General features: G+C 45.0%; 196 protein-coding genes, 1 tRNA gene, 1 other RNA gene, 1 pseudogene and 1 riboswitch (1 of these 200 running past the window's edge). Of the genes and pseudogenes, 72 read left to right on the forward strand and 127 right to left on the reverse strand.

The features are described from left to right. The 15 genes from ftsZ to rsmI all read right to left on the reverse strand — a co-directional run. Window positions 1-151: the start of a cell division protein FtsZ gene (ftsZ, locus tag R7Z49_RS07140; protein WP_017633617.1), read on the reverse strand. It extends 1,088 nt beyond the left edge of the window; the window shows 151 of its 1,239 coding nt (coding positions 1-151); its start codon is at window positions 149-151; its stop codon lies beyond the left edge, outside the window. A gap of 30 nt (window positions 152-181) precedes the next feature. Next, the gene (gene ftsA / locus R7Z49_RS07145; RefSeq protein WP_005372946.1) at window positions 182-1,444 is read right to left on the reverse strand and encodes a cell division protein FtsA; all 1,263 of its coding nucleotides are present in this window, start codon (window positions 1,442-1,444) and stop codon (window positions 182-184) included. Continuing rightward, window positions 1,437-2,219 carry a cell division protein FtsQ/DivIB gene (locus tag R7Z49_RS07150; RefSeq protein WP_005387393.1) on the reverse strand — a complete coding sequence of 261 codons (783 nt, stop codon included), beginning with the start codon at window positions 2,217-2,219 and terminating at the stop codon, window positions 1,437-1,439. The genes ftsA and R7Z49_RS07150 overlap by 8 nt, the downstream gene beginning before the upstream one ends. A 192-nt stretch (window positions 2,220-2,411) precedes the next feature. Further along, a complete protein-coding gene (gene murC, locus R7Z49_RS07155) occupies window positions 2,412-3,869 on the reverse strand; it encodes a UDP-N-acetylmuramate--L-alanine ligase (RefSeq protein WP_005387395.1) in 1,458 nt (485 codons plus the stop codon). 23 nt (window positions 3,870-3,892) lie between these two features. Then, complete coding sequence (gene murG / locus R7Z49_RS07160; RefSeq protein ID WP_186584465.1) at window positions 3,893-4,960, reverse strand: undecaprenyldiphospho-muramoylpentapeptide beta-N-acetylglucosaminyltransferase; 1,068 nt, start codon at window positions 4,958-4,960, stop codon at window positions 3,893-3,895. Next, complete coding sequence (gene ftsW, locus R7Z49_RS07165; RefSeq protein WP_005372933.1) at window positions 4,947-6,143, reverse strand: cell division protein FtsW; 1,197 nt, start codon at window positions 6,141-6,143, stop codon at window positions 4,947-4,949. The genes murG and ftsW overlap by 14 nt, the downstream gene beginning before the upstream one ends. A gap of 18 nt (window positions 6,144-6,161) precedes the next feature. Continuing rightward, the gene (gene murD / locus R7Z49_RS07170) at window positions 6,162-7,475 is read right to left on the reverse strand and encodes a UDP-N-acetylmuramoyl-L-alanine--D-glutamate ligase (RefSeq protein ID WP_318111495.1); all 1,314 of its coding nucleotides are present in this window, start codon (window positions 7,473-7,475) and stop codon (window positions 6,162-6,164) included. A 39-nt stretch (window positions 7,476-7,514) separates the two neighbouring features. Next, window positions 7,515-8,597: a phospho-N-acetylmuramoyl-pentapeptide-transferase gene (gene mraY / locus R7Z49_RS07175; RefSeq protein ID WP_005372931.1), complete on the reverse strand. Its 1,083-nt coding sequence runs from the start codon at window positions 8,595-8,597 to the stop codon at window positions 7,515-7,517. Continuing rightward, window positions 8,597-9,961 (reverse strand): UDP-N-acetylmuramoyl-tripeptide--D-alanyl-D-alanine ligase, encoded by a 1,365-nt coding sequence (locus R7Z49_RS07180; protein WP_213908104.1) that lies wholly within the window; start codon window positions 9,959-9,961, stop codon window positions 8,597-8,599. The genes mraY and R7Z49_RS07180 overlap by 1 nt, the downstream gene beginning before the upstream one ends. Next, complete coding sequence (gene murE, locus R7Z49_RS07185; protein WP_054578500.1) at window positions 9,958-11,439, reverse strand: UDP-N-acetylmuramoyl-L-alanyl-D-glutamate--2,6-diaminopimelate ligase; 1,482 nt, start codon at window positions 11,437-11,439, stop codon at window positions 9,958-9,960. The genes R7Z49_RS07180 and murE overlap by 4 nt, the downstream gene beginning before the upstream one ends. A gap of 62 nt (window positions 11,440-11,501) precedes the next feature. Further along, window positions 11,502-13,295 carry a penicillin-binding transpeptidase domain-containing protein gene (locus R7Z49_RS07190; RefSeq protein WP_086046525.1) on the reverse strand — a complete coding sequence of 598 codons (1,794 nt, stop codon included), beginning with the start codon at window positions 13,293-13,295 and terminating at the stop codon, window positions 11,502-11,504. After that, window positions 13,292-13,609: a cell division protein FtsL gene (gene ftsL, locus R7Z49_RS07195; RefSeq protein WP_005372920.1), complete on the reverse strand. Its 318-nt coding sequence runs from the start codon at window positions 13,607-13,609 to the stop codon at window positions 13,292-13,294. Before ftsL ends, R7Z49_RS07190 begins: the two co-directional genes overlap by 4 nt. Before the next feature lie 5 nt (window positions 13,610-13,614). Next, window positions 13,615-14,565 carry a 16S rRNA (cytosine(1402)-N(4))-methyltransferase RsmH gene (rsmH, locus tag R7Z49_RS07200; RefSeq protein WP_005372918.1) on the reverse strand — a complete coding sequence of 317 codons (951 nt, stop codon included), beginning with the start codon at window positions 14,563-14,565 and terminating at the stop codon, window positions 13,615-13,617. Window positions 14,566-14,740: 175 nt separating this feature from the next. Next, an RNA gene (rnpB, locus tag R7Z49_RS07205) (RNase P RNA component class A) lies at window positions 14,741-15,171 on the reverse strand. A 167-nt stretch (window positions 15,172-15,338) separates the two neighbouring features. Continuing rightward, a complete protein-coding gene (gene rsmI, locus R7Z49_RS07210; protein WP_047101994.1) occupies window positions 15,339-16,202 on the reverse strand; it encodes a 16S rRNA (cytidine(1402)-2'-O)-methyltransferase in 864 nt (287 codons plus the stop codon). Window positions 16,203-16,270: 68 nt separating this feature from the next. Between rsmI and R7Z49_RS07215 the strand changes: the two genes are divergently transcribed. The 4 genes from R7Z49_RS07215 to R7Z49_RS07230 are packed head-to-tail and all read left to right on the forward strand — an operon-like array spanning window position 16,271 to window position 19,721. Continuing rightward, a complete protein-coding gene (locus R7Z49_RS07215; RefSeq protein ID WP_005372905.1) occupies window positions 16,271-18,082 on the forward strand; it encodes a penicillin-binding protein activator in 1,812 nt (603 codons plus the stop codon). Continuing rightward, window positions 18,069-18,437 carry a YraN family protein gene (locus R7Z49_RS07220; protein ID WP_005372903.1) on the forward strand — a complete coding sequence of 123 codons (369 nt, stop codon included), beginning with the start codon at window positions 18,069-18,071 and terminating at the stop codon, window positions 18,435-18,437. Before R7Z49_RS07215 ends, R7Z49_RS07220 begins: the two co-directional genes overlap by 14 nt. Before the next feature lie 3 nt (window positions 18,438-18,440). Beyond that, window positions 18,441-19,031, forward strand: coding sequence for a phosphoheptose isomerase (locus tag R7Z49_RS07225; RefSeq protein WP_005372901.1), 591 nt, complete (start codon window positions 18,441-18,443; stop codon window positions 19,029-19,031). Window positions 19,032-19,052: 21 nt separating this feature from the next. After that, complete coding sequence (locus tag R7Z49_RS07230) at window positions 19,053-19,721, forward strand: BON domain-containing protein (protein WP_005372899.1); 669 nt, start codon at window positions 19,053-19,055, stop codon at window positions 19,719-19,721. 71 nt (window positions 19,722-19,792) lie between these two features. Here R7Z49_RS07230 and sspB read toward each other — a convergent pair whose 3' ends face one another. The 8 genes from sspB to zapE all read right to left on the reverse strand — a co-directional run bounded on the left by sspB (window position 19,793) and on the right by zapE (window position 26,483). Then, window positions 19,793-20,278, reverse strand: coding sequence for a ClpXP protease specificity-enhancing factor (sspB, locus tag R7Z49_RS07235; protein ID WP_005372898.1), 486 nt, complete (start codon window positions 20,276-20,278; stop codon window positions 19,793-19,795). 17 nt (window positions 20,279-20,295) lie between these two features. Continuing rightward, window positions 20,296-20,931: a stringent starvation protein SspA gene (sspA, locus tag R7Z49_RS07240; RefSeq protein WP_005372897.1), complete on the reverse strand. Its 636-nt coding sequence runs from the start codon at window positions 20,929-20,931 to the stop codon at window positions 20,296-20,298. 96 nt (window positions 20,932-21,027) lie between these two features. Beyond that, a complete protein-coding gene (locus tag R7Z49_RS07245) occupies window positions 21,028-21,765 on the reverse strand; it encodes a cytochrome c1 (protein ID WP_005372881.1) in 738 nt (245 codons plus the stop codon). Next, entirely contained in the window at window positions 21,762-23,027 is a 1,266-nt protein-coding gene (locus tag R7Z49_RS07250; RefSeq protein WP_005372880.1) for a cytochrome b, read from the reverse strand. The genes R7Z49_RS07245 and R7Z49_RS07250 overlap by 4 nt, the downstream gene beginning before the upstream one ends. Next, the gene (petA, locus tag R7Z49_RS07255; RefSeq protein ID WP_005372877.1) at window positions 23,027-23,617 is read right to left on the reverse strand and encodes a ubiquinol-cytochrome c reductase iron-sulfur subunit; all 591 of its coding nucleotides are present in this window, start codon (window positions 23,615-23,617) and stop codon (window positions 23,027-23,029) included. The genes R7Z49_RS07250 and petA overlap by 1 nt, the downstream gene beginning before the upstream one ends. Window positions 23,618-24,291: 674 nt before the next feature. Continuing rightward, window positions 24,292-24,684 (reverse strand): 30S ribosomal protein S9, encoded by a 393-nt coding sequence (rpsI, locus tag R7Z49_RS07260; RefSeq protein WP_005372876.1) that lies wholly within the window; start codon window positions 24,682-24,684, stop codon window positions 24,292-24,294. 15 nt (window positions 24,685-24,699) lie between these two features. Next, entirely contained in the window at window positions 24,700-25,128 is a 429-nt protein-coding gene (rplM, locus tag R7Z49_RS07265; protein WP_005372872.1) for a 50S ribosomal protein L13, read from the reverse strand. A 251-nt stretch (window positions 25,129-25,379) separates the two neighbouring features. After that, window positions 25,380-26,483, reverse strand: a complete 1,104-nt coding sequence (zapE, locus tag R7Z49_RS07270) for a cell division protein ZapE (RefSeq protein ID WP_318111497.1) — start codon at window positions 26,481-26,483, stop codon at window positions 25,380-25,382. A 195-nt stretch (window positions 26,484-26,678) separates the two neighbouring features. Here zapE and zapG point away from each other — a divergent pair, with 195 nt between their 5' ends. From zapG to degS, 3 genes are all read left to right on the forward strand, one after another. After that, on the forward strand, window positions 26,679-27,122 hold the full coding sequence (gene zapG, locus R7Z49_RS07275; RefSeq protein WP_005379861.1) for a Z-ring associated protein ZapG: 444 nt from the start codon (window positions 26,679-26,681) through the stop codon (window positions 27,120-27,122). A gap of 200 nt (window positions 27,123-27,322) precedes the next feature. Then, window positions 27,323-28,690 (forward strand): Do family serine endopeptidase, encoded by a 1,368-nt coding sequence (locus R7Z49_RS07280; RefSeq protein WP_025768400.1) that lies wholly within the window; start codon window positions 27,323-27,325, stop codon window positions 28,688-28,690. Between the two features lie 190 nt (window positions 28,691-28,880). Next, window positions 28,881-29,945 (forward strand): outer membrane-stress sensor serine endopeptidase DegS, encoded by a 1,065-nt coding sequence (degS, locus tag R7Z49_RS07285; RefSeq protein WP_017633606.1) that lies wholly within the window; start codon window positions 28,881-28,883, stop codon window positions 29,943-29,945. A gap of 37 nt (window positions 29,946-29,982) precedes the next feature. On the opposite strand, the gene parC is transcribed toward degS, so the two are convergent. The 6 genes from parC to nudF all read right to left on the reverse strand — a co-directional run bounded on the left by parC (window position 29,983) and on the right by nudF (window position 36,995). Beyond that, on the reverse strand, window positions 29,983-32,268 hold the full coding sequence (gene parC / locus R7Z49_RS07290) for a DNA topoisomerase IV subunit A (protein ID WP_017633605.1): 2,286 nt from the start codon (window positions 32,266-32,268) through the stop codon (window positions 29,983-29,985). A gap of 3 nt (window positions 32,269-32,271) precedes the next feature. Next, window positions 32,272-34,152 (reverse strand): DNA topoisomerase IV subunit B, encoded by a 1,881-nt coding sequence (parE, locus tag R7Z49_RS07295; RefSeq protein WP_005387417.1) that lies wholly within the window; start codon window positions 34,150-34,152, stop codon window positions 32,272-32,274. A gap of 249 nt (window positions 34,153-34,401) precedes the next feature. Continuing rightward, the gene (gene yqiA / locus R7Z49_RS07300; RefSeq protein WP_017820245.1) at window positions 34,402-34,986 is read right to left on the reverse strand and encodes an esterase YqiA; all 585 of its coding nucleotides are present in this window, start codon (window positions 34,984-34,986) and stop codon (window positions 34,402-34,404) included. A gap of 47 nt (window positions 34,987-35,033) precedes the next feature. Then, window positions 35,034-35,840 carry a 3',5'-cyclic-AMP phosphodiesterase gene (gene cpdA / locus R7Z49_RS07305; protein WP_005387419.1) on the reverse strand — a complete coding sequence of 269 codons (807 nt, stop codon included), beginning with the start codon at window positions 35,838-35,840 and terminating at the stop codon, window positions 35,034-35,036. Window positions 35,841-35,901: 61 nt separating this feature from the next. Beyond that, entirely contained in the window at window positions 35,902-36,345 is a 444-nt protein-coding gene (locus R7Z49_RS07310) for a DUF1249 family protein (protein WP_017633603.1), read from the reverse strand. After that, on the reverse strand, window positions 36,345-36,995 hold the full coding sequence (gene nudF / locus R7Z49_RS07315; protein WP_025768397.1) for an ADP-ribose diphosphatase: 651 nt from the start codon (window positions 36,993-36,995) through the stop codon (window positions 36,345-36,347). Before nudF ends, R7Z49_RS07310 begins: the two co-directional genes overlap by 1 nt. Window positions 36,996-37,224: 229 nt before the next feature. Here nudF and tolC point away from each other — a divergent pair, with 229 nt between their 5' ends. Beyond that, window positions 37,225-38,553 (forward strand): outer membrane channel protein TolC, encoded by a 1,329-nt coding sequence (tolC, locus tag R7Z49_RS07320; protein ID WP_005379884.1) that lies wholly within the window; start codon window positions 37,225-37,227, stop codon window positions 38,551-38,553. 178 nt (window positions 38,554-38,731) lie between these two features. Here the strand turns inward: tolC and hldE are convergent, their stop codons facing one another. The 3 genes from hldE to R7Z49_RS07335 all read right to left on the reverse strand — a co-directional run bounded on the left by hldE (window position 38,732) and on the right by R7Z49_RS07335 (window position 44,443). Beyond that, window positions 38,732-40,162, reverse strand: a complete 1,431-nt coding sequence (gene hldE / locus R7Z49_RS07325; protein WP_005379886.1) for a bifunctional D-glycero-beta-D-manno-heptose-7-phosphate kinase/D-glycero-beta-D-manno-heptose 1-phosphate adenylyltransferase HldE — start codon at window positions 40,160-40,162, stop codon at window positions 38,732-38,734. A gap of 67 nt (window positions 40,163-40,229) precedes the next feature. Then, a complete protein-coding gene (glnE, locus tag R7Z49_RS07330; RefSeq protein ID WP_132936751.1) occupies window positions 40,230-43,073 on the reverse strand; it encodes a bifunctional [glutamate--ammonia ligase]-adenylyl-L-tyrosine phosphorylase/[glutamate--ammonia-ligase] adenylyltransferase in 2,844 nt (947 codons plus the stop codon). A gap of 113 nt (window positions 43,074-43,186) precedes the next feature. Continuing rightward, window positions 43,187-44,443 (reverse strand): methyl-accepting chemotaxis protein, encoded by a 1,257-nt coding sequence (locus R7Z49_RS07335; protein WP_005379890.1) that lies wholly within the window; start codon window positions 44,441-44,443, stop codon window positions 43,187-43,189. 105 nt (window positions 44,444-44,548) lie between these two features. On the opposite strand from R7Z49_RS07335, the gene R7Z49_RS07340 reads away from it, so the two are divergent. After that, window positions 44,549-45,322, forward strand: coding sequence for a potassium channel family protein (locus tag R7Z49_RS07340; RefSeq protein WP_025768395.1), 774 nt, complete (start codon window positions 44,549-44,551; stop codon window positions 45,320-45,322). Between the two features lie 41 nt (window positions 45,323-45,363). Here R7Z49_RS07340 and R7Z49_RS07345 read toward each other — a convergent pair whose 3' ends face one another. Further along, complete coding sequence (locus tag R7Z49_RS07345) at window positions 45,364-46,896, reverse strand: inorganic triphosphatase (RefSeq protein WP_053306869.1); 1,533 nt, start codon at window positions 46,894-46,896, stop codon at window positions 45,364-45,366. 212 nt (window positions 46,897-47,108) lie between these two features. Here R7Z49_RS07345 and R7Z49_RS07350 point away from each other — a divergent pair, with 212 nt between their 5' ends. The 3 genes from R7Z49_RS07350 to R7Z49_RS07360 all read left to right on the forward strand — a co-directional run bounded on the left by R7Z49_RS07350 (window position 47,109) and on the right by R7Z49_RS07360 (window position 49,970). Continuing rightward, on the forward strand, window positions 47,109-47,789 hold the full coding sequence (locus R7Z49_RS07350) for a TIGR00153 family protein (protein ID WP_005379896.1): 681 nt from the start codon (window positions 47,109-47,111) through the stop codon (window positions 47,787-47,789). A gap of 131 nt (window positions 47,790-47,920) precedes the next feature. Then, window positions 47,921-49,180, forward strand: coding sequence for an inorganic phosphate transporter (locus R7Z49_RS07355; protein ID WP_005379898.1), 1,260 nt, complete (start codon window positions 47,921-47,923; stop codon window positions 49,178-49,180). 178 nt (window positions 49,181-49,358) lie between these two features. Next, entirely contained in the window at window positions 49,359-49,970 is a 612-nt protein-coding gene (locus R7Z49_RS07360) for a TIGR04211 family SH3 domain-containing protein (RefSeq protein WP_005379900.1), read from the forward strand. A gap of 88 nt (window positions 49,971-50,058) precedes the next feature. Here the strand turns inward: R7Z49_RS07360 and ggt are convergent, their stop codons facing one another. From ggt to R7Z49_RS07375, 3 genes are all read right to left on the reverse strand, one after another. After that, window positions 50,059-51,789: a gamma-glutamyltransferase gene (gene ggt / locus R7Z49_RS07365; RefSeq protein ID WP_318111498.1), complete on the reverse strand. Its 1,731-nt coding sequence runs from the start codon at window positions 51,787-51,789 to the stop codon at window positions 50,059-50,061. A gap of 273 nt (window positions 51,790-52,062) precedes the next feature. Beyond that, the gene (locus R7Z49_RS07370) at window positions 52,063-52,749 is read right to left on the reverse strand and encodes a general secretion pathway protein GspB (protein WP_053306868.1); all 687 of its coding nucleotides are present in this window, start codon (window positions 52,747-52,749) and stop codon (window positions 52,063-52,065) included. Next, window positions 52,749-54,365, reverse strand: a complete 1,617-nt coding sequence (locus R7Z49_RS07375; protein WP_053306867.1) for an ExeA family protein — start codon at window positions 54,363-54,365, stop codon at window positions 52,749-52,751. Before R7Z49_RS07375 ends, R7Z49_RS07370 begins: the two co-directional genes overlap by 1 nt. A 137-nt stretch (window positions 54,366-54,502) precedes the next feature. Here R7Z49_RS07375 and R7Z49_RS07380 point away from each other — a divergent pair, with 137 nt between their 5' ends. Continuing rightward, a complete protein-coding gene (locus tag R7Z49_RS07380) occupies window positions 54,503-55,723 on the forward strand; it encodes a multifunctional CCA addition/repair protein (protein WP_186584471.1) in 1,221 nt (406 codons plus the stop codon). A 52-nt stretch (window positions 55,724-55,775) separates the two neighbouring features. Here the strand turns inward: R7Z49_RS07380 and R7Z49_RS07385 are convergent, their stop codons facing one another. The 3 genes from R7Z49_RS07385 to folB are packed head-to-tail and all read right to left on the reverse strand — an operon-like array spanning window position 55,776 to window position 57,432. Further along, window positions 55,776-56,579: an undecaprenyl-diphosphate phosphatase gene (locus tag R7Z49_RS07385; RefSeq protein ID WP_017636143.1), complete on the reverse strand. Its 804-nt coding sequence runs from the start codon at window positions 56,577-56,579 to the stop codon at window positions 55,776-55,778. 14 nt (window positions 56,580-56,593) lie between these two features. Then, window positions 56,594-57,076 carry a 2-amino-4-hydroxy-6-hydroxymethyldihydropteridine diphosphokinase gene (folK, locus tag R7Z49_RS07390; protein ID WP_005387457.1) on the reverse strand — a complete coding sequence of 161 codons (483 nt, stop codon included), beginning with the start codon at window positions 57,074-57,076 and terminating at the stop codon, window positions 56,594-56,596. Continuing rightward, on the reverse strand, window positions 57,073-57,432 hold the full coding sequence (gene folB / locus R7Z49_RS07395; RefSeq protein WP_005387458.1) for a bifunctional dihydroneopterin aldolase/7,8-dihydroneopterin epimerase: 360 nt from the start codon (window positions 57,430-57,432) through the stop codon (window positions 57,073-57,075). Before folB ends, folK begins: the two co-directional genes overlap by 4 nt. 250 nt (window positions 57,433-57,682) lie before the next feature. On the opposite strand from folB, the gene plsY reads away from it, so the two are divergent. After that, window positions 57,683-58,294, forward strand: a complete 612-nt coding sequence (gene plsY, locus R7Z49_RS07400) for a glycerol-3-phosphate 1-O-acyltransferase PlsY (protein WP_005379857.1) — start codon at window positions 57,683-57,685, stop codon at window positions 58,292-58,294. Between the two features lie 34 nt (window positions 58,295-58,328). Here the strand turns inward: plsY and R7Z49_RS07405 are convergent, their stop codons facing one another. Together R7Z49_RS07405 and tsaD are read right to left on the reverse strand one after the other, a co-directional pair. Beyond that, complete coding sequence (locus R7Z49_RS07405; RefSeq protein ID WP_318111499.1) at window positions 58,329-59,144, reverse strand: alpha/beta fold hydrolase; 816 nt, start codon at window positions 59,142-59,144, stop codon at window positions 58,329-58,331. 176 nt (window positions 59,145-59,320) lie between these two features. Then, the gene (gene tsaD, locus R7Z49_RS07410) at window positions 59,321-60,337 is read right to left on the reverse strand and encodes a tRNA (adenosine(37)-N6)-threonylcarbamoyltransferase complex transferase subunit TsaD (protein ID WP_005379854.1); all 1,017 of its coding nucleotides are present in this window, start codon (window positions 60,335-60,337) and stop codon (window positions 59,321-59,323) included. 230 nt (window positions 60,338-60,567) lie between these two features. On the opposite strand from tsaD, the gene rpsU reads away from it, so the two are divergent. The 6 genes from rpsU to R7Z49_RS07440 all read left to right on the forward strand — a co-directional run bounded on the left by rpsU (window position 60,568) and on the right by R7Z49_RS07440 (window position 66,428). Continuing rightward, complete coding sequence (gene rpsU, locus R7Z49_RS07415; RefSeq protein ID WP_001145625.1) at window positions 60,568-60,783, forward strand: 30S ribosomal protein S21; 216 nt, start codon at window positions 60,568-60,570, stop codon at window positions 60,781-60,783. Between the two features lie 27 nt (window positions 60,784-60,810). After that, on the forward strand, window positions 60,811-61,254 hold the full coding sequence (locus R7Z49_RS07420) for a GatB/YqeY domain-containing protein (protein WP_005379720.1): 444 nt from the start codon (window positions 60,811-60,813) through the stop codon (window positions 61,252-61,254). A 149-nt stretch (window positions 61,255-61,403) separates the two neighbouring features. Next, a complete protein-coding gene (gene dnaG, locus R7Z49_RS07425) occupies window positions 61,404-63,170 on the forward strand; it encodes a DNA primase (RefSeq protein WP_005379719.1) in 1,767 nt (588 codons plus the stop codon). A 99-nt stretch (window positions 63,171-63,269) separates the two neighbouring features. Continuing rightward, a complete protein-coding gene (rpoD, locus tag R7Z49_RS07430) occupies window positions 63,270-65,132 on the forward strand; it encodes an RNA polymerase sigma factor RpoD (RefSeq protein ID WP_005395986.1) in 1,863 nt (620 codons plus the stop codon). Between the two features lie 155 nt (window positions 65,133-65,287). Further along, a tRNA-Ile gene (locus R7Z49_RS07435) sits at window positions 65,288-65,363 on the forward strand. 261 nt (window positions 65,364-65,624) lie between these two features. Next, the gene (locus R7Z49_RS07440) at window positions 65,625-66,428 is read left to right on the forward strand and encodes a MetQ/NlpA family ABC transporter substrate-binding protein (protein ID WP_042521813.1); all 804 of its coding nucleotides are present in this window, start codon (window positions 65,625-65,627) and stop codon (window positions 66,426-66,428) included. Window positions 66,429-66,523: 95 nt separating this feature from the next. Here R7Z49_RS07440 and R7Z49_RS07445 read toward each other — a convergent pair whose 3' ends face one another. Further along, complete coding sequence (locus tag R7Z49_RS07445) at window positions 66,524-66,799, reverse strand: hypothetical protein (RefSeq protein ID WP_005383040.1); 276 nt, start codon at window positions 66,797-66,799, stop codon at window positions 66,524-66,526. Window positions 66,800-67,022: 223 nt separating this feature from the next. Continuing rightward, window positions 67,023-67,742 (reverse strand): SIMPL domain-containing protein, encoded by a 720-nt coding sequence (locus tag R7Z49_RS07450; protein ID WP_005379714.1) that lies wholly within the window; start codon window positions 67,740-67,742, stop codon window positions 67,023-67,025. 233 nt (window positions 67,743-67,975) lie between these two features. On the opposite strand from R7Z49_RS07450, the gene R7Z49_RS07455 reads away from it, so the two are divergent. The 5 genes from R7Z49_RS07455 (at window position 67,976) to dhaR (ending at window position 76,235) form a co-directional block, all read left to right on the forward strand. Continuing rightward, complete coding sequence (locus R7Z49_RS07455) at window positions 67,976-69,739, forward strand: lysophospholipid acyltransferase family protein (RefSeq protein ID WP_065274143.1); 1,764 nt, start codon at window positions 67,976-67,978, stop codon at window positions 69,737-69,739. Window positions 69,740-70,334: 595 nt separating this feature from the next. Continuing rightward, window positions 70,335-72,287: a PTS mannitol transporter subunit IICBA gene (locus R7Z49_RS07460; protein ID WP_005379710.1), complete on the forward strand. Its 1,953-nt coding sequence runs from the start codon at window positions 70,335-70,337 to the stop codon at window positions 72,285-72,287. Window positions 72,288-72,398: 111 nt separating this feature from the next. Further along, window positions 72,399-73,547, forward strand: a complete 1,149-nt coding sequence (locus tag R7Z49_RS07465; RefSeq protein WP_318111502.1) for a mannitol-1-phosphate 5-dehydrogenase — start codon at window positions 72,399-72,401, stop codon at window positions 73,545-73,547. Between the two features lie 86 nt (window positions 73,548-73,633). After that, window positions 73,634-74,164, forward strand: coding sequence for an MltR family transcriptional regulator (locus R7Z49_RS07470; protein WP_005379708.1), 531 nt, complete (start codon window positions 73,634-73,636; stop codon window positions 74,162-74,164). Window positions 74,165-74,309: 145 nt separating this feature from the next. Next, window positions 74,310-76,235 (forward strand): dihydroxyacetone kinase operon transcriptional regulator DhaR, encoded by a 1,926-nt coding sequence (gene dhaR, locus R7Z49_RS07475; protein WP_318111503.1) that lies wholly within the window; start codon window positions 74,310-74,312, stop codon window positions 76,233-76,235. 80 nt (window positions 76,236-76,315) lie between these two features. On the opposite strand, the gene ptsP is transcribed toward dhaR, so the two are convergent. The 3 genes from ptsP to dhaK are packed head-to-tail and all read right to left on the reverse strand — an operon-like array spanning window position 76,316 to window position 80,426. After that, window positions 76,316-78,715 carry a phosphoenolpyruvate--protein phosphotransferase gene (ptsP, locus tag R7Z49_RS07480; protein WP_318111504.1) on the reverse strand — a complete coding sequence of 800 codons (2,400 nt, stop codon included), beginning with the start codon at window positions 78,713-78,715 and terminating at the stop codon, window positions 76,316-76,318. A 1-nt stretch (window position 78,716) separates the two neighbouring features. Next, window positions 78,717-79,352: a dihydroxyacetone kinase subunit DhaL gene (gene dhaL / locus R7Z49_RS07485; protein WP_025623256.1), complete on the reverse strand. Its 636-nt coding sequence runs from the start codon at window positions 79,350-79,352 to the stop codon at window positions 78,717-78,719. A gap of 15 nt (window positions 79,353-79,367) precedes the next feature. Then, entirely contained in the window at window positions 79,368-80,426 is a 1,059-nt protein-coding gene (dhaK, locus tag R7Z49_RS07490; protein ID WP_256913687.1) for a dihydroxyacetone kinase subunit DhaK, read from the reverse strand. A gap of 354 nt (window positions 80,427-80,780) precedes the next feature. On the opposite strand from dhaK, the gene R7Z49_RS07495 reads away from it, so the two are divergent. Then, the gene (locus tag R7Z49_RS07495) at window positions 80,781-81,863 is read left to right on the forward strand and encodes a glycerol dehydrogenase (protein WP_258641475.1); all 1,083 of its coding nucleotides are present in this window, start codon (window positions 80,781-80,783) and stop codon (window positions 81,861-81,863) included. Between the two features lie 83 nt (window positions 81,864-81,946). On the opposite strand, the gene glmS is transcribed toward R7Z49_RS07495, so the two are convergent. Beyond that, window positions 81,947-83,779, reverse strand: a complete 1,833-nt coding sequence (gene glmS / locus R7Z49_RS07500) for a glutamine--fructose-6-phosphate transaminase (isomerizing) (protein WP_005379702.1) — start codon at window positions 83,777-83,779, stop codon at window positions 81,947-81,949. A gap of 110 nt (window positions 83,780-83,889) precedes the next feature. Next, the gene (locus tag R7Z49_RS07505) at window positions 83,890-84,651 is read right to left on the reverse strand and encodes a DeoR/GlpR family DNA-binding transcription regulator (protein ID WP_033906045.1); all 762 of its coding nucleotides are present in this window, start codon (window positions 84,649-84,651) and stop codon (window positions 83,890-83,892) included. A gap of 433 nt (window positions 84,652-85,084) precedes the next feature. On the opposite strand from R7Z49_RS07505, the gene pykF reads away from it, so the two are divergent. Beyond that, window positions 85,085-86,497, forward strand: coding sequence for a pyruvate kinase PykF (pykF, locus tag R7Z49_RS07510; protein WP_005392243.1), 1,413 nt, complete (start codon window positions 85,085-85,087; stop codon window positions 86,495-86,497). A 157-nt stretch (window positions 86,498-86,654) separates the two neighbouring features. Beyond that, window positions 86,655-87,341: a GntR family transcriptional regulator gene (locus R7Z49_RS07515; RefSeq protein ID WP_081248147.1), complete on the forward strand. Its 687-nt coding sequence runs from the start codon at window positions 86,655-86,657 to the stop codon at window positions 87,339-87,341. A 55-nt stretch (window positions 87,342-87,396) separates the two neighbouring features. Here the strand turns inward: R7Z49_RS07515 and R7Z49_RS07520 are convergent, their stop codons facing one another. The 8 genes from R7Z49_RS07520 to R7Z49_RS07555 form a co-directional block, all read right to left on the reverse strand. Next, the gene (locus R7Z49_RS07520) at window positions 87,397-89,277 is read right to left on the reverse strand and encodes a GGDEF domain-containing protein (protein ID WP_186584480.1); all 1,881 of its coding nucleotides are present in this window, start codon (window positions 89,275-89,277) and stop codon (window positions 87,397-87,399) included. A 110-nt stretch (window positions 89,278-89,387) separates the two neighbouring features. Further along, on the reverse strand, window positions 89,388-89,882 hold the full coding sequence (ilvN, locus tag R7Z49_RS07525; protein ID WP_005379697.1) for an acetolactate synthase small subunit: 495 nt from the start codon (window positions 89,880-89,882) through the stop codon (window positions 89,388-89,390). A gap of 1 nt (window position 89,883) precedes the next feature. Beyond that, window positions 89,884-91,608, reverse strand: coding sequence for an acetolactate synthase 3 large subunit (locus R7Z49_RS07530; protein WP_005379695.1), 1,725 nt, complete (start codon window positions 91,606-91,608; stop codon window positions 89,884-89,886). A 449-nt stretch (window positions 91,609-92,057) separates the two neighbouring features. Continuing rightward, on the reverse strand, window positions 92,058-93,866 hold the full coding sequence (locus R7Z49_RS07535; protein ID WP_318111508.1) for a long-chain fatty acid--CoA ligase: 1,809 nt from the start codon (window positions 93,864-93,866) through the stop codon (window positions 92,058-92,060). A 293-nt stretch (window positions 93,867-94,159) separates the two neighbouring features. Beyond that, window positions 94,160-95,119, reverse strand: a complete 960-nt coding sequence (gene calR, locus R7Z49_RS07540) for a LysR family transcriptional regulator CalR (RefSeq protein ID WP_005379693.1) — start codon at window positions 95,117-95,119, stop codon at window positions 94,160-94,162. Between the two features lie 555 nt (window positions 95,120-95,674). Then, complete coding sequence (locus R7Z49_RS07545; protein WP_042522415.1) at window positions 95,675-96,721, reverse strand: MJ1255/VC2487 family glycosyltransferase; 1,047 nt, start codon at window positions 96,719-96,721, stop codon at window positions 95,675-95,677. 3 nt (window positions 96,722-96,724) lie between these two features. Next, window positions 96,725-97,273: a phosphatase PAP2 family protein gene (locus tag R7Z49_RS07550; protein ID WP_042522417.1), complete on the reverse strand. Its 549-nt coding sequence runs from the start codon at window positions 97,271-97,273 to the stop codon at window positions 96,725-96,727. A gap of 152 nt (window positions 97,274-97,425) precedes the next feature. Beyond that, on the reverse strand, window positions 97,426-98,223 hold the full coding sequence (locus tag R7Z49_RS07555; protein WP_033906036.1) for an SH3 domain-containing protein: 798 nt from the start codon (window positions 98,221-98,223) through the stop codon (window positions 97,426-97,428). A gap of 518 nt (window positions 98,224-98,741) precedes the next feature. On the opposite strand from R7Z49_RS07555, the gene leuA reads away from it, so the two are divergent. From leuA to R7Z49_RS07580, 5 genes are all read left to right on the forward strand, one after another. Then, window positions 98,742-100,289 (forward strand): 2-isopropylmalate synthase, encoded by a 1,548-nt coding sequence (gene leuA / locus R7Z49_RS07560; RefSeq protein ID WP_005379685.1) that lies wholly within the window; start codon window positions 98,742-98,744, stop codon window positions 100,287-100,289. Window positions 100,290-100,371: 82 nt separating this feature from the next. After that, window positions 100,372-101,463, forward strand: a complete 1,092-nt coding sequence (leuB, locus tag R7Z49_RS07565) for a 3-isopropylmalate dehydrogenase (RefSeq protein ID WP_005383068.1) — start codon at window positions 100,372-100,374, stop codon at window positions 101,461-101,463. Window positions 101,464-101,536: 73 nt separating this feature from the next. Further along, a complete protein-coding gene (leuC, locus tag R7Z49_RS07570) occupies window positions 101,537-102,937 on the forward strand; it encodes a 3-isopropylmalate dehydratase large subunit (protein ID WP_039841408.1) in 1,401 nt (466 codons plus the stop codon). 16 nt (window positions 102,938-102,953) lie between these two features. Next, window positions 102,954-103,556 (forward strand): 3-isopropylmalate dehydratase small subunit, encoded by a 603-nt coding sequence (leuD, locus tag R7Z49_RS07575; protein ID WP_005430484.1) that lies wholly within the window; start codon window positions 102,954-102,956, stop codon window positions 103,554-103,556. A gap of 135 nt (window positions 103,557-103,691) precedes the next feature. After that, on the forward strand, window positions 103,692-104,474 hold the full coding sequence (locus R7Z49_RS07580) for a DUF547 domain-containing protein (RefSeq protein ID WP_186584481.1): 783 nt from the start codon (window positions 103,692-103,694) through the stop codon (window positions 104,472-104,474). Window positions 104,475-104,614: 140 nt separating this feature from the next. Here R7Z49_RS07580 and djlA read toward each other — a convergent pair whose 3' ends face one another. Then, complete coding sequence (djlA, locus tag R7Z49_RS07585; RefSeq protein ID WP_005383076.1) at window positions 104,615-105,469, reverse strand: co-chaperone DjlA; 855 nt, start codon at window positions 105,467-105,469, stop codon at window positions 104,615-104,617. 266 nt (window positions 105,470-105,735) lie between these two features. On the opposite strand from djlA, the gene lptD reads away from it, so the two are divergent. From lptD to apaH, 6 genes are all read left to right on the forward strand, one after another. After that, window positions 105,736-108,081, forward strand: coding sequence for an LPS assembly protein LptD (gene lptD / locus R7Z49_RS07590; RefSeq protein ID WP_005379673.1), 2,346 nt, complete (start codon window positions 105,736-105,738; stop codon window positions 108,079-108,081). A 59-nt stretch (window positions 108,082-108,140) separates the two neighbouring features. Beyond that, window positions 108,141-109,424: a peptidylprolyl isomerase SurA gene (gene surA, locus R7Z49_RS07595; RefSeq protein ID WP_005379672.1), complete on the forward strand. Its 1,284-nt coding sequence runs from the start codon at window positions 108,141-108,143 to the stop codon at window positions 109,422-109,424. Further along, window positions 109,414-110,412: a 4-hydroxythreonine-4-phosphate dehydrogenase PdxA gene (pdxA, locus tag R7Z49_RS07600; RefSeq protein WP_005379670.1), complete on the forward strand. Its 999-nt coding sequence runs from the start codon at window positions 109,414-109,416 to the stop codon at window positions 110,410-110,412. Before surA ends, pdxA begins: the two co-directional genes overlap by 11 nt. Further along, window positions 110,409-111,218 carry a 16S rRNA (adenine(1518)-N(6)/adenine(1519)-N(6))-dimethyltransferase RsmA gene (rsmA, locus tag R7Z49_RS07605; RefSeq protein WP_005379669.1) on the forward strand — a complete coding sequence of 270 codons (810 nt, stop codon included), beginning with the start codon at window positions 110,409-110,411 and terminating at the stop codon, window positions 111,216-111,218. Before pdxA ends, rsmA begins: the two co-directional genes overlap by 4 nt. Before the next feature lie 75 nt (window positions 111,219-111,293). Further along, a complete protein-coding gene (gene apaG / locus R7Z49_RS07610; protein ID WP_005379668.1) occupies window positions 111,294-111,674 on the forward strand; it encodes a Co2+/Mg2+ efflux protein ApaG in 381 nt (126 codons plus the stop codon). Between the two features lie 15 nt (window positions 111,675-111,689). After that, the gene (apaH, locus tag R7Z49_RS07615; protein WP_025768370.1) at window positions 111,690-112,496 is read left to right on the forward strand and encodes a bis(5'-nucleosyl)-tetraphosphatase (symmetrical) ApaH; all 807 of its coding nucleotides are present in this window, start codon (window positions 111,690-111,692) and stop codon (window positions 112,494-112,496) included. Between the two features lie 269 nt (window positions 112,497-112,765). Here the strand turns inward: apaH and folA are convergent, their stop codons facing one another. The 6 genes from folA to rplU form a co-directional block, all read right to left on the reverse strand. Continuing rightward, window positions 112,766-113,245, reverse strand: a complete 480-nt coding sequence (folA, locus tag R7Z49_RS07620) for a type 3 dihydrofolate reductase (RefSeq protein WP_186584482.1) — start codon at window positions 113,243-113,245, stop codon at window positions 112,766-112,768. 9 nt (window positions 113,246-113,254) lie between these two features. Beyond that, window positions 113,255-113,728, reverse strand: coding sequence for a threonine/serine exporter family protein (locus R7Z49_RS07625; protein WP_005379665.1), 474 nt, complete (start codon window positions 113,726-113,728; stop codon window positions 113,255-113,257). Further along, window positions 113,728-114,528, reverse strand: coding sequence for a threonine/serine exporter family protein (locus tag R7Z49_RS07630; RefSeq protein ID WP_005379664.1), 801 nt, complete (start codon window positions 114,526-114,528; stop codon window positions 113,728-113,730). Before R7Z49_RS07630 ends, R7Z49_RS07625 begins: the two co-directional genes overlap by 1 nt. 196 nt (window positions 114,529-114,724) lie before the next feature. Continuing rightward, window positions 114,725-115,897, reverse strand: a complete 1,173-nt coding sequence (cgtA, locus tag R7Z49_RS07635; RefSeq protein ID WP_042522432.1) for an Obg family GTPase CgtA — start codon at window positions 115,895-115,897, stop codon at window positions 114,725-114,727. Window positions 115,898-116,109: 212 nt separating this feature from the next. Beyond that, on the reverse strand, window positions 116,110-116,367 hold the full coding sequence (gene rpmA, locus R7Z49_RS07640) for a 50S ribosomal protein L27 (RefSeq protein ID WP_005383095.1): 258 nt from the start codon (window positions 116,365-116,367) through the stop codon (window positions 116,110-116,112). Window positions 116,368-116,387: 20 nt separating this feature from the next. Then, entirely contained in the window at window positions 116,388-116,699 is a 312-nt protein-coding gene (gene rplU / locus R7Z49_RS07645) for a 50S ribosomal protein L21 (protein ID WP_005383096.1), read from the reverse strand. Window positions 116,700-116,955: 256 nt separating this feature from the next. On the opposite strand from rplU, the gene ispB reads away from it, so the two are divergent. Further along, entirely contained in the window at window positions 116,956-117,927 is a 972-nt protein-coding gene (gene ispB / locus R7Z49_RS07650) for an octaprenyl diphosphate synthase (protein ID WP_064353590.1), read from the forward strand. A 93-nt stretch (window positions 117,928-118,020) separates the two neighbouring features. Here the strand turns inward: ispB and R7Z49_RS07655 are convergent, their stop codons facing one another. Continuing rightward, window positions 118,021-118,212 (reverse strand): hypothetical protein, encoded by a 192-nt coding sequence (locus R7Z49_RS07655; protein WP_005379661.1) that lies wholly within the window; start codon window positions 118,210-118,212, stop codon window positions 118,021-118,023. A 113-nt stretch (window positions 118,213-118,325) separates the two neighbouring features. Continuing rightward, window positions 118,326-119,261: a malate dehydrogenase gene (gene mdh, locus R7Z49_RS07660; RefSeq protein WP_005379660.1), complete on the reverse strand. Its 936-nt coding sequence runs from the start codon at window positions 119,259-119,261 to the stop codon at window positions 118,326-118,328. Between the two features lie 359 nt (window positions 119,262-119,620). Here mdh and argR point away from each other — a divergent pair, with 359 nt between their 5' ends. From argR to R7Z49_RS07680, 4 genes are all read left to right on the forward strand, one after another. Further along, entirely contained in the window at window positions 119,621-120,091 is a 471-nt protein-coding gene (argR, locus tag R7Z49_RS07665) for a transcriptional regulator ArgR (RefSeq protein WP_005379659.1), read from the forward strand. A gap of 405 nt (window positions 120,092-120,496) precedes the next feature. Further along, entirely contained in the window at window positions 120,497-121,465 is a 969-nt protein-coding gene (locus R7Z49_RS07670) for a TAXI family TRAP transporter solute-binding subunit (RefSeq protein WP_005379657.1), read from the forward strand. A gap of 291 nt (window positions 121,466-121,756) precedes the next feature. Further along, window positions 121,757-124,336 (forward strand): TRAP transporter permease, encoded by a 2,580-nt coding sequence (locus R7Z49_RS07675; protein ID WP_186584483.1) that lies wholly within the window; start codon window positions 121,757-121,759, stop codon window positions 124,334-124,336. A gap of 45 nt (window positions 124,337-124,381) precedes the next feature. Continuing rightward, complete coding sequence (locus tag R7Z49_RS07680; protein WP_005379654.1) at window positions 124,382-124,819, forward strand: universal stress protein; 438 nt, start codon at window positions 124,382-124,384, stop codon at window positions 124,817-124,819. A gap of 63 nt (window positions 124,820-124,882) precedes the next feature. Here R7Z49_RS07680 and R7Z49_RS07685 read toward each other — a convergent pair whose 3' ends face one another. Then, a complete protein-coding gene (locus R7Z49_RS07685) occupies window positions 124,883-125,959 on the reverse strand; it encodes an alkene reductase (protein WP_318111512.1) in 1,077 nt (358 codons plus the stop codon). 92 nt (window positions 125,960-126,051) lie between these two features. Between R7Z49_RS07685 and R7Z49_RS07690 the strand changes: the two genes are divergently transcribed. Further along, window positions 126,052-126,999, forward strand: coding sequence for a LysR family transcriptional regulator (locus tag R7Z49_RS07690; RefSeq protein WP_005379650.1), 948 nt, complete (start codon window positions 126,052-126,054; stop codon window positions 126,997-126,999). Window positions 127,000-127,017: 18 nt separating this feature from the next. Here the strand turns inward: R7Z49_RS07690 and thiQ are convergent, their stop codons facing one another. The 5 genes from thiQ to mpl form a co-directional block, all read right to left on the reverse strand. Continuing rightward, on the reverse strand, window positions 127,018-127,722 hold the full coding sequence (gene thiQ, locus R7Z49_RS07695) for a thiamine ABC transporter ATP-binding protein (RefSeq protein ID WP_005379648.1): 705 nt from the start codon (window positions 127,720-127,722) through the stop codon (window positions 127,018-127,020). After that, entirely contained in the window at window positions 127,722-129,308 is a 1,587-nt protein-coding gene (gene thiP / locus R7Z49_RS07700; protein ID WP_318111514.1) for a thiamine/thiamine pyrophosphate ABC transporter permease ThiP, read from the reverse strand. Before thiP ends, thiQ begins: the two co-directional genes overlap by 1 nt. 41 nt (window positions 129,309-129,349) lie before the next feature. After that, window positions 129,350-130,342: a thiamine ABC transporter substrate binding subunit gene (gene thiB / locus R7Z49_RS07705; RefSeq protein ID WP_130544794.1), complete on the reverse strand. Its 993-nt coding sequence runs from the start codon at window positions 130,340-130,342 to the stop codon at window positions 129,350-129,352. Window positions 130,343-130,414: 72 nt separating this feature from the next. Beyond that, window positions 130,415-130,551, reverse strand: a riboswitch (TPP riboswitch). 37 nt (window positions 130,552-130,588) lie between these two features. Next, complete coding sequence (locus tag R7Z49_RS07710; RefSeq protein WP_005379640.1) at window positions 130,589-131,227, reverse strand: flavin prenyltransferase UbiX; 639 nt, start codon at window positions 131,225-131,227, stop codon at window positions 130,589-130,591. 5 nt (window positions 131,228-131,232) lie between these two features. After that, window positions 131,233-132,591: a UDP-N-acetylmuramate:L-alanyl-gamma-D-glutamyl-meso-diaminopimelate ligase gene (gene mpl / locus R7Z49_RS07715; RefSeq protein WP_318111515.1), complete on the reverse strand. Its 1,359-nt coding sequence runs from the start codon at window positions 132,589-132,591 to the stop codon at window positions 131,233-131,235. Window positions 132,592-132,903: 312 nt separating this feature from the next. On the opposite strand from mpl, the gene fbp reads away from it, so the two are divergent. Both fbp and ppa read left to right on the forward strand, forming a co-directional pair. After that, a complete protein-coding gene (gene fbp / locus R7Z49_RS07720; protein ID WP_005383114.1) occupies window positions 132,904-133,920 on the forward strand; it encodes a class 1 fructose-bisphosphatase in 1,017 nt (338 codons plus the stop codon). A gap of 127 nt (window positions 133,921-134,047) precedes the next feature. Continuing rightward, the gene (ppa, locus tag R7Z49_RS07725) at window positions 134,048-134,578 is read left to right on the forward strand and encodes an inorganic diphosphatase (protein WP_005379635.1); all 531 of its coding nucleotides are present in this window, start codon (window positions 134,048-134,050) and stop codon (window positions 134,576-134,578) included. Window positions 134,579-134,651: 73 nt separating this feature from the next. Here the strand turns inward: ppa and R7Z49_RS07730 are convergent, their stop codons facing one another. Genes R7Z49_RS07730 through R7Z49_RS07745 form a run of 4 tightly spaced genes read right to left on the reverse strand, consistent with a single transcriptional unit; the run spans window position 134,652 to window position 140,929 of the window. Then, a complete protein-coding gene (locus R7Z49_RS07730; RefSeq protein WP_053306847.1) occupies window positions 134,652-135,014 on the reverse strand; it encodes a DUF2799 domain-containing protein in 363 nt (120 codons plus the stop codon). 49 nt (window positions 135,015-135,063) lie between these two features. Then, window positions 135,064-135,411: a gamma-glutamylcyclotransferase gene (locus R7Z49_RS07735; RefSeq protein WP_033906019.1), complete on the reverse strand. Its 348-nt coding sequence runs from the start codon at window positions 135,409-135,411 to the stop codon at window positions 135,064-135,066. A gap of 44 nt (window positions 135,412-135,455) precedes the next feature. Next, entirely contained in the window at window positions 135,456-139,220 is a 3,765-nt protein-coding gene (locus R7Z49_RS07740; RefSeq protein ID WP_213909584.1) for a translocation/assembly module TamB domain-containing protein, read from the reverse strand. Continuing rightward, entirely contained in the window at window positions 139,217-140,929 is a 1,713-nt protein-coding gene (locus R7Z49_RS07745; RefSeq protein WP_064353584.1) for an autotransporter assembly complex protein TamA, read from the reverse strand. Before R7Z49_RS07745 ends, R7Z49_RS07740 begins: the two co-directional genes overlap by 4 nt. Window positions 140,930-141,096: 167 nt before the next feature. On the opposite strand from R7Z49_RS07745, the gene msrA reads away from it, so the two are divergent. Beyond that, window positions 141,097-141,735: a peptide-methionine (S)-S-oxide reductase MsrA gene (gene msrA / locus R7Z49_RS07750; RefSeq protein ID WP_005379620.1), complete on the forward strand. Its 639-nt coding sequence runs from the start codon at window positions 141,097-141,099 to the stop codon at window positions 141,733-141,735. 70 nt (window positions 141,736-141,805) lie between these two features. On the opposite strand, the gene R7Z49_RS07755 is transcribed toward msrA, so the two are convergent. Continuing rightward, window positions 141,806-142,006: a DUF1107 domain-containing protein gene (locus tag R7Z49_RS07755; RefSeq protein ID WP_005379612.1), complete on the reverse strand. Its 201-nt coding sequence runs from the start codon at window positions 142,004-142,006 to the stop codon at window positions 141,806-141,808. 215 nt (window positions 142,007-142,221) lie between these two features. Between R7Z49_RS07755 and R7Z49_RS07760 the strand changes: the two genes are divergently transcribed. The 7 genes from R7Z49_RS07760 to R7Z49_RS07790 all read left to right on the forward strand — a co-directional run bounded on the left by R7Z49_RS07760 (window position 142,222) and on the right by R7Z49_RS07790 (window position 147,852). Further along, window positions 142,222-142,773, forward strand: coding sequence for a YtfJ family protein (locus R7Z49_RS07760; RefSeq protein ID WP_005379610.1), 552 nt, complete (start codon window positions 142,222-142,224; stop codon window positions 142,771-142,773). A gap of 227 nt (window positions 142,774-143,000) precedes the next feature. Then, window positions 143,001-143,300 (forward strand): DUF2607 family protein, encoded by a 300-nt coding sequence (locus R7Z49_RS07765; RefSeq protein WP_005379608.1) that lies wholly within the window; start codon window positions 143,001-143,003, stop codon window positions 143,298-143,300. A 134-nt stretch (window positions 143,301-143,434) separates the two neighbouring features. Continuing rightward, window positions 143,435-144,088: a zinc uptake protein ZrgA gene (gene zrgA / locus R7Z49_RS07770; RefSeq protein WP_085569684.1), complete on the forward strand. Its 654-nt coding sequence runs from the start codon at window positions 143,435-143,437 to the stop codon at window positions 144,086-144,088. 52 nt (window positions 144,089-144,140) lie between these two features. Continuing rightward, the gene (locus R7Z49_RS07775; protein ID WP_042522447.1) at window positions 144,141-144,869 is read left to right on the forward strand and encodes an ABC transporter ATP-binding protein; all 729 of its coding nucleotides are present in this window, start codon (window positions 144,141-144,143) and stop codon (window positions 144,867-144,869) included. Further along, complete coding sequence (locus tag R7Z49_RS07780; protein ID WP_213971570.1) at window positions 144,866-146,125, forward strand: ABC transporter permease; 1,260 nt, start codon at window positions 144,866-144,868, stop codon at window positions 146,123-146,125. Before R7Z49_RS07775 ends, R7Z49_RS07780 begins: the two co-directional genes overlap by 4 nt. A gap of 4 nt (window positions 146,126-146,129) precedes the next feature. Beyond that, complete coding sequence (locus tag R7Z49_RS07785) at window positions 146,130-146,624, forward strand: DUF3299 domain-containing protein (RefSeq protein ID WP_005379600.1); 495 nt, start codon at window positions 146,130-146,132, stop codon at window positions 146,622-146,624. Between the two features lie 322 nt (window positions 146,625-146,946). Then, window positions 146,947-147,852: a TIGR03899 family protein gene (locus R7Z49_RS07790; RefSeq protein WP_064368954.1), complete on the forward strand. Its 906-nt coding sequence runs from the start codon at window positions 146,947-146,949 to the stop codon at window positions 147,850-147,852. Between the two features lie 89 nt (window positions 147,853-147,941). Here R7Z49_RS07790 and cysC read toward each other — a convergent pair whose 3' ends face one another. From cysC to cobA, 5 genes are all read right to left on the reverse strand, one after another. Further along, on the reverse strand, window positions 147,942-148,559 hold the full coding sequence (cysC, locus tag R7Z49_RS07795; RefSeq protein ID WP_005379598.1) for an adenylyl-sulfate kinase: 618 nt from the start codon (window positions 148,557-148,559) through the stop codon (window positions 147,942-147,944). A 24-nt stretch (window positions 148,560-148,583) separates the two neighbouring features. Then, on the reverse strand, window positions 148,584-150,308 hold the full coding sequence (locus R7Z49_RS07800; protein ID WP_318111517.1) for an SLC13 family permease: 1,725 nt from the start codon (window positions 150,306-150,308) through the stop codon (window positions 148,584-148,586). A gap of 250 nt (window positions 150,309-150,558) precedes the next feature. After that, entirely contained in the window at window positions 150,559-151,989 is a 1,431-nt protein-coding gene (gene cysN / locus R7Z49_RS07805; RefSeq protein WP_318111518.1) for a sulfate adenylyltransferase subunit CysN, read from the reverse strand. Window positions 151,990-152,007: 18 nt separating this feature from the next. After that, the gene (gene cysD, locus R7Z49_RS07810) at window positions 152,008-152,916 is read right to left on the reverse strand and encodes a sulfate adenylyltransferase subunit CysD (RefSeq protein ID WP_005379592.1); all 909 of its coding nucleotides are present in this window, start codon (window positions 152,914-152,916) and stop codon (window positions 152,008-152,010) included. A gap of 59 nt (window positions 152,917-152,975) precedes the next feature. Further along, window positions 152,976-153,851, reverse strand: coding sequence for a uroporphyrinogen-III C-methyltransferase (gene cobA, locus R7Z49_RS07815; RefSeq protein ID WP_031780800.1), 876 nt, complete (start codon window positions 153,849-153,851; stop codon window positions 152,976-152,978). 275 nt (window positions 153,852-154,126) lie between these two features. On the opposite strand from cobA, the gene cpdB reads away from it, so the two are divergent. Together cpdB and R7Z49_RS07825 are read left to right on the forward strand one after the other, a co-directional pair. Continuing rightward, a complete protein-coding gene (cpdB, locus tag R7Z49_RS07820) occupies window positions 154,127-156,088 on the forward strand; it encodes a 2',3'-cyclic-nucleotide 2'-phosphodiesterase (RefSeq protein WP_213885603.1) in 1,962 nt (653 codons plus the stop codon). Between the two features lie 97 nt (window positions 156,089-156,185). Beyond that, window positions 156,186-156,764 (forward strand): Crp/Fnr family transcriptional regulator, encoded by a 579-nt coding sequence (locus R7Z49_RS07825; RefSeq protein ID WP_017820293.1) that lies wholly within the window; start codon window positions 156,186-156,188, stop codon window positions 156,762-156,764. Between the two features lie 54 nt (window positions 156,765-156,818). Here R7Z49_RS07825 and dbpA read toward each other — a convergent pair whose 3' ends face one another. Beyond that, complete coding sequence (dbpA, locus tag R7Z49_RS07830; protein ID WP_318111519.1) at window positions 156,819-158,198, reverse strand: ATP-dependent RNA helicase DbpA; 1,380 nt, start codon at window positions 158,196-158,198, stop codon at window positions 156,819-156,821. Window positions 158,199-158,340: 142 nt separating this feature from the next. Between dbpA and R7Z49_RS07835 the strand changes: the two genes are divergently transcribed. Beyond that, window positions 158,341-158,802 (forward strand): GNAT family N-acetyltransferase, encoded by a 462-nt coding sequence (locus R7Z49_RS07835; RefSeq protein WP_025768352.1) that lies wholly within the window; start codon window positions 158,341-158,343, stop codon window positions 158,800-158,802. A gap of 91 nt (window positions 158,803-158,893) precedes the next feature. On the opposite strand, the gene R7Z49_RS07840 is transcribed toward R7Z49_RS07835, so the two are convergent. Next, a complete protein-coding gene (locus R7Z49_RS07840) occupies window positions 158,894-159,490 on the reverse strand; it encodes a LysM-like peptidoglycan-binding domain-containing protein (RefSeq protein WP_017820296.1) in 597 nt (198 codons plus the stop codon). Window positions 159,491-159,722: 232 nt separating this feature from the next. Between R7Z49_RS07840 and R7Z49_RS07845 the strand changes: the two genes are divergently transcribed. Further along, window positions 159,723-160,343: an FKBP-type peptidyl-prolyl cis-trans isomerase gene (locus R7Z49_RS07845; RefSeq protein WP_005383137.1), complete on the forward strand. Its 621-nt coding sequence runs from the start codon at window positions 159,723-159,725 to the stop codon at window positions 160,341-160,343. A gap of 153 nt (window positions 160,344-160,496) precedes the next feature. Further along, window positions 160,497-160,976, forward strand: coding sequence for a DUF2780 domain-containing protein (locus R7Z49_RS07850; protein ID WP_017820297.1), 480 nt, complete (start codon window positions 160,497-160,499; stop codon window positions 160,974-160,976). Window positions 160,977-161,111: 135 nt separating this feature from the next. Here R7Z49_RS07850 and rplQ read toward each other — a convergent pair whose 3' ends face one another. The 29 genes from rplQ to rpmE form a co-directional block, all read right to left on the reverse strand. Then, a complete protein-coding gene (gene rplQ, locus R7Z49_RS07855; RefSeq protein ID WP_005383141.1) occupies window positions 161,112-161,492 on the reverse strand; it encodes a 50S ribosomal protein L17 in 381 nt (126 codons plus the stop codon). Window positions 161,493-161,518: 26 nt separating this feature from the next. Next, window positions 161,519-162,511, reverse strand: coding sequence for a DNA-directed RNA polymerase subunit alpha (locus tag R7Z49_RS07860; protein ID WP_005383143.1), 993 nt, complete (start codon window positions 162,509-162,511; stop codon window positions 161,519-161,521). A 24-nt stretch (window positions 162,512-162,535) separates the two neighbouring features. Next, window positions 162,536-163,156 (reverse strand): 30S ribosomal protein S4, encoded by a 621-nt coding sequence (rpsD, locus tag R7Z49_RS07865; RefSeq protein ID WP_005383146.1) that lies wholly within the window; start codon window positions 163,154-163,156, stop codon window positions 162,536-162,538. Between the two features lie 27 nt (window positions 163,157-163,183). Further along, entirely contained in the window at window positions 163,184-163,573 is a 390-nt protein-coding gene (rpsK, locus tag R7Z49_RS07870; protein WP_001118870.1) for a 30S ribosomal protein S11, read from the reverse strand. An 18-nt stretch (window positions 163,574-163,591) separates the two neighbouring features. Beyond that, entirely contained in the window at window positions 163,592-163,948 is a 357-nt protein-coding gene (rpsM, locus tag R7Z49_RS07875; RefSeq protein ID WP_005383154.1) for a 30S ribosomal protein S13, read from the reverse strand. A 149-nt stretch (window positions 163,949-164,097) separates the two neighbouring features. Continuing rightward, a complete protein-coding gene (gene rpmJ, locus R7Z49_RS07880) occupies window positions 164,098-164,211 on the reverse strand; it encodes a 50S ribosomal protein L36 (protein WP_000868186.1) in 114 nt (37 codons plus the stop codon). 38 nt (window positions 164,212-164,249) lie between these two features. After that, complete coding sequence (gene secY, locus R7Z49_RS07885) at window positions 164,250-165,584, reverse strand: preprotein translocase subunit SecY (RefSeq protein ID WP_005379562.1); 1,335 nt, start codon at window positions 165,582-165,584, stop codon at window positions 164,250-164,252. Window positions 165,585-165,604: 20 nt separating this feature from the next. Further along, complete coding sequence (gene rplO, locus R7Z49_RS07890; protein ID WP_005383155.1) at window positions 165,605-166,039, reverse strand: 50S ribosomal protein L15; 435 nt, start codon at window positions 166,037-166,039, stop codon at window positions 165,605-165,607. 5 nt (window positions 166,040-166,044) lie between these two features. Beyond that, window positions 166,045-166,221, reverse strand: a complete 177-nt coding sequence (rpmD, locus tag R7Z49_RS07895; RefSeq protein ID WP_005379565.1) for a 50S ribosomal protein L30 — start codon at window positions 166,219-166,221, stop codon at window positions 166,045-166,047. 7 nt (window positions 166,222-166,228) lie between these two features. After that, window positions 166,229-166,732 (reverse strand): 30S ribosomal protein S5, encoded by a 504-nt coding sequence (gene rpsE / locus R7Z49_RS07900; RefSeq protein ID WP_004745894.1) that lies wholly within the window; start codon window positions 166,730-166,732, stop codon window positions 166,229-166,231. Between the two features lie 14 nt (window positions 166,733-166,746). Further along, complete coding sequence (gene rplR, locus R7Z49_RS07905; RefSeq protein WP_005379568.1) at window positions 166,747-167,100, reverse strand: 50S ribosomal protein L18; 354 nt, start codon at window positions 167,098-167,100, stop codon at window positions 166,747-166,749. A gap of 9 nt (window positions 167,101-167,109) precedes the next feature. Continuing rightward, a complete protein-coding gene (rplF, locus tag R7Z49_RS07910) occupies window positions 167,110-167,643 on the reverse strand; it encodes a 50S ribosomal protein L6 (protein WP_005379570.1) in 534 nt (177 codons plus the stop codon). A 13-nt stretch (window positions 167,644-167,656) separates the two neighbouring features. Next, window positions 167,657-168,049 (reverse strand): 30S ribosomal protein S8, encoded by a 393-nt coding sequence (gene rpsH / locus R7Z49_RS07915; protein ID WP_005379572.1) that lies wholly within the window; start codon window positions 168,047-168,049, stop codon window positions 167,657-167,659. 29 nt (window positions 168,050-168,078) lie between these two features. Further along, window positions 168,079-168,384 carry a 30S ribosomal protein S14 gene (rpsN, locus tag R7Z49_RS07920; RefSeq protein ID WP_004410442.1) on the reverse strand — a complete coding sequence of 102 codons (306 nt, stop codon included), beginning with the start codon at window positions 168,382-168,384 and terminating at the stop codon, window positions 168,079-168,081. Between the two features lie 17 nt (window positions 168,385-168,401). Continuing rightward, window positions 168,402-168,941, reverse strand: coding sequence for a 50S ribosomal protein L5 (gene rplE, locus R7Z49_RS07925; protein WP_005379573.1), 540 nt, complete (start codon window positions 168,939-168,941; stop codon window positions 168,402-168,404). Window positions 168,942-168,964: 23 nt separating this feature from the next. After that, window positions 168,965-169,282: a 50S ribosomal protein L24 gene (rplX, locus tag R7Z49_RS07930; RefSeq protein ID WP_005379574.1), complete on the reverse strand. Its 318-nt coding sequence runs from the start codon at window positions 169,280-169,282 to the stop codon at window positions 168,965-168,967. 13 nt (window positions 169,283-169,295) lie between these two features. Continuing rightward, window positions 169,296-169,667, reverse strand: coding sequence for a 50S ribosomal protein L14 (gene rplN, locus R7Z49_RS07935; RefSeq protein ID WP_004410450.1), 372 nt, complete (start codon window positions 169,665-169,667; stop codon window positions 169,296-169,298). Window positions 169,668-169,829: 162 nt separating this feature from the next. Beyond that, window positions 169,830-170,084 carry a 30S ribosomal protein S17 gene (gene rpsQ / locus R7Z49_RS07940; RefSeq protein WP_005379575.1) on the reverse strand — a complete coding sequence of 85 codons (255 nt, stop codon included), beginning with the start codon at window positions 170,082-170,084 and terminating at the stop codon, window positions 169,830-169,832. Beyond that, a complete protein-coding gene (rpmC, locus tag R7Z49_RS07945; protein ID WP_005379576.1) occupies window positions 170,084-170,275 on the reverse strand; it encodes a 50S ribosomal protein L29 in 192 nt (63 codons plus the stop codon). Before rpmC ends, rpsQ begins: the two co-directional genes overlap by 1 nt. Continuing rightward, window positions 170,275-170,685: a 50S ribosomal protein L16 gene (gene rplP, locus R7Z49_RS07950; RefSeq protein WP_005379577.1), complete on the reverse strand. Its 411-nt coding sequence runs from the start codon at window positions 170,683-170,685 to the stop codon at window positions 170,275-170,277. The genes rpmC and rplP overlap by 1 nt, the downstream gene beginning before the upstream one ends. A gap of 11 nt (window positions 170,686-170,696) precedes the next feature. Continuing rightward, on the reverse strand, window positions 170,697-171,395 hold the full coding sequence (rpsC, locus tag R7Z49_RS07955) for a 30S ribosomal protein S3 (protein WP_005383161.1): 699 nt from the start codon (window positions 171,393-171,395) through the stop codon (window positions 170,697-170,699). Between the two features lie 18 nt (window positions 171,396-171,413). Continuing rightward, complete coding sequence (gene rplV / locus R7Z49_RS07960; protein ID WP_005383164.1) at window positions 171,414-171,746, reverse strand: 50S ribosomal protein L22; 333 nt, start codon at window positions 171,744-171,746, stop codon at window positions 171,414-171,416. Window positions 171,747-171,756: 10 nt separating this feature from the next. Continuing rightward, window positions 171,757-172,035 carry a 30S ribosomal protein S19 gene (gene rpsS / locus R7Z49_RS07965; RefSeq protein ID WP_004394525.1) on the reverse strand — a complete coding sequence of 93 codons (279 nt, stop codon included), beginning with the start codon at window positions 172,033-172,035 and terminating at the stop codon, window positions 171,757-171,759. Window positions 172,036-172,056: 21 nt separating this feature from the next. Then, a complete protein-coding gene (rplB, locus tag R7Z49_RS07970) occupies window positions 172,057-172,881 on the reverse strand; it encodes a 50S ribosomal protein L2 (RefSeq protein ID WP_005383168.1) in 825 nt (274 codons plus the stop codon). 15 nt (window positions 172,882-172,896) lie between these two features. Next, window positions 172,897-173,199, reverse strand: coding sequence for a 50S ribosomal protein L23 (gene rplW / locus R7Z49_RS07975; RefSeq protein WP_004398471.1), 303 nt, complete (start codon window positions 173,197-173,199; stop codon window positions 172,897-172,899). After that, window positions 173,196-173,798: a 50S ribosomal protein L4 gene (rplD, locus tag R7Z49_RS07980; protein ID WP_005379556.1), complete on the reverse strand. Its 603-nt coding sequence runs from the start codon at window positions 173,796-173,798 to the stop codon at window positions 173,196-173,198. The genes rplW and rplD overlap by 4 nt, the downstream gene beginning before the upstream one ends. Window positions 173,799-173,815: 17 nt before the next feature. Further along, entirely contained in the window at window positions 173,816-174,445 is a 630-nt protein-coding gene (gene rplC / locus R7Z49_RS07985; RefSeq protein WP_005379555.1) for a 50S ribosomal protein L3, read from the reverse strand. A gap of 14 nt (window positions 174,446-174,459) precedes the next feature. Next, window positions 174,460-174,771 (reverse strand): 30S ribosomal protein S10, encoded by a 312-nt coding sequence (gene rpsJ, locus R7Z49_RS07990; RefSeq protein ID WP_004410492.1) that lies wholly within the window; start codon window positions 174,769-174,771, stop codon window positions 174,460-174,462. 456 nt (window positions 174,772-175,227) lie between these two features. Continuing rightward, window positions 175,228-175,449, reverse strand: coding sequence for a 50S ribosomal protein L31 (gene rpmE / locus R7Z49_RS07995; RefSeq protein WP_005379546.1), 222 nt, complete (start codon window positions 175,447-175,449; stop codon window positions 175,228-175,230). 295 nt (window positions 175,450-175,744) lie between these two features. On the opposite strand from rpmE, the gene priA reads away from it, so the two are divergent. The 7 genes from priA to rraA all read left to right on the forward strand — a co-directional run bounded on the left by priA (window position 175,745) and on the right by rraA (window position 184,200). Continuing rightward, window positions 175,745-177,949, forward strand: a complete 2,205-nt coding sequence (priA, locus tag R7Z49_RS08000) for a primosomal protein N' (RefSeq protein WP_318111521.1) — start codon at window positions 175,745-175,747, stop codon at window positions 177,947-177,949. 303 nt (window positions 177,950-178,252) lie between these two features. Further along, on the forward strand, window positions 178,253-179,281 hold the full coding sequence (cytR, locus tag R7Z49_RS08005; RefSeq protein WP_258500549.1) for a DNA-binding transcriptional regulator CytR: 1,029 nt from the start codon (window positions 178,253-178,255) through the stop codon (window positions 179,279-179,281). Window positions 179,282-179,506: 225 nt separating this feature from the next. Continuing rightward, window positions 179,507-180,055, forward strand: a complete 549-nt coding sequence (gene ftsN, locus R7Z49_RS08010) for a cell division protein FtsN (RefSeq protein WP_172563399.1) — start codon at window positions 179,507-179,509, stop codon at window positions 180,053-180,055. A 115-nt stretch (window positions 180,056-180,170) separates the two neighbouring features. Continuing rightward, on the forward strand, window positions 180,171-180,722 hold the full coding sequence (gene hslV / locus R7Z49_RS08015; RefSeq protein WP_005383176.1) for an ATP-dependent protease subunit HslV: 552 nt from the start codon (window positions 180,171-180,173) through the stop codon (window positions 180,720-180,722). Window positions 180,723-180,745: 23 nt separating this feature from the next. Beyond that, entirely contained in the window at window positions 180,746-182,077 is a 1,332-nt protein-coding gene (gene hslU / locus R7Z49_RS08020; protein ID WP_005397950.1) for an HslU--HslV peptidase ATPase subunit, read from the forward strand. 622 nt (window positions 182,078-182,699) lie between these two features. After that, window positions 182,700-183,617 (forward strand): 1,4-dihydroxy-2-naphthoate polyprenyltransferase, encoded by a 918-nt coding sequence (locus tag R7Z49_RS08025; RefSeq protein ID WP_005383178.1) that lies wholly within the window; start codon window positions 182,700-182,702, stop codon window positions 183,615-183,617. Window positions 183,618-183,693: 76 nt separating this feature from the next. After that, a complete protein-coding gene (gene rraA, locus R7Z49_RS08030) occupies window positions 183,694-184,200 on the forward strand; it encodes a ribonuclease E activity regulator RraA (RefSeq protein WP_005379537.1) in 507 nt (168 codons plus the stop codon). A gap of 135 nt (window positions 184,201-184,335) precedes the next feature. Here the strand turns inward: rraA and zapB are convergent, their stop codons facing one another. Then, window positions 184,336-184,578, reverse strand: a complete 243-nt coding sequence (zapB, locus tag R7Z49_RS08035) for a cell division protein ZapB (RefSeq protein WP_005379536.1) — start codon at window positions 184,576-184,578, stop codon at window positions 184,336-184,338. Between the two features lie 348 nt (window positions 184,579-184,926). On the opposite strand from zapB, the gene glpX reads away from it, so the two are divergent. The 3 genes from glpX to R7Z49_RS08050 all read left to right on the forward strand — a co-directional run bounded on the left by glpX (window position 184,927) and on the right by R7Z49_RS08050 (window position 187,616). Beyond that, complete coding sequence (gene glpX, locus R7Z49_RS08040; RefSeq protein WP_047101877.1) at window positions 184,927-185,934, forward strand: class II fructose-bisphosphatase; 1,008 nt, start codon at window positions 184,927-184,929, stop codon at window positions 185,932-185,934. Window positions 185,935-186,484: 550 nt separating this feature from the next. Then, window positions 186,485-187,105, forward strand: a complete 621-nt coding sequence (locus tag R7Z49_RS08045; protein WP_005379532.1) for a helix-turn-helix transcriptional regulator — start codon at window positions 186,485-186,487, stop codon at window positions 187,103-187,105. Between the two features lie 160 nt (window positions 187,106-187,265). Further along, window positions 187,266-187,616, forward strand: a complete 351-nt coding sequence (locus R7Z49_RS08050) for a DUF3135 domain-containing protein (protein ID WP_262658884.1) — start codon at window positions 187,266-187,268, stop codon at window positions 187,614-187,616. Here R7Z49_RS08050 and R7Z49_RS08055 read toward each other — a convergent pair. The 3 genes from R7Z49_RS08055 to R7Z49_RS08065 form a co-directional block, all read right to left on the reverse strand. Then, window positions 187,610-187,903 carry a GIY-YIG nuclease family protein gene (locus R7Z49_RS08055; RefSeq protein WP_411913022.1) on the reverse strand — a complete coding sequence of 98 codons (294 nt, stop codon included), beginning with the start codon at window positions 187,901-187,903 and terminating at the stop codon, window positions 187,610-187,612. The two genes, R7Z49_RS08050 and R7Z49_RS08055, sit on opposite strands and share 7 nt — an antisense overlap. 1,225 nt (window positions 187,904-189,128) lie before the next feature. Further along, a complete protein-coding gene (locus R7Z49_RS08060) occupies window positions 189,129-189,551 on the reverse strand; it encodes a DUF805 domain-containing protein (protein WP_005384868.1) in 423 nt (140 codons plus the stop codon). A gap of 162 nt (window positions 189,552-189,713) precedes the next feature. Continuing rightward, window positions 189,714-190,061, reverse strand: coding sequence for a 5-carboxymethyl-2-hydroxymuconate Delta-isomerase (locus tag R7Z49_RS08065; protein WP_005379524.1), 348 nt, complete (start codon window positions 190,059-190,061; stop codon window positions 189,714-189,716). 269 nt (window positions 190,062-190,330) lie between these two features. On the opposite strand from R7Z49_RS08065, the gene tpiA reads away from it, so the two are divergent. Beyond that, window positions 190,331-191,101, forward strand: coding sequence for a triose-phosphate isomerase (gene tpiA / locus R7Z49_RS08070; protein WP_005384863.1), 771 nt, complete (start codon window positions 190,331-190,333; stop codon window positions 191,099-191,101). Window positions 191,102-191,198: 97 nt separating this feature from the next. Here tpiA and galU read toward each other — a convergent pair whose 3' ends face one another. The 11 genes from galU to wecA all read right to left on the reverse strand — a co-directional run bounded on the left by galU (window position 191,199) and on the right by wecA (window position 203,925). Next, window positions 191,199-192,077 (reverse strand): UTP--glucose-1-phosphate uridylyltransferase GalU, encoded by an 879-nt coding sequence (gene galU / locus R7Z49_RS08075; protein ID WP_005397961.1) that lies wholly within the window; start codon window positions 192,075-192,077, stop codon window positions 191,199-191,201. Window positions 192,078-192,146: 69 nt separating this feature from the next. Next, window positions 192,147-193,313 (reverse strand): nucleotide sugar dehydrogenase, encoded by a 1,167-nt coding sequence (locus R7Z49_RS08080; RefSeq protein WP_025604212.1) that lies wholly within the window; start codon window positions 193,311-193,313, stop codon window positions 192,147-192,149. Between the two features lie 97 nt (window positions 193,314-193,410). Then, entirely contained in the window at window positions 193,411-195,516 is a 2,106-nt protein-coding gene (locus R7Z49_RS08085) for a YjbH domain-containing protein (RefSeq protein ID WP_052484245.1), read from the reverse strand. A gap of 24 nt (window positions 195,517-195,540) precedes the next feature. Next, window positions 195,541-196,692: a glycosyltransferase family 4 protein gene (locus R7Z49_RS08090; RefSeq protein ID WP_161440728.1), complete on the reverse strand. Its 1,152-nt coding sequence runs from the start codon at window positions 196,690-196,692 to the stop codon at window positions 195,541-195,543. An 8-nt stretch (window positions 196,693-196,700) separates the two neighbouring features. Beyond that, complete coding sequence (locus tag R7Z49_RS08095; protein ID WP_005384851.1) at window positions 196,701-197,708, reverse strand: NAD-dependent epimerase; 1,008 nt, start codon at window positions 197,706-197,708, stop codon at window positions 196,701-196,703. Between the two features lie 68 nt (window positions 197,709-197,776). Beyond that, window positions 197,777-198,646, reverse strand: coding sequence for an ATP-grasp fold amidoligase family protein (locus R7Z49_RS08100; protein WP_318111527.1), 870 nt, complete (start codon window positions 198,644-198,646; stop codon window positions 197,777-197,779). 1 nt (window position 198,647) lies between these two features. Next, window positions 198,648-199,802, reverse strand: coding sequence for a glycosyltransferase family 4 protein (locus R7Z49_RS08105; protein ID WP_042522632.1), 1,155 nt, complete (start codon window positions 199,800-199,802; stop codon window positions 198,648-198,650). A 9-nt stretch (window positions 199,803-199,811) separates the two neighbouring features. After that, window positions 199,812-200,354, reverse strand: a complete 543-nt coding sequence (locus tag R7Z49_RS08110; protein WP_042522630.1) for an acyltransferase — start codon at window positions 200,352-200,354, stop codon at window positions 199,812-199,814. Then, on the reverse strand, window positions 200,351-201,637 hold the full coding sequence (locus R7Z49_RS08115) for an O-antigen polymerase (RefSeq protein WP_042522629.1): 1,287 nt from the start codon (window positions 201,635-201,637) through the stop codon (window positions 200,351-200,353). Before R7Z49_RS08115 ends, R7Z49_RS08110 begins: the two co-directional genes overlap by 4 nt. Further along, window positions 201,634-202,821 (reverse strand): lipopolysaccharide biosynthesis protein, encoded by a 1,188-nt coding sequence (locus R7Z49_RS08120; protein WP_042522628.1) that lies wholly within the window; start codon window positions 202,819-202,821, stop codon window positions 201,634-201,636. Before R7Z49_RS08120 ends, R7Z49_RS08115 begins: the two co-directional genes overlap by 4 nt. 18 nt (window positions 202,822-202,839) lie before the next feature. Continuing rightward, window positions 202,840-203,925, reverse strand: a complete 1,086-nt coding sequence (gene wecA / locus R7Z49_RS08125) for a UDP-N-acetylglucosamine--undecaprenyl-phosphate N-acetylglucosaminephosphotransferase (protein ID WP_318111530.1) — start codon at window positions 203,923-203,925, stop codon at window positions 202,840-202,842. Window positions 203,926-205,072: 1,147 nt separating this feature from the next. Here wecA and R7Z49_RS08130 point away from each other — a divergent pair. After that, window positions 205,073-205,471, forward strand: a pseudogene (locus tag R7Z49_RS08130) (MBL fold metallo-hydrolase); the annotation flags it as partial. Window positions 205,472-205,551 lie beyond the last annotated feature (80 nt).

Genomic DNA, 205,551 nt, shown 5'->3' on the forward strand with positions numbered 1-205,551 from the left:
GAAGTGCTTGCGCATCAGTGTTGACGCTGATGAATTCCACACCTTCGATGGATTCACGCACCATGTGTTCAACGGCGTTACCACCGCCGCCACCAACCCCAACGACCTTGATTACTGCATCGTCAGACATTTCCATCATCGGTTCAAACATGTGTTGTCTCCGTTTATCCTGCAACTCAGGTTAAAACTCTTTTTGTATCCAGTTACGCAATTTATCGAAAAAGCCAGTTACAGATGAGCGTTTAGGTTCATTATAATCGCTATCGTCGCTAGACTGCATGTCTCTTGCGTAATGAAGTAATCCAACTGCCGTAGAATGGTACGGCTCTTTTACATAGTCAGTTAATCCGCTGACTTCGAGCGGTTTGCCGACCCTTACTTGATTGCGGAATACGCGTTCCGCACATTCTACCACTCCGTCCATTTGCGCAGCACCGCCGGTGAGTACAACTCCCGCAGCCAGATGGTGCTTGATACCCTCTTCGCGCAATTTTGCTTGTACAGAGTCGATAGTTTGGTTAACCAGTCCCATAAGCTCAGAGTAGCGTGGCTCAATCACTTCTGACAACGTTTGACGTTGCAGGCTACGTGATGGTCGTCCACCTACGCTTGGTACATTAACCGTGTCATCCTTACTGACCAGTTCACTCAAAGCACAGCCATATTTGACTTTTATTTCTTCAGCATCGCTCACTGGCGTGCCAAAAGCAAAAGCAATATCACTGGTTACAGCATTTCCTGCGTACGAAAATACTTCTGTGTGACGTAACGCACCGCCAGTCCAGATGGCCACATCCATCGTGCCGGCGCCAATATCAACCACACAAACTCCAAGCTCTCTTTCATCCTCGGTGATTACTGCATTACTAGCAGCAAGCCCAGAAAATACGAGTTGTTCTACTTTAAGGCCGCAGCGTTCTACCGCCTTAATAATGTTGCGTGCCATGTCATTATGGCATGAGATAAGGTGGACACTCACTTCCATTCTTACCCCAGATAAACCAAGCGGATTTTTGATTCCTTCTTGGTAATCAATGGTGAACTCTTGCGGGATCACATGAAGAATTCGCTGTTCATCACCGATTTTAATCGATTTTGCGGTATGGATAGCGCGATCCATGTCTTCTTGAGACACCTCTTCATCAGAAATCGTGCCCATACCTTTTTCAATTCGGCTTGCGATATGCTTACCAGACAACGAAATGAAGACTCGGCTGATCTGGCACTCTGCCATTAATTCAGCTTGATCAATTGCACGTTGTACTGATTTTACAACCGACTCCAAATCATTCACGCCACCTTTATCCATGCCACGTGAGGGGCTACTACCTGCGCCAATAATATTAATTTGACCGTCTGGTAAAACCTCACCCACTAGAGCCGATACGGTTGCAGTGCCTATATCAAGACCAACAATAATGTTGTCATCAGCGGCCTTAGTCATCTGTACTCTCTTCTAACTCTTGTTCAGGAAACCAACCAACTGCGGCTCCTGTATCGTACCTAAGATCGATATAACTGATTCTTTGCGTGTCACTGCCAAGCTTGTTATAGAGCTTAAAAAAGCGCTCTATACGCTCAAGAAGAGACTCTTTACCGAGCTCTAATCGAATACCGTTATCAAGGATGATTTGCCAAGCTCGTCGCTCGTTTAATACCAGAGACGATATCGCTAAACCCAATTGCTGAAACTTAGGACTCAAATCACGGTAAGTCTGTAAGACTTCCGGTCCGCTATCTTTGGGTCCGTACAGCTTCACTTTTTCTTCTTGCAACAGAGCAACATCTCCATCAAAAACGAACCCGTTTTTATCTAACAGTTCGTTGCCATTCCAAATGGCTTCTGGTTGATGCTCCGTCAAAAAAACTTTTACTGTATCCGGCCACTGCTTTCGGATTGCGGCATGCGCTACCCATGGCAGAGCTTCGACACTTTGCTGTAATACATCAATATCCTGAGACATAAATGTACCGATGTGATCAATTCGACTAAATGCAGCCTGCACATCGTCAGCTTGGACATACTCCAGTTTCCCCTGAAGTACTATTTTGGAGAGAGGTAACCTTTGGTCATCCCACATCCAACTGATCGCCGCGTACAAAACAGAACTAATTAAAGTCACAACCACAACGAAAAATAACGCACCCAAGATTTTTTCTTGGCGACCACGGTTGTTGCCCGTGTTTGGTCGCTCGTCATTCAGTGCAATATTCAACAACGTCTTCGTTTCCTGACTTTTGTCGTGTACTTTTTACCCATATAATTGCGCAGAGGTAAAAGTCTTGACTTTAACCTTGGGATTATACTGAGCTCTTGTAAACTATCAAACACTGATAGCAATAAATCACAATGATATTGACGCAAAATCGAGATCTGAGTCTTTATCTGTCCTTCGCATCAACAATATGTGTCAGCCAAGCATCTTGTTTATATTCAATTTAAGACCTGCCAGCTGTTTCGCCACTTTACCAATATCACCCGCACCTTGCGTTAAGATTAGGTCGCCGTCTTGTATAACGTTAGCTAAAACTGAAGGTAATTGCTCGATTTCTGGAACAAAAATCGGGTCTACCTTGCCTCGGCTGCGAATTGTGCGACATAAAGCGCGCCCATCAGCACCTGCAATCGGCTTTTCACCCGCTGCGTAAACATCCAGCATGATCAATACATCCACCTGTTCAAGCACATTCGCGAAATCATCGTATAAATCACGAGTACGGCTATAACGGTGCGGTTGGAAAATCATCACCAAACGCTTGTCTTGCCAACCACTGCGTGCTGCATTAATGGTTACATCCACTTCTGTTGGATGATGGCCGTAATCATCAACAAGCATTGCATGGCCGTTGCCAGTATCAAACTCGCCAAGGTGATCAAAACGTCTTCCCGTACCTTGCGTACCAGCCATTGCCTTTAGGATCGCATCGTCTTCAATGTCATCTTCAGTAGCAACCGCAATCGCAGCAGACGCATTCAATGCATTGTGACGACCTGGAATATTCAGCGTGATATCTAAGTTAGCTCGCCCTTTACGTACTACCGTAAATTTGCCTTGCTGCCCCTCTTGACGATAATCTTCAATACGTACGTCGGCATCTTCAGAAAAACCGTAAGTTATCACTTGACGACTAATACGTGGGATTAACTCTCGAACCACAGGATCGTCAATGCAAACAATTGCTTGGCCGTAAAACGGTAGATTATGAAGGAAATCGATGAAGGTTTGCTTTAAGGTTTCAAAGTCACCACCATAGGTATCCATATGATCGGCTTCGATATTGGTAACAATGCTCACCATTGGTTGCAAGTGCAGGAATGACGCGTCACTTTCATCTGCCTCTGCAATTAGAATACGACTCGAGCCTAGACGCGCATTTGTACCTGCGCTTTTCACCAAACCGCCATTCACAAACGTTGGATCAAGACCGGCTTCAGAATAGATTTGAGTAACAAGAGCGGTCGTCGTGGTTTTACCGTGTGTACCCGCAACGGCAATACCGTGACGGAATCGCATCAATTCAGCCAACATCTCTGCGCGGCGTACAATAGGGATGCGTAATTCACGTGCCGCCATCACTTCTGGGTTTTCTTCGTTGATCGCCGTTGACACAACAACCACACTGGCTTTTTCTACATTACTGGCTTGATGACCAATAAATACCGTCGCACCTTTTGATACCAAACGCTCTGTCACAGCGTTCTCTGATAGATCAGAACCTGTGATTTGGTAGCCTTCGTTCAACAGCACTTCTGCAATGCCGCTCATGCCCGCACCACCAATACCGATGAAGTGGATGGATTTCACGCGGCGCATCTCTGGCACCATTGCGCGAATCTGAGCTAAGTCTTGTGTATGTTGGATTGTCATCAATTCTATTCTCAATAATTCGGTTAACGCTTTTCGGTCAAAGCGACAATGACTTGTGCGACAACTCGGTCAGCATTCAATTTTGCAGCGCCACGCGCTTGCTCAGCCATTGTAAGTAAAGCTTGGCGATCCAATTGTTGGATCTGCAGAGTCAGAGACTCAACGGTTAAATCTGGTTGTTCAATCATTTTCGCCGCGCCGCAATCCACCAAGTGGTCTGCATTAAGTGCTTGCTGGCGGTCTTTGTGCATGAATGGAACAAAAATAGCGCCTACACCTGCCGCCGAGACTTCAGATACGGTTAACGCTCCAGAGCGACAAACTAAAAGGTCAGCCCATGCGTAAGCTTCTGCAACGTCATCAATGAATTCCATTACTTCTGCATTTACCACACCATTAGCTTGGTATGCTGCATTCACTTCTTCGGCGGCACCTTTACCCGCTTGATGACGAATACAGTAATCTTCGCCCAATTTCGACATCACTTCTGGCAGAGTTTGGTTAAGAATACGTGCGCCTTGGCTGCCACCCATCACCAAAATGCGAATTGGACCTTGGCGCTCTTGCATGCGCTCAGTTGGCGCTGCTAATTGAGTCACGTCTTCACGAACTGGGTTCCCAACCACTTCGGCATTTGGAAAAGCGCCTGGGAAAGCCTGAAAAACCTTCTTAGCGATTTTCGATAACCATTGGTTCGTTAAACCTGCTACTGCATTTTGTTCATGCAGAACAACAGGAATACCACTCATCCAAGCAGCAATACCACCCGGGCCGCTAACATAACCGCCCATACCAAGCACTGCGTCTGGCTGCCAGCGTTTCATGTGAGCACGAGCCTGCATAATGGCATTGATAATTTGAAATGGTGCTGCAAGAAGACGTTTAACGCCTTGACCTCGTAACCCTTTCACTTTGATAAAGTCGATTTCAATGCCATGTTTTGGCACCAAATCCGCTTCCATTCGATCCGCCGTACCTAACCAACGGATCTCCCAACCTTGTTCTTGAAGCTGTTTTGCTACCGCCAAACCTGGGAATACGTGACCGCCAGTACCACCAGCCATCACCATCAAACGTTTATTTTGTTTCATTAGCTTGTTGTTCTGATTGTTGTTGCTCGCGTTTCAAGCGGCATTCGTAATCGATACGCAGTAGTATGGACACTGCGACGGACATAATTATTAGACTAGAACCACCATAACTGATGAGTGGAAGTGTTAAACCTTTAGTTGGAACAATACCGGCGGCAGCTCCAACATTAACCAAGGTTTGAAACGCAAACCAAATACCAATTCCGAAAGCCAGATAACCTCCGAACATTTCGCCTTCTTCAAATGCACGCTTGCCGATGTAAACCGCTTTTAGCACCAAGCTAAAAATCAGCATTAAGACCAGCACTACGCCTACGAAACCAAGCTCTTCAGCAAGTACGGCAAACACAAAGTCGGTATGCGCTTCCGGTAGATATTCCAGTTTTTGAATTGAATTACCGAGACCTTGTCCGAACCATTCACCACGACCAAACGCCATCAAAGACTGAGTCAACTGATAGCCACTGCCAAATGGATCTTCCCACGGGTCAAGGAAGGAGGTTACTCGTCGCATACGGTATGGCTCGACGAGAATCAAACCTACCACAGCGCCGATACCTGCCACCATCAAGGCGAGAAACTGGGTTAGTTTTGCACCTGCGATAAAAAGCATGCCAAACAGCGTGACCAGCATCACGACGACCGTCCCCAAGTCTGGCTGACCAAGTAGTAATACTGCGAAGAAGGCAAACACCATGATTGGCTTCATAAAGCCACCAAAGAACGTTTGTCGTACTTCGTCTTGCTTTCGAACTAAGTAACCAGACATGAAGATAAACAGCGATAGCTTCGCGACTTCCGCTGGCTGAAGGTTAAACAGCCCAAGGGGAATCCAACGAGACGCACCATTAACCGACTTACCCGCCAAGAGCACGATGATCAACAGTGCGAAAGAAGCCCAAAGTAAGTAATGGCTCTTCTTAAACCACTCTTGCAAAGGCACTTGCAAAATAACAGCGGAGGTCCCTAACGCCAGCACGAGAAACGTCGCATGACGAAACATAAAGTGGAACGGCTGTTCCGTTAATCGAGAGCTGATTGGAAATGATGCAGAGGTTACCATGACCAAACCAGTCAACATCAAACCCAGTGCAATCCACACTAACTGGCGATCAAACATCGCCTCTGGGGCTGGATGCTTGAGCCAATTGCCAATACTGCGTTTAACGTTACCTAAACCCACGAAGTGTGTAACCTTTAATTATGCATATTTCTGAGCAAGAGCAGCGAAAGCATCACCTCTTGCCATAAAGTTGTCGAATTGATCAAAGCTAGCACATGCAGGAGACAGCATCACCATATCACCTGGTTTTAACTGCGAAGATACTTGTTGAATCACATCTTCCATAGTGTCGAAACGTATTGCAGATTCATGCAGTGGCATAAATTCATCGCCATCAGCGCCAAAGCAACACAGTTGCAAGTTAAGCGTCGCGAAGATCGGTTTTAATGGCGAGAAGTCAGCACCTTTGCCAACACCACCAACGAGTAAGTAGAGCTTGCCTGTCGATTCCAAACCAGATAGCGCAGCCATAGTGCTGGCAATATTAGTTGCTTTAGAGTCATTCACCCATTTGACGCCTTGATTATCCGCAACCACCTGGCATCGGTGTGTCAGTCCCGTGTAATTTTTAAGTGCATTCAATGCTTTGTGATAGTTTACGTCCGCAGCTTTTAATAGCGCTAAAGCAACCAGAGCGTTAGATAAGTTGTGCTTACCAACCAACTTAATCTCATCACTTGCGACAACTCGTTGACCGTGATCGAGCAGCCAAGTACGGTTGCCATCCACCTCGAGACCAAGGTCCTGATTGTCGCTGCCAAATGTCACCAATGGCATCTCTGCGTCTGGGAAGGTGTCTTGATCATCACGGTTCACGACCGCAAGAGCAGCATGGTTAAAAATACGCAACTTGGCTTGTCGATAGTCAGACATGCCTTGATAACGATCCATATGATCTTCAGAAAGATTCAGAAACGCAGCGGCTTTGAGCTTTAAGCTTGACGTCGTTTCTAACTGGAAGCTCGAGAGTTCGAGTACATATAGGTCTGCGTCTTGTTCTAACAAGTCCAGAGCAGGCACACCGATGTTACCACCAACGCCAACATCCAAACCTGCAGCCTTAGCCATCACACCTGTGAGGTCGGTTACTGTGCTCTTACCGTTTGAGCCCGTAATCGCAATCACCGGTTTCTGCACCGCCCAAGCGAATAACTCGATATCACCTACTACTGCCGTACCTTTTGCTAATACGGCTTGGATCTCTGGTGTCGCTAGCGCAATACCAGGGTTGGTCACGATAAGATCCGCGTCAGAAAGCCAGTCCGTATTCCAACCACCACTATGCAGTTGAACACTTTCCGGCAAGCGCTCTGCACCTGGAGGGTTTACACGAGTATCAATGACTTTGACCACAAGTTGTGGCTGATTTTTTCTTAGGTGTTTAACGACAGAGAGCCCGGTAATACCGAGCCCTACGACGACAACACTATGTATGTTTTGCCAACGTTCCATATTTGATCACACTGTAAATCTTATTCTTGGAAAGTGCGATTAACGCACTTTCAATGTCGCAAGACCAATCAGAACAAGAACCATAGAAATAATCCAGAAGCGCACGATTACACGAGGTTCTGGCCAACCTTTCAATTCGTAGTGGTGGTGAATTGGTGCCATACGGAAAATGCGCTGACCACGTAATTTGTAAGAACCTACCTGTAGGATGACTGATAGCGTTTCCATCACAAATACGCCACCCATGATCACCAACACCAACTCTTGACGAACTAGAACAGCAATGGTGCCCAATGCCCCGCCAAGCGCTAGTGAACCTACATCGCCCATGAACACTTGTGCTGGGTAAGTGTTAAACCACAAGAAACCAAGGCCTGCACCTACGATTGCTGTACATACGACAACTAACTCAGAAGCATGTGGTAAGTATGGTATATGAAGGTATTCAGAGAAGTTAACGTTACCGGTCGCCCATGCAATAACCGCGAAGCCTGCTGCAACAAGAACCGTTGGCATGATTGCCAAACCGTCTAGACCATCAGTCAGGTTAACCGCGTTACTTGTACCTACAATGACAAAGTAAGTCAGAATGATATACATCAAACCAAGCTGCGGCATGATGTCTTTAAAGAATGGCACCACTAGCTGAGTTGCTGCTGTGTCTTTACCGTAAGCATACAATGCGAAAGCGACGACAAACGCGATCAACGACTGCCAGAAGTACTTCCAACGCGCGATCAAGCCATCGGTATTTTTGCGTACCACTTTACGATAATCATCAACAAATCCGACCGCACCGTAGCCAAGTAAGACTGTCAGCACCGCCCATACGTAAGGGTTGGATAAGTCTGTCCATAGCAAAATCGTGATTGAGATGGCCGCTAAGATCATGATACCGCCCATTGTTGGGGTACCACGCTTACTAAAGTGAGATTCAGGACCTTCGTTACGCACTACCTGACCAATTTGCAGCATTTGCAAACGCTTGATCATGATTGGTCCCATCCATAATGACAGACCTAGAGCGGTTAATACGCTTAGGATTGCTCGAAAAGACAAGTATTCAAACAATCGGAAAAAAGACAGGTATGGCTGTAGCAGCTCGGCAAGCCAAATAATCATTAATAATACTCCTTCAAAGCAGCAGCGACTTCAAACATACGTGCACCGTTCGCTCCTTTCACCAATATCGTATGGTTTTCAGGAACGGCTTGGTCTAGATGCTGCTTGATGTATTCAATCATCTCTTGGTGCGTCTCAAAATGAATGCCTTGGCAAAGATCACTGATCACCTTGGCGTCTGCACCATATGTGAGAACATGTTCAAATTTTTGTGGGGCAGCATGTTCCCCGACTTGACGATGAAGTGCAAGACTTTCCTCGCCCAATTCCGCCATATTACCTAAAATCAGCCAGCGTTGACCTGGGAAAGCGGCCAATAAATCAACTGCCGCTTTCATGGCTGGCACGCTCGCGTTGTAGCTGTCGTCAATCAATTTTATCTTTTCGCTCAGCGCTTCAACCTCGACGCGACCTTTCACTTTGTTCAAATGTTTAAGGCCAGCGCGAACCTCTTCTAATGTGGCGCCCATTTGTAACGCAATAATAGAAGCAGCGATCGCATTCGCAACGTTGTGTTGACCTATAATACCCAGAGACAGTTCAATTTCTTGTGAGCTTGCTGCGATATGTAAGTCAAAGCTTGCTTCACCTGCGGCGTTCAATACGATGTTAGAAGCGAAGAAGTCTGCATCAGTATTACTTTGTGAAAAAGTAATGACTTTCTTATCTGCTAACACTTCATCCCACTTGGCTTCACCATTGCTGTCTAGGTTAACAATCGCAATACCACCAGCTGAAAGGCCTTGGTAGATTTCACCTTTGGCTTGTTTCACGCCATCGATAGAACCAAAGCCTTCAAGGTGAGCGGCTGCTACATTGTTCACTAACGCGATATCTGGTTTTACTAACTGAGTCGTGTAAGCAATTTCACCTATATGGTTAGCACCAAGCTCAATCACGGCATAATCATCATCCTGCTGTGAGCGTAATAATGTCAACGGAACACCAATATCATTATTGAAGTTACCCGCCGTGAATAGCACTTTGCCTTTCAATTGCAGGATACTCGCAACCATTTCTTTTACGGTCGTTTTACCGCAACTTCCGGTGATGGCAACGGTAGGTGTTTGGCATGCTTGATGCACCCAAGAAGCAAATTCACCCAATGCAAGTTTGGTATCCGACACCACAATTTGCGGCACATTCACATCTAAGCGTTTTTCCACGAGTAAAGCACCGGCACCTGCATCTACCGCTTGTTGGCAAAAGTTGTGCGCATCAAAGCGCTCCCCTATTAACGCCACAAATAGAGCCCCACGCTCAATCGCTCGTGTATCAGTAGAAACCGCGTCGATAAGTAGATCGTCGCCGAATCGCTCGCCACGTGTGATGTCTGCAATTTGAGATAACGTTACTTTGATCATGAGGTCAATCCTAAAAGTTGCATTGCGGACTCGCGGTCGGAGTAATGAATCGTTTCGCCATTACGAATCTGATAATCTTCATGGCCCTTTCCAGCTAACAAGATAATGTCGTTTGGCGAAGCATTTTCAATGGCATAAGACAGTGCTTTGAAGCGGTCATGCTGAACAATCGCTTCAGCAGGTTTTGACAGCCCAGCTAACATGTCTTTCACAATCTGAACCGGGTCTTCGCTGCGTGGGTTATCGTCAGTCAACACCACTCTGTCGCCTAGACGCTCTGCAATTTCCGCCATCATTGGGCGCTTACCTGCATCGCGATCGCCACCGCAGCCAAAAATAGCCCACAGCTGGCCTTCACAATGAACTCGTAAAGCTTGCAGCGCTTTTTCTAAAGCATCAGGAGTATGGGCATAATCAACCACGACTTTGGCACGATCCTCAGTTTGGAATAACTCCATTCGGCCGAGTACAGGTTGCAGTTGACCTGCGGTTTCGAGTAACGCTTGTTTCTCTTTACCTAAGCTTAATAAGGTCGCAAAAGCGAGCATTAAGTTGGTTGCATTAAACTCACCAATCAATGGCGCGTGCAATTCACCTGAGCCAAATTTACCATCGAACTTAATAGTAATCCCTGACTCCGCGTAACTGACTTCCGTCGCCCAAATTGCGCTTTCAAATTCAGTATTCGGTTTGAGCGAAACAGCGACCGCATTACTTAACTGCGACGCCCATTGATGACCTACTTCATCATCAACATTGATAATGGCACGTTCACATTGGTGTTGCGTGAACAACCCAAGCTTTGCATTGGCATACTCTTCCATCGTGCCATGGTAATCAAGATGGTCACGACTTAAGTTAGTAAACACGCCCGCCGCAAATGATAATGCTTTGACACGACCTTGCGTCAGGCCATGGGAAGATACTTCTAGCGCGGTGTATGTGGCTTGTTGATTTGCGAGAGAGGAGAGCGTTTTCTGAATTTCAACGGCATTCCCCGTTGTATTCGCAGCTTGTTGCAAGTTATTGAGGAAGCCATTTCCTGTTGTTCCCATTACCGCCGCTTTATGGTCAAGCAGTTCTAGCCATTGCGCTATTAACTGGGTAATGGTGGTTTTGCCGTTGGTGCCGGTGACACCAATCAAATCCATATCAGGGTAAGCATAAAGCTTTCCAGCAATTGCGGATAAACGTTGGTCCAACCTATCAATGTAAATGACGGGAACATCATCAATGATTTCCACCGTACCATGTGTTTTGACATCGCAGGCTTGCGCCAGGGCTGCATTTGCACCTTGCTCAATTGCAGAGGCAATGAATTTACGCCCATCCACAACATGGCCAATCACTGCTACAAACGTGGTTCCAGGTTGAACTCTTCGGCTGTCGAGCTCCAATTCAGAAACAAGAACGGACGATAAGCTAGGGCAATCCACCCAAGGGGAAAGCAGCACGTCCATACTGATGGCTTTAGTCATATTTGTTCTCCGAGCTTTGGCTCAGGTTTTCTTAATTTTGTTTGCTCAGTAAACCACAGGGCTTACTGTTGGAATTTGTTTTCGTCAGGTGCAACATTGAGTATTTGTAGCGCGCCTTTCATGATTTCAGAGAAGACAGGAGACGCTACCGAACCACCATAGTAGTCATCGCCTTGAGGCTCGTTTACGATCACTACTAAAGCAATTCGCGGATCGCTAACCGGAGCAAGCCCAGCCGTGTAGGTGATGTACTCGTCGCTGTACCCACCGGCAGAAGCTTTACGTGATGTACCCGTTTTCGCTCCTACTCGATAACCAGGAACTGCCGCTCTGCGAGCCGAGCCCCCTTTTTGAGTTACGGTTTCCAACATGTCTAATACTTGACGCGCATACTTCGCACTCACCACTTGACGTGACATGTCATGATCATTGCTTTCAATAATATGAATAGGCTCGTATTTGCCAAGGTTTCCAAGCGTCGCATAAGCATGGGCTAGCTGGATTGGTGTAATTGATAGACCGTAACCAAACGCAATCGTGGCGCGCTCAATTGGCGACCAACGAGTTCGTGTAGGAAAAATACCCGTCACTTCCCCAACTAGGTTTAGGCCAGAAAGCTCACCAAAACCCACTGAACTGTACAGCCCAAGAAGCGCCTCTACCGGCATTTGCATTGCTAGCTTCGTCACACCGATATTACTCGACTTTTTAAGGATCGTGGTCAAGCTCGCTTTGCCTACGCGAGAGACATCTCTGACTCGACTACCACCTAAACGTAGAACACCATTACCGGTATCTACGATGGTATCTTTATCGGCTATCCCATTTTCTAAGGCGGCTAAAATAACGAAAGGCTTAATGGTCGAACCGGGCTCCATTGAGTCCGTGATCACTCGGTTACGCATTTGATAGCTTTGCCAATCGCTACGATTGTTAGGGTTGTAAGAAGGAGCATTAACCATGGCCAATACGGCGCCCGTTTTTACATCCAACATGACAACGGAACCTGAAGTGGCGCGGTGGTCCGCAACGGCTTGCTTAATCGCACGATACGCAATCGCCTGTAGGCGCTGATCGATGGTTAACTGAAGTGATTTACCTTCTTGCTTGTCTTGCCAAGCAATGTTTTCCACAACACGACCATAACGGTCTTTACGAATAGTTTTCTTACCCGCCGCGCCAGTGAGCCACTCATCGTAGCTACGCTCCACACCTTCTAGGCCATGCCCGTCAATGCCTGTTACACCGACTAAGTGAGCACTAACCTCACCTGCAGGATAATAACGACGAGATTCCGACTTAAGGCCAACACCTGGCAGCTTTAGCTCACGAATATAGTTCGCCATGGCCGGACTGACCTGGCGCTGCAAGTAGATAAAGCGGCGTTTTTCATTGCGCTTGATTTTGTCTATTAACCCTTGTCGGTCAATACCAAGAACATCCGCTAATGCATGCCAACTTTTGGTCTGGCTTAACGCGTTTTCTTTAAATATCGTGGCAGGATCTGCCCAAACCGCCTCAACCGGTACACTGACAGCAAGCGGCTCACCATTTCGATCCGAAATAATACCGCGAGCAGAAGGAATGGATTTAACACGAACCGAACGTAGGTCACCTTGTTTAATCAGGTTATCTGGCTCAATGATTTGGATGTAGGCTACGCGTGCCACCAAAAGGGCAAATGCACAAAAAACAAAAAACAGTAATAGATGGAAGCGCCAACGAATCAAGAAAGATTCTTCGACCGCCACTTTCACTGCTTTGTTATCGGTTTTCTTATCCCCCGTAGCCGCTTTCTCTTTTGCTACAGGTTTACGCTTATTGGCTTGTTTCGTGTTGGATTTTTTTCTAATCATTTGAGCGTGACAACCACTTCTTTATCGCCATCAGGTCGTTTCATTTCAAGTTCTTTTTTGGCAAGGTCTTGAACACGACTGTGTTCCGCGAGGGCAGTTTCTTCCAACATTAAGTTACGCCATTCGCTATCTAATCGTTCTCGTTCAACCAACGTATGGTCTTTCTCGGTGATCGCTTGACGCGCATGGTGGGTAGCAAATACCACTCCCATTGCCGATGCCACGATCAATAGCAACAACAGTAATGGCCAGCGACCAACAGTGAGGAGATCCGTTGCAATCAACTTAGCAAGATTAGGAGTGGATTTCGTCATAATAATTAAAGCTTTTCTGCAATTCTTAACACAGAGCTGCGCGAACGAGGGTTCATTTCAATTTCTTGTTTGCTTGGTTTAATCGCTTTGCTCACCGCTTTCATATTCGCACTACCAAGAGCACGAATTTGCTCTTCCGTCATTGGAATACCGTGTGGCACTTCAGGCCCTTTGCTCTCTTTACGGATAAAACGTTTGACCATACGGTCTTCCAGAGAGTGGAAGCTAATCACAGATAAACGGCCTTCAGGAGCAAGAATGCTCGCCGCGCCTTTAAGTGCCGTATCAATTTCTTCTAACTCACTGTTGATGTAAATACGAAAAGCCTGGAAAGCACGAGTCGCAGGGTGTTTTTTCTCTTTAAAACTTTTCGGTGCGGCATCTGAAATCAATTTTGCCAGCTGACCAGTGCGAACCATTGGCTCATTTTCTTCATCTTCACGGTAGGCAACAATCGCTTTTGCAATACGGCGCGCATGTTTATCTTCCCCAAACTCGCGAATGACCCAAGTGATATCATCGAGGTCTGCTTCCATCAACCATTGAGATACTGGAACACCTGATGTCGGGTCCATACGCATATCTAGCGGACCGTCTTTCATAAAGCTAAAGCCACGCTCTGCGTCGTCTAACTGAGGAGAAGAAACGCCTAAATCCAGCAGAACACCATCCACTTTTCCAACTAGCCCATACTCTTCAGCATACTCAGCAATACCAGAAAATGGACCATGAATAATGGTGAAGCGAGGGTCATTGATTTTGCCTGCCTCAGCGATCGCTTGAGGGTCACGGTCGATACTGTACAGTCGGCCATTTTCACCGAGTTTAGATAGAATTGTCCGGCTGTGACCGCCACGGCCAAATGTTCCATCAATATAGACGCCGTCTGGTTTGATAGCTAAGCCATCAATGGATTCATTTAATAACACGGAAATATGTTGGAAGGTTTCGGTCATAGCTTTCTCGTTGAATGATCTTGAGGCGATTCTTTAGTGTACTGATTTCCTACATCATCGCCACCACAAGTCTAAAGTTAGACGTGATTTACGCCAAGTTTATTGGTAATGACATAGTTTGCGTCAATTAAATGCAAAAAACCCATCACTACCGAAGTAGAGATGGGTCTCGAATAGGTGGAGCCGACACATAAGCCGGGTTCTGTTCCGCTTGCACGGCGGTAGCCATTCGTCTAGGCCAGCAATCACTCACTGGCTCGAGCAACCTACCCGCCTCCTTACGCGAGCAACGCAATGTGGAGGCCTATTTGGTCTTGCTTCAGGTGGAGTTTACCCTGCTACGAACTATTGCTAGTCGTCCGGTGCGCTCTTACCGCACCCTTTCACCCTTACCTGTACCCTTACGGGCCATCGGCGGTCTTCTCTCTGCTGCACTTGTCGTAGGCTTGCGCCCCCCAGGCGTTACCTGGCACCTTGCTCTATGAAGCCCGGACTTTCCTCCCCTTTGTCAGTCTCCCGAAGGACGTCAACGTCAGTCTCCCAAAGGGACTTCGACGTCAGTCTCCCGAAGGACATCAACAAAGCAGCGACTACCCAGTCAGCTCCGAGGGCGGATTGTATAGAGTTCTCACTTCAGAGTCTAGTTAGATCACAGATATGATGAAATGAATGCACTAAGTGATGACTTTTTAGTCAACGTGCCAAAAATAGATAATAAAAAGGCCGATGCCTAAACATCAGCCCTCATTGACCATTTATCTCGCTAGCGGCACTTAGTCTAAGTTTTCTAAGCCCCATTTATATAGCGCATTCTTCTTCAAGTTATGTATTTCTGCCACCAAAGCAGCTGCTTTTTTCAAAGGCAGCTCTTTGGTCAAAATCCCTAACGTGCGTAAAGCATCTTCAGGTAGTGAGTCGTCTGTTGTTTCACGATGGCCATGTACCAACAATACCATTTCACCACGCTGTTGGTTATCGTCACTTTTCACCCATTTAATCAGCTCACCTAACGGCATGCCTTGAATGGTTTCAAAGGTTTTTGTTAGCTCTCTTGCCAACACAACTTCTCTATCTGGGCCAAGAACGTCTAACATGTCTTGTAGAGAGTCTAAAATACGGTGCGGTGACTCGTAAAAAATACACGTACGCTCTACCGAAGCAATCTCTAGGAATTTATCCTTACGACCTTTGCTTTTCGGTGGTAAAAAACCTTCGAAGCTAAAGCGATCAGATGGCAAGCCAGAGGCACTTAACGCCGTAATGACCGCACAGGCACCTGGAAGAGGCACAACTCTAACGCCCGCTTGACGACATTTTGTCACCAAATGGTATCCTGGGTCGCTGATAAGTGGCGTACCTGCGTCAGAAACTAATGCGATAGACTGACCGGAAAGCAGCTTTTCTACCAAAACTTGTGCTTTTTGCTGCTCATTGTGGTCGTGTAGAGCAAAAGTTTTGGTTTGAATATTGAAGTGAGACAGTAATTTGCCCGTATGTCGAGTATCCTCAGCGGCAATGATGTCCACAGTCGACAGAATTTCGATAGCACGTTGGGTGATATCCGCTAAATTTCCGATTGGAGTCGGTACGATATAGAGAGTTGGCCCCTCATTCGGCAACTTATTTTTATCTGTCATTTGTTTACCATCACTTCAACGATTAATATAGAGACAATTTTGTACAAAATTATAGAGAACTCACGGCAATGATTAACCATAAGAGACTCAGTGTACCACGCATACTTACTCCTGTTGCACTAGCAATTACGCTCGCCGCCTGTTCTTCAGGTCCAAGACAGCCTGATGGCGTTGATGTAACACTTGAGCCTACTCAGTCTGTTCAGAACTATATGATCCAAGCTGATAGCACGGAAGGCAGTTTACAAAATGACTGGTTGATCATGGCAACCAAAGCCGCGATTCAAGCAAACCAGTTTGATCAAGCAGAAATGTTGATCAAGCGCCTGGCTCGTCAACAGTTAACCGAAGTTCAGCAAGCAGAGTGGCAACTAGCGCGTGCGACCATACAGCAAAAACAGGGTAATTACTCTCAGTTGCTGCAATTGTTGAATTTTAAACCTTGGTGGAAGTTGCCAAATGAGCAATGGAAAGACTATTACTTGATGCGTGCCGACGCTTATCAAGGTCTTAACCAAGCGTTTGAGGCAAACCGCCAACTGGTTGCATTTGGTCAATATGCATCGTCCGCGGAGCAGAGAGAGATTTCTAGCCGTATTTGGATGAACTTTGGCAGCTACTCCGAGTACGAACTGACCTCATTAGAAACAGAGCCAAATGAAGATGTTTTGGATGGTTGGCTACAACTCGCTATTTATGCGAAAACGCTGTCGGGCAACTTATCCCAACTAAAAAATACCCTAGAACGCTGGTTAAACGAGAACCCATCGCACCCAGCCGCTATCTACACACCAGAAGAGATTCAAAACATTCTCTCTCTAGACATTGTTAAACCAAACAACACCGCTTTGTTACTGCCGCTTACTGGTAAGTTCTCGCCACAAGCGCAATTAATTCGTGATGGTTTTGTGTTTGCGATGATGAATGATCGTAACCGTGATCCAAGCGCTACCCTCACGGTAATAGACACTAATGCGTATAACGCCGACCAAATTAAACAACGTTTGATCAATGAAAACATCGACTTTGTTGTTGGTCCCCTAGAAAAAGAAAACGTTGAGCTATTGCACACAACCATGGATGGCTCAGAAAATGGTCCTACGATTCCAGCCCTTGCGCTAAATATTCCCGAAGATGTGCAACCAGATAGCAATATTTGCTACTTGGCATTATCACCAGAACAAGAAGCCGCACAGGCAGCGAAACACTTGTTCAGCGAAGGCTATAACTTCCCTCTGATTCTGGCACCAAAGGGCAGCTTTGGTGAGCGCGTAACTGAAGCGTTCAACAAAGAATGGCGCAAGTACAGCTCTAATAAAGTCGCAGCAAGTTATTTTGGCGACAAGCGCCAACTTCAAAAAGACATCAATGAAGTATTTGGTCTGCAAGAAAGCAAACAACGTATTGCTCAGATGCAATCATTAATGCGTATCAAGCTTGAAACACAGCCACGTAGCCGTCGTGATGTCGATGCGGTTTATATTGTTGCTAGAAGCACGGAACTAACTTTGATCAAGCCGTTTATTGAGGTAGCGATTAACCCAGACGCCAAAGCGCCACAAATTTTCTCTAGCTCGCGTAGCAACAGTGGCGGCGCGACTTACGAAGATCTAACAGGTATCATCTACAGCGATATCCCATTACTGATTGACCCAGACCCTAGCGTGACCGCTGAAATGAACGAGCTGTGGTCAGAGCAATCTAACATGGAAAAACGTTTGAAAGCACTGGGTATGGATGCGTATAAATTGATTGGGGAGCTGCCACAAATGAAGGTCGTTCCGGGCTACTCAGTTGGCGGCCAAACCGGTATTTTAAGTATCGACAATAATTGTGTTGTACAGCGTGAGCTAAGCTGGGCTGAGCGTGGGGCTCTTTAGTAAGCGCCAAATCGGAAATCAATATGAAGCTCTGGCGAAGCAGTATTTACAACGCCAGGGCTTAAACTTTATTGAACAAAATTTTCTGACTAAGGTCGGTGAGATTGATTTAATCTTCCAACAAGGTGAAACTATTGTGTTTGTTGAAGTCAAATACCGTAAGAACAATCACTTTGGCTCGGCAGCAGAAATGGTGACGCACGCTAAAATGCGCAAGCTAGTCAAAACCGCACAAGTTTGGCTTAGCCAACAAAAGCGCTTAAAACACAATATCGATTATCGATTTGATGTCATCGCCATTCATGATAATGGGCGAGATATCAACTGGATAGAAAACGCAATCTCTGAAGGATAAGCGATGCTAGATAGCATTAAAGACAGCTTTACAGAAAGTATTCAAATTCAAATCGCAGCAGCAGAGGCGCTGCCTGATGCCATTACTCATGCAGCTCAAGCGATGGTGTCGAGCCTGCTTAATGGCAATAAAATTTTATGTTGTGGTAATGGCGGCAGTGCTTCAAACGCTCAACAATTTGTTTCTTGTCTTTTAAACCGTTTTGAAACTGAGCGTCCTAGCCTACCAGCAATGGCCTTAACCGCCGATAATACCACCCTAACCGCAGTGGCCAACGATTACCACTACCAGGAAATCTTCTCAAAACAGGTACGAGCGTTTGGTCAACCAGGCGACATTTTGCTTGCCATGTCGACTAGCGGTAACAGTAAAAATATTATCAAAGCGATGGAAGCAGCCGTAACTCGAGACATGACGATTATCGCGCTAACAGGAAAAGATGGCGGAGAGATGGCAGGACTGCTCGGTGAGAACGACGTCGAAATTCGTATTCCATCACACCGCACTGCACGTATTCACGAAGTACATATGGTAACACTCCATTGTCTTTGTGATCTTATTGACCAGGTGCTTTTCCCTGCTCACGAAGAGTAACCAAGACTGAGAATCAGAATTATGCTACGTAGCCTCGTTATCTTATTAACAGCATTGAGTTTAAGTGGTTGCGCAGGTTTGTTTATCGCAGGTGCAGCAACCACAGCGAATATTGTCACGGACACACGCACGACAAAACAAATCTGGCAGGACAATAACATCGAATTCGAAGTTGCGGCGATCGGCAATAAAGCACCGTTTAAAGGTGAAGTTCGTGTCGTTGCCAGTTCATATAATGGGACTGTAGTCCTTATGGGACAAGCTCCGACACAAGACCTTATCCTTGCTTTAGAGCGAAGGGCTCGAGAAGTTAGTGGTGTAAAAGTCATACACAATCAAATCAAACAAAAAGAGCCACTCACTGTTACCCAGATTAGCAATGACAGCTGGATCACAACCAAAGTAAAGTCAGCTTTGCTTACTGATTCTGAGCTTAATGGTGTTAAGGTTAAAGTGATCACCGAAGATGGCGATGTTTTTCTGTTTGGTTATGTCACGCCAGAGCAAGGCGATCGAGCGACAGAAATCGCGCGTAATATCTCAGGCGTAAAACAAGTCATTAAAGGGTTCCAATACGGCGAAATGGAGCCTGTTGAAGTAGACTTACCGAGTGACGGTGTACAAACAATAGAAAGTGAGGCAAGCACAGAAAGTGAAGAGAACGTCGAAGTCTTTACGATTAGTGAGTAATTTCCAAAGTCTGGCTTGAAATCATCTTCAACAAGTTAAAAAGAAAAAAGCAGCGTTACGCTGCTTTTTTATTATTTAATCACTCTTAAGCTTGGTTTGCCTTTTGGTCGAGGAGCATCGTCCTCTTCGGCATCTGAATCAGAAACTAACTCAGAAGGCTCATCACTAACCGTTGTGAACGATGGGGATGATTCTTCCTCGGTCATCGCTTCTTCTTCGATGTGAGTGTACGCTTCTTCTGGTTCAAACATAGTACCAGCACCATTCTCACGTGCATAAATAGCTTGAACAGCATACACAGGCACGATCACTGAGTGCGGACGACCGCTAAAGCGAGCATGGAAGGTAATCGCATCATTACCTAACTCAAGATTACCCACTGCACGTGGCGCAATATTCAAAATAATTTGACCATCTTGAATAAATTCAACCGGGACACGCACCCCTGGCATTGTTGCATCCACAACCAAGTGAGGAGTCAAGTCATTGTCTACTAACCACTCGTAAAATGCGCGAAGCATATACGGGCGGCGAGCAGTCATTTTTGCAATATCCATAACGTGTTTTAAATCGCTTAGCGAACTAGGCGCATTTCACGTTCAGCTTCAGTCAAAGAAGCAAGGAACGAATCACGTTCAAATACGCGATTCATGTATACCTTGATTTCTTTTGAACCTGGGCCAACAAGATCGATACCAAGTTGAGGCAAACGCCACAATAGTGGAGCTAGGTAACAATCGATCAAGCTGAATTCTTCGCTCATGAAGTACTCATATTCAGCAAAAATTGGCGCTAACGTCAGAAGATCATTACGCAGCTTTGTGCGTGCTTTTTCTGATTCTTCCGCATTACCTTTCATCACTTTTTCAGCGAGTGAATACCAGTTGCGTTCGATACGGTACATCATCAAGCGGCTGTTGCCACGAGCAACAGGGTAAACCGGCATTAGAGGTGGATGAGGGAAGCGCTCGTCCAAGTACTCCATGATGATTTTTGAATCGTAAAGAGCTAGCTCACGGTCAACAAGAGTTGGCACTGATTTATATGGGTTTAGCTCAACAAGCTCAGCAGGAAGGTTTGCTTCGTCAACAAGCTCAACTTCAACACTTACGCCTTTTTCAGCTAGTACAATGCGAACCTGATGGCTATACAAATCTGATGCACTTGAGAAAAGAGTCATCACAGAACGTTTATTGGCAGCTACAGCCATGGAGCCCTCCAGTACACTTACAAATAAAAACAATGGAGGCTAAGCCTCCATTGTACATCAATTAAAATTGGGAATTAGCACGGTATTTTAGCACAATTAATGCACATCGCGCCAATACTCTTTCTTGAGCATCACAACAACGATGGTTAGAAGCACTAAGAAGCCCATTACCCACCAGCCTAGAGCATGACGCTCAAGCTGCACTGGGTCACCTGAATAAACTAAGAAGTTAACGAGATCGCCAACCGCTTTGTCATATTCGCCTTCACTCAGCTCACCGGTGCCATCGGTTTCAGTACCAACAACAACTTGTACTTCTTCGCCATCTACGATTTTCGTATCGTAAATCGGCGTCGGGATGCCCTGTAGCTCTTCAAGCACATGCGGCATACCAACACTCGGGAAGACGATGTTGTTCACGCCGAATGGACGAGATGGATCAACATAGAAAGAGCGTAAGTAAGTGTATAACCAATCAGCACCACGAACTCGTGCAACCAACGTAAGATCTGGTGGCGGAGCACCAAACCAGTTTGCCGCTTGCTTCGGTGGCATAGCATTGACCATTAGATCACCGATTTTCGCTTCAGGATTGAAAATCAGGTTTTCTTTCATTAAGTCTGTTGGAATTTCCAAGTCTGTTGCTACACGCTCGTAACGCTGGTATTGCGTAGAGTGACAAGCAAAACAGTAGTTCATGAACAACTTCGCGCCGTTTTGTAGCGAAGCTTTATCCGTAAGGTCAACATTCGCTTTATCCAGCGGAACATTGGCCCCAGCTGCCATCGCTAGTGATGGCAACATAGCAAATAGAATTACAATCCACTTCTTCATTTGAATGTCACCCTCTCTGGTAATGGTTTGGTTGCTTCATTTTTGCTGTAGAAGAACAGCAACACAAAGAACATGAAGTAACACAAGCTAAAGATCTGAGATAGTAGTGTGTACGTTGGTGTCGCAGGTAACGCACCTAAAATACCCAGAGCGATAAAGGCGATAGTGAACTGTACAATATTCAATAGATGAAGTTTGCTACGGTAACGGTATGAACGAACTTTACAACGATCCAACCAAGGTAGAACGAACAGCACTGCAATTGACGCGCCCATTAGGATAACACCTAATAGTTTGTCTGGAACCGCACGTAGGATTGCGTAGAACGGCGTGAAGTACCATACCGGAGCAATATGCTCTGGTGTCTTCAATGGGTTTGCAGCTTCAAAGTTAGGCGGCTCAAGGAAGTACCCACCCATTTCTGGGTTAAAGAACAGCACGTAACAGAAGAAGAACAAGAAACCAGCAACACCGACCAAGTCCTTAACCGTGCCGTACGGATGGAAAGGAATCGAATCAATGATGTCATATTTCTTCGTGTAGTAATCGTGGAACTTGAATTGCGTTTTGTAATCGTCGCCCATTGAGCCTTTTGGCAGCTTAGTTTCGATACCATCCGGGTTGTTTGAGCCTACTTCGTGCAGCGCCAATACGTGCAGAACAACAAGAAGAAGCAAAACAATAGGCAAGGCAATAACGTGTAGTGCGAAGAAACGGTTTAGCGTTGCACCAGAGATGATGTAGTCACCACGAATCCAAAGCGTTAGGTCATCACCGATAACAGGAATAGCGCCAAACAGGGAAATGATTACCTGCGCACCCCAGTATGACATCTGACCCCATGGAAGTAGGTAACCCATGAACGCTTCAGCCATGAGAACAAGGAAGATCAACATACCGAAGATCCACAATAGTTCACGAGGTTTTTGGTATGAACCGTAGATCAAACCACGGAACATGTGAAGATACACAACAACGAAAAACGCTGACGCGCCAGTGGAATGCATGTAACGCAGAAGCCAACCGTACTCTACATCACGCATAATGTATTCGATAGACGCAAATGCACCGTCACCTGAAGGAACATAGTTCATCGTTAGCCAAATACCCGTTAGGATTTGGTTAACAAGAACCAGCATCGCCAGAGAACCGAAAAGGTACCAAAAGTTGAAGTTCTTAGGCATTGGGTATTCAGACAAATGCTTTTTATAAGCATTCATTGCAGGAATACGCTTTTCAACCCAATCTAACATTGCTTGCATTATGCATCTCCCTCATCAACACCCACAATGAGCTTGGTATCGCTCAAATACATGTGCTTAGGAACGACAAGGTTCAACGGAGCAGGTACTCCTTGGAACACTCGACCAGCCATGTCGAACTTAGAACCATGACAAGGACAGAAGAAGCCAGATCTTACGCCCTGCACCTGCTCTGAGAAAGAGTCAGGTAGATAGGTTGGTGAACAACCTAAGTGGGTACAGAAACCAACTGCGACGAAAAACTCTTCCTTAATCGAACGAAACTCATTCTGAGCGTACTCAGGCTGCTGCTCCATTTCAGATTGTGGATCGCGAAGCTTATCACCGATCGATTTTAAGTTATCCAGAACGCTTTGAGTGCGGCGAACAATCCATACAGGTTTTCCCTGCCACTCAACACGAACCAGCTGACCTGGTTCAATTTTACTTATATCCACTTCCACCGGTGCGCCCGCCGCTTTGGCTTTAGCACTCGGATTCCATGATTTGATAAAAGGCACGGCGACGGCGACTGCCCCTAACCCACCAACAACTGCCGTTGTAGCGGTTAGAAAACGCCTGCGACCGTTATTTAAAGGCGCGTTGCTCATCCAAACATTCTCCCATTTGCTCCCTTTGGATCGTTATTATTCCGCTTATAAGAGCATGGCTAACAAATAATGAATTTAGTTCTATTTATTGGAGGGAAATGATAAAGAAAACCCTACTTTTTGACAAGATAAAGCTACCTTTTTGTAACATTTGTGAGGCAAATCGCTCGCGTCGTCACAAAAGCGGCAGAATTATAAAAAATTGATGTGATTTGTAACAAGAAAGCACCACATAGAAGCCCCGCTGAAAGCAGATAAAACCTTTTATCTTGGTAGTTTTCAGTTAATTACACAGAGAAATATTTCGTATTACGCGTTCAGCTTACTGTGTTTATATTTTCAATTTTGTAGCACGCAGAATGCTCAAAAAGGAGCGTAAGTCATTTTAAAACATGTTACAGGAAGAATAAGATACAAAGACATTCTTGCTGATGAATACATCTATGCTGCATCGCAAGAGAAAGCGTGGTGAGTCGCGATTAAATAAGGCACACATATAAAACGGCACTGGCAACCTTTCGACGAAGAGGACGAATAAGAAGGCCTGCTCGGAGTGTGATGATAAGTGAAGGCTGTTCGTTGCTTTAAATACAAAAAAGCCCGGCATAGAGCCGAGCTTTTGGTACACAGTTTCCAGAGTAACTCTGAAAAGCATAATTCCCGATAAGAGGAAATTAACGCTTAGAGAACTGTGGACGACGACGTGCTTTACGTAGACCAACTTTCTTACGTTCAACGCAACGAGCGTCACGAGTAACGTAGCCAGCTGCGCGTAGAGCAGGACGTAGAGACTCATCGTATTCCATAAGCGCGCGAGTGATACCGTGACGGATAGCACCAGCTTGACCAGAAATACCGCCGCCTTTAACTGTTACGTAAAGGTCTAGCTTTTCAGTTAGTTCAACTAGCTCTAGAGGTTGTTGTACAACCATACGTGCTGTTGGACGACCGAAGTATTCGTCAAGATTACGCTTGTTTACTACAATGTTACCGCTGCCTGGTTTAATGAAAACACGTGCAGCTGAGCTTTTGCGACGGCCAGTGCCGTAGTATTGATTCTCTGCCATTTTCGAAATCCCCAATTAGATGTCTAGTACTTGTGGTTGTTGAGCAACATGGTTGTGCTCAGCGCCCGCGTAAACTTTTAGCTTACGGTACATAGCACGGCCTAGAGGACCACGTGGAAGCATGCCTTTAACTGCAAGCTCAAGAGCCATCTCAGGTTTACGATCGATCAACTTTTCAAAAGTGATAGATTTTAGACCACCTGGGAATTCAGAGTGACGGTAGTACACTTTGTTCTTAGCTTTGTTACCAGTTACAGCAACTTTCTCAGCGTTGATAACGATGATGTAATCACCAGTGTCAACGTGAGGAGTGTATTCAGCTTTATGTTTGCCACGTAGGCGAGATGCAATTTCACTTGCTAGACGGCCAAGAGTTTTACCTTCAGCGTCTACAACGTACCAGTCGCGTTTTACAGTTTCTGGTTTAGCAACGAAAGTTTTCATGCTAACAATAACCCGTTAATTAAATTTTAAACTTTAAAGGAACACCCAATAGTGCTCCCACACTGTCTAAGAGCCCAGTCATCACCCCTTCGAGTCGTTGGTACTCTCGACCTTCAATTTCGAAATAACTTCGATAATCAGGTCTGCAGTAACGGTGGGTCGCAGGATTATAGAGAAGAGCGAAGAAAAAATCACCTTTTTTTGCGCCAAATCACTAATTTTTTCTTCACTTTTTTAAGAACCCATTGGATCTAGACCAAATGTTCACGCGCGAGATACTCATGACTTTGCATCTCTGTAAGCCGAGACAAACAGCGCTTAAATTCGAACTCTAACTGCCCGTCAGTATATAAGTCGGCCATTGGCACTTCAGCAGAAATAATCAACTTAACATTGCGCTCGTAAAACTCATCGACCAGCGCGATAAAGCGTCTCGCCGCATCATCTATTTTTCGGTTCATTTGTTGAACATCTGCCAGTAATACCGTGTGGTAAATACGAGACAATTCAATGTAGTCATTTTGACTGCGAGCAGTTTGACACAACTGAGCAAACGACGCATGCAGCACCCCGTCGCTTGCTTCAATCACCACCAGTTGACGGTGGTTAACTTCGATTTGATGAGCAACAAACTTACGCTCTCCAGTCAGTTGCTGGTAATATTTGTTAAGGTTTATGCTAGCCTGCTCATCAAGCGGGTAATGGTATATTTCAGCCTGTTCTAACGTTCTTAAGCGATAATCAACGCCACTATCGACATTCAACACTTCACAACGCGCCAAAATCATATCGATCGCGGGCAAAAAGCGCGCTCTTTGCAAACCGTTACGATATAAGTTCTGCGGCTCAATGTTTGAAGTCGCGACTAGGATCATCTGCCGCTTGAACATTTCTTGAAGTAGCGTTGCAAGGATCATCGCATCAGTAATGTCGGAAACAAAAAATTCATCAAAGCAAACCACATCTGCTTCTTCTTTAAATTTATCCGCCACTTTTGATAGAGGATTTTCGACATCACCTAACAGCTTCAACTCATCATGTACTCGATACATAAATCGATGGAAGTGGACGCGCATTTTTCTTTGGGTCGGTAAAGCATCAAAAAATGCGTCCATAAGGTAGGTTTTACCGCGACCTACCCCACCCCAAAAGTAAAGGCCTTTTGGTGGTTCAGGCTTGTCGATTTTTTTCCCCATTAGCTTTTGCCATTTGGAAAGCTGAGGCACAGGCGCTGACTGAAATTCAACGATAGCATGGTAAAGCTTGTCTAATGCAACGACCGCTTGATACTGAGCTTCATCACGCTGAAACCCGTGTTCTGCTATGTCTTTTTGATGTTGTTGTAGTGGTGTCATCGTATTAAGTCGTATAGAGGTATAGAGAAAAGGGTTACCTCGGGGTCAACTTTGAGAATAGAGAGAAGTAGTTATCAGTCCCCGAAGACATACTGCTATTTTTCTTTATCGGCTGTTCAAGCCATAGTAACATGGACGAGCACCGCGTGTAACTAAGTAGTAAAAGACTTGTTAAAACAACTATAAGGAGCAGTTATGCCTTGGATTTATGCCATTGTGGGTTTGCTGGTCGGTACAATCGTAGGCGTAGTCATTAGTAGACTAACCACCCCTGAATACAAGAAACAAAAGTCTGTGCAGAAAGAACTTGAAGCGGCCAAGTTTGAATTAGAGCAACAACGTCAAGAGCTCGTCGATCATTTTGCACAAACCGCAGAAATGTTGGACACCCTAGGTAAAGATTACACCAAGCTATACCAACATATGGCCAAGACCTCTTCTGAGCTTTTGCCAAACTTACCAGAACAAGACAACCCGTTTGATAAGAAAACGGCAATGTCGTCTGAAACCATTGCAGAAGATCAACCAGAGTTTAACGAACAACCAAAAGACTACGCTAATGGCGCCACCGGTCTTTTGAAGGATCAAGAGAAAGAAATCATTAATGCTCCCGAAGCGGTAACCGCAAAAGCATCATAATTCTCTCTTACTTCTATCTAGGGCCGATACATTTGTATCGGCCCTTTTTTGAACTTTTTCACCTCACCTTCGCTCTAACTTGGATGTGCACTGCCTCCCCTTTTGATTGTCCGAACTAGACCCTATATTAGTTATTAACAAAGTGAACTAACCGTTCGGATATTTCTTTTTGGCAGACATGTTTCAAGAGGAGTTATTGGATGAAAAAACCACTGCTTGCGCTCACCGTTCTATCTCTGAGTTTGGGGTCGATTATTGCCCCAGTTCAAGCCACTGCCGCATTACCTTTGAATGTGGATGGCCAACAGTTACCTAGCTTGGCACCAATGCTTGAGAAGGTGACCCCAGCTGTTGTGAGTATTGCTGTAGAAGGTAAACAAGTACAAACCAGTCGCATTCCCGAGCAATTTCAATTTTTCTTTGGCCCAGACTTTCCTATGGAACAAAGGCGAGAGCGCCCGTTCAGAGGTTTAGGGTCTGGTGTCATTATTGATGCGAAGAAAGGCCATATTGTCACTAACTACCATGTGATCAAGGGCGCAGATGAGATTCGAGTTCGCCTCTTTGACGGGCGCGAGTATGACGCTACTCTCGTTGGCGGTGATGAAATGGCCGATGTTGCGTTACTTAAATTAGAGAAAGCGAAAAACTTAACGCAGATTAAAGTCGCGGATTCCGACAAACTGCGTGTCGGTGACTTTACGGTTGCGATTGGTAACCCATTTGGACTCGGTCAAACTGTGACTTCGGGTATTGTTTCAGCCCTTGGTCGTAGCGGCTTAAACGTTGAAAACTTCGAAAACTTCATCCAAACCGATGCCGCAATTAACAGCGGTAACTCTGGTGGTGCATTGGTCAACCTTAATGGTGAGCTGATCGGTATTAATACTGCAATTTTAGGCCCTAACGGCGGTAACGTAGGTATTGGTTTTGCGATTCCATCAAACATGATGAAAAACCTCACTGATCAAATTCTAGAGTTTGGTGAAGTCAAACGCGGCATGTTGGGTGTGCAAGGTGGCGAAGTAACCTCTGAGCTAGCTGATGCATTGGGTTACGAGTCAAGTAAAGGTGCCTTTATTGGTCAAGTCGTACCGGACAGCGCAGCCGATAAAGCAGGATTAAAAGCCGGTGACGTAATTGTATCGGTGAACGGCAAAGCGATTAATACTTTCTCAGAGCTCCGCGCAAAAGTGGCAACACTGGGCGCAGGTAAAGAAATCACATTAGGTGTGGTTCGAGATGGTAAGAATAAAACCTTTGATGTAACGCTTGGCGAATCTACGAATATGAAAGCTAAAGCGGAGACATTACATGAGGGACTCAAAGGGGCGGAATTAAGCAATACAACACCAAGTGATGTAATCCAAGGTGTTAAAGTATCGAGCGTTGCAGATAACTCTCCAGCGGCTCAATATCAATTACAACAAGGTGACATTATTATCGGTGTGAACCGTCAACGAGTGAAAAACCTTGCCGAGCTTCGTACAATCGTAGAGAAACACAAAGGTGTACTGGCTCTTAATATTCAACGTGGTGAACGTACTATTTATCTTGTCATTCGTTAACCACTTTCAAAGTGATAGAAAATAAGGTTTTCGATGCATAATGCTGAGTGATAAGGCTCGATCACTTTTCCTTATCGCTCAATAACTAATGAAAAGGGCAGCGCGATGACGTGCTGCCCTTTTGTTATTTTTCAATGTAATGCTATTCTTCATCTTCGATGCCATTTTGGCGCTCACGCATGGAGAGGATATGCTCAGCTTTTTATTACGTTCTGTCTTTTTAGGCTTGGCTACTGCCGCAGTGGTATTACTGGCGGTTCCATCTTTGCGCAACAACGTAATTCCTGCCGCGCTTGATCCTCAACCTGTTAATATCGCATCAGTCGAGTTGACGTTTAATCAAGCGGTCCGAAGAGCAGCGCCTGCAGTGGTAAACATCTACAGTCGTAAGTATGTTGAGAATGATCGCAGTAAACTCTCGACTCAAGGCCTGGGGTCAGGTGTCATTGTTAGTGAGAAAGGCTACATCATTACTAACTATCATGTGGTTGCTCAAGCTGATCAAATTGTTGTGGCATTACAAGACGGCAGAGCCGCAGCGGCTCAGCTCGTAGGGACAGATAAACGTACTGATATAGCCGTGCTGCGTGTCGAAGGTTCGAATTTGCCCGTAATCCCTCTGAACTCTAATTACAAACCACAAGTGGGCGATGTAGTACTAGCCATCGGTAACCCATACAACCTTGGACAAACCACAACGTTCGGCATTATTTCTGCCACAGGTCGTTCATCTATTAGCGATGGTCGTCAAGCATTCATTCAAACCGATGCCGCCATCAATGAAGGTAACTCTGGTGGAGCCCTAGTGAACACACAAGGCGAGCTCGTCGGCATTAACACCGCCTCTTTTCAGCAAGCGACAGACTTAGAAACTTACGGTATTTCTTTTGCGATCCCTGCGCCGCTAGCCAGTAAGATCATGCAGAAAATCATCGCTGATGGCCGCGTGATTCGTGGTTATATTGGAATCGACGGCCAAGACATTAATGCGGTCACTGCTCGCCTACTTGGAAATGAACACATAGGTGGTATTGTCGTACTTGGTATTGATCCAAATGGCCCAGCCAATGCGGCTGGCTTTCAAAAACAAGATATCATTATCAGTATTGATGGCAATAAGGTTCAGGGGCGTCAGAGCGTTATGGATATCGTCACCGATTTACGTCCTGGCACCACCGTGGACGTCGGTATCATTCGCAAAGGAAAAGAGATGACCTTGAAAGTCACCATTGCTGAAGACAAGCAAGAAGCATAAAAAATCCCAGCCATTGGCTGGGATTTTTATTTGTGCGTTACTCGCTATCGCTCGGTGTTTCCGTCGTATCGGAATCATCCAGCTCAACTTCAATGCGAGTGACTCGCTGCAAACCTCTCGGTAATAACCCACCTCGGCGACCACGTTCGCCACGGAAGTTATCAAGGTCAGACGGTTTAAGACCCAACTTTCGCTTACCCGCGTACAGCGTTAACGATGCACCTTTTGGTAAAGACATTAAGTGAGATAGTACTTCTTCTCGCTCTTTTGCTTTAGCAGCAGGAATGTTGATGATCTTATTCCCTTTACCTTTCGCCAGTTGTGGCAAGTCTTTGATTGGGAACAGCAGCATGCGACCTTGGTTAGTGATTGCTAAGATTTCATCAGAGTCTAAATCTTCAATCTCTTTTGGCGTCATGATCTCAGAGTTGGCAGGTAAAGTGACGAGCGCTTTACCACTGCGGTTTTTAGACAGCAAGTCCGCGCCTTTACATACAAAGCCGTAACCTGCATCTGAACCCACCAGCCACAGCTGATCTTCTTCACTCATGATGACTTGGCGAATACTGCTACCAGCCGTAATATTCAAGCGACCGGTAATCGGCTCACCTTGACTACGAGCAGAAGGCAGTGAGTGCGATTCCAGAGAGTAACTTCGACCGTCACTACCTAGGAATACCGCAGGCTGATTACTCTTACCTCGAGCATGCGCTAAATACTTATCACCCGACTTATAGTTTAAGCCTTCGGCATCCACGTCATGGCCTTTCGCGTGACGAATCCAACCTTTCTCAGAAAGCACAACCGTGATTGGCTCACTTGGTACGAGGTCACGTTCAGTCAGCGCTTTTGCTTCTGCACGCTCAACCATTGGAGAGCGACGGTCATCACCGTATTTCTCTGCGTCTGCTTTGATTTCTTTTTTCAGTAGTGTGTTCAGACGACGCTCAGAACCGAGTAGCTGTTCTAGCTTCTCACGCTCTTTCTCTAGCTCGTCTTGCTCACCACGGATCTTCATCTCTTCTAGTTTTGCTAGATGACGAAGTTTGGTATCTAAAATTGCATCCGCTTGGATATCGGTAATACCAAAGCGTTCCATCAGCACAGCTTTTGGATCGTCTTCAGTACGGATGATCTCAATCACTTCATCTAGGTTGAGGTAAGCAACCAACAAACCTTCCAAGATGTGTAGACGAGCCATTACTTTGTCTAGGCGGTGTTGTAGACGACGACGCACAGTCGTACGACGGAACTCGATCCACTCAGATAGAATTTGCACCAGACCTTTAACTTGAGGACGGTTATCCAAACCAATCATGTTCAAGTTAACGCGGTAACTGCGCTCAAGATCCGTTGATGCGAACAAGTGGTTCATCAACAAGTCACAATCGACACGGTTTGACTTAGGCACCACAACGATACGCGTTGGGTTCTCGTGATCCGATTCGTCACGAAGATCGTCAACCATTGGCAGCTTCTTCGCACGCATCTGGTTAGCGATTTGCTCAAGCAGTTTGGCACCCGATACTTGGTGAGGCAAAGAAGTGATAACAATATCAGAACCTTCTTTATGCCAAACCGCGCGCATTTTGATGCTGCCACGACCGTTGCGGTAAATCTTCTCGATATCCGCTTGCGGCGAGATAATTTCTGCTTCTGTTGGGTAATCTGGACCTTTGACATACTGCATCACGTCCGGCAGTTCTGCTTTCGGGTTGTCGATCAAATGAATAGTCGCATCTGCGATTTCACGAACGTTGTGCGGTGGGATGTCTGTTGCCATACCAACGGCAATGCCGGTTACACCGTTAAGCAGGATATGAGGCAGACGTGCTGGCAACATTTGTGGCTCTTTCATTGTGCCATCAAAGTTAGGTTGCCATTCAACCGTGCCCTGACCAAGTTCGCCAAGCAATACTTCAGCAAACTTAGACAGTTTTGCTTCGGTATAACGCATTGCCGCAAATGATTTCGGATCATCTGGCGCACCCCAGTTACCTTGACCATCCACTAATGGATAGCGGTAAGAGAATGGCTGAGCCATCAATACCATCGCTTCGTAACACGCTGAATCACCGTGCGGATGGTATTTACCTAGCACGTCACCAACGGTACGTGCAGATTTTTTGTATTTTGCTGATGCAGAGAGACCAAGCTCTGACATCGCATAAATGATGCGTCGTTGAACCGGCTTTAAGCCATCACCAATGTATGGCAAGGCGCGGTCCATGATTACGTACATCGAGTAGTTCAGATAAGCGTCTTCAGTGAACTTGCGCATTGGCAATTGTTCGACGCCATCGTAGGTAATTTCTGTAGACATCCGTTACACCTCTGCCAAGTCGCCGTTGTTTTGTAGCCAAGAACGACGGTCATCTGCACGCTTTTTACCTAGCAGCATGTCCATCATTTCCATGGTCGCCGTAGAGTCGTCAATGGTTAACTGCACTAAGCGACGCGTGTTCGGATCCATGGTGGTTTCACGCAACTGAAGTGGGTTCATCTCACCCAGACCTTTGAATCGTTGCACGTTGATTTTGGCTTTCTTCTTCGACAAGCGCTCTAAAATGCCATCTTTTTCATCATCATCGAGGGCGTAGAACACTTCTTTCCCGCAGTCGATTCGATACAGAGGCGGCATCGCCACATAGATATGACCCGCTTCCACTAGTGCGCGGAAGTGACGAGTAAATAGAGCACAAAGCAGCGTTGCGATGTGAAGACCATCCGAGTCCGCATCGGCAAGGATACAGATCTTACCGTAACGAAGACTCTCGAGGTTGTCGCTATCTGGGTCAATACCCAAAGCAACTGAGATATCGTGTACTTCTTGAGACGCAAGAACTTGATCGGCAGAGACTTCCCACGTGTTCAAGATCTTACCACGCAGTGGCATCACAGCTTGGAATTCACGGTCACGTGCCTGTTTTGCCGAGCCACCCGCAGAGTCACCCTCCACAAAGAAGATTTCCGTGCGACTTAAGTCCTGTGCAGAACAGTCGGTCAACTTACCTGGCAGTGCCGGGCCAGAAGCCACTTTCTTACGTACGACTTTTTTCGCCGCTCGCATACGACGATGCGCGTTAGCGATACAGACTTCTGCCAATTGCTCTGCGAGCTGAGGCTTTTCGTTCAACCAAAGACTGAACGCATCTTTTACAACGCCAGAGACAAATGCCGCGGTTTGACGAGAAGAGAGACGTTCCTTGGTCTGGCCTGCAAATTGTGGATCTTGAATTTTAACCGACAGCACGTAAGAACAGCGGTCGAAAACGTCATCACCCGTTAGCTTCACACCACGAGGTAATAGATTACGGAACTCACAGAATTCGCGCATCGCTTCCAACAAGCCTTGGCGTAAACCATTAACGTGCGTACCACCTTGAGCGGTTGGGATTAGGTTAACGTAGCTTTCGGTGATCATTTCACCGCCTTCTGGCTGCCAAATTACCGCCCAGTTTGCCGCTTCAGTATCCGCCAAGAACTCACCAGTAAATGGTTCTTCAGGAATAACTGGATAGCCTTTTACACCTTCCGCAAGATAGTCTTTAAGACCGTCTTCGTAGTACCACTTATAGTCTTTGCCATTAACTTTGTCGGTTAATGTGATTTCTAAGCCCGGACACAAAACCGCTTTTGCGCGCAGGTTGTTGACTAAGCGCGTCACAGAGAAGTTAGCCGAATCGAAGTACTTCGCATCAGGCCAGAAATGTACGCTGGTACCGCGATTGCGACGACCACATGTGCCAGTTACGGTCAGATCAGACACTTTCTCGCCGTGTTCAAATGCAATTTCATACACTTGACCATCACGACGAACTGTTACTTCAACGCGTTTTGACAACGCGTTTACTACAGATATACCTACCCCGTGCAAACCACCAGAGAATTGGTAGTTTTTGTTAGAGAACTTACCACCCGCATGTAGCTTACATAGAATTAGCTCTACGCCTGATACTTTCTCTTCTGGGTGGATATCAACAGGCATGCCTCGACCATCATCGATCACTTCGAGTGATTGGTCAGCATGTAGGATGACTTGTACTTTTGAGGCATGTCCGGCTAGCGCTTCATCGACACTGTTGTCGATAACTTCTTGGCCCAAATGGTTTGGGCGCGCTGTATCCGTATACATCCCTGGTCGGCGACGTACTGGCTCTAAGCCATTCAGTACTTCAATGGCACCAGCATTATATTGTTCAGTCATAATACGGAATTATTCTCAAAGTTTACTTGTTGCCTGAGTATCACCAATGGGCGTACCCATACTCAGGAAACGAAAAAGCCACCCTGTTCACATCACTAAGAGTTTGTAAACATGATGCATAACAAAGTAGCCAGGGTCCTCGACCCTTAAGATCTTTTGGCAAAACATAGTCGGAAAGCATACCGCCCATGTCAAGAAACGGTTGGATATATCAATAAAAACTATGAGCCTTTTCCAATCGCTTTCGAATTACAGTTCTAGAAATTCGATAATCTGTGCAGGATAACGCTCAAAGCCTACAAAACTGTGATCACCGCCTTGTTCTACTGTTTGCTTAGCGTCTGCAAACTTATCTACCGCTTGTCGATAGTCTAAAACCTCATCTTCTGTTTGTTGCAATAACCAAAAAGAATGTGGCGACGCGATGCTTTGTACATCAAGAGCTTTTAACTCGTCAATATGACAAGCTTCAAGTGTATAGGTTTCATGCGTATATGGGTTAGTTTGCTTACCCAAATAATCTACTAGCAACTCATAAGGCTTGACTGCGGGGTTGACCACTACCGCTTTAAACCCAAACTTGTCATTTAGCCACGTTGACATAAAACCGCCTAATGAGCTGCCCACTAGACCAATTTTATAGTCGTCTTTATATTGCTCGATAATATCCAACAACATTTTCGCCGCTTGCTGAGGATAACAAGGTAACTGGGGAACAATCACCTTAATATCAGGCCTATGTTGCTCGCAGTAGGCTCTCATCACATTCGCTTTCATGGAGAGTGGAGAGCTATTAAAGCCATGGATATAGAGAAGAAGTGAAGGTTTACTCATAGATATCTCGCACAAAAAAGCGAGCCCGAACAGAGAGCTCGGGCGCGTTAGTAGCCGTTAGAAGAGAAGTCTGGTTGGAACTGGCCATCAGGAAGCCGACCTACTTGGGTCGTAATATCGCCACAAGCGTGTAGTTGCAGCTCCCGCCAACCAGGCGAAGTGGTATCAAGGGCAAAATCATCCGAGTTAGGCTTAAACTGAACACAAGTTGAGGGTGTTGCCATCACTCGAATACCCTTGTGAAGCACATTCATATCTTGATGAACATGGCCACAGAGAATGCCTTTCACGTTATCAAAACGCTCGACAACCTGCCAAAACGCTTCGGCATCTTTTAAAGTATGTTGATCAAGCCACGCGCTTCCCACCAGTAACGGGTGATGATGCAACAAAACAAGTGTGTGTCTTTCTGGGTGTTCGGCTAGCTTTTCTTCGAGTAGCGTTAATTGCTGATCACTCAAGCGCCCATGAGGAACGCCAACCACTTGCGAGTCTAAAAGAATTAACTGCCAATGCTCGCCAAGCAATACATGCTCTGCGGCTTTGATTTGTGGCGAAGGCAAAACACTGCCCATATTAGGCTTGTAATCATGATTACCAGGTAGCCAAAAACAGTCTTTCTCTAGCGGTTCAATGCCGTTGGCAAAGCGCTGATAAGATTCTGCACTATGGTCTTGGGAAATATCCCCGGTCGCCAAGATGTAATCAAACGCCACGTTGCGGCGTAAAACATCAGCAACAACAGCATTGAAGCTATCGACTGTTTTTACGCTTAGCAAACTTCCCTCATCGGCAGCAAACAGATGAGTATCCGTAATTTGTAAAAGTTTGATGCTGTCACTAGATGATTGCAAAATGAAAACCTGATTCGTCCACTATATCGTTATTTGTTATTTTCCTTTAGTGACGTGACGATCAATTGAAGGCAAGTGGTGTTCTACTGATACCACTTCGTAAACAAAACGTCAGCCATTCACCGAGGAATGTGTTTAATTGATGCTTTTCATCTTTCTGCATCAGTTGGTCATTGGGATAATCATACTTAGCTTTTATGCGAGAGAACTCTCCGCTTGAGCATACTTCGGCTACTCTCGCATCATGATAAAGCCTGACAGACATCGTCGGTAAAGGAAACACTGGCGTTTCATCACTCTGACATATCTCAACAACTGTGGTGTATTTTGTGATTTCATTCACGGTCAATTGGTAAACCATGTTCGCCGCTTGGTAGCAACGTACATCCCCAACTTCGGCAGAAGCAGGCAATAAGGCGTTCAACTTAGCGTAGTTGGTCTCATACGTTCTCATAAGACCAGCTAAATCAACATGATATTGTTGTTTTTCAGCCAATTGTGCCATTACTCACTCTCCACCGTTTGGGATTGTCCCCATTCTGACTTTAACTCTTGATGGTGTAATTGCAGCCATTGCAACGCAATAATCGACGCACCATTTTCAAATTTCCCGTCCTTCACCCATTGATACGCCGTTTCACGACTCATGACATGAACTCGGATATCTTCATTCTCATAGTCTAAACCATGAATGCCGTGCGCTTTAGACGCATCCACTTCACCAACAAAGACGTCTAGCTTTTCCGAGCAACCACCAGCCGAAGGATAATAAGAAGTGACAGGTATAACGCGCCCCACCTGAATCCCCGCTTCTTCGACAGCCTCTCGACGAATTACGGCTTCAGCTGATTCATCGCGGTCAATCATACCGGCGACAATTTCTAGCTGCCAAGGGTGTTCATGTTCCAACGCGCCAATACGAATCTGTTCAATGATTACGACCTGGTCCGTCTTTGGATCATAAGGAAGCATCGCTGCTGCGTGACCACGCTCGAACATTTCTCGTTCGACAACTCCACTCCAACCACCAGCAAATAGCCTATGCTGAAAGCGGTATTTCACCATTTTGAAAAAACCTTCAAATAAGGTTTCTTTCGAGATGACTTTTACATCTCGCGAAGTAAAATCTTGTTGTTGTTTGTCACGCTGTTGCATTCAACACCTCTCTGAGTGAATCCTGTAGTTTACTCATTGTTATTCGCTTGCTCAAAGGACTTGGCTCAACTTTTTGTATAATAGTTACAAATTAATTTAAGTCTTCGCTAAAAATTTATTGCACAAGTGGATAATTACGTGTAAAAAAGTGCAAACTTTAGAGTAAATATCGTGCAAATTGAGTTAAACTACTGAGAATTAACCAATCTATGGACCGCGGGAATAGAAAATGAAAAAATTGCTTCCACTATTTATCAGTGCAGCGCTAGGTAGCATGAGTACGTCTGCGTTCGCAGACTCTTTGGCTGAAATCTACGACTTGGCAAAACAAAATGATCCACAATTGCTCAGTGTAGCAGCACAACGTGACCAAGCTTTCGAAGCAATCACCTCAAGCCGTAGTGCTCTATTACCACAGATCAACCTTACTGCGGGTTACAATTTAACTCGTGGTGATACTGAATACGATTCAAATCTAATTAGCGACGTATCAAACGATGGCAACGCGCTAACCGCTGGCGTTAGCTTTTCACAAGCACTTTACAACCGCGCATCTTGGATCTCTCTAGATACTGCTGAGAAAAGTGCTCGCCAAGCAGACGCAACTTACGCAGCGACGCAACAGGCACTGATTCTTCGCGTGTCACAAGCGTATTTTGAAGTTCTACGCGCACAAGATAATCTTGTTTTCGTACGTGCAGAAAAAGCCGCGGTTGGCCGTCAACTTGAGCAAACTAAACAGCGTTTTGAAGTAGGTTTGTCTGCAATCACTGACGTGCATGACGCACAAGCTCAGTACGACCAAGTGCTAGCGGACGAAGTGTTGGCAGAAAACGCGCTAACTAATAGCTACGAGTCACTGCGTGAAATTACAGGCCAAGAGCACAAAGATCTCAACATTTTGGACACTGGCCGCTTCACTGCTAGCCCATCGACCGTACCAGCTGAATCCCTCATTGATGAAGCAAAAACCAAAAACCTGACCTTGCTATCTTCACGTATTCTTCAAGACATTGCGCGTGACAATATTTCACTAGCAAGCTCTGGCCACCTACCAACGCTCTCTCTAGACGGTGGTTACAACTACGGTGATACTTCTCATAGCTCTCGTGACAACACGACAGACAACTTCAATATTGGTGTGAACCTTGCTGTACCGCTATACACAGGTGGTAACGTAACCTCTCAAACCAAACAAGCTGAATACGCGTACGTGGCAGCAAGCGAAGATCTTGAAGCACAGTACCGTAGCGTAGTCAAAGATGTTCGCGCACAAAACAACAACATTAACGCCTCTATCGGCGCATTACGTGCGTATGAGCAAGCGGTTATTTCTGCACGCTCTGCACTAGAAGCAACAGAAGCTGGCTTTGATGTAGGTACTCGTACTATCGTTGATGTACTGGACGCGACTCGTCGTCTATACGATGCGAACAAAAACCTATCGAACGCTCGTTACGACTACATTTTAAGTGTTCTTCAGCTACGCCAAGCAGTTGGTACGCTAAGCGAACAAGACATCTTGGACGTTGATGCAGGTTTGAAAGCGGCAAAATAACCGCGAACTGAATACTTCAGGTCTTAATAAATAAAAAACGCCAGTTGAGTTATCAGCTGGCGTTTTTTATTACTTGTAGTTCAGAGCTTAAAAGTGCCTCTGAACTACAAGTATCAAAAAGGCCGCACTTAGCGACCTTTATGAGCAAATAGCATTTCAATGCTAACAAACAGCAGCCTTAGCCCTTACCGCCTTTGATTGCATTAATGATTTCACTGGTCGAGCAGCCATCTTCAAAGTTCAATACACGAACTTCACCACCCGCCGCAATGACTTCTTTACCACCAGCAATCTCTTCTGGTTTGTAGTCACCACCTTTTACTAGCAAGCTTGGTAGAACTTCTGAGATCAAACGCTGCGGCGTATCTTCACTAAATGGTACAACCCAATCCACAGCGCCCAAACCTGCCAACACCGCCATGCGGCGATCGGTTGGGTTTACCGGACGACCAGGGCCTTTAAGGCGTTTTACTGACTCATCGGTATTTACCGCAACGATTAGGCGATCGCCCAGTTCAGCAGCATGGTTTAAGTAAGACACATGCCCAGCGTGCAGAATATCAAAGCAGCCATTTGTCATAACGACTTTCTCGCCACGAGCTCGTGCTTTTTTCACCGCTTCGATCAGTGCTTTTTCTGAAATCACACCGTAATCCGTGTCTTGGCTGCCATGTACCGCTTCTGCTAATTCAATCTCAGAAAGCGTTGACGTGCCTAGTTTACCAACTACAACACCTGCCGCTGCGTTTGCTAGTGCACACGCTTCTTCAAATGATTTGCCTGCGGCAACAGACGCTGCCAATACAGAGATAACCGTGTCGCCCGCACCTGTCACGTCGTACACTTCTTTCGCTTGAGTTGGAAGGTGGAACGGTTCCTGACCACGACGAATCAAGGTCATTCCGTTTTCGCTGCGTGTCACTAAAAGCGCTTCAAATTCAAACTCTTCAACCAAAGCCAGTGCTTTCTCTACTAGCTCTTGGTCAGATTTCACTTTACCTACAACGTCTTCGAACTCTTTCATGTTTGGCGTAAGAAGTGTTGCGCCACGGTAGCGTTCAAAATCCGCACCTTTCGGGTCAATGAAAACCGGAATATTTGCTGCGCGCGCTTTTTGAATGTATGCCTGAACATGCTCTAACGAGCCTTTTGCGTAGTCAGACATAATCACGGCTTTAACGTTTGGCAGTGCGACATCCATACGTGATAACACTGGCGCAGAATCTGTGTTTTCAAACTTGTCTTCGAAGTCGAGACGAATAAGCTGTTGTCCACGGCTCATTACGCGAAGCTTCGTAATCGTTGGGTAATCAGGCAGTGCAACGAAATCGCACTTCACATTGAGCGAGCTCAACGTCTCCGTCAGCACTTTTGCAGGCTCATCTTCCCCAGTAAGACCAACAATGTGAGCATGGCCACCTAGTGATGCGATGTTCATCGCAACGTTCGCAGCACCACCAGGACGCTCTTCATTGTTTTCTACTTTTACAACAGGAACCGGCGCTTCAGGAGAAATGCGCCCGGTTGGGCCATACCAGTAACGATCTAGCATGACATCACCGATGATGAGCACACCAGCGCTGTTGTAATCAGGTAGAATTGGTTTCATTGTTGGTCTCCAAAAATTAAATCGAAGTGAGTTTATCACAGCCCTTATCGAGGCTAAATATATGGTCTTAACTGAACCACTGATTCCAAGCCTGTTTTACCCACTCCCTTTCGGCAACAAACTTATCTTCCACCACATCAGCGTCTAAATTGAGTAGATTTCGGCGGTGTATTTCGTTGCGCATTGTCGTGTAGGCACGTATCAACTGCATTGCTTGGTCTTCGTCCATGACATTTTGCGCAATGAGCGTTTCAAAGATGCGCACATTATCACACCAACGCGTCAATTTCGGCTTATCGTGACTATAGTTGAGCACTAGGTACTGAGCGAGAAATTCGATATCGGTAATCCCACCCACATCTTGCTTGAGCATAAAGCGGCCTGGCTTTTTCCCCCCAAGATGACCGCGCATTTTTTCTCTCATTTCGACAACGTCTTTTTTCAGTTCAGCTTGATCGCGTGCTTTGCACAACACATCATCCCGCGTATTGTGAAATGCGTTCGCCAGTGGTTCATCACCATAAATCATGCGCGCGCGGACAAGTGCTTGATGCTCCCATGTCCACGCGTCTTGATGTTGATAGTCGTCGAACGCGTCCGTTGGGCTAACCAACAAACCCGATGCACCGGACGGACGCAATCGGGTATCGACCTCGTATAAAATACCGGAAGCGGTGCGAGTGGAGAAAATATGAATGATACGCTGTGCTAAACGAAGGTAGAACTGACGACCATCAATCTCTTTTTTGCCGTCAGTGTAGACATTGACTGGGCAGTCATGCATGAAGACAATATCCAAATCGGAGTTATAGCCGAGCTCCCACCCTCCGACTTTACCATAACCAATTACAGCAAAGCCTTTACCTTCACGATCTTTCACATGCGTTGGCTCGCCGTACTTTTCAGACACTTGCAACCAAGCCTGACTGATCACCGCATCCACGATAGCTTCCGCTAAATAAGTTAAATGGTCACTCACTTTCATCACTGGCAATGCGCCAGCAATATCTGCCGCTGCAATACGCAAAATACAAATTTGCTTAAACTGACGCAACGCTTCCATTTGCTGTTCCATATCATCTTCAGGAATACGCGCCAAATAATCACGCAGCTCTGTACGGTAACTGTCTAATGGAATGGGATTGTATAGCTGCGCAGGGTCGATCAACTCATCAAGCAAGATAGGATAACGAGACAGCTGCTCTGAAATCATTGGGCTTGCGGTACACAAACGTACGAGCTGCACCAGAGCCGCTGGATGCTCATCCAATAATTCCAAGTAAGTTGTGCGAGTGCAGATGTTGTGTAGCAAATGAAGTACACGAGATAAACCAAACTGTGCATCAGGATGGGCAAAGACCGCATGAAACACTTTCGGCATCAAACGGTTGAGCACTTCGCGTCCACGTGGGCCTAACGTTTTTTTGGCCAGATCGGTTTTAAAGTTGATGATGGTTTTCGCGCATGAAGCAAAGTCTTCAATCTGAATATCCTGCTGCAAGATATGCTCAAGAACATCTTGTTTGTCGGCCATATCCCATAGCTCATGAAAATGACGAGCAACAGTAGTCCCCTCGTCTTCTTCATCATCACCAATTAGTGATTCAAAAACTTGGTGAACATTTGCCATATGCTGCTGGGTTTGCTCAATTAATTGCTCCCAACAGCTCATTTTCATCGCAGTGGCGAGCTTTAAGCGTTCGGTTTCGCAATCAGGCAGCGTCTGGGTTTGCTTATCCGCCATTGCTTGCAACAAGTTTTCTAATTGACGCAAGTACTTGTATGCAGCTTCTAGATCGCTGACTTCTTTTGGAGTAAGCAATGCCAGTTCTTCAATGCCTTGCAGCGTTTCCAACAGCCCTCGATTACGCAAAGAAGGCTCTCGACCACCTCGAATCAATTGAAAAACTTGAGCGATAAATTCAATTTCTCGGATGCCACCCGCACCTAGCTTAATGTTGTTATTCAACCCTCGGCGGCGAACCTCGCTACTGATCATCGACTTCATTCGTCGCAAAGATTGAATCGCACTGAAATCAATATAACGACGAAAAACAAAAGGGCGCAGCATTTGGCGTAGCTCTTGATACTGCGGGTACATCTCACATCCCATCACCCGAGCTTTGATCATCGCGTAACGTTCCCAATCTCGCCCCTGCTCTTGGTAATAATCTTCAAGTGCGGCATAGCTCATTACCAAGGGGCCACTTTCTCCAAATGGGCGAAGTCGCATGTCGACGCGGTAGCAAAAACCATCGAAGGTTTGTTGGTCGAGCGCTTTGATGATGCGTTGACCAAGACGAGTAAAGAACTGGGCATTAGCAATGCTTCGGCGTGCGCCTTGGGTTTCGCCATTCTCTGGGTACGTGAAAATTAAATCAATATCGGAAGAAAAGTTTAGCTCGCCACCACCCAGTTTCCCCATACCGATAATTAACATCGGCTGCACTTCACCGTCCTCACTTGTTGGCGTGCCCCACTCCTGACAACACACTTGATATTGCCATTGATAGGTTTCAAAAATCATCGCTTCTGCCAACTCAGATAAGTGGCTTAAAGACGTCTCTAGCGACCATGCATGCGTGAAATCCTTCCACGCAATGTACACCATTTCTCGGTTGCGAAACTGACGCAACACGCGATGGCCAGACATCTCATCAGGACATTGTTCCAACAGTTCAGCAAGGCGTGAGCGGTAAGACTCCTGACGACTTGGCTGCGCTAACATACTTGGCAACTCACGGGCTAGGACTTCATCGCGATGAATGGCTTCAGTTATAAACTGGCTTAAGCCCGCCACATAACGAAATTGCTGCGCAACCTCATCGGGCCAAAGGGGAAAATAACCTGCGTCTTGGGCGTTTTGTACGGCAGATTCAGCGATAGAAATCAGTGGCGAAGGCAGCTGCATTTTTCTTCCTTGTTTGAAAAGCACGGTAACTCATTCTTTATACCAGACTGAAAGCAAATAAAAACGCCCACAAAAGGTTTGTGGGCGTTTTATCAAAAGTTCGGGATCGAATATTAAACTTGGAAAGATTTGATCTTCTTGTCTAGCTCACCTGCATTATTTTGCATCATTTCAGAGGTTTCTAGCAGCTCGGTAACAACAACAACTGAGGCTTCAACCAACTCACGTACATTGGTGAGGTTTTGGCTCATCTCTTCTGCAACACTGCTTTGCTGACCAGACGCCGTCGCGATCTGGAAGTTCATGTCATTGATTTGCGTCACTTGCCCAACAATACCATCGAGCTCAGATCCAGCATTAGAAACCAGCTCGTTTCCATCTGCCGCTTCTACAACGCTTTTTTCCATGAGTTCTACCGCAGATTCAGCACTGGTTTGCAGCTGTGCGATCATCTCTTGAATTTCTACCGTCGCTTGTTGTGTACGTTGGGCAAGGTTACGAACTTCATCTGCAACCACAGCAAAACCCCGCCCAGCCTCGCCAGCTCGCGCCGCTTCAATCGCCGCATTCAGTGCAAGCAGGTTGGTTTGTTCAGAAATGCCTTGAATCGTCCCTACAACGCTACCAATGGCTTCAACACGTTCTTCAACTTGGTTAACCGCTTGTGCCGATGAAGCGATATCCGACGAAAGTTCACTCATTTTCGCCATTGTACTTTGCAAGAACTGCTGACCAGAAATTGCTTGTGCGGAAGCTTGCTCTGTTAGAGAAGATGCCGTCTGGGCATGTTCCGCAACCGTTTGGACCGTCGACGACATTTCACTCATCGCCGTAGCAAGTTGATCAATTTCGTTAAACTCTTCTTGCGCCGATTCCTTCGTTTCCGACATGCTCAGCGTCATGACTTCGGTGAGCGTTGATAATTCATCAGACGCATTAATTTGCATTTGAATAACATCGTGCAATTGTCGACGTGTCTTTTCTAATTCACGTGCCACGTCTCCGTATTCATCTTTACAATCCATACCAAATGGAACAGAGAGGTTCTTGCTCGCCATCAGTTTGATCGCGTCGCTCAGATACTGTGTTTGACGCAACATCACTCTAGCCGCCGCTAATAAGAGCACGACAAAAACCACAATCAATAAGGCGGTTTGCCAAGCAACTTGCGTTAAATATGCTTCATAATGCTGTTGGGCAACTTGCGCGTTTTGTGTCGCCGCTAAAAGTGAGTCGTAAAAAGTGTTTGCGTCCCACAGTTGTTTTGCCACGATCAGGACAGTACTGAAGACCATCAACATGACCATTTTAGGCACCAGTCGAATGTCGGATATGACCCTTTCCCATGGCTTAAATGCCAGCTTTTCCATTGTCAGTTCTCCACCGAGTCTTATATAGTCTTTATCTATAATCTTTATATTACTTATAGTTATGTTCGCGCTTTGCGTGGTTACGCGATTTATTTTGAGCTTCGTATGAAAAACAATGATATCAAAGACAGCACACGACCGATGGGCCTGTTGTCACTAATATTGTCTTTTATGGCACTATTTGTGATCTCTGGCTTGTTGTTTTTCCCGATCGATCACGAAACCCGTCAAGTTCTTATCGGTCTGGATTTCATAATCTGTAGTATTTTTCTACTACAGCTCACCATTGATTTGATCCGGTCCACAGATCGCTGGTTATTCCTTAAACGTCATTGGATAGATTTCGTGGCGAGCATCCCATTGATAGAGCCCCTGCGCTTTGCTCGTATTTTTCATATTATGCGAGTGGTATTAGTACTGCGTTCGTCAAAGTTCATTTTGCATCAGCTCAAAGAAAACCGCCGCGAAACTACGGTCGCCTCTATACTGCTATTGATGGTTATCCTCATAACGCTCGGTTCTAGTGCAATGCTGTTTATCGAAGCGAAAAACCCAGAAGCGAATATTCGCACTGGCGCCGATGCTTTGTGGTGGGTATTTGTAACGATCTCAACGGTTGGTTACGGCGATCATTATCCTGTGACCTCCATAGGAAAGTTTTTGGCTGTCATCATCATTGTTTGCGGGGTGGGTATCTTTGGTATGATCTCGGGTCTTATCACCTCTATCCTTACTGCTCCAACGAAACAACAGACGCACAGTTCAATCAATAAAGAACGTATGCTCGAGCAGCTCCTAACCCAACAAGCGCAAATACTAGAACGACTCGATTTCATGGAAAAAGAGCTACAACAACGTAAAACAGAGACAAAAAAATAGGACCATGCGGTCCTATTTTTTTGTCGTTACCACCAGAACGATCATTCACGCCAATAAGGCTGTACTTCCACACTGATCGCTCGGGTTTGATCCATTGCATGCAAAATTGAGCGCTCTTGACGGTGCAACCAGCGTTCTAACTGCTCTTTTTCTGCGTCTTCCAGCATATCAACCAACGGGAGCAAGTGGTTCAGCATTAGCAGATCATCGATACCATGCACCAGATCCGCCCATGGTAAACGGAAGCTGTTACGCTCATCCGAGTTATACAAACTCGCGAAACCAATACCAGTATAGAGGTTACGCAATAAGCGATAACGCTGATCAACGTACTCTTGCGCCGTCAAATCGCGCTCTGCTGGGAAAGCTTCCATTAGCTCAGCCCAAGTGCGATCGAGCTGAGTAACTGAAAACGGCATGATATTACTTGCCATTTTTTCACGTGCTTTTTCATCAAGAAATGGCTGCCAACCGCGCGCTAAGATCCAGCGGCTTAGATCCAGCAGTAACCCTGTGTAACGCGCGGAATTGAGCAACCCTAGCACTTCTTCACGGCTTGGCAACTCTTGTAACTGCTGAGTCAACTCAGATACTAAGAACTTACGTGCATCCAACTTGCGCAGCACATTGCCTTTGTCATCTAAAAGCTCTTCAAGGTGTGCATGCTCATCCAACCAACTCAATTCTTCTTCCAACCATTTAAGCTCTTGGCGCAGAATCGCGCTCGCGCGACGAGGGACAATCCCGCCAAAAATGGTCAATGTTTGACGAATGAAACGAATGGCATTACTGATTTCACGCAGTGCTTCCACGCTGTCACGCTCAGCATAAATTTGCTCGTGATAATGCCAATGAGACAAAGCGTGCTCTAAAGAGTTGATCAAGCAAAATTCAACGGTATCCGTCGGACTACTGTCCACAAGTGCCAATGATTTTACTTCATCACCCGCATAACCGCTTGCAAGTCGATAACCTTTCGCCGCTTTGCTCAAGTTACCCAAGCGCATACCACCTTGCTCGCAAAAGCTGCGTGCCAGTGTGAATAAAGCTTCGGTTTGGCCAGACTTAAGTTCCAGTTCAACTTCGCAAATTGGCTCTTGCTTCTCTTCTTCGTCTTCACCTTTGGCTACAACTAAGCCTTGGTCAAAAGCAACTTCAATCTGACTGCCATCGGGCATGCCAATCAGCCATTGTTCACGTGTGAAGTTGGTCGAGAATAATGGCATAAGCTCGGATTGCAGCGTTTCTGCATCTTTACCTGGAGGCCAAATATCTAGAGGATGAAGCGACAGATTAGGCTCGTCGCTAGTGTGCTCAGCATTGTATTCTGGTCTTTGATGTAAGCCTGCGACGACGCGTCCTGCTGTCTTTACGGTTTGGACGAATACATCATCAAAACGGCGAATTCTTAAACCAATGTCGTGCTTTCGAAGCCATTTATCGGCAGTATCAAAATAGGTGTTACTCAAGTCACGACAACTATGCTGAAGTACTTTTGTCTCAGAAATTTTTTCTTTTAAAGTTTCTGAAAATTCAGGAGAAACAAAAAACTTCAGTTCTATTTCGGTTTCCATAGCTATACCTTTCAAAGCAGATAGAAACAGGATATTGCGTAATTTCTCACACGGCAAGAGAGAAATATCGTCGGAATGATGATCTAAAACAGTTTTAATGAGCGATTTAATGCGTTACCATGCGCGCCTTTATAGCCATCGTTCAACATTTCGCCAAGCACTCAGAAATGGTGTATGTTTTTTTAAGGTTATAGTTATTAGGTTGAATGACCATGCCAGTAAATACAATTATGGGGTTATTTGCAAAGTCCCCAATTAAGCCTTTGCAACGCCACGTTGTGTGTGTCAACGAATGTTGTTCACACTTGGTGAAATTCTTTGAAGTATCTTCAAAGGGTGATTGGGAAAAAGCAGCAGAAATCCGTGCACAAATTTCTCACCTAGAGAAAGAAGCGGATGTGCTGAAACGTGAAATCCGTCTAAAACTGCCTCGCGGTTTGTTCATGCCAGTCGACCGTACTGACATGCTTGAGCTTTTGACTCAACAGGACAAACTTGCAAACCTGGCAAAAGACATTGCTGGCCGTGTATATGGTCGTCAACTTGTCATCCCTGAGGCTCTCCAACCAAACTTCCTCGCTTACGTTCAACGTTGTCTTGATGCTGCCGATCAGGCGCAAAAGGTAATCAATGAACTTGATGAATTGCTAGAAACCGGCTTCAAAGGCCGTGAAGTGACGCTCGTCGCTGAAATGATTCATCAATTAGACGTTATCGAAGATGATACCGATGCCATGCAGATTGAACTTCGCCAACAGTTGATGGTGATTGAAGCTGACATGAACCCTATCGATGTCATGTTCCTATACAAGATTCTTGAATGGGTAGGTGGTATTGCCGACCAAGCGCAGCGCGTAGGTGCTCGTTTGGAAGTCATGCTATCTCGATCTTAAAACATAAAGTTAACGACATAACGAAGAGCATAATTAACACGTGTCATAGGGACGATGACTATTTTCATCGTCTTATGGTTTGGCGCGCGTAAAATTTTGTTCCGCTTGTTATAAAACAACTAGGTATTACGATGGATATCCTTGCGAACTACGGCACTGTCCTGATTATTGTTGCAGCGATTTTTGGTTTCATGATGGCGATTGGTATTGGCGCGAACGACGTTGCTAATGCGATGGGTACATCTGTAGGTTCAAAAGCGCTAACTGTAAAACAAGCTATCATCATTGCGATGATCTTCGAATTTGCAGGTGCTTACCTTGCAGGCGGTGAAGTAACCGACACTATCCGTAAAGGTGTAATCGAAACTTCTTTATTTGCTAGTCAACCAGATGTTCTTGTCTACGGCATGATGTCTGCGCTTTTAGCAGCAGGTACATGGCTGCTTCTTGCTTCTTACATGGGCTGGCCAGTATCAACGACTCACTCAATCATCGGTGCAATCATTGGTTTTGCATGCGTATCAGTAGGTACTGAAGCGGTTGACTGGGGCAGCGTTCAAGGCATTGTTGGTAGCTGGATTATTACGCCAGTGATTTCAGGTTTCTTTGCTTACGTTATCTTTGTCAGCGCACAGCGCCTGATTTTTGATACTGAGAACCCTCTGTTTAACGCGAAACGTTTTGTACCTGTTTACATGTTCATCACAACAATGGTGATTGCACTTGTAACCATCAAAAAAGGTCTAAAACACGTTGGTCTTCACCTGACCAATGGTGAAGCCTGGATGTGGGCAGCAGCAGTTTCAGCACTTGTGATGATTGGCGGCTACGTATACATCCAGAAAAAATTCGCTAATCGCGAAGAAGACCGCAGCTTTTCTGGCGTGGAAGGTATCTTCAGCGTTCTGATGGTTATCACCGCTTGTGCGATGGCATTTGCACACGGTTCAAACGACGTTGCAAACGCCATTGGTCCACTGTCTGCTGTCGTATCGACTGTTGAACACATGGGCGAAATCAGCACGAAAAGCACCATCGCTTGGTGGATTCTACCTCTTGGCGGTATTGGTATCGTGGTCGGTCTTGCAACACTGGGTCACAAAGTAATGGCAACCGTTGGTACTGGCATCACTGAGCTAACGCCTAGCCGCGGTTTTGCAGCACAGCTAGCAACAGCATGTACGGTAGTTCTAGCGTCTGGTACAGGCCTGCCAATTTCAACCACTCAAACATTGGTTGGTGCGGTTCTCGGTGTTGGCTTTGCTCGTGGTATCGCAGCACTGAACCTAGGCGTAGTTCGTAACATCGTGGCATCATGGATCGTTACACTACCAGCGGGTGCGTTATTGGCCGTAGTATTCTTCTACGGACTTCAAGCGATGTTCGCTTAAGACACTCGTCAATAGAATGTAAGCGCTTTGTCATTATTGACTCAAACGCACAGAAAGGGAGGCTTTGCCTCCCTTCTTTGTTGCACCGAGGTTTGAAACTGCATACTATTCGTCTATTTCCGGCTCCAATCATTCGGTGCCAACGCTGTCTCCAAGAAAAATCGTTAAGGGATTTACTGTGAAAAAACTAATCATCACGGTTTTGTTTACTTTGCTAGCAGCGCCAGCGGCCCTAGCAGCAGACCGTTATATTTCTGATGACCTCTTCACTTTTATGCACTCAGGTCCAAATAACACCTACCGTATTATTGGTAGTGTTAACGCCGGTTCTAAAGTACAACTGATTAAAACCAACCGAGATACTGGCTATACGCAAGTTCGTGATGACCGTGGTCGCACTGGTTGGGTACAAAGCAAGTTTGTGACAAACCAAGAGAGCATGGCAATTCGCCTTCCTCGCATTGAGAAAGAGCTAGCCGAAGTAAAAGAGCAGCTTGCTAATGCTCGTCAAACTTCTGATGCAGAGAAAGCCGGTCTTGTTACCTCTCTCGAAACACGTAACCAACAAATTTCAGATCTAGAAAATAAATACTCTGAGATCAGCGATCAGCTTACTTCTGTTGAAACAGAAAACCGCGAGCTACGCGCAAAACTGGATACACAAAAAGATGACATGCTGCTTAAGTACTTCACTTATGGCGGCGGTGTTGCAGGTTTAGGTTTACTATTTGGTTTGATTCTTCCGCATGTCATGCCTCGTAGAAAGCGCTCTCCTGCGGGTTGGGCATAAACCCTTACGCTTTTATCTTTAAAAAGAACGCAAAAGCCAGTCGATATTGACTGGCTTTTTAATTTGCTTCGTTTGATAGAAGTGAGTACTACTCCCCCATTGAACTAGAGGCTCGACGACGATCCGTTGCGCCATAAAGCTTGCCATCTTTTAGCTCAATTGCATTCAAACCGCTTACCACTGGAATAACGTGCACTGGGTAGCCAAGCTCCATAAACTCAGGCACCAACATTTCTGCGAACGTTTTCTTTTCCACCAGCAAACCAGTCGGGTCATAAGACTTGGTGCGGTCTATCTTAGTGCCATACTGGATGTTTGGTAAGTCAATAGCCTCTTGCGCTGATAAATTCCAATCCAGCACCCCAACCACGGTTTTGAGTACATACCCCGGGATTTGTGAACTACCTGGTGACCCAACCACCAAACGCAAGTTATCATCACTGTCCATCACCATTAATGGCGTAATAGCCGAACGTGGACGCTTGCCCGCTTCAATTGAGTTTTGCGTAGGCTTGCCGTTAACCGTTGGCTGAGGTGAGAAGTTAGCCATCTGCGCGTTCAAGATAACGCCATCGACCATCACACCCGAGCCCATACCCGTTCCTACCGTACTAGTCATCGCTATTGCATTTCCATCTCTATCTACGATAGAAATATGCCCTGTATCTTTGCTCTCGAAGCCTTGATATTGCGCATACTGAGTTTGCGTTATCTGTCCTGCTTTTGGATCCTCTTCTGAAGTGCCATTATCGGGGATTAAATCACGTCTCTGATCTAGATAGGCTTTAGACAACAACTGTTCAACTGGCGCTTCCACATAATCCGGATCTCCGGCATACGCAATACGATCGGCTTTTGCAATTCGCATCGCTTCAGTCATGAGACGCCAAGGTTCCACATCCGTTTTCGCCATATGGGCAATGTAATAGGGTGCAAGCAGTTCAAGACTCTGAGCGACCATCACACCACCCGAAGCTGGGTAACCAAAAGAGACGATTTTATTCCCACGGTAGTCGCTCTCAATGATGTCACGCTGCTTCACTTGGTAATGTTTAAAATCTTCTAAAGACAACTTCTCGTGTTGGTCATCAATACGACTATTAACCGTCTCTACGATGTGCTGACCAAGCTCACCACCATAAAGGTAACTATCGCCTTGTTGCGCGATCTTCCTCAGCGTCTCAGCCATCTTAGGGTTCTTCATCAAGGTTCCCGTCGGCTTAATATCATCCCCTTGCCAATACAAGGCTTTCACTTCCGGATCTTGCTCAAGTCGGCTTTGCTCTCTTACTACGATGTCGTAGGTGTAGCTGTTCATCGCGTACCCATTGCTCGCCAATGTAATCGCCGGCTTAATCAGCTCTGCCCATGGCAACTTGCCGTATTGTTCATGAGTGGTGTAAAGCAACCGCAACGTGCCCGGAACCGCAACAGAACGAGGGCCTAATATTTCGTTGCGACTGAGTACTTCCCCATTCTCAACAAACATTTCAGGGTTCGCGCTAGAGGGCGCTTCATCTCGACCATCAAGGGCCAGAAATTTTTTCTCGTCATGTTGATAAAACAGCGCGAAAGTCCCGCCGCCAATTCCGGTCATATCTGGCTCAACGACAGACATCACCATCTGCATCGCGACCATAGCATCAACAGCGTTACCGCCTTCTTTCAATATTGAGTAACCGGTACTGCTCACGTAAGGATTCGTCGCACTGACCATGAAATCTTGCCCGCGACTATCTGGTGTAACTGGGAATGGGTCTGGCTTTGCTGCATAGCTTGTCGATGCAACAATACTTAAAGAAAAAATCAGAATACGCATGTGTCTCTGTTTAGACTCCTATTATGTGATGGGGTCTAACGTGGACCAAGTCATTACTCCGAAGTTCGTGAAGATGGTGTCTTTTTACACAACGCTGACTGGAATCGCGCTATCAATAGATGAATGATATTGGTGCTATTTAAACGACTGAGAAAAGCTATATTTTGCTTGTTTGAGTATCTAAAAATCATCACCAGAATAGATGCAAAAGATGCTCTGCAAAATAAAAAGCCAGCGATATGATTTCGCTGGCTTGATGTGTTTCTACAAGAGTTACCCTTTCCACTCATACAACGCTGGTATACGAATTTGCTCACCTTGGAACTCAACAATCACCGCTTGCGGTTGTATTTCTCTTAGAGTGACCTGATCATCAACGACATCCCCTTGATGATACTCAACATTGTTAATTTTCACCCAACGGCGATTTTCATCACTAGCGTACATATGGGTTTGCAAATTAAGCGCAGGTAGACGCCCTTGCCACTGGTGAGCGTTGCGCTCTAAATCGTTCACGCGTGCCGTTTGTGATGACGAATTGTCATCATCTCGGGATAAGGCATTTTCGACCTTCCTAGCTAAATCAGGAGATAATGAGGATAAATCCAGATCATCCAAAGACAACCCGAGGTCCTCTTCAGCAGCAGAAGTCGTTTGGGTTGATGCTGAGTTGCGTGTTTCATCTCTGCTTGGTGTATGGCTCGTGTATTCATCGGGGGTGGTAAATGTACCAAAATCACGCGATAGCTCTGCACTTGGCCACTCTCTTGGCAATTGGGCCAACTGGGTGTTCTCTGGATAGTCTAATACTTTGAAAGGTGATACCACTTCGACCTTTTCTATCAGGGACGTTGTATCTACTTCAACACTCGGTGCAAAGAGATCTAAGTACCAAGCGACTCCAATAGCAGAAGCAGTGATTGGCAGCAAGAACAGACCTATATGTTTCACAGCTGACATTATGCGTCCTCCTTCTCGATTCTCGCCAGTTGAGGCGCATCTGGCTGAACATTTTGCTGAAGTCGGTCTAGCGTTCGCTTACCTGCAATACCATCGACACCAATTCCTTGCCAACGTTGAAATAACTCGACTCGCTCTTTCATCGCACCATCAAAAATAGACGTTTCAAGCAGTGGCTCACTCACCGCTTCTGCTAATAATCGGTCTAATACTTCAATCGCAGGGCCTTCCATGTCTAACCGTAATGTTTCATTCAGCGGAGCATGCCGCAGTTCGATAATATTGCCCTGCCACAACGGCTTTAGCCACGAAACTGGCAGACGCAGACGCTGCTTGCCATTGAGCACTTCAGCTTGGTCATTACCGACGGCATATAGAATGACATACCCAACATCACCTTGATAATTCAACTCCAAGATCACAGGGCGATTTTGTTGCATCAACAGCGGCCAAGTCGCCATTTTACGCTCACAACGCATAGTCGACTGCGGTTCTGACAAACAAAGATTATCGCGAACCGATGCTTGATACCCCCACAAACGATACAAATCATTTACAGCAAGGTTCGACTGTTTTTGTGTTAACAATAAATCACGCTGCTCATCCGTTAACTGTTGGCTTACGACGGTTGGTGTTGGCTCTACTCTTGGCTCCTTCACTTGTGTCAACACTGACGTCGCTTGAGCTGGCATATAATTCACGACCGCCCACCCCGTACTTAATGCAGCAATAAGGCCTACCGTGACAGAGCCCCAAGCAGGCCAACGGAAAGTCCGGCGCTCTTTTTTATCTTGCTGATAAATATCTGCCTGAAACTGCATCACCTCTTCACAGGCCTGCTGAACGGTTTGCTTATCCACAACCACATTACCCTGGTGATAACTAATGTTGAGGGATTTGTCACAGATAAGGTTGATGAGCCGCGGTATACCGTGACTGTATTTGGCTATAAGTTTACAAGAAGCACGATTAAACAGTTGCTGGTCGCCACCTGCTGTATGTAGTCGAAATGCGATGTAATCTTCTGTCTCTTTTTCATCCAACGGCAACAGGTGATAACGCCCGGTAATACGCTGGGCAAGTTGGCGTAGTTGTGTTGTTTGTAATAACCGCTGCAATTCAGGCTGCCCGACCAACAACACTTTGAGCAATTTTCTGGTATCGGTTTCCAAGTTGGTCAACAATCGCAACTGCTCTAGAACGTCGGCAGCAAGGTGTTGAGCCTCATCAATGACCAGCAATGTCTGCCAGCCTGAACGATAATTACGCAGCAAATATTGATGGATAACCTGGTTTAGCTGTTTGAGGTTTGCATCTGGCGGATAGGTGATTTTGAACTCATCACAAATGGCTTCGAGCAAGTCTCTACTCGAAAACGTGGGATTGAGAATAAGACCCGCTTTGGTGTTATCACCCAAATTCGCCAGCATCGCTTTTGCGACGGTCGTTTTGCCTGTACCTACTTCGCCAGTAAGCATAGCAAAGCCACCGCCATCGCCTAGCCCAGCTTGGAGATGTGTGATTGCCTCTTTGTGACGTTGGCTTAAATACAAATAACGTGAGTTTGGAACAATCGAAAATGGTTGTTCGACAAACCCAAAAAAGTCCTTATACATTAGGCTCTCCAGCTAAAAAACCACCTGGGAATAGTCAGACATGGTATAAACGCTCTTCTTCTATTCTTAGGAGTAAAGAAAAGTACCATTGCTTGCTACAATGTCCAACGGCATATCCATAAATTAAGAGGTAATTCGTGCAAGTTTATTTAGTAGGTGGCGCAGTTCGAGATAAATTGCTCGGAATTGATAGTTATGACAACGACTGGGTGGTCGTAGGCGCGACGCCCGAGATGATGCTGTCCCAAGGATACACCGCCGTTGGTAAAGACTTTCCTGTATTTCTGCATCCCAAAAGTAAAGAAGAATATGCCCTTGCACGAACAGAGAGAAAGTCAGGTTCTGGTTACACTGGTTTTGAATGTTTCTTCGATCAAAACGTCACCTTAGAAGAAGATTTGATACGTCGTGATTTAACCATTAACGCGATGGCAATGGAGAGTGATGGCACGATCCATGACCCATATGGTGGCCAGCAAGATCTCAACGATAAACTGCTACGCCATGTATCAGACGCCTTTATTGAAGACCCTCTACGCGTTTTACGTGTCGCTCGCTTCGCAGCGAAGCTTGCTGATCTAAACTTTACGGTTGCCGACGAAACCATGCGGTTAATGCGTCACATGGCAGAGTCCGGAGAGCTGAGCACACTGACTCCCGAGCGTGTTTGGCAAGAATGGCATAAATCTCTCTCTACTCCTCGCCCTGATATTTTCTTATCGGTTCTACGAGACTGTGGTGCATTAACCGTGGTGTTACCTGAAATTGATGCACTATTTGGCGTACCTCAACCTGAGAAGTGGCATCCAGAAATCGATACTGGCATCCATACTTTGATGGTGGCAGAGCAAGCCGCAAAATTGAGTAACTCACTCCCCGTCAGGTTTGCCGCCCAAGTGCATGACTTGGGTAAGGGCGTGACGCCAGAGAGCGAATGGCCAAGCCACAAAATGCATTGCCATACAGGATTAAAACTGATCAAAAAGCTGTGCGAACGTGTCCGGGTACCAAATGAGTTTCGTGATTTAGCCTTGATGGTGTGCGAACAGCACTCCAATATTCATCGCGCGGCTGAACTTAAACCACAAACCATAATTAAAATACTCAATAAGCTTGATGGGTGGCGTAAGTCCAAACGTCTGCAAGATATCTTGCTTTGCTGCCAAGCGGATCACGCTGGTCGTAAAGGACTGGAAACGCAACCATATCCACAGGCGGATATTTTTAGGCAAGCCTACCAAGCAGCAGCGGCAGTTGACGTTCAAACCATAATCAAAGAGGGCTTTAAAGGCCCTGCGATTCGTGACGAGCAAGAAAAACGACGTATTGAAGCAGTGAAAGCAGTACTTAAGAAGTAACGAACAAACAAAAACGCCCGCGGATTTCGCGGGCGTTTTTCGTTAGCATCAATTATGCACTTAATAGAAAAGCGAACAAACCGACGCCCAAAATGAGACGGTAAATCACAAACGGTGTCATGCCCATGCGTGAAATCATCTTCAAGAAGAAGTGGATACAGATGTACGCACTGATAAACGATGTGATAATGCCAGTAAGTAAGAAACCAACATGGACAGGTTCACCACTGGTCACTAACTTCATGCCTAAGTAGCTACCAGCTAATGTAATGATTGGGATCGACATTAAAAACGAAAATCGGGCAGCCGCTTCTCGAGTAAAGCCAAGGTAAAGCGCTGCTGTGATGGTCGCCCCTGAACGTGAAGTTCCAGGAATCATCGCTAAGGCTTGAGCAATACCGATAAATACAGCTTTCTTCCAACCCGTTTGGTATTCATCGGCAACGAGTTTAGCGTTTTTGTCTACCCACCATAGCAACAAGCCAAATACGATCGTGGTAGTCGCGATGACGTAAGCGCTACGTAGATACACTTCAATGATGTCTTTCATCAATAGACCGAACACACAAGCTGGAATCGTCGCAATCACGATCATCCAAGCCAATTTAGCTTCTTTACTGCGATCTCCTTTAAAGATCGAAGCAAATAACGCTTGAAACAAAGTGATTACTTCATGACGAAAATAGATCACGACAGCCATTAATGTACCGACGTGAACAGCAACATCAAAGGCCAGACCTTGGTCTTCCCATCCTAAAATAGCGGAAGGCAGGATCAAATGGGCAGAGCTTGAGATAGGCAAAAACTCTGTCAGCCCCTGAATCAGAGCCAAAATAAAGGCTTCAAAATAACTCATGTAAACAACTCAAATTAAAAATGAAAGGAAACGGGTTTGAGCGAATCGACTGGCTGCATAGCATGCCAAATGTCTGCGACTGTGCGTCCATCGCCTGGGATCACTAATTGCGGTTCGAGATCATACAACGGCTTTGTGACAAAAGGATATTTGTAGATATCACTGCGAGGTAGCTCAGGTTTTTTCTTGGAGACGCGCTCACCGAACAACACTATATCGAGATCCAGTGTTCGATCCTGATACTTTTGCGCGTTTTCTTCGCGTCCCCATTTAAATTCAATCTCGCGTAGTTGATGGCTCAACTCTTCTAATGACAACTCGGTACGCATTGCAACGACAAAGTTGTAGAAATTCTTACTGCTAAAACCAATAGGTTCGCATTCATATATCGGTGATACGAGGAGATTTTCTCCAAGCCGTTGCAGCTCCTGATACGCAGCAAGCACATGTTGCTCTCTTTCTACGTTCGTCCCAACACCGATATAGGTGGTGATCATGCTCGGCCTCGCTCAATCACCACACCAACAGCACGTGCTTGCGGCACGGCGCCAGGCTTCGCTAGGCGGATTTTCACCCAAGGCACAGAGAAACGCTGCATGATAAGCTCTGCTACTTCTTCAGCCACGCGCTCGACCAGTAAGAAACGACCATTTTCAATGTGGTTAAGTACCGCCTCACTCACCTGCGAATAATCCAGTGCATCTTGCACATCATCACTTTTGCCCGCAGGTTTATTATCGTGTGCCATTTCAATATCTAGAACCAACTTTTGTTTGATTTGTTGTTCCCAGTCGTACACGCCAATGGTGGTGATTACTTCTAACTGTTCAATAAAAACTTTATCCAGAGCCATCTTATGTCCTTCTATTACAGAGGTCGGATACCCGTGAGGGGTAATTTGATCGTAGTATTCTATACCTAAGTAACATTTACTTTGGTCATCACAATGTTACTTAGGTATAAACTGCGAAAGCATCTTTATATACAAGAAATTACATAATGCAAGCTCTATCACAGTGAGGATTTCTGCATTATGTAAATTCGGGGTATGATAGCAACTACGCGGGAACCGAGCATTAAATTCCAATCCATCAAGGACTTCTATGGACGCACTGGCACTGATAATGACAATGGCCGCCTATTTATTAGGTTCGGTTTCCAGTGCGGTTTTGATCTGTCGACTCTTAAAACTGCCAGACCCACGCAGTGTGGGATCTAACAATCCTGGAGCAACGAACGTATTGCGTATTGGCGGACGAGGAGCCGCTGTTTCAGTCTTGTTGTGCGATATGCTCAAAGGCACTATCCCCGTGTGGGGCGGATACTTTCTTGGTATCGACCCTATCATTCTTGGCGTCATCGCCATTGCTGCCTGTCTTGGCCACATGTACCCCATCTTTTTCCACTTTAAAGGCGGAAAAGGTGTCGCAACCGCGCTTGGCGCTATCGCTCCGATTGGTTTGGACTTAACTGGATTGGTAATGTTAACTTGGCTGTCAGTAGCCGCGCTATTCCGCTATTCATCCTTAGCGGCTCTCGTCACGGTTTTGGTCACTCCGTTTTATACTTGGATGTTTAAACCGCAATACACGTTACCTGTTGCTATGCTGTGCTGCTTAATCGTATTTAAGCATCATCAAAATATTCGTCGGCTTTTGTCTGGCGACGAGCCAAAAATCGGCGAGAAAAAACTGACACAAAAAAACTCGGCTTAATGCCGAGTTTTTCGTTTAAAGAAGGATGTATTGGTTACGCATGAACTCGATTCAGGAAGTTCAACAACATCTGGTTGACGAACTCAGGTTGCTCTAAACAACTGATGTGTCCCGCTTGGGGAATCTCCACCAACTCACTGCCTGTGATACAGTCTTTCATTAAATAAGATTCAAAAACTGGACGTGGTTTATCTTCACAGCCCACTGCAATTAACGTCGGCAGAGCAAATTTTTCCGAATCCTCAATCACATCCCGGCGACCAAACACCATACGCCCTATGCGAGCTACTTCCACCGCACGCTCACCGTTCAGCTCTTCTAAACTGCGTTTGAATGAAGCGACAAGTTCAGGGTTATCCTGATTGACGTTGTTGGCAAAGAACAGCGGCACAACGGCTTCAATAATTGGCGCAGGCACTGCTTGGACTTGGCTGGTGGTATCAAGCATTGCAAAATACTTCTTATACGTAACTTCTGGCTCCCAGCCAATGAAGGTATCCATCAATACCAGTGACTTAACACGTTGCGGCGCTTGAGCCGTTAGCTCTGCTCCCCACATGCCGCCAACAGATAAGCCCACTATCGAGAACTCTTCGATATCTAAATGATCCATCAATGCCAGCATATGTTGTGCATAGTCGGCCAATGACTGTGTCGATGCAGGTGCAGCGTCCGATTCACCATGTGCCCAAAGATCTGGCACAATACAACGGAATGACTGGCTTAAAACCTCAACTTGTGGCGCCCACATTTGGCGATCCCAAAGGTAACTATGACCAAATAGAAGCACAGGGCCCTCACCTTTATCTAGATAAGCAAGTTGCTGACCTTCAATTTCAAACTTATTCATTGTTATATCCATTTCTTATTCTTCCACGTCATCCTAGCACTGAAACAATAGCGAACTGATCGCATCAGTCAGAATGTAAAACGAGGCGGTTCATTGAATAATTAAAAATAAAGGCCTCTGAGGAGCAGAGACCTTTATTACACAGAACCGGTTTCAAACTTACCGCATAAATTTGATTAAGCGACAGGTGTTAGTTGATCAATTGGCCAACGTGGACGAGCCTCTACTGACATATCAGCCACTTCGCCATTCTTCAAGCGCTGCATGCCTGCGTAAGCGATCATCGCACCGTTATCTGTACAGAACTCAGTACGTGGGTAGTAAACTTCGCCGCCAACTTTCTTCGCTAACTTCTCTAACTCAGCTCGCAAACGACGGTTAGCACTCACACCACCAGCAATAACAATGCGTTTCATGCCTGTTTGCTCAAGCGCGCGCTTACATTTAATAGCCAACGTAGCACACACAGCCTCTTCAAATGCCAATGCGATGTCCGCGCGAGTTTGCTCGTCATCACCGTTTGCAGCAATCGTGTTAGCCGTAAAGGTTTTTAGACCAGAGAAACTCATGTCCAAACCTGGCACATTCGTCATTGGGCGCGGGAACTTAAAGCGGCCCGGTGTACCTTTTTCCGCCAGTTTAGATAATAGTGGACCGCCTGGGTAATCCAAACCCATTAGCTTCGCTGTTTTATCAAACGCTTCGCCCGCCGCATCATCAATCGACTCACCTAGAATTTTGTACTCACCGATGCCTCTCACCTCCACCATCATAGAGTGACCGCCCGATACTAATACCGCCACAAACGGGAACGGTGGAGGGTTATCTTCCAACATTGGGGCCAATAGGTGACCTTCCATATGATGAACAGGTACCGCTGGCACTCCCCAAGCATAAGCAATACTGCGACCGATAGTCGCACCCACTAATAGCGCCCCAACAAGACCAGGCCCCGCGGTATACGCGACACCATCGATGTCTTTTGAAGTTAAGTTCGCTTCTTTTAGTGCCTCTTTAATAAGAGGAATGGTTTTCTTTACGTGGTCACGTGAAGCCAACTCAGGCACCACACCGCCGTAATCTGCGTGCAGTTTTACTTGGCTATATAGCTTGTGTGACAAGAGACCGTTTTCATCGTCATAAATTGCGATGCCAGTCTCGTCACAAGAGGTTTCAATACCAATAATGCGCATGGTTTTCTCAGTATGCTTTCTGTATAGAGGAAATTTGGGCGTCATATTACCTCGCCTTGGTGCTGCAAACAAATTTTGTACAGACAATAATCGACAAAAGGCTTTACAAAGTAGTTGTGATCGGATTAAAATTCCGCACCATTTTTGATCAAGCTGGTAAGAGACCTAACAATTGTGATTTGGTCTGTTGAATACCAGCGTTAACGAATAACCCCTGAGGTGAAAGGCATATGCCAGTAGTTAAAGTACGTGAAAACGAACCGTTCGACGTTGCTCTACGTCGTTTTAAGCGCTCTTGCGAAAAAGCAGGTATCCTTTCTGAAGTGCGTCGTCGTGAGCACTACGAAAAACCAACTACAGTTCGCAAACGCGCTAAAGCAGCAGCTCAAAAGCGTCACGCTAAGAAGCTAGCTCGCGAAAACGCTCGTCGCGTTCGCCTGTACTAATAACTGAGCTCCAAAAGGAATTTAGTTATGGCTCTGATTGATCAACTCAAAGAAGAGCAAAAATTAGCGATGAAAGCCAAGGACAAATTGCGCCTTGGTACTATTCGTTTAGCCCTATCAGCAATCAAGCAACGTGAAGTTGACGAACAGATTACTCTGAACGATGACGACATTCTTGCAGTATTGACCAAGATGGTTAAACAACGTCGCGACTCTGTAGCGCAGTTTGAAGCAGCGGGTCGTCAAGATCTTGCTGATGCGGAACAAGCAGAAATTACCGTTCTTGAGGACTTTATGCCTCAACCACTGACAGACGAAGAAGTAGCGGCTCTCATCGAGAACGCGATTGCTGAATCTGGCGCAGCTGGCATGCAAGACATGGGCAAAGTAATGGGCGTTCTGAAACCGCAAATTCAAGGGCGTGCAGATATGGGTAAAGTAAGCGGTTTAGTTCGCGCTAAATTGGCTTAAGGTACCCCACCCAATTGCAGCAAGCCGTGCTATCCTTTGGAGCGCACGGCTTGTTTGTATCTGGATGGATGGGATGAAATCAATGGGCAATACGCTCATTCTTTTAAGGCATTCACTCCACTCATCATCTTCTTTTTTTGTTAGGTTTTATGGCTGGACACATCCCTCGCAGTTTTATCGATGACCTTCTAGCTCGACTTGATATTGTCGATATCATCGACGCACGTGTGAAACTTAAGAAAAAAGGCAAAAACTACGGCGCATGCTGCCCGTTCCACAACGAAAAGACACCCTCATTCAGTGTCAGTCAAGAAAAGCAGTTCTACCATTGTTTTGGTTGTGGCGCGCATGGAAATGCCATCGATTTTTTGATGGAATTCGACCGACTAGAATTCGTCGAAGCCATTGAAGAACTCGCTTCATACTTGGGTTTAGATGTTCCTCGCGAACAACGTAGCGGCGGTAATGGTTCGTTTCAGTCAGGCCCACAAGCAAGCAGCAGTGAAAAACGTAACCTATACGACTTAATGGGCAGCATTGCTCAATTTTATCGTAACCAACTCAAACAGCCAGCAAGTAAGGTGGCGATTGAGTATCTAAAAGATCGCGGCCTGTCTGGTGAAATCGTCCAGAAGTTTGGCATCGGCTATGTGGCTGATGAATGGGATTTAGTTCGTAAGAACTTTGGCCAGAATAAAGAAAACCAAGACATGCTCGTCACTGGCGGCATGTTGATTGAAAACGATAAAGGCAACCGCTACGACCGATTCCGTGGTCGAGTGATGTTTCCTATTCGAGACAGACGCGGTCGAGTAATAGGCTTTGGTGGTCGAGTATTAGGTGATGGGACACCAAAATATCTCAACTCACCCGAAACCCCGATATTTCATAAAGGTAAAGAGTTGTATGGCCTTTATGAAGTACTACAAGCGTACCGTGAGCCACCACAAATTTTAGTGGTTGAAGGCTATATGGATGTTGTCGCGCTTGCTCAATATGGCGTAGATTATTCCGTTGCCTCATTGGGAACCTCGACAACGGGCGATCACTTGCAAGTGTTATTCAGGCAAACAAGCACCGTCGTGTGTTGTTATGACGGTGACCGCGCAGGCCGTGAAGCCGCGTGGCGTGCCATGGAAAATGCATTGCCTTACCTAACGGATGGTCGCCAGTTAAAATTCATGTTTTTGCCGGATGGAGAAGATCCCGACTCTTATATCCGACAAAACGGAAAACAAGCATTTGAGCAGCAAGTGTCTAATGCGATGCCCTTGTCTGAATTCATGTTCAGCTCATTGACTCAGCAGGTCGATATGAGCACGAAAGAAGGCATGGCAAAACTGAGTACTCTTGCGGTTCCTCTCATTGATAAAGTCCCTGGCGGCACTTTAAGACTATACTTGAGAGAATTGCTTGGCCGCCGTTTGGGTTTGGTTGATGAACGCCAACTACAGCAGCTAATTTCAAAACAAGGTAAAGAGGATAAAAGGCCTCAACCTCATAAAGAAATCAAGCGAACGCCGATGCGAGAAGTGATCGCGTTACTGATTCAAAACCCACAATACGTAAGTATGGTGCCAGATCTAACTAGCGTTAGAGATTTGCCCATTCCTGGTCTAAGTTTATTTGTTGATGTACTTGATAAATGCCAAGCACATCCCCATATCAACACAGGCCAATTATTAGAGCATTGGCGAAACAGCCAAAATGAGACCCTTCTGTCTCGTCTCGCGAGTTGGGACATTCCACTCGATGAGGACAACCAAGAAGAAATCTTTTTAGACTCACTGGATAAAATTATTGCCCAGTGCGTAGAAAAACAAATTGAAAACCTGCAGGCCAAAGCAAGAAGTGTCGGTTTATCAGCCGAAGAGAAAAGGGAGCTGCTAGCACTTATGCTAGATTTAAAAGCGTAACCCTGTTTAATTAGTCAGCAACGATTTAATTTGTTATAGTAAGTGGTTTGCATTTCGCATACTGATTCCTTCACCAGATTACGAAGTTGGATACCGTCTATGGATCACAATCCGCAGTCACAGCTAAAGTCACTTGTTATTAAAGGCAAGGAACAAGGCTATCTGACCTACGCCGAAGTAAATGACCACCTACCTGCTGAAATCGTAGATTCAGAACAGGTAGAAGACATCATTCAGATGATCAACGACATGGGCATTAAGGTAGTAGAAACTGCTCCTGATGCTGATGATTTAGCACTGAACGATGACACAAATATTACCGATGAAGATGCAGCCGAAGCTGCAGCCGCTGCACTTTCTAGCGTAGAGAGTGAGATTGGTCGTACAACAGACCCAGTACGTATGTACATGCGTGAGATGGGTACTGTCGAACTTCTAACTCGCGAAGGCGAAATCGACATCGCAAAACGTATTGAAGAAGGTATTAACCAAGTTCAATCGTCTGTTGCTGAATACCCAGGCACAATTCCGTACATTCTTGAGCAATTTGACAAAGTTCAAGCTGAAGAACTACGTCTTACAGACCTAATTTCAGGTTTTGTAGATCCAGATGCTGACGACACCGCTGCACCAACGGCAACACACATCGGTTCTGAACTGACTGAATCTCAGTTAGAAGAAGAAGACGATGAAGACGTTGATGACGACGAAGATAGCGATGACGATTCAGATGATTCTGAAGAAGATGTAGGTATCGATCCAGAATTAGCGCTAGAGAAATTCAACCAACTACGCAGCACCTATCAAAATCTTCAATTAGCAATCAACGAGTACGGCTATAACAGCCCGAAAGCAACCGTTGCTAATGAAATGATGCTAGACGTATTCCGCGAGTTTCGTCTAACGCCTAAACAGTTTGATCACCTAGTGAATGAACTGCGTACTGCTATGGATCGCGTTCGTACTCAAGAGCGCCTGATCATGAAGTCTGTCGTTGAATACGGCAAAATGCCGAAGAAATCATTCATCGCGCTGTTCACTGGTAATGAATCAAGTGAAGCTTGGTTGGATGAAGTTCTTGCTTCAGACAAGCCATACGCTGAAAAGATCAAACGTAACGAAGAAGAAATCCGTCGTTCAATCGCTAAGCTAAAAATGATTGAAGAAGAGACTTCTCTAAACGTACAGAACATTAAAGACATCAGCCGTCGTATGTCTATCGGTGAAGCAAAAGCTCGCCGTGCGAAGAAAGAGATGGTTGAAGCGAACTTGCGTCTTGTAATTTCTATCGCGAAGAAATACACCAACCGTGGTCTACAGTTCTTGGATCTCATCCAGGAAGGTAACATCGGTCTGATGAAAGCGGTAGATAAATTCGAATATCGTCGTGGTTACAAGTTCTCGACTTACGCAACGTGGTGGATCCGTCAGGCAATCACTCGTTCAATCGCGGACCAAGCACGTACGATTCGTATCCCGGTACACATGATCGAAACGATCAACAAGCTAAACCGTATTTCTCGTCAAATGTTGCAAGAGATGGGTCGTGAGCCACTACCGGAAGAACTGGCAGAGCGCATGCAAATGCCAGAAGACAAGATTCGTAAAGTTCTAAAAATCGCTAAAGAGCCTATCTCAATGGAGACACCAATCGGTGACGACGAAGATTCGCATCTAGGTGATTTTATCGAAGATACAACGCTAGAACTTCCGCTAGATTCTGCAACAGCAACTAGCCTTAAAGTGGCAACAAAAGACGTGCTTGCAGGTCTAACGCCACGTGAAGCGAAAGTACTTCGTATGCGCTTTGGTATCGACATGAACACTGACCATACTCTAGAAGAAGTTGGTAAGCAGTTCGACGTTACTCGTGAGCGTATCCGTCAGATCGAAGCAAAAGCACTACGTAAACTTCGTCACCCAAGCCGCTCAGAGACTCTGCGCAGCTTCCTAGACGAATAATCGCAGCGCATACAAGCTTTTAGAAATCAAAAAAGGTGACTTTAGGTCACCTTTTTTATTATCTACGGTTCTAAGTGGATAAAAACTAAGCGCAATTGCCCTAGTTGGTATCTAGACACCTTGCAACGCTTCCCCTATAATCGTTGTCCTATTAAGGCCCCTTAGCTCAGTGGTTAGAGCAGTCGACTCATAATCGATTGGTCCGCAGTTCAAGTCTGCGAGGGGCCACCATATTTCGAAAGGCGTAGCAGGTTAATACCTACTACGCCTTTTTTGTATCTTATATCTTTGGGTACAGTTTCGGTTGCGGTAACTCGTCACTAACCTCGTAATAGCTTTTCTTCTTCCCCTCTTCTTTAACTATTATCTGGCTTTCTATACGAGCAATAGAAACAAAATGTCTGCTCGTGATTTAAACCATTGACCCTCAGACAACTTCTGATAGTATGGACATATAAACGTATGGACGTCTAAAGCAAAAATGGAGCTACAATGAAAAGTATTGGTCACTTAAAGAAACTAGCTTTGATTCTCACGGCAGTAGTCGGCTTAAGCGCTTGTGGAGAAAAAGATGACTCTGTCATTAAAGTGGGCGCGACAGTTGGACCACATGCACAAGTAGTCGAGGCGGTAGCGAAGGAGGCAGCGAAGCAAGGTTTGAATGTCGAAGTCATTGAGTTTTCTGACTACGTGACACCTAATGCCGCTCTTAGCGATGGTAGCATCGATATTAATAGCTATCAGCACCAGCCATTTTTAGACAACTTCAACAGTAGCCATAACGCCCAATTAGTATCAATTGGTCAGTCCATTCTTATGCGTATGGGGCTTTATTCCAATAAGTATCGCTCACTGCAAGAGCTTCCAAACAATGCACGTATAGCGCTTCCAAATGACCCTACCAACGGTGGTCGTGGTCTGTTGCTACTCGCCGATGCAGGTTTAATTGAGCTGAAACAGGGTGTTGGCCATAAAGCCGCCCTAACTGATATCAAAAAAAACGCAAAATCATTTGAATTTGTCGAGGTAGATGCCGCTCAGCTACCAAGAACATTAGATGATGTGGACGCGGCTGCGATTACAATGAACTACGTAATGTCTTCTGGTTTAGATCCGAAGAAACAAAGTATCTATCTTGAAGCAAAAGACGCCCCATTAGCAGTCATGGTCATCGCCACTCGTGACGCAGACAAAAATAATGAAGCGTATAAAAAGTTCGTTTCTATTTATCAATCTCAAGCGATTCGTGATTATCTCGATCGCACTTTCAAAGGCACAATCGAAGCAGCTTTTTAATCAATAAAGCAGCGAATACTTTGCCCCACGAATCAGATAGAAAAGAGGCTAATGTTTTCTCATAGCCTCTTCTTTTCATTACTCACTAAATCGACTCATTGTCGACTTTCAGCCTCTAACTTCATTGCCAAATAAGCTTGGTCAGCAGAAACCAATTCAGGTCGGTTAATCAACTTCCAGAGGAAGTATGGTGGGATTAAAAATACGATGAAGTAGAGAGATTCATGGAAGAAAACATCGGCTATCGTTTGCTGATGCTCCCAAAGTGCCGTCAGTGCGAAGAGCTCTAACATCACGCCTAATACGCCAAAGACGACAGAGACAACAATCGCTAAACCCAGTAGTTCTCTAATAAAGTGCTTGTATGCCATGATACTAACTCCTTCTAGCAATAAGTCATACTAACTTACGCTCATAAGAAACAAGTGAGCTTGATTATTATCAAACTCACCTCATCACTGTTAAGAACTTAGTTTTATAAAAAAGTACTTGTATATAGCGTCATCGAAGACTGATTTCCCTACCACAGAGCATAGATAACTCTACAAACAGAGGGTGATGGAGCGCCCAACTATTGGCTATACGAGCGCAACTTCAATCAGATAAGTAATATTGAACCGTCGATACCACTCGTACTTTCTTAATGTAAGGCGTGTTGCTGTCTCGGTCATAAATCGAGAACTGCCCTTGAGTTGCACGTTTGATCTTACCCAGTGAACTCTGTGAGTCTTTCGCAAATTTCTCAGCCACTTCACGCGCATTCTTAGTCGCTTCTTCGATCATGTCTGGCTTCACATCATTCAGCTTAGTAAAGCTGTACTCAACACGATTTGCATAAGGATCTTGGTTAAGCAAAACGCCTTGTTTTCCTAACTCACCTATTTCATTGATTGCCGCTCGAACAACATCAACACTCTGGCTGTAAACCGTAACGGTTCGCGAGGCCAAATAACGATACTCAATGTCTTGCTCGCTCCCATATTGCTGTGCTTTTCTGTCAATGACCGCTGGGGAAGAAAGGGAAACGCTGGTTTCAGGAAGCCCTTTGGCACTTAGAAAGTCCAAAATCAAACGGGTTTGCTGGTCAATTTCATCAAACATGGCCCCCATATCATTACTCGCTAGAGTAAATTGAATCGGCCAAATCACCGTATCAGCAGGATACTCACGCTCCGACAAACCTTTTACTGTCACGACTCTTTCATAGGCTCGGTATTTCACCGCCGTCTGCTGCATAAAATAGCCAAGGATGCCAAGACCAAGTATCAAACTTAGCCCAATCCAAAGTGCTGCTTTATTGGAAACTCGTTCCATTATTTCCCCCTGATAAATATCAACTTAGCTTAATCTTTGTTCTAGATAAGATAGCCTATCTATTGTTTTAAGAGGGAGACATAACGCGAGTTTTGATTCATAGCACAGTGATATACCGTTTTCTTTAGTCAATAAAGCTTCATTGGTTTGTCACCAAAGGCTCATGCTTTTGCCTCTTAACTGTCATCTGTAATTTCTACTATCCAATCAGCAACTTGTACGCTGAGGTAAATATGGATAGTTCAACCCCTTTTCGTCTCCCTCGTAAAACGCCGTTTGGCATTGGTGAAAACGTTGCTGAATGGGCAACCGGTTTAAACCAACTTGATAAGTTCTACGCCCAACGCCCCGTTAATGCCGATACCAAAACTTTTCTCCGCTTCACGCTAGATATCTTAGGTATCGATTATCGCATTGCTCATGGTTCACTCGACTCAGTGCCTAAACAAGGTGCTACCGTCATTGTGGCGAACCACCCGCTTGGTTGTGTGGAAGGCGTCATCTTGGCCGAACTCTTGTTGATGGTACGAGACGATATCCAAATTCTAGCCAATCAATACCTGAAAACCGTACCAGAGTTAGATCAGCTCTTCATTGGTGTCGATGTGTTTGAAGGCAAAGACGCCGTCAAATCAAATATGAAGGCCCTCAGAGCGGCTAATAAACACCTCGCAAGTGGCGGCTTATTGCTTGTCTTTCCTGCCGGTGAGGTTTCCCAGTTAGTCGATGCCAAACAGCAACGCTTGGAAGACAAAGCGTGGAGTCGAAGCGTAAGTAGCCTGATCCGCAAAAACAAAGCAACGACAGTTCCAGTATTCATCAGTGGTCAGAACTCGAAACGCTTCTATATGGCAGGGAAAATCCATCCACTTTTGCGTACCCTAATGCTCGGGCGGGAGCTACTGAACAAACATGCACAAACCATCAACTTGTCTTTTGGCCAAGCGATTAAATTCAAAGAGCTCAACACACTTAACGATGATCAAGTGGTGAACTATTTGCGGCTCAACACTTACTTGCTCAATCGTGAAACCCAATCAGTTAAGCCTTCTTCTTCATCAGAACTGCTCTCTCCAATAGCGGCAGGGTTACCCGTAGGCGAATTGCTTGAAGAGCTGAACAACTTACCAAAAGAGTCCAAGCTGCTAACAAGTGGTGAGTTCGATGTTTACTGCACGGAGTCGCAGAGTATCCCTTCCCTACTGCATGAAATTGGTCGCCTACGTGAGCTCAATTTCCGACAAGTTGGCGAAGGGACTGGACTAGCAATAGACATTGACCATTTCGATCATGATTACCTGCATCTGTTTGTGTGGGACAGAGAGAACCAATGCTTGGTGGGCGCGTATCGTTTAGGTCTGGTTGATCAACTGATTGAAAAGCGCGGCGTAGCAGGTCTGTATTCACGAACGTTGTTTAACTATGACCAACGCTTTATCGACCAAATGGGTAAATCCATTGAGATGGGGCGCTCTGTGATTGCACATCAATATCAAAAGAGCATGAGCGCGCTACTGCTACTGTGGAAAGGCATCGCAACGTTCGTTCATCAAAACCCAGATTACACTCACCTATTTGGTCCGGTAAGCATTAGCAACGATTATAGCGATACTGCACGTCAATTACTGGCTCAATCAATGACACTGCACCACTACGACAACAATTGCGCAGAGTACGTCACACCTTCTAACCCACTTCCTGAGCACCACCGTGACTGGAACACCAGCATGCTCACTGCTCTGGGTGATTTACAGCTATTGTCACGTGTCATTGCCAGAATCGATGAAGGGAAAGGAGTGCCCGTTTTGCTGCGTCAGTACTTAAGCCTCAATGGCAAGCTGGTATGCTTCAACGTCGACCCTGCATTCAATAACGCTCTAGATGGATTGATTATGGTGGATTTGCGCGATGTTCAAGAAAAGACGTTGGCAAGGTATATGGGACGCGAGCAAGCTCATGACTACCTCGTCTATCATACTAATAGCAACGATGATTAAGAACAGTGATTAAGTAGAGAGTTGGGAATCACAAGAAGAACCGTGTGGCGACTCTCTTTATTTACCCTTTCATCAACTAATTAGGCGTGCTCCGTGAAGTGCGCCGAAAAGACTCTTATAGATACAATCTATCGAAAGATCTAGATAGCATTTATCTCACCAATTCCGTCACAAACTTTCACAAAAAACAAAAACAGATCCAGGTCACACTTTAAATCCACCACAACTCAACACAAAACGTGACATTGATCATTACAAGTATTTAATTCGAATTTCAAAAAAAATCAAAAGTGATCAAAGTCACAAAGTATTTTGATTTTAAATTTGTCAGAAGATCGGATTGATCACTAAGATTTTTATTGACAGATTTAAAAGTGGCTTTTTGTTATTAAGTTACAAGTTAATAAGTTGAACTTGGTCACTTAAAAACCGTTTCTCAGCCTAAGAAATGCGGGCGTAGATCACGAAAAACCCGTTGTCAGTTCCAATTGGAAAATGTGTGGTAAATTGATTGGGTACTAAGCAATCAAACAAACGGTTTTGGCGAACCGTTTACTACAACAAGATTCATCAGAACATCGAACGGGGAATTGTTATGATATCACCAGATGCCAAGATCAAGATACAAAATTTTGGTCGTTTTCTGTCAAACATGGTAATGCCAAACATCGGCGCGTTTATCGCGTGGGGCTTTATCACTGCTCTATTTATCCCAACGGGATGGCTACCAAACGAAACATTAGCCTCTATGGTTGGCCCAATGATTACCTACTTGCTGCCACTACTTATCGGTTACACCGGTGGTAAATTAGTTGGTGGCGATCGTGGTGCGGTAGTCGGTGCAATCACAACAATGGGTGTGATTGTAGGCACAGACATCCCAATGTTTATGGGCGCAATGATGGTCGGCCCAATGGGCGGCTGGGCTATCAAGAAATTCGATAACTACATCGATGGTAAAGTAAAAAGTGGCTTCGAGATGTTGGTTAACAACTTCTCTGCGGGCATCATCGGCATGCTATGTGCGATCCTTGCTTTCATCTTTATCGGTCCATTCGTAAAAATTCTTTCTGGTGGCTTGGCGGCAGGCGTTAACTTCCTAGTTTCTGCTCACCTACTACCACTGACTTCAATCTTCGTTGAACCTGCGAAGATCCTTTTCCTAAACAATGCGATCAACCACGGTATTTTCTCTCCACTGGGTATCCAGCAAGCGTCTGAAACAGGTCAATCGATCTTCTTCCTAATCGAAGCAAACCCAGGTCCTGGTCTTGGTATCCTGCTAGCTTACATGGTGTTTGGTAAAGGTACGGCTCGTCAAACGGCAGGTGGTGCATCAATCATCCACTTCTTCGGCGGTATCCACGAGATTTACTTCCCATACATCCTAATGAACCCTCGCCTAATCCTTGCGGCTATCGCAGGTGGTATGACTGGCGTATTCGTACTAACTATCTTTAACGCAGGTATCGTTTCTCCAGCATCACCAGGTTCAATCTTTGCAATCTTGTTGATGACTCAGAAAGGCTCAATCGTTGGTGTTCTGGCGTCTATAGCAGCGGCAACAGGCGTGTCATTCGCCGTAGCAGCACTGCTAATGAAGACACAAACGTCAACAGAAGAAGACGGTGATGAAGCAGCACTAGAGAAAGCAACATCACAAATGAAAGACATGAAATCTGCATCTAAAAACGATGCGGTGGTAAACAGCCAAAGCAAAGGTGACGTAGACCTAGCGACAGTACAAAGCATCATTGTCGCTTGTGATGCGGGCATGGGCTCGAGTGCAATGGGCGCGAGCATGCTACGCAAAAAGGTTCAAGACGCAGGTCTGAACATCCACGTAACCAACCTTGCCATTAACAGCTTACCAGAGAGTGCAGATATCGTGATTACTCATAAAGACTTAACGGATCGTGCACGTAAGCATGCTCCAAACGCACACCACATTTCATTGACTAACTTCCTAGACAGCGAGATGTACAACCAGCTAGTCACCAAACTACTAGCAGCGCAAAACCAATCCGCAGCCAATGACGACCAAATGGTAAAAGTTTCGCTCGTGGCAGCAAACGACGACAACTTCGAGCCACAGCAAACGTCGGTGTTCCAAATCCAGCGTGAAAACATTCACCTAGGTTTGAAAGCTGCCAACAAAGAAGAAGCGATTCGCTTCGCGGGTAACAAGTTGGTCGAACTTGGCTACGCAGAACCAGAATACGTAGACGCGATGTTTGAGCGTGAAGCATTGGTTCCAACTTACCTAGGCGAATCTATCGCAGTGCCTCACGGCACGGTAGAAGCGAAAGACCGCGTGAAGAAAACCGGCATTGTAATCTGCCAATACCCATCGGGTATCCAATTTACTGAAGACGACGATGATGTAGCGAAACTGGTTATCGGCATTGCCGCTAAGAACGATGAGCACATCCAGGTGATTACCACCATTACGAACGCGCTCGATGAGCCGGAGGCAATTGAGAAGCTAACCAGCACCAACGATGTGGAAGAGATTCTGAACATCCTTGGCGGTCAACAAGCGGCTTAATTACCCCTTTAATTTGCTCCTGAGGCAAATGAGGTCAGCTGTCACCCCCTATGCGGTTGGCCTCCCCCTAGTTTCGTAAGTCAACATTTTAGACATTGGTAGGTAAGAATTATGAAAAACGCAGTTCATTTTGGCGCAGGTAACATTGGTCGTGGCTTCATCGGAAAACTCTTAGCAGATGCAGAAGTCGAGGTCACATTTGCAGACGTTGACGCTCCACTCGTCGACCAACTGAGTCACAAGCAAGAATACAAAGTAAAAGTGGTCGGTACTGAGTGCCAAATCGACACAGTAACTCACGTCACCGCGGTAAACTCAGCCAGTGAAGATGTCATCGACCGCATTGTAAAAACCGACTTGGTAACAACAGCGGTTGGCCCTAACGTACTGGACATCATTGCAAAAACCATCGCTACCGGCATTGCTAAACGCTTTGCAGCAGGTAACGATAAACCATTGAACATCATCGCGTGTGAAAACATGGTTCGCGGCACCACACACCTAAAAGGTGAGGTGTACAAACACTTAGATGAATCATTACACGCAAAAACAGACGAGTTGGTTGGCTTTGTCGACTCCGCAGTGGACCGCATCGTACCACCAGCAGAAGCGGCGAACGATGACCCACTAGAAGTCACCGTAGAGAGTTTTAGCGAATGGATTGTGGATGAGCAGCAATTCAAGGGCGAAATCCCTGACATAGCTGGCATGGAAAGAACCAACAACCTAATGGCATTCGTAGAACGCAAGCTATTCACTCTCAATACAGGCCACTGCATTACCGCTTACCTAGGTTGCTTGAAAGGCCATCGTACTATTCGTGAAGCGATTGAAGACCCAAGTATTCACGCTGAAGTAAAACAGGCGATGCAAGAGAGTGGTGAAGTGCTGATCAAACGCTACGGCTTCGACCGTGACATGCACAACGCCTACATCGAGAAGATTTTAAGACGCTTTGCCAACCCATACTTAGTGGATGAGGTGGATCGCGTAGGTCGTCAACCAATTAGAAAATTGGGTGCAAACGATAGATTAGTGAAGCCTTTACTCGGTACAATTGAGTATGGCACTGAAAATAAAACACTTTTGAAAGGCATTGCCGCTGCGTTGAAGTACACTAACGACACTGACCCACAAGCCGTAGAGCTACAAAACTCATTAAAAGAAGTGGGTGTGAAGAAGACGCTAGCGACATACACAGGTCTTGCAGAAGACAGTGATGAAGTGGCTCAAATCGAGACACTTTACAACCAACTTTGATTTACCTAGGGGAGCTCGGCTCCCCTTCTATGTCCTTCTCTGCTTGAAGAGTTGGGATAGCTAATAATTAGAAATGTATTCAGTATATGGCAGATAACATCAACGAAACCGAGATCATTGAGCGATTAAACAGTGCACCATCGGTACGAGGCTTTTTCATTGCAGCAGTCGACGTTTTTAACGATTCGATCGACGGGTTGGTGCAAAGAATCTTTCGTAAAGATAACTTCGCTGTTCAATCGGTTGTCGGTCCGCTGCTACAAGACTCTGGACCGCTGGGCGATCTGTCTGTTCGTTTGAAGTTATTGTTTGGCTTGGGAGTGCTCCCCGATGACATTTACCACGACATCGAAGACATCATCAAACTCAAAAACCAACTCAATAGTGACGCTTCAGATTACGAATTCACTGACCCGAATATTCTAGAACCAATTAAGAAACTGCACTTGGTGAAGAAAATGGGCATGGTACAACTGGAAGTCAGCGAACCAGATGACGACATCGACCTTGAGTTTTATCAGCTACAACTGCAACGTCAACAACAAATCATTAAGTCAGGGCTCTCACTTGCCATTGTCGAGATTTGCAATGAGCTCGGCAAAGACAGCCCTTTTTAATCGAAAAACTGGCACGGAAGCCTCCTCAACTCGCCCCTCTTTTTGCACATTCTTCTATACAACGTGCGTGAAAGCCATCACAGTCCATATTCCGATGTCTCTGTAACATCAGACCAATCTATCGCTAGTATTGAAACGGTATCGCATGCTTTCAATCGAAGACACTAAAACTAAGTGGGAGTTTTTCCAGAAACACCATTGGGTATCTCCAGAATTTTCCCGCACTCCCGTCCTCGAGTCGTGGGAGCGTTGCATAAAGCAATGCAGCCCTTACACCTGGTCAAAACCACATATTGCCTCTGGATTTACCTTCTCATCTCTAATGAAGCGCAACGAACATCTCATCGAATGCGCCACGACCGTACTTGAAGACACTTACGACATGCTAGGGGACGAAGACCTGGTATTGATGGTAACCGATGGCAACGGCTGTATTCTCTCCACCGTCGGGCACGACTCTATGCGACAAGAGATGCAAACGCTCGGCATAAAACAAGGCTGTTTTCTCTCCGAAGGAAAGATAGGCACAAATGCAGTCAATCTCTGTATCAACACTCATATCCCGTGTGAAGTTTTTGCTGCCGAACATTTCAATCGCAACTTGCACTCTTATGCCTCTGTAGCGGCGCCTGTTTTTGACCAATTTGGCAAATTACGCGGTACAACATGCCTTTTCAGAAAAGCGGAAAGCTATAAGAAAGAAGACTTAGTCATCATCGCGTCGAGCGCGAAAGAAGTCAGCTTGCAAATCCACATTCAGTCGGAACAAGAAAACATGAACCGCCTCACTTGTGCGCATAACGCAACGTTAGAGTGCATGGATGACGGCCTTCTAGCGTGGGATGAAGAAAATCGCATCACCATGGTAAATCACCAGTCCGAGCGTTTGTTAAACATTGAAGCCAGTCAGGTCTTGGATAAAGAAGTCTTTTCTGTTTTGCGCTTCCCACCGAATGTCCTTACTAGTATTGAGTCAGGTGCGAGCATAAACCGTAAACTCACAACGGTAGAGGTTCGTGGCGAGTTTGTTGAAGCGATCATCACCTTGCGTCCACTCAACGACGGCACACACTTATTGTTCTTGCACCCTATCGATAAAATTCGCGAACTTGCTCAACAACAAATAGGTGGTTGTGCGCGCTATACGTTCAGCACTTTGCCCGTCATTTCACGAAAAATGAAGCATGTCATTACCGTGGCAAAACGGGCCATAAAGTCCAAATCACCGATTCTAATTACGGGTGAAGAAGGTGTAGGAAAAGCCACTCTCGCCATGGCGATCCATAACGAAAGCACTTACAAAGAAGGGCCGTTCATTACGCTCAACTGCCGCTCCATCAATACAGAGCAACTGGTCAAAGAAACCCTAGGCTACGACGAAGGGCAAGGCATGCCTTCTAAGTTTGAACTCGCCCATGGCGGTACGCTCTTTTTAGAAAAGGTGGAATATCTGTCGCCCGATTTACAAGCTGTGCTACTTAAGTTGTTAAAAACTGGGCTCGTCAGCCGCAGCGACAGTTTGCGATTGATCCCCGTAGACTTTCAACTTATTACCAGCACCGCTTCAGAGATCAGCGAGTATGTCACTCAGCGCTCATTTGGTCGGCAACTTTATTATGAAATCTCCTCGAACGAGCTGCATATTCCGCCACTACAAAAGCGTAAAGAAGACATTGAATTTCTCGTCCAGCAGCTTATCAGCCATTATGAACGCCGCCACAATGTGACTATCTCGATAGAGCCAGTCGCACTGGAAGCGTTGATGAATTTTCGTTGGTCAGGCAATAACTCCGAATTAAGAAACCGAACTGAGCGAATTTTGCTTAACCGCAGTTCGAACTTAATCAAGCTGAACGATATTCCTGAAGACATTAAACTGAATTCTCGCCATACCGCAGAAAATACGCCAGTAATCACGTTAGAAGAAGCCGAGAGAAGAGCTATCGTTCAGGCTTGGAATCAGTGTGATGGCAAAATGCATGATATGGCGAAAGCATTGCAAATTGGCCGCACGACCTTATGGAGAAAAATTAATAAGTTTGGGCTGCAGGAGCAAATGAAGCTGTATTAAGTCGTGAATTGGCGTTCCTATAACAAAAGTAAAACCGGCGTAAGCACGCCGGTACAGGTGTACTAACGATAAGGTATCGATTAAACATCGACAGACAACTGACGAATCTGCGCTTTTAGTCCCGGTAGCATGCTCGAACTGGTGCTGAATTTTCGCAACCCCACGCGGAGCAATGTTTCTGTGGCATTTGGATCGCCAGCCATCTCACCACACATACTAACCGGTATGCCCGCGCGATCGCCTGCTGCACACGTGAGCTCAATGGCTTTTAGTACCGATGGTTCAAAGTAGTTCACCAATTCAGCAACAGCGGCGTTACCTCGATCGGCGGCCATAACATATTGAGTCAAATCATTGGTGCCGATAGAGAAAAAGTCGACTTCTTGGGCTAACGCATCAGCATTTAATACCGCGGCTGGCACCTCAATCATAATACCAACGCGCAAATGAGTCGCATCCAAGCCGAGTTGGTTTGCTTGATGCGCCAACAGCACTTTTACTTTTCTCACTTCTTCAACCTGAGCCACCATCGGTATCATCAATTGAATATTCGGTTGCTCGTGAAAGGCTCTCAGAATGGCTCGAAGTTGAGCGGTAAACAATGACTCATGTTGAAGGCACAACCGCACCCCTCTCAAACCTAAAAATGGATTATCTTCCGCTGGCATAGGATAAGCGGCTAAAGGCTTATCACCGCCAACATCTAGACTACGAATCGTAAGTGGCTTATCACCAAGTGCGGCGGCAATATCACGATACACTTGGTATTGCGCTTCCTCAGTTGGCAACTCATCACTGTTTTGAAATAGAAACTCAGTCCGAAATAGACCAACGCCCTCAGCTCCTGATGTTAGTGCATCATCAATATCTTTCGGTCCACCAATATTGGCGAATACTGGAATATGGACACCATCACAGGTGACTGCGGCTTGCTGAGCACTCGCTAGTGCACTTTGTCGGGTGCTTTGCCACTCAATTTGTTGCGCTTCTAATTCCTGCTGTACGGCATCTGAAGGAGAGAACCATAAATGCCCTCGGAAGCCATCAATAGTCACCACTTGACCAGCACGCACAGCATCAAGGCAGCCCTGAGCTTTAACGATGGCAGGAATCCCCATCGCACGAGCAAGAATCGCACTGTGAGAGGTTTTCCCTCCCTCATTCAAACAGATACCAAGCACTTTCGATTTATCAAGCCCGGCCACATCAGAAGGCATCAGGTCGCGGGCCAACAAAATACTCGGTTCCTGAATGTCGATGGCATTAGGCGTTACGCCTGTCATTTCGACCATAACTTGGCGTGCGATATCATGTACATCTGCTTCGCGTTCCCGCATGTACTGACTTTCTGCCTGGCGAAACTCTTCGGCCAACGTTTGCAGTGATTCTACCCAAGCTTGCTCGGCTATCATGCCCGTTTGAATTCGCGACTCGACCGATGCCCATAATTCTGGGTCACTGAGCATCATGCTATGAGCAGCAAATATTTCCCCTTTCGGCTGCTTCGCTTGCTCCTGCAAATGTTGAACAACCACGCCTATCGCACGCTTAACCCGTTCAATTTCATCTTGTTCACTTTGGAAATCACGTTCAGGCACTGCTGGCATTTCATGAGTAAAAAGGACAGCAGGAGCAGTAGCGATACCGTCATTGACTCGAATACCAACAACAGCACCTTCAATCTGATTTGAGGCCATGCCATCGAGCAGAGTATCTGAACTTTCTTCAGGTTCGATAATGCCTTGCTCAACCGTTTCTTTTTCTCCGAAGTGCTCACTAGCTAAGGCTTCAAATGCCTTGATTGCTTCACTGGATTGAGGTCCAAGTGCGCATAAGGTGATCGTCTCTTGACTACGAACGCCAAGTTTCGCAATGCTGTTTAAGCTTTTCGCGTTCACACGGCGATCGCCTTTTTTCAACCATAATTGGCAGTCGAAAGGCGCGAGTGCACCAACAATGGCCGCAGCGGGACGAGCATGTAATCCATGCGGATTTTGCACTACCCAATCAAATGTCCATTCTTGCTCAAAGTTCTCTGATACTGGCGCTATCTCAGCGGATGTTAGTGGCTGATCACCAAGGTGCTCTTGTTTTACGCTTAACGCATTCTGTGCCTCTTCGACTACCGTCGATAAAGGCAGTCCGGCGGCGGCAGCCACCGACGCCGCCATGGTTCCTTCAACAATAGGTGCCGAGATAAGGGTGACATTTTCCCTCACATGATCATCAATCAGATCCAGAGCCATTTCCGTGCTAAGCAACGCGCTGCCAAGATCCATCAACACAACAACCCCTTGTTGATCTTGTACCTGCTCAATCGCTTCCATCACGGCAATGGCATCGGTTCCGATCGGGTTCTCTGGATCATCAATCCCAGCAGCAATCGCAAGCTTGGCTTTGCCTTGCGTCATTTGGGTGGCAAGTTCTGCCACCCCTTCTGCAAGTCGACGACTATGAGATACAACTACAATTCCCACCATCTTAATTACCTGCTATTGCCTGCTGTAGTGCTTTAATCATTAACAAAGAAGAGGTTGCACCGGGATCTTGGTGACCAATACTACGTTCCCCCAGATAGCTTGCTCGCCCTTTTTTCGCCAACATTTCAATCGTGGCAACCGCTTTCGTTTCTGCTAGCTCAACCATTTCATTCAGTAAGTGATCGGCGCTCATGCCATTTTCTAACGACGCCTTCACGCTAACTAAAACGGGTAACCAAACATCACACATGGTTTTATCACCCAGCTCTGCTTTACCACGAGACACCACGCCATCCACACCGCTTTTTAGTGCATCCACTAACTCTTCAAACGTTAATTGCTCTCGAGTTCCGACAGCGGCAGCCGTACGAATAAACAGCGTGCCATACAGCGGGCCACTTGCCCCACCGACACTAGAAAGCAAGGTCATACCCGTATTCTTGAGAATGCTGCCGATATTTTGGTCCGCAAATTGCGGCAGTTTTTCAGCAACTTTTTTAAAGCCTCGGTTCATATTGAGACCATGGTCTGCGTCACCAATATCACGATCAAGGTCGGTCAGAAAATCTTGATTCTCTTGATACGTTTTTGCACATAACTCTAGCCAGTGAACGATATGTTGTTTTTCAATTTGCATGTTTGCTCCCCCCTGTTACCACTTGATCGCAGCCGTATCGGCAGGAGCATCAAACAGCTCCAACATCTCTTTATCTGCTTTCAGCAACGTAATTGAAACGCCTTCCATATCAAGTGACGTACAGAAGTTGCCAACCATATTACGCACGATACGGAACCCTGCTTGCTCGCAGTTATGAGCCAGACGGCGGTACACTCCGTAAAGCTCTGAAGTTGGCGTACCACCCATACCATTCACCATCACGATGTAGTCGTGTTCAGCGGCGAAAGGCTCAATGCTGGATTCCACTTCATCCCATTCACCTTCGTCACGATTCCAAATACGCAATGTGCGCTGATAAGGCGTGTTTTCAGCAACTTCAGCAAACATTTCATCCACTAACGTATCGACATCGGTGTATTTCACTCGCTTGATACCTGGTTCGCCATGGATACCAACACCAAACTCAACTTCATCATCTTCCAGAACAAAAGATGGTTTACCTGCTGCGGGCACAACACAAGCATTAAGCGCCACGCCAAATGAACGACAGTGATTATTAACGCGACGAGCCAGTGCTTCACATTGCTCCAACGAATAACCTTTGCTCGCGGCAGCCCCAACTAACTTTTCAACCAATACCGTTCCAGCTACGCCACGGCGACCAGCGGTATACAGGCTGTCTTTGACTGCAACATCGTCATCCACCAACACCGACCCAACTTTGATGCCATCGGTATGAAGCAGCTCCACAGCCGTTTCAAAGTTCAACACATCACCGGTGTAGTTTTTAATGATAAACAGCACGCCCTCACCGGTATTCACTTGGTTGCCACATTCGTACATTTGATCAGGCGTAGGTGAAGTAAATACCTCTCCTGGGCAGGCGCCTGTCAGCATGCCTTTACCAATAAAACCTGCGTGCAAAGGTTCATGACCACAGCCACCACCAGAAACCAGTGCCACTTGCCCCGGAGTTTCCTCATGCCACATGTAACGAGGTTCGTAGTTCGCTTTTAGCTCAGGGCGGGACAATGCCAGACCTTCCATTTGCTGCAATACAACATCATCAACTTGGTTAATTAACTTTTTCATCGTTCTATCTCATTCCATTTATATTTTTATGTAGGGTATGAATTCATCTTAAACAGAGAAAAAGCGTGCTCAAAAAAAAATCAATCTGTTTCATATTGAAACAAAAACTTCGGCATTATTGTTTCAATATGAAACGAAAAACGACAAATTTTCCTGAATAGTGATCGTCGCCATAAAGCATGCTGATGCTTATTACTTCTGACAGTCGGTTTGACACAGAGGTCATAAAAGCATGGAACAAAACCAGAGATATCCTTCACCACTTACCACACCAAACCTAATATAAACCTTATCCCTACAATGGATATTCATTGCAGTCCAAAACACACATAAAAAAGGTTAAAGGTTTGAATTATGGACAAAATTATTATCAGCCCAAGCAAATACGTCCAAGGTGAACAAGTACTTACATCTATCGCTCACTATGTGAAAACATTGGGTGAACGTCCGTTAGTAATTGCCGATGAGTTCGTGACTAACCTGGTTGGTGATGACGTCAAACAAAGTTTTGCTGACGAAAAGCTTCCACTCACTATGAACATTTTTGGTGGCGAATGTTCGCGCGTTGAGATTGAACGCATCACGGACATTTGTGCCACTCAAAAACACGATGTCATTGTCGGTATTGGTGGTGGTAAAACGTTAGATACAGCAAAGGCTGTTGCGTTTTACACCAAAATTCCTGTCGTGGTGGTTCCTACGATTGCCTCGACTGATGCGCCAACCTCAGCGCTTGCGGTGATATACACACCTGAAGGTGAATTTGCAGAATATTTGATGATCCCTAAAAACCCAGACATGGTCATCATGGATACGTCAGTCATCGCCAAAGCCCCTGTTCGCTTACTTGTATCGGGGATGGGCGACGCGCTTTCCACCTACTTTGAAGCTCGTGCCAACATGACTTCTGGTAAGGCAACAATGGCTGGTGGGTTAGCGACGCGTTCAGCACAAGCGCTTGCGAAACTTTGCTATGAAACCTTGCTTGGAGATGGTGTAAAAGCAAAAGCTGCGGTAGAAAATGGTGTGAGCACCAAAGCGGTAGAAAACATTATTGAAGCCAATACATACCTAAGCGGTATCGGTTTTGAAAGCAGTGGTCTAGCGGGTGCTCACGCTATTCATAACGGCCTAACTAAGCTTGAAGAGTGTCATCATCTCTATCATGGTGAGAAAGTCGCGTTCGGCACACTTGTTCAGCTGGTACTAGAAAACGCAGCGATGGAAGAGATTAATACGGTTCTTTCATTCTGCCGCTCTATAGGTCTACCAACCAACTTATTTGATATGGGCGTTAAAGAGCTTAACCACGCTAAGTTGCGCGAGGTCGCCGAAGCCTCAACGGCCGAGGGAGAAACCATCCACAATATGCCCTTCCCAGTGACGGCAGAAAATGTCTACTCTGCAATTCTAACCGCTCACCAGTTGGGTCAATAACTCCCCACCTTAAAGTGGGCTTAAATAAAAAAGCGGCACATACTCTCGCATGTGCCGCTCAGGATTTTTGCTGTTAAGCGTAATTACTCAACCGTCACCGCTTTCGCTAGGTTACGTGGTTGGTCTACGTCCGTACCTTTGATCAGTGCTACGTAGTAAGACAGCAACTGCATAGGGATGGTGTAGTAGATCGCCGCCGTGATTTCACTAACGTGAGGCATCGTGATGATCTTCATTGTCTCATCGCCTTCGAAGCCTGCATCTGCATCTGCGAATACGTATAGAAGGCCGCCACGCGCACGCACTTCTTCAACGTTTGATTTTAGCTTTTCAAGTAGGTCGTTGCTTGGTGCAACCACAACAACTGGCATGTCAGCATCAATTAGAGCCAGAGGACCGTGTTTTAGTTCACCCGCCGCGTACGCTTCTGCGTGGATGTAAGAGATCTCTTTCAGTTTTAGAGACGCTTCCATCGCGATTGGGTAGAACTCGCCACGGCCTAGGAACAATGTGTGGTGCTTGTCTGCAAAATCCGTTGCTAGTGCTTCAATTTCTTTCTCGAAAGAAAGTGCCGCGTTGATTTGCTTAGGAAGTGCGTGTAGCGCTTCAACAATCTCTTTTTCTTTCTCTTTGCTGATGCGACCTTGCTCTTTACCCAGTGCCGTTACCAGCATAAGTAGTGCAGAAAGCTGAGTCGTGAACGCTTTGGTTGAAGCCACGCCGATTTCAACACCAGCGCGAGTCATGAATGCAAAATCTGATTCACGAACCAAAGAGGAACCCGCTACGTTACAGATGGTCATCGCCGCCATGTAACCTTTCTCTTTTGCTAGGCGAAGTGCTGCTAGGGTATCAGCGGTTTCACCAGACTGAGACAACGTGATCAATAGGCTGTTTGGACGAGTCACAAACTTGCGGTAACGGAATTCAGACGCAATTTCTACATCACAGCTAACGCCTGCAATGTCTTCAAACCAGTAACGTGCCGTCATACCTGCGTTGTAAGACGTACCACACGCCACGATTTGTACGTGTTCTACTTTGCTTAGAATGTCTGCCGCGTGCACACCGATCGCATCTGTCACAACAGAATCTGACGTGATACGACCTTCCATTGTGTTGATCAACGCTTTAGGTTGCTCATAGATTTCTTTTTGCATGAAGTGACGGTATTGACCTTTATCACCTGCATCATGCTCTGCATTAGATTCAACAATTTCACGCTCAACTGGCTCACCCGTTGCATCAAACACAGTGACTTCACGGCGAGTAATTTCTGCTACGTCCCCTTCTTCTAGGTACATGAAACGGCGCGTAACGTTAAGTAATGCAAGTTGGTCAGACGCTAGGAAGTTTTCACCCACACCAAAACCGATCACGATCGGGCTGCCTGAACGCGCTACTACGATGCGTGAAGGATCTTTGCGATCCAACGCTACGGTGCCGTATGCGCCTTCAAGTTGTTTTGCTGTTTTTTGTACCGCTTCTAATAGCGTTTCTGAAGTACGAAGTTCCCACTCAACCATGTGTGCGATAACTTCTGTATCCGTTTGCGATTCAAACACGTAGCCACGAGATTGAAGCAGCTCACGCAGCTCTTCATGGTTTTCGATGATGCCGTTATGTACCACTGCGATATCACCAGACATGTGTGGGTGAGCATTGATTTCAGAAGGTTCACCGTGCGTCGCCCAACGAGTGTGCGCAATGCCAGTTCCGCCGATCACTTTTGCTTCTTCTACTGCATCAGCCAATTCTTGTACTTTACCCAAGCGACGAACGCGCGTTAGGTTTGATTCGCCATCAACAACCGCAACGCCAGCAGAGTCGTAACCGCGGTACTCTAAGCGGCGTAGACCTTCAACCAAAATTTCTGCAACATCTCGTTGTGCTACTGCACCTACGATTCCACACATGTGTTTATCTCCGTTTGTAGTTTTGTTCTTCCCTAGCCATGATTTCAAATAGAGGCAGCAAGCAAAGGCCTTTATCCAGAGGGAAGTGAAATATGAAACTGATTACATCATTAGGCGCAAATGACTTTCACGCCATGTTGTTCAATCTGTACTTTATGCTCTGCTTGGATATCTGCATCGGTCACCAACACATCAACTTGATGCCAAGCGAGCTCTAAGTTTGGGATCTTACGGCCGATTTTTTCGGACTCTATCATTACGATCACTTCACGTGACGCTTCTGCCATTACCTTACTTAAGCCAACCAACTCATTAAATGTCGTGGTTCCACGCTCGAGATCGATGCCATCCGCACCGATGAATAGTTGGTCAAAGTCGTAAGCTCGTAATACAGATTCGGCTACTTTGCCTTGAAAGGACTCTGAGTGCGTATCCCAAGTACCGCCAGTCATCAGCAGTGTCGGTTCGCTCTCTAATTCATTTAGGGCGTTAGCAACATGCAACGAGTTGGTCATGACCACTAAGCCACGTTTGTCATTCAACTGTTGAATCAGCGCGGCAGTCGTGCTGCCACTGTCGATCACGATGCGATTATGCTCGCGAATCAATGATGCTGCTGCTTTTGCTAAGCTTAACTTTCGAGTCGAAACATTAGCGCCCAATTCTTCGTGAATGACTTCCTTTGGGATAGCAATCGCACCGCCATAGCGGCGTAGAAGTTGGCCGTTTTTCTCTAAAGAAGCTAAATCCTTTCTAATCGTGACCTCTGAGGTTTCGAATTTCTGAGCAAGTTCATCAACGCTGACTTCTCCTAGTTCAGAAACCAAGTTAGAAATGGCGTGTCTTCTTAATTGAGTATTTCGTTTCGACATTTAAGTTTTGACTTTAAGTTTCGATGTGAAACTTATTATAGTCAAACCGAAACTTTCAAGTCCATTTATTTCGATCCAAAAAATTAATATTTCTCGATAAAACCTTGTCCTAAGACAATTCTTAAACAGTGATATTGGATTCATTCAGTGGTAGAATTCGCCACCGAAAAGAAAAAAAATTACAGAATTGAAGGCTATTTTTTTGCAACTTTCTGCATATAAAGTGGGATTAGTCACAAAAAGGTAACCAAAATCGCCGATCTTTTAGTCATAAAATGACTAAACTTGGTGAAAGACTTTCAGAATCTGAAGTTCTAATAATGAGACGAAAAATCGGTGGATGACAGGTACTAAATGTCATCAAAAACGTCCTGACTTCAGAGTAAATAACCGACTTTCAAATTGTAACTATACTTACCGGAGAGTATCTTCCATGAAAAAGACCAAAATCGTATGTACGATTGGCCCTAAAACAGAATCTGTAGAGAAGCTAACTGAACTAGTTAACGCAGGCATGAACGTAATGCGCCTTAACTTCTCTCACGGTGACTACGAAGAACACGGCACTCGTATCGCGAACTTCCGTAAAGTAATGGAAGCTACTGGCAAACCACTAGCAATTCTTCTAGATACTAAAGGTCCAGAAATCCGCACTATCAAGCTAGAAGGCGGTAACGATGTTGATCTAGTAGCAGGTCAAGAATTCACTTTCACAACTGACACTTCAGTTGTAGGTAACAAAGATAAAGTTGCAGTAACTTACGCTGGTTTCGCAGCCGACCTAAACGTAGGTAACACTATCCTAGTAGACGACGGTCTAATCGAGATGGAAGTTATCTCTAAGACTGAAACTGAAGTTAAATGTAAAGTTCTTAACAACGGTGCACTAGGCGAAAACAAAGGTGTTAACCTTCCTGGCGTTTCTGTAAACCTACCTGCACTATCTGAAAAAGATAAGAACGACCTTAAGTTTGGTTGTGAGCAAGGCGTTGACTTCGTAGCAGCTTCTTTCATCCGTAAAGCGTCTGACGTTCAAGAAATCCGTGAAGTACTTGCTGCAAACGGCGGCGAGAACATCCACATCATCTCTAAGATCGAAAACCAAGAAGGTGTTGATAACTTCGACGAGATCCTAGAGCTTTCTGACGGCATCATGGTTGCACGTGGTGACCTAGGTGTTGAAATCCCAGCTGAAGAAGTAATCTTCGCTCAGAAAATGATGATCGAGAAGTGTAACCGTGCACGTAAGATGGTTATCACAGCAACTCAAATGCTTGATTCTATGATCAACAACCCACGTCCTACTCGTGCGGAAGCAGGCGACGTTGCTAACGCGGTAATGGACGGTACTGACGCAGTAATGCTTTCTGGTGAAACGGCGAAAGGTAAATACCCTGTTGAAGCGGTAACTATCATGGCTCAAATCGCGAACCGTACTGACTCAGCGCTAAAAGCTGAACTAGGTTCTCGTCTAGACAGCCCACGCCTACGCATCACTGAAGCAGTATGTAAAGGTGCAGTAGACACAGCTGAGAAACTAGCTGCTCCACTTATCGTTGTTGCAACTGAAGGCGGTAAGTCTGCACGTTCAGTACGTAAGTACTTCCCAACTGCAAACATTCTAGCGCTAACAACTAACAAGAAAACTGCTGCACAGCTAGTTCTAACTAAAGGTGTTACTCCTGTAGTTGTTGATTCAATCGAAAGCACTGACGCATTCTACGTAGCGGGTAAAGAACTTGCTCTAGAATCAGGTCTAGGTAACAAAGGCGATATCGTTGTTATGGTTTCTGGCGCTCTAGTTGCTTCAGGTACTACGAACACAGCTTCTGTACACGTGCTATAAGACTGAACTTTTAACACTTCAGTTTCTTGAGAAGGAGGGCTTATGCCCTCCTTTTTTATATGGCTTTCTTGCTCTCATAATAGGCTAATTGTATTATTTACCTCTATCAGAATTTCGTACTGTTTAATTTTATCGTCACGATTAAAGTTTCTATGAGGTGTATGTGTCTAGTCCCACTCTTACCGACAAAGTATTAAGAATGATCCGTCAGGATATTCTCGATGGCGAGCTTAAACCAGGTCAAAAACTCGTGGTTGCCGAACTCAAAGAGAAGTACAACGTAGGAGCGTCACCCATTCGAGAAGCATTGGTGCAATTATCTTGGAGCAAGTACGTCAAACTCGAGCCGCAAAAAGGCTGCTGGGTTGCACCTGTATGTAAAGATGAGTTACATGACTTGTACGAAAGCCTGCAAATGGTCTCCGCATGCTTACTCAGTAAGGCAATTATGATTGGCGATGAAAAATGGGAACTGGATGTACTAACTGCTTATCACAAGTTATCCCGAGTAAAACCTGGCGAAAGCTTTTGTTGGAGGGAATGGGAAGAGCGCCAAAATCAGTTTCTTACTGCGCTGTTTGAAGGTGCTGGCTCTGTCAATATGTTTGGGTTTTTCCACGATCTACTCACGCAAATTAAACGCTACCAATACTTCGCGATGCAGATTTTAGGCACAGGGAACCCTGGGCACTGTAATCTCGATGAGCAAGAAATACTGATGAAGGCATCGCTAGACAAAAAGAGTCAGGATGCTTTAGGTTATCTAGAGCGTTATTTGAGACAGTCAATACAGTGTATCGAAGCCGCCATCGACAACCAATGTCGCATACTGGCTAGCGAATAACGCTGAGACTAAAAAGCGGGGGGTCTATCCCCGTTTTTTCGTTTTTGTAAAAGCACTAAGCAATATCATCATAACTATGACATAGCGATACGCAGTTACGCCCTGCACTTTTTGACTCATACAAAGCAATATCAGCACATTTATACGTTCTTGTACGATCAGAGGTTAAATCACTATACCCAGCACTGACAGTAATGCCTCTATCACTACGCATTTGAACCGCGACACGTAGCCTGTTCAATACAATTTCAGCCTCTTCTAGTGTTGTATGCGGCATAATCACTGCAAATTCCTCACCACCGACACGAGATACAAAGTCTGTGCTGCGGACTTCTTCTAGGAGGGTTTCTGCGACACTACAAATCACCTTGTCTCCTTCGTCGTGGCCAAGCTCGTCATTAATACGTTTAAAGTGGTCAATATCAAACAACGCCAAACAAGCAGGAGGGCTATCAGGATAGCGTTCAATAATCCCCGCATATTGCGCCAATTGCTCTTCAAATTTTCGGCGGTTCCACAACCCCGTCAAGCCATCTTTTTCGCTTAGGTTTCGTAATTTTTCTTCTAACTCTTTTTGCCCAGAGATATCCACCAGCGACGTAATGTAATAACTCACTTTACCTGATTTGGTTAAATTCGCCTGAATACGCATTATTGCAGTAAAGACTTGATTAAACTTAGTTCGACAACGAATCTCCCCTTCCCATACGTGTTCACTCTTCAGTGTTTTCCAGATACTCAGGTTTGCTTCGAGATCTTCAGGTAAGAGAATTAAATGATGTGCACTCCAACCTTGGGCATGCTTGGTTGAGTAACCCATCATGTTTTCAAACTCTTGATTAACCATGATGATTCTATGTGAAGCATCCGAGATCATCACCGCAGTCATACCATCAAGAGCAGCTCGAGCCAACTTCGATTCCATACTATGACGCCGATAATGCAGAGCAAGGGCTGCCGTCGGCAAAGTGAAGCCGAGCACCAAACTTAAAACAAAAAACGCTTCTTGGATTAAGTCATCAATATCCCTCTGAGCTCGGGATAATAACTGCTCATTGGTAAGATCAATAACCAGATGAAGAGGTTCGCTAGAAACAAACTGGATGGTGCGATACGCGACCAAATTCGAACCATTGTAAGCATAGCCCAAATCTTTTGAATTTAAACTACGCCAAATGTTTGGATACATCCGGCCAAAATTAAATTGAGAGCGAGCGGGAATTATATGGCCATACAAACGAGCTGATTTAGGGCTATCAATGTAAAATCCGTCACTCTTAATCAGCTCAATATGGAAATCAAGCACTGACGAATAGTTGAGTCGAGAGGATAAATAGTCAATATCAACATTAAGCACAAGATACCCTTCGCGCTTTCCGTTAAGCGAAATAGGCATCAAAATACGCAGTGACGGGCTATAGGGATAGACTAACTCGCCATACTCTCGTTCTAAACCTATCCCCCACGAAGCGATTTCGCCATCGTCTAAGTTCTTAGCGAATTGAAAGTAATCTCGCTCTGACTTATTTTGCAATTTGATCGCGGGCAACGCAGCGCCTGTTTCAATCTCATAATTAATCCTCACTTTTTCTCGACCAGAAACATCAAGAAAGCGAATTTGCTTATACAACTTTTGATTGATTGCGACCGAGATCCACATGTCTTCTAAGATGGAACGGTTCACCCGGTTAGGTTGGCGCAGATATTCATACAGACTTTGGCTGTGACCAAGTAGGTCACTGATCGTTTCGATTTGATCCTGAATATTGCTGTATTCACGGCCAGTATAGGCCAATTGATGTAACGCTTCTTGAGCGGTGTTCTCAACATTGTTTTCTAACAACGTCAGATATTTCTGATAGTAGTAAGCGGCAGTGAGTGCACTAAAAAATAGTGCTGTCGCCAATAAGGTGCCGACTCGCTTAGGTACTTTCACACGTCTAATGCCTATCATGCTTACTAAAACGACAATTATATCATTAATTGTTATTTTCTAAACAAAAAAGCCACTTAGATTAAGTGGCTTTTCTATATGCAATCAGAGAGTTAAGGTTTGAGGGCTCGCTCTCCTCGCGCAATGCCAACGACACCACTACGAGCAACTTCGACAACTTCGGTCACTTCGGATATCGCTTGAATGAAGGCATCTAGCTTTTCACTCGTACCCGCAAGTTGTACGGTGTATTGGGAAGCCGTGACATCCACGATCTGGCCACGGAAGATGTCTGCCGTCCGCTTCACTTCTGCTCGCGCAAAACCACTGGCTTTCACTTTCACCATCATCAGTTCACGCTCAATGTGCTCATACTCGGTGACTTCTTGTACTTTCAGCACATCGATCAGTTTGTGTAACTGCTTCTGAATTTGTTCCAACTGCATCTCATCAGATGTCGTGGTAATGTTCATTCGCGACAGGGTTTCATCATCAGTCGGTGATACCGTCAAAGATTCAATGTTGTAACCACGTTGAGAGAACAAACCAACAACACGAGACAACGCACCCGGTTGGTTTTCCAATAGCAATGAAATAATGTGTCTCATATTAAGTTCTCTCCGTTTTGCTTAGCCACATTTTATCCATACCCTCACCTTTGATTTGCATCGGGTATACGTGTTCGGTTTCGTCTACGTTGATGTCCACAAACACCAGACGATCTTTCATATCCAACGCTTTTTGTAGCCCTTCTTCGAGCTGATCAGGCGTTTCGATACGAATACCGACGTGACCATAAGCTTCTGCAATCGCTGCAAAGTCAGGAACAGAACTCATGTAAGAATTAGAGTGACGGCCTTGATAAATAATGTCTTGCCACTGTTTTACCATGCCTAAGAATCGGTTGTTCAGGTTGATGATCTTCACTGGAATGTCGTATTGCATGGCTGTCGACAATTCTTGAATATTCATCTGAATACTGCCGTCACCAGTCACAACCACGACCTCTTCTTGTGGCATGGCAAACTTCACGCCCATGCCAGCCGGAAGACCAAATCCCATGGTGCCAAGACCACCAGAGTTTATCCAACGGCGCGGCTTATTGAATGGGTAGTACAGCGCCGCAAACATCTGATGCTGGCCCACATCAGACGCTACATATGCGTCGCCATTAGTTAGCTTGTGCAGCGTTTCAATTACTTGCTGTGGCTTGATTCGTTCTGGAGACGTTTCATAAGACAAGCAGTTGCGGTCACGCCATACTTGAATGTCATCCCACCATGCAGTGATAGCATCTTGATCATTTCCACTACCTTGCTCTGCAAGCAGCCCGAGCATGGTTGTCAACACTTTTTCCGCAGAACCTACGATCGGCAAATCCACTTTCACGTTTTTCGAGATCGATGACGGATCGATATCAATATGCATCACTTTTGCGTTTGGGCAGTACTTTTCAAGGTTGTTGGTTGTACGGTCATCAAAACGCACACCGATACCAAAAATAAGATCCGCTTCATGCATTGCCATATTAGCTTCGTAAGTGCCGTGCATACCCAACATTCCCAGTGAGTTTTTATGTGTACCCGGGAATGCCCCCAAGCCCATCAAAGTACTCACAACGGGTAGGTTCAGTTTGTCGGAAAGCTCTAAAATATGTTCATGAGCGCCAGAAATCACTGCACCACCACCGATATAAAGCACTGGTTTTTTCGCTTCTAATAGCGATTTAAGCGCTTTTTTAATCTGGCCTTTATGGCCCGAAGTTGTCGGCTTGTAAGAACGCATTGAAAGCGTTTCTGGATATTGATAAGGCAGTTTGATTTGCGGGTTCATCACATCTTTTGGCAAATCAATCACAACTGGACCAGGTCGACCCGTAGTCGCAATATAAAACGCTTTTTTGATTGTTTCAGGAATATCTTCCGCTTTTTTTACTAAAAAGCTGTGTTTGACCACTGGGCGGGAGACACCGACGATGTCACACTCTTGGAAAGCATCATTACCAATTAGGCTATTCGGTACGTTACCCGAGATAACGATCATTGGGATAGAGTCCATATATGCTGTTGCAATACCCGTAATGGTATTGGTCGCGCCCGGCCCCGAGCACACAAGTACGACACCCGGTTTACCGGTAGCTCGAGCGTAACCATCTGCCATATGAGTGGCGGCTTGCTCATGCCTTACAAGTACGTGTTTGATTTGATCGGTTTTGGCATGCAGTGCATCGTAGATATCCAAAACAGAGCCACCTGGGTAGCCAAAGATCTGCTCTACGTGCTCTTCTATCAGAGATTGAACCACCATCTCTGCGCCTGACAACATTGCTGTCATAATTGCTCTCCTTAGCCAGTTTCCTCACCGTAAGGTCAACGGATTGGTCTGGTTTTACATAGTCTAGGTCTTATTCGTAGCCTAATCGAAATACTTCCACGTTTTCGGCTATGTCTTGCGTTCGTCATAACATCCCGCAAGGTTACCCAACAAATGTAACGTTTTATTATCAAAGGGTCTAATGAGAGATTGGTCTACTTTTTAAACAAGATACTAGTAATTAGAATGTTAGTAGGAATAGCAGCCACACATCTCCTATTTCACAGTACAACCTAAAAAATTAACGCTTAAAAAAAGAACATTATTTCATAAGCTTTTAGCTACAGGGTGCTAAATAGCGTTATTTGACGAGCAGAACAGAAAAAATCAATACAAACAAAAATCCCCAGCAATGCGCGATCACATCACTGGGGATTTTTTCCTCAATATAAAATCTAAGTCAGCTTAAGTTACTTTTTATCCGACTTTTCCTTATACATTTCTTCAATTTCATCTTGGTATTTGTCATTGATGACTTTACGACGAAGTTTTTGAGTTGGCGTTAACTCACCATCATCCATAGAGAAAGCTCTTGGTAACAGTTTAAACTTCTTCACTTGTTCAAACTTTGCCAACTCTTTTTGAAGATCGTTCACACGCTTCTCAAGCATTTCGACCACCTGGTGGTGCTTAATCAACTCAACGCGATCGTGATATTTGATATTCAGCTCTTTCGCGTACTCTTCTAGCGAGTCATAACAAGGCACGATAAGCGCAGAAACAAACTTACGAGTATCCGCAATGACTGCGATTTGCTCGATAAAGTGGTCTTTACCAATCGCACCTTCAATCATTTGTGGAGCGATGTATTTACCACCTGAAGTTTTCATCAACTCTTTGATACGATCGGTGATGAACAAATTGCCATTTTCATCAATGTAACCAGCGTCGCCCGTTTTTAGGAAACCGTGCTCATCAAAGGTCTTTTCCGTCTCTTCTGGCATTTTGTAATAGCCACGCATCACCATTGGACCACGAACCAGAATCTCGTTGTTTTCGCCGATCTTAACCTGTGCGCCAGGCATCGACATACCAATAGAGTCGGGGTTAAAACATTTATCATCCCAACACGATACTGTCGCAGTGGTTTCAGTCATGCCGTAGCCCAACTTAACGTTGATACAAATCGCATGGAAGAATCGACCGATGGTTTCATCCAACTTTGCACCGCCACAAGGCATAAAGTTGATTTGCCCGCCAAGTAGCGCACGCAGTTTGCTCAGAACCAACTTATCCGCCAAAGCGTATGACTTACGCAGCAAGAGCGATGGCTGACGTTTTTCTTGATGACAAGCGGCCATTTTTGCGCCCATGTTGACTGCCCAAGTAAACATGATCTTACGGTGAATCGGCGCGCGAGACACTTTCTCGTGAATCGCAGAGAAGATCTTCTCATAGAAACGCGGTACGGCACACATCACGGTAGGTCGCACCTGGCTCAGTGCATCACGTACTTGCATGGTGTCTTGCAAATAGCAGTTGGTCGCCCCTTTGTACAATACATAAAAGGTCCAAGCGCGCTCAAATACGTGTGACAACGGAAGGAAACATAATGACACGTCACTTTGAGAAAGGCTCAAGCGCTGATCGTGCCCTTCCAATTGCGCCGCAATGTTTGCGTAGTCCAACATAACGCCTTTTGGCTGGCCTGTTGTACCCGAGGTGTAGATCAGCGTGAGTAGATCATCTTCTTTTGCCTGATCTAAACGCGCGTCCAATTCAACTTGATATATAGCGTCGCCTTTGGCAACAAATGCTTGCCAAGAGATAACGAAATCATGATCGCCAAGTTCTATATCATCAGACATCGCAACAATGAGCTCTAACTGTTCGCACTGGTCGAAAATGCTCACTGCTGCATCAAATTGAGGCTGTTCACCAACAAACAGAACTTTTACGTCTGCATTGTTAATGATGTACGCCGACTGGGCGGCAGTATTGGTTGGGTAAATAGGTACTGTCACGCTGCGTAATTGCAGAGCTGCGATATCAGCGATCGTCCATTGCGGCATGTTGTTCGAGAAAATGCCGATCTTATCTTGGACTCCTAATCCCTGAGCCAAAAGTGCAAGTGATAAAGCATCAACTTGCTGACCAAATTGCGTCCACGTAATACCTTGCCACTCCTCACCCACTTTATGCTTGAGTGCAACGCGTGTACCACCGTTCGCAATTTGTTCACGAATACGTTTAACGATATGAAAATCTAACTTGGCCATTCTTTTACTTACCTTTTGGCTTACAGGCGTAAGCTAATTGAGCGAACAAGTGTACTCACGGCTTGCTAAAACGCAACTGACCAGTATCAAACTTATCACTAATAAGAGACAACTATCACTTATACGTCGCGAACGTACCTCAAATTGCTGAATGATTACTCTATTTAACTTACTGTTTCGATTGTTGATTACGAAAACAAAAAGCCCCGAGAGACAAAAATCGCTCGGGGACCAATGAATTGTAAAAATTGATGATTACCAATATGGTCTAATCGAGAAGACCAAACGTCATCTTATTTTGCGGCAACGACTTCACCACAAGTGATCATCAGTTGATCGCGTAGCCAAATGTGGCCTTTATCTTTTTCACTTGATTCATGCCAGCTTAAGAAGCCGCTGATTTCTTTGTTTGCAAATGGGAAATCAAGAATTTGCAGTTGATCGCTGTTTACCGCATTTTCCGCCATCCAACGTGGTGCAATAGTCACAAGCTCAGATTGACCCACCACGTATAGTAGGTTGCTTAAACTAGAACCTTCATACGCCGCTTGGCAATCCAGTTCACGGTACGCTTGCTCTGAGAAACTACGTTGGCCATGCACTTTCGATAACTTCGCATGCTTTTCGTTAAGCAGTTGCTCAGCCGTCACACCACCTTGAATGCGTGGGTGGGTTTTTGATGCGATAACCACTAATTCATCTTTGAAGATTTCAGTACTTGAGAAACCTTGCTCATCAAAACGAGCGTAGTCGATCACGAAATCAATTTCTTGGTAGCGCATACGCTCAGACAACAAACGGTCAAATTCTGCATCTAGGTGAAGCTGAACGTTTGGTGCTTGTTGATTCACTTTTGCCATGATCTTCGGAGCAAAACGCATGTCACAAGGGCTGCAAATCGCAAGCTTGAATAAGCGAGTCGAGGATTCTGGTTGGAATACAGAGCTAGGAAGTTCATTGCGAATCAGCTGTAGTGCTTGGCGAATAGGGCCAAACAGTTGACGAGCTCGTTGCGTAGGCTGAATACCACGGCCTTGGCGCATGAATAGCTCGTCGTTAAACATCACTTTTAAGCGTGCCACGGCGTTACTTACTGCCGGTTGAGACATGCCTAGGTTATGTGCTGCACGAGTAATATTTTGCTCTTGCATTACAGCATCAAATACAGTCAGTAGGTTTAAATCTACACCACGCAAAGTGCTTTCCATACGGTAGCTAGCAATTGCGCTCATCGCGTCTTTCTTCTCTAACATTGAGTGCGCCTCTTTTGTAATCGTCAACTTTGTTCATTAAATTCATAACGAATAGAATCCCATCTCGCACAAAAGACGGCGGCTGGATTCGAATCATTTTACGAATAGATAACCTAACTTTTTATTATATTTATCGTCCGGATACTTCCGGCTCGAACTGTACTATCAACTAATCGATTGCGGTTTCGCAACTAGATTGATATTTAATCAGTAAATTTTAGCCAATTAGGTATTTATTCGTTAAATAACAAAAGCTTGATAAAAACATAAAAAACTATAAAACACGTAAAAATGCATTCTTTGAGGACGTATTTAGCAAATTGATAGGACAGGCGGTCAACACAAGCATGCATTTAGCTCAGTTATTAGTTGAAATAAGAACAACAGATGACAGCTATATCTCTGATTGAATTTTGCACTTATCAGTCAAATTATCAGCAAATACACACTGAATAGAAATTAGAGAGGAAGAATAAAAATGCAGCCTTCCAAACAGAAAGGCTGCAACAAAATCGTGTCAAAAATGGAAGGAACAATGTACTTAGAACAACGTACTTAAATGTTCGACACGTAACTTGGAAAATCAACCTGCTCCCACAGTTGTCTGGATAACTCTGCTTTTGAATCCCATGCACCTTGCAGTACCCAATGAACAATAGCCTGAGCAACATCTGGGTATTTCACACTTTCGGCTTGTTGCTCCTTTAGCCACTGGCGTACTGCGGAAATGTCTAAGCTCTCCATCGACATCGCAAGCCCTAAATCTTCTAAGGTCGCAACATTGCTCTGCTGCTCGAATTGACCCGCGAGTGGCTTTAGTAACAATTTTTTCCCCAAAGACAAGGCTTCTGAAGGAAGCTCAAACCCACCATTAGCAATGACACCACTACAGCGATGCAAATGATGCTGGAAGTTGCTGTGGCATAAAGGGCGCAGTTCTATGTTTTCTACCAGCTCACATTCGATCACATCCGGGTGATAACAGATAAACGCTTGTTGATTAAAGTGGAACAATAAGTCTGAGATATCTTCAATCGATTCGAACGGTAGATACACCAACACGAAGTCGTCGTTTTCTGCTTGGCTATCGACGGTATGCACTATCGGTGGTAACAAAGGTTGATCAAAATGATGCCAATGCAAACCAAGGTGATGTTGAGAAGGCGCAAAGTATTCAATGACGGATTTATCTAACCAACTTGCTCCCTTTAGTGGCACCGGATAACGGAAAGCATTTTGGTGGCTGATACCAATAGAAGGCTTATTTTGTTGTCTCGCTGCCCACGCAGTCACAGGTTCGAAATCATTAATGATAAGATCGTAGGACGACAGATCGAGTTGCTTAACTTCTTTGAAAAACTGCACCAAATTGTTATTCAATGCTGTTTTCGCGTAGTTTACAGAGCCTTTTTCGGTAATAAAGGTGAAGCCTCGGCGAGTCTGGTAATCGCCAAATGCTTCCATTGAAAAGTATTTTTCCGGCGCTCGCCCAGAAAACAAAAAGTCGACCTCAACATCGTGCTCTTTAAACGCATGACTCATCGCCCTTGCGCGTGCAATATGTCCGTTTCCTGTCCCTTGAACACCGTACAAGATTTTCATCAATTAGCCTCCCAACATCGCAATCGCTAATCCACCACAAAGACTGCCAAGCAGTGCACCAATGATGACATCAGTAAAAAAGTGCACACCCAATAAGATTCGCGCGGTTCCGATTAAACTTGCCCAAAAGAATGCAGCAACGCCTAGGCTCGGATAGAAATGATCAATCAGCGTCGCCATGACAAACGCAGCGGCAGTGTGTCCTGAAGGAAGACTATAGCGATCAGAGGGAGTAATAAAAGCAGGAAGGAGTGCACTAAACTCTTCAGGGCGACGACGCTTAAAACTATTTTTCAGCGTCCAATAAATTGGTAGCTCGATAGCAAAAGCAAGTAAACCCGCCAGTAAAAACCAGACTCCTTGCTCCTTATCTAAATACCAAGCTAATAAACCCAACACCAAGTAAAGATGCCCGTCACCACTGTGGGAGACTCCTTTGCTGATATTGGCGACTTGTTGATTAAAACGGTGCTTAAGACAAACACTAGAGAGCGCTAAATCAAACTTAGCAATGGTTGCAATTGGCTGTGTAATTGTCTCTATGGTTCGCATGTGACCTTTCCTTACTTTGACAACGCCTTTGTGTGAAAAGTAGGAGGTTTAGGTGACAACAGCATGACGGGAGTTTGGACAATTAATGACAAAGGCCAAATTAAAGTGTGCCCAACAATTTATCTATTGGGCATAACCATAAAAATAGAACATTAAGAAGGGTTTGATAGTTGCGGTTGAGGGGTGTCTATATACCAGACTTTTCTCTTCTTGCGGCAGGCGCGCAAAGAGCCCGTCGTCATGTCGCCATCTTTTGTAAGCTCATAGCTCAGTGAGCGGCAAGTATAGTTTCCCGACAGTTCATGCTCTATACTCGTTTGCTCCGTTTTACTCGAGTTAGGCTCTAGTAAAGGGTTAGGCTGTGTAGATAAAATGTCACGATTTATCACATTGCTGCGCGCATAATCCTTATGGACATAACCTTTTATCACTCCTTTCTGTTCAACGAGAAACCAAGGTTGATCAACCACTTTTGCTAGCACATTAAAGACTTCCCCTTTCGATAATACGCCAAGCTTTTCCCCTTCAAGACTCGGTTTGGAGCGTAGGTTTAATGTGGTCTTAGAGCGGTAAGAGACATCCATAAACTCTACTGGGTTTGAGGTATCGACACCTTCAGTGGTTGGTCGGAAAACTTCCGCTTGCTGTTTCTCACTAGGCTGGACACGGATCTTCCACCAAGAATACGTTTCCGGATCTTTACCTTTAAACTTATTTCGGCTGTCAGACTCAAGGGCAACAAGCATCTGATTCAAGAACGATTCGCGTCCTTCATTACTCAAAAATCGATCCATTTGATCATTGATGACCACGACGCTCTGTGAGTGATCATTCATAACAACGGGGGAAGCCACTTCCACATAGGTCTGCGATTGAAACAGCTGACAACCCGACAAGCTGACCAGAGTAAATACTATGGCTGAACGTCCAAATTGTTTTGTTAACCTCATTCTTTCCCTAACCCTTATATTTCTTTTACCTAGTGCAACTGCACTACTATAAATGGTCATTCAAAACTTTTGCCAAACAATTCGGACCTTTGTGTGACAAGTCGCAATCCCGATGCTTGTTTTGGTAATGAAACGTCGCAAACTTGATGAGAACTTACTTCTTCTAGCACGTTTCTATCGCATCATGTCGTTTCACTTAGTGCATCATTTTTTCAAGCAAACGAAAAGACTCATCCGATATGAATAAAAAATCGACTTTAGGGTTGACGCGCTTCATGGAGTGCGGTACTAATTTGTTAACTTAATTATGTGGAAAGCTTAACAACTATGTCAGCTCATTTTTCTATCCTGCTTAGCCTCCTCCTGATCGTGACCAGTTCGCGCGGGTAGGCTGTGGAAGAAAAATAACCACACCAATTTCTAAGAACCCGCATGAGAATGCGGGTTTTTTTATATCTAAATACTGGAAGTAAACGATTCACTTGCGCGAAAGTGCAGAAATCAGGAAGGAAGCAAACATGAACGATCAGGTCATTATATTCGACACCACATTGCGTGATGGCGAGCAAGCGTTGTCAGCAAGCTTGACGGTTAAAGAAAAACTGCAGATTGCCTATGCGCTGGAAAGACTCGGCGTTGATGTTATCGAAGCTGGCTTCCCAATCTCTTCACCAGGTGATTTCGAGTCTGTACAAACCATCGCAAAAAACATAAAAAACAGTCGAGTTTGTGCCCTTTCGCGTGCCGTTGCGAAAGACATTGATGCTGCCGCTGAAGCCTTAAAAGTGGCCGACCAATTCCGTATCCACACGTTTTTAGCCACTTCCACCATTCACGTAGAAGACAAACTACGCCGCAGCTACGACGATGTACTAGAAATGGCAGTCAACGCCGTTAAACATGCACGTAACTACACTGATGATGTCGAGTTTTCTTGTGAAGATGCTGGTCGTACTCCAATCGACAACCTATGTCGCATGGTAGAAGCCGCCATCAATGCAGGTGCGAGTACAATCAACATTCCAGATACCGTTGGCTACACCGTACCAAGTGAGTTTGGTGGGATTATTGAAACTCTATTTAACCGCGTTCCGAACATTGATAAAGCGATCATCTCCGTTCACTGTCACGACGATTTGGGGATGTCAGTTGCCAACTCTATTGCCGCCGTTCAAGCTGGCGCACGTCAGATAGAAGGCACGATCAATGGCATTGGAGAGCGAGCGGGTAACTGTTCACTTGAAGAGATCGCAATGATCATCAAGACTCGTCAAGAGTTTTTGGGCGTTCACACTGGCATTAAGCATGATGAAATTCACCGCACCAGTAAGTTGGTTAGCCAGCTATGCAATATGCCTATTCAAAGCAACAAAGCAATTGTGGGTGCAAATGCGTTTAGCCACTCTTCAGGCATCCACCAAGATGGCATGTTGAAGAATAAGAATACCTACGAAATCATGACCCCTGAGTCTATTGGCCTAAAAAACCAAGCTCTGAACCTAACCAGCCGCAGCGGTCGCGCTGCCGTGAAGAGCCATATGGATACCATGGGTTACAACGAAGACGAGTACAACCTAGACGCGCTGTATGCGGATTTCTTGAAACTTGCTGATCGCAAAGGCCAAGTGTTCGATTACGACCTAGAAGCCCTAATGCACTTCTCGAACTTGCGTGAAGAAGATGACTTCTACAAATTGAGCTACCTAAGCGTGCAGTCTGGCAGCGTAATGGCTACCACCAGCATCAAAATGCAATGCGGTGATGAAGAAATGTGTGAAGCAGCGGTCGGTAATGGCCCAGTTGATGCGCTATACCAATGTATCTACCGCGTGACAGGCTACGACATCGTTCTGGATAAATTCGACCTAACCGCGAAAGGTGAAGGTGAAGATGGTTTGGGTCAAGCAGACATCATTGCCAACTACAAAGGTCGCAAATACCACGGTACGGGTGTTTCCACCGACATCGTTGAGGCTTCCGGCCAAGCATTATTGCACGTTATTAACAGCATTCATCGTGCAGATAAAATCGAAGAAATGAAGCAGAAAAAGATTGCGACTGTGTAATAACAACCGGGCTACACGGCTCAGGAAAGAACACGCTCGTTGAAATAATTAAGCTCAAAATTAGAAAACTTAAAGGATTAACATGACAGACAAATCGTACAAAATTGCCGTCCTACCCGGTGACGGCATTGGCCCGGAAGTAATGGCGCAGGCACATAAAGTATTGGATGCAATCGAAAAGAAACATGGTATTGCGTTTGAGCGTGACGAGCATGATGTCGGTGGTATCGCGATCGACAATCACGGTTGTCCACTTCCGGAGAGCACAATAAAAGCATGTGAAGAGTCTGATGCAGTCTTATTCGGCTCGGTTGGCGGCCCTAAGTGGGAGCACTTACCACCAAATGACCAACCTGAACGCGGTGCCCTACTGCCACTACGCAAACACTTCCAACTGTTCTGTAACTTACGTCCAGCGCAAATTCACTCAGGTCTTGAAGCTTTCTCACCGCTACGTGCAGACATCTCGGGTCGCGGCTTTGACATCGTGGTAGTCCGTGAACTGACGGGTGGTATCTACTTCGGCCAACCGAAAGGTCGTGAAGGTGAAGGCGCAACAGAAAAAGCATTTGATACTGAGGTGTACCACCGCTTTGAGATCGAACGTATTGCAAAAATCGCTTTTGAGTCTGCTCGTCTACGTCGCAAGAAAGTGTGCTCTATCGACAAAGCGAACGTTCTACAAAGCTCTATCTTATGGCGTGAAGTAGTCGAAGAAATCGCAAAAGACTACCCAGATGTCGAGTTGTCACATATGTACATTGATAACGCGACTATGCAGCTTATCAAAGACCCTGCTCAGTTCGACGTAATGCTATGTTCAAACATCTTCGGCGACATCATTTCTGATGAGTGCGCGATGATCACTGGCTCTATGGGTATGTTGCCTTCAGCGAGCCTAAACGAAAGCAAATTCGGTCTGTACGAGCCAGCAGGCGGCAGTGCACCAGATATCGCAGGTAAGAACATCGCTAACCCAGTGGCACAAATCCTATCTGCTGCACTGATGTTGCGTTACAGCCTAGGTGAAGAAACGGCGGCACAAGACATCGAAACGGCCGTTTCAAAAGCACTATCCGCGGGTGAGCTAACAGGCGACCTTGCTGGTGACAACCCAGCTCTTTCGACGTCTGAGATGGGCGATAAGATCGCTGAGTACATCTTAAACTCTTAATACAGCACGATTTGATAATAATTATTTGCTCCTGATGAGCCGTTGTCGGGAGCTATACACGAGATAGCAAACAATGGGCAAAACACTATACGAAAAAGTCTACGACGCACACGTTGCCGTCGCAGCAGAAGGGGAAAACCCAATCTTGTACATCGACCGTCACTTGGTACACGAAGTGACGTCTCCGCAAGCATTTGACGGCTTGCGTGAAAAAGGTCGTAAAGTGCGCCAGGTCAGCAAAACTTTTGCCACCATGGACCACAACGTTTCGACAACCACCAAAGACATCAACGCATCCGGTGAGATGGCTCGTATCCAAATGGAAACGCTATCGAAAAACTGTGAAGAGTTTGGTGTTACGCTTTACGACATTAACCACAAATACCAAGGTATTGTGCACGTTATGGGCCCAGAGCTTGGTATTACCCTACCAGGCATGACCATTGTTTGTGGTGACTCGCACACTGCTACACACGGTGCGTTCGGCTCTCTCGCTTTTGGTATTGGTACATCAGAAGTTGAGCATGTATTAGCGACTCAAACGCTAAAACAAGCGCGCGCTAAAACGATGAAGATCGAAGTGAAAGGTAAAGTAGCGCCGGGCATCACAGCGAAAGATATCGTGCTAGCGATCATCGGTGAAACTACAGCAGCTGGCGGTACAGGCTACGTGGTTGAATTCTGTGGTGAAGCGATCACAGACCTTTCAATGGAAGGCCGCATGACCGTATGTAACATGGCAATTGAGCTAGGTGCGAAAGCCGGTTTGATTGCGCCAGATGAAACCACGTTCGAATACATCAAAGGCCGTAAATTCTCACCTCAAGGTGCCGACTTTGACGCAGCAGTAGAATACTGGAAGACATTAAAAACTGACGATGATGCTCAATTTGATGCGGTTGTGACGCTAAACGCTGCAGACATTAAACCACAAGTCACTTGGGGAACTAACCCAGGCCAAGTTATCGCGGTAGATCAACCGATCCCAGCACCAGAAAGCTTTGCCGATCCAGTAGAAAAAGCCTCTGCAGAAAAAGCGTTGGCTTACATGGGTCTAGAAGCAGGCAAGTCATTGTCTGATTACAACGTCGATAAAGTCTTCGTTGGTTCTTGTACTAACTCACGTATCGAAGACATGCGCGCAGCCGCTGAAGTAGCGAAAGGTCGCAAAGTCGCATCTCACGTTCAAGCGCTAATCGTTCCTGGTTCTGAGCAAGTAAAAGCGCAAGCGGAAGCAGAAGGCTTGGACGTTATCTTTAAAGAAGCGGGCTTTGAGTGGCGCCTACCAGGTTGCTCAATGTGTCTAGCAATGAACAACGACCGTTTGGGTCCTCATGAGCGCTGTGCATCCACATCCAACCGTAACTTTGAAGGCCGCCAAGGTCGTGATGGTCGTACCCACTTGGTTAGCCCTGCTATGGCAGCGGCAGCAGCAATTGCTGGTCACTTTGTTGATATTCGTGAGTTGGATTAGGTTAAGGAGAGAACAAATGTCAGGTTTTAAACAACATACAGGCTTAGTTGTTCCTCTAGATGCAGCGAACGTAGATACTGATGCCATCATTCCAAAGCAGTTCCTACAAAAGGTCTCTCGCTTAGGGTTTGGTAAGCACCTATTCCATGACTGGCGCTTCCTAGACGATGCTGGTGAACAACCGAACCCAGAGTTCGTGATGAACGCTCCTCGCTACCAAGGCGCTTCAATCTTGCTAGCACGTGAAAACTTCGGTTGTGGTTCATCTCGTGAACACGCACCATGGGCATTAGCGGATTACGGCATCAAGGCGATGATCGCCCCAAGCTTTGCCGATATTTTTTACGGTAACTCGATCAACAACCAAATGGTGCCAGTTCGTTTGACTGAGCAAGAAGTGGATGAAATCTTCCAGTTTGTTGAGGCTAACGAAGGCGCTGAAGTGGAAGTAGACCTAGAAGCGAATGTGGTTCGTGCCAACGGCAAAGAATATGGTTTTGAAATCGATTCGTTCCGTCGTCACTGCTTACTAAACGGTTTGGACAACATTGGCCTAACCCTTCAACACGAAGATAAGATTGCTGAGTACGAAGCGAATATCCCAAGCTTCTTAAGCTAATTAAAATCGCAATTTAAACAAACAAAAGGTTGGCTTATGCCAGCCTTTTTTCTTTTATTTTCATTGCCTCAAGAAAGAAACTTCACCTTATGCAGGTCTACAATATCAATAAGGTTTTAACCCAAAGGTATCTCTATGAAGCGTCTGTTATTGCTATTGTGTGCTCTGGTTTCATTCTCAACATTTGCCGCACCTAAATCCGACTTATGGCCGTATTGGAAACAATCGAATCAGGCTAATCAAAGTCAAATCTCTCATCAAGATTGGCAGCAATTGCTCGATGCTTATTTGGTTGAACAAGGTGAGAATACCTTGTTTCGTTACAGCCAAGTCACCTCAGCCGATAAAACTAAGCTGAAACAATACATCCAACGTTTGGCAAAACTCGACCCTCGACAATACAACCAAGCGGAGCAATACGCCTACTGGGTAAACCTTTACAACGCCATCACGGTAGATCTTATTTTGGATAACTATCCTGTCGAATCGATTACCAAACTTGGTGGGCTATTTAGCTTTGGCCCTTGGGGGGATGATGTGGTCGTGGTCAACGGGAAGGATCTGACTTTAAACGATATTGAACATCGCATTTTACGTCCAATTTGGAATGACCCGAGAACACATTACGCGGTTAACTGTGCCAGCTTGGGATGCCCTAATCTGCAGTCTCAAGCATTCACTGCTGACAACACGCAAGTTCTACTGGATAGTGCAGCTAAAACATTTATTAACAGCAGCAAAGGCGTATCTATCCAAGGTAACACGGCACAGCTGTCTTCTATTTATGATTGGTTTGCAACGGACTTTGGTGGAGAAAAACAAGTCTTCAACCACATCACAAAGTACGCACCGCAATACAAAAACTTCTCTGGTAAAGTGAAATACGAATACGATTGGGACTTGAATCAAGCCAACTAAACTGGGGGGATGTGAGGTCAATTAGCATTAGGGACATAATAGGCCAAAAGCTAAAGACACTGGCAACTCAAAGACTAAGACATGAAAAAAGGGCACTGAGTGCCCTTTTTAAATCCAAATGTTTGATAGAAAACGTCCGGCTACTTAAAGCCTTTAACCTTCTTAATAAGATCGTAAGCGTTTTGAATCTCTTGAGATTTCTCTTTCGCGACGTTCATCATCTCTGGTGGTAAACCTTTAGCCATCAATTTGTCCGGGTGATGCTCGTTCATCAGTTTACGATAAGCACGCTTAACGGTTTTACTGTCTGCATCTGAAGACACATCCAGAATTTTGTACGCGTCGGCCAACTGATCCGCTTGTGAAGCTTGTTGCCAGCTACCACCTGAAGATTGGCCTTGATGCTGACCATGAAAACCGCCCTGGCTTTGGAAACGAAATGCGGCTTCTTGCATTTGCAAACGACGCTCTAATTGCTCAGAAGAGAAACCCAAACCACGTGCAATTTTGTGTAGTACATTTCGTTCACTCGGGTGGATTGAGCCATCTGCAAAGGCCGCCGAGATTTGCAGCTCTAAGAAAAATTGCAACAAGTCAAAGCGACCAGCTGTCGAAATTTTCACACGAACAAGAACATCTTCTAACGGAAAGTCGCTGTCTTTACCTTCACGAAACGCGTCTTGCGCTGCGCGACGCTGTTCGCCATGCAAATTCATGCGGTCCATCATGGCTGAAGCCAGTTGGATTTCCTCTTTGGTGACTTGGCCTTTCGCTTTTGCCACATGTCCCATTACCGCAAACGCCGCTTTAAAAAACTCTTCTTGGCGTTGAGCTTGACTTGGCCCTTTTCCAAAGCCGCCAGTAGAGAACCCGGCTTGACTCAAGCGACGTGCTTTATCGAATTGATGGCCAATAAATAAGCCAAAGAGTAAACCTAGCGGCCCGCCAAGTAACAAGCCAAAAAAGGCACCCAGAATTTTGCCAAAAATATGCATTATGTGTTCTCTATCAATGAATTTTTATCGACGACGGCGGTCTTATAGTGCCGGATGCAACGATTTCCTTTATGATAATGGAATTAGTTTTATTTCGGCTAGGCCATTTCGCCTGCTTATCTTTGCAGCTATTTTGTCGTCATTATGCCACAGTGAATCAATACGCTGGGATAAATGCGACTATAGTTGATTCATTTGGCTATTACGCTAGGGTACAACAAGCCCTATAGCCATCGAGTAGTAGTGACACAGGAAAGTTCAATTCAATGCAACATTTCTCCCGCACATTTTTAGCGGCCTCTATCAGCACCGCCTTGTTTGTACCCACCACTCAAGCTGAAGCGAATATCCATGATAGTGTGCAGGAAATGCCCGCCACAGATCAATGTTTGGTCGATACAAGTGGCGAGGAGGACGCTCTTAATACCCCAGTAGTGGTAGAAGCTGACACCCTGCAAGCCATCAATGGTGACAAAGCTCAGTACTCAGGTAATGTACAAGTCACCCAAGGCCAGAAGAAAATTACCGCAGATAGCGTAACGCTGCACCAACAAGACAACGTCGTGGTTGCCGAAGGCAACGTGACTTTCAATGACGGCCAAGTCAAAGCTCGATCTGATCGTGTTACTAACGACATTAATCAAGATACGTTTTCACTTGAGAACACCGATTATCAGTTCCTTTGCCAACAAGGCCGAGGCACTGCAGCCTATATCGCCCGCACAGGTCAGTCGGTTTATGAACTCGAAGACGGCTCTATCACATCGTGCCCTCAAGGCGATAATTCATGGCGATTGGTTGCGTCAGGCATCGATGTTGACCAAGATGAAGAGACAGCGACGCTGCACCACCCTCGATTTGAAGTGTTAGATGTGCCTGTTTTCTATGTGCCGTATCTAACCATGCCAATTGGAGATACGCGTAAAACGGGTTTCCTCTTCCCTTCTTTATCGTACGGTTCTAGTGATGGTATGGAAGTCGAGGTGCCATTCTATTGGAACATCGCGCCTCAATATGACATGACACTCACCACGCTCTATATGCAGCAACGTGGTACAAAACTCGATACTGATTTCCGCTACCTAACAGATGGTTGGGGAAATGGGGAAATCAAAGGCGAATACCTCAATAGTGATCGCAAATATCAGGACGAGTCTCGTTGGGGCTACCAAGTTAAACACGACGGTATCATCAATAAACAGTGGATAGTCAAAGTTGATTACTCAAAAGTGAGTGATATTGATTACTTCCTCGATCTCGACTCCGATATTGGTAACCGTGAAGATGGTCAACTGGTTCAAGAAGGACAAGTACAATATCGTTCTGACTTCTGGGATGCCTCGTTAACCGTTCGTGACTTCCAAATCTTATTGAAAGAAGAGAACCGCCCTTATCGCCTGCTTCCTCAGTTAGACTTGAACTACTACACGCCGTTGTGGGGAGACTACCTTAACTTTGACGTGAAGAGCCAAGTCAGCCGCTTCGATACCAGCGATGCTGCGCGACCAAATGCGACCCGTGTTCACATTGAACCAGGGCTTACATTACCACTCTCAAACTCATGGGCAACGTGGACAACAGAAGCGCGTGTGCTCTCTACGTATTACTCTCAAGACTTAACGGGTTTGACAGATGTAAACTTGCAAAACCAGTTGGATGATGAAGTTTCTCGTGTTATTCCTGAGTTCCGTACGCATGCGCAACTTTACTTAGAGCGAGATACAAGCTGGATCAAGGGCTACACCCAAACACTGGAGCCTCAGCTGCAGTACTTGTACGTACCTGAAGAAGATCAGACCAACATCTACAACTACGATACCACCTTGCTACAAACCGACTACTACGGGCTATTCCGCAGTCGTAAGTACAGTGGCATTGATAAAATCGCCTCGGCGAACCAGTTAAGCTACGGTGCGAGTACTCGCTTCTTTGATGATGACTATAAAGAGCGTCTTAACGTTTCATTTGGTCAGATTTACTACTTCGATAAAAAGACCAAACTGAGCAACAGCCCAAATCTTCCGGATGAGACAACCAATTACTCATCATGGGCGATTGAAGCTGATTTCAACTACAACGATTACTTGTTCTATCACGGTGGAATTCAATACGATATTGATTTGAGCTCCATGCAGTTGGCAAACAGTACCTTGGAATACCAATTCAACGGCGGCTTTATTCAGGGTAACTATCGCTACGTTACGCGTGAATACATCGAAGATACGATCATTCTCGAAAACCTAGACACAATTACTCGTAAAGGTATTTCTCAAGCAGGTATTGTAGCGGCCTACGAGTTCAACCCGAACTGGTCTGCGAGTGGTCAATACTACTACGACCTCAATGAAAATGCGGACCTAGAATGGTTAGCGAGCCTACGTTACCAATCTGACTGTTGGTACATTGGCGTCACTTACTCAAACCAATTGCTTGGTTGGGAAGACCAAGCTATCGGCAGCACCGGGGCATCACCTGAATACGAAAATAACTTCAGCGTTAACTTCGGTATTCAAGGCTTTGCGACCAACCAGCGTGAAGACACTGCTGTCAAAGAGCTGGATGGTTCTGACAACGCGATTAAGTACGGCCGCCCATTCTATCTGAACAATTAATCAAAATAGGCGTCTTAAATGAATAAGACGCCTATTCAAAAATACTGACGGAATTTTAAATGAAAATTTGGAAATCAATCTTATTCACGACCCTACTCTCTTGCGGAGCGGTTGCAGCACCAGTAGAGATCGATAAGGTTGCGGTCATCGTGAACGACGGTGTAGTTCTACAAAGCGACATCGAAACAGCGATGAAAACGCTGCAAGCCAACGCTCGTCAAAGTGGAAAGAGCTTACCTTCTACCAGCGTATTAAAAGAACAAGTTGTTGAAAAACTTATCATTGACACGTTGCAAGGCCAAGAAGCTGACCGTATTGGTGTACGTATTGACGACAACCGTTTAAACCAAGCGATTGCAGAGATCGCACGTAATAATGAGCAATCGGTAGAACAACTCGCTGCTTCTGTAGAAAGTGAAGGTTTAAGTTACCCAGAATTCCGCGAACAAATTCGTAAGGAAATCGCCGCATCAGAAGCTCGCAATGCACTGGTTCGTCGCCGTATTAATATCCTTCCAGCAGAGGTCGATAGCCTTGCTGAGCAACTATCACAAGAAACCAATGCGACTGTTCAATACAAAATTGGACACATTCAACTGCGCTTCTCTGACGATAAAGAAAAATCTGCTGTAGAAGCAGAAGCTAAAGCGCTCGCGAAAAAGCTAAACGAAGGTGCAGACTTTACGGAGATGGCCTACACCTACTCTAAAGGCCCTAAAGCTTTACAAGGTGGTGACTGGGGCTGGATGCGTAAAGAAGAGATGCCGACCATCTTTGCTGATCAGATCAAGATGCAAAACAAAGGCAGCATTATTGGTCCATTCCGTAGTGGCGTTGGTTTCCACATCCTAAAAATAGAGGATGTCAAAGGCCTAGAAACGGTTGCGGTAACGGAAGTAAATGCGCGTCATATTTTGATTAAACCAACCGTGATTCTGAGCGACGAAGGGGCGAAGAAGCAACTGAATGAATTTGTACGCCGCATCAAAGCCGGTGAAGCAACGTTCGCTCAATTGGCAACACAATACAGTCAAGATCCTGGCTCGGCAGCACAAGACGGTGAACTAGGTTATCAAACACCAGATCTTTACGTGCCAGAATTCAAGCACCAAGTAGAAACTCTGCCAGTTGGCTCAATCAGCGAACCGTTCAAAACCGTTCACGGCTGGCATATCGTTGAAGTGTTGGATCGTCGCCAAGTTGACCGTACTGACTCAGCGATGAAGAATAAAGCTTACCGCATTCTATTTAACCGTAAATTTAATGAAGAAGCGGGCGCATGGATGCAAGAGCTACGCGCAAGTGCGTTTGTTGAAATCGTGGATGACAACAATGACAACTAATACAATTCGTAGAATTGTCGTAACCGCAGGGGAACCTGCGGGTATCGGCCCAGACTTAGTGCTTGCCCTATCGAAAGAAGATTGGGCGCACCAAATTGTCGTCTGTGCCGATAAGAATATGCTGATGGAGCGAGCCAAGCAGCTTGGCATCGAAGTCCAACTGTCTGATTACAATCCAGAAGAAGCACCTAAAGCACAAAAAGCGGGCACGCTTATCGTTGACCATATCCAAATATCGGAACCTGCGGTCGCAGGTGAGCTCAATGAAGCGAATGGCCACTATGTACTAAAAACGCTAGAAAGAGCGGCTTTAGGCTGTATGAATGATGAATTTGATGCTATTGTCACCGGCCCTGTTCATAAGGGGGTGATTAATCGCGCAGGTGTTGCATTCAGTGGTCATACTGAATTTTTCGCCGAGAAGTCACAAACGCCGCTAGTTGTAATGATGCTAGCAACGGAAGGACTACGCGTGGCGCTGGTTACAACACATATTCCTTTAGCTTATGTGTCCAAAGCTGTCACCGAAGAGCGATTAGAAAAAATCATCGATATTCTTCATAAAGACCTTGTAGAAAAGTTTGCTATCGCACAACCAAACATCTACGTTTGCGGGCTTAACCCTCATGCTGGCGAAGATGGCTGCTTAGGTCGTGAAGAGATCGAAACCATCACTCCGACACTGGAAAAAATTCGACAAGAAAAAGGTATCAACCTGATCGGCCCTCTGCCGGCTGATACCATTTTCAATGAAAAATATTTAAATGATGCTGATGCTGTTTTAGGCATGTACCATGATCAAGTATTGCCAGTATTAAAATACAAAGGCTTTGGTCGTTCAGTAAACATTACTCTTGGTCTACCTTTTATTAGAACATCGGTGGACCACGGTACTGCATTAGATCTGGCAGGGACAGGTCAAGCGGATACAGGGAGTTTCCGAACAGCGCTCACGCATGCGATAGATTTGGTAGAGAAGAAACAATGAGAAATGATGTCCATTTAGGACACAAAGCGCGTAAACGTTTTGGTCAAAACTTCCTGAACGATCCATACATTATTGATGGGATCGTATCAGCGATTAACCCAAAACCAGGTCAAAACCTGGTTGAAATCGGTCCTGGTCTTGGTGCAATCACTGAGCCGGTAGGTCGTGAAGTAGATAAGTTCACAGTTATCGAATTAGACCGCGATCTGGCGGAACGCCTACGTACTCACCCTGAACTGGCAGATAAGTTGACCATCCATGAGGGTGACGCTATGCGTTTTGACTTCACTCAACTAGTGAAGCCAAACAACAAGCTGCGCATTTTTGGTAACTTGCCATACAACATCTCTACACCATTGATGTTCCACCTTTTTGAGTTCCATAAAGACATTCAAGACATGCACTTTATGCTGCAAAAAGAAGTGGTAAACCGCTTAGCCGCCGGCCCTGGCAGCAAAGCTTACGGCCGTTTAACGGTAATGGCTCAGTACTACTGTAAAGTGGTACCGGTACTGGAAGTACCGCCAACGGCATTCGTTCCACCACCGAAAGTGGATTCTGCCGTTGTTCGTTTAGTGCCTTACGAAGAGCTGCCATGCCCGGCAAAAGATCTGCGTTTGCTCGATCGCGTTTGTCGTGAAGGCTTTAACCAACGTCGTAAAACCGTTCGTAACTGCTACAAATCGTTGTTAAGCACAGAAGTACTAGAAGAGCTAGGTGTTAATCCAAGCATGCGTCCAGAGAACCTGACGCTAGAACAATTCGTCGCAATGGCGAACTGGCTTGCGGATAACCCGCAGCACTAAGAACTCAAACAATGAGCCAAACCCTTGTAGGTTTGGCTTATTATTATTGGGATATTACGTTTCTGAGGAGTGCACATGGACGTCATTCAACCTTGCATCAAAATTCAAGTTCACACCAAATACATCGAAGAACAGTCCAACCCAGAGCTACAACGCTACGTTTTCGCTTATATCATCACCATCAAAAACCTTAGCCAGCAAACCGTACAGTTAGTGAGCCGCCGCTGGCTAATCACAGACTCGAACGGCAAGCAAATGACGGTTGAAGGTGACGGAGTTGTAGGCCAGCAGCCCTTTATTCCAAGCAATGATGAATACACGTACAGTAGCGGAACCGCGTTAGAAACCCCTGTCGGCGTTATGCAAGGACACTACAAAATGCTGGATGAGAAAGGGCAAGAGTTCATCACCGAAATCGAACCATTTCGCTTGGCTGTTCCAAATGTTTTAAATTAGTAAATTGGAGATTCAGTGGCTACCTATATTGTTGGTGACATCCAAGGCTGTTTTGATGAATTGCAGCGACTACTAGAAAAAGTATCTTTCTCTGCGAAAAAAGACCAACTTTGGCTTGCTGGTGATTTGGTCGCCAGAGGGCCTAAATCACTAGAAACGTTACGCTTTGTGAAGTCACTTGGCGCAAACGCAATCGTGGTGCTTGGTAATCACGACCTTCACCTTCTCGCAGTGGCTCACGGGATAAAAAAGGTCAAAGACAAAGATAAAACCGCACCTATTTTCACGGCCCCTGACAAAGAGGAACTACTGACATGGCTAGCTCAGCAACCTCTATTGGCCGAGCATGACGAGTTCGTGATGTGTCACGCTGGCATATCACCGCAGTGGAATCTAAAAACAGCGAGAAAGTGTGCCCGTGAAGTTGAGCGCATCATCCAAAGTGAAGAGCTGCCTTGGCTATTAAAAAACATGTACAGCAATCAACCTGATTCCTGGGATGACTCTCTACAGGGTTTGGACCGATACCGTTATATTATCAATGCTTTTACGCGGATGCGCTTTTGTTTCCCTGATGGTCGTTTGGATATGGATTGTAAATTGCCACCGCAACAAGTTTCCGGTAACAAACTTATTCCATGGTTTGATGTGCCCAAACGTATTCACTTAAATAAAGCGGTGCTCTTTGGGCACTGGGCTGCACTACAAGGCTATATGAACAACGAAGTCATCGGGCTAGATACTGGCTGCGTTTGGGGCGGAAGCCTAACCATGATCCGTTGGGAAGATAAGAAAATTTTTACTCAGGATGCGTTAAGTTAAACACTGAATAACAGTCGATAATCCATAGTAGGAAGAATACTTGTCACTTAACACCTCCTGTAGGGTCATTCCAACGAGCCTTAACGAGACTAGGAATCTAATATCCTCGCGCTGCGAATAGATAGAAATACCTTTGACAACAAGGTGCTCGTATAGAGGCTCCTGAATCTCGCTCTTTCGTCGCTTTTCAGGATGACGGTAGGTTGGGATGGCCGCTCGCTGTTACACGAACGGCATTACCGTATTAACTACGCGGTGTTAATCTCGAATTACTTTTCTAACACAGTAAAGCGCATGTTGTAGGCGTTCTTCTCATCGGCTTGATACATTTCTGAGTAAGTTTCCTTAAACTCGTCTCCCCAATCTGGGAACTGAGTATCACCATCAATGGCCGCTTCAATGTATGTTACATACAGTTTATTGGCCATAGGCAGACAAGTGGTGTAAATCGCACCACCACCAATGATCATCACTTCTTCCACATCACCTGCGACTTCCAGAGCCTGCTCAATCGATGTTACGGTAGTGACGCCTTCGATCTTTAGTGTCTCATCACGGCTAATAACAATATTCAAGCGACCTGGTAAAGGGCGACCAATAGACTCATAGGTTTTGCGTCCCATCACAACCGGTTTTCCCATGGTACAACGCTTAAACCAAGCGAAATCGGCGGGAAGATGCCAAGGCATTTGATTGTCTTTGCCAATGATGCGATTGTCGGCCATAGCGGCAATCATACTAATGATCATGTTAGGTCCTTATACAATTGGTCTGCGGCGATAGAATAACAGCCCTGGAACCGCAAGACCAACAGCTAAACCTGCAATAATAAACATGGCCTTAAGAAAGTTTTCCATACAGGTTGCGACAAGCTCGGGTGAGTAGCCAACATGATTGATTTCTACCATAGCGATCATTGCTTTGTACGCAAACACACCCGGCACCATCGGGATCAAAGCAGCCACAGTAAACACTTTTGGATGCGCGAGAAAACGGTGAGACCAGTACACACCAATCATCCCAACTAACGTCGCAGCAAAAAAGGTTGCCCACTCAATAGGAATGCCAAACTGCATCATCAAGTAGCGGCTACCATGACCAATCGCGCCACCAACAGCGCAATACACTAAAGCTCTTTGTGGTACGTTAAAAACCAATGCAAATCCTACAGCGGGAATCGCCGCAAAAAACATGTCATTCAAAAGGCCAAACATCAAATCAAATAAACTCATTAGATAGCCCACCCCCAAATTCCAGTTACACTCATCGCAGCAACGATCCCCAAACATGTCGCCAACGTTAGTAAACTAGCCATCACAAATCGAGCAATCCCCATATTAATGTGGCCTTTCAACATATCTGCGACAGAGTTAATGAGTGGGAAACCAGGTACAAGCATTAATACTGACGATGCCATTGCTACGGTAGGTAGATTACCGATTTGGTAAATTTCCGCCTGTGCTGAAATTAAGGTGGTCACAAAAGCGGTCGCAGCAAAGTTCAATAGAGGGTTGAAATGACGATGACCAATTTCTTGGCGAACGATCATGCCACCAGCTGAAGCTAAAAAGGTCATAATGAATACTCCCCAATCACCACCAGCTAGATGACTGAATGCCGCACAAGACAAGCCAATCATAAACACCACCAACCAGCGGTTATAACGCTCTGGACTGATAGCGTTCAGCTTTTTCTGCGCCATGGTTGAATCGAGCAAACCACGTTCCATCATGATACAGATTCGTTGAATTTGCGTAATAACGCGCATATTGATGCCACGATCAGCGCAGCTTCGGGTGGTGGTGATGCAATGCCCATCCATTACCGTCGTCACAACCAATGCATTAGCTGATAGTGCTACCGCAACTTCATTCACCCCACAAGCAAGGCCAATACGACGCATAATATCGCTCACAAGAGTACTTTCAGCACCATGAGCAAGTAGCATTTGTCCGGCTTGGGCGACAAGACGAGAAATCGATCGTTGAGTAGATACCGCCAACTCTCTAGGCGGTATGGTTTCTAGAGTCATAAATAAGTCTAATTCCTTTTAGGGTGTTACTCATTCATACGCGCGAGGGCCAAACTAACCCTCAAAAAAACACGACGTATCAGTTATTGTGCCGTAAATCACATCACCTAAATATGATTTAGATACAAAAAAAGCCGCAATAAATAATTGCGGCTTAATGAATTATAGGCAAACAGGCATTGTTTGACCGTTCTGATTAGTCACGAACGTAGACAACGTGACCGTCATCTTCTTCATCGTCCCAGTCATCCCAATCGTCGTCATCTTCAGTGATAACGTCTTTACCCGCCATCGCATCTTTATGGTAATCATCCCACATGAAGTTAACTTTATCTTCTTCAGCCACTTCTTCCTCTTCGCGAGGTAGGTTATCCATAAAGTCAGCCAGTTTGTAACAAAGCTCTTTAGTACCGTTACGATTGATCGCCGAGATCTTAAAGTACTCGTCTTCCCAACCTAGTGCGTCTAAGATTTCTTGGATCTTCTCATTCGCTTCTTCTTCAGGCATTAGATCAACTTTGTTGAACACTAACCAGCGCGGCTTACTTGCCAGTTTTTCGCTGTATTGTTCTAGTTCATCAATGATCGTCAATGCATTTTGCACCGGATCGGACTGATCAATTGGCATAATATCGATCATGTGCAGCAACACTCGACAACGCTCTAAGTGCTTCAAGAATCGAATACCAAGGCCAGCGCCATCTGCTGCACCCTCGATCAAACCAGGGATATCTGCAACAACAAAACTTTTCTCTGGTACGACACTTACGACACCCAAGCTTGGGATCAAAGTCGTGAATGGGTAATCAGCGACTTTCGGTTTTGCTGCTGATACTGCGCGGATAAAGGTTGATTTACCAGCATTAGGTAGACCAAGCATACCCACATCAGCAAGAAGCAATAGCTCAAGGCGAATTTCGCGTACTTCACCCTTTGTACCCAATGTTCTCTGACGAGGCGCGCGGTTTACTGAAGATTTGAAACGCGTGTTACCTAGACCGTGCCAACCGCCTTTTGCGATCATCACTTTCTTACCGTGTTCAGCAACTTCCGCCACGATTTCATTTGTGTGGATATCCACAGCGCGCGTACCCACAGGTACACGAAGAACAATGTCTTTACCACGCTTACCTGTACAGTTACCACCGCGACCGTTTTCACCACGCTCAGCTTCGTAGAAGCGCTGGAAACGGTAATCAATCAGGGTATTTAGGTTTTCATCAGCTTGGATATAAACATCACCACCGTCACCGCCATCACCGCCATCAGGGCCACCTTTAGTGATGAATTTTTCACGCCAGAAACTGACAACGCCACTACCGCCATCACCAGCCTGAACTTTTACTACCGCTTCATCTACGAACTTCATCTTTTACTCCGACTACTTCGTGCGTGGATTAAATCTTACTATGTCATCCGACAATTTTAGCAGATGACAGATCTAAGCTCCCAGATTCAAATCGCTTAGGATCTTAGCGAGAAACTTCGATATGTCGACTGCCACAAATAAAAAACCCCGCCGATTCGGCAGGGCTTTTGAATTCAGCTTAAAGCTATTAAGTAATTTGGTTAAAAACCTAATTACTCAGCTTCGATGCTTACAAACTTACGGTTCTTAGGACCTTTCACTTCGAACTTCACTTTACCTTCAGTAAGAGCGAATAGAGTGTGGTCTTTACCGATACCTACGTTGTTACCAGCGTGGAACTTAGTACCACGTTGACGAACGATGATGTTACCTGCAAGTACAGATTCACCACCGAAACGCTTAACACCTAGACGTTTGCTTTCTGAATCGCGGCCGTTACGAGTAGAACCACCAGCTTTTTTGTGTGCCATTGTTAAACTCTCCTAATAGATTAAGCGTTGATACCAGTGATCTTCACTTCAGTGAACCACTGACGGTGACCCTGTTGCTTACGAGAGTGCTTACGACGACGGAACTTAACGATTTTAACTTTATCGCCACGACCGTGTTGTACAACTTCAGCAACAATTTTGCCGCCCTCTACAAGAGGAGCACCAACTTTGATGTCTTCGCCGTTAGCAACAAGAAGAACTTTATCAAATTCTACAGTTGCACCAGTTTCAACGTCTAATTTCTCTAAACGAAGAGTTTGACCTTCGCTTACACGGTGTTGTTTACCACCAGATTGGAAAACAGCGTACATATTTTACTCCGCTTTTTCCGCACAGCCTTTCTTGAGGGTGTGCGCTAAACTAATCATCAATAGGGCGCAGATTCTACAGAATAGATGCTCCTATGACAAGCCATATTTTGAAAAAATTGGCGAAAAGCTAATCGCCAAAGAAAAGTGCGGCAATCATGCCCTTTAGTAATGTATTAATCAACGTTTTTTAGTGTATTATTCGACAATTATATAAATCGAATAAGCCTTGCAGGGTCTAACTTCAGCCGGATATACGATGGATTTTAAAACTATCCAAGCGCTTACTGCCGATGACATGGCAAAAGTGAATGAAACAATTCAAGCCCAACTTAATTCTGATGTCTCTTTAATCAACCAGCTCGGTTTTTATATCGTGAGTGGTGGAGGCAAACGTCTAAGACCGCTTTTAGCGATACTGTCAGCCCGCGCACTTGGTTACCAAGGCAATGGTCATACAATGGCAGCTGCGTTTATTGAGTTCATCCATACAGCGACTTTGCTGCATGATGACGTGGTAGATGAATCAGACATGCGCCGTGGTAAAGCCACTGCGAATGCAGCATTTGGCAATGCGGCTAGCGTATTAGTTGGGGACTTTATCTATACACGCTCATTTCAGATGATGACAGAACTAGGATCCATGAAGATCCTTAAACTAATGAGCAATGCCGTAAACGTGATCGCCGAAGGTGAAGTACAGCAGTTGATGAACTGTAACGACCCTGACACGACAGAAGAAAGCTACATGCAAGTCATCTACTCTAAGACTGCGCGCTTATTTGAATCCGCAACTCAAATCGGTGCAATCTTAAATGATGCTCCTGAGCATGTTGAAATCGCAATGCAAAATTACGGTAAGTATCTAGGCACTGCGTTTCAGCTCATTGATGACGTCATGGATTACACTTCTGATGGCGAAGACATGGGTAAAAATGTGGGTGATGACTTGGCCGAAGGCAAGCCAACTTTACCTCTACTCCATGCTATGCGTAATACCACACCAGAAAACGCCATCATGATTCGTGAAGCGATTGAGAAAGCGAATGGAATGGAGCGCTTAGAAGAAATTCTTGCGGTCATGAAAGAAGCAGGCTCTCTGGAATACACAACGCAAAAAGCTCTAGAAGAAGCAGACAAAGCAATCGCAGAACTATCAGTGTTGCCAGAGTCTGAATACAAACAAGCGCTTGTTACTCTGGCTCATGTCGCAGTACAACGCACGAAGTAATCAATAGCTACCCGTAACGCAAGGCTTATAGCGAAAAGGAAGAGCACGCTCTTCCTTTTTTACGTTTGATACCTAATGACGACGCCCGGGGCGCTAGTAATATCTGTCACTACCGCCATGCAGTTGTGGATCATCTTCTATTTCATCAAAGCTAACGGCGAGTTGCTGTTCAGTCCCTTGTTTGGACAACAATACCGTCTCTGCTTCATGGTCGACCACTAATATCGTACCGACGCCTTGTTGGCACTCAACAACCATGCCTTTACGGATTCGACTCGCTTCCATCATCTTCTCCTTCACTACGTGGTTTTGTTCGACCATTTTTACGAAGTTGAGAAATCAAGGATCAAAAAAGCCGATCAAAATGATCGGCTTTCTTCTTATATAGGCTTTCTAGGTTACTTTGCGAATTCAACACCAATGTTGATGTCGCCATTTAGTGTTTCTAGCATACCGTCTAATGCAGACTTTTCGTAATCGCTGAGTTTGCCGTAGCTTAGTACTTCTTCAACGCCTTCTTTACCCAGTTTTACAGGTTGCGCGAAGTAAGTCGCGTGTTCGCCGTCGCCTTCAACGTAAGCGCACTCAACTACGCCTTCTTCACCTTGAAGAGCACGAACCAGAGACAGACCAAAGCGACATGCAGCTTGGCCCATTGATAGTGTTGCACTACCACCACCCGCTTTCGCTTCTACAACTTCAGTACCTGCATTTTGAATACGTTTCGTTAATGCTTCTACTTCTTCAGCTGTAAACTCAACACCTTCTACTTGAGACAGTAGAGGTAAGATCGTTACGCCAGAGTGACCACCAATTACTGGCACGCGAACGTCACCTGGATCTTTGTCTTTTAGCTCAGCAACAAACGTTTCTGAACGGATAACATCCAACGTTGTTACACCAAATAGACGACGCTTATCATAAACACCCGCTTTTTTAAGAACTTCAGCAGCAATTGGCACTGTTGTATTTACAGGGTTTGTGATGATACCAACACAAGCTTTCGGACAAACAACCGCAATCTTCTCCGCTAGCGATTTAACGATACCAGCGTTTACATTAAATAGATCCGCACGATCCATACCTGGCTTACGCGCAACACCAGCAGAAATTAGCACAACATCCGCGCCTTCTAGTGCTGGAGTAGGATCTTCACCAGCGTAACCTTTGATAGAAACTGGCGTAGGGATGTGGCTAAGATCAGCGGCCACACCAGGAGTTACTGGAGCAATATCATATAGGGCTAGATCAGAACCAGCAGGAAGACGGTTCTTAAGTAGAAGGGCCAGGGCTTGACCGATGCCACCAGCGGCACCAATAACGGCTACTTTCATGTAGTTCTCCTTGAGAGTATTTCTCTTATAAACGTATTCGTAGGGTAGTTTGTAACCAACTTAAATAAAGCTATCGGAATCACAACTTGATTACAATCAATTAACGCTAGCTTTGCGACCTCGCGCAACTCGCTGTTACCGTGCTACAAATGGGGCTTGGATTATTCTTTTATTCTGTTGAAATGACAAGGAATTCAAGAAAACAGATACAGCCCTACTTCAGCGCGCTAAAGAATTCTATGTGGTATATAGTTTACAGTGACGCATCTAACATAATCCTGGGACTCTTTGGCACCGCCTGAATATATATGCGAGAATATGCAAAATTGCTGACCCGTAATAAGAGATTTGTAATGACTATGCGCAATTCAGAAAAACAAGACAACTTAGTTCGCGCCTTTAAAGCCCTGTTAAAAGAAGAAAGCTTTGGCTCACAGGGCGAGATTGTTGACGCACTCAAACAGCAAGGGTTTGAGAGTATCAACCAATCTAAAGTCTCACGTATGCTGACTAAATTTGGCGCCGTCCGTACGCGCAATGCAAAAATGGAAATGGTTTACTGTCTTCCTGCTGAGCTAGGTGTCCCAACAGTCAGCAGTTCTCTGCGTGAACTAGTACTAGACATCGATCGTAACGCAGCGTTAGTAGTAATTCACACTGGCCCAGGTGCAGCACAGTTGATTGCTCGCTTGCTTGATTCACTCGGTAAATCCGAAGGTATTCTTGGTGTTGTCGCAGGTGACGATACCATTTTCATTACGCCAACCATGGCAATTACGACTGAGCAACTCTTCAAATCAGTGTGCGAGCTGTTCGAATATACTGGTTAAGTTCTATAAAGCTTCAATCAGCTAACTCATTGTGGGTTATAAAAGAAGTCTCATTTTGTAGCCCATAATTTATGTAAATTTTTTGCTTACTCCGCTCATTCTTTAACCATCCATTTTGTGATTAACATCACGCAATTGATCTTTTTCATTTCAGTCACTAAACGTTAATTAAGCAATTGTTTTAAAAAGAATTAAATCACAAATTGAATCCTATCCCCTGATACAAAATTCAGACTTATCAACTATAACATTTAACAATTGGATAATTTTCTGCCAATTTTTTGTTATGATTCGCTCGCTTTTTCAAACGATTGGATTGAAAAAGGTGCCGTTTCCAAATAGGAAACTCCAGAAGTGATTTATGGTTATTTCCGGGTAAATAATGAATATAAGGAAGGGAAATTCATGGCATTTAACAAACTTCTCAAAGTAGGCGCTATCGCTGCAGCCGTAATGGGCGCAGGCGCAGTTAACGCTCAAGAGTTTATTACCATCGGTACTGGCTCTGTGACAGGTGTTTACTACCCAACTGGTGGTGCTATCTGTAAGTTGGTAAATAAAGGTCGTAAAGACCACAACATCCGTTGTTCAGTAGAATCGACTGGTGGCTCAATTTACAACGTTAACACTATCCGTGCAGGCGAATTAGATTTTGGTATCGTGCAATCGGATTGGCAGTACCACGGCTACAACGGTACGAGCAAGTTTGAAGAACAAGGCCCGTACAAGAAGCTACGCGCAATGTTCTCTCTTCATACAGAACCTTTCAACATCATTGCGCGTGCAGATTCAGGTATTGAAAACGTTGAAGACCTGAAAGGTAAGCGCGTAAACATCGGTAATCCAGGCTCTGGTGACCGTGCAACGATGGGCGTTGTCATGGAAGCGATGGGTTGGACAAACGACAGCTTCAAATTGGCGTCTGAGCTAAAAGGCTCTGAACGCTCTCAGGCACTTTGTGATAACAAAATTGACGCCTTCATTTACATGGTCGGCCACCCGAACGGTTCAATCAAAGAAGCAACCACATCATGTGATGCGAAGCTAGTTTCAGCAACAGGCCCTAAAATCGATAAAATTGTTGCCGACAACCCATACTACGCCTTTAGCTCAGTACCGGCTGGTATGTACCGCGGCACAGACAAAGACGTAAACAGCTTTGGTGTTGCAGCAACAATGGTAACGACCTCTGATGTTTCAGACGATGTCGCTTACAACGTGGCAAAAGCTGTGTTTGAAAACTTTGATACCTTCAAACGTCTACACCCTGCATTCGCAAACTTGAAGAAAGAAGACATGGTGAAAGCTGGTCTTTCTATTCCTCTTCACCCAGGTGCAGAAAAATACTACAAAGAAATGGGTCTAATTAAGTAATTTCCTCAGACTCTACATACAGGCAGGAAAGAATATTTTCTGCCTGTTTGAGCATACAGGTTGTAGCACGTTCTAACTGTATGCTTCATTCGCCAGTTTTCTTCTGAAAACTGCGAGCTCATACCCAAGAAAACTTAAACGCCGCCTAACAGAGTATCCAACAATCAACACTTTGAGTTCAGGCAGCAAAATACTCGAAAGCAAACTTCGCTCCATTCACTACACTGATAGAGGCGAAGTGTGGTTCTCGATAAAAATCAGACAGGACCATCAATAATAAGGAAAAAGTACATGGCGACGAATCAAGCTCCGTCACAAGATGTGCAAGAAATGGTGGCTCAGGCAGACACAGGTGCACGTAGCCCTTCGGGAATGCAAGGACGAATCCTTTGGTTTGTTCCTCTGTGTTGGTCACTATTTCAATTATGGTACGCATCCCCGTTACCATTTATTTTCAATTTTGGCGTACTGAACGACACGGAAGCGCGATCTATCCACCTTACTTTCGCGATCTTTTTGGCTTTCACTGCTTATCCAGCGATGAAGAATTCTCCTCGCGATCATATCCCTCTTGTTGATTGGATACTCGCGTTGGCTGGCAGCTTTTCAGCAGCCTATATATACCTTTTTTATACCGAGCTAGCAGGACGCTCAGGCGCACCGACAACGGTTGATATCGTTGTTGCTGTTATCGGTATGATCCTCCTTTTAGAAGCAACACGCCGAGCTCTTGGTCCACCATTGATGGTCGTGGCTGCTGTTTTCCTTACTTACACCTTTGCAGGCCCTTACATGCCTGACGTTATCGCACACAAAGGGGCAAGCTTGAACAAGGCCATGTCCCACTTGTGGCTAACAACAGAAGGCGTATTTGGGGTTGCGCTAGGTGTTTCTACCTCTTTTGTCTTCTTGTTTGTATTGTTTGGAGCAATGCTGGAACGCGCTGGTGCTGGTGCTTACTTCATTAAAGTTGCCTTCTCGTTACTTGGCCATATGAAAGGTGGTCCAGCTAAAGCGGCCGTTGTTGCATCAGGTTTATCTGGTCTGGTTTCTGGTTCTTCAATCGCAAACGTAGTAACAACTGGCACCTTTACGATTCCACTGATGAAGCGTGTTGGCTTTCCCGGCACAAAAGCGGGTGCGGTAGAGGTAGCGGCTTCAACCAATGGTCAGTTAACACCGCCAATCATGGGTGCAGCAGCATTTTTGATGGTGGAATACGTCGGTATCTCCTACGTTGAGGTGATTAAAGCTGCCCTACTTCCAGCGCTAATCTCTTATATTGCTTTAATTTACATTGTTCACCTTGAAGCATGTAAAGCAGGCATGACGGGCCTTCCTCGTCGCCACAACCCAACACTAGTACAAAGTCTGCTGTCCTTTACTGGCACAATCTTAGGATTGTGTGTGATCAGCGCATTGGTTTACTACGGAGTGGGTTGGACAAAGGACGTCTTTGGTGATGCCGCGACACCAATTGTTACCGTCGCACTATTAATCGCGTACGTTGGGTTGGTGAAAGTCTCAGCAAATCACGTGCAAGATGGCGCAATTGAGATTGATGCAGAATTAACAGAAGTACCTGATCCTGGTCCAACCGTTAAGTCAGGCTTGCACTACCTACTCCCTATCGTCGTATTGGTTTGGTGTTTGACTGTCGAACGTTTCTCACCTGGCCTTTCGGCATTCTGGGCAACGGTGTTCATGATTTTCATTTTGCTTACTCAACGTCCGTTGATTGCACTGCTGTCAAAGCAAGGTGACATGCTTCAGCAAACCAAAGATGGCTTTGTCGATCTTGCCGAGAGCTTAGTTTCTGGTGCGCGCAATATGATTGGTATCGGCGTTGCAACCGCGGCAGCGGGCACCGTTGTTGGTGTTGTTACACTAACGGGTATCGGCCTAGTGATGACCGACTTCGTCGAGTTTATCTCTGGTGGCAGCATCATTCTTATGCTGCTCTTTACCGCCATCATTAGCTTGGTTCTGGGGATGGGTCTGCCAACAACGGCGAACTACATCGTGGTCTCTACGCTAATGGCGCCGGTTATTGTTACGCTCGGCGCAGCGCATGGCTTAATTATTCCGTTGATAGCGGTGCACTTGTTCGTTTTCTACTTTGGTATTTTGGCCGACGATACCCCACCTGTAGGCCTTGCGGCTTTTGCAGCAGCAGCAATTGCGAAATCAGATCCAATTCGTACCGGTATCCAAGGTTTTACTTACGATATTCGAACCGCTATTTTGCCGTTCATGTTTGTGTTCAATACCCAGCTATTGTTAATGGGGATCGACTCTTGGTGGCATTTGGCACTCACGGTCATCTCATCGATCATTGCAATGCTGATTTTCTCTGCGGCAACTCAAGGGTGGTGGTTCACGCGTAACAAGTGGTGGGAAACAGTCCTATTATTAGTACTGACGTTTTCGTTTTTCCGTCCAGGTTTTTGGTGGGACATGCTGTACCCAGCGAAAGTTCTTTCTCCTGGCGTTGAGGTAGCTCAAATCACGGAAACACTAAATGTAGGAGAATCATTGGAGTTACGTGTTGCCGGTGAAAACCTTGAGGGCGACTACATTGAGAAAACGGTTCGTCTTCCATTCGAAGACAGTGCGACAACAGCAGACGAACGTATTTCATCTATGGGTCTGATGCTGACCGAAAGTGACAACAAAATGATTGTCGATATGGTTGAATTTGGTAGTCCAGCAGAGTCCGCAGGTATCGACTTTGATTGGGAAATCAAGTGGGTTATCCAGGATGCAGACCGTCCGATGAAAGAGTGGGTGTTTGTACCATGCTTAATGATTTTGCTGGTGCTTGCAATGAACCAAAAACGTCGTGCTCGTAAGGAACAATTGAGCGCATAACCGATTTGGCCCCGAGGATAAAGGGGCCTTAATGAGAGACATTGAATGTACAAACAAATTCTTGTTCCGGTTGATCTAAATGACCAAGGCTTTTCAGACCGAGCGGTTGAACTAGCGGTTTGGCAGGCAAAGCAAGCAAATGCTCAAATCCATCTTCTGACGGTACTACCTGGTATTCACATGTCGATGGTTGCCACATACTTTCCGAAAGATGCTGCGGCCAAAATGAAGCAAGACGTGAAGCAGCAACTAAAAACTTTCGCTAATGAGCATATTGCTGAAGATGTGGTTTACCAAGTGCATGTTGCTGAAGGCAAGGCCTACGCGACCATTCTTGATTATGCAGAACGTTTAGGCGCTGATCTCATCATTATGCCAAGTCACAAGCGCTCTAAAATCAATAAAGTAATGCTTGGCTCTGTCGCGAGTAAGGTTGTGGAATATTCTCCAATCAATGTGATGGTCGTAAAACCGCAAGGCTAAGTAAATACAGAAACGAAAAAGGACGCTAACATTAGCGTCCTTTTTATATTAAACAAGTAAGGGTTATGCCATCATTGGGTAATCGGTATAACCTTCTGCTCCACCCAAATAAAAGTGTTCTGGTTTCGCCTCATTAAGAGGTGCATTTTTCTTAAATCGCTCAACTAAATCTGGGTTTGCGATAAAGGGAACGCCAAATGCGACCACATCAACTTTGTTTTCTGCAATTGCTGTTGCCGCTTCTTGTGCACTGTAGCCCACGTTCGCCATTAAGTGACCTTGATAGGTTTCGCGTGCTGGCTTGAGAACATCTGCTTTTTGTACGCCTTTCAGATCCGCACGCATCACGTGCCAATAAGCAAGATCGAAAGAATTAAGTTGCTCTGCTAAGTAACGCACCAAGCCAACTGGATCACTGTCTTTCATGTCATTAAATCCATTTAGCGGAGATGTGCGCAGACCGACTCTTCCAGGTCCCCATACCTCAACGACTTCTTTCACTATCTCAAGTAAAAATCGAGCACGATTTTCAACCGAGCCACCGTATTCATCGGTACGTAAATTTGAACCGTCACGAAGGAAGTTATCAATAAGATAACCATTGGCGCCATGTATCTCGACCCCATCAAAGCCGGCTTTCTTGGCGTTTTCTGCACCTTGTTTAAACGCCGCAACAATGGAAGCTATCTCATCCACTTCGAGTGCTCGTGGTACCGTATATGCTTGCTTACCCGAAGGGGTATGGACTAATTCATCACGAATGGCCAATGCGCTCGCCGCTACAGGTGTTTTTCCTTCATTCAGATCAGGATGACAAGCTCGTCCCGCATGCCAAATTTGCAGTACAATCTTACCGCCTCTCTCATGAACCGCATCCGTTACCTTTTTCCAAGCTGCGATTTGCTCTTCGCTGTAAATGCCCGGCTCTGCCATGAAAGCAGACGTACCTTCCATCACCATGGTGCATTCAGCAATGATAAGTCCGGCACTCGCACGTTGAGCGTAGTATTCAACCATAAGGTCATTAGGAATATGGTCCGCACCAGCACGAGCTCGCGTTAAAGGCGCCATAATGGCACGGTTATCTAATGCTAATTGACCGAGTTCGATAGGAGAAAATAAGTCTACAGAGTTGGACATGTTGTTTACCTCAAATGACAATAACTTGATGGCTAAGGATGAGATGCCAGACTATAATCAGATTAATATTGAAACAATATAGATAATTGAAAGTGATTGTTCGCAATTTAGAAACAATTGACTTTAGAACGCTTTCTATCTTTGTCACAAGCTGTCGACTACTGAGCTTAACCAAGTGCGCGCTGGAGTTAAACCTACCAAAATCTACTGTTAGCAAAGCCATAACCAAACTCGAACAACACTTTGAAGCCAAACTCCTAGAGCGCACAACCCGAAAGTTAGTGATCACCGAAGCTGGCCAAATGGTTTTAGAGCGTGCTGCAAGCTTAGTTGAGGAATTCCACTCAATTGGCCATGACGTTCAGGAGATGGAACAACAGATCCAAGGCCGGCTGCGTATTTCCGCGCCACCAGCGTTGGATGCGTATATGGCGGAGCACATCTTTTTGCCATTTTTAAAACAATGGCCAAAAGTACAAATTGCGTTAGAAGCATCGAACGATTTTGTTGATCTCTTTTCACACGGCTTTGATATGGCAATTCGAGTCGGTCAGATAGTTGATGATCGATTGATCGCAAAAAAATTAGGCTATACCACTCGAGTTCTGGCTGCTAGCCCTGAGTATTTAGCTGAGTTCGGCGTACCTGAAACGCCAGAAGATCTGACAAAACACAACTGTTTGAGGTATCAATATGTTTCAGAAATAGGGCCTTGGACGCTGATCTCACACGATAATACCGTCAATGTTTCAATAACCAGTAACTTCTCAAGTACAACTGTAGAAGCAATATTGAAAGGTGCACTTAAAGGACTAGGCATCGCTAACTTACCTGTGCAAAACATGACGCAAGAGCTAGAAAGTGGCACCTTAGTCAGAGTGTTGCCGCAATGGCACACGGTACCAATGCCTATTTATCTAGTCTATCGTCCTGGAGCAAACCGCCCACGGCGCGTACAAGCAATGATTGACCATATCATGAGCTTAAGATCTCAATTTGAATTTGGCCCTAGGCATGGTTTGTGTTGCGGAGAAGCATAACCTAGCAACTATCAGGCACTAGCATGCGGCTCGGATAAATGCCGCAAGCTTCTCACTAGCATGCTGTTCACTCAATGCAGACATATCACCCGCGGCTTCCACTTTACCATCTGCCACAAACACAAAGTGGCTGGCAATCGCTTTGGCATCGCTTAAATGGTGCGTGACCATCAATACGGTTATTCCCCGCTCTGCTGCGAGTTTTTTTACCAAGCTCAGCATCTCTTCACGCAACACCGGATCAAGCGCCGAGAACGGCTCATCCAATAGCCACATGGGATGAGGCTGAACAAAACAACGCGCTAAGGCAACACGTTGACGCTGGCCACCAGAAAGATGCTCTGGCAAACGGTCGAGGTACTCTGCAACACCAACTTGCTGCGCGGCTTGTTCAATCTGACGATTTTGGTCCACCGTGAGCTTTAGCCCCGGGTGTAAGCCCAAACCGATGTTGTCACGCACCGATAAGTGAGCAAACAAATTGTGCTCTTGGAACAACATAGAGAACGGACGCAGATAAGGCTCTTTACGCACAATGGACTCACCATCAACACAAATATCACCACGGTCAGGATGGATGAATCCTGCCACCAACGCCAGCAAGGTTGACTTCCCTGCCCCACTTGGTCCCATCAGCGATACAATCTGTCCTTGCTCAATCGTTAAGTCAAAACGAAACAGTTCACGTTGGTAGGTGTACTGCACATCATCCAACACTAACATTACGCTCTCTCCTTCGTTTTCAATACTTTCTCAATCAAGGCAAAACAGCCCACACTCAACAACAATAGGGTCACCGATACCACCGCAGCTGCGTCCATCTGATAACTGCCAAGCAACTGGAACAAATACAGAGGTAAGGTACGAAACTCTTGTCCACCAAACAGTGCGATGGCACTTAAATCCCCTATTGCAAACATAAAGCTGATCGCAAACGCATGTGCAAACGGCTTGCGTAGCGCCTGCCACTCCACCACTTTAAACCGTTGCCAGCCACGCATGCCTAAGCTGGCACATACATACTGATACTGTTGTTCAATGTGCAGCATTGGCTGCGCTAGCGTTTTGATCACGTAAGGCAAAGCCATCAAACCGTTCACCAAAATCACGACAAAAAATGCCAAGCTAAAAACATCGGTAAATGCGCGCAGTAGTAAGAATAAACCGGTGCTAATCACCAGACCTGGAGTCACCAAAATAATGGTGCCGATTAACTCTATCTGATCGGCTCGCGTGTTTTTGTACTGCAACCGCCAACGGCGACTGGTCAATAGTATGGACACCCCTGCAGCGACCGCAAGCGCGCTAGCGACACAGGCGACTTTGAGGGAGTTCAATAGCGCAAACCAAAAACGCTCATCGGTTAATACTGTCCAAACTTGTTGGTTGATGCCACTCAGTAACACCATCAATAACGGCGGTATTACCAGTAAAAAGGCACCTATGATCCAAAAGCTATCCCAAGCTTTTGACCACCCATGATCCTTCGTTAAATATTGCTGTACCGATGTGCTTCCAGCACTGATAGAAACAGGCCTTGTTAACTTCTGCACACCAATAGCAAGCAGTCCACATAACAGCATCTGCCACAGCGCCAATAACGCCCCAGCTTGTAAATCAAAATCAAACTTAATCGCTTGGTAAATGGCCAATTCAATGGTGGTGGATTTTGGCCCGCCCCCCAACACCATTACAGTGGCAAAACTGGTAAAGCACAACATAAACACCAACCCACAAACGTGGGGAAGCTGCTGCCTTAAACGCGGCCATTCTACCCAGCGAAACTTATCCCAATGGCTCATCCCAAGATGCGCGCAAAGCTTATGCTGCTCGGCAGGAATAGACTCCAAGGCTTGCAGAAGCAATCGTGCCGCGTAAGGTAAATTAAAGAACACATGGGCGAGTAAAATGCCGTTCAAACCGTAAATAGAGAATGGCAGTTTAGTGTCGAAACTTTGCAACCACTGCGCCAACAAACCACTGTTGCCATAAATCGCTAACAGCCCAAAAACACCAACCAAAACCGGCAAAACCAGTGTCGATGCAAACAGCTTAAGCAGTAATGATTTACCAATAAATTGGCGACGCGAAAGTGCGTGCGCTACTGGAATGGCAAAGCCAACACTGAGCAATGTGGAAAGAAACGCTTGGTAGAAACTGAACTTGGTGACATGTTGATAGTACGGGTCGCCCCATACCACAGACACATCAAGTGAAGGGGCTTGAACAATCAAAGCACCTAGGGCAGAAATAACAAAGGTCGCGATGATCATCGCGACCCCTAAACCTATTTTTGGAACAGAATTCAAAGGTAAAACCTATCTCATTCAGATGAGGGTGGAAACGTCAGCTAAAACGTCAATGCGCTTTGCCATTCGCGAATCCAAGACTTACGCATTTTTGCCACTTCATCAGCACTAAAGCTCAACGACTTGCTTGGAACACTCAAAGTTTCAAAACCTTTAGGTAACTCAACGTCAGTGACTGGGTACATCCAGTTACCCGTTGGCATCGCCGATTGGAACTCATCACTTAAAATGAAACTCATAAATTGATCAGCAAGTTCTGAATTTTTTGCCCCTTTCACTTTGGCGGCGACTTCAACTTGCATGTAATGGCCTTCAGCAAAATTCGCCGTCGCAAACTTCGAATCGTTTTCCGCAATTAAGTGGTACGCAGGTGAGGTGGTGTAAGAAAGCACTAAATCGGACTCACCATTGAGGAACATAGAATACGCCTCAGACCAACCTTTCGTAACCGTTACGGTTTTGCTTGCTAGCTTCTGCCACGCTTGCGTCACATCGTCGCCATAAATAGATTTCATCCATAGCATTAAGCCTTGGCCCGGCGTTGAAGTCCGCGGATCTTGGTAAATCACTTTCAGATCGTCGCGCGTTTCCACCAGCTCTTTCATGCTTTTCGGCGGATTAGCCAGTTTCTCTTTGTTGTACACAAACGCGAAGTAGCCGTAATCGTACGGTACAAACGTCGTGTCGCTCCAGCCGTTTGGTAACACTGTGTTGGCCGTATCCACATTGTGCTCGGCAAGCAGACCGGTTTTCTTCGCTTCTGCCATCAGATTGTTATCCAAACCTAATACGATGTCCGCTTTGCTATTACCGCCTTCAAGACGAAGACGATTCAGAATCGACACACCATCGTCCAACGCTACGAAGTTAACGTCACAGCCACATTTTGCTTCAAAAGCTTGCTCGATTTTAGGACCTGGGCCCCAATCTGCGGCAAAAGAGTCGTAGGTATAGATGGTTAATGTGTTTTCAGCGGCAAACGCTGAAGTAGAGGTGATTGCAGCTAGGGCAATCAGATTTAGAGTAGGTTTCACTGCTCGCTCTCCATGAGTATTTCAGAGAAATAAGTTGAGCGGCACAGGGTTTGAGGCGGCTATTAAGGACTTCCAATATCCAGACTCAATTCCTACGCCAGCATTATCTGGTTCAGGTAATACGGGTCCCTAGTTAAACACTTAGGTCTCAGCGCCCCAATGCATTGATTGACTCAATGCTAAATGGGTTTGCTCCCCGATGAGTTGGATGGATTGTAAAGGTATTTGAGTGGTTACACAATCAGCTCACGAGCGCTGGTCATAACCCCAACGAGGCACCAAACCTTGCTCAATACCTAAGTGGTCAAGAATTCTCGCCACCATAAAATCCACTAAGTCTTCAATACTCTTTGGCTGATGATAGAAGCCTGGAGCTGCTGGCATGATGGTGACGCCCATTTGCGACAGTTTGTGCATGTTCTCCAGATGTAGCGTTGAAAATGGTGTTTCGCGAACCACGAGCAACAACTGCCCGCGCTCTTTCATTACTACATCAGCGGCCCGTTCGATCAAGTTGTCCGACATACCATGTGCTATGGCTGCAACGCTTCCCGCAGAGCATGGGCAAACCACCATTTGCTTGGGTGCAGCAGAACCAGAGGCAACCGGCGAGAACCAATCGTCTTTACCGCAAACGGTGATGTTATTTCGATTGCAGTTCAGGTGCTCTACCAATGCTTGCTGCGCTGCTTCTGGACCACTTGGCAGCTTAAGATTATGCTCGGTTGCCATCACAACACGAGCTGCCGAAGAAATCAGAACGTAGACATGATAATCCGCCGCAACCAAGCATTCTAAAAGACGAAGGCCGTAGGGAGCACCAGAAGCGCCCGTTAATGCCAACGTGATGGCTTTTTTATGAGAGGGTTGTGTTTTGTTTTGCATATCAATCAGGCTTTTTGTTTTAACTGCTCAAGAAGTTTTCCGTGAATACCACCAAAGCCACCGTTACTCATTACCAGAATTTGGTCTCCAGGCTGAGCACGTTCGACAATTTTAGCCACAAAGTTATCTATATCGGCATCGACAAACGCTGGCTGCTTGCATTGATCAGCAATGTCTTGCACAGACCACTCGATATTATCTGGCTGGAACAAGAAGACTTCATCTGCACTGTGTAGTGACTCTGCAAGTGTATTTTTGTGTACACCACGCTTCATGGTGGCAGAACGCGGCTCTAACACAGCAAGGATGCGTTTTTCACCTACCTTGTTACGCAAACCACCGACAGTAAGTTCAATTGCCGTTGGGTGATGCGCAAAATCATCGTAAACCGTCACACCTTGTTCTTCACCTTTCAGCTCTAAACGGCGCTTGGTATTGATGAAACGCCCTAATGCCTGGCAAGCAAGATCCGGAGTGACTCCAACATGTCGTGCAGCAGCGATTGCCATCAGCGCATTATCCACATTGTGGTCACCCACCAAATTCCATTCGACGGTACCAACCTTCTCGCCTTGCAACGCAACGTCAAATTTTGAGCCATCAAGCACTAATTTGTGCGCTTGCCAGTCACCATTCTCACCAGAGAACTGTTTTTCAGTCCAGCAGCCACGCTCTAATACATCCGCTAACGCTTGATCCTGCCTCGGCGCTAAGATCAATCCATTGCCCGGTACAGTTCGCACTAAATGATGGAATTGGCGCTTGATCGCTTCTAGATCATCGAAGATATCAGCATGATCAAACTCAAGATTGTTCATGATTAAAGTGCGAGGATGGTAATGCACAAACTTAGAACGCTTATCGAAAAAAGCACTGTCATATTCGTCCGCTTCAACGACAAAAAACATACTTTCACCCAAACGAGCAGACACTCCGAAGTTACCGAGTACCCCACCGACTAAGAAACCCGGTTGATAACCACAATCTTCAAGTATCCAAGCAAGCATGCTCGACGTGGTCGTTTTCCCATGTGTACCCGATACCGCCAATACCCAACGATCATGCAGCAAAAACTCGTTGAGCCACTGCGGGCCAGAGGTGTAACGCATGTTAGTGTTGAGCACATGCTCGACACACGGGTTGCCACGGCTCATCGCGTTACCAATCACCACAAGATCTGGTTGGGGGTCGAGTTGAGACGGGTCAAAGCCTTCAATAATTTCAATACCTTGAGACTCAAGCAGTGTGCTCATTGGCGGATAAACGTTGGCATCAGAACCAGTGACTTTATGTCCTAATTGGCGCGCTAGAATCGCTGCGCCGCCCATAAATGTGCCACAGATACCCAAGATATGAATGTGCATAAACTAAACCTTGTAATGCGTTTTTTAATGCTTTCATTATCGCGATTACCGCCTGAAAAGCGAGTGACTTTAGCCTTCTTCTTGCAGTCCCTTTCACAAATATGACAAGGTTGAACACAGACTGTACAACCTCTTGCTTACTGATGAATCCCTCAAACAAGTCTACAAATAAATTGAGATCTCAAACAGTTACTTCATTACCATTAAAAAGATCTGCGACTTAAACTTACATCCAGCGCAATCGTTTAACATCCATAAAGAGATGCTCACTTGCGCACTACCCCCAATGAAATGAAAATGTAAGGATTAACCATGTCAGGACTGCGCACCCTAGGCGAGTTCATTGTCGAAAAACAAGCGGATTTCCCCCACGCTAGCGGTGATCTATCATCCCTTTTAGCCTCCATTCGTTTAGCTGCAAAAATCGTTAACCGCGAAATCAACGCAGCGGGTCTCGGTGATATCACTGGTGCTGTAGGCACGGAAAATGTCCAAGGTGAAGATCAGCAAAAGCTCGATGTTTACGCGAACGATAAGTTCAAAGCCGCGCTTGAAGCTCGTGATCAAGTGTGTGGCGTTGCCAGTGAAGAAGAAGACGAAGCAGTTGCGTTCAATAAAGAACTCAACCAAAACGCCAAATATGTAGTACTGATGGACCCACTTGATGGTTCTTCTAACATCGATGTGAACGTCTCTGTTGGTACTATCTTCTCGATTTACCGTCGTGTTTCTCCAATCGGTACTCCACCAACTGAAGAAGACTTCCTACAACCTGGTCACAAGCAAGTGGCTGCGGGCTACGTGATTTACGGCTCCTCCACCATGTTGGTATACACAACTGGTAACGGCGTAAACGGCTTTACTTACGACCCATCTATCGGCAGCTTCTGTCTTTCTCATGAAAACATGATGATTCCTGATGATGGTAAGATCTACTCCATCAACGAAGGTAATTACATTCGTTTCCCTCAAGGGGTGAAGAAGTACATCAAGTACTGCCAAGAAAACGTGCCAGAAGACGGTCGCCCATACACTTCTCGCTACATTGGCTCGCTGGTTGCTGATTTCCACCGCAACCTACTGAAAGGCGGTATCTACCTTTACCCAAGCACACAAAGCCACCCACAAGGCAAGCTACGCCTGCTTTACGAATGTAACCCTATGGCATTCCTCATTGAGCAAGCTGGCGGCATTGCATCGGACGGCGTGAATCGCATTATGGACATCAAGCCTACTGAGTTGCACCAGCGTGTACCTTTCTTTGTGGGTTCGAAGAACATGGTTCGCAAAGTTGAAGAGTTCCTTGAACTGCACCGCGACGAAGAATAATTTCAGACCTTTGTCCAACGCGGCAGGTGTTTACCTGCCGCGTTTTTGTCGCTAAAGTGAAACGCGAATTTATCATCAGATGAAGCCGCTTTTGTGTGACTCATCGTTAATGAAAAGGAATATTCTAATGAGCTTAAACCATGTACCAGCAGGCAAGTCGCTGCCTGAAGATATCTATGTCGTGATCGAAATTCCTGCAAATGCAGATCCAATCAAGTACGAAGTAGATAAAGACTCTGGTGCTGTATTTGTCGACCGTTTCATGTCTGCACCAATGTTCTACCCATGCAACTATGGCTACGTGAACAATACCCTGTCTCTTGATGGCGACCCAGTCGACGTATTGGTACCAACACCATACCCACTCATGCCAGGTTCAGTCATTCGCTGCCGTCCTGTTGGCGTTTTGAAGATGACAGATGAATCGGGTGAAGATGCAAAAGTGTTTGCGGTTCCCCACTCAAAAATCTCGAAAGAGTACGAGCACATCCAAGATGTGGACGATATCCCAGAACTACTGAAAGCGCAGATCACGCAATTCTTTGAGCGTTACAAAGAGCTTGAAGCAGGCAAGTGGGTGAAAGTGGATGGTTGGGCAGATGTTGCTGCCGCCAAAGCTGAAATCCTAGAATCTTACGAGCGCGCTCAGAAAAAATAAGCATCACTGCTGATACAAAATTAAAAAGAGCTGCTCTAGGGCAGCTCTTTTGCTTTCATCTTACCTGTGTCAACTAGATAGGTGCGCCTGCTGAAGACATTCGTCCAGCGTCGTAGTCATGTTGAAAGAAGGGGTCAACATCATCACAAATGCCAAAATACGGCCGCCCGATAACACCGAGCATATAAGCACTTTGCTCGCAATACTCTTGCTTGCCTTGCTGGTAACCCGCTTGATAAGCCATTATCAGTTCTGGCGTCGCATGGTTAACATCATCCAGCTTCGCAATTCGCTCCTCAGATAACTCCCGTAATCCATCTAAAGCTGACTGCTTACCAAACACTTGCCAATCGGTCACATTATTCGAAGTCGGTAGTGTTGTTTGTGCGCATGCAGCAAGAAGCAACGCCATTGATCCAATTACGAATGTTTTCATCGTGACTCCTTAGTGTTTAGCTCGTTGCTATTGATAATGTCAGTATAGCTCACACCTTTTGACACCAATCTCCGGAAGCGATTTCTTCGGTTAATTGCTCAGTATCTTGATATAAGTAGATCCAAGCTTGGCCAAACGGCGTAACGATGCTCTCTCGGCGATATTCCACTGGCACATCTTCTAACCTATCTAGCTCGGATAAGGTTTCATCATCAATCAGATACACTTCACCTTGAATCGAGCGTTGCCCATCAGACAACGCTGGATAAGGGCCTAAGTCATACATTGCAAATTGAGCATCCGTTTCATGTAAACCAAGAAACTGCGCCGAGCGCAAATACTGATGGTTGTACTCTCCCTTGCGTAACGTGCCGTAGACAAAAATCAAATGCTGCATAACCACTCCTTAGTCATGACTGTGTATGCTTAGGTTAAAGCACTTTAATCGAACTCAAACTGATAGAGTAGGTCAACGGCGCTATCTACACCAGATACCGCTTCTAAATACAAGTCTTGCATCAATCGGTAACGCACAGTGAACTCACCTAGGGAGTTAAAGATGCCGACACCATATTTCACCTGCAAACCTGGCAGAATATAACCACTCACCGTCACTTGCGAGTCATCGCCCGACCCAGCAGTGTCCAGCTGTAAATCCTGTACGCCAAAGGCTTCACCGATTTCACCAACCACACGCCCACTCTTCGCCAAGCTTAAACCAATTAAGGTAGTCGTCATTGCATTACCACCGGCTTCACCATCAATATCTTGACCACGAAGTAGATAAGAAAGTGCATTGGCTTGGTTCATCGCGGGCTCTGAGAAAATTTCTATACTCGGATCAGATGCTGGGCCCGACACTTGTACCCCCGCAATGACATCATCTTGGGTATTGTCTGGATTACGAATCGCTTTGATAGACAAGTAAGGTTGATCTGGTGGACCATTCATCAGAATCTTACCTTCTTTAATCAATAAGTCCTGACCAAACGAACGATAAGAACCGTCGACAACATTCACTTCACCAACGATGAAAGGACCTTTGTCTTTTTGTGTCACGTTTAGGTTCCCTTTCAACCCACCTTTTAAACCAAAAGCGGCAAGTTGGAAGTCATCACCAATTTTAATGTTGATGTTCGTTTCCACATCAAACGGCATCGCAGCCACATCGTCCACTGGCTGCAAGTTTTTATCGAGAATAACGGTATCACTCGATACGCCTACCGCACTTGGTGGAAGCTCTTCGACGACAATTCTGCCCCATGGCAAATTAATATCACCCTCAATTTTCGCAAGCTGAGGAGTCACATCTATTGTCATGTCAGGCTCAACTTTGATTTTTACCATTGGAGGCAAATCAACATTGAGCTCTTTAGCAAATACACGCGCTTTAGTGCGCCAGTTCTGTAAGTCCTGCCAGTCGGCATCACCGGTAACGTTCAACTCACCATCCGGGGTTAAAATTCCAGCATCCAAGTCCGCTTGATGACCTTTAAAGTTGATGACGACCTGTCCTGAGTTTATATCTATCGGTGTGACTTCACCCTGTAGCTTCATTTGGTCAATCAAGAACTGACCGTTCACCTTCGGATGCATAACGTCACCTGATATCGCTAGGTCAGTATTCATGTTTGCTTTAAACAAGCTGTACTCACCAATCAACGGTGCCAAGAAGTCCAAGTGGAACGTAGAGAGTGAAACCTTACCATCAATAGTGGGCTTTTCAGACGAGACATTCAGTAAAGAAACCTTACCAGACAAGTCACCGTTATCTTTCACATCAAATAGCCACTCGGCATCAAGCTTGTCTTTCGCTAATGCCGCTTTAAAGTTGAAGCTTTCCCAACCGACTTTAATTGGCTGCTCAAGTGCTTGTTCAACTTGGCCTTTTGGCATATTGACACTTAAGGTTACTTCGGGCTTTTTCTCTGGTGCCCATTTAGCAAAAACCTGTGCATTAACCGAGCCTTGCAGCTTGGTTTCTGGCGGCAGGAATTGCTTGATTTGGTCAAAATCAAAATCATTGATGGCTAGCTTCGCCTGGCCACTCTTACCAACACTAATGTCTTCGGTTAGACATACGCTCGACTCCGCTTGCAACCAACAATGCGCTTGAACGTTCGCGATCTGTTTGTCGATATTGACCTTGACCGCGGTCGATTTTTGCAACGCCCACGGGCCTTGTTGCGAGCTCAGCGTCAAGCGGCGCAGCGCCCCATCCCAAATCATTTCTGGTTTCTGCTGGAATGTCCCTTCAATTTCTAAACTGGTCGACACCAGGTCAGACACTACATCGAGCGTCAGTTGATGCAGTTTTTCATCCCCAGAGACTTCAAGGTCAGCACTATCAACTTTTATGTCGTCATAGGTAATGTTGTTCGCAATTAGGCTTATGTTCGCTTTTGGTGCTGGCAGAGGCTTCACATCACCCTTTAAGGTGATCGTTTCTACGTTCGCCTGTTGCTGCCAGTTAATCTGATTTAAAGCGAGATCAAGATTGATGTCTGGTTCTTTCAAGCTACCACGTAGTGCGACTTTACCTTGCATCTTACCTGCAAGGTCCGGAACACTTTTCGCAAAATCAGGGAAGTTAACCTCAACATCCATCAGAATTTGCTTATCGATCTTACCCTTTGCACTCAGTTGGTTTGGACCATGAGAAAGCGCTAAACCCTGAGTGGTAAGTTGGATGTCTTCGCCTTTGCCGTTTTTATCAGACGCTTCAAGTTGCCCTTCAACATTCAGCGGATACCCTCGCAAAATGCCGTCAATGTCTAACTTAGGCAAACTGACTTGCCAACCGCCTTGTTCTGTTAACGACCCCGAAGTCGAAAGGTTACCGCTGATATCCCCTTCAGCTTCTTTCCATTGTAAACCTGGTTGAATGTTTTTCAGGTTTAAGTCAGCTTGCCAGTTGATTGGCGCAGCCCAATTGGCCATGACTTTCCCAGAGAGTTCGCCTCCCAGGGTTTTCACTACAAGGCTTTCGAGGTCAATTTGCTCTAACGTACCTTTGCCGTTTAGTGCGACATCAACGGCGGGAATATCTTTGCCTGACGCTTTGGTTTCTAATGCGACTTCGTAGCCATCAAGTGAGCCTTTTGCCGCCAAGCTTGGTACAGAAACCTGGTAATCGCTTTGTCCAAATAGCGGCCATTGCGCCTGTACATTTTTAATCGCGACATCAAACGGTAACTGCGTTTTAAGCAGTTGAATATCACCTTTGATCTCCGCTTGTACAAGCTCAGAAAGCGTAGCATTTAGTGACAAATCACCAACCGAACCCGAGACCAAAAGCGACAGTTTTTGTCCCTTCGCATCCGCTTGCTTCACTAACGCGTCCAGTTGCGCTTTGATAGGGTAATCAGAAGAAAGCGTCACTTGTGTGCTCAACTTGCCTTCCACTTCTGGCATGTCGAGCTCTAATGTTTTGACATCAACACGCTCACCGCCTGCTCTTGCAACCAAACCAAGATGATTGACGATCACTGGCGTTTCACCTGCCAGTTTGAAATTGTGAATATCAAGACGACGCGCTTCCACCGTCAGCGGAATCCATACTTCGGGTAACACAATATCTTGCGGCGTAGCATCGGCTTCTTTCGGCTCTTCAACAACCGCTTCAGGTTCAGCTTCACTTGGTGCTAAAGCCACATTAATGTCTTTCAACGCGGTAGGTGCGATCACCAAACGATCGCCTTGCATCGACAAAGCGGTCGAGAATGTTTGCCAATCAATTTGATTGCCCAGCACATTGACATTGATATCATTAAAGCTGACTTTATTAACAAAAATTGGCACTGGCGTACTGATAGAACGCAGTGGTGGTGTTTCCTCTTGCTCCTCGCTTGCTGGCGGTAGCTCAGGCATCTTAAAGTCAAGCCCCTGCAGTCTTAACTCATCGACACAAACCTTAGGGTCAAAGAAACAGCGGAAGTTCACTGCCAAAGCTAAACGCTCGACTTTGGCATCGATATTCAAAGACTCATCGACAAAACTGACGTTATGCAGTTCGAAGCGAGGAAACAATGAACCCTGCACTTTTTCAATCTGCAATTGTGGTAGTGCTTTTTCGGCTCCCCACAAGGCAAATTTGAGGCCTGGGTGGGTAAATAAAACTGTCGCGACAATAATGATGAGCAACAGCAATAGACCAATCAAACTGAGCGACAGCCATTTGGTCCACTTAAACATCATTTTGATCATAGCTCAGGCCCCAATGAGAAGTGGATACGAAACTCTCGTTCTGGTTTTGCATCCAACCCCCATGCAAAATCAAAACTAACAGGGCCCACCGGAGACGCCCAGCGGATACCAACACCAGCACCTGATTTCCAATCTGGTGTTTCATTAAACGCATCACCAATATCGTAAAACGTTGCAGCCCACCAGTTTCCATAAACACGATATTGGTATTCTAATGTACTGCTAACAATGTATTTACCACCCGTCAAAGCACCACTCTCATCCACAGGTGAAATAGATTCATAGCCGTAACCACGAATATTATTGTCACCACCTGCGAAGAAACGCAGCGACGGTGATAGCTTTTCAAGTTCATCGGTAATATTCGCACCACCTTCTAAGCGGAACAAACCACGATGATTCTCTCCAATACCACGAATCCAAGAAGTCGAGCCAATTAAGCGGAGCACTCTAGTTTCAGAAAGCATAGCGGTATCACCATACTCAACAGTGATGCTTTGCTTGTCTCCCCACATTGGCATATTGCCCCCTCGAACCCTAGTCCGAGAAAATGTCGCACCTGGAAGTACGAAGTTGAATTCATCATCTTGTAAACCTTGCGTAAAGCTCTCGTACAAATGACGAACATAAACGGTATTATGCCAACCACCGTCTGCTAACCAATGACGTTCCACTGCAAGGTTAGACTCGATACTCTGCGTGTCACGGTTGTCTAGGTTTTTAAGCCCATATTGAACTTGATAATAATCGTTAGCGACATCTTCTAAAGGAATTTTGTAAGAAGCAGTCACGGTTTGCTCTGGCTTAGATAGGGATAAAGCAGTGTTGAAACTGTGTCCTCGGGAGCTCACCCAAGGTTTCTTCCACTTCAACGTTCCTCGAACGCCGACATCCGTTGAGTAACCAATACCCGTCTCGATCTGATTCTTCGAAGCAGGAGATAAAGACACTTTAATTGGCAAGTCTCGGCCATCATCAAGCCTATCCAATTCAGGCTCAACAAAAACTGAGGAAAACCACTCCGTATTTGATAGCTTCTGGTTAAACTCGCCCAGCTTCGAAACGTTGTATGGGTCCCCTTCTTTAAAAGGTTGTAGTGATGCGACACGGTCTTCCCAGATGTGGTTGCCAATAAAAGAAACGTCGCCAAAATTGAAACGTATTCCACTGCTGTAGTGCAAACGGACATTAGCTTCGTTCAGATCAGGGATAACCTCTAATCGACTTAGCGTAAACTCACCATTGAAGTAACCACGCTGAAGCGCCAAGTTACGAATGCCTGACTTAAGGCTGTCGTATTGGCCTTGATTCAAAACTTGACCAACTTTGAGCGGAGAGCGCTCAATAAGTTTTGCAAACTCTTCATCGTCCTTGGCTTCTCCAGTGATGACCACATCCATGACTTTCACTTTCACTGGCAAGCCCGGCTTGATGAGCACAATTAACTCATCATTCGCTTCAGGAATAGAGTATGAAATTTTTGCATGATAATACCCAAGCGCGTTAAGCGCTTCAGTGATACTTTGATCTAATCTCGCTTGAAAACGCAGAGAAGTGGAGTAATCCTTCTCTGGAATAGATGATAGATACGCACTGACATTCTCTTCTAAAGCGCCATCAATGCCTTTCAAAGTCAAAGAAACATCGGCATAGGCACCATGAGAAAAGGCAAACAGGCCAACAATGGTGGGGAGAGCTTTTTTTATCATGCTTTTATGGCTGAATGAGGTTAAGTAAACGTAAATAATGATAACGCCAATTAGATTCTAAGTCTGTAATATTAATAGGTTTAACGCGGTCTATGTCATCACAGCATCAGATACAGACGAAATGAAAAAGTTCGCAAATTTAAGACACGTATTGAAGGACAAATACCATGCTCAACAAACAAACATTGATCAGTATAGAAGATGCCTTGCCAGGTAGAGATCAACCAATGCAGATTGACGATCATCATTTTGTAAATAAATCTAACCTAAAGGCGCCTCTTGCGTCACACCAACAGCAGATTTTGCTCGGAATGGGCTGTTTTTGGGGCGCTGAGCGCGTATTTTGGCAACTCGACGGCGTTGTATCTACTTCAGTCGGTTACGCTGGGGGTTACACACCCAATCCCACGTATGAAGAAGTCTGTACGGGTAAAACGGGTCATACAGAAGTCGTACGAGTCGTTTTCGATGAACGCGTCATCTCATTAGAAAAGCTACTGGCTGTTTTTTGGGAAAAACACGACCCAACTCAGGGAATGCGTCAAGGTAACGACTTAGGTACTCAATATCGTTCTGCAATTTACACTTATTCGACGGAGCAACTCGAGAGCGCAGAGAAATCGAAACTCTTGTATCAGCAAGCACTGCAAGAAGAGCAGCGCGCGAACATCACCACCGAAATACAACCAGCAGGTCCGTATTACTTTGCGGAAACCTACCACCAGCAATATTTGGCGAAAAACCCTGATGGTTACTGTGGCATCGGAGGAACGGGAGTTTGCTTCCCACCAAGCCTCCAAGGATAAACCTAACCAGCAACAAAAAGAGCGACCGATATGGTCGCTCTTTTCTAAATCTAAGTGGGTACCAAGCTAACTAAGCCGATAATGATGCTATCACTTGGTTGACTTCTTTAAAGATGGTGAGCCTTTTATGATCGTTGACGTCAGGTAGTAACACTTTTCCATTGTCGAACTGAAAACAGCCAACCCCAACAATAAAAAACTGACCTTTGAACAACGTTTTAACAAAACGGGCCACTTGTAATGGTCGATATACAGCAAACTCACGTAGCATAACTCACCTCAATTCCTTTGAGAAAACACGGATTGCTTATTTTTCCTCTGCAATCTTAATGCGCAATTTGCGACGGAAATCATTTTAGCAAATTCTAAATATAACGCAAGATTACACCACTCCATACGTTAAATAAATGTTATCAACGGTCCTACAAATTTCTAAGATCTGGATATATACTGGAAGCTTCCAAACCTCGTACGGAATATAACAATATGAAAACTAAGACTCTCCTACCTCTACTACTGGCCTTAACGCCAAGCTTGACCTTTGCACACAACTTGTCAGTGGGTAAAAGCGTTCCTCCTGTCAATGTTGCCGCTTACGGCGAGATTGTTTTACAAGGCGAAGGCGTTGCATACCAACCCTGGGCAACTCAACATATGCAAGGCAAAGTTCGTGTTATTCAAGCCATCGCAGGCCGTAGCAGTTCAAAAGAGATGAATGCCCCTTTAATGTCGGCAATAACAGCGGCAAATTTTCCACAAGAAAGCTACCAGACGACGACTATCATCAACCAAGATGATGCAATTTGGGGGACAGGCTCTTTCGTGAAGTCTTCAGCTCAAGACAGCAAAAAAGAGTTTCCTTGGTCATCCATGGTTCTTGATGAAAATGGCGTAGTTGCTAATACTTGGGACCTGAAAGAAGAAAGCTCGGCCATTATTGTTCAAGACAAAACGGGCAAAATTCTGTTCGTCAAAGAGGGCGCACTTGAGCAAGATGAGATAACAAAAGTCATTGAGCTTATTAAACAGAACATCTAGCTTCATTGAATGGCTCCTTGCTCTTGCTGTAAGGAGCTATATGAATTTGATTAGAAGCATGGGCAGTGATAACTCTGCTCTTTATAAGTGCGACACTTCCATCAGAGAGTATTACCAATATTTTTCGGCACGTATGTGTGGAGTTAAATTTTTCTGCTAGCCAACAAAAGAGTGAACTTTTATTCATTATGGGTGTTATATTATAACAGTCGGTAAGAGGAGCTCAGATGTACCACCACCAGCAAAAAACACTAAGATATTGGTATCGCACTGCTTTATTTTTCAGTGTTGCGTTGCTGATCGCTTGGAACTTTGCGGTTGTACTTCATCAAGTCGATCTGACGCCCGACCATCATACCCATCATCATTGCCAATTATTTTCTGGTGTTCAGCACGGTATAGCAAAGGTACAACCTACCCTCTCTACACCGACTTTTACGCGCGCCCAGCATCATCATGTTTTTTTGCATCTCGTGTACGGCGAAGAAGTTCTTGGCGCTGCTCGTGCCCCTCCTTATTTTGCTTAATTTCCAAACTATTCCACACTCAAAATTATTGAGTTCATTCCCGCACCTAGTGTGTCAGGGAACAATAACTTAGTGAAACTCGAATCTGAGCAATACCGCCTTTGGTTAATGCCAGTAAAATTAGGAAAAATACAATGTCATCAAAACACGTTTTAGCCCTTGCTATTGGCCTCACTTTATCGACAGCAGCGAATGCAAACGAATACCGCCAGCATGGTGCTCATGTGCATGGTCACGTCGAGTTTAATATCGCCCAAGATGGCAAAGATCTGTTAGTAGAGATCACAGCTCCTGGAGCTGATGTTGTGGGTTTCGAGCATGCTCCAGAAAACGCGCAACAAGAGCAAGCGCTTAAACAAGCCGTCGCTACACTCGAAGACAGCAACGCATTGTTCGCTATTAACTCACAAGCTGATTGTAATATTGAAGAAGCTTACGTGAGCCACAACCTAAGCGAAACTCATGAGGAACATGATCATAGTGAGCACGACCATGATGACCATGCACATCACGATCATGAAGGACACGAACACCATGATCATAATGAACATCATGATAAACATGACCACCATGACGATCATGATGAGGCGCACGATCATGGCGGTCACGGTGAATTTTCGGTGCAATATCGCTTCAATTGCGAACAAGTTAATCAGCTTAGCCAAATCCAAACCGATTGGTTTAACCAATTCCCAACTACAGAGTCCATCAGCGTCAATATATTCACTGATACCATGCAATCAGCAATTAAATTAAGCAAAGATAACACCCAAATCGTAATCAAATAACACGAGTGGCGTGTAAGTACCCACTTACACGCCACAGCTTTGGTGATTTAATATGACTGAAACCACACCAAATGTTGTCGAGCTAGAGGATGCCCAATTTTTCTGGCCCGGTTCAACCAACGCGACCATCCACATCCCCAAATTACACATTACACAAGGCGAACATGTGTTTATCAAAGGTCCAAGTGGCTGCGGTAAATCGACCTTGCTCGCTTTGTTGACGGGGATTAACACATTAACTTCAGGCTCTCTATCTGTACTCGATACTGACCTTGCTAGTTTAAGTGCCAGTCAGAGAGACCGCTTTCGCGCCAATCATATTGGCTACATCTTTCAACAGTTCAATTTATTGCCGTACCTTAACGTACTTGAAAACGTATTATTGCCATGTCAGTTCAGTAAAATACGACGTGACCGTGCCCATTTAGGTGCCTCATCTCAAACGTTAAATGAACAGGCTCAGGCCCTACTAGAACGACTGCACTTGCCAAACGAGCTTCATACACGCCCTGTCTCTGAATTGAGTATTGGTCAACAACAACGTGTGGCTGCGGCTCGAGCTCTGATAGGACATCCAGAGTTAGTGATCGCTGACGAACCAACCTCAGCTTTAGACTATGACAATCGTAAAGCATTTATTGAGCTCCTTATGGAGCAAGCGAATCAAGCCAATGCCACACTGGTATTCGTTAGCCACGACCCAACACTCGAACCCTTATTCGATCGCACGCTCAATCTACCCGACATTAATCAAGTATCTAGCCTAGGAGCCATATCATGAGTGCTGTTGTAAAGCTCGCCTGGAAGAGCTTGATGAACCGCAAAGCGACGGCAATTCTAACCATCATGACCGTTGCGATTTCAGTGGTACTCCTCTTGGGCGTCGAGCGTATCCGAACTCAAGCCAAGGATAGCTTCGCCAATACAATTTCAGGCACAGACCTCATTATTGGTGGACGCTCTGGGCAAGTGAACCTATTGCTCTATTCTGTGTTTCGTATTGGTAATGCGACCAACAACATCGATTGGAAAAGCTACCAAGAGTTTGCCAATCATCGTTCAGTCGATTGGGCTATTCCAATCTCGCTTGGCGACTCGCATAAAGGCTTCCGAGTTATGGGAACCAATCACAGTTACTTTGAGCATTACAAGTTTGGAAGTAAGCAACCACTAACATTCAGCAAGGGTAGAGAATTCAATGGTTTATTTGAAACCGTACTAGGTTCTGATGTCGCTAAACAACTTGGTTATGATATCGGTAGCGAAATCATCATTGCCCACGGCATTAGCGACGTTGGCTTTAGCCGTCATGACAATCTGCCATTTAAAGTTGTCGGTATCCTTGCACCTACAGGAACACCAGTCGACAAAACTGTCCATGTATCATTGGAAGCCATCGAAGCCATTCACGTTGGGTGGGAAAGTGGTGCGCGTTTGGGCCCGACACCCAAGGCACAAGATCTCAAAAACAGAGACTTTCAGCCCAAACAAATTACCGCTATGCTCGTTGGTTTGAAATCTCGTATTCAAACTTTCGCCCTGCAAAGACAAATTAACACCTACCCCAAAGAGCCGCTTAGCGCCATTATGCCCGGCGTTGCGTTGCATGAGTTATGGGGAATGATGTCGGTTGCAGAGCAAGCCCTAATGGCAGTATCTGGTTTTGTCGTGATTGCAGGGTTGTTAGGTATGTTAAGCAGTCTATTAACTAGCCTACAGGAACGCCGCCGTGAAATGGCGATTTTGCGTGCCATGGGAGCAAGGCCTCGTCATGTTTTCTCACTCTTAATTAGTGAAGCCAGCTTGCTTACTGCTGCTGGTATTATTACTGGCGTTACAGGGCTGTATGCTATTCTTGCTATCGCGCAGCCGATCATCCAACAGCACTATGGAATACATCTCACCTTAAGCATCTTATCTACTTATGAGTGGATACTATTAGGTTTCGTACAATGCGCTGGTATTGTGATTGGTTTCATTCCCGCACTCCGCGCCTACCGACAGTCACTGAGTGACGGAATGACAATAAGGATTTAATAAAATGTGGAAAAAAATACTCGCAAGTTGCTTGCTGGTCGTCGCATTCACAGCGCCTGTTATGGCCAGCGAAGAACCATTGAAGCTTGACTGGATTGACCTTGTTCCAGAAAAAGAGCGTAAATTGTTCGACAGTATAGGCATGCCTGCATCTGATCACAGTGGTGGCGCAGCGCAGCAGTCCAAGATTGGTAATGTTCGACCAGAACTGAACGGAAGCCAAGTTAAAATTCCAGGGTTTGTTATCCCACTTGAAGGTGATGCCGATACCGTCACCGAGTTTTTATTAGTGCCATACTTTGGAGCTTGTATTCACGTGCCACCACCGCCTCCAAACCAGATCATTTACGTGAAGTTTCCGAAAGGCGCGCCTGTTCAAGAGTTGTGGGATGTTATATATGTGGTTGGAACGTTGAAAACCGAGACGATAAACCACGAACTAGCAGAAACGGCTTACGTTATTGAGGGATCAGAAATAGAAGCCTACGACGATATGTAATTTAAGTCGTCGATAAGCCTCGCTACACCTAAGGCGTCACACTGGCGCCTTTTTTAGCTTTGTGCTACACGATATAACGAGATAAATACGCTAATACGCCCACATAAATAACCAAAAGAAACGCTATCGACAGGTGCTTTTTGAGTTTACCTGCTTCTGAGAACTTCATAGCCCCTCCAAAATAACGATAACAATGTTAACAACTCATTATCATTTTGAATAGCCCTATTCGTTCAAAAACTGAGAACTCCTGTCTGGTCGCTTGGTCAGATAAGGTGTAAATTTAAACGTGCGAACCGCGCAGTTCTTGGTAGGAAAACGAATGGCAGACCCGACAAAGCAACCTGTTGTCATCGAACATCAGTCAGACACAAAAAAAAATACGCAACAAGAAAAGAAACAAGGCTACATAAAAGACAGTGCTAGTAAGGTAAAAACCATTGCCCAAATACACGGTCTTGACGCCTTACTGCAAACCGGCCCGCCAGCCAAATCTGCGTTTGAAAGAGCCCAATTGCGAGAGCAAAGACGCCAAGAACAGCGACAAAAAAACTTAGAACAGATTTTAAAATTAGCGCACAGTTCATGCCGAGATGAGACAGCGGGAGAGCCAGACCAAGATTGGTTGCATCGATTTTTTGAGATGGCTCAAGACATCCATAACAGCGCGATGCAAAAGCTATGGGCTCAAGTGATGAAGCGTGAAGTGACCAATCCGGGTTCAACGTCCATGAAAGCGTTGAAAACCCTCAAGGATATGTCACCAAAGGAAGCACAAACTCTGCAAAGAGCCGCCTCTTTAGCGTGCAGTTTTGGAGGGGATCACAGCAGAAAACTGCTGATTGGTTACAAAGCGCAAGGAGGCATATTTAGCTTCGGCAAGCGAGACGTCGCTAACAGCCTAAATATGGGAAGTTTTCAACTGCCGTATTCAAGCTTGTTGCTCTTAATTGAATTAGGGCTGCTGCACAGTGCCGAACTTGAATCTGGCGAAATTAGTATCGAGACACCGTTGGTCCTCACCTACCAAGGTAAAAACTTATCACTGAACGTAAACAGCAAAGGTGTCCGCCTTTTATATTACCGATTCACACCCACAGGTAATGAGCTCTGTACCTTGCTCGGTAACAAACCACATGCCGAATACTACGACCAAATGCTTGCACTGTTAAATCATAGATTTAGTGTCCATAGTGAAGCTAAAAGTACGGTTCATCATACCGTCTAGCCAGCTTGAGAAGCATTTGACTACCTATGAGCCAAATACTTCTCCAGCTGCTCAAAGAGCTTTAGGTCACCTATGATCTAAATGCTTTTTTATCGGATCACACCGCGTTGTTTAAGATCGATTAAGCACAAATCCACCAGCTCATCGACACTCTTTTCTCCCGCGGGCAAATCGATTTCAGGGTTCTCTGGCGCTTGATATTCCGAATCAATACCAGTGAAATTAGGAATCTCTCCCGCACGGGCTTTACGGTATAAACCCTTAGGATCTCGACCTTCGCAAACCTCTAGAGATGCATTGACATACACTTCGATAAACTCGCCTTCTGGCAATAAATCGCGCACTAACTTCCGCTCTGCACGATGCGGTGAAATAAACGCCGACAGAACAATTAAACCCGCATCTGCCATCAACTTCGCCAGTTCACCAATGCGACGAATGTTCTCGCGACGGTCCTGTTCAGAAAAACCTAAATCGCTACACAAACCATGTCGTACATTGTCACCATCCAATAAATAGGTGTGGTAACCCAATGCTGCAAGGCGATTTTCCAACGCCCCAGCTACGGTTGATTTACCCGCTCCAGATAAACCAGTGAACCACAATACGGCAGGTTTTTGCTTCTTTAATTCAGCACGAAACTGTTTATCAACCGAATGCTGGTGCCAAACAATGTTTTCATCTTTTACCGTCGTTTCGGCAGTCATAACGTATCCTTGTAAATATCGGAATTAAAACGGGAAAAAGACCGGGATCAAAGTAAGTACTAATACAGAGTACACAATCGAAATTGGCACTCCAATTCTCACGTAGTCGGTCAATTTGTAATTTCCTACGCTGTACACCAGCAGGTTAGTTTGGTAACCGTAGGGAGAGATAAAGCTCGCACTCGCGCCGAACAAAACCGCCATGATGAATGGCATCGGATCCACGCCATAACCCACCGCCATGCTATAGCCGATAGGAAAAGAAAGCGCAGCCGCGGCATTGTTTGTCACCAATTCAGTGAGTACCAATGTCATGATATAAGTCGCCACCAAGGCACCAAGTACTCCCCAGCCATTAAACGCTTCAATAAACATCACTCCCATTCTTTCTGACAATCCAGAAGAGATCATCAGTTGAGCAATAGACAAAGCGGAACCGACAATCACGACGATATCGATCGGAAAACGGCGGCGCAGTTCTGAAATCTGCACAATACCAAACGCAATAAGCGCGATAAGGTACGCAGCTAGACCTTTAATAATCGGTACTAACTCTAATAGAGCGCATCCAATTACGGCTGCAAAGCCCAGCAATACAATAGAAGACTTATTCGTATCAAGCCGAGCGCTAGAGTCCAAGTCATGCACTAAAACAAACTCTTTACGATGAGCTTGGCGTTCAGACTCAAAACGCTTTCCTGGAACCAGAACTAACGTGTCTCCTGGCGCTAAGGTAATACTACCCAAGCCACCTTCTAGGCGTTCGTGGCCTCGGCGAATCGCCACAACAACGGCATCGAATCGGTCGCGGAATCGGCTCTCTTTGAGGGTTTTGTAGCAAAATGTCGCCGACGAGCTCACCACAACTTCGATAAAGTTTTGCCCATTTAAGTGCTGCTGACCAAACAACTTGAGGCCCGGAATTTCTTGCAGGGTCGCGACGCTCTCAACATCGCCACAAAATAACAGGCGGTCTTTTGCGTTGAGCACAAAATCCGGTCCCACAGAAGAAACAGTAACACCATCGCGCACCACTTCTGCAAGAAACAGTTTGCGCAGCGCACGTAAATTATTCTCGCTGATCGTACGCCCAACTAGCGGTGAGCCAGGCTCAACGCGAGACTCAAGAAAGTAAGGTAAATCTTCTTGGTTTTGATCATCATAATTCGGTAGCAAGTAGCTCAGTGGAATAAGAATCAGCATCCCTCCCACCAGCACAGCCAAACCTATCATCGTAGGTGTAAAAAAGCTCAGGCTCGGTAAGCCTGCGTCTTCGACAAAGCTGTTGATGATTAAGTTAGTCGACGTACCAATCAAAGTTAATGTGCCACCAAAAATGGCGGCGTAAGACAAGGGGATAAGTAATTTCGAAGGTGCATGCTGCTGATTACGCTTAATCGCCCCAATCAATGAAACAACCACAGCGGTATTATTCGTAAATGAAGAGAGCAAGGCTGTCGATACGCCGAGCTTAGCAATCACGCTGCCTAACTGGCCCTCAGAGATACTTCGGCTCACCCAACTGATCAGCAGTGTTTTTTCTAGAGCACAGGATGCAAGAATCAATAGAACCAGGGTTAACAATGAAGAGTTGGTAAAATTGGATGCGATAGTGGCTGAATCCATCATCCCAGCCATGAATGCAATAAAAGCGGCACCCGCAAAGACATAACTAGGCTTAATTTTCGTGACAAGCAAGCAAGTGATAATGCCAAGCAAAATCGCTAACACAAACCCTTGTTCCCACATAGCCTTTCCTTACCAAATAGCCCTAAAGGGCACAACAACGACTCATTTATCCATGAATCACCGACAAACGAGCAAACAGACAAAAATCAGCGCAAGCGAAAAGAACATCAGAATGCTCGGTTTCTTGGGCTCCACCGAAGCATTCTGGTATTAGGAGAATACCTAACGACATTTCGCAATTCAGTTAGGTAGCGACACCCCAAGTACAACAGCAAACAGTGCCTGAAATTATCGTACTTGGGTGAGCCAGTTACTTTTTCAGAAACTGGCTGACGTCTTTTGCTTCCCAGTGTGGGAAGTGTTTACGGACAAGCGCATTAAGCTCAACTTCAAACGCAGAGATGCCCGTCAAATCGCGCTCAACCACGGCGAGGCTCTCTTTAACCATGCCAGCACCAACCGTCACGTTTGTCAGACGATCGATAATGATAAAGCCACCGGTATCTGCACAGTCTTGATAATTGTCCAGCGCGACTGACTCATTAAGAGACCATTCACACAAACCAATACCATTCAATGGCAGCTCTGCCGAGCTATGAGTCGAGAGATTATTAATGTCATATTGATGACGAATCGCTTCAACATGACCTACGGTTTTCTTACCTGCGATTTTGATGTCATAGTCACGACCCGGTTGCAGGGGTTGCTCTGTCATCCATACCACATCGGCAAGCAAATGGTTTGTGGTTTCCACTTGAGCATTATCTAGAACAATCAAATCGCCACGGCTAATATCGATCTCATCGCTTAGCGTCAGAGTGGCAGCTAATCCGGCACGAGCTTCTTCGATATCACCATCAAATGTCACAATACGTGCCACAGTTGACGTTTTACCCGATGGCAATGCTTTAATGGCATCACCGACTTTGATCGAACCAGAAGAAATGGTCCCCGCAAAACCACGGAAATCGAGGTTAGGACGATTAACGTATTGCACAGGGAAGCGGAATTCACCCGCGCCTTTTTCTTGATCCACATCGACCGTTTCAAGAAGCTCAAGCAATGATGGGCCTTTAAACCAAGTCAGGTTTTGGCCTTTATCCACCACATTGTCCCCTTCAAGCGCTGAGATCGGGATGATTTGAATATCAATATCCCCTGTCAGATTCTCAGAGAACTTCAAATACTCGTCGCGGATCTCTTCAAAGCGCTCTTGCGAGTAATCCACTAAGTCCATCTTGTTGATCGCCACAACAAAGTGCTTCAAGCCCAACAGGTTGGAAATGAAAGAGTGACGACGAGTTTGATCGAGAATGCCCTTACGTGCATCAACCAGAATCACAGCTAAGTCACATGTCGATGCACCTGTAGCCATGTTACGTGTGTACTGCTCGTGTCCAGGAGTATCTGCAATGATGAATTTACGTTTCTGCGTCGAGAAATAGCGGTAAGCCACATCAATCGTGATCCCCTGCTCACGCTCAGCTTGTAAGCCATCGACCAACAACGCAAGGTCAGGCTTTTCACCCGTGGTACCCACACGTTGGCTGTCTGAGTGCACTGCCGCTAGCTGATCTTCATAAATTTGTTTTGAGTCATGGAGTAAGCGACCGATTAATGTACTTTTACCGTCATCCACCGAGCCACAAGTCAAGAATCTAAGTAACGACTTGTACTGGTGTTGTGTTAAATAGCCTTCGATACCAAGCTCGGCTAATTGAGCTTCAACTGCACTGTTCATTATCTTTCCTTAGATCCTTTAGAAGTAACCTTGACGTTTCTTAAGCTCCATCGATCCTGACTGATCGTGGTCGATCGCTCGGCCTTGGCGCTCACTCGACGTTGCCACCAGCATCTCTTCGATAATGCCAGTTAAAGTGTTTGCTTCAGACTCGATGGCCCCAGTCAATGGATAACAACCAAGGGTACGGAAGCGCACACTCTTCTCTTCAATCACTTCACCCGGTTGAAGCTCCATACGATCATCATCAACCATGATCAGCATGCCATCGCGTTCAACAACTGGGCGTTTGTCCGCGAGGTAAAGCGGCACGATCTCGATGTTTTCTAAATAGATGTATTGCCAGATATCAAGCTCAGTCCAGTTAGACAGCGGGAATACACGAATGCTCTCACCCTTATTGACCTGGCCGTTGTACGTCTTCCATAGCTCAGGACGTTGGTTTTTAGGATCCCATGTATGGTTCTTATCGCGGAATGAATACACACGCTCTTTCGCCCGTGATTTCTCTTCGTCGCGGCGCGCACCACCAAAGGCCGCATCAAAACCGTACTTGTTCAGCGCTTGTTTTAAGCCTTGAGTCTTCATGATGTCAGTGTGCTTAGAAGAACCATGAACAAACGGACTACAGCCCATGGCTAGACCTTCTGGATTCTTATGTACCAAAAGCTCAAAACCGTATTTGGCCGCGGTGCGATCACGAAATTCAATCATCTCGCGGAACTTCCAATCGGTGTCAACATGCAGCAATGGAAATGGAATCTTACCTGGGTAAAAAGCTTTACGCGCAAGGTGCAGCATCACTGATGAGTCTTTACCAATCGAATACATCATGACTGGGTTATCAAACTCAGCCGCAACTTCACGGATGATGTGGATACTCTCCGCTTCGAGTTGTTTAAGGTGAGTTAAACGTTGTTGGTCCATGTTTTGTATTTCCTTTTTAAGCTTGAAGGCGCATTACGTCTCTAATCTTTGGTCTGAAATTATATGGAGTTGGCAATAGCACTTTTGTTGAATTCAGTACTAGACAAAAACCAGTCTAACTTTTGAGACAGCCGCACTACCTCTCCGACAACAATCAAAGATGGCGATTGTGCTTCCTTCGATAAATCAGAGAGTTGGGAGAGTTCTCCCGTAAATACTTTTTGTTGAATCTGCGTGCCACGCTCAATAATGGCAATCGGAGTCGACGCTGAACGGCCATGCTTAATGAGTTGATTCTGAATATAGTGTGATTTCATCAGCCCCATGTAGATCACTAAAGTCTGATTCCCACGCGCCAACGTGGACCAATCCATCTCATCACTTTCTTCTTTCAAGTGGCCAGTCACAAAGATGGCCGATTGCGCATAATCACGATGAGTCAGTGGAATACCAGCATAAGCGGTTGCGCCAGCTGCTGCGGTAATGCCAGGGACAACTTGAAAACGAACGCCGGCATCAGCAAGCACTTCTAACTCTTCACCACCACGACCAAATACAAACGGATCCCCACCTTTAATGCGCACTACTTTGTAGCCCTGCTTGGCAAAATCCACCAAAAGCTGATTCGTCTTCTCCTGCGGCACACTGTGATGCCCAGCTCGCTTCCCAACGCACACCAAAATCGTATCGCTTGGAATCAATGCCATGATTTCTTCAGACACCAAGTAGTCGTACAAAACCACGTCAGCTTGCTGCAAGCAGTTCAGTGCTTTCACCGTCAGAAGTTCAGGATCGCCTGGTCCTGCACCTACTAAGGCGACTTCACCAGGCTGTAGCGATTGCTTTGCAAAACGAGTAACACCAGCGACTGGGTTGTCAGAAACTAACCGGGGCTTTGGTTTAGGAAAAGAAGTGACTGAATCGTTCGTTGCCATGTGCTTGCTCATCGTCCATTGATATCGTTATGCAAGCATTATGGCGGGGCGTTTATATTACCTGAAATTCTAAAATTTCATTTTTTATTCAAAAATCTGCTAAGAAGTTTTTGTTTGGTCTCATTCAAAAGCGTGAAAAAGTCGGCGGTTAATATGAATAAGGTTCAGTAAACTGATTAATGTTCACAGTTTTCTGTATCTTTATCATCGAGTTGCATCCGTGTTTGATACATTACGCAGTACGATTTCCCCTTATCATTGAATTGGAGCACCAAATGAAAGTGGCAGTTCATCCTATTTCCCTCGCAGTATTAAGTGGCATGCTAACGCTTGCTGGCCCAACAATGGCCGATACCATCAAGCTTCGTATTATCGAAACCACCGACATTCACACCAACGTGATGGATTACGATTACTACAAAGACCAACCATCACAGCAAATCGGTTTAAGTCGCGCAGCGACAATAGTGAAACAAGCTAAGTCCGAGACAGAAAACACGGTACTAGTAGATAACGGTGATTTAATTCAGGGCAGCCCAATGGGCGATTACATGGCGGCAAAGGGGATTAATCCTGGCGACGTGCACCCAGTCTACAAAGCGATGAACCAGCTAGACTACGATGTGGGCAACATTGGCAATCATGAGTTCAACTATGGCTTAGATTTCCTACAAACGACGTTGAAGGGTGCAAACTTCCCTTACATCAATGCAAACGTATTTGATAAACAAACCGGTGAGCATTACTTCAAGCCTTACCTCATCAAAACTCACACATTTAAAGACACAAACGGCGAAGCGCATCAAATAAAAGTGGGTTACATCGGCTTTGTACCTCCACAAATTATGGTGTGGGATAAGAAGAACTTAGAAGGCAAAGTCTTTGCTAAAGACATTAAGGAAACAGCAGAGAAACTGATTCCTCAAATGAAGAAAGAAGGCGCAGACGTGATTGTGGCGATTCCACACTCGGGCATTTCTACTGATCCATACAAACTAGGCGCTGAAAACTCTGTTTACTACCTCACAGAAGTTGAAGGTATTGATGCGATTGCTTTTGGTCACTCTCACGCCGTCTTCCCAGGGAAAGACTTCGCAAACCTACCTGGTGTTGATATAAATAAAGGGACCATCAATGGTGTAACGTCCGTGATGCCGGGCCGCTGGGGAAGTCACGTAGGTGTGATGGATTTGATGCTGAAAGAGAAAGACGGCAGATGGCAAGTCGTCGAAGGCCAAGCAGAAGCACGCCCTATCTTCGATAAAGTAAATAAGAAGTCATTAGCTAAAGCCGATGCAGATATTGTGAAAGCGTTAGAAGAAGATCACAAAGGCACTCGTGAATTTGTAAACCAACCAATCGGCAAAGCAAATGATGTCATGTACAGCTTCTTGGCATTAGTGCAGGACGACCCCACCATTCAAATCGTTAACCTTGCTCAGAAAGACTACGTAGAACGCTTTATTCAAGGCGACCCAGACCTTTCTGACATTCCAGTACTGAGTGCGGCAGCACCATTTAAAGTCGGCGGTCGTAAGAACGATCCGAATAACTTTACAGAAGTAGAATCCGGTCAGCTCACCTTCCGTAATGCGGCCGATCTTTACTTATATCCAAACACCTTGGTTGCGATGAAAGTGAAAGGTAAAGAAGTTCGCGAATGGCTAGAGTGCAGTGCGGGTCAATTCAACCACATCGACATCAACAATCCTAAACCGCAATCTTTGATTGATTGGGATAATTTCCGTACGTACAACTTCGATGTTATTGATGGGGTTAACTACCAAATCGACGTTACCCAACCGCCGAAGTACGATGCGGATTGTAAAGTGATTAATCCAGATTCTCAGCGCATTGTGAATCTGACGTTCAATGGTAAGCCTGTCAATCCGAAGCAAGATTTCATCATCGCAACCAATAACTACCGTGCATATAGCAATACTTTCCCTGGTACAGGCCCAGATTTCATTGCATTTGACGCACCAGATGAAAACCGCTCTGTCGTCGCCACTTATATTTCTCGCGTGAGTGAAGAAAAAGGAGAAGTGACACCAAGCGCTGACAACAACTGGTCTTTCGCACCGATTAAGTCCGATAACAAGCTAGATATTCGTTTCGAAACCTCCCCTAGCGATAAAGCGGCGCAGTTCATCAAAGAGAAAGGACAATACCCAATGAAACGCGTGTCAACAGACGACATTGGTTTCGCAATTTATCAAATCGATCTGAATAAATAAGGTTGATTTGACAACAACACTAAGCGGCTCTCATGAGCCGCTTTTTTGTTACCAATAAAACCCGTTAAAATAAAGAAAACCGTTTCTGAGTTATCACATGCACAGCGATCTTTTTTCAGACTTAGTCAAACATGGCTTTTTAGAGACAGAAGCAAACCAACTTATTGAAAATGGTGAGTTACTCGAACTGCCTACACGCCACATTCTTAATCACCAAGGGGAGTTTAGCTCACACCTTTACTTCATCATTGAGGGGTTATGCCACGCAAGCTATCTTACTGAGCACGGCAAAGAATTCAGTAAAGAATTTTATTGGGAGAAGGACTGGGTTATCGGGTTTGAGAGCATAATAAAGGACCAACCTTCGCCTTACTTATTGGAAACGCTGAGCGCTTGTCAGCTATTTTGCTTGCCAATTGAAACGTTGCATCACTGGCGAGCAGAAAAGCACGCCATTTACTTAAAGCTACTCGAAAACCAACTGGTTAATAAAGAGAACAAAGAACGCTTTATGTTGCTCTACTCTCCAGAAGAACGATATCAATTATTTTGCGCTCATTACCCAGATTTAAAGCAACGTATTACCGATAGTCAAATTGCGGCCTACCTGGGCATTACACCAATCAGTTTGAGTCGAATCAAAGCACGCTTAACCAAAGATCACACTCTCAAATAAACTCAAAAAAGAAAAAAGCTCTTCAAACGAAGAGCTTTTTCTCTGCTATTTGAGCTATTTAAGAATTCGCGCCCGGAACTGGCGCCCTTTCATCTTGCCGTTACTAATGGTTTGTAGAGCCTTTTTAGCCACAGACTTTTCGACGGCAACATAAGCGCGCACAGGGAACAGATGGATCTTTCCGACTTGAGAGCCTGGAATACCATTTTTTCCTGTCAGACAACCTAAAATATCACCCGGTCGTACTTTCTGTTTCTTACCGCCATCAATGTTAATCGTCACCATCTTCGCTTGGTATGGCTGCTGATTTGATTTGGCAGGCAATGTTGCTGGTACCACGTCCATCTCTAGGTATTCTTCAATACGAGCTACACGTAAACCGTCTTTCTCACCAAAAAAGCTAAACGCTAAACCTTTACTACCCGCACGACCTGTACGACCAATACGGTGCACATGAACCTCAGGATCGCGCGATAGCTCAAAGTTAAAGACAGCATCAAGATTATCAACGTCCAAACCACGCGCTGCAACGTCTGTTGCAACAAGGATAGACACACTCTTGTTAGCAAACTGCACCAATGCTTGGTCGCGTTCACGCTGCTCTAAGTCCCCGTGGATATCGATAACGCTGAGTCCTTTGTGATGCAACTCATCTGCGACACTTTGCACTTCTTTTTTGGTATTACAAAAAACAACCGCGGACTCTGGTTGGTGAGTCAGCAGCAAATTCGCCAATGCTTCATCACGCGCTTCCGAGCCTTCAACTTTATAGAAGTACTGCGCAATGCTTGAAGTATCATGCGTCGATTCCACCTTAATCACTTCCGGTGTCTGCATTATACGCTGCGCAATTTGCTCAATTTTTTCTGGAAAAGTAGCACTGAAAAGTAGAGTTTGACGCTGCTTTGGCGCTGCATCGATGATTGCATCTAATGCGTCTTGGAAACCCATGTCCAACATGCGATCAGCTTCATCTAGCACCAAGGTATTCAGTTCGCTAAGATCAATTCGGCCTTTTTCAAGGTGATCCAAAATACGACCAGGAGTACCAACTAGGATATGCGCACCATGCTCTAACGAACCAATTTGTGGCCCCATTGGCATCCCACCGCAGAGAGTAAGCACTTTAATATTATGAATGCCGCGACCTAAAGTACGAATTTCCTTCGCTACTTGATCTGCAAGCTCACGTGTTGGACACAATACTAATGACTGGACACGAAAGCGTTTGACGTTGAGGTTCGATAAAACCCCTAAACCAAATGCAGCGGTTTTACCTGAGCCCGTTTTACCCTGCCCGATGACATCACGATGTTTTAGGATTGCAGGCAAGCTCAAAGCTTGAATTGGCGTCATGTGGGTATAGTTCAGGGAATCAAGTGTGGCGAGTAACGCTGGGTTAAGCCCAACTTGATCGAATGTTTGTTTGCTCACGGGGATATCCTCAGGTGAGATGGAAAGAGGGCACATTATCACCAGATTTGGTGGGAAAACCAGTGCTAATTAACCTTTGTTAATGAGTATGAGCTCAAAACAAAGTAAAGTCAGTCACTCTATTCTCATTACGGATAACAACATGCTCACTTGGATTACTTTGCCCTTTGCTCAGCTAACAACCACGCAGCTGTATGAAATGATGAAATTGCGTGTGGATGTATTCGTTGTTGAACAAACCTGCCCTTACCCTGAACTTGATGGTAAGGACACGCTGGAAGGCATTTATCATCTAATAGGCTATCACGGTGATGAACTGGTTGCTTGCGCAAGATTACTGCCCGCAGGCACTACGTATGACAATGTGAGTATTGGTCGAGTGGTGACAAAGCAGACCGCGCGAGGCGGTGGCTTAGGTCATAAGTTATTGGACAAGGCCTTGGCACAATGCGAAACATTATGGCCAGGACAGACAATAGATATAGGTGCTCAAGAACACCTCATCCAGTTTTATGCTAGTCATGGATTCAAGGTTATCTCAGAGTGCTATCTTGAAGATGGTATCCCTCATGTGGATATGCGGAAAGAATCCGTAGCGCTATAAGCTTCAACTCGATTGGTTACTATGAAAACTAATCGCTATGAAAAACTGACTAAAAAGACGCGATATCTTCGCGTCTTTTCATTTGAAGCGTTTACTTGTTACGTCCAAAGGTCCCATCCGATAAACGGAAAAACATAACGGACCGCCCGCTTTTTTCCAGCTGTAGCATATCTAACTCGCCTTCGTCACTAAGCTTAAAGCGAATCAATTGTCCCTGCTTTATTTGGCTTAGCGGCTTATCACTGCCTTCTATTTTGACCAGAGCGCTAAGATCCGCCATAGAGAGCTGATTACTTCTGAAAACCTGCGCTAATGTATCACCATTTTTAACCGTGTACTCTTTCCAGTCTTCAGATTTCGGTCCAGAGTTCTGAGAGGTTCGCTGCTGGCTTAAACTCTGCGCGTTCAGCTCAATCGCTACGCGTTGATGATCGACCTCAGTCTGCTCAACTGGCTGGTCTGTTTTATTCGGCAAAGGAATAACAAGGAGTACCAGAATCAATGGCACTAAGACCATCAAAGCACGCTGATGAAATTTAGGCAGGCGCAACCAAAACTGCTTAACAGGCTGTATACGCTCCAACCATTGCTCTTTGTTGAACGGCTGCTTCCAGTCGATAGCAGCGAATTTTTGTTTAACCAACTCGACATAGTCGACTTGCTGCTTTTTCTTTCTGCGACGATTCATTGTAATGAGTCCCTTAATACTTCTACGGCCAGTATAAAAATACCGACGCGGAGAGTATATGTTTTTCACCAAACTAAAATGGAATTGGGATTAAATTAGCAGAAATTTCACTTGGAGTAAGAGATAAGTCACAACCTGGCCGCCTCAATTAAGCATTCAGTCGCAATCATTTAAACCTAAGCTCGAAACTGATATCCTGTTACTTTTATCACTCCTAATAAGAGCGACATTCATGTCTGAAATTAAATTTGAAACTGCAGAACAAAAAGCAAGCTACGGCATTGGTCTGCAAATGGGTCAGCAACTTGCAGGCTCTGGTCTTGAAGGTCTTAGCGTTGATGCTATCGCAGCGGGTATTGCAACAGCACTAACTGGTGACATGCCATCAATCGAAATTGATGAAATCAACAAAGCACTACAAGAACTTCACACTCGTGCAGAAACAGCTCGCCAAGAAGCAGCAAAAATTGCGGCAGCAGAAGGCGAAGCGTTCCTAAAAGACAACGCTCTACGACCTGAAGTTAACGTTCTAGACTCTGGTCTTCAGTACGAAATCATTTCTGAAGGTACTGGTGCAGTTCCTACAGCAGAAAGCTCAGTTCGCGTTCACTACCACGGTGAGCTAACTGACGGTACTGTATTCGATAGCTCTGTATCTCGCGGTCAACCTGCTGAATTCCCTGTTACAGGTGTGATCAAAGGTTGGGTAGAGGCACTACAACTAATGCCTGTTGGCTCTAAGTGGAAGCTATACGTACCACAAGATCTTGCGTACGGTGAGCGTGGCGCTGGTGCGGCTATCCCTCCATTTGCAGCTTTAGTTTTCGAAGTAGAACTATTAGATATTATCTAATTGAAACCATTTTCAATTATGATTAAATAAAACGGCGCACTAGCGCCGTTTTTTTGTCTAAACTGAATAGACTTTCTCACCTCTGAACCTTTCACTCTGATAGCCTTTAAAAATAAAATCACTTTTAAAAAACGCTCAACCTTTGGAGGTACTATGCGTAAAACACTCCTAACTCTAGCACTCCTATCAATCAACATTGGTAGTGCGCACGCATTCTTAGATTCAGTCACTCAAAAAAGTAAAGAAAGTGGTCTGATGGACATGGTCGGCAGCAGCTTGAACACCGAGTCATCTCCATTAACAGACATGCTAACTAGCCAATTACCAGTATCCACTGAGCAAGCAGCCGGAGGCAGTGGTGCGCTACTCGCTTTGGCTCAAAGCCAGCTTTCGCAAGAAAATAGTAGTGAATTACAGTCTTTGATTCCTGGACTTTCAAACTTGCAAGGAGCACAAAGCTTACTAGGAAATATTGAGAATATCAGTGCAGTAAAAAGTGCATTCGATACGTTAGGTTTAGACCCATCTATGATCAGTCAGTTTGCTCCAGTAATCTTGGATTACTTGAACAAGCAAGGCGCTAGCGAAGGGCTTCTAAGTTCGTTGGGCGGGTTGTGGAATACTAGTAAATAAGCGTAAGTGATAATCACTTTTTAAATTGCCAGTCTGCATGGGTTGAAATAAATGCAGGCTGGATATAAAGGTTTACAGAATTACAGATACAAAAAAGCCGAGCTAATGCTCGGCTTTCTCGTTCTTACGAACTGATTACTCAGCAGCTTCTTCAGCAGCTGGGCGATCTACAAGCTCAATGTAAGCCATTGGAGCTTTATCACCAGCACGGAAGCCAGCTTTTAGGATACGAGTGTAACCGCCCTGACGAGCAGCAAAACGTGGACCTAGTTCGTTAAATAGTTTTGCAACTACTTCGTTGTCACGAGTACGTGCAAATGCTAGACGACGGTTAGCAACACTGTCAGTCTTAGCTAGTGTAATCAAAGGCTCAACTACGCGACGTAGCTCTTTTGCTTTTGGCAAAGTAGTCTTGATAACTTCATGACGTACTAGAGAGCTAGCCATGTTGCTGAACATCGCTTTGCGATGTGAGCTGTTGCGGTTGAGTTGACGACCACTCTTACGATGGCGCATGACCTAATCCTTCTAACTAGTATCGATTAATCTTCAGCGATTGATGCAGGTGGCCAGTTTTCTAGGCGCATGCCCAGAGACAGACCACGTGACGCAAGTACGTCTTTAATCTCAGTAAGAGATTTTTTACCAAGGTTAGGCGTTTTAAGTAGCTCAACCTCAGTACGTTGTACTAGATCACCGATGTAGTGAATCGCTTCTGCTTTCAGACAGTTAGCAGAGCGAACTGTTAGTTCAAGATCGTCTACAGGACGCAGTAGGATCGGATCGAATTCTGGCTTCTCTTCCTTCTCCTCAGGAACTCGTACATCACGAAGATCTACGAATGCATCCAATTGTTCAGCTAGGATTGTAGCTGCACGACGGATTGCTTCCTCAGGTTCTAGAGTACCGTTTGTTTCCATATCGATAACAAGCTTGTCTAGATCAGTACGCTGTTCTACACGAGCTGCTTCTACAGCGTAGGCAATTTTGTCTACTGGGCTGTAAGTAGCATCTACTAGTAGGCGACCGATAGGACGCTCGTCTTCTTCGTTATGGATACGCGCAGAAGCTGGAACATAACCACGACCACGTTCAACTTTGATACGCATTGCGATCTCAGCGTTGTCATCCGTCAGGTGACAAATTACGTGTTCAGGGTTAGCGATCTCTACATCACCATCATGGGTGATGTCACCTGCAACCACAGGGCCCGAGCCTGATTTGTTCAAAGTAATGAACACTTCATCTTTGCCTTCGGCAACGCGCACAGCCAAACCTTTAAGGTTTAGAAGAATTTCAAGAATATCTTCTTGAACGCCTTCTTTCGTGCTGTACTCATGAAGTACGCCTTCAATTTCTACTTCTGTTACAGCACAACCTGGCATAGAAGATAGAAGGATGCGGCGAAGTGCATTACCCAGAGTATGACCAAAGCCACGCTCTAATGGCTCAAGAGTTACTTTTGCGTGAGTCGAGCTGATTTGTTCGATGTCAACTAGACGTGGCTTAAGAAATTCTGTTACAGAACCCTGCATTGTGTCCTCTCTTTAGTTTAAACCTTACTTAGAGTAAAGCTCGACGATCAATTGTTCGTTGATGTCAGCTGATAGATCAGAACGCTCAGGCATACGCTTGAATGTACCTTCCATCTTGCCACCATCTACTTCAATCCAAGTTGGTTTTTCACGTTGTTCAGCAACTTCTAGAGCTGCTTTGATACGAGCTTGCTGTTTAGCTTTCTCGCGAATAGAAACAACGTCATTAGCCGCTACTTTGAAAGAAGGAACGTTTACAACTTTACCGTTTACTAGGATAGCTTTGTGGCTAACTAGCTGACGTGCTTCTGCGCGAGTTGCGCCAAAGCCCATGCGGTAAACTACGTTATCAAGACGACCTTCAAGAAGCTGAAGTAGGTTTTCACCAGTGTTGCCTTTTAGGCGAGCAGCTTCTTTGTAGTAGTTACGGAATTGTTTTTCTAGAACGCCGTACATACGACGTACTTTTTGCTTCTCACGAAGCTGAACGCCATACTCAGATAGACGACCGCGACGAGCGCCGTGTACACCTGGTGCGTTATCAATTTTACACTTGGTATCGATCGCGCGAACACCAGACTTAAGGAATAAGTCAGTGCCTTCACGACGGCTAAGCTTCAGCTTAGGACCCAAATATCTTGCCATGATTCTTCTCCAATTGTCCTAGAAACGTTATACGCGACGTTTCTTAGGTGGACGACAACCGTTATGAGGGATTGGTGTAGCATCAACGATGTTTGTGATGCGGAAACCAGCGGCGTTTAGTGCACGAACAGTAGATTCGCGACCTGGACCAGGACCCTTAACCATAACTTCCAAGTTCTTTAGGCCGTATTCTTTAGCCATTTCAGCACAACGCTCAGCAGCAACCTGTGCAGCGAACGGAGTAGACTTACGAGAACCACGGAAACCAGAACCACCTGCAGTAGCCCATGCAAGAGCGTTACCTTGACGGTCAGTAATGGTTACGATTGTGTTATTGAAAGAAGCATGGATGTGCGCAACGCCATCTGCAACTTGCTTGCGTACGCGCTTACGAGCGCGAGTTGGTTGTTTAGCCATTGTACTCTACCTTCCCGATTATTTCTTGATCGGCTTACGCGGACCCTTACGGGTGCGAGCGTTGGTTTTAGTACGCTGTCCACGTAGTGGTAGACTGCGACGATGACGAAGACCACGGTAACAGCCAAGGTCCATAAGACGCTTGATGTTCATAGATACTTCACGACGTAGATCACCTTCTACAGTGTACTTAGCTACACCATCACGCAGTTGATCGATCTGCTCTTCAGTTAGTTCACTGATCTTAACATTTTCAGCAATACCCACTTCAGCTAGGATAGCTTGAGAGCGAGTTTTACCGATGCCGTAGATCGCTGTTAGAGCGATTACTGCATGTTTCTGATCAGGAATGTTAATGCCTGCTATACGGGCCATTATTCACTCCTAAGTGTTTCTATAAAAGAATTAGCCGCAGCAAAGCCCGTTATGGATACGCTGCGGAATACTACTTCTTTTGCACGCAAAAGGTAGGCCGAGGAATATACTCGACCCAACCTTCATTTTCAAGTAAAAATTTCTGCTAATTAGCCTTGGCGCTGTTTGTGCTTTGGCTCACTGCAAATCACGCGAACGACACCGTTACGCTTGATTACTTTACAGTTACGGCAGATTTTTTTAACGGAAGCACGAACTTTCATTGCTAAACTCCGTAAATGAAACTGAGTCTACCGCCGGATTAACGGCCGTAGCCTTTCAGATTCGCTTTCTTCAACACAGAATCATACTGTTGAGACATCAGATGAGTCTGTACCTGTGCCATAAAGTCCATAATTACAACAACTACGATTAGTAGCGATGTACCGCCGAAGTAGAAACGTACGTTCCACGCGACCATCATGAACTCGGGAATCAGACAGATAAAGGTAATGTACAGTGCACCAGCAAGGGTTAAACGTGTCATTACTTTATCAATGTATTTCGCTGTCTGCTCACCTGGGCGGATACCGGGTACGAATGCACCAGACTTCTTCAAGTTATCTGCTGTTTCACGCGGGTTGAAAACCAACGCCGTGTAGAAGAAACAGAAGAAGATAATTGCTGCTGCATAAAGCATTACATACAACGGTTGACCAGGGCTAAGAGCCAAAGACACGTCAGTTAACCAACCGAACGCGCTGCTCTCACCGTTTTGACCAAACCACTGAGCCAATGTTCCTGGGAACAAGATAATACTTGATGCAAAAATCGCTGGAATTACACCTGCCATGTTAATTTTAAGAGGCAAGTGCGAGCTTTGCGCAGCAAACACTTTACGACCCTGTTGACGTTTCGCATAGTTAACGACGATTCGGCGTTGACCACGTTCCATGAAAACAACGAAGTAAATTACTGCGAAAGCTAATACCGCGATTAGCAACAGAAGAAGTACATGCAATTCACCTTGACGCGCTTGCTCGATTGTTTGACCGATTGCAGAAGGCAATCCAGCAACAATACCTGCAAAAATCAGTATCGAAATACCGTTACCAATTCCGCGCTCTGTAATTTGTTCACCTAACCACATCAAGAACATGGTACCGGTTACTAAACTTACGGTAGCAATTAGCGTAAACATGGTTTGGTTGATAACAACCAGATTGTCGACCATGTTTGGTAGGCCAGTTGCAATACCTATAGCTTGGAAGGTTGCAAGTACAAGCGTGCCGTAGCGTGTGTATTGGCTTATCTTACGACGGCCTGCTTCACCCTCTTTTTTGAGTTCAGCTAACGCTGGATGAACTACAGTTAGCAATTGGACAACAATAGATGCCGAAATATACGGCATGATGCCCAATGCTAATATAGATGCACGCTCAAGAGCACCACCGGAGAACATGTTAAACATTTCAACGATGGTACCTTTTTGCTGTTCGAACAAATCGGCAAGTACAGCAGCGTCAATACCAGGAATCGGCACAAAAGAGCCGGCTCGGAATACTAAAAGTGCACCAATTACGAATAACAAGCGCGACTTTAGTTCACTTAAGCCGCTCTGAGCACTACGAAAATCTTGTCCTGGTTTCTTAGCCATCTGTACCTCGTTCCTCGAGATTATTCCTCGATTTTACCGCCTGCAGCTTCGATTGCAGCTTTAGCGCCTTTAGTCACACGTAGACCTTTAACAGTCACTGCTTTGTTGATTTCACCAGAAAGAACAACTTTTACAAATTCGATGTTCTTAGTGATGATGTTAGCAGCTTTAAGACTGTTTAGATCAACTACGTCACCAGAAACTTTCGCTAGCTCAGCTAGACGAACTTCAGCAGACACTAGGCTCTTACGAGAAGTGAAACCGAATTTTGGTAGACGTTGTTTCAGAGGCATCTGACCGCCTTCGAAGCCTGGACGAACACTGCCGCCAGAACGTGATTTTTGACCTTTGTGACCACGGCCACCAGTTTTACCTAGGCCTGAACCGATACCACGACCTACTCGCTTCGCAGAAGTTTTCGCGCCAGCAGCCGGTGCTAGAGTATTCAAACGCATTCTGATTACTCCTCAACTTTAACCATGTAGTAAACCTTGTTGATCATACCGCGAATACACGGAGTATCTTCAAGTTCTACTGTGTGGTTGATTTTACGAAGACCTAGACCGCGCAAAGTAGCTTTGTGCTTTGGCAGACGACCAATTGAGCTTTTAGTTTGAGTTACTTTAATAGTTGCCATGGTGTTCTTACTCCGAAATAGATTCAACAGTTAGACCACGTTTAGCAGCAACCATTTCTGGTGACTTCATGCTACCTAGTGCATCGATCGTTGCACGAACGATGTTGATAGGGTTCGTAGAACCGTACGCTTTAGATAGTACGTTGTGTACACCAGCAACTTCTAGTACTGCACGCATCGCACCACCTGCGATAACACCAGTACCTTCTGCAGCAGGCTGCATGTAAACTTTAGAGCCCGAATGGCGACCTTTCACTGGGTGGTGAAGAGTGCCTTCGTTTAGAGCGATCGTAGTCATGTTACGACGCGCTTTTTCCATTGCTTTTTGAATCGCTGCAGGTACTTCACGAGCTTTGCCGTAACCGAAACCTACACGACCGTTACCGTCACCAACTACTGTTAGTGCAGTGAAGCTCATGATTCGACCACCTTTAACCGTTTTAGAAACACGGTTAACTGCGATTAGCTTTTCTTGCAAATCATTCGCTTGAACTTGTTGTTCTTTAGCCATCTTCCAACCCTACCTTAGAATTTCAGACCAGCTTCGCGAGCAGATTCTGCTAGCGCCGCTACTCGACCGTGGTATTGGAAACCAGAACGATCAAATGCAACTGCAGTTACGCCCTTCTCTAGAGCGCGCTCAGCAATAGCTTTACCCACTGCTTTAGCTGCATCAACGTTACCAGTGTATTTCACTTGCTCACGGATCGCTTTTTCTACAGTAGAAGCTGCTGCGATAACCTCAGAGCCGTTAGCCGCGATAACCTGTGCGTACACGTGACGAGGAGTACGGTGTACAACTAGGCGAGTCGCACCCAGTTCTGCAATCTTACGACGTGCACGTGTAGCACGACGGATGCGAGATGCTTTCTTATCCATAGTGTTACCTTACTTCTTCTTAGCTTCTTTAGTACGCACATTTTCATCTGCGTAACGAACACCTTTGCCTTTGTATGGCTCAGGCTCACGGTAAGAACGAATGTCAGCCGCAACTTGACCAACTAGTTGCTTGTCAGCACCAGTGATCACGATTTCAGTTTGGCTTGGACATTCAGCTTTAATACCCGCTGGCAACTCGTGCTCAACTGGGTGTGAGAAGCCTAGTGTTAGACCTACAGCGTTGCCTTTGATAGCAGCACGGTAACCTACACCTTTAAGAGTTAGCTTCTTAGTAAAGCCTTCAGTAACACCAACAACCATGTTGTTAACTAGAGCGCGAGCAGTACCTGCTTGAGCCCATGCGTTAGCAACACCTTCTTTAGGACCGAAAGTCAGGTTATTTTCTTCCTGAGCGATTACAACTGCGTTGTTAAGAACGCGAGTTAGTTCGCCTTTCGCACCTTTTACAGTGATTTCTTGGCCGTTTAGTTTCACCTCTACGCCAGCTGGAATAGCGACAGGTGCTTTTGCAACACGAGACATAGTCTACTCCTTATTAAGCTACGTAAGCGATGATTTCACCACCAAGACCTGCTTTACGTGCAGCGCGGTCTGACATAAGACCCTTGGAAGTAGAAACGATAGCAATACCAAGACCACCCATTACAGAAGGAAGTTCATCTTTCTTCTTGTAAACACGTAGACCTGGACGAGAAACACGTTTAAGTTGCTCGATTACTGGTTTAGCTTGGAAGTACTTAAGTGTAACTTCTAGCTCAGGTTTTGCTTCGCCTTCAACAGCGAAGTCAACGATGTAACCTTCAGCTTTTAGTAGTGCAGCAATTGCAACTTTAAGCTTTGAAGAAGGCATTTTTACAGCAACTTTGTTTGCTGCCTGACCGTTACGAACGCGGGTCAGCATATCCGAAATCGGATCTTGCATGCTCATATGATTTACTCCAAATGATTAAGTGGCAATTACCAGCTAGCCTTACGAAGACCCGGAATCTCGCCTTTCATGCAAGCTTCACGAACCTTAATACGGCTTAGACCGAACTTACGTAGGTAACCGTGTGGACGACCAGTTTGGTTGCAACGGTTGCGCTGACGTGATGCACTTGAATCACGTGGAAGAGATTGCAGTGTAAGAACCGCGTTCCAACGATCTTCTTCAGATGCGTTTACATCGCTGATGATAGCTTTTAGCGCTGCACGCTTTTCAGCGAACTTAGCTACTAGCTTCGCACGTTTTGCTTCACGTGCTTTCATTGAATTTTTAGCCATAACAGTAACCCTTCACCTTACTTACGGAATGGGAAGTTAAAGGCAGCCAGCAGAGCACGGCCTTCCTCATCAGTACCAGCAGACGTCGTAATAGTGATGTCTAGACCGCGTACTCGATCAACTTTATCAAAGTCGATTTCCGGGAAGATGATTTGCTCGCGAACGCCCATGCTGTAGTTACCGCGACCGTCAAAAGACTTAGCGCTAACACCACGGAAGTCACGTACACGTGGAAGAGCGATGTTAATTAAACGCTCAAGAAAATCCCACATACGTTCGCCACGCAAGGTTACTTTACAACCGATAGGGTAGCCTTCACGGATTTTGAAACCTGCAACAGATTTGCGCGCTTTTGTGATAAGTGGCTTTTGACCAGAGATCGTTGCCATATCAGACGCTGCATTTTCTAGCAGTTTCTTATCGTTGATTGCTTCACCAACACCCATGTTTAGGGTGATTTTCTCGATTCTAGGGACTTGCATGACGCTTGTGTAACCGAACTGTTTGGTCAGTTCAGCGACTACAGACGACTTGTAGTAATCATGCAGTTTCGCCATAGTAGAACTCCAAATTACTTCTATTAGTTAGAAACGGTTTCGCCGTTAGACTTGAAGAAACGAACTTTTTTGCCGTCTTCAAAACGGAAACCGATACGGTCAGCTTTACCAGTAGCTGCGTTAAAGATAGCCACGTTAGAAACGTCGATAGCTGCTTCTTGCTCTACGATACCGCCTTGGATACCCATAGCTGGAACAGGTTTCTGATGTTTCTTAACTAGGTTGATACCTTCAACGATAACTTTACCAGTTGCTAGAACCTTAGTTACTTTACCTTTCTTGCCTTTGTCTTTACCAGCAAGAACGATTACTTCGTCATTACGACGGATTTTAGCTGCCATTTCTACGTGCTCCTTACAGAACTTCTGGAGCCAGTGAAACGATCTTCATGAACTTATCGCCACGAAGTTCGCGTGTCACAGGACCAAAGATACGTGTACCGATTGGTTGCTCAGTATTGTCGTTTAGCAATACGCAAGCATTTCGGTCGAAGCGAATGACAGAACCGTCAGGACGACGTACGCCTTTACGGGTGCGCACTACCACCGCCTTCAGAACATCACCTTTTTTAACTTTACCGCGAGGGATTGCTTCCTTCACAGTAACTTTGATGACGTCACCGATATGTGCATAACGGCGGTGAGAGCCACCCAGAACCTTAATACACATTACGCTGCGTGCGCCTGAGTTATCAGCTGCGTCCAGCATACTTTGCATTTGGATCATGTTAGTGCTCCGCTAAATATTAATAACTAGACCCATCACGGGTCGGGCTGCCTCTTTAAAAGGGACGCGAATTGTACCACCCTTTTTTGTGATTGGGTAGTCAAAAAATAAACGGCTCCAAAAATATTTTGGAGCCGCTTTAGTTTCATAGAATTAACGAGATTAAATCTTCGCCTTTTCTAGAACTTTTACCAAAGTCCAAGACTTAGTCTTAGACAGTGGACGACACTCTGCGATTTCAACTGTGTCGCCTAGGCCACACTCGTTGTTCTCGTCATGTGCGTGTACTTTAGTCGTACGTTTTACGTATTTACCGTAGATTGGGTGTTTTACGAAACGTTCGATAGCAACAGTGATAGACTTGTCCATCTTGTCGCTAACAACACGACCTTGTTGAGTACGTTTTACTTCGCTCATTATGCGCCTGCCTTCTCAGTCAAAACAGTTTTCACACGTGCGATATCACGGCGTACAGCTTTCAGAGTATGAGTTTGCTGTAGTTGACCAGTCGCAGCTTGCATGCGCAAGTTGAACTGTTCGCGTAGCAAATTCATTAGCTCAGCGTTAAGCTCTTCAACGCTTTTCTCGCGTAGATCTTGTGCTTTCATCACATCACCTGCTTAGTTACAAATGTAGTTTTGAAAGGCAGTTTACGTGCCGCAAGACGGAACGCTTCACGTGCCAATTCTTCAGGTACACCACCCATTTCGTACATAACCTTACCAGGTTGGATTTGGGCTACCCAGTACTCAACGTTACCTTTACCCTTACCTTGACGAACTTCAAGTGGTTTTTCTGTGATTGGTTTGTCTGGGAACACACGGATCCAGATTTTACCTTGACGCTTAACGTGACGTGTCATTGCACGACGTGCCGCTTCGATTTGACGAGCAGTTAGACGACCACGGCCAACAGCTTTAAGACCGAATTCGCCGAAGCTTACATCAGTACCTTTAGCTAGACCACGGTTACGACCAGTCTGAACCTTACGGAACTTAGTACGTTTAGGTTGTAGCATCTGTCGACTCCTTACTTACGGCCTTTACGCTGCTTCTTAGGCTTGTCGCCTTTAGGCTCTACAGCGTTAGCTGCTGGCATACCACCTAGGATTTCACCTTTGAAGATCCAAGTTTTAATGCCGATCACACCGTATTGAGTGTGAGCCGAAGAAGTTGCGTAATCAATGTCAGCACGTAGAGTGTGTAGAGGCACACGGCCTTCACGGTACCACTCTGAACGTGCGATTTCAGCGCCGCCTAGACGACCGCTTACTTCCACTTTGATACCTTTAGCGCCTAGGCGCATTGCGTTTTGTACTGCGCGCTTCATAGCACGACGGAACATAACACGACGCTCTAGCTGAGACGCGATGCTGTCACCAACAAGTTGCGCATCTAGTTCAGGCTTACGTACTTCAGCGATGTTAATTTGCGCTGGTACACCTGCAATTTTAGCTACAGCTGCGCGTAGCTTCTCAACGTCTTCACCTTTCTTACCGATAACAACGCCTGGACGAGCAGTGTGAATAGTCACACGGATGCTCTTAGCAGGACGCTCGATAACGATACGTGATAGAGACGCTTTTTTCAGTTCACTTGTAAGGAACTGACGTACCTTGAAGTCGCCGTCTAGGTTGTCAGCGAAATCTTTGGTGTTAGCAAACCATGTAGCATTCCAAGGCTTAACGATGCCTAGACGAATACCATTTGGATGTACTTTTTGACCCATTGCTTACTCTCCTAGTCTCTAGCGATCTGCTACAACAACAGTGATGTGGCTTGAACGCTTCAAGATACGATCCGCACGACCTTTAGCACGAGGCATAATACGCTTCATGGTTGGGCCTTCATCTACAAAGATTTTTGCGACATTCAGATCGTCAATATCTGCACCTTCGTTGTGCTCCGCGTTAGCGATAGCAGACTCTAGAACTTTCTTAACTAGTGCAGCAGCTTTTTTGTTGCTGAACGTTAGGATTTCTAGAGCTTGGTCAACAGATTTACCACGGATTAGATCCGCAACTAAGCGAGCTTTCTGAGGCGAAATGCGAGCAAAGTTATGTTTAGCAATTGCTTCCATTATCTACTCCTTAGCGCTTCTTAGCTTTCTTATCCGCAGCGTGACCGCGGTAAGTACGTGTTGGTGCGAATTCACCCAGTTTGTGACCGATCATTTCATCAGTTACAAATACTGGTACGTGCTGACGACCATTATGGACAGCGATGGTCAAACCGATCATCGTAGGGATGATCATTGAACGACGGGACCAAGTCTTAATAGGCTTTTTGTCTCCGCTTTCCACCGCTTTCTCTACCTTCTTCAGCAAGTGTAGGTCAATAAAAGGACCTTTCTTGAGAGAACGTGGCATGGCGATTCCTCTTTATATAGATTACTTGTTACGACGACGTACGATGTACTTGTCAGTGCGTTTGTTCTTACGAGTCTTGAAGCCTTTAGTAGGCATACCCCAAGGAGATACTGGGTGACGACCACCAGAAGTACGACCTTCACCACCACCATGTGGGTGGTCAATCGGGTTCATTACAACACCACGAACCGTTGGACGGATACCGCGATGACGTGATGCACCTGCTTTACCAAGTTCACGTAGCATGTGCTCAGAGTTACCAACTTCACCGATTGTTGCACGGCCTTCAGAAAGAACTTTGCGCATCTCGCCAGAACGTAGACGGATAGTTACGTACGCACCGTCGCGAGCAACGATTTGAGCGTAAGCACCAGCCGAACGAGCTAGCTGACCACCTTTACCAGGCTTAAGTTCAACGTTATGTACTGTTGAACCTACTGGGATATTACGCATTGGTAGAGTGTTACCAGCTTTGATTGGTGCATCAACACCAGACTGAATAACATCACCAGCTACAACACCTTTAGGTGCTAGGATGTAGCGACGCTCACCGTCTTTGTAAAGAACTAGAGCAATGTTTGCGCTACGGTTTGGATCGTATTCAAGACGCTCAACTGTCGCTGGAATACCATCTTTAGTACGTTTGAAGTCAACTACACGGTAGTGGTGCTTGTGACCACCGCCGATGTGACGTACTGTGATACGACCCTTGTTGTTACGACCACCGTTCTTAGAGTTTTTCTCTAGAAGAGGTGCGTATGGCTTGCCCTTGTGTAGGTCAGCGTTAACAACTTTAACAACGTGACGACGACCAGGGGAAGTCGGCTTACATTTAACAATAGCCATTTTTAACTACTCCTGTTATTCCGCGCCGCCAACGAAGTCAAGATCTTGACCTTCTTTCAAAGTAACGTACGCTTTCTTAACGTCGCTGCGGCGACCTTGGCGTAGACCTTGACGTTTGGTCTTACCCTTAGTGATAAGAGTATTTACAGACTTAACTTCAACTTCAAATAGCTTTTCTACAGCTGCTTTGATCTCTTTTTTAGTCGCATCTTTAGCTACTTTGAAAACGATAGTGTTCGCTTTCTCAGCTGCCATAGTTGCTTTTTCAGAGATGTGCGGTGCACGTAGAACTTTTAGGATACGCTCTTCAGTGATCATGCTAGCATTTCCTCTACTTGCTTAACTGCTTCTGCAGTCATTACAACTTTGTCAAACGCGATTAGAGATACTGGATCGATACCAGCAACATCACGTGCGTCAACTTTGTATAGGTTACGAGCAGCTAGGAATAGATTCTCATCTACTTCGCTAGTCACGATTAGAGCGTCAGTTAGCTCAAGCTCTTTAAGCTTAGCAACTAGCTCTTTAGTCTTTGGTGCTTCAACTGAGAAGTTATCAACAACGATTAGACGCTCTTGACGAACAAGCTCAGAAAGAATGCTCTTCATAGCACCACGGTACATTTTTTTGTTTACTTTTTGGCTGTGATCTTGTGGTTTCGCAGCAAAAGTAACACCACCTGTACGCCAGATTGGGCTACGGATTGTACCAGCACGCGCACGGCCAGTACCTTTTTGACGCCATGGCTTAGCGCCACCGCCAGAAACTTCTGAACGTGTTTTTTGAGCACGAGTACCTTGACGAGCACCTGCTGCGTACGCAACAACTACTTGGTGTACAAGAGCTTCGTTAAACTCACGTCCGAAAGTAGTTTCGGAAACAGTTAGTGCATCGGCACCTTTAACCATTAGTTCCATTACTTACTCCTGAGACGTTATGCTTTAACAGCTGGTTTAACGATCACGTTGCCGCCAGTTGCGCCTGGGACTGCACCTTTAATAAGAAGCAGGTTGCGCTCAGCGTCAACACGTACGATCTCTAGGTTTTGAGTCGTTACACGCTCAGCACCCATGTGACCTGCCATTTTCTTGCCTTTAAATACGCGACCTGGAGTCTGACATTGACCGATAGAACCAGGAGCACGGTGAGACAATGAGTTACCGTGAGTCATATCTTGAGTACGGAAGTTCCAACGCTTAACAGCGCCTTGGAAACCTTTACCCTTAGATGTACCAGTAACGTCTACTTTCTTAGTTTCGTTGAATAGTTCAACAGTTAGTTCTGAACCAACTTCGAACTCTTCGCCGTTTTCTAAACGGAATTCCCAAAGACCGCGACCAGCTTCAACGCCAGCTTTAGCAAAGTGACCTGCTTCAGCTTTGTTTACGCGGTTAGCTTTCTTAGAACCAGCTGTAACCTGGATTGCTGCGTAGCCGTCAGTTTCAAGAGTTTTCACTTGAGAAACACGGTTAGCTTCAACCTCAACAACTGTTACTGGGATAGAAACGCCTTCTTCAGTAAATACGCGGGTCATGCCCACTTTACGACCGATTAGACCAATCATACTTCTAATCTCCCTTAACCTAGGCTAATTTGAACGTCAACGCCCGCAGCAAGGTCTAGACGCATTAGAGCATCAACAGTCTTGTCTGTTGGCTCAACGATGTCGATTAGACGCTTGTGAGTACGGATTTCGTACTGGTCACGTGCTTTCTTGTTAACGTGTGGAGAGATAAGAACTGTGAAACGCTCTTTACGAGTTGGCAGTGGGATTGGACCACGAACCTGTGCGCCAGTGCGCTTAGCTGTTTCAACGATTTCCGCTGTAGAAGCATCGATTAGTTTGTAATCGAAAGCTTTTAGGCGGATACGGATACGTTGGTTCTGCATGAGACAGAGCTCCAAATTTAATAAATTACACAAACAATATCGCCACTCAAACTCGTCAAGACGAGAGAATGCCGATTGATTTATGTGAAACCGTAGCATCCAAGATTAGGACGCATTGTCAGTTAATTTTCGATTAACTATCCCTATATGCCAAAGTCACCTTTGAGGATAGTTTTTCCGAAGAAAAGATAGCTAATTGTATTAACCGCGAACATAAGCTGAGTATACATTACCTCGCAAATCCTTAGATTTGCTCGCTCCTCACTGCTCATTGGTTCACAACTGGCTTAACCAGTGCGCTGCATTATACAGATCACACTTTAGGTTGCAAGCGCTGAGTGAAAAATAATCGGGAATATTCCAAACCCCATACATTCCTCTTCGCTTGGTAGCCATTAAAACAAAAAGGACGCCGAAGCGTCCTTTTCTAAACTGTAATCGTAATAGCGGCTGCTATTATTTCTTACCGCTTGATAGTGCACCGAAACGCTTGTTGAAGCGATCAACACGGCCGCCTGTATCAACGATACGTTGCTTACCAGTGTAGAATGGGTGACACTTGTCACATACGTCTAGGTGGATAGACTCTTTACCTAGAGTAGAGTTGAACTCAAAAGAGTTGCCGCAAGAACAAGTAGCTTTTACTGCTTTGTATTCTGGGTGGATACCAGCTTTCATGGGATAACCTCAATAGTAGGCCGTGTCGCTATACGAATCTAAGCCGCACACCACACGCAATTAATAATAAAATGGGATACCGCATCAACTAATTGCCGAAGCCATATCTCAAGGCGCGATATAGTAAAGAATCACATTGCTCGGATCAACACATTTGGCAACTTTTTCGCCACTTTTTTAGCCAGACTAATCATAGAGGCACGATTCACGCTGAATCACATAGCTTTACTCGAATTTCCATACCGATTTTAATAGACTCTCATTTCCTTTCCCTCTTTTTAATAGCTAAGAATTTATGCGTCCAACCATTGCTAGAGTGGCATTACCCGTTCCGCTCGACAAACAATTTGATTACGCCATTCCGGGGCACCTGTTTCCGATCATTGGTGGACGCGTTTCCGTGCCTTTTGGACGCCAAACCTTAGTCGGCATCGTCACCGCAATGGTTAATCACTCGGACTTTCCCAAAGATCAACTCAAGCCAATCAAAGCAGTTCTTGATTCTCAGCCGATATGGTCTGAAAAGCTTTATTCGTTGCTGACTTGGTGCAGCCAGTTCTACCAATACCCACTTGGAGATACGCTACACAATGCGATGCCAGCAGCTCTACGTAAAGGAAAGCCTGCAGATTTTGCGACGCTACAAGAGTGGCAAATTACCGAATCCGGTAAAGACAAGCTGATGCAAGGGCTTGATCGTCGAGCGGTCAAACAACAGAAGGTCTTGCAAATGCTTATAAACGGCGCTTTGCCTCACCAGGAATTTGTCGACCAAGAGATCGCCTCAACAGTACTAAAGTCTTTAGAAGATAAAGGCTGGATTGAACGTATCGAGAAGAAGCCTGCAATCACCCAGTGGGGACAGCACGTTGAATGCGACGTCGAGAAGCCAAAGCTCAACCACGAACAAGCGCTGGCTATTGCGAGTGTAAATAGCCAAACAGGTTTTGCTTGCTATTTATTAGAGGGAGTAACTGGCTCTGGTAAAACAGAAGTTTACTTAAACCTTATCAAACCAGTTTTAGAGCAAGGGAAACAAGCATTAGTTTTAGTACCTGAGATCGGTCTAACGCCCCAAACCATCAACCGCTTTAAACACCGTTTTAATGTACCAGTTGACGTCATCCACTCCGGGTTAAACGAGACGGAGCGTCTGAATGCGTGGCTTTCTGCACGCGACAAAGCGGCCGGAATCATTATCGGCACACGCTCTGCCCTACTCGCGCCTTTTGCTGATCTCGGGATTATCATTGTGGACGAGGAACATGACACCTCTTACAAACAGCAAGATAGCTTGCGTTATCATGCACGCGATGTTGCTGTAATGCGCGCTCATAAAGAACAAGTTCCGATTGTTCTAGGCTCAGCCACACCTGCACTGGAGACATTGCACAATGCCTTGTCAGGCAAGTATCACCATTTAACACTAACCCAACGAGCTGGCTCTGCCGTATCAACCACCAATAAAGTGTTAGATGTAAAAGGTCAGTATTTAGAAAGTGGCTTATCTGCCCAACTGATTGCCGAGATGCGCAAGCATTTAAAAGCTGGCAATCAAGTAATGTTGTTTCTTAACCGCCGAGGCTTTTCGCCCGCTTTGATGTGCCATGAATGCGGTTGGATTGCAGAATGTAAACGCTGTGATGCGTACTACACGTTCCACCATTACAGCAACGAAATACGCTGCCATCACTGCGGCTCACAACAACCGGTAATTCATCAGTGTCAGGGGTGTGGTTCAACTCAATTGGTTACCGTCGGCGTAGGAACGGAACAACTCGAACAACAATTGGCTCAGTTATTTCCAGAATACAACGCCATTCGCATCGACAGAGACAGCACACGTCGCAAAGGTAGTTTGGAAGATGCCCTTGAATCGATTCGTAAAGGTGAACATCAAATTCTGATTGGCACCCAAATGCTGGCTAAGGGGCACCATTTTCCAAATGTAACGCTCGTTGCTCTTTTGGATGTTGATGGCTCTCTCTATAGTAGTGACTTCCGCGCTTCCGAGCGACTAGCGCAGTTGTTTATTCAAGTCGCAGGTCGTGCCGGCCGCGCAAGTAAACCTGGCGAGGTTATCCTACAAACCCACCATCCTGAGCACAGCTTGCTGCAGGCCCTACTTCAAAAAGACTATCGCCACTTTGCTATGACTGCTCTGGAAGAACGCAAACTGGCTCAGCTTCCGCCTTATAGTTTCTTGACTCTGTTTAAAGCAGAGGCGAACCAAAGTGAGGTAGTTGAAGACTTCCTGCGTCAGGTTCGCTTTACGTTAGAGTCACACCCTCTGTTCGATGATTCCTGCATGGTGTTAGGCCCTACTCCTTCACCTTTGGCCAAGCGGGCTGGTAAATACCGTTGGCAACTATTACTGCAAACTCAGCATCGTTCATTGATGCAAAAGTTATTAACCAGTGCCAAACCTGCTATTGAGTTGTTGCCAAATGCTAAGAAAGTACGCTGGAATTTAGACATAGAACCACAAGATCTCAGCTAGCAAACGTTTAACTATGTAATGAATTACCATTTAATGTGACCAGAATCACACCAAGATTACAATTTTTGTTAAACAGACCGTAACTTTCACTTTAGAAATGAATAGACTATCCAAATTAGAAAAGTCTAAAGTGACTTGTTTGCACAGGCTTAGATTAAAACAATGACTATTCCCACAAATTGATATCGCGGTGAAGAATCCATTTTCCCACTCGTTAACACGAACTGAGCGAAGAGCAAACACAGCTCTAACTCGGTTTGATTACTCTGATTTCAAACCGGAATAACGTCATCTTGGCAAAAAATAAATGAGAGGTTAAAAACTATGGCGACAATGAAGGATGTTGCCCAGCTTGCGGGAGTGTCTACGGCTACGGTATCTCGAGCCTTAATGAATCCAGAGAAAGTCTCTTCTTCTACAAGAAAGAGAGTAGAAGATGCCGTACTTGAAGCGGGTTATTCTCCAAACTCATTAGCGCGTAACTTACGTAGAAACGAATCAAAAACCATTGTTACTATCGTTCCCGACATCTGTGATCCTTATTTTTCTGAAATTATTCGCGGTATTGAAGATGCAGCCATGGAACATGGCTATCTAGTCCTACTGGGCGATAGCGGACAACAGAAGAAACGCGAAAGCTCTTTCGTTAACCTCGTATTTACTAAGCAGGCAGATGGAATGCTACTGCTTGGTACAGATCTACCATTCGATGTCAGTAAGCCAGAGCAAAAGAACTTACCTCCGATGGTAATGGCGTGTGAATTTGCGCCAGAGCTCGAGCTTCCGACAGTACATATTGATAACCTGACCTCAGCATTTGAAGCAGTGAATTACCTGACTCAATTAGGTCATAAACGCATTGCTCAAATCTCTGGACCAGATACAGCAATATTGTGTCAGTTCCGCCAACAAGGCTACCAACAAGCCCTGCGCCGTGCCGGCATCACTAAAGATCCACAGTATAGTGTCATTACTGAGTTCTCTTTTGATGGCGGAGCAAAAGCCGTTCGTAAACTGCTCGAATTGCCAGAACCACCAACGGCTATTTTCTGTCACTGTGACACAATGGCCATCGGCGCAATTCAAGAAGCGAAAAAGCTTGGCTTACGAGTACCGCAAGATCTCTCTGTTGTGGGCTTTGATGACATTAACTTCGCTCAGTACTGCGATCCACCGTTGACCACCATCTCTCAACCTCGCTATGAGATTGGTCGACAAGCGATGCTAATGATGCTCGAGATGTTAAAAGGCCACGACGTGCATTCAGGCTCGCGTCTGCTTGAAACTAATCTCGTCATTCGTGGAAGTGCAGCGCCACCACAGCGTCCTTAACCTAAAGATTAGGTATTCATCCCCAAAGCGGTGCTAAGGCGCCGCTTTTTTATTTACCCCTCCTGCTTTTTGTGTATACCTGAATAAATGTAAGTGAGAACGGAAACACACTCCTACACTCGGACGTTGTCGCGCTTTAGCTATCAAGATTCTATCAATAGGGTGTTTTCTCAACTCGTTCTGGATTAACATATTTGCAAGAATCCTTGATGACCAGAAATAACCGTGGCAAATAGAGATTATGTAAGACGGGGGCGAGGCGCCCCAAAAAAGTCGACAAAAAAACAGCCGCCGAGAAGAAAAAAACCTTGGCGCAGTGGCCTGCTCGCTATCTTGCTCGTGGGCGGTTTTGGCTATGGTCTTTACCTTTTGAGTAGTGACCCAGAACCTAAACAACCAGCCGTGAAGCAGCCAACAACCACTGTAAGCAAACCAAAGCCGAAAAAAGACTTGCCGCCACCACCAGAAGAAAAATGGGAATATGTTGAGTCACTACCGAAACGTGAAGTTGAAGTTGTGGCCAAAGAAATTGAAGTTTCTAAAATTCCTTACATCATGCAGTGTGGCGCGTACAAAACCCAGGCACAAGCCGAAGAGCGTAAGCTTGCAATCGCGTTCCAAGGGATGTCGAGCAAGATTCGTAAGAAAGAAGGCAGTTCATGGTATCGCGTGGTGCTAGGTCCGTATAAGTTCAAACGTGATGCAGAACGTGACCGTCATAAACTGCAACGCGCGAAAATCGAGCCGTGTGCGATTTGGAAAGAAAATCTTTAAACTCAGGCCCTAGGAGCTAAGATCCTAGGGCCTTTCTTTTTGCCCCCTTGAATCCCCATTTCTCCTCCCCCATATACTGAATTAAATCCAAAGAGAAATAATCAAGAGGTCGACTGTGACTACCATTGTATCTGTACGTCGAAATAATAAAGTCGTCATCGCGGGTGATGGCCAAGTATCTCTAGGCAATACCGTAATGAAAGGTAATGCGCGCAAAGTTCGCCGCCTATACAACAACCAAGTACTAGCGGGCTTTGCCGGCGGTACTGCGGATGCCTTCACCCTTTTTGAGCGCTTCGAAAGCAAACTGCAAATGCACCAAGGTCACCTAACCAAAGCGGCAGTTGAGCTAGCTAAAGACTGGCGTAGCGATCGTGCTTTGCGCAAGCTCGAAGCCTTACTTGCCGTTGCCGACGAAACCGCATCGTTAATCATTACCGGTAATGGTGATGTCGTACAGCCAGAACATGACCTGATTGCGATTGGCTCTGGTGGTGCTTACGCACAAGCTGCCGCAACCGCCCTACTAGAAAACACAGATCTAGATGCTCGTGAGATCGCGGAAAAAGCTCTCAATATCGCGGGTGATATTTGTGTCTTCACTAACCATCACCACACGGTAGAAGAGCTAGACTCAACAGTAGAGCCTGAAAAACCAACCGCGTAATCGTAACGAAGTAAGGAAAGAATATGTCTGAAATGACGCCTCGCGAAATCGTTCATGAATTGAACCGCCACATTATCGGTCAAGAAAAAGCCAAGCGTTCGGTTGCGATTGCACTTCGTAACCGCTGGCGCCGCATGCAGCTTGAAGAAAGCTTGCGTGCCGAAGTGACGCCAAAAAACATCTTGATGATTGGTCCTACTGGTGTTGGTAAGACTGAAATCGCACGACGCCTCGCAAAACTGGCAAATGCCCCTTTCATCAAAGTTGAAGCGACAAAATTCACCGAAGTGGGTTACGTTGGTAAAGAAGTTGAAACCATCATCCGTGACCTAACAGATGTCGCTGTGAAAATGACGCATCAACAAGCGATGGAGAAAGTGAAATTCCGCGCAGAAGAGCAAGCGGAAGAACGCATTCTTGATGCGCTACTGCCACCAGCACGTGATAGCTGGGGTCAAGCAGAGCAAACGGAAGAGTCTTCTCACACTCGCCAGATCTTCCGTAAGAAACTGCGTGAAGGCCAACTAGACGATAAAGAAATTGAAATCGACGTAGCCGCACCACAAATGGGCGTAGAGATCATGGCGCCTCCTGGTATGGAAGAGATGACTAACCAGCTGCAAGGCATGTTCCAAAACCTCGCTGGCGACACTAAGAAAAAACGTAAGCTGAAAATCAAAGACGCAATGAAAGCGTTAGCGGAAGAAGAAGCGGCGAAACTGGTAAACCAAGAAGAGCTAAAAGAAGCAGCGATTTTCAACGTTGAAAACAACGGCATCGTATTTATCGATGAGATCGACAAGATCTGTAAACGCGGCGAGAGCTCAGGCCCAGACGTTTCACGCGAAGGTGTTCAGCGCGACCTACTTCCATTGATTGAAGGCAGCACGGTATCAACCAAGCACGGCATGGTAAAAACAGACCACATTCTGTTTGTTGCATCTGGTGCATTCCAAGTGGCAAAACCATCTGACTTGATCCCAGAATTGCAAGGTCGTCTACCAATTCGTGTTGAGCTAGAAGCACTAAGCAGCAACGACTTCAAACGCATTCTGACAGAACCAAAAGCCTCTCTAACAGAGCAGTACGTTGCGTTGATGAAAACGGAAGATGTGGACATCGAATTCACAGAAGACGGTATCACGCAAATCGCGGAAGCGGCATGGACGGTCAACGAAAGCACAGAAAACATCGGTGCTCGTCGCTTACACACCGTTATGGAACGCTTAATGGATGAAATCTCTTACGACGCAGCGGAGCAATCTGGCGCTAAATTCGTTATTGATTCCGCTTATGTGAAAGAGCGCCTAGGCGACACGATTGAAGATGAAGATCTAAGCCGCTTTATTCTTTAATCGCAATCTATTTTACCAAAGCCCAGAACCTTGTTTCTGGGCTTTTTGTTTAGAATGGCGGTGACTTTGACAACACCCAAATCAAAAGATCTCGTCATTTTAGCGAGCTCAAGCGAGACTAAGAATCTGCTAACAGCAAGCTCCTATTCTTTCCCACTCACCTTAACCACGGCACTATTGGGACGATAGATTCTGAATCACACTCGCTCCTCGCTGTTCAGAATGACGGTGACTTTGACAACATCTAAATCCAAAAGATCTCGTCATTCTAGCGAGCTCAAGCGAGACTAAGAATCTGGCAACAGCAGACGCCTATTCTTCCCCACTCACCTTAACCACCGCACAATCGGATGATCGATTCTGAATCACACTCGTTGTTCAGAATGACGGTGACTTTGACAATACCTAAATCAAAAAAGATCTCGTCATTCTAGCGAGCTCAAGCGAGACTAAGAATCTGCTAACAGCAAACGCCTTTCTTTCCCACTCACCTTCACCACTGCACAACCGGATGATAGATTCTGAATAACCCTTTGACTTCTAGTTGAGTTGTTTTAGGTCAATAGCGTATCTGCCTCTTTGTGCTTATACTGGGCACATTGGTTACTAGCACGAAATTTCCATGAAACAATCTCTACAGATCTGGCTTGAAGCCGCTCGTCCAAAAACATTACCTCTGGCATTGGTCTCTATCTTAACAGGTAGCGTGCTCGCGTACTCGGCGGGTCATTTCTCACTGACGATTGCCATCATGGCTTTCGTAACCGCGACATTGCTGCAAATTCTTTCCAACCTGGCAAACGACTATGGCGATGCCGTTCAAGGTACAGATAACGACAAACGCCTCGGCCCATTACGAGCGATGCAGTCTGGCGCGGTAAGTGCTAAACAGATGAAACAAGCGATTATCTTTAACATCGTTCTAACCGCCATTTCAGGCCTAGTATTAGTTTTCTATTCACTAAGTTCACTGGAAAGCATTGTTACTTTTATCGGGCTGGGAATTTTGGCCATTCTCGCAGCCATTGCTTATACCATGGGTAGCAAACCATACGGTTACGTGGGGCTTGGCGATATATCAGTGTTCTTGTTTTTTGGTCTACTAGGCGTATCCGGTACCTACTTCTTGCATACTGGTCACGTAGACACCACGCTATTCTTACCTGCTTTAGGCTGCGGTTTACTCGCCGTTGCAGTACTCAATATCAACAATATGCGTGATATAGAGAACGACCGAGAGTGTGGTAAACGCACGGTGGCGGTACGCTTAGGTCAACGTAAAGCCAAACAGTACCACTTTATTTTACTTGGCGGAGCTATCCTTGCCTTTGCGGCTTACTTGTTAATTCAAGACAAACCCGTTTGGATTAGCTTGCCATTCTTACTTAGTATTTATTTCGTGGCCGATCATGGTAAAGCGGTTTGGCATACACAAAAGCCTGCTCAAATAGCACCAATGATGCCAGTCATCGTGAAATGCTCTCTAGTCACCAACGTTTTGTTTGCAACAATTGTGGTAGCTCAAACTCTAGTAAGTTAAAAAAGGATTGTCATTGCATTGACTTAATGCCTAGATATACTCAAAGACAACCAATTTCTGTTTAGAAAGGTACGCTATGGAATACAATACCTCAGCACTCTGTGATATCTACCTCGATCAGGTAGATGTGGTTGAACCAATGTTCAGTAACTTTGGCGGTCGCGCTTCATTTGCCGGGCAAATCACCACCATCAAGTGTTTTGAAGATAATTCGTTGATCCGCGAGACATTAGAGCAAGATGGACTTGGTCGCGTTTTGTTAATTGACGGTGGCGGTTCCCTACGTAAAGCCCTTATCGATGCAGAAATCGCAACCATTGCGGAAGAAAACGAGTGGGAAGGCATTGTCGTTTACGGCTGTGTTCGTGAAGTAGATGAACTTGAAGATATGAACTTAGGCATTCAAGCCCTCGCTTCTATTCCTGTTGGAGCGACCAGTCAGGGTATTGGCGAATTGGATGTACCAGTCAACTTTGGCGGCGTTAGCTTCCTTCCAGAAGATTACATTTATGCTGATAGCACCGGAATTATCCTGTCGCCAGAACCATTGAATATTGATTTAGAGTTGGATGAAGAAGCATAACGAGTCTTAGACGCCTAAGTTATAGGGCCTTCTCCTAGCTCTTAGCGCCTAGCCTTGTCTCAACATTATCTACTTCCCTAAAACACAAACACCCGCTTAACGCGGGTGTTTTTAATTTGGAATGAAGAAGCCGAATTATTCCACTTCGTCCATTTTGCCAAGTAGTGCACGAATGCGCTCTTGCCATTGTGCGTGCTCTTGCTGTGCTTGTTGTGCTTTTTGCTCTAGCTCTTCACGTTGAGAGCGAAGCTCGTTCGCTTCTTCCGCAAGTTTAGCTTTATCTTCTTTCAGCTCTTCGACTTCCATCTGAAGAAGAGTGATTGTGTCAACTGCAGTTTGAATTTTAGATTCTAGTTGTTCTAGTACTTCAAAAGACATCTTGGCCTACCTATGTTATTCCGTTGGGACGATGTGCGAGATTGATGCACACCTAACCTATATAAGGTTCATTCTACTCAGCGTCGCGATGAGAAACACTCACTATATTCGATATTTTGCATCATTCGGTCAAAAAATCAGCGCAATCTCACTAAACGCTGACTTTTCTTGTCGCCGAAGCATTTTTGAGCAAGGATTTTGCGTCTCGCTACGCTGAAAATCGCCCTAAGTATTGATCAAATTCAAGTTAGATAAAGTAAAAGCCTCGCAAAAAGGCAAACGTTTACTCGACCTTGTGATAGAATCGCCGCGCAAATTCTTCTTCCCTCTTGCTTACTTGGAGACATCATGAAACGCGATTTAGCAATGGCATTTTCCCGTGTGACTGAAGGTGCAGCTCTGGCTGGTTACAAATGGCTTGGCCGTGGCGATAAAAACGCAGCCGATGGCGCAGCTGTTGAAGTTATGCGCACGCTACTGAACAAAACAGATATCAGTGGTGAAATTGTCATTGGTGAGGGTGAAATCGATGATGCGCCAATGCTGTACATTGGTGAGCAAGTGGGTATTGGTGGTGATGAAGTAGATATTGCAGTCGACCCGATTGAAGGAACGCGTATGACGGCAATGGGACAATCGAACGCACTAGCCGTACTTGCCGCAGGTGAGAAAGGCAGCTTTCTTAAAGCGCCAGATATGTACATGGAAAAACTGGTTGTTGGCCCTGGTGCAAAAGGCGTAATTGACTTAGAAAAGCCGTTAAAAGAAAACCTAGAGAACGTAGCAAAGGCCCTGAACAAGCCACTTGATACCCTAGTCGTTATTACCCTTGCGAAACCTCGCCACGATAACGTTATTGCAGAAATGCAAGCAATGGGCGTGCGTGTCTTTGCGGTGCCTGATGGTGACGTGGCTGCCTCTATTCTGACTTGCATGCCAGACAGTGAAGTGGACATGATGTACTGTATTGGCGGCGCGCCAGAAGGGGTTGTATCAGCAGCGGTAATTCGAGCGCTAGACGGTGACATGCACGGTCGTCTGCTTCCTCGTCATGAGGTAAAAGGCGATACTGAAGAAAACCGCATTTACGGCGCAGATGAACTAAAACGCTGCGATGAAATGGGCGTAAAAGCGAATGTTGTCCTCAAAATGGAAGACATGGCTCGTAGCGACAATGTGGTATTTTCAGCAACAGGCATTACTAAAGGTGACTTGCTAGAAGGCATCTCTCGCCAAGGCAATATCGCAACCACAGAAACGCTGCTCGTGCGCGGTAGATGCCGAACTATTCGCCGCATCAAATCGACTCACTACTTAGATCGTAAAGATCCAGAAGTGCGTGATATTATTCTTTAAGCATTTCTCGAGGCTCTCGCTCAGTCTGAGTTTGAGCCTTTCTTTCCGCACAACGGGCAATAGATTCTGAATCACACTCGTTCCTCGTTGTTCAGAATGACGGTGACTTTAATACGCTCTAAATCGAAAGAACTCGTCATTCTAGCGAGCCCCAGCGAGACTAAGAATCTAGTAGTAACAAGCTCCTATTCTTTCCTGAACACCTCAACCACTACTCAACCGGACGATAGATTCTGAATCACCTCGTTCCTCGCTGTTCAGAATGACGGCTACCATAGCAAGCTCTAAATCGAAAAAACTCGTCATTCTAGCGAGCTCCAGCGAGACTAAGAATCTGGTAGTAACAAGCACCTATTCTTTCCTGGTCACCTTAACCACTGCTCAACCAGAAGATGGATTCTGAATCACCTCGTTCCTCGTTGTTCAGAATGACGACATATCTTGGCTCATATGAACATAGCCCCTACAAATCCACACTCAAATTAAGTCAACACTTTTCTTTACTAACCCTATCGCGCATAATATGTACTGACGTATAAATGGTGGGTATATGAAGACCGTAGATAGGATATTGCAAATCGTTAAGCGTGATGGCTCCGTCACTGCAAAACAACTCTCCTCTGAGCTAGGTATGACAACCATGGGGGCTCGTCAGCACCTGCAAAGTTTAGAAGATGATGGCATTCTTTCTATCCATGACGTAAAAGTAAAAGTTGGTCGCCCTGCTCGTCATTGGTCTCTCACTCAAAAAGGTCATGAGCAATTTGCTGACCGTCACGGTGAGTTGACCATTCAGTTTATAGAAGCTGTCGAACATATCTTTGGCAAAGATGGACTGGAAAAAGTCACATCAGAAAGGGAAAAGCTCACGTTACAAAGTTATCGTCAGCATCTTGAGCAATGCGACTCTCTGCAAAGCAAACTAGAAACACTCGTCACATTAAGAGAGCAAGAAGGCTATATGGCAGAGCTCGAGAAAGATGAGAACGGATTCATCTTGATCGAAAATCACTGTCCGATTTGTAAAGCGGCAACTCGCTGCCCAAGCTTGTGCCAATCAGAATTAAGTGTCTTTCAGTCTTTACTTGGACGTGACACCAAAGTAGAGCGTACCGAACACATCATTAGTGGCCAAAGACGCTGCGTTTACCGCATCCAACAACTGCAGTAACCACCACAACCAAACATCGACATGCCGCACTTATTCAATCTCAAGCTTGAAAGCTTCTCTTATAAGTGAGACGGCTGAAGAATTCATCCTCTCTCCTCTTTCTAGTGGTATAGGCTTTTAGTAACTAAAGGCAATTTCCATAAGGATTTGGAGAGCATCGATGTCTAATCTACGTCATATCCCATCCCAAACGCTTCCTCCATTCGATGAAATGGTTCGAATGGCAGAGCGAGACCCAGAAGCTTTTGAGCAATTTCGTCATGAGATGGCGAAAGAGATGATCGAAAGCGCATCAGAAGATATGAAAGAAAGATTGTGGGCTCAACAAAGCCACATTGATAGAGTCATCAGCACGTGTAAAAACCCTCATCACACCAATGTGGTATTGATGAACGAGTTGCGAAAACAGGTCGTAAAGTTCAAAGCAGCGCTAGAAGGGGAAGCGGCACCGACACAAAAAGCGGATGTGGTTAGCTTAAATGCGTTTAAAGATAGGAATGACTTTTACTGATACTCAGTAGATAGATCGAGAAAGTTAGGGTTCGTTTCTCTTACCAAGGCTAACTTCCACTCACGCTTCCACTGCTTGAGCTGCTTTTCTCGGTTTATAGCCGTAGCCATATCGTCGAATAACTCAAAGTAAACGAGCTTATGAACGTTGTATTTCTTAGTAAATCCTTCCACTACTCCATTTTTATGTTGCCATAATCTTTGGGGCAGCTGACTGGTAACACCTATGTAGAGAACAGCGTTGTTATTTGACGTTAGGATATAAACGCAAGGTGTCTTATCGATGATTCATTCTCCTTCATTATTCGCTGTTACTTTTCCATTGTAATTCGCGAGCTCAGTCAGTTTATTTCAAACTCGGAGCACTCTGTGCGTAGATTCTGAATCACACTCGTTCCTCGTTGTTCAGAATGACGATGACTTTAAGAGCCTCTAAATCAAAAGAGCTCGTCATTCTAGCGAGCCTTAGCGAGACTAAGAATCTAGTAACAGCAAGCTCCTATTCTTTCCCGCTCAGCTTAACCACTGCTCAACCGGACGATAGATTCTGAACCACACTCGCACCTCTCTGTTCAGAATGGCAGTGACTTTAACAGCCTTTAAACCAGAGAAGTTCGTCATTTTAGCGAGCCGCAGCGAAACTAAGAATCTGGTATCAGCAAGCTCCTATTCTTTCCCGCTCAGCTTAGCCACTGCTCAACCGGATGATAGATTCTGAATCACCTCGTTCCTCGCTGTTCAGAATGACGGTGAGTTTTACAGCCTCCAAACCAAAAAAGTTCGTCATGCTAGCGAGCCTTAGCGAGACTAAAAATCTCGTAACAGCAAGCTCCTATTCTTTTGCTCTCACCTTAGCCACTGCTCAACCGGATGATAGATTCTGGACCACGCTCATTCCTCGCTGTTCAGAATGACAGTGGCTTTAACAGCCTCTAAATCAAAAGAGTCCGTCATTCTAGCGAGCCTTAGCGAGACTAAGAATCTAGTAACAGCAAACTCCTATTCTTTCCCGCTCAGCTTAACCACTGCTCAACCGGACGATAGATTCTGAATCACGCTCGTCCCTCGCAGTTCAGAATGACGGTGAGTTTAACAGCCTCTAAATCAAGAGAGTGCGTCATTCTAGCGAGCCTTAGCAAGGCTAAGAATCTGGTATCAGCAAGCTCCTACTCTTTCACACTCAGCTTAGCCACTGCTCAACCGGATGATAGATTCTGGACCACGCTCATTCTTCGCTGTTCAGAATGACAGTGGCTTTAACAGCCTCTAAATCAAAAGAGTCCGTCATTCTAGCGAGCCGCAGCGAAACTAAGAATCTAGTAACAGCAAGCTCCTATTCTTTCCCGCTCAGCTTAAACACTGCTCAAGCGGACGATAGATTCTGAGTCACCTCGTCCCTCGCTGTTCAGAATGACGGTGAGTTTAACAGCCTCTAAATCAAAAGAGTTCGTCATTCTAGCGAGCCTTAGCGAGACTAAGAATCTACTTTCAGCACGCACGGTACTTGAGGCGATTACTCCGGCTCAGGGCCATATTGGTTTGGTCCTGATGTTCCTTTTAAGAAGCCACATTCAATTAGAATCCATAAACCACAAATCAGAGAAATGGAAGCGACGAACATCTGTGGGGTCGACGGCTCTTGCGCGGCAGGGCTGGTCATTGGCGTGGCAATTCGTCCGATAATCAGCGGAATATTCAGTGCTAGCCAATAGATCGATTTGTTGCGGTCGTGCCAACGCTTGGTGGTGATCGCCAAATCAGGGATCAACAGAACCACCAAGAAAATAGGAAGAAGCACATAGGAGAGAGTAGGAAGCAGTTGGCTGATACCGGCACCAAAGCCTAGAATGGACACATAGTAAATGACGTTCCAAATCCAGTAGGTTTTACGGTTTATACGTCCTTGAAAAGAAAACAGTAACTCTTTAGTCGACATCAAATTTTACCCCAAAGTAGAAAGGTTATAGATTAGCCGAGTCGATATAGTTTGGAAAGGACACCGATAGCTTGGGTGCCCACAACGACCTTACAATAAGCAGAGCCAGGCTGAGAATTCGTAGCAATAACCCCTCGCTATTCTCGGGCAATTCAGCGCAACCTAGTTCACGACCTTTTGGAAGCTATCTATATCTATGTCTCGGATATTGACTGTTAAACTGTGCACGTGACTGGCTTGCTCTTGAAGTGTCGCCATCAAGGCTCGTGACAGTTCTCGCTTTTGTTCTTGGGAGCGACCAGATAACAAATCAAAGTTGATATGGATAAAGTCGAGGCTATCACCCTCCTCTCCTATTAACCAATTGTGGCACCGGAGCGTTCTAGATTTCACTGACGCGAGTTCAAAGAGGCCACTTTCTAACGCCGTTTTATGTAAATCCTCCAGCAACCCCTGAACATTGACGCGTTCTTCCACCGAGTTTGAATACTCTAAAACGAGATTTGGCATTTTGATTCCTTTCTACAACAATTAATTCCAGCGCGTAGTAATACCAATCTCAGCAGCAATTTCCGAGGAATGAACTATCATTCTGTCTACGCGATCACCAATCGGTTGCTTTTGACAAAAATAACAGGATCGATGCTTGGTCGAATCAACAAAGAAAGCCGGACAAGACATGACGCCAATCATGATCTGTTCACATTATTCTGTTATATTCCTACGTAGATTTTTTACATTAATTGACTATTTACATTAAAGATAAGGGAGATATTCCTATGCGTCGTCCTGTAGTGATGGGTAACTGGAAACTAAACGGCAGCAAAGCAATGGTAACTGAGCTGCTAACTGGTCTTAACGCTGAACTTGAAGGCGTTGAAGGTGTTGACGTAGCAGTCGCTCCACCAGCACTTTACATCGACCTAGCAGAGCGCGTAATCGCTGAAGGCGGTAACAAGATCATCCTAGGTGCTCAAAACACTGACCTAAACAACAGCGGTGCGTTCACTGGCGATATGTCTCCAGAAATGCTGAAAGATTTCGGTGCTACTCACATCATCATCGGTCACTCAGAGCGTCGTGAATACCACAACGAATCTGACGAGTTCATCGCTAAGAAATTCAACTTCCTAAAAGAAAACGGCCTAACACCTGTTTTCTGTATCGGTGAATCTGAAGCGCAAAACGAAGCTGGCGAAACTGAAGCAGTATGTGCACGTCAAATCAACGCAGTTATCGACACTTACGGTGTTGAAGCTCTAAACGGCGCAATCATCGCTTACGAACCAATCTGGGCTATCGGTACTGGTAAAGCAGCAACCGCTGAAGATGCACAACGCATCCACGCTTCTATCCGCGCACTAATCGCAGCGAAAGACGAAGCAGTTGCAGCACAAGTAATCATCCAATACGGTGGTTCTGTTAAGCCAGAAAACGCTGAAGCTTACTTCTCACAACCAGACATCGACGGTGCTCTAGTTGGCGGCGCTTCTCTAGACGCGAAAAGCTTCGCGGCAATCGCTAAAGCAGCGGCTAAAGCAAAAGCTTAATCTCGTTTTTACTGAGAGTAAAAATAACAAAGGGATGCATCATGCATCCCTTTTTGTTTGTGTTGTACCGTCGGAATACCTAATAGGAAGTTCCGACTTACGCTGGCTCAGCAATTTTCACGGTTGGCTTTTTCGCGAGCTCCGCACTGGAATCTTTCTTATAAAGATTCTCGTAGCAGTAATTTGTGGCTTCAATGTAGCCTTCTACGCTACCGCAATCAAAGCGCTGACCTTTAAATTTGTATGCCAAAACACAACCAGATTGAGCTTGTTGCATCAACGCATCGGTGATTTGAATCTCGCCACCTTTGCCCGGCTCCGTATTTTCAATCAGCTCAAAGATATCGGGGGTCAGAATGTAGCGACCAATAATCGCTAGATTGCTAGGTGCAGTGCCTGGCTCTGGCTTTTCAACCATGTTATCAATGCGGAAGATATCATCTTTGATCATCTCGCCAGCAATCACACCGTATTTATGCGTTTCTGATTCCGGCACTTCTTGTACCGCAACGATTGAACAGCGGAACTGTTTGTACAGCTCAACCATTTGCGCTAGAACGCCTTTGTCCTCATTCACACAAAGGTCATCCGCAAGCACTACAGCAAACGGTTCATCACCGACCAATTCACGTCCCGTAAGAATAGCGTGACCTAAGCCTTTCATTTCACGCTGACGGATGTAAGTGTAACTCGCAGAATCAATCAAAGAACGAATATCATCAAGCAGCGCTTCTTTACTTGTACCGCTAATTTGATGCTCTAGCTCGTAGTTTTTATCAAAGTGATCCATTAACGAGTGCTTACCACGACCGGTGACGATGCACATACCGTCCATACCGGCTTCAATCGCTTCTTCAACACCGTATTCAATCAATGGCTTGTTCACCACTGGCATCATTTCTTTCGGCATCGACTTAGTTGCAGGAAGGAAACGTGTACCGTAACCCGCTGCTGGGAATAAACATTTTTTAATCATAAACCATTACCAACTAAAAAAAGGCTCCTCTGAGGGAGCCTATTACATTATTTTGAATATAAAGACTAATTAATCGCTACCAAACAGGTCGCGGGTGTAAACTTTATCAGCCACATCAGCTAGTTCCTCAACCATGCGGTTAGAAACAATAACATCAGACATTTGTTTGAACTCTTCAATATCGCGGATAACGGCAGAATGGAAGAACTCATCTTCCTGCAGTACCGGCTCGTAAACCACTACTTCAATACCTTTCGCTTTAATACGCTTCATAATGCCTTGAATAGACGAAGCGCGGAAGTTATCTGAACCAGCTTTCATAATTAAGCGGTAAATGCCCACTACTTTTGGCTGACGTTTGATAATGGAGTCTGCAATAAAATCTTTACGAGTGCGGTTTGCATCAACAATTGCACCAATGATGTTATTAGGAACTTCTTGGTAGTTTGCTAACAATTGCTTTGTATCTTTTGGTAAGCAGTAACCACCATAACCGAATGACGGGTTGTTGTAGTGATTGCCAATACGAGGGTCTAAGCCAACACCTTCTATAATTTGGCGAGCATCAAGGTTGTGTGCTTCAGCATACGAATCTAACTCATTGAAATAAGCTACGCGCATCGCTAGGTATGTGTTTGAGAACAACTTAACCGCTTCGGCTTCTGTAGAGTCAGTAAACAAAACCGAGATGTCTTCTTTTACCGCACCTTCAACTAAAAGATTAGCGAACTTCTCTGCACGTTCGCTACGCTCACCAACGATAATGCGAGACGGGTGTAGGTTATCGTAAAGAGCTTTACCTTCACGAAGAAACTCTGGAGAGAACATAACATTCTGACAACCGAGCTCCTCTTTAATGCGCGCAGTATAACCCACAGGTACAGTCGACTTAATCACCATAACTGCATCTGGATTAATTGCCATCACATCTTTAATCACTGCTTCAACTGAAGAAGTATTAAAGTAGTTCGTTTGAGGGTCATAATCCGTTGGTGTAGCAATAACAACAAACTCCGCGTCTTTGTAAGCCAGCTCTTTATCTAGCGTCGCGATAAAGTTGAGTTCTTTGTTTGCAAGGAAATGTTCGATTTCCGCATCAACAATTGGAGATTTCTTGTCATTCAACAAGTCCACTTTTTCTTGGATAATATCAACCGCCACAACCTCATGGTTTTGTGACAATAACATGGCATTGGACAAACCGACGTAGCCCGTGCCTGCTACAGCAATTTTCATTTTTATTTCCTATTATTTAACTGACGCTAGCATATCAAAACACCGACACTCTCGGTAGAGTGCGGCGATTAACTAAAAGCCTAACTAGCAACACAACTTAATTCAATTGAGTACCCAAGTAACGCAAATAAGCATTGCGAATGCGAAGCTTGTTCTGCTCAAAGTACTCTTGACCATAACGGCCTCGGTTAAAGTAGCGGCGAAGCATACTATTATCCATCACGAGTTCATCACCCTGGCCTGCTGCCAAATAGTTTGTATCGTTGCCAACTCGAGTCGTAACGTTGAAATCATAAGCCTCGTTACCACGAACTTGTATCACTCCCGGCGACATATCGCGCCATGGCGTTAATGGCAGTTTTACTGACACAGTGACAAACTGCTCTTCGTCTGTATCATTAAACTTTGTCACCTGATAACTTGCTGATACTTCTATGTCTTCAAACCAATGTGATGTCGTGAATTTTGCGCCAACATCCCCTTTCCAAAACTCGCCAGCAGTTGCGTTAAACTGCCAATCCCACTCTGGCATAGAGAATGTGTAACGAGTTAAAAAGGTTTGGCGGTCTGGATTCGCATAACCATTTTTGTCTTTTTCGTCTTGATGTTGGAAGTAGCTCATCTCTAGTCCCAACTCATGGTTGCCCGACTGAGAGAACCAAGCTGATTCGCTGCGCGCACCGATATAATCCGACTTAACCAAGCCTAGAGAGACCTGGTTAGCAATATCGACATATGGTAAACGGAAGAACTGATGCACCATTGCACGATCAATCTCGTTCTCGTACGCGCTGTCTTCGAAATACCCACCTTCTTCAAAATCGTCACTTTCTGCTAAAGGTAAAATATGACGAACATCAATTGCCGCGCCAGACCATAGGTAGGTGTATAAGTTGCTAGACATAGCAAAAGAGTAATCATACACACCGTACTCGGTTGCAAAACCATGCCTTACCATAGGAGAAAGCACGATCTGCGAATCTAAAGTGCCTGAATTAACTCGCTCCGTTTTCCAATCAACCATGTCTAATCTTTCCGGTAAATCGCGCGTGATAAACTGAATGTCATCACAAGCTGCGCTACCATTGACAAAACTTTGGTAACAGTTAGCGTCAGACAAAACACTGACCACTGGTTTTTGGTTGGCAAGCATCACAAGTTCAAATTGATCCGATGCAGCGCCTATATCTTGCGCCGCATTTTGACCTAAATGACTAGACACAATACCCAGAGCGACACCTAGTCCGTCAACTTGGTTATGGTTGTAGCGGCGGTTTTCTACAGCCACCACAACTTTGTCATTTGATACGCCCACTTGAACATTAACGAAGCCTTCATTTTTTAACGCACTAACCAAAGAGGAAATTGACGCTTGTTGCGCTTTGTTTTGCTCAACGACTAAACGATCCATTAACGTCATATTATTCTTCGCGTAGTCGCGAGAGCGAGAGTATTCCGTTATCAATGGCATCGAGAGTGCAGCACTCCAAACGCTTGAACCATCCGATTCATGACCAGAATAAATCTGGTAGCTTAATGAGGCGGTTATATCATTAGGCAGTAAATCATCGGGAGTGAACACTTTTATAGAAGAGTTGAATTCTACTGAATCGTACTCTCCTACTAGTTGAACAAAGTCAAAAGGTTGGTATTCAAAGCCACCAAAAGGGCCATCTAGAACACCCATCAAACGCTCTTCTGACTGACCGAAACCAGCAGAAACCCTTAAGGGAAGTGCATTAAACGTATAATCAGCGACGGCAAAATTAGTCATGAGCTTATTTGCAGCCCCACCGACATCTTGCATACCCAAAGCAAAATCTAAGTTCTCATTCCCCCAAAAATTGGGAACCTGATACTTCAGTGATAATGATAAATCTCGAATACCGCCACAGCCTGTTTTAAAACAGTTCGAGTTATAATCATAAGTAACGATACTACCATGAGCCTCTAACCCTTCAATGAGGCCGAAAGATACTTTTATAGAATCTAAACCTTGCACCTCGTCAAGCCAAGGGCGCCCTTGGGCAAAAGATACACCAAAGTCGCCATACTCTTTAACTTGAGCATTAGGGTTAAAAACCAGTCCACTAAAGCTTTGGTTAGAATTTAGCGTCTGCAATTCGTTTGCCGCGACGCCACAACTACAAGCCAACGATAGGGTAATTATCGTTACTTCATCCACTGAAATCTTTTTGATCATAACTCTTTATTTTATTTAGTTTTGCTAGCTGGCACTGAGGCCTTCTGCTTGAGTTTTTTCTTTTTGAAAGCAATCTTCCACTGCGTCCAAGTATTTTTGTATGACTAACTGCTCATCAAACTCTCGTTCAACTTTTTGACGACTGAATTGTCCCATTGTTAACCTTTCTTGATGAGTGAGGTTGATCACCAAATCCAGTTTTTCAATTAAACTCTCTGTCGAACGAGGAGTACATAAATAACCATTGACTCCATCGTCAACCGTTTCACGACAACCAACATTGTCAGTTGTTACTATGGGTTTCCCCATTGCCGCCGCTTCAAGTAACGATTTAGGTACTCCCTCTCGATAGAATGAAGGAAGCACCATGCAATCTACCTTCGCAATCTCCTCTTCTACACAATCAGAAGTGCCAAGATAACTTACAATGCCTTCATCAACCCACTTTTGCATATCACTACTAGAGACAGCTGAAGGGTTATTAACATCAAGAAAACCTAGTAATCGAAATTCAACCTTATCACCATGTTTAGACTTCAATGCGCGAGCCGCTTCAACGTAGTGACCAATGCCTTTGTCGTACAACATTCTGGCAATCAATAAAAAGCGAATTACACCGTCATCATTTGCAGGGCTAACTTGAAAACGGTTGAGATCAGCTCCCGAACCAGGTAAACGATCAACAAGATACGATGGCGCTAACCGGTTCTCCAAAAACAACGTTTTATCGTCTTCATTTTGAAAGAAGATCTTACTTGCTTTAGATTGGCTCATTTTATACAGCAATCTGGCAATCTTAGACGTAAGGCCTTCATTAATAAAGACCATACCTAAGCCGGCAATATTATTGACCGACTTAGAGCCAACAAAATGCCCAGCTAACGTACCGTAGATATTATTCTTTGGAGTAAAGTTCAGTACCACATCGGGTTTGACGCTCTTAAAGATTTTGATAAATGAGAAAAACGTACCAATATCTTTAACAGGATTTGTACCCCCTTGGTCAATGTTGATATGACAAAAGCTTGCTCCAAGTGATTCAAGTTTCGGTGAATAATCATCTTTAGGGGCTATAGCTACAACCTGATAACCAGCGTCCAACAACGCCGTAATGGTGTTTCTTCTGAAATTATATAAATACCAACTTGTATTTGCTGAAATCGCAACCGTTTTCATCTAACTACCTAAACCTTATAAAACTCGCGATACCAATCAACTAAGGCTTGAACGCCTTGTTTAAGACCAACTTGAGGTTTATAGCCAGTCGCTTCGAATAAATCAGAGGTATCAGCATAAGTCTTATACACATCACCAGGCTGCATCTCGCGGAAGTTCTTTTTCGCTTCAATACCAAGCGCAGATTCGATTTCCGTGATGAAGTCCATAAGGTTAACTGGACTACCGTGACCGATATTGTAAACAGAATATGGAGCAGAACTAGAAGCAGGCGTACCGGATTCAACGGTCCAGTCGTCATTTCTTTGAGGGATAACCTCAGAAATACGTACAATACCTTCAACAATGTCGTCAATGTAAGTGAAGTCTCGCCACATATCGCCATTATTGTTTATATCAATTGTATCGCCCTCTAATATCTTCTTAGTGAAAATAAAAGGTGCCATGTCAGGACGACCCCATGGACCGTAAACGGTGAAGAACCGCAATCCAGTGGTCGGTAAGTCATACAAGTGAGAATATGAGTGTGCCATTAACTCATTTGATTTCTTCGTCGCCGCATACAAAGAAACTGGATGATCAACCGTATCACTTGTTTCAAAAGGTGTTTTTTGATTCAAGCCATAAACAGAAGATGACGATGCGTAAACTAGATGCTTAACTTTTGAATGTCGGCAACCCTCTAGGATGTTTAGGTGACCAACTAAGTTAGAATCCGCATAGGCCATCGGGTTTTCTATAGAGTATCTCACACCAGCTTGAGCTGCTAAGTGGATAACACAATCAAACTGGTTGTTAGCGAAGAAATCAGCTACAGCTTGTCTATCCGAGAGATCCATCTTTACAAATTCGAATCGCTCACTATTGTTGATCGTCAGTAGTCGAGCTTCTTTAAGATTAACATCATAGTAGTCATTAATATTATCTACACCAACAACACTCGCACCTTTACTCAAAAGCACTTCAATGGTTTTAGCGCCAATAAAACCCGCTGCGCCAGTTACTAAATATTTCATTATAGTTTCCAATTTAAAAGCTAAGCCAACCTAACTAGACAAAATATAGTTAATTTCAAGTAGTAACACTACTTCCAAAAATTACCGAGATATAAGTCATCCTTGTATGTCTCAAATTTATCCCAACCACTAGCCGGACAAAAAGTCATTTCACCAAAATATATTTTTCCATCCACATTAAATAAATCAACGCGGACATAATTGAACGGTTTTGATAACAAAGTAACCATATCAACCATGTCTGAGAATTTTTGTGGAAGGTTAATTTTAGAAGGCCCATGCTTATATTTTGAGAATTGAATATGATACTTATTACCATCTAAATCATATAGTGTTTTGGTACAGTTTGGAGTGTTATATTCGGAGTTTATTTGTAAAAGTATAAGTTCACCATTATTAAAAACATGGAACTTATAATCTAATAAGATAGAGCTATCTTTATTTTCCAGAAGCTCCTCCACAAGAACTGTCGGAGTTTCTATATCGTAGAATAGTTCATCAATCCCTTTTCCAGGCATTAATGTCAGATATCGATTAAATTGCTCACATAGTGAATGCAAATCTTCTTTACTCTTATCTTGAACAACTTTAACATTAACACCGCCTCCTCCATTACTAGATTTAACAACAAATTTAGATGGCAAGGCTGTTAGTTGTGACAAAGTTAATTTCTCAGAGCTGAGTATAAGAGGGACTAAAAACTCACCACCAACAACATCTTGAATATAATCTCTAACTTTTAATTTATCGGCAAATTTTGAGTACTTATTAGGATCTTCGTAAAACTTTCTATACTGAATTTTTTCAGAAAAAGTTTTAGGATTAGAAAAACTTGGATAATATTTGTGTGTAAGAATAAATCTTAATTTGTTATAGATCTTAATGCCTAGCAGAGCTCTTAACGAGTCTCTGATAAAATTTGTGATATTCTTATTCACGTTAAAAATCCTTATTAAAAACTATTTTTTCAAACCCAGAAATAAACTCATCATAACCAAATTTTTTTGATATGTAATTTTTCCTTAAGTCTCGTTCTGAAAGTTGAGACTTATCTATAGACAAAATTTTGTTTACGAATTCTGAATGAAAACGAGGATCATTAGGTTTTACTGAAGTGACTAAACCTTTATTACTATCATCTATAATATCTCTTATTCCATCTACAAGCGAAGAGCATAGAAAGCAACCTGAATGCAAAGCTTCAATAGCAACTCGAGGCAAACCTTCTTTATGACTTGCAAATAGAAAGATATCTGAAATCGATAGGTACTCATGTACATAAGGTGTATGAGGAACTCTAATGATTTTATTTTCTAAATTCAATTCTGATATCTTAGAGTTCATTTCATTTTCATAAATCAAGTCTTCATTAGAAGTCGCACTACCTATCAGTAAGAGTAAATCATCATTTTCACAAACTTCATTGAAAGATTGTATGATTTCCATTTGATTTTTTCTTGGACAAACACTGCCGACGGTAATATAAACCTTTCCATTCTTATTAGGTATAGACTTTTCTATCTCAATGACTTTTTCTTTACAGACTTCATTAAAATTAAATCCAGTATGCAATATGGATATTTTTTTTGAATATTTATTTCGTTCTGTATGAGACAAAACATCGATACAATCTGATGAAATAAGAATTATCTCTTTAGACAAAAACGCTGCGAGTGAAGATATTAGCTTTATTCTTTCATTAATTCTAACATACCATATAATTTTATTTTTATTTAAAATCAGTATAGGGAAGAGTAATAAAAAGCTTCTAATATCATTTATACATATAGTATCAAACTTATTAAAGTTAATTTTAATTAATTGAAAAAACCAATAATATAACAACACAAACATATAACTAATTTTATTGGGTAAAGAAAAATCTTTTCTTGAGCGCAGTAATACTGTTGGAGTATTTAAGCTTTTTACATTTAGACCTAAGCCTTCTGCTTTAGCCAATAAACCATCGAATTTTGTTGAAGAGATAGTAACAGAATGGCCATTCAATTTAAGCCCAGAGGCTAAGGATAACATACTGGCTGGCGCTCCATTTAGACCAGTATAGTAGCTATCTATAAACAATATACTTTTCATAAATTTAATTTACTTATTTGTAATTATAGTATCTCTTTTTTGAAGAAAAACAGAATTACATGGTACGTTTTTCGTAACTATCGAACCAGCAGCTATAATTGAGCCATCGCCGATCTCTACTCCTGACAAAATAATTGAGCCACTCCCAACCCAAACATTATTACCGATTTTTATCTCTTTTGATGAAAATCCTTGTTCTCGAATATTTATTTCATATTGTTGATAATTGTGATTATGATCATACATACATATATTTTCACCAAACAAACAATCATCACCAATAATTATTTTGTTTTTAACATTAATAGAAACGTTATTATTAAAAAATGATTTCTTGCCAATTAATAATTTTCCACCACTTACATTAAATGATAAGTTTTTTTTATTTCTAAGCCCCTCACCAACAACTATAACACCATTATCTGATATATTTATGCAACCACAAAAGTAGCTCTTTATCGGGTTTATTTTAAATCTATTCCAATAGATAAACTTATATAATGTTGTAATGATGATTTTTCTAATTAACCTAATAACTCTCAAAGTAATCATGAAGAAAAGACCCTTCTAAATAATCTTGAAAACAAATAAACTATAATTAGAGGCAATAAATTTTGTTTAATCATAAATGATAATACAACAGAAAGGTCGCCACGTTGTGCATATATTAAAGGTGTAATCATCAATATAGACAATAAAAATAAAAATATATTATCCTTAGCATTATTGTAGATCATCACAATAGTACATGAATAAATAATGGATATAATTACTAACCCTGGCCAATAGAAAGCTATATAAAACGAACCATACAAAGAGAATCCATATCCTTGCCCTGTAGCTACTACTTCAGAAAAAAAGGTATTATTAAACCAAGTTTGGCTATTTAGGATCCCTGTGGATATAGGAGAAAAACCAACTAAAATGTCTTTTATCAAATTTAGTCCGTAGGAAATATCATAACTACTTTCCCTAGACAACAACCAATCAATATTTCTGGATGCACTCCTAAACTCCCCCTGCAACAACTTTACATAAAATGGAATCGAGTCTCTGTGAGCAATTATGTCCCCTAAGTCTTTTGCAAATACTGTTTTTAGTTCTTGTAATATCGGGATACAAGAAGCGGCCAAAATAAAAAATATAATCGATTTCTGTCTGGTGATTTTATTAAAAACGACAAGAAGTATAATTACACTCAGCGTATAACTTAGGACAACATTCCTCTCTCCGGTATTTAGAGAAGTAAATAGAAAGAGAATAAAACTAAAAACCATCGCATATAAATATAACTTAGAATCCCTATAGCGAATAATAAAAAGAAGAGTAAACAGACTAGCCCAATTATATATAAAGTTGAATCTGGTTCCTCCAGAAAGGATTGCCTCGCCTTTGTTAGAGAAGCCACTTTTAAAGAAGAACACATTGGATAATATGGTTAGAACCATAAATATTAAGTATGTTATGAATATTGTGTTTTTTTCAAAGAATAAATCAAACCTATCTAAAATTTGATTGTCAATTGAGCTTTTACGGCAAAAAAATAGGGGAGCCACTGATGAATAATAGATAATTCCATATATTATCGATGATTCTAAAGCATTTTCAAATTGATAATATCCAACAGTAGCTAGAAATAGTGAAGAAAAATGATAAAAATATACGGCGGTTGAGTACCATAATATAGGCGACTCGTACTTTAACTTAGACTCATTAACAACTATTAATTGTGATAGGCTAACAATTAAAAATAGAATATAAATTATATCTAGAGAAAAAAACAAACATGTTATAAAATATAAAACACCTAATATTGAAAAGAGAATAAAGCTCATCTATTACACTTCCTTTCGGTAAAGGATAACTCTCTAGAAATAGATATCGAAAGAAGAAGTATTTGAATTAATGATATAAAAATTAAAGATAGGAAGGCACCATTGATACTATAAGTTTTAACTAACAACGAACCGATAGTAATCATAGAAATACATAAAAATGACGATATATATAATTGGTGTTTAAAAAGTTTCATTGCCGTCACAGCATTATTTAATATCATAGCCACACATAACGTAAAACCATAAATTAATGTTAACTTTATCAGCCCGTCCTCAACCACGAAGTCGTTACCATATATTAGCCTTAATGCTTTATCCTCTGTAAGGATGTAGAAAGCAAAAGATATCGAAGATACCAATAGTATAAAGGCTAACTGCTTAAAAATGAGTTTCAAAAATTTTGTTTTTTTATTTTCAATATAACTATCGGATAAAAAAGGTAATAATGATTGCGTTCCGGATTGAACAACCAACCTCATAACATTGATTATATTAACCAAGCCCGTAAATATACCAACCACATATAATCCATCTATTGAAAGGTAATATCTAGGCATATTTAAATAAAGAAGAGTAATGAATGAAGATATTGAGACTAAACTACTTATCTTAACATTACTTAAAACTTCTTTTATTTTAAATCCTAGAGTAAACTTAACATTTAACTTAATCATTAGAAGTAAGTTAAATATTATAATTATTATTATTGATAATTTAAGGCTATAAGTAAAAACTGATGTTAATATAAACAAAACCAACTGAATTGAACGAAATTTCTGAATAAAAAATATTCTTTCAAAGTCTTTTGCTTTTGTAAGCCATGCATATTCTAATTCGTATATCGATTCAACAACCTTAAATATAGAAAACAAGAAAAAAACCAGTATGTATTCTTGGTCAATTAAAACCATAGACATCGGAATTAAAGTTAATGAAAAAATAAAAAGAAGACTATTTCTAGAGCTTTGAAACATCATTCTATTTTTTATAACACCAGTTACCACTAGTTGCCTTGGTGATAAGCCAAACAACAAAAGTAATGGGGCACATACCGAGATAGAAAGCCCCATAACTCCCATTTCTTCTATACCATAATACGTAGATGTAAATGCAAGCATCAGCCAAGAAGAGCCGAAATATATTATATTGCCACTTAATACTTTAGCTAAAATTTTAAACATAAAGTTTGTTTTACCAAATTAATCAATTTTCTGTTCTTTTAATTCTATTTTCTTTTCAAACAATCTATTTACCCAAGATGAAATACGCCAAATATGGTTAATCACAGAAAAATAACACGCAAAAAGAATTACAAAGGCGAAGAACATGGTAGATTCACTGACATCAGTAAAGTCAGCCCACAAGCCGATAGCGGCACAAATTGATGCCATCGAACAGATGAAAATTAACGTTGCACCTGGAGAAAGCCCAATACGCTGACAAATATGGTGTAGATGTTCTCTGTCTGGTTGGAATGGTGACTGACCTTTACGAATACGACGGATCATAATGGTTGCCATATCCATCAAGGGTAAAGCTATCAACCACAGTGCTGTGACTGGCTTGAAGGCTACCGCTCCTGGTTCTTGCGTGCCGCGAATCAGCATCCAGACCACGGTAAAGCCTATAAACATACTGCCAGCATCACCCATAAAGATTTTAAAGCGACGACCAAGTGGGAAACCTAAGTTTAGGAAGATATAAGGAAGCATCGCAGTCACGATCATTAAACAGATCGTGGCTAAATATTCATTTCCGTTGTAGGCAAACACAATACCTAATGCAGTAAAGGTGACAGAAGCTAACCCGCCCAGCAAGCCGTCTATGCCATCAACCATATTAAATGCGTTAATTGCGCCTATTACCGCAATAACGGTGATCACTGCGCCAGTGACTTCATTCAGGGCAATGGTTTCGCTCCCCATTAAGTAGCCTAAATCGTGTAAGCTGTGGCCTCCGATGTAAATCATCGCAAGGGATATTCCGGCTTGGATAATAAGACGAATTTTGAAACTTACATCGTAGTAGTCATCTAATGCGCCGAGCACTATAAGCACAGCCGAACAAGATAAGTAGAGTGATAGGTTGTCATTCATTGGTAGGAACAGAAGGAACCCGACCAGTATAGTAGAGAAAATGGAGATGCCTCCTACAAGGGGTACTACTCCTTGGTGGAGCTTTCTTGCATTGGGTTTATCTACTAGACCTACGCGCTTAGCAACTTTGCGCATAACAAAAAGTAGAACGAACGACAAAATAAATACAAATAAATATGCATTATTCATGGTAGCCAACTGTGTTATTAAATAAGTTTGAGGTAAATCTATAACGCATCCGACTGATTCCCTTTACGGATTCCATTGCATCACAGGTCCGATCCTGCTGATTCTTGCTTCGCTCGTATCTAAACACGCCGAACTCTAAGAATGAGCAGGTGATTTTTTGGCGTGACAAAACCACATTAGCCAACGTGGGTTGTAACGCATTGCAAACGCTAATTTCTAATATTGAATATGTAAGTAGCTGAGTTCCACCGACACTAGCTCGTGACGGTCATCGGTTCTCAGCCTTTTATAGGCAGGCCAAATACAAAGCTGAATACACTAACTAACGGTTTGGGCCGGTAGTTATGTACTTCTATAAACCTAGTATTTGGTTTTGATAGGTATGAGAAATGGAGATTTAAATTGTAACCTATGCCTAACCAACATTTGCTCGCCACTTTGTTAGCTTTGAGCGTCCCTCTGACAAAAGGGAATTACATAAATTTGTAATAGTTCTCGTTTTTTATAAATCAATCTTGCCAGAAATGCACTTAGGTGCTTATTATTATTAAAAATTATCTTGCTTGGTCTCTCTTCTGTTAGGAAAGAGACTAACAGATGATTTGGGCACGCTACCGCCCCTAGGTCTGGCTCCTAGAAGCAAGTTTTAGACGTAGTGTTTAATGGTTGCGTTTCCAAACAGGAGACGAATTGTATAGTAAACACGTTGCAACTAAAAGTAGAACGTGTAAAAAGCTTGCAAAAAAATGTCTTTTTTCTGACACTTAACTCGCCATAAACGTGACGCTTTTTTTGTTGGCTTACTAATTATTAAACTCCTTCCGGCATAGCTGATGTTTGTATAGCTAGCGCGTTAATCTCAGAAGTCTAAGTGAAAATAGTTGCAATAATATGAATTGCATCACAACAGGTTGCAATGCTACACAGTCAAATTTATGACGAATATCTAAGTCTCTCTAAACTTTCGGTTTTGCTGTTTTCTTACTCTCATTATCCTTGCCTACAATACGCTCACTTATTCACCACTTTCTGCTTACCTTGTTCATTGCGCGATTGACTGAGCCGTCTTTACGTCGCGAGGTGTCGCTATATATAAAAGCAAATACTCGTAAGCGTGGGTTAACAAAGGAAAAGACGTCGTTTCGTTATGAAAGTACTGCACCACGGTGGGAAAAATACGGTTACTGGCTCTTGTCACGAGCTCGTATTACAAAATGGAAGTGTGCTGATCGACTGTGGTTTGCTACAAGGTCAAGATAATGCTCAGCAGGAGAGTTTGAATATCGACTTTTCTATCTCTGATCTCAAAGCGGTTGTTCTAACCCATTCTCATATCGATCATGTTGGTCGGCTACCTTGGCTATTGGCTGCAGGTTATAAGGGTCCTATCTACTGTACGGAAGCCACTGCTGAGCTCGTACCGCTTATGTTAGAAGATGGATTAAAGCTCCAGTTAGGCATGAGGCGTCATCAAAGGGAAAACGTACTCGATTTTATTCGAACGCTTATTCGCCCTTGCTCTTACTCCCAATGGATAGAGATAGAAGAAGGCTTTGTTGCGTAATTCGGACAGAAAACCAAGTCGTCCGAAATTGAATAATTATTAAACAATATACTGAGTTTCAG

Origin of the sequence: Vibrio sp. 1562, assembly GCF_033340155.1 — a bacterium.
In the GTDB taxonomy this organism is placed as follows: domain Bacteria; phylum Pseudomonadota; class Gammaproteobacteria; order Enterobacterales; family Vibrionaceae; genus Vibrio; species Vibrio alginolyticus.

Excerpts from the sequence above, each read along its gene's own strand:
- R7Z49_RS07215 (WP_005372905.1), top strand. The coding sequence starts at position 16,271 with ATGATTAACCATAAGAGACTCAGTGTACCACGCATACTTACTCCTGTT.
- rpsM (WP_005383154.1), bottom strand. The coding sequence starts at position 163,948 with ATGGCCCGTATAGCAGGCATTAACATTCCTGATCAGAAACATGCAGTA.
- R7Z49_RS07775 (WP_042522447.1), top strand. The coding sequence starts at position 144,141 with ATGACTGAAACCACACCAAATGTTGTCGAGCTAGAGGATGCCCAATTT.
- murE (WP_054578500.1), bottom strand. The coding sequence starts at position 11,439 with ATGACTAAAGCCATCAGTATGGACGTGCTGCTTTCCCCTTGGGTGGAT.
- rplX (WP_005379574.1), bottom strand. The coding sequence starts at position 169,282 with ATGGCAGCTAAAATCCGTCGTAATGACGAAGTAATCGTTCTTGCTGGT.
- murC (WP_005387395.1), bottom strand. The coding sequence starts at position 3,869 with ATGACAATCCAACATACACAAGACTTAGCTCAGATTCGCGCAATGGTG.
- R7Z49_RS07230 (WP_005372899.1), top strand. The coding sequence starts at position 19,053 with ATGCTACGTAGCCTCGTTATCTTATTAACAGCATTGAGTTTAAGTGGT.
- R7Z49_RS07535 (WP_318111508.1), bottom strand. The coding sequence starts at position 93,866 with ATGGCCAAGTTAGATTTTCATATCGTTAAACGTATTCGTGAACAAATT.
- rpsU (WP_001145625.1), top strand. The coding sequence starts at position 60,568 with ATGCCAGTAGTTAAAGTACGTGAAAACGAACCGTTCGACGTTGCTCTA.
- R7Z49_RS07505 (WP_033906045.1), bottom strand. The coding sequence starts at position 84,651 with ATGTCGAAACGAAATACTCAATTAAGAAGACACGCCATTTCTAACTTG.
- R7Z49_RS08065 (WP_005379524.1), bottom strand. The coding sequence starts at position 190,061 with ATGCCAAATCTCGTTTTAGAGTATTCAAACTCGGTGGAAGAACGCGTC.
- R7Z49_RS08050 (WP_262658884.1), top strand. The coding sequence starts at position 187,266 with ATGTCTAATCTACGTCATATCCCATCCCAAACGCTTCCTCCATTCGAT.
- hldE (WP_005379886.1), bottom strand. The coding sequence starts at position 40,162 with ATGAAACCAATTCTACCTGATTACAACAGCGCTGGTGTGCTCATCATC.
- sspA (WP_005372897.1), bottom strand. The coding sequence starts at position 20,931 with ATGGCTGTAGCTGCCAATAAACGTTCTGTGATGACTCTTTTCTCAAGT.
- R7Z49_RS07655 (WP_005379661.1), bottom strand. The coding sequence starts at position 118,212 with ATGGAAGCGAGTCGAATCCGTAAAGGCATGGTTGTTGAGTGCCAACAA.
- surA (WP_005379672.1), top strand. The coding sequence starts at position 108,141 with ATGAAAATTTGGAAATCAATCTTATTCACGACCCTACTCTCTTGCGGA.
- calR (WP_005379693.1), bottom strand. The coding sequence starts at position 95,119 with ATGTTAGAGAAGAAAGACGCGATGAGCGCAATTGCTAGCTACCGTATG.
- leuC (WP_039841408.1), top strand. The coding sequence starts at position 101,537 with ATGGGCAAAACACTATACGAAAAAGTCTACGACGCACACGTTGCCGTC.
- leuA (WP_005379685.1), top strand. The coding sequence starts at position 98,742 with ATGAACGATCAGGTCATTATATTCGACACCACATTGCGTGATGGCGAG.
- petA (WP_005372877.1), bottom strand. The coding sequence starts at position 23,617 with ATGAGCAACGCGCCTTTAAATAACGGTCGCAGGCGTTTTCTAACCGCT.
- murG (WP_186584465.1), bottom strand. The coding sequence starts at position 4,960 with ATGAAACAAAATAAACGTTTGATGGTGATGGCTGGTGGTACTGGCGGT.
- R7Z49_RS07580 (WP_186584481.1), top strand. The coding sequence starts at position 103,692 with ATGAAGCGTCTGTTATTGCTATTGTGTGCTCTGGTTTCATTCTCAACA.
- tpiA (WP_005384863.1), top strand. The coding sequence starts at position 190,331 with ATGCGTCGTCCTGTAGTGATGGGTAACTGGAAACTAAACGGCAGCAAA.
- rpsD (WP_005383146.1), bottom strand. The coding sequence starts at position 163,156 with ATGGCAAGATATTTGGGTCCTAAGCTGAAGCTTAGCCGTCGTGAAGGC.
- apaG (WP_005379668.1), top strand. The coding sequence starts at position 111,294 with ATGGACGTCATTCAACCTTGCATCAAAATTCAAGTTCACACCAAATAC.
- yqiA (WP_017820245.1), bottom strand. The coding sequence starts at position 34,986 with ATGAGTAAACCTTCACTTCTTCTCTATATCCATGGCTTTAATAGCTCT.
- R7Z49_RS07825 (WP_017820293.1), top strand. The coding sequence starts at position 156,186 with ATGCACAGCGATCTTTTTTCAGACTTAGTCAAACATGGCTTTTTAGAG.
- sspB (WP_005372898.1), bottom strand. The coding sequence starts at position 20,278 with ATGGATATTGCAAAAATGACTGCTCGCCGCCCGTATATGCTTCGCGCA.
- R7Z49_RS08025 (WP_005383178.1), top strand. The coding sequence starts at position 182,700 with ATGAAACAATCTCTACAGATCTGGCTTGAAGCCGCTCGTCCAAAAACA.
- R7Z49_RS07190 (WP_086046525.1), bottom strand. The coding sequence starts at position 13,295 with ATGATTAGAAAAAAATCCAACACGAAACAAGCCAATAAGCGTAAACCT.
- glmS (WP_005379702.1), bottom strand. The coding sequence starts at position 83,779 with ATGTGTGGAATCGTAGGTGCAGTAGCACAACGAGATGTTGCAGAAATT.
- R7Z49_RS08045 (WP_005379532.1), top strand. The coding sequence starts at position 186,485 with ATGAAGACCGTAGATAGGATATTGCAAATCGTTAAGCGTGATGGCTCC.
- R7Z49_RS07350 (WP_005379896.1), top strand. The coding sequence starts at position 47,109 with ATGCCAGTAAATACAATTATGGGGTTATTTGCAAAGTCCCCAATTAAG.
- R7Z49_RS07745 (WP_064353584.1), bottom strand. The coding sequence starts at position 140,929 with ATGATAAAAAAAGCTCTCCCCACCATTGTTGGCCTGTTTGCCTTTTCT.
- rplC (WP_005379555.1), bottom strand. The coding sequence starts at position 174,445 with ATGATTGGTCTAATCGGTCGTAAAGTGGGCATGACCCGCGTATTTACT.
- R7Z49_RS07785 (WP_005379600.1), top strand. The coding sequence starts at position 146,130 with ATGTGGAAAAAAATACTCGCAAGTTGCTTGCTGGTCGTCGCATTCACA.
- rpsE (WP_004745894.1), bottom strand. The coding sequence starts at position 166,732 with ATGGCTAAAGAACAACAAGTTCAAGCGAATGATTTGCAAGAAAAGCTA.
- R7Z49_RS08095 (WP_005384851.1), bottom strand. The coding sequence starts at position 197,708 with ATGAAATATTTAGTAACTGGCGCAGCGGGTTTTATTGGCGCTAAAACC.
- tolC (WP_005379884.1), top strand. The coding sequence starts at position 37,225 with ATGAAAAAATTGCTTCCACTATTTATCAGTGCAGCGCTAGGTAGCATG.
- R7Z49_RS07450 (WP_005379714.1), bottom strand. The coding sequence starts at position 67,742 with ATGGAACGAGTTTCCAATAAAGCAGCACTTTGGATTGGGCTAAGTTTG.
- rplD (WP_005379556.1), bottom strand. The coding sequence starts at position 173,798 with ATGGAACTAATGGTTAAAGGTGCCGATGCACTAACTGTTTCCGAAACT.
- R7Z49_RS07680 (WP_005379654.1), top strand. The coding sequence starts at position 124,382 with ATGTACAAACAAATTCTTGTTCCGGTTGATCTAAATGACCAAGGCTTT.
- rplU (WP_005383096.1), bottom strand. The coding sequence starts at position 116,699 with ATGTACGCTGTTTTCCAATCTGGTGGTAAACAACACCGTGTAAGCGAA.
- R7Z49_RS08120 (WP_042522628.1), bottom strand. The coding sequence starts at position 202,821 with ATGTTTAAAATTTTAGCTAAAGTATTAAGTGGCAATATAATATATTTC.
- rplV (WP_005383164.1), bottom strand. The coding sequence starts at position 171,746 with ATGGAAGCAATTGCTAAACATAACTTTGCTCGCATTTCGCCTCAGAAA.
- folA (WP_186584482.1), bottom strand. The coding sequence starts at position 113,245 with ATGATCATTAGTATGATTGCCGCTATGGCCGACAATCGCATCATTGGC.
- parC (WP_017633605.1), bottom strand. The coding sequence starts at position 32,268 with ATGTCTACAGAAATTACCTACGATGGCGTCGAACAATTGCCAATGCGC.
- zapB (WP_005379536.1), bottom strand. The coding sequence starts at position 184,578 with ATGTCTTTTGAAGTACTAGAACAACTAGAATCTAAAATTCAAACTGCA.
- rplP (WP_005379577.1), bottom strand. The coding sequence starts at position 170,685 with ATGCTACAACCTAAACGTACTAAGTTCCGTAAGGTTCAGACTGGTCGT.
- R7Z49_RS07280 (WP_025768400.1), top strand. The coding sequence starts at position 27,323 with ATGAAAAAACCACTGCTTGCGCTCACCGTTCTATCTCTGAGTTTGGGG.
- R7Z49_RS07440 (WP_042521813.1), top strand. The coding sequence starts at position 65,625 with ATGAAAAGTATTGGTCACTTAAAGAAACTAGCTTTGATTCTCACGGCA.
- rsmH (WP_005372918.1), bottom strand. The coding sequence starts at position 14,565 with ATGACCGAAACCTTCCAACATATTTCCGTGTTATTAAATGAATCCATT.
- hslU (WP_005397950.1), top strand. The coding sequence starts at position 180,746 with ATGTCTGAAATGACGCCTCGCGAAATCGTTCATGAATTGAACCGCCAC.
- R7Z49_RS07225 (WP_005372901.1), top strand. The coding sequence starts at position 18,441 with ATGCTAGATAGCATTAAAGACAGCTTTACAGAAAGTATTCAAATTCAA.
- rpsK (WP_001118870.1), bottom strand. The coding sequence starts at position 163,573 with ATGGCTAAACAACCAACTCGCGCTCGTAAGCGCGTACGCAAGCAAGTT.
- dhaK (WP_256913687.1), bottom strand. The coding sequence starts at position 80,426 with ATGAAAAAGTTAATTAACCAAGTTGATGATGTTGTATTGCAGCAAATG.
- rplE (WP_005379573.1), bottom strand. The coding sequence starts at position 168,941 with ATGGCGAAACTGCATGATTACTACAAGTCGTCTGTAGTCGCTGAACTG.
- leuB (WP_005383068.1), top strand. The coding sequence starts at position 100,372 with ATGACAGACAAATCGTACAAAATTGCCGTCCTACCCGGTGACGGCATT.
- R7Z49_RS07375 (WP_053306867.1), bottom strand. The coding sequence starts at position 54,365 with ATGTATAAGGACTTTTTTGGGTTTGTCGAACAACCATTTTCGATTGTT.
- R7Z49_RS07790 (WP_064368954.1), top strand. The coding sequence starts at position 146,947 with ATGGCAGACCCGACAAAGCAACCTGTTGTCATCGAACATCAGTCAGAC.
- galU (WP_005397961.1), bottom strand. The coding sequence starts at position 192,077 with ATGATTAAAAAATGTTTATTCCCAGCAGCGGGTTACGGTACACGTTTC.
- R7Z49_RS08080 (WP_025604212.1), bottom strand. The coding sequence starts at position 193,313 with ATGAAAATTGCTGTAGCAGGCACGGGCTACGTCGGTTTGTCCAATGCC.
- rpmD (WP_005379565.1), bottom strand. The coding sequence starts at position 166,221 with ATGGCAACTATTAAAGTAACTCAAACTAAAAGCTCAATTGGTCGTCTG.
- R7Z49_RS07340 (WP_025768395.1), top strand. The coding sequence starts at position 44,549 with ATGAAAAACAATGATATCAAAGACAGCACACGACCGATGGGCCTGTTG.
- R7Z49_RS07730 (WP_053306847.1), bottom strand. The coding sequence starts at position 135,014 with ATGAAAACATTCGTAATTGGATCAATGGCGTTGCTTCTTGCTGCATGC.
- R7Z49_RS08085 (WP_052484245.1), bottom strand. The coding sequence starts at position 195,516 with ATGATCAAAAAGATTTCAGTGGATGAAGTAACGATAATTACCCTATCG.
- rplF (WP_005379570.1), bottom strand. The coding sequence starts at position 167,643 with ATGTCTCGTGTTGCAAAAGCACCTGTCGCTATTCCAGCTGGCGTAGAG.
- rpmA (WP_005383095.1), bottom strand. The coding sequence starts at position 116,367 with ATGGCACACAAAAAAGCTGGTGGTTCTACTCGTAACGGCCGCGATTCA.
- nudF (WP_025768397.1), bottom strand. The coding sequence starts at position 36,995 with ATGCAACAGCGTGACAAACAACAACAAGATTTTACTTCGCGAGATGTA.
- wecA (WP_318111530.1), bottom strand. The coding sequence starts at position 203,925 with ATGAATAATGCATATTTATTTGTATTTATTTTGTCGTTCGTTCTACTT.
- glnE (WP_132936751.1), bottom strand. The coding sequence starts at position 43,073 with ATGCAGCTGCCTTCGCCACTGATTTCTATCGCTGAATCTGCCGTACAA.
- rpsH (WP_005379572.1), bottom strand. The coding sequence starts at position 168,049 with ATGAGCATGCAAGATCCGATTTCGGATATGCTGACCCGCGTTCGTAAC.
- R7Z49_RS07405 (WP_318111499.1), bottom strand. The coding sequence starts at position 59,144 with ATGAATAAGTTTGAAATTGAAGGTCAGCAACTTGCTTATCTAGATAAA.
- R7Z49_RS07180 (WP_213908104.1), bottom strand. The coding sequence starts at position 9,961 with ATGATCAAAGTAACGTTATCTCAAATTGCAGACATCACACGTGGCGAG.
- R7Z49_RS07445 (WP_005383040.1), bottom strand. The coding sequence starts at position 66,799 with ATGGCATACAAGCACTTTATTAGAGAACTACTGGGTTTAGCGATTGTT.
- rpsS (WP_004394525.1), bottom strand. The coding sequence starts at position 172,035 with ATGCCACGTTCTCTCAAGAAAGGTCCTTTTATTGACCTACACTTGCTG.
- folB (WP_005387458.1), bottom strand. The coding sequence starts at position 57,432 with ATGGCTCTGGATAAAGTTTTTATTGAACAGTTAGAAGTAATCACCACC.
- zrgA (WP_085569684.1), top strand. The coding sequence starts at position 143,435 with ATGTCATCAAAACACGTTTTAGCCCTTGCTATTGGCCTCACTTTATCG.
- rsmI (WP_047101994.1), bottom strand. The coding sequence starts at position 16,202 with ATGACAGATAAAAATAAGTTGCCGAATGAGGGGCCAACTCTCTATATC.
- R7Z49_RS08105 (WP_042522632.1), bottom strand. The coding sequence starts at position 199,802 with ATGAAAAGTATATTGTTTATAGATAGCTACTATACTGGTCTAAATGGA.
- R7Z49_RS07630 (WP_005379664.1), bottom strand. The coding sequence starts at position 114,528 with ATGACTCTAGAAACCATACCGCCTAGAGAGTTGGCGGTATCTACTCAA.
- folK (WP_005387457.1), bottom strand. The coding sequence starts at position 57,076 with ATGATCACCACCTATATCGGTGTTGGGACGAACGTAGAAAGAGAGCAA.
- R7Z49_RS07495 (WP_258641475.1), top strand. The coding sequence starts at position 80,781 with ATGGACAAAATTATTATCAGCCCAAGCAAATACGTCCAAGGTGAACAA.
- R7Z49_RS07675 (WP_186584483.1), top strand. The coding sequence starts at position 121,757 with ATGGCGACGAATCAAGCTCCGTCACAAGATGTGCAAGAAATGGTGGCT.
- R7Z49_RS08060 (WP_005384868.1), bottom strand. The coding sequence starts at position 189,551 with ATGTCGACTAAAGAGTTACTGTTTTCTTTTCAAGGACGTATAAACCGT.
- R7Z49_RS07800 (WP_318111517.1), bottom strand. The coding sequence starts at position 150,308 with ATGTGGGAACAAGGGTTTGTGTTAGCGATTTTGCTTGGCATTATCACT.
- R7Z49_RS07740 (WP_213909584.1), bottom strand. The coding sequence starts at position 139,220 with ATGATCAAAATGATGTTTAAGTGGACCAAATGGCTGTCGCTCAGTTTG.
- mpl (WP_318111515.1), bottom strand. The coding sequence starts at position 132,591 with ATGCACATTCATATCTTGGGTATCTGTGGCACATTTATGGGCGGCGCA.
- R7Z49_RS07530 (WP_005379695.1), bottom strand. The coding sequence starts at position 91,608 with ATGACAGCAATGTTGTCAGGCGCAGAGATGGTGGTTCAATCTCTGATA.
- secY (WP_005379562.1), bottom strand. The coding sequence starts at position 165,584 with ATGGCTAAGAAACCAGGACAAGATTTTCGTAGTGCTCAGAGCGGCTTA.
- R7Z49_RS08110 (WP_042522630.1), bottom strand. The coding sequence starts at position 200,354 with ATGATTACTTTGAGAGTTATTAGGTTAATTAGAAAAATCATCATTACA.
- rplR (WP_005379568.1), bottom strand. The coding sequence starts at position 167,100 with ATGGATAAGAAAGCATCTCGCATCCGTCGTGCTACACGTGCACGTCGT.
- thiQ (WP_005379648.1), bottom strand. The coding sequence starts at position 127,722 with ATGTTAGTGTTGGATGATGTGCAGTACACCTACCAACGTGAACTGTTT.
- R7Z49_RS07465 (WP_318111502.1), top strand. The coding sequence starts at position 72,399 with ATGAAAAACGCAGTTCATTTTGGCGCAGGTAACATTGGTCGTGGCTTC.
- lptD (WP_005379673.1), top strand. The coding sequence starts at position 105,736 with ATGCAACATTTCTCCCGCACATTTTTAGCGGCCTCTATCAGCACCGCC.
- R7Z49_RS07470 (WP_005379708.1), top strand. The coding sequence starts at position 73,634 with ATGGCAGATAACATCAACGAAACCGAGATCATTGAGCGATTAAACAGT.
- R7Z49_RS07840 (WP_017820296.1), bottom strand. The coding sequence starts at position 159,490 with ATGAATCGTCGCAGAAAGAAAAAGCAGCAAGTCGACTATGTCGAGTTG.
- R7Z49_RS07250 (WP_005372880.1), bottom strand. The coding sequence starts at position 23,027 with ATGCAAGCAATGTTAGATTGGGTTGAAAAGCGTATTCCTGCAATGAAT.
- cysD (WP_005379592.1), bottom strand. The coding sequence starts at position 152,916 with ATGGACCAACAACGTTTAACTCACCTTAAACAACTCGAAGCGGAGAGT.
- rpsC (WP_005383161.1), bottom strand. The coding sequence starts at position 171,395 with ATGGGTCAAAAAGTACATCCAAATGGTATTCGTCTAGGCATCGTTAAG.
- R7Z49_RS07765 (WP_005379608.1), top strand. The coding sequence starts at position 143,001 with ATGTACCACCACCAGCAAAAAACACTAAGATATTGGTATCGCACTGCT.
- R7Z49_RS08115 (WP_042522629.1), bottom strand. The coding sequence starts at position 201,637 with ATGAGCTTTATTCTCTTTTCAATATTAGGTGTTTTATATTTTATAACA.
- R7Z49_RS07670 (WP_005379657.1), top strand. The coding sequence starts at position 120,497 with ATGGCATTTAACAAACTTCTCAAAGTAGGCGCTATCGCTGCAGCCGTA.
- R7Z49_RS07460 (WP_005379710.1), top strand. The coding sequence starts at position 70,335 with ATGATATCACCAGATGCCAAGATCAAGATACAAAATTTTGGTCGTTTT.
- R7Z49_RS07845 (WP_005383137.1), top strand. The coding sequence starts at position 159,723 with ATGTCTGAAATTAAATTTGAAACTGCAGAACAAAAAGCAAGCTACGGC.
- R7Z49_RS07370 (WP_053306868.1), bottom strand. The coding sequence starts at position 52,749 with ATGTCAGCTGTGAAACATATAGGTCTGTTCTTGCTGCCAATCACTGCT.
- priA (WP_318111521.1), top strand. The coding sequence starts at position 175,745 with ATGCGTCCAACCATTGCTAGAGTGGCATTACCCGTTCCGCTCGACAAA.
- mdh (WP_005379660.1), bottom strand. The coding sequence starts at position 119,261 with ATGAAAGTAGCCGTTATTGGTGCCGCTGGTGGCATCGGTCAAGCCCTG.
- dhaL (WP_025623256.1), bottom strand. The coding sequence starts at position 79,352 with ATGCAAATTGAAAAACAACATATCGTTCACTGGCTAGAGTTATGTGCA.
- plsY (WP_005379857.1), top strand. The coding sequence starts at position 57,683 with ATGGACGCACTGGCACTGATAATGACAATGGCCGCCTATTTATTAGGT.
- R7Z49_RS07835 (WP_025768352.1), top strand. The coding sequence starts at position 158,341 with ATGCTCACTTGGATTACTTTGCCCTTTGCTCAGCTAACAACCACGCAG.
- rpmC (WP_005379576.1), bottom strand. The coding sequence starts at position 170,275 with ATGAAAGCACAAGATCTACGCGAGAAAAGCGTTGAAGAGCTTAACGCT.
- R7Z49_RS07245 (WP_005372881.1), bottom strand. The coding sequence starts at position 21,765 with ATGAAGAAGTGGATTGTAATTCTATTTGCTATGTTGCCATCACTAGCG.
- R7Z49_RS08090 (WP_161440728.1), bottom strand. The coding sequence starts at position 196,692 with ATGAAAACGGTTGCGATTTCAGCAAATACAAGTTGGTATTTATATAAT.
- rplW (WP_004398471.1), bottom strand. The coding sequence starts at position 173,199 with ATGATCACTGAAGAGCGTATCCTAAAAGTTCTACGTGCACCGCACATC.
- tsaD (WP_005379854.1), bottom strand. The coding sequence starts at position 60,337 with ATGCGCATTATTGGTATTGAAACCTCTTGTGACGAGACTGGCATCGCA.
- R7Z49_RS07860 (WP_005383143.1), bottom strand. The coding sequence starts at position 162,511 with ATGCAGGGTTCTGTAACAGAATTTCTTAAGCCACGTCTAGTTGACATC.
- msrA (WP_005379620.1), top strand. The coding sequence starts at position 141,097 with ATGCTCAACAAACAAACATTGATCAGTATAGAAGATGCCTTGCCAGGT.
- R7Z49_RS07310 (WP_017633603.1), bottom strand. The coding sequence starts at position 36,345 with ATGGCACAATTGGCTGAAAAACAACAATATCATGTTGATTTAGCTGGT.
- cobA (WP_031780800.1), bottom strand. The coding sequence starts at position 153,851 with ATGGCAACGAACGATTCAGTCACTTCTTTTCCTAAACCAAAGCCCCGG.
- R7Z49_RS07850 (WP_017820297.1), top strand. The coding sequence starts at position 160,497 with ATGCGTAAAACACTCCTAACTCTAGCACTCCTATCAATCAACATTGGT.
- leuD (WP_005430484.1), top strand. The coding sequence starts at position 102,954 with ATGTCAGGTTTTAAACAACATACAGGCTTAGTTGTTCCTCTAGATGCA.
- R7Z49_RS07625 (WP_005379665.1), bottom strand. The coding sequence starts at position 113,728 with ATGAGTTTATTTGATTTGATGTTTGGCCTTTTGAATGACATGTTTTTT.
- rpsJ (WP_004410492.1), bottom strand. The coding sequence starts at position 174,771 with ATGCAGAACCAACGTATCCGTATCCGCCTAAAAGCTTTCGATTACAAA.
- R7Z49_RS07755 (WP_005379612.1), bottom strand. The coding sequence starts at position 142,006 with ATGCTACGTGAGTTTGCTGTATATCGACCATTACAAGTGGCCCGTTTT.
- argR (WP_005379659.1), top strand. The coding sequence starts at position 119,621 with ATGCGCAATTCAGAAAAACAAGACAACTTAGTTCGCGCCTTTAAAGCC.
- mraY (WP_005372931.1), bottom strand. The coding sequence starts at position 8,597 with ATGATTATTTGGCTTGCCGAGCTGCTACAGCCATACCTGTCTTTTTTC.
- ftsA (WP_005372946.1), bottom strand. The coding sequence starts at position 1,444 with ATGACTAAGGCCGCTGATGACAACATTATTGTTGGTCTTGATATAGGC.
- pdxA (WP_005379670.1), top strand. The coding sequence starts at position 109,414 with ATGACAACTAATACAATTCGTAGAATTGTCGTAACCGCAGGGGAACCT.
- zapG (WP_005379861.1), top strand. The coding sequence starts at position 26,679 with ATGCCTTGGATTTATGCCATTGTGGGTTTGCTGGTCGGTACAATCGTA.
- dnaG (WP_005379719.1), top strand. The coding sequence starts at position 61,404 with ATGGCTGGACACATCCCTCGCAGTTTTATCGATGACCTTCTAGCTCGA.
- R7Z49_RS07555 (WP_033906036.1), bottom strand. The coding sequence starts at position 98,223 with ATGAGGTTAACAAAACAATTTGGACGTTCAGCCATAGTATTTACTCTG.
- ilvN (WP_005379697.1), bottom strand. The coding sequence starts at position 89,882 with ATGAGACACATTATTTCATTGCTATTGGAAAACCAACCGGGTGCGTTG.
- zapE (WP_318111497.1), bottom strand. The coding sequence starts at position 26,483 with ATGACACCACTACAACAACATCAAAAAGACATAGCAGAACACGGGTTT.
- degS (WP_017633606.1), top strand. The coding sequence starts at position 28,881 with ATGCTCAGCTTTTTATTACGTTCTGTCTTTTTAGGCTTGGCTACTGCC.
- rpsN (WP_004410442.1), bottom strand. The coding sequence starts at position 168,384 with ATGGCTAAAAATTCAATGAAAGCACGTGAAGCAAAACGTGCGAAGCTA.
- R7Z49_RS07735 (WP_033906019.1), bottom strand. The coding sequence starts at position 135,411 with ATGCAGCATTTGATTTTTGTCTACGGCACGTTACGCAAGGGAGAGTAC.
- glpX (WP_047101877.1), top strand. The coding sequence starts at position 184,927 with ATGAAACGCGATTTAGCAATGGCATTTTCCCGTGTGACTGAAGGTGCA.
- rsmA (WP_005379669.1), top strand. The coding sequence starts at position 110,409 with ATGAGAAATGATGTCCATTTAGGACACAAAGCGCGTAAACGTTTTGGT.
- cysN (WP_318111518.1), bottom strand. The coding sequence starts at position 151,989 with ATGAACAGTGCAGTTGAAGCTCAATTAGCCGAGCTTGGTATCGAAGGC.
- R7Z49_RS07710 (WP_005379640.1), bottom strand. The coding sequence starts at position 131,227 with ATGCAAAACAAAACACAACCCTCTCATAAAAAAGCCATCACGTTGGCA.
- rraA (WP_005379537.1), top strand. The coding sequence starts at position 183,694 with ATGGAATACAATACCTCAGCACTCTGTGATATCTACCTCGATCAGGTA.
- R7Z49_RS07780 (WP_213971570.1), top strand. The coding sequence starts at position 144,866 with ATGAGTGCTGTTGTAAAGCTCGCCTGGAAGAGCTTGATGAACCGCAAA.
- djlA (WP_005383076.1), bottom strand. The coding sequence starts at position 105,469 with ATGCATATTTTTGGCAAAATTCTGGGTGCCTTTTTTGGCTTGTTACTT.
- dhaR (WP_318111503.1), top strand. The coding sequence starts at position 74,310 with ATGCTTTCAATCGAAGACACTAAAACTAAGTGGGAGTTTTTCCAGAAA.
- rpsI (WP_005372876.1), bottom strand. The coding sequence starts at position 24,684 with ATGGCAGAGAATCAATACTACGGCACTGGCCGTCGCAAAAGCTCAGCT.
- R7Z49_RS07345 (WP_053306869.1), bottom strand. The coding sequence starts at position 46,896 with ATGGAAACCGAAATAGAACTGAAGTTTTTTGTTTCTCCTGAATTTTCA.
- cgtA (WP_042522432.1), bottom strand. The coding sequence starts at position 115,897 with ATGAAGTTCGTAGATGAAGCGGTAGTAAAAGTTCAGGCTGGTGATGGC.
- rpoD (WP_005395986.1), top strand. The coding sequence starts at position 63,270 with ATGGATCACAATCCGCAGTCACAGCTAAAGTCACTTGTTATTAAAGGC.
- R7Z49_RS07455 (WP_065274143.1), top strand. The coding sequence starts at position 67,976 with ATGGATAGTTCAACCCCTTTTCGTCTCCCTCGTAAAACGCCGTTTGGC.
- ftsL (WP_005372920.1), bottom strand. The coding sequence starts at position 13,609 with ATGACGAAATCCACTCCTAATCTTGCTAAGTTGATTGCAACGGATCTC.
- R7Z49_RS07550 (WP_042522417.1), bottom strand. The coding sequence starts at position 97,273 with ATGCGAACCATAGAGACAATTACACAGCCAATTGCAACCATTGCTAAG.
- fbp (WP_005383114.1), top strand. The coding sequence starts at position 132,904 with ATGTCAGGACTGCGCACCCTAGGCGAGTTCATTGTCGAAAAACAAGCG.
- murD (WP_318111495.1), bottom strand. The coding sequence starts at position 7,475 with ATGGAACGTTGGCAAAACATACATAGTGTTGTCGTCGTAGGGCTCGGT.
- rpmE (WP_005379546.1), bottom strand. The coding sequence starts at position 175,449 with ATGAAAGCTGGTATCCACCCAGAATACAAAGCAGTAAAAGCTACTTGT.
- R7Z49_RS07420 (WP_005379720.1), top strand. The coding sequence starts at position 60,811 with ATGGCTCTGATTGATCAACTCAAAGAAGAGCAAAAATTAGCGATGAAA.
- cysC (WP_005379598.1), bottom strand. The coding sequence starts at position 148,559 with ATGACTGCCGAAACGACGGTAAAAGATGAAAACATTGTTTGGCACCAG.
- rpmJ (WP_000868186.1), bottom strand. The coding sequence starts at position 164,211 with ATGAAAGTTCGTGCTTCCGTTAAAAAAATCTGCCGTAACTGTAAAGTA.
- R7Z49_RS07685 (WP_318111512.1), bottom strand. The coding sequence starts at position 125,959 with ATGTCCAACTCTGTAGACTTATTTTCTCCTATCGAACTCGGTCAATTA.
- rplQ (WP_005383141.1), bottom strand. The coding sequence starts at position 161,492 with ATGCGCCATCGTAAGAGTGGTCGTCAACTCAACCGCAACAGCTCACAT.
- R7Z49_RS07760 (WP_005379610.1), top strand. The coding sequence starts at position 142,222 with ATGAAAACTAAGACTCTCCTACCTCTACTACTGGCCTTAACGCCAAGC.
- R7Z49_RS07385 (WP_017636143.1), bottom strand. The coding sequence starts at position 56,579 with ATGAGTTATTTTGAAGCCTTTATTTTGGCTCTGATTCAGGGGCTGACA.
- cpdB (WP_213885603.1), top strand. The coding sequence starts at position 154,127 with ATGAAAGTGGCAGTTCATCCTATTTCCCTCGCAGTATTAAGTGGCATG.
- ptsP (WP_318111504.1), bottom strand. The coding sequence starts at position 78,715 with ATGGTGGGAATTGTAGTTGTATCTCATAGTCGTCGACTTGCAGAAGGG.
- rpsQ (WP_005379575.1), bottom strand. The coding sequence starts at position 170,084 with ATGAGCGAAGTAAAACGTACTCAACAAGGTCGTGTTGTTAGCGACAAG.
- rplM (WP_005372872.1), bottom strand. The coding sequence starts at position 25,128 with ATGAAAACTTTCGTTGCTAAACCAGAAACTGTAAAACGCGACTGGTAC.
- ppa (WP_005379635.1), top strand. The coding sequence starts at position 134,048 with ATGAGCTTAAACCATGTACCAGCAGGCAAGTCGCTGCCTGAAGATATC.
- rplB (WP_005383168.1), bottom strand. The coding sequence starts at position 172,881 with ATGGCTATTGTTAAATGTAAGCCGACTTCCCCTGGTCGTCGTCACGTT.
- pykF (WP_005392243.1), top strand. The coding sequence starts at position 85,085 with ATGAAAAAGACCAAAATCGTATGTACGATTGGCCCTAAAACAGAATCT.
- rplN (WP_004410450.1), bottom strand. The coding sequence starts at position 169,667 with ATGATCCAAATGCAAAGTATGCTGGACGCAGCTGATAACTCAGGCGCA.
- ispB (WP_064353590.1), top strand. The coding sequence starts at position 116,956 with ATGGATTTTAAAACTATCCAAGCGCTTACTGCCGATGACATGGCAAAA.
- ggt (WP_318111498.1), bottom strand. The coding sequence starts at position 51,789 with ATGCGTATTCTGATTTTTTCTTTAAGTATTGTTGCATCGACAAGCTAT.
- R7Z49_RS07355 (WP_005379898.1), top strand. The coding sequence starts at position 47,921 with ATGGATATCCTTGCGAACTACGGCACTGTCCTGATTATTGTTGCAGCG.
- parE (WP_005387417.1), bottom strand. The coding sequence starts at position 34,152 with ATGACTGAACAATATAATGCTGGTGCCATTGAAGTACTGAATGGCTTA.
- R7Z49_RS07335 (WP_005379890.1), bottom strand. The coding sequence starts at position 44,443 with ATGGAAAAGCTGGCATTTAAGCCATGGGAAAGGGTCATATCCGACATT.
- R7Z49_RS07545 (WP_042522415.1), bottom strand. The coding sequence starts at position 96,721 with ATGAAAATCTTGTACGGTGTTCAAGGGACAGGAAACGGACATATTGCA.
- rplO (WP_005383155.1), bottom strand. The coding sequence starts at position 166,039 with ATGCGTTTGAATACTCTAGCACCGGCTGCTGGCGCGAAAACTTCTGCG.